Origin of the sequence: Alcaligenes sp. EGD-AK7 (assembly GCF_000465875.3) — a bacterium.
GTDB classification, from domain to species: Bacteria; Pseudomonadota; Gammaproteobacteria; order Burkholderiales; family Burkholderiaceae_B; genus Alcaligenes; species Alcaligenes phenolicus.
Genome location: NZ_AVOG02000067.1, coordinates 1 through 230686 on the forward strand (window position 1 = coordinate 1; position 230686 = coordinate 230686).

Annotated in this window: 202 protein-coding genes, 9 tRNA genes, 1 pseudogene and 1 riboswitch (1 of these 213 cut by a window edge); of the genes and pseudogenes, 118 read left to right on the forward strand and 94 right to left on the reverse strand. The window is 56.9% G+C overall.

From position 1 onward, the window contains the following. The 3 genes from N879_RS20590 to N879_RS16975 all read left to right on the forward strand — a co-directional run. The coding region (locus N879_RS20590) for a PepSY domain-containing protein (protein ID WP_022983502.1) at positions 1-331 on the forward strand (331 nt) is incomplete at its 5' end. A 1-nt stretch (position 332) separates the two neighbouring features. Then, positions 333-998 (forward strand): response regulator transcription factor, encoded by a 666-nt coding sequence (locus N879_RS16970; protein ID WP_009457946.1) that lies wholly within the window; start codon positions 333-335, stop codon positions 996-998. Then, positions 995-2356, forward strand: a complete 1362-nt coding sequence (locus N879_RS16975) for a sensor histidine kinase (protein ID WP_009457945.1) — start codon at positions 995-997, stop codon at positions 2354-2356. Before N879_RS16970 ends, N879_RS16975 begins: the two co-directional genes overlap by 4 nt. A 227-nt stretch (positions 2357-2583) precedes the next feature. Here the strand turns inward: N879_RS16975 and N879_RS16980 are convergent, their stop codons facing one another. Beyond that, positions 2584-2985 carry a DoxX family protein gene (locus N879_RS16980; protein ID WP_009457944.1) on the reverse strand — a complete coding sequence of 134 codons (402 nt, stop codon included), beginning with the start codon at positions 2983-2985 and terminating at the stop codon, positions 2584-2586. A gap of 82 nt (positions 2986-3067) precedes the next feature. Here N879_RS16980 and N879_RS16985 point away from each other — a divergent pair, with 82 nt between their 5' ends. Next, positions 3068-3793 carry a transporter substrate-binding domain-containing protein gene (locus N879_RS16985; RefSeq protein WP_009457942.1) on the forward strand — a complete coding sequence of 242 codons (726 nt, stop codon included), beginning with the start codon at positions 3068-3070 and terminating at the stop codon, positions 3791-3793. Here N879_RS16985 and N879_RS16990 read toward each other — a convergent pair. After that, positions 3777-4682: a LysR family transcriptional regulator gene (locus tag N879_RS16990; protein ID WP_009457940.1), complete on the reverse strand. Its 906-nt coding sequence runs from the start codon at positions 4680-4682 to the stop codon at positions 3777-3779. The genes N879_RS16985 and N879_RS16990 overlap by 17 nt on opposite strands. Before the next feature lie 97 nt (positions 4683-4779). Here N879_RS16990 and N879_RS16995 point away from each other — a divergent pair, with 97 nt between their 5' ends. Continuing rightward, the gene (locus N879_RS16995) at positions 4780-5217 is read left to right on the forward strand and encodes a PACE efflux transporter (protein ID WP_009457937.1); all 438 of its coding nucleotides are present in this window, start codon (positions 4780-4782) and stop codon (positions 5215-5217) included. 70 nt (positions 5218-5287) lie between these two features. Here the strand turns inward: N879_RS16995 and N879_RS17000 are convergent. Beyond that, a tRNA-Pro gene (locus tag N879_RS17000) sits at positions 5288-5364 on the reverse strand. Positions 5365-5650: 286 nt separating this feature from the next. Between N879_RS17000 and N879_RS17005 the strand changes: the two genes are divergently transcribed. From N879_RS17005 to N879_RS17015, 3 genes are read left to right on the forward strand one after another with little or no spacing between them, the layout of a single operon-like run. Beyond that, complete coding sequence (locus tag N879_RS17005) at positions 5651-7273, forward strand: flavin monoamine oxidase family protein (protein ID WP_009457935.1); 1623 nt, start codon at positions 5651-5653, stop codon at positions 7271-7273. Between the two features lie 2 nt (positions 7274-7275). Next, a complete protein-coding gene (locus N879_RS17010; RefSeq protein WP_009457933.1) occupies positions 7276-7692 on the forward strand; it encodes a c-type cytochrome in 417 nt (138 codons plus the stop codon). A gap of 19 nt (positions 7693-7711) precedes the next feature. Next, entirely contained in the window at positions 7712-8206 is a 495-nt protein-coding gene (locus N879_RS17015) for a DUF421 domain-containing protein (protein WP_009457931.1), read from the forward strand. 132 nt (positions 8207-8338) lie between these two features. Here N879_RS17015 and N879_RS17020 read toward each other — a convergent pair. The 3 genes from N879_RS17020 to N879_RS17030 form a co-directional block, all read right to left on the reverse strand. After that, positions 8339-8415 (reverse strand) — tRNA-Pro (locus tag N879_RS17020). 59 nt (positions 8416-8474) lie between these two features. Next, positions 8475-10364: an LTA synthase family protein gene (locus tag N879_RS17025; RefSeq protein ID WP_022983504.1), complete on the reverse strand. Its 1890-nt coding sequence runs from the start codon at positions 10362-10364 to the stop codon at positions 8475-8477. 241 nt (positions 10365-10605) lie between these two features. Beyond that, positions 10606-14163, reverse strand: a complete 3558-nt coding sequence (locus N879_RS17030; RefSeq protein ID WP_009457923.1) for an indolepyruvate ferredoxin oxidoreductase family protein — start codon at positions 14161-14163, stop codon at positions 10606-10608. Positions 14164-14290: 127 nt separating this feature from the next. On the opposite strand from N879_RS17030, the gene N879_RS17035 reads away from it, so the two are divergent. Next, a complete protein-coding gene (locus N879_RS17035) occupies positions 14291-15244 on the forward strand; it encodes a LysR family transcriptional regulator (RefSeq protein ID WP_022983505.1) in 954 nt (317 codons plus the stop codon). Between the two features lie 6 nt (positions 15245-15250). Here the strand turns inward: N879_RS17035 and N879_RS17040 are convergent, their stop codons facing one another. Then, complete coding sequence (locus N879_RS17040; RefSeq protein WP_009457919.1) at positions 15251-16552, reverse strand: phospholipase A; 1302 nt, start codon at positions 16550-16552, stop codon at positions 15251-15253. A gap of 269 nt (positions 16553-16821) precedes the next feature. Between N879_RS17040 and N879_RS17045 the strand changes: the two genes are divergently transcribed. The 3 genes from N879_RS17045 (at position 16822) to N879_RS17055 (ending at position 19137) form a co-directional block, all read left to right on the forward strand. Beyond that, positions 16822-16898 (forward strand) — tRNA-Arg (locus N879_RS17045). A gap of 215 nt (positions 16899-17113) precedes the next feature. Then, the gene (locus N879_RS17050; RefSeq protein WP_009457917.1) at positions 17114-17422 is read left to right on the forward strand and encodes a DUF485 domain-containing protein; all 309 of its coding nucleotides are present in this window, start codon (positions 17114-17116) and stop codon (positions 17420-17422) included. Beyond that, complete coding sequence (locus N879_RS17055; protein ID WP_009457916.1) at positions 17419-19137, forward strand: cation acetate symporter; 1719 nt, start codon at positions 17419-17421, stop codon at positions 19135-19137. The genes N879_RS17050 and N879_RS17055 overlap by 4 nt, the downstream gene beginning before the upstream one ends. Positions 19138-19327: 190 nt before the next feature. Here N879_RS17055 and paaX read toward each other — a convergent pair whose 3' ends face one another. From paaX to N879_RS17075, 4 genes are all read right to left on the reverse strand, one after another. Beyond that, positions 19328-20287, reverse strand: coding sequence for a phenylacetic acid degradation operon negative regulatory protein PaaX (gene paaX / locus N879_RS17060; protein ID WP_022983507.1), 960 nt, complete (start codon positions 20285-20287; stop codon positions 19328-19330). A gap of 159 nt (positions 20288-20446) precedes the next feature. Continuing rightward, on the reverse strand, positions 20447-21916 hold the full coding sequence (locus N879_RS17065) for a phospholipase D-like domain-containing protein (protein ID WP_022983508.1): 1470 nt from the start codon (positions 21914-21916) through the stop codon (positions 20447-20449). A 4-nt stretch (positions 21917-21920) separates the two neighbouring features. Beyond that, positions 21921-22157 (reverse strand): hypothetical protein, encoded by a 237-nt coding sequence (locus N879_RS17070; protein WP_022983509.1) that lies wholly within the window; start codon positions 22155-22157, stop codon positions 21921-21923. A 365-nt stretch (positions 22158-22522) separates the two neighbouring features. Continuing rightward, positions 22523-22598 (reverse strand) — tRNA-His (locus N879_RS17075). 195 nt (positions 22599-22793) lie between these two features. On the opposite strand from N879_RS17075, the gene N879_RS17080 reads away from it, so the two are divergent. The 6 genes from N879_RS17080 (at position 22794) to N879_RS17105 (ending at position 27480) form a co-directional block, all read left to right on the forward strand. Next, a complete protein-coding gene (locus N879_RS17080; RefSeq protein ID WP_009457902.1) occupies positions 22794-23420 on the forward strand; it encodes an L-threonylcarbamoyladenylate synthase in 627 nt (208 codons plus the stop codon). Positions 23421-23579: 159 nt separating this feature from the next. Further along, the gene (locus tag N879_RS17085) at positions 23580-24230 is read left to right on the forward strand and encodes a site-2 protease family protein (protein WP_022983510.1); all 651 of its coding nucleotides are present in this window, start codon (positions 23580-23582) and stop codon (positions 24228-24230) included. Positions 24231-24309: 79 nt separating this feature from the next. Then, complete coding sequence (gene dapA, locus N879_RS17090; RefSeq protein WP_009457899.1) at positions 24310-25215, forward strand: 4-hydroxy-tetrahydrodipicolinate synthase; 906 nt, start codon at positions 24310-24312, stop codon at positions 25213-25215. Next, positions 25212-26345: an outer membrane protein assembly factor BamC gene (gene bamC / locus N879_RS17095; RefSeq protein ID WP_009457893.1), complete on the forward strand. Its 1134-nt coding sequence runs from the start codon at positions 25212-25214 to the stop codon at positions 26343-26345. Before dapA ends, bamC begins: the two co-directional genes overlap by 4 nt. A gap of 429 nt (positions 26346-26774) precedes the next feature. Continuing rightward, the gene (locus tag N879_RS17100) at positions 26775-27095 is read left to right on the forward strand and encodes a sigma factor-like helix-turn-helix DNA-binding protein (protein ID WP_009457891.1); all 321 of its coding nucleotides are present in this window, start codon (positions 26775-26777) and stop codon (positions 27093-27095) included. Between the two features lie 10 nt (positions 27096-27105). After that, positions 27106-27480 carry a FecR/PupR family sigma factor regulator gene (locus N879_RS17105; protein ID WP_022983511.1) on the forward strand — a complete coding sequence of 125 codons (375 nt, stop codon included), beginning with the start codon at positions 27106-27108 and terminating at the stop codon, positions 27478-27480. A gap of 15 nt (positions 27481-27495) precedes the next feature. Here the strand turns inward: N879_RS17105 and bioD are convergent, their stop codons facing one another. From bioD to N879_RS17130, 5 genes are all read right to left on the reverse strand, one after another. After that, positions 27496-28188, reverse strand: coding sequence for a dethiobiotin synthase (gene bioD / locus N879_RS17110; protein WP_009457888.1), 693 nt, complete (start codon positions 28186-28188; stop codon positions 27496-27498). Continuing rightward, the gene (gene bioA / locus N879_RS17115; RefSeq protein WP_009457887.1) at positions 28185-29525 is read right to left on the reverse strand and encodes an adenosylmethionine--8-amino-7-oxononanoate transaminase; all 1341 of its coding nucleotides are present in this window, start codon (positions 29523-29525) and stop codon (positions 28185-28187) included. Before bioA ends, bioD begins: the two co-directional genes overlap by 4 nt. Positions 29526-29531: 6 nt before the next feature. Beyond that, the gene (locus N879_RS17120; protein WP_009457885.1) at positions 29532-30698 is read right to left on the reverse strand and encodes an aminotransferase class I/II-fold pyridoxal phosphate-dependent enzyme; all 1167 of its coding nucleotides are present in this window, start codon (positions 30696-30698) and stop codon (positions 29532-29534) included. Next, positions 30695-31891: a cytochrome P450 gene (locus tag N879_RS17125; protein ID WP_009457883.1), complete on the reverse strand. Its 1197-nt coding sequence runs from the start codon at positions 31889-31891 to the stop codon at positions 30695-30697. The genes N879_RS17120 and N879_RS17125 overlap by 4 nt, the downstream gene beginning before the upstream one ends. 269 nt (positions 31892-32160) lie before the next feature. Next, on the reverse strand, positions 32161-33405 hold the full coding sequence (locus tag N879_RS17130) for a benzoate/H(+) symporter BenE family transporter (RefSeq protein WP_022983512.1): 1245 nt from the start codon (positions 33403-33405) through the stop codon (positions 32161-32163). Positions 33406-33679: 274 nt separating this feature from the next. On the opposite strand from N879_RS17130, the gene N879_RS20685 reads away from it, so the two are divergent. Continuing rightward, complete coding sequence (locus N879_RS20685) at positions 33680-33823, forward strand: hypothetical protein (protein WP_200914612.1); 144 nt, start codon at positions 33680-33682, stop codon at positions 33821-33823. A gap of 73 nt (positions 33824-33896) precedes the next feature. Here the strand turns inward: N879_RS20685 and N879_RS17135 are convergent, their stop codons facing one another. Both N879_RS17135 and mutS read right to left on the reverse strand, forming a co-directional pair. Continuing rightward, on the reverse strand, positions 33897-35087 hold the full coding sequence (locus N879_RS17135; protein WP_009457871.1) for a JmjC domain-containing protein: 1191 nt from the start codon (positions 35085-35087) through the stop codon (positions 33897-33899). A gap of 236 nt (positions 35088-35323) precedes the next feature. Beyond that, complete coding sequence (gene mutS, locus N879_RS17140; RefSeq protein WP_022983514.1) at positions 35324-37960, reverse strand: DNA mismatch repair protein MutS; 2637 nt, start codon at positions 37958-37960, stop codon at positions 35324-35326. 217 nt (positions 37961-38177) lie between these two features. Between mutS and N879_RS17145 the strand changes: the two genes are divergently transcribed. From N879_RS17145 to N879_RS17165, 5 genes are all read left to right on the forward strand, one after another. Then, positions 38178-39290 carry a YncE family protein gene (locus N879_RS17145; RefSeq protein WP_022983515.1) on the forward strand — a complete coding sequence of 371 codons (1113 nt, stop codon included), beginning with the start codon at positions 38178-38180 and terminating at the stop codon, positions 39288-39290. Positions 39291-39302: 12 nt separating this feature from the next. Further along, a complete protein-coding gene (locus tag N879_RS17150) occupies positions 39303-41498 on the forward strand; it encodes a TonB-dependent receptor (protein WP_022983516.1) in 2196 nt (731 codons plus the stop codon). Between the two features lie 340 nt (positions 41499-41838). Beyond that, complete coding sequence (locus tag N879_RS17155; protein WP_009457867.1) at positions 41839-43017, forward strand: efflux RND transporter periplasmic adaptor subunit; 1179 nt, start codon at positions 41839-41841, stop codon at positions 43015-43017. Next, positions 43011-44969, forward strand: coding sequence for an ABC transporter permease (locus N879_RS17160; RefSeq protein WP_009457862.1), 1959 nt, complete (start codon positions 43011-43013; stop codon positions 44967-44969). The genes N879_RS17155 and N879_RS17160 overlap by 7 nt, the downstream gene beginning before the upstream one ends. 32 nt (positions 44970-45001) lie before the next feature. After that, positions 45002-46402, forward strand: coding sequence for an efflux transporter outer membrane subunit (locus N879_RS17165; RefSeq protein ID WP_009457860.1), 1401 nt, complete (start codon positions 45002-45004; stop codon positions 46400-46402). Here N879_RS17165 and N879_RS17170 read toward each other — a convergent pair. From N879_RS17170 to N879_RS17195, 6 genes are all read right to left on the reverse strand, one after another. Beyond that, on the reverse strand, positions 46355-47119 hold the full coding sequence (locus N879_RS17170) for a glucosamine-6-phosphate deaminase (protein ID WP_022983517.1): 765 nt from the start codon (positions 47117-47119) through the stop codon (positions 46355-46357). The genes N879_RS17165 and N879_RS17170 overlap by 48 nt on opposite strands. Before the next feature lie 132 nt (positions 47120-47251). Beyond that, complete coding sequence (locus N879_RS17175; RefSeq protein WP_009457855.1) at positions 47252-49096, reverse strand: ABC transporter ATP-binding protein; 1845 nt, start codon at positions 49094-49096, stop codon at positions 47252-47254. Positions 49097-49512: 416 nt separating this feature from the next. Then, positions 49513-51120 carry a gamma-glutamyltransferase family protein gene (locus tag N879_RS17180; protein WP_009457854.1) on the reverse strand — a complete coding sequence of 536 codons (1608 nt, stop codon included), beginning with the start codon at positions 51118-51120 and terminating at the stop codon, positions 49513-49515. Then, a complete protein-coding gene (locus tag N879_RS17185) occupies positions 51117-52145 on the reverse strand; it encodes a Bug family tripartite tricarboxylate transporter substrate binding protein (RefSeq protein ID WP_009457853.1) in 1029 nt (342 codons plus the stop codon). The genes N879_RS17180 and N879_RS17185 overlap by 4 nt, the downstream gene beginning before the upstream one ends. Before the next feature lie 75 nt (positions 52146-52220). Next, positions 52221-53147: a LysR substrate-binding domain-containing protein gene (locus N879_RS17190; RefSeq protein WP_009457852.1), complete on the reverse strand. Its 927-nt coding sequence runs from the start codon at positions 53145-53147 to the stop codon at positions 52221-52223. Then, positions 53144-54142, reverse strand: coding sequence for an LLM class flavin-dependent oxidoreductase (locus N879_RS17195; RefSeq protein ID WP_022983518.1), 999 nt, complete (start codon positions 54140-54142; stop codon positions 53144-53146). The genes N879_RS17190 and N879_RS17195 overlap by 4 nt, the downstream gene beginning before the upstream one ends. Positions 54143-54230: 88 nt before the next feature. Between N879_RS17195 and N879_RS17200 the strand changes: the two genes are divergently transcribed. The 3 genes from N879_RS17200 to N879_RS17210 all read left to right on the forward strand — a co-directional run bounded on the left by N879_RS17200 (position 54231) and on the right by N879_RS17210 (position 57325). Then, positions 54231-54839 carry a class I SAM-dependent DNA methyltransferase gene (locus N879_RS17200; RefSeq protein WP_009457850.1) on the forward strand — a complete coding sequence of 203 codons (609 nt, stop codon included), beginning with the start codon at positions 54231-54233 and terminating at the stop codon, positions 54837-54839. 529 nt (positions 54840-55368) lie between these two features. Then, complete coding sequence (locus N879_RS17205; RefSeq protein ID WP_031233007.1) at positions 55369-56181, forward strand: mechanosensitive ion channel family protein; 813 nt, start codon at positions 55369-55371, stop codon at positions 56179-56181. Between the two features lie 208 nt (positions 56182-56389). Next, on the forward strand, positions 56390-57325 hold the full coding sequence (locus N879_RS17210; RefSeq protein ID WP_022983521.1) for a LysR substrate-binding domain-containing protein: 936 nt from the start codon (positions 56390-56392) through the stop codon (positions 57323-57325). A gap of 30 nt (positions 57326-57355) precedes the next feature. Here N879_RS17210 and N879_RS17215 read toward each other — a convergent pair whose 3' ends face one another. The 11 genes from N879_RS17215 to N879_RS17265 form a co-directional block, all read right to left on the reverse strand. Beyond that, positions 57356-58285: an acyltransferase domain-containing protein gene (locus N879_RS17215; protein ID WP_009457837.1), complete on the reverse strand. Its 930-nt coding sequence runs from the start codon at positions 58283-58285 to the stop codon at positions 57356-57358. 2 nt (positions 58286-58287) lie between these two features. Further along, entirely contained in the window at positions 58288-59250 is a 963-nt protein-coding gene (locus tag N879_RS17220) for a triphosphoribosyl-dephospho-CoA synthase (RefSeq protein ID WP_009457836.1), read from the reverse strand. After that, a complete protein-coding gene (gene mdcG / locus N879_RS17225) occupies positions 59240-59944 on the reverse strand; it encodes a malonate decarboxylase holo-[acyl-carrier-protein] synthase (RefSeq protein ID WP_009457835.1) in 705 nt (234 codons plus the stop codon). The genes N879_RS17220 and mdcG overlap by 11 nt, the downstream gene beginning before the upstream one ends. Continuing rightward, complete coding sequence (gene mdcE, locus N879_RS17230; RefSeq protein WP_022983522.1) at positions 59944-60657, reverse strand: biotin-independent malonate decarboxylase subunit gamma; 714 nt, start codon at positions 60655-60657, stop codon at positions 59944-59946. Before mdcE ends, mdcG begins: the two co-directional genes overlap by 1 nt. Further along, a complete protein-coding gene (locus tag N879_RS17235; protein WP_009457834.1) occupies positions 60654-61556 on the reverse strand; it encodes a biotin-independent malonate decarboxylase subunit beta in 903 nt (300 codons plus the stop codon). The genes mdcE and N879_RS17235 overlap by 4 nt, the downstream gene beginning before the upstream one ends. Beyond that, entirely contained in the window at positions 61553-61903 is a 351-nt protein-coding gene (mdcC, locus tag N879_RS17240) for a malonate decarboxylase acyl carrier protein (RefSeq protein WP_009457832.1), read from the reverse strand. Before mdcC ends, N879_RS17235 begins: the two co-directional genes overlap by 4 nt. Positions 61904-61937: 34 nt before the next feature. Further along, positions 61938-63620, reverse strand: a complete 1683-nt coding sequence (gene mdcA, locus N879_RS17245) for a malonate decarboxylase subunit alpha (RefSeq protein ID WP_009457830.1) — start codon at positions 63618-63620, stop codon at positions 61938-61940. A gap of 57 nt (positions 63621-63677) precedes the next feature. After that, a complete protein-coding gene (locus N879_RS17250) occupies positions 63678-64958 on the reverse strand; it encodes an amidase (RefSeq protein ID WP_009457828.1) in 1281 nt (426 codons plus the stop codon). Between the two features lie 9 nt (positions 64959-64967). Next, entirely contained in the window at positions 64968-66377 is a 1410-nt protein-coding gene (locus N879_RS17255) for a short-chain fatty acid transporter (protein ID WP_022983523.1), read from the reverse strand. Between the two features lie 631 nt (positions 66378-67008). Continuing rightward, positions 67009-67779: an IclR family transcriptional regulator gene (locus tag N879_RS17260; RefSeq protein ID WP_022983524.1), complete on the reverse strand. Its 771-nt coding sequence runs from the start codon at positions 67777-67779 to the stop codon at positions 67009-67011. 145 nt (positions 67780-67924) lie between these two features. Next, positions 67925-68773: an RNA methyltransferase gene (locus tag N879_RS17265; RefSeq protein WP_009457826.1), complete on the reverse strand. Its 849-nt coding sequence runs from the start codon at positions 68771-68773 to the stop codon at positions 67925-67927. 108 nt (positions 68774-68881) lie between these two features. On the opposite strand from N879_RS17265, the gene N879_RS17270 reads away from it, so the two are divergent. Genes N879_RS17270 through N879_RS17280 form a run of 3 tightly spaced genes read left to right on the forward strand, consistent with a single transcriptional unit; the run spans position 68882 to position 72202 of the window. Further along, positions 68882-69673 (forward strand): inositol monophosphatase family protein, encoded by a 792-nt coding sequence (locus N879_RS17270; RefSeq protein ID WP_009457824.1) that lies wholly within the window; start codon positions 68882-68884, stop codon positions 69671-69673. 58 nt (positions 69674-69731) lie between these two features. After that, the gene (locus N879_RS17275; RefSeq protein WP_009457822.1) at positions 69732-71315 is read left to right on the forward strand and encodes a TerC family protein; all 1584 of its coding nucleotides are present in this window, start codon (positions 69732-69734) and stop codon (positions 71313-71315) included. A 26-nt stretch (positions 71316-71341) separates the two neighbouring features. Beyond that, a complete protein-coding gene (locus N879_RS17280) occupies positions 71342-72202 on the forward strand; it encodes an undecaprenyl-diphosphate phosphatase (protein WP_022983525.1) in 861 nt (286 codons plus the stop codon). Between the two features lie 1091 nt (positions 72203-73293). On the opposite strand, the gene N879_RS17290 is transcribed toward N879_RS17280, so the two are convergent. The 3 genes from N879_RS17290 to N879_RS17300 all read right to left on the reverse strand — a co-directional run bounded on the left by N879_RS17290 (position 73294) and on the right by N879_RS17300 (position 75374). Then, the gene (locus tag N879_RS17290) at positions 73294-74094 is read right to left on the reverse strand and encodes a UDP-2,3-diacylglucosamine diphosphatase (RefSeq protein ID WP_009457818.1); all 801 of its coding nucleotides are present in this window, start codon (positions 74092-74094) and stop codon (positions 73294-73296) included. Continuing rightward, positions 74084-74593: a peptidylprolyl isomerase gene (locus N879_RS17295; RefSeq protein ID WP_045931048.1), complete on the reverse strand. Its 510-nt coding sequence runs from the start codon at positions 74591-74593 to the stop codon at positions 74084-74086. Before N879_RS17295 ends, N879_RS17290 begins: the two co-directional genes overlap by 11 nt. A gap of 169 nt (positions 74594-74762) precedes the next feature. Next, positions 74763-75374 (reverse strand): tetratricopeptide repeat protein, encoded by a 612-nt coding sequence (locus N879_RS17300; protein WP_226348582.1) that lies wholly within the window; start codon positions 75372-75374, stop codon positions 74763-74765. A 264-nt stretch (positions 75375-75638) separates the two neighbouring features. Between N879_RS17300 and cysS the strand changes: the two genes are divergently transcribed. The 10 genes from cysS (at position 75639) to N879_RS17345 (ending at position 84042) form a co-directional block, all read left to right on the forward strand. Continuing rightward, entirely contained in the window at positions 75639-77090 is a 1452-nt protein-coding gene (gene cysS, locus N879_RS17305; RefSeq protein ID WP_009457813.1) for a cysteine--tRNA ligase, read from the forward strand. Further along, positions 77075-77746: a DNA-3-methyladenine glycosylase family protein gene (locus tag N879_RS17310; RefSeq protein WP_009457811.1), complete on the forward strand. Its 672-nt coding sequence runs from the start codon at positions 77075-77077 to the stop codon at positions 77744-77746. Before cysS ends, N879_RS17310 begins: the two co-directional genes overlap by 16 nt. Positions 77747-77772: 26 nt before the next feature. After that, positions 77773-78738 carry an acetyl-CoA carboxylase carboxyltransferase subunit alpha gene (locus N879_RS17315; RefSeq protein WP_022983527.1) on the forward strand — a complete coding sequence of 322 codons (966 nt, stop codon included), beginning with the start codon at positions 77773-77775 and terminating at the stop codon, positions 78736-78738. A 130-nt stretch (positions 78739-78868) separates the two neighbouring features. Then, positions 78869-79816: a tRNA lysidine(34) synthetase TilS gene (tilS, locus tag N879_RS17320; RefSeq protein WP_041202996.1), complete on the forward strand. Its 948-nt coding sequence runs from the start codon at positions 78869-78871 to the stop codon at positions 79814-79816. Between the two features lie 167 nt (positions 79817-79983). Then, positions 79984-81237 carry an aspartate kinase gene (locus N879_RS17325; protein ID WP_022983529.1) on the forward strand — a complete coding sequence of 418 codons (1254 nt, stop codon included), beginning with the start codon at positions 79984-79986 and terminating at the stop codon, positions 81235-81237. Between the two features lie 60 nt (positions 81238-81297). After that, positions 81298-81390 (forward strand) — tRNA-Ser (locus N879_RS17330). A 416-nt stretch (positions 81391-81806) separates the two neighbouring features. Beyond that, positions 81807-82367, forward strand: coding sequence for a hypothetical protein (locus N879_RS17335; RefSeq protein WP_230940584.1), 561 nt, complete (start codon positions 81807-81809; stop codon positions 82365-82367). Between the two features lie 172 nt (positions 82368-82539). Next, on the forward strand, positions 82540-82680 hold the full coding sequence (locus tag N879_RS20690; RefSeq protein WP_022983530.1) for a hypothetical protein: 141 nt from the start codon (positions 82540-82542) through the stop codon (positions 82678-82680). Beyond that, positions 82670-83593: a prohibitin family protein gene (locus tag N879_RS17340; protein ID WP_009457801.1), complete on the forward strand. Its 924-nt coding sequence runs from the start codon at positions 82670-82672 to the stop codon at positions 83591-83593. The genes N879_RS20690 and N879_RS17340 overlap by 11 nt, the downstream gene beginning before the upstream one ends. 89 nt (positions 83594-83682) lie before the next feature. Next, positions 83683-84042 (forward strand): DUF4870 family protein, encoded by a 360-nt coding sequence (locus N879_RS17345; RefSeq protein WP_009457799.1) that lies wholly within the window; start codon positions 83683-83685, stop codon positions 84040-84042. Positions 84043-84082: 40 nt separating this feature from the next. Here the strand turns inward: N879_RS17345 and N879_RS17350 are convergent, their stop codons facing one another. The 3 genes from N879_RS17350 to N879_RS17360 all read right to left on the reverse strand — a co-directional run bounded on the left by N879_RS17350 (position 84083) and on the right by N879_RS17360 (position 86826). Beyond that, positions 84083-85066 (reverse strand): helix-turn-helix domain-containing protein, encoded by a 984-nt coding sequence (locus tag N879_RS17350; protein WP_009457796.1) that lies wholly within the window; start codon positions 85064-85066, stop codon positions 84083-84085. A gap of 211 nt (positions 85067-85277) precedes the next feature. After that, positions 85278-86348: a nitrilase gene (locus N879_RS17355; protein WP_009457793.1), complete on the reverse strand. Its 1071-nt coding sequence runs from the start codon at positions 86346-86348 to the stop codon at positions 85278-85280. A gap of 220 nt (positions 86349-86568) precedes the next feature. After that, entirely contained in the window at positions 86569-86826 is a 258-nt protein-coding gene (locus tag N879_RS17360) for a hypothetical protein (protein WP_022983531.1), read from the reverse strand. Between the two features lie 113 nt (positions 86827-86939). Between N879_RS17360 and N879_RS17365 the strand changes: the two genes are divergently transcribed. Further along, positions 86940-87533: a phenylacetic acid degradation protein PaaY gene (locus N879_RS17365; RefSeq protein ID WP_031233013.1), complete on the forward strand. Its 594-nt coding sequence runs from the start codon at positions 86940-86942 to the stop codon at positions 87531-87533. A 242-nt stretch (positions 87534-87775) separates the two neighbouring features. On the opposite strand, the gene N879_RS17370 is transcribed toward N879_RS17365, so the two are convergent. The 3 genes from N879_RS17370 to N879_RS17380 are packed head-to-tail and all read right to left on the reverse strand — an operon-like array spanning position 87776 to position 91519. Beyond that, entirely contained in the window at positions 87776-88780 is a 1005-nt protein-coding gene (locus tag N879_RS17370; protein ID WP_009457783.1) for an extracellular solute-binding protein, read from the reverse strand. 16 nt (positions 88781-88796) lie between these two features. Continuing rightward, a complete protein-coding gene (locus N879_RS17375) occupies positions 88797-90464 on the reverse strand; it encodes an ABC transporter permease (RefSeq protein WP_022983532.1) in 1668 nt (555 codons plus the stop codon). Positions 90465-90469: 5 nt separating this feature from the next. Beyond that, positions 90470-91519, reverse strand: coding sequence for an ABC transporter ATP-binding protein (locus tag N879_RS17380; RefSeq protein WP_022983533.1), 1050 nt, complete (start codon positions 91517-91519; stop codon positions 90470-90472). A 656-nt stretch (positions 91520-92175) separates the two neighbouring features. On the opposite strand from N879_RS17380, the gene N879_RS17385 reads away from it, so the two are divergent. From N879_RS17385 to N879_RS17395, 3 genes are read left to right on the forward strand one after another with little or no spacing between them, the layout of a single operon-like run. Beyond that, on the forward strand, positions 92176-93294 hold the full coding sequence (locus tag N879_RS17385; protein WP_009457777.1) for an NAD(P) transhydrogenase subunit alpha: 1119 nt from the start codon (positions 92176-92178) through the stop codon (positions 93292-93294). Positions 93295-93298: 4 nt separating this feature from the next. After that, on the forward strand, positions 93299-93619 hold the full coding sequence (locus N879_RS17390) for an NAD(P) transhydrogenase subunit alpha (protein ID WP_009457776.1): 321 nt from the start codon (positions 93299-93301) through the stop codon (positions 93617-93619). After that, on the forward strand, positions 93616-95052 hold the full coding sequence (locus N879_RS17395; protein ID WP_009457774.1) for an NAD(P)(+) transhydrogenase (Re/Si-specific) subunit beta: 1437 nt from the start codon (positions 93616-93618) through the stop codon (positions 95050-95052). The genes N879_RS17390 and N879_RS17395 overlap by 4 nt, the downstream gene beginning before the upstream one ends. An 81-nt stretch (positions 95053-95133) precedes the next feature. Here the strand turns inward: N879_RS17395 and N879_RS17400 are convergent, their stop codons facing one another. After that, positions 95134-95469: a hypothetical protein gene (locus tag N879_RS17400; protein ID WP_009457770.1), complete on the reverse strand. Its 336-nt coding sequence runs from the start codon at positions 95467-95469 to the stop codon at positions 95134-95136. 342 nt (positions 95470-95811) lie between these two features. Next, positions 95812-95888 (reverse strand) — tRNA-Arg (locus tag N879_RS17405). A 320-nt stretch (positions 95889-96208) separates the two neighbouring features. On the opposite strand from N879_RS17405, the gene N879_RS17410 reads away from it, so the two are divergent. Beyond that, positions 96209-96682, forward strand: a complete 474-nt coding sequence (locus tag N879_RS17410) for a hypothetical protein (protein ID WP_009457769.1) — start codon at positions 96209-96211, stop codon at positions 96680-96682. Positions 96683-96883: 201 nt separating this feature from the next. Here N879_RS17410 and N879_RS17415 read toward each other — a convergent pair. Then, a tRNA-Arg gene (locus N879_RS17415) sits at positions 96884-96960 on the reverse strand. Positions 96961-97251: 291 nt separating this feature from the next. Here N879_RS17415 and N879_RS17420 point away from each other — a divergent pair. After that, entirely contained in the window at positions 97252-98421 is a 1170-nt protein-coding gene (locus N879_RS17420) for an alpha-hydroxy acid oxidase (RefSeq protein WP_009457768.1), read from the forward strand. Here the strand turns inward: N879_RS17420 and N879_RS17425 are convergent. From N879_RS17425 to N879_RS17455, 7 genes are all read right to left on the reverse strand, one after another. Next, positions 98415-99428, reverse strand: a complete 1014-nt coding sequence (locus N879_RS17425; protein ID WP_022983534.1) for a glutathione S-transferase family protein — start codon at positions 99426-99428, stop codon at positions 98415-98417. The two genes, N879_RS17420 and N879_RS17425, sit on opposite strands and share 7 nt — an antisense overlap. Positions 99429-99442: 14 nt before the next feature. Further along, positions 99443-100042 (reverse strand): NAD(P)H:quinone oxidoreductase, encoded by a 600-nt coding sequence (wrbA, locus tag N879_RS17430; RefSeq protein ID WP_009457766.1) that lies wholly within the window; start codon positions 100040-100042, stop codon positions 99443-99445. 179 nt (positions 100043-100221) lie between these two features. Next, on the reverse strand, positions 100222-100629 hold the full coding sequence (locus N879_RS17435; RefSeq protein WP_009457765.1) for a PaaI family thioesterase: 408 nt from the start codon (positions 100627-100629) through the stop codon (positions 100222-100224). 6 nt (positions 100630-100635) lie between these two features. Continuing rightward, positions 100636-100950: an I78 family peptidase inhibitor gene (locus N879_RS17440; RefSeq protein WP_022983535.1), complete on the reverse strand. Its 315-nt coding sequence runs from the start codon at positions 100948-100950 to the stop codon at positions 100636-100638. Positions 100951-101008: 58 nt separating this feature from the next. After that, positions 101009-101626, reverse strand: coding sequence for a DNA-3-methyladenine glycosylase (locus tag N879_RS17445; RefSeq protein WP_009457754.1), 618 nt, complete (start codon positions 101624-101626; stop codon positions 101009-101011). Further along, positions 101619-102656 (reverse strand): adenosine deaminase, encoded by a 1038-nt coding sequence (locus tag N879_RS17450; protein WP_009457752.1) that lies wholly within the window; start codon positions 102654-102656, stop codon positions 101619-101621. Before N879_RS17450 ends, N879_RS17445 begins: the two co-directional genes overlap by 8 nt. A 57-nt stretch (positions 102657-102713) precedes the next feature. Further along, on the reverse strand, positions 102714-103094 hold the full coding sequence (locus N879_RS17455) for a DUF423 domain-containing protein (protein ID WP_009457750.1): 381 nt from the start codon (positions 103092-103094) through the stop codon (positions 102714-102716). 92 nt (positions 103095-103186) lie between these two features. Here N879_RS17455 and N879_RS17460 point away from each other — a divergent pair, with 92 nt between their 5' ends. The 8 genes from N879_RS17460 to N879_RS17495 all read left to right on the forward strand — a co-directional run bounded on the left by N879_RS17460 (position 103187) and on the right by N879_RS17495 (position 113374). Beyond that, positions 103187-104191 (forward strand): magnesium and cobalt transport protein CorA, encoded by a 1005-nt coding sequence (locus tag N879_RS17460; RefSeq protein ID WP_009457748.1) that lies wholly within the window; start codon positions 103187-103189, stop codon positions 104189-104191. 41 nt (positions 104192-104232) lie between these two features. Then, positions 104233-105834 (forward strand): acyl-CoA dehydrogenase family protein, encoded by a 1602-nt coding sequence (locus N879_RS17465; RefSeq protein ID WP_009457746.1) that lies wholly within the window; start codon positions 104233-104235, stop codon positions 105832-105834. A 102-nt stretch (positions 105835-105936) separates the two neighbouring features. Beyond that, positions 105937-106509, forward strand: coding sequence for a thermonuclease family protein (locus N879_RS17470; RefSeq protein WP_230940585.1), 573 nt, complete (start codon positions 105937-105939; stop codon positions 106507-106509). After that, the gene (locus N879_RS17475) at positions 106503-108689 is read left to right on the forward strand and encodes an ABC transporter substrate-binding protein (protein ID WP_031233016.1); all 2187 of its coding nucleotides are present in this window, start codon (positions 106503-106505) and stop codon (positions 108687-108689) included. Before N879_RS17470 ends, N879_RS17475 begins: the two co-directional genes overlap by 7 nt. Then, positions 108689-109666, forward strand: coding sequence for an ABC transporter permease (locus N879_RS17480; RefSeq protein ID WP_009457740.1), 978 nt, complete (start codon positions 108689-108691; stop codon positions 109664-109666). Before N879_RS17475 ends, N879_RS17480 begins: the two co-directional genes overlap by 1 nt. 7 nt (positions 109667-109673) lie before the next feature. Next, positions 109674-111128, forward strand: coding sequence for an ABC transporter permease (locus tag N879_RS17485; RefSeq protein WP_009457738.1), 1455 nt, complete (start codon positions 109674-109676; stop codon positions 111126-111128). After that, positions 111125-112810: an ABC transporter ATP-binding protein gene (locus tag N879_RS17490; RefSeq protein WP_022983537.1), complete on the forward strand. Its 1686-nt coding sequence runs from the start codon at positions 111125-111127 to the stop codon at positions 112808-112810. The genes N879_RS17485 and N879_RS17490 overlap by 4 nt, the downstream gene beginning before the upstream one ends. Before the next feature lie 87 nt (positions 112811-112897). Beyond that, positions 112898-113374 (forward strand): DUF1178 family protein, encoded by a 477-nt coding sequence (locus N879_RS17495; RefSeq protein WP_022983538.1) that lies wholly within the window; start codon positions 112898-112900, stop codon positions 113372-113374. Here N879_RS17495 and N879_RS17500 read toward each other — a convergent pair. Then, positions 113325-115205 (reverse strand): sigma-54-dependent Fis family transcriptional regulator, encoded by a 1881-nt coding sequence (locus N879_RS17500; RefSeq protein ID WP_031233017.1) that lies wholly within the window; start codon positions 115203-115205, stop codon positions 113325-113327. The genes N879_RS17495 and N879_RS17500 overlap by 50 nt on opposite strands. 242 nt (positions 115206-115447) lie before the next feature. Here N879_RS17500 and exaC point away from each other — a divergent pair, with 242 nt between their 5' ends. Both exaC and N879_RS17510 read left to right on the forward strand, forming a co-directional pair. After that, a complete protein-coding gene (exaC, locus tag N879_RS17505; RefSeq protein ID WP_009457732.1) occupies positions 115448-116974 on the forward strand; it encodes an acetaldehyde dehydrogenase ExaC in 1527 nt (508 codons plus the stop codon). A gap of 135 nt (positions 116975-117109) precedes the next feature. Then, positions 117110-118258, forward strand: a complete 1149-nt coding sequence (locus N879_RS17510) for an iron-containing alcohol dehydrogenase (protein ID WP_022983539.1) — start codon at positions 117110-117112, stop codon at positions 118256-118258. Positions 118259-118420: 162 nt separating this feature from the next. Here the strand turns inward: N879_RS17510 and efp are convergent, their stop codons facing one another. From efp to prpB, 11 genes are all read right to left on the reverse strand, one after another. Next, complete coding sequence (gene efp / locus N879_RS17515) at positions 118421-118978, reverse strand: elongation factor P (protein ID WP_003802564.1); 558 nt, start codon at positions 118976-118978, stop codon at positions 118421-118423. Positions 118979-119050: 72 nt separating this feature from the next. Continuing rightward, complete coding sequence (earP, locus tag N879_RS17520; RefSeq protein WP_022983540.1) at positions 119051-120190, reverse strand: elongation factor P maturation arginine rhamnosyltransferase EarP; 1140 nt, start codon at positions 120188-120190, stop codon at positions 119051-119053. Position 120191: 1 nt separating this feature from the next. Continuing rightward, positions 120192-121403, reverse strand: coding sequence for a DUF2863 family protein (locus N879_RS17525; protein WP_009457724.1), 1212 nt, complete (start codon positions 121401-121403; stop codon positions 120192-120194). A gap of 236 nt (positions 121404-121639) precedes the next feature. Next, positions 121640-123562 (reverse strand): TRAP transporter large permease, encoded by a 1923-nt coding sequence (locus tag N879_RS17530; protein ID WP_022983542.1) that lies wholly within the window; start codon positions 123560-123562, stop codon positions 121640-121642. After that, the gene (locus tag N879_RS17535; RefSeq protein WP_009457722.1) at positions 123559-124191 is read right to left on the reverse strand and encodes a TRAP transporter small permease subunit; all 633 of its coding nucleotides are present in this window, start codon (positions 124189-124191) and stop codon (positions 123559-123561) included. Before N879_RS17535 ends, N879_RS17530 begins: the two co-directional genes overlap by 4 nt. 138 nt (positions 124192-124329) lie before the next feature. Further along, entirely contained in the window at positions 124330-125496 is a 1167-nt protein-coding gene (locus N879_RS17540) for a TRAP transporter substrate-binding protein (RefSeq protein ID WP_009457721.1), read from the reverse strand. Between the two features lie 321 nt (positions 125497-125817). Then, a complete protein-coding gene (gene acnB / locus N879_RS17545; protein ID WP_022983544.1) occupies positions 125818-128403 on the reverse strand; it encodes a bifunctional aconitate hydratase 2/2-methylisocitrate dehydratase in 2586 nt (861 codons plus the stop codon). Between the two features lie 139 nt (positions 128404-128542). Then, positions 128543-128818 (reverse strand): GNAT family N-acetyltransferase, encoded by a 276-nt coding sequence (locus N879_RS17550; RefSeq protein ID WP_009457716.1) that lies wholly within the window; start codon positions 128816-128818, stop codon positions 128543-128545. 11 nt (positions 128819-128829) lie between these two features. Beyond that, positions 128830-129231, reverse strand: a complete 402-nt coding sequence (locus N879_RS17555) for a hypothetical protein (protein WP_009457714.1) — start codon at positions 129229-129231, stop codon at positions 128830-128832. An 88-nt stretch (positions 129232-129319) separates the two neighbouring features. Then, a complete protein-coding gene (prpC, locus tag N879_RS17560) occupies positions 129320-130483 on the reverse strand; it encodes a bifunctional 2-methylcitrate synthase/citrate synthase (protein WP_009457712.1) in 1164 nt (387 codons plus the stop codon). A 104-nt stretch (positions 130484-130587) separates the two neighbouring features. Next, positions 130588-131487 (reverse strand): methylisocitrate lyase, encoded by a 900-nt coding sequence (prpB, locus tag N879_RS17565; RefSeq protein WP_009457710.1) that lies wholly within the window; start codon positions 131485-131487, stop codon positions 130588-130590. Between the two features lie 254 nt (positions 131488-131741). Between prpB and prpR the strand changes: the two genes are divergently transcribed. Further along, complete coding sequence (prpR, locus tag N879_RS17570; RefSeq protein ID WP_009457709.1) at positions 131742-133655, forward strand: propionate catabolism operon regulatory protein PrpR; 1914 nt, start codon at positions 131742-131744, stop codon at positions 133653-133655. Positions 133656-133725: 70 nt separating this feature from the next. Here the strand turns inward: prpR and N879_RS17575 are convergent, their stop codons facing one another. Continuing rightward, entirely contained in the window at positions 133726-135174 is a 1449-nt protein-coding gene (locus tag N879_RS17575) for an MFS transporter (protein ID WP_031233020.1), read from the reverse strand. 131 nt (positions 135175-135305) lie between these two features. Between N879_RS17575 and N879_RS17580 the strand changes: the two genes are divergently transcribed. Continuing rightward, positions 135306-136085 carry a helix-turn-helix transcriptional regulator gene (locus N879_RS17580; protein ID WP_009457707.1) on the forward strand — a complete coding sequence of 260 codons (780 nt, stop codon included), beginning with the start codon at positions 135306-135308 and terminating at the stop codon, positions 136083-136085. A 154-nt stretch (positions 136086-136239) separates the two neighbouring features. On the opposite strand, the gene N879_RS17585 is transcribed toward N879_RS17580, so the two are convergent. Then, positions 136240-137229, reverse strand: coding sequence for a malate dehydrogenase (locus N879_RS17585; RefSeq protein ID WP_022983546.1), 990 nt, complete (start codon positions 137227-137229; stop codon positions 136240-136242). A 289-nt stretch (positions 137230-137518) separates the two neighbouring features. Here N879_RS17585 and N879_RS17590 point away from each other — a divergent pair, with 289 nt between their 5' ends. The 7 genes from N879_RS17590 (at position 137519) to gltA (ending at position 143302) form a co-directional block, all read left to right on the forward strand. After that, on the forward strand, positions 137519-138289 hold the full coding sequence (locus N879_RS17590) for a GntR family transcriptional regulator (protein WP_009457695.1): 771 nt from the start codon (positions 137519-137521) through the stop codon (positions 138287-138289). Between the two features lie 102 nt (positions 138290-138391). Then, the gene (sdhC, locus tag N879_RS17595; RefSeq protein ID WP_009457694.1) at positions 138392-138805 is read left to right on the forward strand and encodes a succinate dehydrogenase, cytochrome b556 subunit; all 414 of its coding nucleotides are present in this window, start codon (positions 138392-138394) and stop codon (positions 138803-138805) included. Then, complete coding sequence (gene sdhD / locus N879_RS17600) at positions 138805-139188, forward strand: succinate dehydrogenase, hydrophobic membrane anchor protein (RefSeq protein WP_003802535.1); 384 nt, start codon at positions 138805-138807, stop codon at positions 139186-139188. Before sdhC ends, sdhD begins: the two co-directional genes overlap by 1 nt. A gap of 3 nt (positions 139189-139191) precedes the next feature. Beyond that, positions 139192-140970, forward strand: coding sequence for a succinate dehydrogenase flavoprotein subunit (gene sdhA, locus N879_RS17605; RefSeq protein WP_022983547.1), 1779 nt, complete (start codon positions 139192-139194; stop codon positions 140968-140970). Positions 140971-140983: 13 nt separating this feature from the next. After that, positions 140984-141700, forward strand: coding sequence for a succinate dehydrogenase iron-sulfur subunit (locus tag N879_RS17610; RefSeq protein WP_003802530.1), 717 nt, complete (start codon positions 140984-140986; stop codon positions 141698-141700). Between the two features lie 18 nt (positions 141701-141718). After that, the gene (locus N879_RS17615) at positions 141719-141979 is read left to right on the forward strand and encodes an FAD assembly factor SdhE (RefSeq protein WP_003802528.1); all 261 of its coding nucleotides are present in this window, start codon (positions 141719-141721) and stop codon (positions 141977-141979) included. An 18-nt stretch (positions 141980-141997) separates the two neighbouring features. Continuing rightward, on the forward strand, positions 141998-143302 hold the full coding sequence (gene gltA / locus N879_RS17620; protein ID WP_022983549.1) for a citrate synthase: 1305 nt from the start codon (positions 141998-142000) through the stop codon (positions 143300-143302). Between the two features lie 260 nt (positions 143303-143562). Here the strand turns inward: gltA and lldR are convergent, their stop codons facing one another. Beyond that, positions 143563-144342: a transcriptional regulator LldR gene (gene lldR, locus N879_RS17625; protein ID WP_009457683.1), complete on the reverse strand. Its 780-nt coding sequence runs from the start codon at positions 144340-144342 to the stop codon at positions 143563-143565. 241 nt (positions 144343-144583) lie between these two features. Here lldR and N879_RS17630 point away from each other — a divergent pair, with 241 nt between their 5' ends. The 3 genes from N879_RS17630 (at position 144584) to N879_RS17640 (ending at position 148696) form a co-directional block, all read left to right on the forward strand. After that, positions 144584-146347, forward strand: a complete 1764-nt coding sequence (locus N879_RS17630) for an L-lactate permease (RefSeq protein ID WP_009457678.1) — start codon at positions 144584-144586, stop codon at positions 146345-146347. A gap of 45 nt (positions 146348-146392) precedes the next feature. After that, a riboswitch (Fluoride riboswitch) is annotated at positions 146393-146465 on the forward strand. Positions 146466-146545: 80 nt separating this feature from the next. Then, complete coding sequence (locus N879_RS17635) at positions 146546-147787, forward strand: voltage-gated chloride channel family protein (protein WP_009457676.1); 1242 nt, start codon at positions 146546-146548, stop codon at positions 147785-147787. A gap of 150 nt (positions 147788-147937) precedes the next feature. After that, positions 147938-148696 carry a class I SAM-dependent methyltransferase gene (locus N879_RS17640; RefSeq protein ID WP_009457675.1) on the forward strand — a complete coding sequence of 253 codons (759 nt, stop codon included), beginning with the start codon at positions 147938-147940 and terminating at the stop codon, positions 148694-148696. 274 nt (positions 148697-148970) lie between these two features. Here the strand turns inward: N879_RS17640 and N879_RS17645 are convergent, their stop codons facing one another. After that, positions 148971-151265, reverse strand: a complete 2295-nt coding sequence (locus N879_RS17645) for an NADP-dependent malic enzyme (protein WP_022983550.1) — start codon at positions 151263-151265, stop codon at positions 148971-148973. A 520-nt stretch (positions 151266-151785) separates the two neighbouring features. Between N879_RS17645 and N879_RS17650 the strand changes: the two genes are divergently transcribed. The 5 genes from N879_RS17650 to N879_RS17670 all read left to right on the forward strand — a co-directional run bounded on the left by N879_RS17650 (position 151786) and on the right by N879_RS17670 (position 160199). Beyond that, positions 151786-154653: a 2-oxoglutarate dehydrogenase E1 component gene (locus N879_RS17650; protein ID WP_009457674.1), complete on the forward strand. Its 2868-nt coding sequence runs from the start codon at positions 151786-151788 to the stop codon at positions 154651-154653. A 34-nt stretch (positions 154654-154687) separates the two neighbouring features. After that, complete coding sequence (gene odhB, locus N879_RS17655) at positions 154688-155902, forward strand: 2-oxoglutarate dehydrogenase complex dihydrolipoyllysine-residue succinyltransferase (protein ID WP_009457673.1); 1215 nt, start codon at positions 154688-154690, stop codon at positions 155900-155902. Between the two features lie 161 nt (positions 155903-156063). Beyond that, on the forward strand, positions 156064-157491 hold the full coding sequence (gene lpdA / locus N879_RS17660) for a dihydrolipoyl dehydrogenase (RefSeq protein ID WP_009457672.1): 1428 nt from the start codon (positions 156064-156066) through the stop codon (positions 157489-157491). Between the two features lie 217 nt (positions 157492-157708). Then, the gene (gene zapE, locus N879_RS17665) at positions 157709-158800 is read left to right on the forward strand and encodes a cell division protein ZapE (protein WP_035271417.1); all 1092 of its coding nucleotides are present in this window, start codon (positions 157709-157711) and stop codon (positions 158798-158800) included. Between the two features lie 76 nt (positions 158801-158876). Then, positions 158877-160199 (forward strand): tryptophan--tRNA ligase, encoded by a 1323-nt coding sequence (locus tag N879_RS17670; RefSeq protein WP_022983551.1) that lies wholly within the window; start codon positions 158877-158879, stop codon positions 160197-160199. A 378-nt stretch (positions 160200-160577) separates the two neighbouring features. On the opposite strand, the gene N879_RS20925 is transcribed toward N879_RS17670, so the two are convergent. The 3 genes from N879_RS20925 to N879_RS17685 form a co-directional block, all read right to left on the reverse strand. After that, positions 160578-161237: a CatB-related O-acetyltransferase gene (locus N879_RS20925; protein ID WP_009457660.1), complete on the reverse strand. Its 660-nt coding sequence runs from the start codon at positions 161235-161237 to the stop codon at positions 160578-160580. 235 nt (positions 161238-161472) lie between these two features. Further along, positions 161473-161985 (reverse strand): hypothetical protein, encoded by a 513-nt coding sequence (locus N879_RS17680; protein ID WP_009457658.1) that lies wholly within the window; start codon positions 161983-161985, stop codon positions 161473-161475. A 3-nt stretch (positions 161986-161988) separates the two neighbouring features. After that, a complete protein-coding gene (locus N879_RS17685) occupies positions 161989-164337 on the reverse strand; it encodes a Tex family protein (RefSeq protein ID WP_009457655.1) in 2349 nt (782 codons plus the stop codon). Between the two features lie 160 nt (positions 164338-164497). Between N879_RS17685 and N879_RS17690 the strand changes: the two genes are divergently transcribed. Next, entirely contained in the window at positions 164498-166552 is a 2055-nt protein-coding gene (locus tag N879_RS17690; protein ID WP_022983553.1) for an ATP-dependent DNA helicase, read from the forward strand. A gap of 130 nt (positions 166553-166682) precedes the next feature. On the opposite strand, the gene N879_RS17695 is transcribed toward N879_RS17690, so the two are convergent. Then, a complete protein-coding gene (locus N879_RS17695; RefSeq protein ID WP_009457651.1) occupies positions 166683-167162 on the reverse strand; it encodes a hypothetical protein in 480 nt (159 codons plus the stop codon). Positions 167163-167520: 358 nt separating this feature from the next. Here N879_RS17695 and N879_RS17705 point away from each other — a divergent pair, with 358 nt between their 5' ends. Genes N879_RS17705 through N879_RS17730 form a run of 6 tightly spaced genes read left to right on the forward strand, consistent with a single transcriptional unit; the run spans position 167521 to position 172806 of the window. Beyond that, the gene (locus N879_RS17705; protein WP_031233022.1) at positions 167521-167886 is read left to right on the forward strand and encodes an ethanolamine utilization protein EutQ; all 366 of its coding nucleotides are present in this window, start codon (positions 167521-167523) and stop codon (positions 167884-167886) included. Continuing rightward, positions 167883-169208, forward strand: a complete 1326-nt coding sequence (locus N879_RS17710) for an NAD(P)/FAD-dependent oxidoreductase (RefSeq protein WP_009457647.1) — start codon at positions 167883-167885, stop codon at positions 169206-169208. Before N879_RS17705 ends, N879_RS17710 begins: the two co-directional genes overlap by 4 nt. Positions 169209-169256: 48 nt before the next feature. Then, positions 169257-170249, forward strand: coding sequence for a TRAP transporter substrate-binding protein DctP (dctP, locus tag N879_RS17715; RefSeq protein ID WP_009457637.1), 993 nt, complete (start codon positions 169257-169259; stop codon positions 170247-170249). A gap of 20 nt (positions 170250-170269) precedes the next feature. Beyond that, a complete protein-coding gene (locus N879_RS17720) occupies positions 170270-170776 on the forward strand; it encodes a TRAP transporter small permease (protein ID WP_009457636.1) in 507 nt (168 codons plus the stop codon). Positions 170777-170778: 2 nt separating this feature from the next. Then, positions 170779-172074: a TRAP transporter large permease gene (locus N879_RS17725; RefSeq protein WP_022983555.1), complete on the forward strand. Its 1296-nt coding sequence runs from the start codon at positions 170779-170781 to the stop codon at positions 172072-172074. 51 nt (positions 172075-172125) lie between these two features. Beyond that, entirely contained in the window at positions 172126-172806 is a 681-nt protein-coding gene (locus N879_RS17730) for a TetR/AcrR family transcriptional regulator (RefSeq protein WP_022983556.1), read from the forward strand. Positions 172807-173059: 253 nt separating this feature from the next. Here N879_RS17730 and N879_RS17735 read toward each other — a convergent pair whose 3' ends face one another. Then, positions 173060-173857, reverse strand: coding sequence for an outer membrane protein assembly factor BamD (locus tag N879_RS17735; protein ID WP_026484309.1), 798 nt, complete (start codon positions 173855-173857; stop codon positions 173060-173062). A 95-nt stretch (positions 173858-173952) separates the two neighbouring features. On the opposite strand from N879_RS17735, the gene N879_RS17740 reads away from it, so the two are divergent. The 5 genes from N879_RS17740 (at position 173953) to phaR (ending at position 178905) form a co-directional block, all read left to right on the forward strand. Further along, a complete protein-coding gene (locus N879_RS17740; RefSeq protein ID WP_009457633.1) occupies positions 173953-174918 on the forward strand; it encodes an RluA family pseudouridine synthase in 966 nt (321 codons plus the stop codon). Further along, entirely contained in the window at positions 174900-175667 is a 768-nt protein-coding gene (gene pgeF, locus N879_RS17745; RefSeq protein ID WP_009457632.1) for a peptidoglycan editing factor PgeF, read from the forward strand. Before N879_RS17740 ends, pgeF begins: the two co-directional genes overlap by 19 nt. Before the next feature lie 142 nt (positions 175668-175809). Then, positions 175810-177441, forward strand: coding sequence for a PHA/PHB synthase family protein (locus N879_RS17750; RefSeq protein WP_009457630.1), 1632 nt, complete (start codon positions 175810-175812; stop codon positions 177439-177441). Positions 177442-177565: 124 nt separating this feature from the next. Then, positions 177566-178303 (forward strand): acetoacetyl-CoA reductase, encoded by a 738-nt coding sequence (phbB, locus tag N879_RS17755; protein WP_009457629.1) that lies wholly within the window; start codon positions 177566-177568, stop codon positions 178301-178303. A 59-nt stretch (positions 178304-178362) separates the two neighbouring features. Beyond that, positions 178363-178905, forward strand: coding sequence for a polyhydroxyalkanoate synthesis repressor PhaR (gene phaR, locus N879_RS17760; RefSeq protein ID WP_009457627.1), 543 nt, complete (start codon positions 178363-178365; stop codon positions 178903-178905). Positions 178906-178908: 3 nt separating this feature from the next. Here phaR and N879_RS17765 read toward each other — a convergent pair whose 3' ends face one another. Further along, on the reverse strand, positions 178909-180051 hold the full coding sequence (locus N879_RS17765; RefSeq protein ID WP_031233024.1) for a GNAT family N-acetyltransferase: 1143 nt from the start codon (positions 180049-180051) through the stop codon (positions 178909-178911). A gap of 140 nt (positions 180052-180191) precedes the next feature. On the opposite strand from N879_RS17765, the gene N879_RS17770 reads away from it, so the two are divergent. Next, positions 180192-181157, forward strand: a complete 966-nt coding sequence (locus tag N879_RS17770; protein WP_009457625.1) for a hypothetical protein — start codon at positions 180192-180194, stop codon at positions 181155-181157. Positions 181158-181288: 131 nt separating this feature from the next. Here the strand turns inward: N879_RS17770 and N879_RS17775 are convergent, their stop codons facing one another. Both N879_RS17775 and N879_RS20695 read right to left on the reverse strand, forming a co-directional pair. Then, entirely contained in the window at positions 181289-182314 is a 1026-nt protein-coding gene (locus tag N879_RS17775; RefSeq protein WP_022983558.1) for a DUF3829 domain-containing protein, read from the reverse strand. Between the two features lie 72 nt (positions 182315-182386). After that, complete coding sequence (locus tag N879_RS20695) at positions 182387-182749, reverse strand: hypothetical protein (RefSeq protein ID WP_009457623.1); 363 nt, start codon at positions 182747-182749, stop codon at positions 182387-182389. Positions 182750-183124: 375 nt separating this feature from the next. Here N879_RS20695 and N879_RS20205 point away from each other — a divergent pair, with 375 nt between their 5' ends. After that, positions 183125-183328 carry a hypothetical protein gene (locus N879_RS20205; protein ID WP_082453702.1) on the forward strand — a complete coding sequence of 68 codons (204 nt, stop codon included), beginning with the start codon at positions 183125-183127 and terminating at the stop codon, positions 183326-183328. Here the strand turns inward: N879_RS20205 and N879_RS17790 are convergent. From N879_RS17790 to N879_RS17795, 3 genes are all read right to left on the reverse strand, one after another. Further along, positions 183307-183383: transfer RNA gene (locus N879_RS17790), tRNA-Met, on the reverse strand. The two genes, N879_RS20205 and N879_RS17790, sit on opposite strands and share 22 nt — an antisense overlap. A 523-nt stretch (positions 183384-183906) precedes the next feature. Next, positions 183907-184080, reverse strand: coding sequence for a hypothetical protein (locus N879_RS20595; protein ID WP_161808943.1), 174 nt, complete (start codon positions 184078-184080; stop codon positions 183907-183909). 134 nt (positions 184081-184214) lie between these two features. After that, positions 184215-184291: transfer RNA gene (locus tag N879_RS17795), tRNA-Met, on the reverse strand. Positions 184292-184423: 132 nt separating this feature from the next. Here N879_RS17795 and scpB point away from each other — a divergent pair. The 10 genes from scpB (at position 184424) to N879_RS17845 (ending at position 197674) form a co-directional block, all read left to right on the forward strand. Further along, positions 184424-185383: an SMC-Scp complex subunit ScpB gene (gene scpB, locus N879_RS20215; RefSeq protein WP_235484337.1), complete on the forward strand. Its 960-nt coding sequence runs from the start codon at positions 184424-184426 to the stop codon at positions 185381-185383. Between the two features lie 2 nt (positions 185384-185385). Next, entirely contained in the window at positions 185386-187203 is a 1818-nt protein-coding gene (gene rluB, locus N879_RS17805) for a 23S rRNA pseudouridine(2605) synthase RluB (protein WP_009457608.1), read from the forward strand. A gap of 323 nt (positions 187204-187526) precedes the next feature. After that, positions 187527-188018, forward strand: a complete 492-nt coding sequence (gene rimP, locus N879_RS17810; RefSeq protein ID WP_009457607.1) for a ribosome maturation factor RimP — start codon at positions 187527-187529, stop codon at positions 188016-188018. After that, entirely contained in the window at positions 188015-189499 is a 1485-nt protein-coding gene (gene nusA, locus N879_RS17815; RefSeq protein ID WP_009457606.1) for a transcription termination factor NusA, read from the forward strand. Before rimP ends, nusA begins: the two co-directional genes overlap by 4 nt. Before the next feature lie 67 nt (positions 189500-189566). Further along, positions 189567-192623, forward strand: a complete 3057-nt coding sequence (gene infB / locus N879_RS17820) for a translation initiation factor IF-2 (RefSeq protein ID WP_009457605.1) — start codon at positions 189567-189569, stop codon at positions 192621-192623. A 3-nt stretch (positions 192624-192626) separates the two neighbouring features. Beyond that, positions 192627-193040: a 30S ribosome-binding factor RbfA gene (gene rbfA / locus N879_RS17825; protein ID WP_009457603.1), complete on the forward strand. Its 414-nt coding sequence runs from the start codon at positions 192627-192629 to the stop codon at positions 193038-193040. A 33-nt stretch (positions 193041-193073) separates the two neighbouring features. Beyond that, positions 193074-193826, forward strand: coding sequence for a tRNA pseudouridine(55) synthase TruB (gene truB, locus N879_RS17830; protein WP_022983561.1), 753 nt, complete (start codon positions 193074-193076; stop codon positions 193824-193826). 3 nt (positions 193827-193829) lie between these two features. Continuing rightward, a complete protein-coding gene (typA, locus tag N879_RS17835) occupies positions 193830-195647 on the forward strand; it encodes a translational GTPase TypA (protein ID WP_009457601.1) in 1818 nt (605 codons plus the stop codon). A 363-nt stretch (positions 195648-196010) separates the two neighbouring features. Beyond that, positions 196011-197201, forward strand: coding sequence for an NAD(P)/FAD-dependent oxidoreductase (locus tag N879_RS17840; RefSeq protein WP_022983562.1), 1191 nt, complete (start codon positions 196011-196013; stop codon positions 197199-197201). A 14-nt stretch (positions 197202-197215) separates the two neighbouring features. Next, positions 197216-197674, forward strand: a complete 459-nt coding sequence (locus tag N879_RS17845; protein ID WP_009457599.1) for a DUF1641 domain-containing protein — start codon at positions 197216-197218, stop codon at positions 197672-197674. An 84-nt stretch (positions 197675-197758) separates the two neighbouring features. On the opposite strand, the gene hisM is transcribed toward N879_RS17845, so the two are convergent. From hisM to N879_RS17865, 4 genes are all read right to left on the reverse strand, one after another. Continuing rightward, positions 197759-198460 (reverse strand): histidine ABC transporter permease HisM, encoded by a 702-nt coding sequence (hisM, locus tag N879_RS17850; protein ID WP_022983563.1) that lies wholly within the window; start codon positions 198458-198460, stop codon positions 197759-197761. Beyond that, the gene (locus tag N879_RS17855) at positions 198460-199149 is read right to left on the reverse strand and encodes an ABC transporter permease (RefSeq protein ID WP_009457595.1); all 690 of its coding nucleotides are present in this window, start codon (positions 199147-199149) and stop codon (positions 198460-198462) included. Before N879_RS17855 ends, hisM begins: the two co-directional genes overlap by 1 nt. A 16-nt stretch (positions 199150-199165) precedes the next feature. Next, positions 199166-199960, reverse strand: coding sequence for an ABC transporter substrate-binding protein (locus tag N879_RS17860; protein WP_009457593.1), 795 nt, complete (start codon positions 199958-199960; stop codon positions 199166-199168). Between the two features lie 102 nt (positions 199961-200062). Then, on the reverse strand, positions 200063-200731 hold the full coding sequence (locus N879_RS17865; protein WP_009457591.1) for a TIGR00730 family Rossman fold protein: 669 nt from the start codon (positions 200729-200731) through the stop codon (positions 200063-200065). On the opposite strand from N879_RS17865, the gene polA reads away from it, so the two are divergent. Next, the gene (gene polA, locus N879_RS17870) at positions 200730-203447 is read left to right on the forward strand and encodes a DNA polymerase I (RefSeq protein WP_009457588.1); all 2718 of its coding nucleotides are present in this window, start codon (positions 200730-200732) and stop codon (positions 203445-203447) included. The two genes, N879_RS17865 and polA, sit on opposite strands and share 2 nt — an antisense overlap. Positions 203448-203541: 94 nt before the next feature. On the opposite strand, the gene N879_RS17875 is transcribed toward polA, so the two are convergent. Both N879_RS17875 and N879_RS17880 read right to left on the reverse strand, forming a co-directional pair. Next, positions 203542-205206, reverse strand: a complete 1665-nt coding sequence (locus N879_RS17875; protein ID WP_009457587.1) for a Na/Pi cotransporter family protein — start codon at positions 205204-205206, stop codon at positions 203542-203544. A gap of 60 nt (positions 205207-205266) precedes the next feature. Continuing rightward, on the reverse strand, positions 205267-205716 hold the full coding sequence (locus N879_RS17880) for a MarR family winged helix-turn-helix transcriptional regulator (protein ID WP_009457586.1): 450 nt from the start codon (positions 205714-205716) through the stop codon (positions 205267-205269). A gap of 175 nt (positions 205717-205891) precedes the next feature. Here N879_RS17880 and N879_RS20510 point away from each other — a divergent pair. From N879_RS20510 to N879_RS17900, 4 genes and pseudogenes are all read left to right on the forward strand, one after another. After that, positions 205892-207074, forward strand: a pseudogene (locus N879_RS20510) (transketolase-like TK C-terminal-containing protein); the annotation flags it as partial. A gap of 38 nt (positions 207075-207112) precedes the next feature. Further along, positions 207113-207247, forward strand: coding sequence for a hypothetical protein (locus tag N879_RS20995; RefSeq protein ID WP_425541749.1), 135 nt, complete (start codon positions 207113-207115; stop codon positions 207245-207247). A 186-nt stretch (positions 207248-207433) separates the two neighbouring features. Continuing rightward, positions 207434-208378 carry a prolyl oligopeptidase family serine peptidase gene (locus N879_RS17895; protein WP_009457579.1) on the forward strand — a complete coding sequence of 315 codons (945 nt, stop codon included), beginning with the start codon at positions 207434-207436 and terminating at the stop codon, positions 208376-208378. A 64-nt stretch (positions 208379-208442) separates the two neighbouring features. Continuing rightward, positions 208443-208901 carry a GNAT family N-acetyltransferase gene (locus N879_RS17900; RefSeq protein ID WP_009457575.1) on the forward strand — a complete coding sequence of 153 codons (459 nt, stop codon included), beginning with the start codon at positions 208443-208445 and terminating at the stop codon, positions 208899-208901. Between the two features lie 133 nt (positions 208902-209034). Here the strand turns inward: N879_RS17900 and htpX are convergent, their stop codons facing one another. Then, a complete protein-coding gene (gene htpX / locus N879_RS17905; RefSeq protein WP_009457574.1) occupies positions 209035-209916 on the reverse strand; it encodes a protease HtpX in 882 nt (293 codons plus the stop codon). Here htpX and N879_RS20600 point away from each other — a divergent pair. The 12 genes from N879_RS20600 (at position 209915) to N879_RS17960 (ending at position 219557) form a co-directional block, all read left to right on the forward strand. Continuing rightward, positions 209915-210073 (forward strand): hypothetical protein, encoded by a 159-nt coding sequence (locus N879_RS20600; protein ID WP_155624324.1) that lies wholly within the window; start codon positions 209915-209917, stop codon positions 210071-210073. The genes htpX and N879_RS20600 overlap by 2 nt on opposite strands. 89 nt (positions 210074-210162) lie before the next feature. Continuing rightward, entirely contained in the window at positions 210163-211071 is a 909-nt protein-coding gene (locus N879_RS17910; protein WP_080655545.1) for a DMT family transporter, read from the forward strand. After that, the gene (locus N879_RS17915; RefSeq protein ID WP_022983567.1) at positions 211064-211915 is read left to right on the forward strand and encodes a sulfurtransferase; all 852 of its coding nucleotides are present in this window, start codon (positions 211064-211066) and stop codon (positions 211913-211915) included. Before N879_RS17910 ends, N879_RS17915 begins: the two co-directional genes overlap by 8 nt. A 179-nt stretch (positions 211916-212094) precedes the next feature. Continuing rightward, positions 212095-212361 (forward strand): exodeoxyribonuclease VII small subunit, encoded by a 267-nt coding sequence (locus tag N879_RS17920; protein ID WP_003802451.1) that lies wholly within the window; start codon positions 212095-212097, stop codon positions 212359-212361. 1 nt (position 212362) lies between these two features. Beyond that, on the forward strand, positions 212363-213271 hold the full coding sequence (locus tag N879_RS17925) for a polyprenyl synthetase family protein (RefSeq protein ID WP_022983568.1): 909 nt from the start codon (positions 212363-212365) through the stop codon (positions 213269-213271). 113 nt (positions 213272-213384) lie between these two features. After that, a complete protein-coding gene (gene dxs / locus N879_RS17930) occupies positions 213385-215250 on the forward strand; it encodes a 1-deoxy-D-xylulose-5-phosphate synthase (protein WP_022983569.1) in 1866 nt (621 codons plus the stop codon). Positions 215251-215399: 149 nt separating this feature from the next. Next, a complete protein-coding gene (gene folE2, locus N879_RS17935; protein ID WP_022983570.1) occupies positions 215400-216203 on the forward strand; it encodes a GTP cyclohydrolase FolE2 in 804 nt (267 codons plus the stop codon). Between the two features lie 143 nt (positions 216204-216346). After that, a complete protein-coding gene (gene rpsF / locus N879_RS17940) occupies positions 216347-216745 on the forward strand; it encodes a 30S ribosomal protein S6 (protein ID WP_009457573.1) in 399 nt (132 codons plus the stop codon). Between the two features lie 13 nt (positions 216746-216758). After that, positions 216759-217076, forward strand: a complete 318-nt coding sequence (gene priB, locus N879_RS17945) for a primosomal replication protein N (RefSeq protein WP_009457572.1) — start codon at positions 216759-216761, stop codon at positions 217074-217076. 89 nt (positions 217077-217165) lie between these two features. After that, on the forward strand, positions 217166-217438 hold the full coding sequence (rpsR, locus tag N879_RS17950; RefSeq protein ID WP_003802444.1) for a 30S ribosomal protein S18: 273 nt from the start codon (positions 217166-217168) through the stop codon (positions 217436-217438). 18 nt (positions 217439-217456) lie between these two features. After that, a complete protein-coding gene (rplI, locus tag N879_RS17955) occupies positions 217457-217912 on the forward strand; it encodes a 50S ribosomal protein L9 (RefSeq protein ID WP_009457571.1) in 456 nt (151 codons plus the stop codon). 274 nt (positions 217913-218186) lie between these two features. Continuing rightward, positions 218187-219557 carry a replicative DNA helicase gene (locus tag N879_RS17960; protein ID WP_009457570.1) on the forward strand — a complete coding sequence of 457 codons (1371 nt, stop codon included), beginning with the start codon at positions 218187-218189 and terminating at the stop codon, positions 219555-219557. Positions 219558-219701: 144 nt separating this feature from the next. Here N879_RS17960 and N879_RS17965 read toward each other — a convergent pair whose 3' ends face one another. From N879_RS17965 to N879_RS17985, 5 genes are all read right to left on the reverse strand, one after another. Continuing rightward, positions 219702-220673, reverse strand: coding sequence for a bile acid:sodium symporter family protein (locus N879_RS17965; RefSeq protein WP_022983571.1), 972 nt, complete (start codon positions 220671-220673; stop codon positions 219702-219704). After that, the gene (pdxA, locus tag N879_RS17970) at positions 220670-221662 is read right to left on the reverse strand and encodes a 4-hydroxythreonine-4-phosphate dehydrogenase PdxA (protein ID WP_009457568.1); all 993 of its coding nucleotides are present in this window, start codon (positions 221660-221662) and stop codon (positions 220670-220672) included. The genes N879_RS17965 and pdxA overlap by 4 nt, the downstream gene beginning before the upstream one ends. A 116-nt stretch (positions 221663-221778) precedes the next feature. After that, complete coding sequence (locus tag N879_RS17975; RefSeq protein ID WP_022983572.1) at positions 221779-223503, reverse strand: PhoH family protein; 1725 nt, start codon at positions 223501-223503, stop codon at positions 221779-221781. A gap of 52 nt (positions 223504-223555) precedes the next feature. Next, a complete protein-coding gene (locus tag N879_RS17980) occupies positions 223556-224023 on the reverse strand; it encodes a peroxiredoxin (protein ID WP_009457565.1) in 468 nt (155 codons plus the stop codon). Continuing rightward, a complete protein-coding gene (locus tag N879_RS17985) occupies positions 224020-224463 on the reverse strand; it encodes an Mth938-like domain-containing protein (RefSeq protein WP_009457563.1) in 444 nt (147 codons plus the stop codon). Before N879_RS17985 ends, N879_RS17980 begins: the two co-directional genes overlap by 4 nt. Positions 224464-224630: 167 nt before the next feature. Here N879_RS17985 and alaC point away from each other — a divergent pair, with 167 nt between their 5' ends. The 4 genes from alaC to speG all read left to right on the forward strand — a co-directional run bounded on the left by alaC (position 224631) and on the right by speG (position 229391). Then, positions 224631-225818 carry an alanine transaminase gene (gene alaC / locus N879_RS17990; RefSeq protein WP_009457561.1) on the forward strand — a complete coding sequence of 396 codons (1188 nt, stop codon included), beginning with the start codon at positions 224631-224633 and terminating at the stop codon, positions 225816-225818. Then, positions 225815-227113, forward strand: a complete 1299-nt coding sequence (locus N879_RS17995; protein ID WP_022983573.1) for a homoserine dehydrogenase — start codon at positions 225815-225817, stop codon at positions 227111-227113. Before alaC ends, N879_RS17995 begins: the two co-directional genes overlap by 4 nt. After that, a complete protein-coding gene (gene thrC / locus N879_RS18000; RefSeq protein ID WP_009461628.1) occupies positions 227113-228522 on the forward strand; it encodes a threonine synthase in 1410 nt (469 codons plus the stop codon). Before N879_RS17995 ends, thrC begins: the two co-directional genes overlap by 1 nt. 311 nt (positions 228523-228833) lie before the next feature. Then, positions 228834-229391 carry a spermidine N1-acetyltransferase gene (speG, locus tag N879_RS18005; RefSeq protein WP_009461630.1) on the forward strand — a complete coding sequence of 186 codons (558 nt, stop codon included), beginning with the start codon at positions 228834-228836 and terminating at the stop codon, positions 229389-229391. A gap of 16 nt (positions 229392-229407) precedes the next feature. Here speG and hpnE read toward each other — a convergent pair whose 3' ends face one another. Next, positions 229408-230686 carry the 3' portion of a hydroxysqualene dehydroxylase HpnE gene (gene hpnE / locus N879_RS18010; RefSeq protein ID WP_009461632.1) on the reverse strand. Its footprint extends 8 nt past the window's final position, so only the last 1279 of its 1287 coding nucleotides appear in the window; its start codon lies off the right edge, out of view; it ends in the stop codon at positions 229408-229410.

The following is a 230686-nucleotide window of genomic DNA, read 5'->3' on the forward strand; positions in this document are numbered from 1 at the left end:
TCCACCCCCGCCTCCCCCTCCTAACGAGCGTTTCGGCCCCAGCCCGTACTGGCCTCCGGGCCCGGCCTATCGGGGCCACGATCAGGCCCGCGAAGCCGTGCGCCGTGGGGAAGCCTTGCCGTTGCGGGAAGTCTTGAAGCGGGTGCGCGAGACCTATCCCGGACGAGTGCTGCGTGTGCAGTTTGAATATGACGAGCGCTTTGAGCTTTGGGTGTATGACTTGCGCATGCTGGTTGATGACAACCGCTTGTTGCGTCTGAAAGTGGATGCCTTGACCGCCAAAGTGCTGCTTGTGCGCGGCGTGAAACGCTCGCATTCCCGAGGACATTAAGATGCGGATACTGGTTGTTGAAGACGAACCTACCCTGGCAGCGCAATTGCAGCAGGCGCTGGAACGGGCCGGCTATGCCGTTCAGGTGGCTCATGATGGTGAGCAAGGCCATTATCAGGGCGAGGTAGAGGCCTTTGATGCGGTAGTTCTGGATCTGGGTTTGCCGGGCATGGACGGGGTATCGGTCTTGCGTCGCTGGCGTGCTTCGGACATCAATATGCCGGTGCTGATTCTGACCGCACGCAATGATTGGCACGATAAGGTCGAAGGTATGGATGCGGGTGCAGACGATTACGTGGCCAAACCCTTTCACATGGAAGAGCTGCTGGCTCGTATGCGCGCTTTGCTGCGCCGTGCGGCCGGTCAGGCGAACCCACGTTTGCAGCTGGGCAAATTGGAGCTGGACGCGCGCTCGTCCTCGATCAGTTGTGCGGGCATGGTCTTGTCGCTGACCAGCCATGAATACCGTTTGCTGGCGTTCATGATGCATCACCCTGGCCAAGTGCTGTCGCGTACTCAATTGACCGAGCATATTTACTCTCAGGACTTCGAGCGCGACTCCAATACCATCGAGGTTTTTATCGGCCGTCTGCGCAAGAAATTGCCCGCCGGTTATATCGAAACGGTGCGAGGTATGGGCTACCGTCTGGTGGACCCTGAAGCATGATCGCCTTGCGGGGTCATACCATTCTGGGCTCTCTGCGTGGCCGCCTGCTGCTGGGGACTTTGGCCTGGATTCTGATCAGTATTGTTCTGGCCGGTTTGGGCCTGAACCGCTTGTTCCAAGACCACGTTTACCGTCAGTTCGAGCAGCGTTTGCAAACTCATCTGGACCAGATTATGGCGGACGTGAATCTGGACAATGCGGATGGGGTGACTTTGCAATCGCGCCTGAGCGATCCTTTATTTGAGCAGCCTTATTCGGGTATGTACTGGCAGATTGCACGCCAGGAAGCGGGCAGTGAGCAGTGGACGGTGGTTTTGCGCTCGACGTCCTTGTGGGACGAGGCTCTGGATGTGAATGCTCCCGATTCGCCCAATGGCGTCTTGTCACTGACGGGGCCGGAAAAGCAGCGCCTGGTTGTGTTGCGTCAGGAGCTGGACGAGGTGAATGACAAGGGACAAAGCTTGCAGATCATGGTGGCCGGCAACCGGGAGCTGCTGGCCGAACCATTAGCCCGTTTTGAGCGGATTCTGTTCCTGTCGCTGGGTGGTTTGGCCGTGGGTTTGATCCTGGCGGCAATCTTGCAAGTGGTGCTGGCCTTGTACCCTCTGCATCTTTTGCGACGTCGTTTGCTGGATGTGCAGGAGGGGCGGGAGCCACAAGTCAGTGGCAATTTCCCCAGTGAAATTCAACCCTTGGTGGATGATTTCAATGCTGTACTCAGTGCTAATGCGGGTATGGTGGATCGCGCACGGGCGCAGGCAGGAAATCTGGCCCATGCGGTCAAAACCCCGCTAACGATTATGGGCAATGCTGCGCAATCCGAAGATCCGCATTTGGCGGCTTTGGTTAGCGAGCAGGTGGCCTTGGCCCAGCGTCAGGTTGACCACCACTTGTCTCGTGCACGGGCCATGGCGGTACGCGCCATAGGTGTGCGTACGAATGTGTCTAGTTGCCTGCAATCCTTGTGTCGGGTGATGGGGCGTTTGCATGGCGACAAACAGATTCATCTGGATTTACCCGATCAGGAGTTGATCTTTAAAGGCGAAGAGCAGGACTTGCAGGAGATGGCTGGAAACCTGTTGGATAACGCCTGCAAATGGGCGACGCAGAATGTGTGGTGTCAGGTGTGGCAGCAGGACAATGTGCTGCATCTGGTGGTGGAAGATGATGGTCCTGGCCTGGGGCCGGAGCAGTTGGAGCGTGTGTTTGGTCGTGGTCAGCGTGCGGATGAGCGACATCCAGGCTTTGGATTGGGATTGGATATTGTGCGTGAGCTCGCGCGCAGCTATCAGGGGAAGGTGCAAGCCAGTGCGTCGGAAAAAGGTGGTTTGCGACTGGATTTGACCTTGGCAAGTTAAGGCCGGAAGCTGGGTGCCAACGCCAACGCCAACGCCAACGCCAACGCCAACGCCAACGCCAACTTTAACTCCCGTGCAAGTGCAGTATTGTCGAGTGTAGAGCTACCTGAGGCCAGCGGACTGAGTGGCTAGGGCGAACAAGGGGGGGCAGGTGGGGGTTAAGCTTGATCATCCATGAAAAACGCCCGGCGAAGCGGGCGTTTTTCAGCACATGAATCGGGCCAGCCTTAGTTCCAGGGGCCGCCATCGCCACCCAGGCTGTAGCGTCCGGCGCCAATCAAGCCGACTGTGAGCGCACCAATCAGGAACATGCCTTGCAACTCCAATGCCCAAATACCTTGGGCATTGAAACTGCCGATCTGGTTGCTATGGGCCAGCAGCAAGGCAATGACCATGTTCATGGCTACAATCAAACCGCCGGCACGGGCGTAAAAACCCAGAATCATCAGGACGGGAGCAATCACTTCGCCTATGTACACGCCCCAGGCCAGAAAGCCGGGCATATTATTGGCGATCAGCATTCTTTCGATTCCTCCGATGCCATAACGTATCTTGGCGATGCCGTGCAGCAGGATCAACACACCGACCGTGACACGCAGCAAGAGTTTTCCAAGATCATCACGAGACATACAGGCGCTCCATTATGTAGTGGGACAGGAAGGTGCGTTATTGTAGAAGACCGGGTTCTTAAAAGTATGACGGAGCATTTACATGACACAAAAGCAGGCTGTCGCAGCAGAACTGGCCCCCAGCGGGGTTTTGCGTGTTGCCATGAATTATGGCAATCCCGTCCTGGCCCAACGCGGTGCCAATGAGCAGTCGCCCAAAGGGGTCTCGGCGGACCTGGCGCGCAGCGTGGCGCAAGAGCTGGGCCTGAGCGTGCAATTTCATGGCTACGATGCGGCCCAGGCTGTCGTAGAGGCGGTCTACAGGGACGAGTGGGATCTGGCTTTTTTGGCGATTGATCCCAAGCGTGCGGAGAAGATTCGCTTCAGTGAAGCCTATGTGCATATCGAAGGCACCTATCTGGTGCGTGACAAGTCCGCCTTTCAGAACGTGGATCAGCTGGATCAGCAAGGCGTGTGCATTGCCGTTGGCAAAGGGGCGGCCTACGATTTGTTCCTGAGCCGTCATTTAAAACATGCCGATCTGGTACGAGCAACGACCTCTGCCGATGCGATTGATCTGTTTGTGGAAGAAGAGCTGGATGCCGCTGCGGGCGTACGACAGCCTTTGGAGCGCTATGCCCGCTCCCGCAGCGGCTTGCGTGTGCTGCCCGACAGTTTCACTGTAATTCGTCAGGCCATGGCGGTGCCGTCGGAGCGTACGCTGGCCCATGCCTGGGTTGAGGCTTTTATTGCTCGGCAGAAAAAGGAAGGGATGGTGGCGCAGTTCCTGGCTGATAGCGGCCAGGCGAATGTCACCGTACCGGAATAGGCGCAAGGCGCGTATTCAATTCGTCTTGCAGGGCCTGTCTGAACAGGGCCCGCGCCTTGCCCACATCCTGTCCCTTGGATTGCAGAAGATAAATGGGCAAGTCCAGACCATTGCTGCCGGTAGAGAACTGGATACGGTGCAAACGGCCAGACTCCAGTGAGGGTCGCAGGCAAGACAGGGGCAGATTCGCCCAGCCCAATCCCCGTTCCACCAGTTCCAGTGTCATGGGCAGACTGTCCGTTTTCCATTGACGCAGGCTGAGCATGGAACGGTCCTTGCGTATATCCTTGTCGGGGCTGGTAATCACAATCTGCCGGTAGGCTTTCAAATCTTCCAGGGGCCTGGGGCTTTCCTGTAGCAAGGGATGGCCGGGTGCAGCGACAGCGCTAATGGTTTCGGTCCACAGCGATTGCACAATCCCCACGCTTTCCAGTTCCCGCCCGCCATAGGCAATGCACAGATCCAGCTCGCGCTTTTGCAACGCTTCGACCAGTGCGTCTTGGGGCGCGGTTCGCAGTTCTATGTCCAGACCGGGATAGCGTTGCTCCAGAGCCTGCAAGGCAATCAACGCCGGTTCGGGATCGACGTCGCACACGATACCCAGCCGTAAATGGCTTTCCAATCCCCCCGATAACTCCTGCAAATGCAGCCGCAAACTCTGCAAGCGGCTGGCGATCAGCTTGGCGTCGGGCAGCATGGCCAGTAGTTCGGCCGTGGGTACGGGTTCACGTCGGCTGCGGTCAAAAAGCGACAGATCCAGCTCGGCCTCCAGATTGGCCACGGCCATGCTGACGGCCGATTGTGTGCGGCGCAACGCCCGCGCGGCGGCGGAGAAGGAGCCGTGTTCAACCACGGCAAGCAAGAGCTCAAGATGATCACTGGTAAGCATGGCTAAACCATAAGTAAAACTGATGGAATCTGACTTTTTCTAGAAGCTGTACTGCGGATAATCATGCTTTCTGAGCTTTTGATCAAGGATATTTATCGTGCAGGGATGGAAAAGAAGAGTTGTCTACATAGGGATGTTCGAGTTGCTGGGCATGATGGTAGCGGCAACCGTATTGGGGCACTTGAGTGGGGCAGGGGCCATGGAAAGCGGGATGCTGTCTTTCATGATCAGCACCTGCGCGGTATCGGTAAACCTGTTCTACAACATGCTGTTTGAAGCCTGGGAGCGTCGTCGTCAGATTCAGGCGCGTACGTTCTGGCACCGGGTGCTGCACGTGGCCGGTTTTCAGATTGTGCTGGTGTCTTTGCTGATCCCGCTGATTGCGTGGTGGCTAAATGTCAGCTTGTGGAAAGCTTTTTTGATGGAAGCGGTGTTGCTGGCTTTCTTTCCCATCTTCGCCTTTATCTACAACTGGGCATTTGATTCTATTTTTGGTTTGCCCGACTCGGTGGGTGTGAGCGCCAGCCAAAGTTAAATGACGCAGTGAACCGAACCGGCAAAACTAAAAGGCCTTGCAGATTGCTCTGCAAGGCCTTTGAATTTTTTGGTCGGGGCGGCGGGATTCGAACTCGCGACCCTCTGGTCCCAAACCAGATGCGCTACCAGGCTGCGCTACGCCCCGACTAAGAAAAAAATTATATCCCGTCGTGGTGAACTTGGCAAGCATAGGCCCACATCAAAAAGGGGCTTGCACGCATTTATCGGAAGTCAGCTAATTTTCAGCCCTGTAAAGATGTGTTTCTTATGTTGGGCTTAAACATTTTAGGTGCTTATAGTTAAGTGACAAGCTGATCATAAGGCATTGTGTTCTTTGTTTTTTTCCACACGAGTAGCATTCATGCATCGGGGGCAGGCAAAGAAGTTGGGGGCGAATGCTGCTCATCATTTTTCCAAAAGGAGAAAGGACGATGAGCCAAGTTTCACAGGGTGGAATACTGACACGGCGACATTTCCTGACCATGGTCGGGTATGCCGCAGGTGGCGCGGCCATGTATCAGGCCATGATGCGTCTGGGCCATGCGGCGGAGGGCAGTTACGATGGCCCGATTCGCCTGGAAGGCAAGCCCAAGCCAGGGACCTCTGTGGTGATCCTGGGGGCGGGTCTGGCTGGCATGGTGGCCGCTTTGGAGCTGCGCAACGCAGGGTACAAAGTCAAAATCCTGGAGTTTCGGGAAAAAGTGGGGGGGCGCAACTGGTCCTTGCACGGCGGGGACAGCTATACCGAGCTGGGGGGCGCCAAGCAGGATGTCAAGTTCGACAAGGATCAATACATCAACCCCGGCCCGTGGCGGATTCCTTTCCATCACCGGGCCTTGCTGGATTATTGCAAGCGGCTGAAAGTCAGGCTGGAACCGTTTATCCAGTACAACTACAACGCCTATCTGCATAGCAAAGAGCATTTTGGTGGCAAGCCTCAGCGGTTTCGCCATATCCACGCGGATTTTCAGGGGCAGGTCTCCGAGCTCTTGTCCAAAGCCATTAATACTCAGTCTCTGGATGCACCCTTGTCCAAGGAGGATCAGGAAAAGCTGCTGGAAGCCTTGCGCAGCTGGGGGGCCTTGGACAAGAACATGGCTTATGTGAAAGGCCATGCCAGTTCCGAGGTACGCGGTTTTGAGCGTGATCCGGGAGGTGGTCTGAATGCACAACCCGAGTTTTCCGAGCCTTTGAAACTGGCCGATATTGTGCGCTCCAGTGTTTGGCACAATATGGGCATTCATGATCTGTACGAGTTTCAGCAGACCATGTTTCAGCCGGTGGGTGGGATGGACCAGATCGGCGCTGCTTTTGGCAAGGAGCTGGAGGGACTGTTTACCTTTAATGCCAAGGTCACTGCGATCAAGCAGAGTGATGGCAAGGTGACGGTTAGCTACAAGGATCAAAGCAAGGGTAGCGAGCACACTGAAACAGCAGACTGGTGCGTATGCACCATTCCCTTGTCGATTCTGAGCCAGATAGATCTGGATGCCAGCAAGGAAATGCACGCTGCCATTGACGCTGTGCCCTACGCTCCCTCGGTCAAGATCGGGCTGCAGTTCAAACGGCGCTTCTGGGAAGATGATGACGCGATCTATGGCGGCATCAGTTATACCGACCTGCCCATCACACAAATCTCTTACCCCAGTGGCGGCATGATGGCCGGTGGCAAAGGCGTATTGCTGGGGGGGTATATGTTCGGTCCCAGCGCCGTGGAATGGTCGTCGCTCAGTCCCGAGGATCGGGTCAAGAAGGCCCTGGAATATGGTGCGCAAATCCACCCTCAATATAAGGATGAGTTCGAGAGTGGGGTGGCGGTCGCCTGGCACCGCGTTCCCTGGACATTGGGCTGCTATGGCATGTGGACGGACCAGACACGGGCCGCGCACTACGAGAACCTGTGCCAGATTGATGGTCGACTGGTTTTGGCGGGTGAGCACGCTTCTTACGTCAACGCCTGGCAGGAAGGCGCGATCCTGTCGTCCCTGAACGCGATTTCCCGCTTGCATAGCCATATTGTGGGTAATCAACAAGCCGATTCCAAAGGAGCCTAGTCATGATGATGCGATCTCTAGCGGTTTTTCTGGCCTCGGGACTGTTGACCATCAGCCATGCGGATACGGCGGTGGTAGGGGGTGATACGGTGGTCTTTACCCAGAAAACCGGCCAGGAAATTTATGAGCAGGTCTGTGCGTCTTGCCACATGATCGATGGCAAGGGCGCTCAAGGGGCGGGCATGTATCCGTCCCTGTCCAAGAATCCGAAACTGGGGGCGCCTGCTTATGTGGTGTTCATGGTGAACCAGGGCAATAAGGGCATGCCCGGTTTTGGTGGCGTACTCAATGACGAGCAAATAGCCGAAGTCGTCAACTATGTGCGCTCTCACCTGGGCAATGAGTTCACTGACAAGATCACGGCCAAGGATGTGGCAGGCCAGCGTCCCAAGGACCACCAGTACTTTGATCTGAACTGATCAAAGGCTGCTTGTCGTCATGCTGACACCTGATTGGAGCACGGTCTTCGCACTGGAAATACCTGTGTTGGAGTCCGTGCTGCGAGGCACAGTGGTGTACTTTGTTCTGTTCGTCCTGCTGCGGCTGGCAGGACGACGTGAACTGGGATCGCTGGGCGTTGCGGACCTGTTGATTCTTTTGCTGATTGCCGATGCCAGTGGTAATGCGATGTCAGGCGGCAGCAATTCCTTGACGGATGGTCTGCTGGTGGCCGCAACCATTGTGGCTTGGGGGTACATAGTCGATTGGCTGATGTACCGATTCCCGGCGCTCAATGCACTGGCCACTCCGCGCAAAGTGTGTGTGGTCAGGGACGGGCAATTGCAGTGGCGCAATATGCGTCGGGAGTTTGTGACCCGCGATGAAATCCTGAGTGAAATGCGTTTGGCCGGAATCCAGTCGCTGGAAGAGGTAGCGGCGGCTTATATCGAGCCTAATGGCAAACTCAGCTTTTTGAAGGACACATCCGTGTAGTGTGAACGGGTCAGGAACAAGCAGGGCTGAAGGCGGTCGTCAGAGCATAACGCAAATAAGGCGTTGCCCTGGGAGCAGGCAAAGAAAAAGGCTTAGTTCACTGTGCAATGAACTAAGCCTTTAATTCTTTAATGGTCGGGGCGGCGGGATTCGAACTCGCGACCCTCTGGTCCCAAACCAGATGCGCTACCAGGCTGCGCTACGCCCCGACTAAAGACAAGCATAGTAGAACGAATTCAGGACTTCGTCAAGCCCTGAGCCCTCGGTTTTAGCGTTTTTGCAGGTGGGGCAGGGTGTAAGCCTGTTCGTGATACGCCCAGCTAGGCCAGAGCACGTGGGCAAGGGCTTCCTTGGCCAGTCCTTCGTCTATCTGTTCCAGCGGCTCGTACTTGTCCGGCGCGGTATAGCGATACTGACAAGGCGGCAGGTGGGGCATCAGCACGGTCAGGATGTCGCCTTTCAAATAGCCATAGTTCTCGAAGTACTGCATCATGGCCCGGTCGCTGTCCTGCTGGGTCAGGTCGCGCCCGATCATGGGGTGCTCGCTTTCAATGCCCATCAGGGATAGCAGGGTGGGAGCCAGGTCAATCTGGCTCATGATGCGTTCGTCCTGACGGCTGGGAACGCCTGCGCCCAGAATCAGGGCAGGAATATGGAAGTGACGCACAGGCACCAGATTGGCACCGCCCACGCGCGAGTCATGGTCGGCCACGATCAAGAATACTGTGTTGTCCCAATAGTCGGATTCACGCGCTTTCTTGAAGAAGTCCCCAATGGCCCAGTCGGCGTAACGTACCGTGTTCTCTACCGTGGCGGGATCGCCTTCCACCTGAATACGGCCAGCCGGGTATTCCCAAGGCGAGTGGTTGCTGACGGAGAAGGCCAGCGTCAGGGTGGGTTGCTCCTTGTCCTGGCTTAGCAACTGGTGCAACTTGTTGAACATATCCTCGTCGCTGGCGCCCCAGGTGCCGACGAACTCGGGGGACTCAAAGCTGGATTGCTCATGCAGCTCATCAAAGCCATTGCCCAGGAAAAAGCTCTTCATATTGTCAAAGTGGGCTTCGCCGCCATAGATAAAGCGTGAGCGGTAACCTTGTTCCTTGAGCAATTGGGCCAGGGTGAAAAAGCGGGTTTGCGAGCCGGGCAGGCGCAGTACAGCGTCTGCCACGGTTGGGGGGAAACCGGCAGAAACCGCTTCCAGACCCCGTACCGAACGCGTGCCGGTAGCGTAGGCGCGGCGAAAGTTCCAGCCCGTTTGGGCCAGTTTGTCCAGTTCGGGGGTTAGATTGGCGCCGCCCAGATTGCTGACATATTGCGCCCCCAGGCTCTCCTCCACGATCAGGACCAGATTGGGTTTGCGCTCACGTTTTTGCACTGGCGTCTGACGATGCAGGGTGGGGAGTGTGTCAGGGCCAGCCGGCAAGGCAGCCGCATCGCGCACGATCTGGTTCATTTCTGCGACGTCCAGGCCACCGTAAATATCCTCAGCCGAGCGCTCGTTTTTCATGCTGTAGATGGCGTAGGCCACGTTATACAGCGAGTTCAAGGGCAGCGTGTTGAGCATGCTGTCGCTGCTCCAGGCGACCGAAGAAGGATTGATGGGGCGGTGGGCCAAGGTGCCCCGAATTGCCAGGATGCACAGGGCCGCAGCAATCAGCATCCAGATAGGACGCAGCCACCAGCTCATCACGGGGTCGGCAGACACGTGACCAAAAATAGACCAGCCCGAGTACACAATCAGCCCCAGACCAATCAGGGCGATGCCTATCATCAGCTTGTAGCCTTTCCAGAGCATGCCCACTACTTCTTGAGGGTGCTTCAGATAGTCCACATACAGCCGATTGGGGCGAGTGTCGTATTCAATAATGAATTGGGGCGTGGAAACTTCCAGCAAGGTCAGCAGGAACCAGGCGAAGGTAAACCAGATGGCGGCTATCGTCGTCATGACGGGATAGTGTCCTAGCCAGGGGGCCAGCAAGACCACGGGGGCGCTGAGCGCGGCGATCATCAGGGCGTCGATACGCAAGCCGCCAATCAGGATGGGCAGCAGACCTCCGGCCTGACGCACACGCGGCCATTGCCACAAGGCAAAAGCCAGCCTGAAAGCGGTCAGCAAAATCAGGGCTGAAGGAACAAAAACGTAAACAAGATGGCGCATAAAATGTGGTCCTGGTCGACCTAATTGCCACGGACGGTGGCACTGGCATCGAATTGCACGATTGTATGTCAGTTTAATGAGCAAACTATCTTGCTGAACGCTTGGGCTTCTCGGGGAAGTGTGGCCGCATGCCGGTTCGGGGTTTAAAGACGAAAAAAAAGCAGGCCGCTTTGAAAGACAGCCTGCCGCTAAGGAGGAGTTAAGGGGAGCCAGCCCTGTGTTACCAGGGCTGGCGATAGGTTTAGGCAACGCGTTGGCTGGGTTCGGTACGAGAACGGAACTGGCTGCGTTGTTGTTCACGCTGGGCGTAGGCTTTGACGTGGCCCGCATCTTTGACATGGCCGTAGCCACGGATCAGATCCGGGTAGTTCAACCAGCGCTGGGCCACTTCCATATTGTCCGCATCCAGGTGGGCGCTGACTTCATTCAGGTCGGCCAGATAGTCTTCAATGTTCTGACGTTCCTGACGGCGTTCCTGGGTGTAGCCAAAGATATCCAGCGCACCACCGCGCAAACTACGCAGACGGGCCAGAATCTTGAACAAGCTGCGGGTCGAAGGGCCAAACTTGCTCTTGACTGGCTGACCCTGGCTGTTCTTGCGACCGAGCAAGGGCGGGGCCAGATGGTATTCAATCTGGTAGTCCTTGCCAGGCTCACCCGCAAACTGGGCACGCAGCTTGTCCAGGAAGGCCGGGTCGGTGTACAGGCGGGCCACTTCGTACTCGTCCTTGTAGCTCATCAGCTTGGCCAGTTGCGTGGCGGCGATGCGAGTCAGGGGTAGAGCCTTGTCCTGATTCAGGCGCGATTCGCGTTCCATGACCTTGTTGATGGCGTCGCGGTAGCGCTTGGCCCAGGCCGGATTCTGATACGCAGTCAGGTGTTCTTCCATGCGCTTGATCAGGGATTGCACGCTTTCAGGAAAAGTGACTTCGCGGGCTTTGGGTGTCGCACCTTCCATCAAGGCTTCGATACCCTTTTCAGCCGCCAGACGCCCCCACTGGAAGGCTTCACGGTTGGCTTTGACAGCGACGCCGTTCAGTTCGATAGCGCGCAGCAAGCTGTCCATATGCAGCGGAATCCAGCCGCGCTGGAAGGCATAGCCCAGCAAGATGGGGTTGGCATAGAGCGCATCGCCCATAACGTGTACGGCCAGGGCATTGGCGTCCAGATAGCGGATTTCCTTGCCTACGGCATTTTCGATATCCGTGCAGGCGGTTTGCAGCGGGAATTTCCAGTGCGCATTGCCGATCAGGTCCGAAGTCGGGCTAGCTGCGGTGTTGATAATGGTGTGGGTGCGATCGCGGCTGACACGGCTCAGTACATCCGTGGAGGCGCTAACCAGAGCATCACTGCCAATCAGCAAGGAGGCCTCGCCCGTTGGAACGCGGGTGGCATGGAGCAGATCGGGCTGGCGTGCGATTTGCACGTGGCTCAGCACCGCACCACCTTTCTGGGCCAAACCGGCCATATCCAGAACGCTGACCCCTTTTTGCTCGATATGAGCAGCCATACCCAGCAGGCCGCCTACCGTCACAACACCTGTGCCGCCAATACCGGCGATCAAAATACCGTAGGTCTTGTCCAGATCCGGCAGTTTGGGCAAAGGCAGATCGGCCAGATTGAAGGACTCCAGCGAACGGCCCTGAGCTTCCGGCTTGCGTACCTGCGCCCCTTTCAGCGTGACAAAGCTGGGGCAGAAACCGTTAACGCAGGAGAAGTCCTTATTACAGGAGGACTGGTTGATGCGGCGCTTGGAGCCCATAGGGGTGTCCAGAGGCTCAACGGACAAGCAGTTGGATTTGACCGAGCAGTCCCCGCAGCCTTCACAGACCGTGTCGTTGATGAAGGCGCGCAGGGCAGGGTCCGGGTAAGTCCCTTTCTTGCGGCGACGGCGTTTTTCCGTGGCGCAGGTCTGGTCATACACCAGGATGGTGGTGCCGGGCACTTCGCGCAGCTCGCGCTGTACGCGGTCCAGCTCATCACGGTGATACACAGGCGGGTTGCCAGCCAGGGTAACGCCCTTGAATTTCTCGGGCTCGTCGGTGACCACCACAATCTTGCGAGCGCCCTCGGCATGGACCTGGGCAATGACGTCGGTGACTTTCAAGATCCCGTCTACGGGTTGGCCGCCTGTCATGGCGACGGCATCGTTATACAGAATCTTGTAGGTGATATTGGAGTTGGCTGCGATCGAGGCTCGGATCGCCAAAATTCCCGAATGGAAATACGTGCCATCGCCCAGGTTGGCGAAGACGTGTTTTTCATCGGTAAAGGGTTGTTGGCCAATCCAGGCGACGCCTTCGCCGCCCATATGACTGAAGGTGGAGGTGCTGCGATCCATCCAGACCGTCATGTAGTGACAGCCAATCCCGGCCATGGCGCGCGAGCCTTCGGGCACGCGAGTGGAGGTATTGTGCGGACAGCCCGAACAGAACCAGGGCTTGCGCTCTACGCTGACGCGCGGCATACGGGCTTCGCGGTCCTTGGCATCCAGAATGGCCAGACGGGCCTGGATGCGGGCTTGCAGCTCCTCGGAAATGTCCATGGTGCATAGGCGGCGGGCAATGGCGCGCGCAATAATCGCAGGAGACAGTTCACCTTGAGGAGGGAGTAGCCAGGGCGAGCGCAAGCTGGACCATTCGCCGCCACCGTGTTCGGTCTCGTCAAACTTGCCGTAGACCTTGGGACGTACGTCATCGCGCCAGTTGTACAGCTCTTCTTTAAGTGCATATTCCAGAATCTGGCGTTTTTCTTCCACCACCAGAATTTCGGACAGGCCGGTTGCGAACTGGCGGGCGTCTTGCCCGTCCAGGGGCCAAATACAGCCCACTTTAAATAGTCGGATACCTAGCTCGGCGCATAGCTCGTCGGACAGGCCCAGATCGGCCAGTGCCTGACGGGTATCCAGATAGGCTTTACCCGCCGTCATGATGCCAAAGCGGGCTTCGGGCGAATCAATCTCGACGCGGTTCAATTTGTTGGCGCGCACATAAGCCAGAGCGGCGTACCACTTGTGGTTCATCATGCGGGCTTCTTGCGCCAGTGGCGGGTCTGGCCAGCGGATGTTCAGACCATCGGCGGGCATGTCCTCGATCTCGGGCAGGACAATGTTCAGGCTGTCCGGGTCCAGATCGACCGAGGCGTTTGACTCCACTACTTCGGTGACACATTTCAAGGCTACCCATAGGCCGGAGAAACGGCTCATGGCCCAGCCGTGCTGGCCAAAATCCAGGTATTCCTGCACGTTGGCCGGGTAGAGCACGGGAATACCGGCGGCGGCGAAAACGTGATCGGACTGGTGGGCAACGGTGGAGGATTTGGCACCGTGGTCATCGCCTGCCAGTACCAGAACACCGCCGTGGCGGGCGCTACCGGCCGAGTTGGCATGCTTGAACACGTCCATGGAGCGGTCCACGCCAGGGCCCTTGCCGTACCACATGGCAAAGGTGCCGTCGAAACGGGCACTGGGGTACAGATTGGTTTGCTGGCTACCCCAGACGGCGGTAGCGGCCAGATCTTCGTTCAGACCGGGTTTGAACACGATGTCGTGTTCTTTCAGATGTTTGCTGGCTTGCCACAGAGCCTGGTCTACGCTCCCTAATGGGGAGCCCCGGTAGCCAGAGATGAAGCCTGCTGTATTCAGACCGGCGCGCCGGTCCCGTTCTTTCTGCAGCATGGGCAAGCGCACCAGGGCTTGGGTGCCGCTCATATAGGCGCGGCCCTTGGTGACAGTGTATTTGTCATCCAGGGACACGGATTCCAACATGGCCTTGTAAGGTTTGTTGAGTGGGGCGTTCATGAGTTTGTCTCCTGCAAGAAGGATGGTTTTCGTGCAAGTTGTTGTAGTTTGTTCTTTAGTCTAGGGCAGCTTTTTGTTATCGTAAAATCAAATTTACGTGTACCTGATATCTGAAAAACGGATGGCTATGAAGCACGAAGTGACTCTGAGGCAGTTTCGATATTTCATTGCTGCGGCGGTCAGCGGGCAGTTCTCGGCGGCGGCCCAGGCGGAGAATGTCTCGCAGTCGGCCATCAGTAATGCGGTGCAAAGTCTGGAGCGCCAGCTGAATGTGGCCTTGTTTGAGCGTTTGCCCCATGGTGTGGAGTTAACGCCACAGGGACAGGCGTTCTTTCACCACGCCCATCACGTGATTGATGCCGTCAGCGATGCGCTGAACCATGCAGATTTGCGGCGACAAAATATCGAAGGGCAGATTCGGGTAGCCGCGGGCTATACGGTTCTAGGCTACTTCTTGCCTGATCTGATCAGTCGTTTCAAGCACAGCTATCCGAATATCGACATCGAGCTGGTGGATATGGAGCGCCCCGAAATGGAGGCCGCCCTGGAGGGCGAGCGTATCGATCTGGGTGTTGCTATTTTGTCGAATATCACCGATTTGGCCATGTTCGGGCACCATCGCCTGAGCAGTTCCCGCCGGCGCTTATGGGTGTCGGATCAACATGCCCTGGCCAATGAGTCCAGTGTGTCCCTGGAGCAGGTCAACAACTATCCCTACATCTTTCTGACGGTGGACGATGCCGATACGGCGGCCATGCGACATTGGGGCAGCCCCGGCTTTCCGGAGCGTGTCGCTATGCGGACCCGCTCCCTGGAGGCGGTGCGCGGTTTGGTGGCTTATGGCTTTGGGGTGACAATCTTGTCAGATATGGTTTACCGGCCCTGGTCTCTGGAAGGCAAGCGTATCCATGCGATCGGGATTCATGACCCGGTGGAGTCGGTAGAGGTGGGCTTGTTGTGGCCCAAAGGACGTGAGCCGGAAGGATTGGTGGCCTTGTTTCAGCGCTTTCTGATTCAGGCCTGTGATCATGATATGGCCCGCGCCGGCATGGGAAGCCGACGCGGTGGGGGACTGTTGTAGAAGCGCTTACGGCACCAGCGCCAGACCGATACGGAACTGCGAAGAGCGATCGCGGTAGCCCAGCATGGTTTCCGCATAGCCCGAGAAGTACTGGCCGTAGAGATAGCCATTCATGTTCAAAGGCGTGCGGTTCAGTGGCCAGGCAATCGTGAACTCATGCGTATTGCGGCTGCCCGCGCCCTTGTTGTACATGCCAGACAGTACCAGTCCGTTGTCCTGGGCGTAGCGGACTTTCCAGTCGTAACGGCCACGGTAGTGTGCCCAGTCTGCGTTCTCGCCCATGAACACATAGTGCTTGATGCGTGGGGCAAACGTCAGTGTGGCACCGTGATCAAAGCGGTAATTGAATTCGGGCTGGATGAAGACCTCGTTCATGGAGCGCGAGTCATCACCGGCCTTGCCGTTAGAAGCGTGTTCGTAGCCGGTGGCCAGACCCATGAACAGACGTTTCTGCTCGGATTCCCAGATGGAGTCCTTACGCCAGAAGAAGCTGGGGCGGTAGGTGGTGTCTACAAAAGGCTTGGAGTCGGCATGCAGATCCCACAGGGCTGTTTGCGTATAGCCAATGTAGAAGTGATCGTAGAACTTCGGATTGCTAGGATCATCCGGCGAATGCAGACGGTACTTGAAGCTCAGCTGGAAGCGGGCATTGGTGCCGCCTTTATTGCCGACAATAAAGTAGGTCGGGTCGTGAGCCGAAATCGCGTTGCTGAAGTTCTCGAAACTGGAGTTTGCGGGTTTCAGGCCTTGTCCGTTATTGATGGCTGGCCCTTCGCGTTGTGCGCCGGCCGCGACGGCCTGGGCATAGGGCAGGGCAGGGTCAATGACACGTGGGTCATGGCCAGCACCTGCGTTCACCACGGCGGCGTTTGCCGGTTGCGAGGTAATCGGGCTTTGGCCTTCCGGATTGGTGTCCAGTGCCAACATTACACGCTCGCCTTCAATATTGACGGCTTGCAAGCCGGTCAAACCATTGGGGACCACAGCTCGCCAACTGTAGGCGGTGAAGTTGTTGATGGGGATGGATGCTCGGGGCCGCGGGCTGACCAGCTCGGCCAGGCTGCGGATGACGTTGCCGTTATTGTCGCGCCACTGCAAAACCAGGTTTTGCGGGGCGGTCCAGCTCATCAAGCTGCCTGTGTCGTTGTAGACGATGGCGTCAATATCGACGGTTTCACCAGAACTGGCCTGTACTTGGCGCAACTGATAGCTGATACCTGCCTGTGCGGTATTCAGGACTGCGCTCAAGATAAGAAAGGGGGCCGATAGTATTAAAGAGTGCTTGCTTAGTTTCTTTTTGGTCGGCATGGAGAAAAGTCCAGGAAAACGGGTTAATCCGTACACGACTGTACCATTTGCGACTAAAAATACTACCTATAATTATTTTTCTTACAGTATTGACACTCTGACCAGAGTGCTGCTTATCTAAAACAGATTTTCAGGCTAGAATATTCGATTGTCCTTTTCAGGTCTGTTTTTTTACAAAAAATGGGCCTTGAATTCGGTCCTTATTCCTTACGGACCGTTATCTCGGACCTTGCATCGCCTGACGGTTTTGACGATGCCACCATCACCTGGCGGGTGTAGCTCAGTTGGATAGAGCACAGGCCTTCTAAGCCTGGGGCCGGGGGTTCGAACCCCTCCACCCGCGCCAACCTTACTCCCCTTTTTCTTGCGTGCTTTTCTGCTCCTAGGCATTACCCTGAGCCGATGCATTTAGTAAGTATGGTGTAAGTGTCGGGCTCTAATGTTCACCGCATAGACGTCGGCAGGCGTCTTCATAGCGCCGTTTTCAGCCTTTTCGGGCTGGGCCGGTTCAATAAGATACGCCAGCAAAATAAGGCGTTCAGAACAATGCGGAGACAAACTATGCAAGACCCCCTTGTAGGTCGGATTACGGCCAATCCTCGCTATCAGAATCTGGTCAAGACTCGGTTGCGGCTGGGTTGGATACTCACCATCGTCATGCTGGTGGCTTACTACAGTTACATCGGCATTATTGCTTTCGACAAGGAACTGTTTGCAGAGCGCTTGGGTGATGGCGTCATGACCCTGGGTATTCCTATTGGTTTTGGAGTCATTGTGTTGGCTGTTGTCATTACGGGCATTTATGTCTGGCGCGCCAATACCAAATTTGACCAAATGGCCAAGGACGTCCTTGAGGAGGTGCGTAAATGAAGCATTCCTACCTTCGTTCCGGCCTGGCTCTGGGCCTGATGCTGGCCAGTCCTGCCTTGCTGGCAGCTGGCGGCGATCTGGGCGAGCTGCAAAAGCAGCCGACCAACTGGACCGCCATCGGCATGTTTGCGGTCTTTGTGCTGGCGACCTTGTGGATTACCAAATGGGCGGCTGCCCGCACCAAGTCGGTCTCTGACTTTTACACGGCAGGTGGCGGTATTACAGGCTTTCAAAACGGCCTGGCCATTGCCGGTGACTATATGTCTGCGGCTTCCTTTTTGGGTATTTCGGCGGCGGTGATGATCAACGGCTACGATGGCCTGATCTACTCCATCGGCTTTCTGGTTGGCTGGCCCATCATTACATTCCTGCTGGCAGAAAAGCTGCGTAACCTGGGTAAATTCACCTTTGCTGACGTAGCCGCTTACCGCTTTCGTCAAGGTCCTATCCGCGCCTTTGCCGCCTCGGGCACGCTGGTTGTGGTTCTGTTCTATCTGATCGCACAGATGGTAGGCGCCGGTCAGTTGATCAAGCTGCTGTTTGGCCTGGAGTACTGGGTGGCCGTGGTGCTGGTGGGTGTGTTGATGATGGTCTACGTGCTGTTTGGCGGCATGACAGCCACCACCTGGGTGCAGATCATCAAGGCTGGCCTGCTGCTGTTCGGTGCTTCCTTCATGGCCATCATGGTGCTGGCACAGTATGGTTTTTCGCCAGAAAAACTGTTCGCTGCGGCTGTGCAGGTCAAGACAGATGCCGCTATTGCAGCCGGTAAAGATGCTGTCCAGGCCTCCACAATTGGTCAAGCCATCATGGGCCCCGGCAACTTCATCAAGGATCCTATCAGCGCGATTTCCTTCGGTATGGCTCTGATGTTTGGTACTGCTGGTCTGCCACACATTCTGATGCGTTTCTTTACCGTGCCTGATGCAAAAGAAGCACGTAAATCCGTGTTCTGGGCAACCACCTGGATTGGTTACTTCTACATCCTGACCTTCATTATTGGTTTCGGCGCTATCGTGCTGGTGTCCACCAATCCCCGCTTCCTGGAAGTTGGCGGCGATCTGATTGGCGGTTCCAATATGGCCGCTGTGCACTTGGCTGATGCTGTTGGTGGCGACGTGTTCCTGGGCTTTATGTCGGCAGTGGCGTTTGCCACGATTCTGGCTGTGGTGGCTGGTTTGACGCTCTCCGGTACATCCGCCGTGTCGCACGACCTATACTCCACGCTGATCAAGAAGGGCGAAGCCACGAACGAGGAAGTCATGCGTGTATCGCGCACTACCACCTTGGTCCTGGGTGTGGTTGCCGTGTTGCTGGGTATTATTTTCGAGAAGCAGAACATCGCCTTCATGGTGTCTCTGGCCTTCGCGATTGCTGCCTCGGCTAACTTCCCGGTCCTGTTCCTGTCCATTCTGTGGAAAGGCTGCACGACACGTGGTGCCACGATTGGTGGTTTCCTGGGCTTGATCGTTGCCTTGCTGCTGACTTTGCTCTCGCCTTCGGTGTGGGAAGCTACGCTGGGCAATCCAGCCGGTTCTTCGCCATTCCCTTATGCGTCGGCAGCCTTGTTCTCCATGCCTTTGGCTTTCGTGGCGATCTGGTTCTTCTCGATCACTGACCGTAGCCCACGTGCCGAGATCGACCGTGCTGGTTTCGAGGCTCAGTCGGTACGCTCCGAGACAGGTGTGGGTGCAGAGGCAGCGTCTGCGCACTAATCTGCTCTGACAGGCCGGGCTTGTTTGCCCGTGCCTGAGCCTGATTGTTAAGGGTGCAAAAAAACCCGGTGTGATTCAGATCACACCGGGTTTTTTATTTGCCCATGCCGCTATTGCTGTCAGTACTGCTGGTCGTGTGTTGCGGATATCAAGCACACAGCAGTCAGTCTCTCTATTCAGGGATTCAGCTTCAGGCCTGGGTCTCGGACGGGACGGGCAGGCCGTCAAAACGCTCGTAGAAGTAGGCGGCGGCCTCCGGTGCCTGTTCATCCTCGGCCCGCAAGGTGGACAGAATATAGCGCTCGGCCTTGCCGCAGACCTGACGGTATACATCCCGGCACAGCTCATAAGCCTGTTTCCCTGCCCAGCCTGCTGGCAGTAGCTCAATAGGCAGTTGAGGGTCGTGCAGCTGAATACGGCGGAACTCGTGAATCAGCAGGGTGCGAATCACAAAGGCCAGCTCGTCGTTATAGTCGTGGCCTGCATCCAGCATGGCCAGAGCGGGCGCAAAGCGCTGGATGAACTGACCGTAGCCGCTGGCCACCTGGGCCAGATCCCAGCTGTCCTGAATCAGTTGGGACAGAGGGCGGGTTTGCGGCAGTTGGGAAGGTTCCAGCTTGCCCACATACACCTGCGACTGCGCCTGTGTCGCCTGCAGGATGTAATCCAGAATCGTGTGATCCGGGTTGGGATGCAGGAAAGCGGTGGGTGACAAGGCGCAAAAGCCCTCCCACAGCAGTTCCTTGCGCAGGTCTGCCCGTTGCTTGGAGTTCATCATCAAGCTGGGCATGCTGAAGATCAGCGTCCATTGCCCGTCCCAGGCCAGATAGGTCGGGGTGTAGATGCGTTGATACGCGTGTTCGAAGCGCTGGCTGGCTTCGGGACGCAAGGTGTACTGGCTGCGTCGCCCTTCGCGCTGCGCGCTCAGCCAGCCCTCCTCGGCCAGCCTGTACACGCTGGTGCGCACCAGTCGGTCGCTGATCCCGAAGGGGGCCAGCAACTGAATCAAACTGCCTAGCCAAAGTTTGCCGCCATGTGGGCGAATTACGTCGCCAAACAAGGTCATGACCAGGGACTTGGCTCGGGGAGGGCGGTTTTCCAGATGGTGGGCGGCCCATTGGGCCAGGTCGGAATAAGGAAGCTCGGACATTGTTTTTTTAATGGCGCTCAAGTCTGTTTTGGAACGGCACGCCTGTCTGTGTAGACCGTTTAAGCGCTTGATTATAAAGGGTGGGTGCGCAAGCGGATTGAAAGATTGTGCAAGCCAGGGGCTTTCTTGAAGCTTGCAGCAGTTTTAGGTGCGCACACATTACAGATAGGGGCTGGCCAGCCAGATCAGGCGGTTGCGCAAGCGCTTGCCAAAGCCGATTGAACTTAAGGACTCCAGGCTGACGGCTTCGGCGTCCTCAATTTCCAGATCAATCAGGTTCTGGATTTGGCGGGCCGTGTCGCGGCTGTAGATTTCTACGTCCAGCTCGAAGTTCAATCGCAAGCTGCGCGGGTCCAGATTGGACGAACCGATATAAGACCAGACTCCGTCAATCGTCATGAGCTTGGAGTGGTTGAAGGGGCCGCTGGCGCGCCAGACCCGGCAGCCTGCGCGCAGCACCTGATCCAGTTGGGCTGTCATGGCGTAATTGACCAGGCGCAGATTATTTTGCCCGGGGATGACGATATCCACTTGAATGCCGCGTCGGGCGGCGGTGTTCAAGGCACCCAACAGGATCTGATCGGGCAGAAAGTAGGGAGACTGAATGCGGATATGGCGCTGGGCAATGGCAAACGCCCCTTGCAGCATATGGTGGGTACTGGCCATGAAACGGTCCGGGCCCGAAGCAATGCAGCGAGCCGGAACGTGAGGTCTGGGGGCGGGCGAGGAACTGGCATGCCAGTAAGCGGGCGATAGATCTTCGCGAGTCGTGAACTGCCAGTCGTGGCGGAAAGAAGCCAGCAATTGCATGACTGCCGGGCCTTCCAAGCGGAAATGGGTGTCTTGAGAGGGCTTGCCGTCGCTGTACTGCGCCATAAAGGACTCACGCAGATTCATGCCGCCGGTAAAACCTACCGTGCCATCCACAATCAGCAATTTGCGGTGACTGCGCAGATTGGCGTAGGGCATGCGCAGAAAGCCCAGGGGGTTGGTCATGAACAGGGCGCAGCGTATGCCTTCGCGGCGCAGCAATCGAACAATGGGCGTACGCGAATATTTCGCCCCAATGGCATCGACCAGCACACGAATCTGCACGCCACGTTGATGGGCGCGCGACAGGGCGCTGACAAATTCACGCCCCAGGCGATCGCTATCGAAGATATAGCTTTGCAAGGCAATGGTGCTGTGGGCCTGATCAATGGCTTCCAGCATGGCAGGATAAGCCTGATCGCCGCCGACCAGAACGCGCACATTATTGCCATTGCGTAGTTGGCTGCGGCTGACGCGGTCACCCAGAATTTGCAAAGAGCGAAACGGTGCGCCGACCAGGGCACCAATGTCCGAGACGGGAGGGTGCAGATAGGTGACCTGTTCATAGAACACGTCTGCACTTTGTTCCAGAAGGCTTTGTCTGCGTACGCGGTTGATCCCGGCAATCAAATACAGGAATGGCCCGAGCAGGGGCGACATGATGATGACGCCTACCCAACTGATGGCGGCGCGGACATCATTTTTGGTCATGGCGGCATGAATGGCCGCTGAAGCGCCCAGTACCACGCTGAGCGCCAAGGCTAGATGCGGCCAGTAATCGTGCAGCAGGGAGCGCAGGTGTATCAGATGCTCTTGCATGGGTTCAGGTGCTACGGTTCTTGTCAGGCAGGTCCGGGCGTTGGTAGAGGCTGTGCATCCAGGACGGGTTCGGTTCGCCGCGGGCGGCAAACTGCTGCAGGCGGGAGGGAGAGCGCCATACGCCACCGCCTATGCCAGGCGAGGGCTGGACGCCATACCAGAACCATTGGCCATCTTCATCCTGTGCAAGCCAGTCCCAATTGACGGGTGCCTGATCCCAGCAGGGGAAACCGAGTGTCATCAGCAAACTTCCAGAAAATGGGACAGATTAGAGTATAAGAAAGCGTGGTTTTGTGCCAGTTTCTATTACAGAGGAGGCGGGCTGAAAGGCCGGGTGTTTGATGGGGGAGGGGCTTTTGCTGTGCGGGCCTGCCAACTCGAAGGGCTGGGTCGCAGGCGAAAGCCAGGACTGGCCTGGGGTTCACAATCAAACACAGTTTATTGTCCAGCCTGAACTTGCGTGGGGTGTGCGAAGGCGGCAAACTTGTTACGATGAACAAACGCAAAAAAGCCCGCTGCGTGGCGGGCTTTCAAGTATGTTTTTTCCAGTTCCTGGTCTTGTCACCATTTAAGGAGAGTTGCAAAACCTTGGAAGCGGTAAATTTCTGGGGTGACCGATGGGGCTCGAACCCACGACAACCGGAATCACAATCCGGGACTCTACCAACTGAGCTACGGTCACCACTGTTTACTGCTTTTTTGCTTCTGGCCTACATCAAGGTGGGCTGTGAAGTAAAAAATGTATTCTAGCATGCTTTTTTTAAAGAATGCAACACTCGTGCAAGAATACTTCGACCCTGAGTCTTGCTCCGGTCTTGCCGGTTAGAGCGTGACTCAGGTTTAATGATTTCCCCTCGTAATAGCAAGGAAGCGCGAAATGTCTCAATTATTCGTCGTTCATCCCGAAAATCCTCAACCCCGCGCATTGGCTCAAGCAGCCGAACTATTGGCGAAAGGAGGGCTGCTCGCCATTCCTACCGATTCCAGTTATGCCGTTGTCGCTCGCCTGGATGACAAGTCCGCCGCTGACAACCTGCGTCGTTTGCGTGGCTTGGATGATCGTCATCATCTGACCTTGCTGTGTCGTGATCTGGCCGAGATCAGCCACTTTGCCAAAGTGGATAACCCGCAGTATCGCTTGTTGAAGATGGCCACCCCTGGCCCGTGGACGTTCATTTTGGAAGCTACCAAGGAAGTGCCGCGCCGCGTGTCGCACCCTTCGCGCAAAACCATTGGTATTCGGGTGCCCGACCAGAAAGTGGCCCTGGCCCTGATGGAAGAAGTCGGCAGCCCCTTGATTTCCACCACGCTGATTCCTGAGGGCGAAGACGAACCCTTGAACGACGCCCAGGAAATTCTGGACCGTTATGCTCATCAGTTGGCGGCGGTTGTCGATGGTGGACCTTGCCCCTTGCAGGCCACTACCGTGATCGATCTGACCGGCCCTACGCCGGAGGTGTTGCGTCGTGGCTCGGGTGATCCTGCCACTTTGGGCCTGTCCTGATCTGCGGGCTTGCACAAAACTCGCGTCCAGGTGCCTATCCGTGTTTCAATTCTGAACCTTGGGGCAGCACTCGCTGTCCCAATCAGACAGGCTGATGACAGGCGACTTATCGTCTTGAAAAAGTAGGGGATAAGTCCCCGGCCTGGACCAAGGATCACCATGGACTCTTTTATACAGACCTTGACGGTCTATGCTTTGCCAGTCATTTTCGGTATTACGCTGCATGAAGCTGCCCACGGCTACGTCGCCCGCATGTTTGGCGACCCGACGGCCATGCTGGCCGGTCGTATCAGCCTGAACCCACTGCGTCATATCGACCCTATCGGCACGATTGTGGTGCCGGCGGTGCTGTTGCTGTCCAGCGCCATGATGGGCATGGGCGGCATTCTGTTTGGCTGGGCCAAACCCGTCCCTGTGGATTGGGGCCGCCTGCGCAATCCCAAGCGCGACATGCTCTGGGTTGCTCTGGCCGGACCGGCCTCCAATATGCTGATGGCTATCTTGTGGGTTCTGTATGCCCATTTGATGGTCAAGATCGGGCAGGGTGACAGCCGCTTCTGGATGGGCATGGCGGTGGCCGGTGTGCAGGTCAACCTGGTTCTGATGGCACTGAATCTGCTGCCTTTGCCGCCTTTGGATGGCGGGCGCATTGTATTTAGTCTATTGCCTAATCGTTTGGCCTATCATTATTCTCGTATCGAGCCTTATGGCATGGTCATTTTGATCCTGCTGATGTTTACCGGCGTACTGTGGACCCTGATGAGTCCCTTGATTGCGCTGGGCGAAGGCATATTGAAATGGTTCTTATGATTTAACGGCTTATCCGTTAAACTTGTGAGTCATATTTTTTTTCGGCTATAGGGCCTTAAACCCGGAGATTCATCTCATCATGGCAAGTTCGGACTCTGCTATTTCCAATTTTCAGGGCAGCATGGTTGCCCTTGTTACACCCATGGATCCCAATGGGGGTCTGGATTTTGCCGCTTACCGAAAGCTGATCGACTGGCACATTCAGGAAGGAACGCGTGTGCTGGTGGTCGTTGGAACCTCGGGCGAATCGCCCACGGTGTCGGTTGATGAGCACGCTGAACTGATCAAGGTAGCCGTTGAACACGCGGCTGGCCGTGTGCCCGTGATTGCCGGTGTGGGTGGCAACTCCACTCGCGAGGCCATCGAACTGTCGCGTCACGCCCAGGAAGTGGGTGCAGACGCCGGTTTGTCGGTGGTGCCTTACTACAACCGTCCTACTCAGGAAGGCATGTACCAGCACTTCCGCGCCATTGCAGAAGCGGTGGATCTGCCGCAGTTCCTGTACAACGTGCCGGGTCGTACCGTGGCTGATCTGCAGAACGACACCGTGCTGCGTCTGGCTCAAATCCCCAACATCATCGGTATCAAGGACGCAACGGGCGATCTGGCTCGTGGCGGCTTGCTGCTGCGTGATGCCCCCGAAGATTTCATAGTGGTCAGCGGCGATGATCCTACCGCTGCTTCGTATATCTTGCTGGGCGCCAAAGGCAATATCTCCGTGACGGCCAACGTGGCCCCACGCCTGATGAGCCAGTTGTGCCAGGCCGCTTTGGATATGGACGTACCGACGGTACGCCGTTTGAATGCCTATCTGGCAGGTCTGAACAAGAACCTGTTTGTTGAGGCTAACCCCATCCCCGTGAAATGGGCAGTTGCAGAAATGGGCCTTACTCAGCTGGGATATCGTTTACCATTGACGCCGTTAAATGCACAGCATCACGAGTTGCTGCGTCAATCTTTGAAACTTGCGGATCTTCTTCCATGATTGCAAAGCCAGTTAATAAAAGCCTGATCGGGCTGTCTTTGAGCCTGTTGGTGCTGTCGGGCTGCTCGACGATGGACCAGATTATGGGCCAGGGCGAGTCGGTTAATTACAAGAGTACGGTAGCAGGCGATCCCTTGAGCATTCCGCCGGATCTGACCCAGGCCAACCGTGACGCACATTACCGTGCGCCAGAAGGTGCCACGTCTTACTCGGTCTACTCGCAAGGTCAAACCGCGCAGCAGGCCAAGGGCGGTGCCGATACGATCCTGCCTCAGTCTGATGCCATCAAGGTGATGCGCGATGGCGATCTGCGCTGGCTGGTCGTAGACCGCCCCGTGGAAGACCTGTTCCCCCGCATCGTCGATTTCTGGGGTGAGCATGGTTTTACCATTCAGTCCCAGGACCCCCGTGCCGGCTTGATTCAGACCGACTGGGCTGAAAACCGTGCCAAGATTCCAGAAAGCTGGATACGCAGTGCCTTGGGTTCCATCATTGACCAGGTCTTTGATAGTGGCGAACGTGACCGCTTCCGTACCCGCTTTGAGCGTGTCGGCAACAAGACCGAAATCTATGTGTCCCACCAGCACATGGAAGAAACACCGACGGCAGACGGTTCTGCCTTTAAATGGGTGTTCGCCAAAGAAGATCCAGGTCTGAATGCGGCCATGCTGGCTCGCATGATGGTCTTCCTGGGCTCGGATATTGAAACAGCACGTGAACAAGTAGCCAACGCTTCCAAGGATCCTTCCAGCGTTCAGGTCCAGGCGTCGGACAAGGGCGATCAGGCTGAGTTGATGCTGAACGAGTCCTTTGATCGTGCATGGCGTCGTGTTGGCGTAGCCATCGACTCCGCCGGTTTCTCGGTTGAGGATCGTGACCGTTCCGCTGGCGAGTTCTTCATCCGCTATCTGGATTCGGATACCGGCGAGAAGATCGAGCAGCAAAACATCATTGGCCGCATCTTCGGCAGCCGCAACACCGCCGAAGCCACACCCTTCCGCATCAAGCTGAGCGCTCAAGGTGCTGGCACTCGTGTAACGGTGCTGGATCAGCAAGGTCAGGAGCAGACCACGCCGACAGCCAAGCGCATCATCAATGTCCTGTCTACCAATCTGCGCCCCGGCAACTGATTGTTTTGAGTCGGCCTGCGGGCCGTCTGGAAAAAGCCCTGGTTTCATGCCAGGGCTTTTTTTATGCACTAGCTCCGTTCTGAGTTACTTTGGCTCTCTTTCTCTTGTCGAAGAGGAGCCAACAGGGGCCAGGAATCTGGCGAGGTCAGCGCGATTAGCGCTGGCTTTCCCTTTACAGAAGAAGAGGTCATTGGGGGCATTTCCTGAAAGGATACAGTCTCTTTTTCAGGCTGCGCTGCGCTCTGTTTGTAGCGCCTGGATTGCGGTGCTCCCTGAAATGGTGCAAAGCCTTTCTTTGGCAGAGACTTGAGAGGGGCCATCTTTTATTTTGTGAGCAGAGTTAATCTTTCTTGAGCAGGGCTGGACTTTCTCTAAAACTGTAAAGATAATAGGAACCATTATCATTTAATGTGTTTTAGGGAGTGGCCCATGCTGAAATCGTTTTGCCGTAACGGTTTAAGTTTTTGCCTGCGTATGCTGCGTGGCACACAAGCCTCTGCTCACGCTCCTTCTGAACCGGGTGCTCGTATGCTGGCCATGATCGAGGCCTTGCCTCGTCGTCGTCGTGAAGCCTTTGTGCTGCATCGCTTCGAGGGCCTGAACTACAAAGAAATTGCGACACGCATGGGTACCAGCCCCCGAGTGGTTGAGCACTATATCCGCATGGCCATGTTGGCGTGCCGCCATAATCCGGCACCGCTCAATCGGGCGGACGGGGCAGTGCCGCGTCCGGCTGGTTCGTATGTCTAAGGACGAGCACATGCAGCACATTGATGAGCAGGCCTTGAGCTGGCTGCTCAAACAGCACGACCCCAAACATCAGAACGATGCCCGCAGCCAGTCTGCTTTCCGGGCCTGGTTGTCCATTGATCCCGAGCATCAGGCCGCCTTCTTGCGCTGGAAGCTGGAGTGGGAAGCCATGGATGGAATCAGCGAGGAGCATCTGAGTCGTTTGCGTGCAAACTCCCGGCAAGCCGCAGGCGCGGCAGGGTCGGGGACATGGCGTCAACGTTTGCTAAATAGCTGTTTGGACGCCTGGTCCACCAACCCGGCCTTGCGCTTTGCCTTGGGTGGCGCCGTGTGTCTACTGCTAGGCGTGGCGTTTCTGGGGAGTGTAGGTAGCTACTTTCTATAAGCCCTGTCCAAAGGCCTATTCTCTATCTTCCCAAGGCGAGCGTAAATATTGCGCAGCTTGCTGGATACGCTCATCCAGTGTTGTGGCTTCCAATCTGGGAATGACACCCAGGCAAGGGCTCGGCAGATAGTCATGCAGCGTTTGCAGGTTCTCCTGGGCATAACTCATCTCCGGCGCTATGTGGTTGGCGACCCAGCCCAGCAAGTTCAAGCCGCTGGCGCGTATGGCTTGAGCCGTCAGCAAAGCGTGATTCAAGGCACCCAAACGTAGACCGATAACCAGCACCACAGGTAGTTGCAAGACTTGCGCTAAATCTACGCCTGTCCGCCCTTGCCCCAAGGGCAGCATGAAGCCTCCTGCTCCTTCAACGATTGCATAATCGGCCTGCTTCGCCACTGTTTGAACCGTTGTTTTGATCAGAGCCGGGTCTATTTCGATTCCTGCTTGTTCAGCCAGAATATGGGGTGCCGCAGCGGGCTTAAACAAGTACGGTGTCAGGGTTTCGGGAGCGAGCTTCAGGCTGGAATGCCGCGCCAGTGCATCCACATCTTCGTTCTGTAAACGTCCTTCTACCTCTACGGCCCCCGAAGCAATGGGTTTGATGCCGAGCGTGCGTGCGCCGCTTTGGCTTAGTAAATGAAGTAAAGCCGAGCTGATCAGCGTTTTGCCAATTTCCGTATCGGTGCCCGTCACAAAGCAGGCCCTCATGCGTATTCCTTCAGCAGACGACCCAGCCCATGCAGGCAATGCTCCACCTCTTTTGTGCCCCAGAGATAGCCGGGCATCAGGTACACCGTATTGCCGATAGGGCGTAGCATCAGTCCCTGTTGCAAAGCAGAGCGGTAAAAGCGCCGGGCAAAGCCCTGGTGATCGTAGCGAGCTGGGCCCGTGTCCAGATCAAAGGCCCAGATTACCCCGCAGCGGCGCAGATGCTGCATCTTGGGATAGTGCCGGTTCAGTCTATGCAAACCTTCATCAAGTGCTTGTCCCAGCATTTTTTGCAGCTCGTAGACGGGGTATTGCTGGAACAAGTCCAGCGTAGCCAGCGCGGCTCGGCAGGCCAGGGGATTGCCGGTATAAGAATGGGAATGCAGAAAGCCCCGGCGCAAGTCCTGGTCATAAAACCCTTGATAAATCGAGGGGCTGGATAGCACTACGGACAAGGGCAGCGTGCCGCCGGTAATTCCCTTGGACAAGCACAGCAGGTCAGGCCAGATACCGGCCTGCTCGCAGGCAAAGAACCTGCCGGTACGGCCGCAACCCACGGCAATCTCGTCCAGAATCAAATGCACCTGATAGCGGTCACACAGCTCGCGCACGCCGCGTAGATAGTCGGGGGAGTGCATGTGCATGCCAGCCGCACATTGCACTAGCGGCTCCAGAATGACGGCGGCAATGTCCTGATGACCAGCCAGAATCTGCTCCAGCGAGTGCAGTGCGTTTTCGGTGACCTGCGTGTGTTCGTCCGGGCTAGTGGCTTGACGCAGATCGGGGCTGGCTGCGGTGTATTGCTGGCCCAGCTGTGTGCCGTAGTTTTCCCGAAACAAGGGCACATCGGTCACGGCCAGAGCACCCAGTGTTTCGCCGTGGTATCCCTGCGCGATGCCTACAAAGCGGTGCTTGTGTTCCTGGCCTTGGTTGCGCCAGTAGTGCACGCTCAGCTTCAGGGCAATCTCAACCGCGGAAGCACCGTCGCTGGCATAAAAAGCATGCCCTAAACGATGGCTGCTCAAGGCGGCCAATCGTTCGGAAAGCTGCACAACCGGCTCATGGGTCAGGCCGCAGAGCATGATGTGATCCAGTTGCTGAACCTGATCGCTAATGGCTTGCACCAGATGCGGGTGGCTATGGCCAAACAGATTCACCCACCAGGAGCTGATGGCGTCCAGATAGGCGTTGCCGTCGGCATCATGAAGCCAGGCGCCTTGGGCGCGTTTGATTGCCAGTAGCGGCACGCCTTGATCGTGATGCTGCATCTGAGTGCAAGGATGCCAGACCGCTTGCAGGCTGCGTTGGGCCAAAGGGGGAAAGGAGTTTGAGTTCATGGCAAATCACCGTAAAGATTGGGCGGCTTCATGTAGTGCCTGGACCAGTTTTTCAATGTCCTGTTGCCGGTGGGCGGCAGACAGGGATATGCGTAATCGGGCTTGATGGCGAGGAACGGTAGGTGGGCGTATGGCCGGTGCCCAAATACCTTTTTGCAGGAGGGTTTCGGCCAGTTGCAAAGCAGGTTCTACCTCGCCAATCAACAGGCTTTGCACGGGCGTATCGGAGGGAGCTAGACGCCAGGGCAGATACTGGCTCAAGGTTTGCAGCGTCTGAATATGCTCTTTCAACAGGGTCCGCTGGGGCTGGGCTTGTTTGATCAGCTGCAGACAAGCCAGCAAGGACGCACAATGCGCCGGGGCCAAGCCGGTGCTGTACACATAGCTGTGGGCGGATTGCGTGAACCAGTCGGCCAGCTTGTGGGAGCAGGCAATAAATGCACCGCCTTGACCAGCCGCCTTGCCAAAAGTCCCCAGGTAAATAAGACGCCGACGCTGTGTGGTCGTGAGCTGGAATAGCTCAGGCGCTCCACGTCCGTTTTCACCCAAAATTCCCAGGCCATGTGCATCGTCCAGATACAGCAAAGCATCGTGGCGTTCGCATAAGGCGATCAGCTCATCGACCGGGGCAATCGTGCCGTCCATGCTGAACAGGCTGTCCGAGATTACCAGCTTGAAGCCCGGCGCTGGCCTGCCGAGCAAATCATCCAGCCGTGCCATATCCCTATGGGGATACACACGTAAACGAGCGCCGGATAGGCGGCTGGCATCAATCAGGCTGGCGTGGTTAAGCCTGTCACAAAAGATCGTGTCGCCCGTTCCGATCAGCGCGGGAATCACGCCCAGGCTGGCTTGATAACCGCTGACAAAAAGACGGCTGGCCTCGAAGCCACTCCATTCTGCCAGCTCCTGCTCCAGTGCTTGAGCTAGCGCATGATGCCCACAAATCAGCGGGGATGCCGTCGCTCCGGCGACGTCTTGTGCTTCTAGCCGTTTGAGTTGTGGATGCTGACTAAGGCCCAGATAGTCATTGCCGGCGAAATTCAGCAAGACCTGGCCATTGCGTTCGATATGGGCGTTTGGCAAGGGGCGGCTGATTGCTCTTTGGCGCCACAGTTTCCTGGTCTTCAAAGTCTCCAGTTGTTGATCCAGATGAGCGAGAAAGGCACTCATGACTGTGCCGCCCGGTATTGAACCGGCAAGCGGTTCCAGCCCCGATAGGCGGGGAGTCGAATACGCTCACCTTGCGTCCCTTGCAGGCGAGGGAGCAAAGGCAGGAATTGCTCAAGTACGAGCTTGGCTTCCAGCTGCACCAAACCGGCTCCCAGGCAATGATGAATTCCGTGTCCCATGGATAGCTCGGCCTGATTGTTGCGGCTGAAGTCCAGATCGTCGGGATTGGCAAACACCGCCGGATCGCGGTTGGCAGCGCCCAAGAGCAAAAGCAGCAACTGCCCCTTGCGCAAATGCTGACCATGCCAGTGCTGGTCGCGCATCAAACGTCTGGCTGTGTACTGAATCGGGCTGTCGTGACGCAGCACCTCTTTGATCGCGGCAGGAATTTTCTGCGGATTCGATAGCAAGTCCTGCAGCGTTGTGGAGTCGGCCAGCAGTGTTTGAAACAGGGAGCTAAGCAGATGCCGGGAGGTTTCATAGCCTGCAAAGAGCAACATACAGGACTGTGCCAAGCGCTCGCGCCTGCCTTGAAGGGAAAGCTGCTCATCATGCAAAAGCCGCCAGGCCAACCCGCCTTCTTGCAGATTGGCACTGTTGCCTAGAAAGTCAGCCATATCCAGCAAGGCGTCCTGGGTGCTTCTCAGCAAAGGCATATCCGGCGTGGCTTGTCCGATAAAACCTGCCAGTTGCTCTGACCAGGCCTGAAAAACAGACAAAGGCAGTTGCTCCAAGCCGAGCACGTCCATCATGACCAAGGCGGGGAGTGGGCGACAGACCTCATCAACCAGATCCACTGAACCGTGCCGCAGCTTGTCTTTTAACTCCAGGTGGATATGCGTAACGCGCTTTTCAATCGTGCTGTGCAGGGTTTCCAAAGCCTTCGCACTAAAAGCCGCGTTCACTACTCGTCTGACGCGTGTGTGACGGGGGCGGTCCAGAAAGACCAGCGTCCTGGCCATCAAGCCCTTGAAGGCTTGCAGACGAGGGGAGGGGTCAGCGCCAGCCTGGGCCACCCACCCGCCAACACGCCGCACACTTAAATCGGGATTGCGCAGGGCGGCTTGTACATCGCTGTGCCTATGAACTAACCACGCCCCACCGCAGAAATCCGCATCCCAAACCAAAGGCGGCCCCTGACGAAGACGGGCATAAGCTGCATAGGGTGACGCAAGATCAAAATCGCCAAACATGACACCGTTTCCTGAAGATCAAAGCCAGCGCAGGCTAGCACTTGAGCGTGGAAGAGGCAGTCAATAGATTGTGTCTATTAATTCTTACAGGGTTTTTTGCCTGCAGTAGGGATAAGTTGCAGGTTTATAGTGCTTATTGATGGGTTTTTTGTGACTAGTTTTTACAATAAAATCAGTGGTATTCAAGGCAGTAATCCTGCATGGGCAAGGGGAATGTTTTTGCCATTCAGGCCAGAAACTCTGTTCTGGCCTGAATAGGTTTTTATGAGTTACCGAGCATCAGACGCCGCCGGAAGCCCCTCAGTACCCAGCTTTTCCGTTTTACGCTGCGGCAACTTCCCATTCAAAATAAAGTACGCCAGCAGACCGATCACCAGGCCCCAGAAAGCCCCGCCAATCCCGAACAGGGTGATATTGGCGGCTGATGCCAAAAAGGTAATCAAGGCTGCTTCACGCGATTTGACGTCTGCCATGGCTCCCGCCAGGCTGCCGCCAATGGTGCCCAACAAAGCCAAGCCCGCCAGCGTGGTAATAAAGCTTGCAGGGAAGGCCATGAACACAGCGGCCAGGGTTACTCCGAAAACGCCAACCAGAATGTAGAACACACCGGCGGCAATCCCGGCAACCCAGCGTTTGGAAGGATCCTGGTGCGCCTCTGGCCCGGTGCAGATAGCGGCGGTAATGGCGGCTACGTTCATGGCATGGGAGCCAAAGGGAGCCATGATCAGCGAACCCAGTCCTGTCACCCAGACAATTGGGTTGGCACTGGTACGAAAACCGTCGTTACGCAGGACCAGCATGCCGGGCATGTATTGGCCGGTCAGCGTGATCAGGAATAAGGGCAAGGCGACGCTTAGCAAGGCATTCAGGGTGAATACTGGCATGGTGAATACCGGCGCGGCCAGTTCCAGTTTCAGGCCACTCAGGTCTACGCGATGCTCCAGCAGCAGAAAGCTCAGGCCCAGGATCAGAATGCCGACCACTGCGTAGCGTGCGGAAAAGCGTTTGATGATCAGGTAGGCCAGAATCAGCAGACCTGCCAGTTTCGGGTCCAGTGTCATGCTGCCAAATGCGCCAATGCCAAATTGCAGCAGAATGCCGGCCAGCAGACCGGCAGCGATGCCGTTGGGGATCAGACGGATCAGGCGCTCGAAGTAGGAGGACAGGCCCAGGACCACAAAGGCCGCTGCCGAGATCAGGTAGGCGCCGACGGCTTCTTCATATGGCGTGGTGGCCAGAGCCGTAACCAGAAATGCAGCGGCGGGCGTGGACCAGGCGGTGATGATGGGTTCGCGCGAAACCCAGCTCAAGAGCAAACCGGTAACACCCACACCAATGGAAATTGACCAGACCCAGGAGGCGGTCAGCTCAGGGCTGAGGCCGGCTACGTTGGCGGCCTGGAAAACCAGAATAAAGGTGCCGCCGTAGTTGACGATGACCGAGATCAGACCGGCCACGATAGGCGGGATCAGGTCGCTGACTAGAGAGGATGAGGTCGATCGGGAGGTAGACATAGTGCTCTGCGCTTTCCAAAAGGAGAGATGACAAACGAGCACTATTTATAACGATTAAATGGACTGGTCAGATAGGACGCTTTGTGGGTGCAGGGCAGACCACTTTTGAGTTGGGTAGGTGCCTGACTAGATTGAGTGGGGGGGCTACGTGATTTTGAATGTGGCCCGAGCTGGATTGAAGCTCGGCTGCAAAGCCACTAATGGTGGCTTTATGACGAATTGCTCGTCTTGTGAATCGCGTTGTTCATGATAGTGCTTTTTTTTGCTGGATGGCGTGAATAAAATACTGTGGCAACTGCAACTGCAACTGCAACTGCAACTGCAACTGCAACTGCAACTGCAACTGCAACTGCAACTGCAACTGCAACTGCAACCGCAACCAGCAAATGTATCGGTTTTTCGATTCCTGAGGTGTTAGCAATAAAAAAGCGAAGCAGCCTGCAAGCTGCTCCGCTTTTTTTCTGAACTCGCCAGAGTTAGTGGCTCAGTGCTCAGTTTTCCTTGAACTGCAGCCAGCCATCATCCAGCCAGGCATTCAGCATTTCGCGCTCATCTTCATCCAGGGCTTCGAAACTGTCGCCGGGGATCAAGAGTTCACGTTGGTCTGCCAGTTGTTTCAGGGCTGGGCTGGCGGGGCAGGGGGCGACCTCACCGTTGATATACAGCTCATCGCCGCGATACATCATGCGCGAGCAGCGATCCAAAGCCAAGCGGCCTGCTGGCAGCTCGGGATCGTGCAGGTCAACCGGGTCTTCGGCAATGTCGAACCAGCTATTGCTGGGCAATTCGGTCAGCCAGACGCCCAGAAACCGTGAGGCCAATGCTTCGTCAAAACGAATGGCGTTCAAGGCATCCAGCGACTTCTGAACAAGCTTCTCCGGCAAGGCGGCAGGTGTGGTGCTGGCCTGGGCATCCGGGTCGGTGTAGCGCTGCTGCAGGCTCTCGGGCATGGGCATCGGTGGGTCGGCATACAAGCCAAAGCCTTCGCCACTGGCGGCGGCCAACTGATCCGAGGCGGCATCCATCAAACCACGGGCCAGCGTTGCCTGGGTAGGCGAGCGAAAGCCGATGGAAATCGTCATGCAGTCGCCCATTGCAATCCCGTCATGTGCCACGTGCGGGGGCAGATACAGCATGTCGCCGGGTTCCAGCGTGAACTCTTCTTCTACCTGAAAATTGCGCAGAATCTTCAAGGGCAGGTCGGGCACCAGGCTCAGGTCTTTTTGCTGGCTGATACGCCAGTGACGCTTGCCGTGGGCTTGCAGCAGGAACACATCGTAGCTGTCGAAGTGTGGGCCTACGCCACCGCCGTCAGAAGCAATGCTGATCATGGCGTCGTCCAGACGGGCATCGCCAATGAAGCGGAACTGACGCATCAGGGCGGCGGTGTTGTCGTCGTGCAGATCCACGCTTTGTGCCAGGGCGGTCCAGTTGGGCTGCGAGGCGGGCGGCAGCTCGTCAAAAGGCCCGGTTTCCATTTCCCAGTCTTCGCCGTCATGAATGATCAGGCGCGACTCGACTTCTTCACGCGTTACCAGCTCGCGGATATTGTCTATGCTCAGCGAGTGCTTGAAATTAGGGATGGCGCCGCGTATCAATAAAGGTTTGCGTTGCCAGTAGGTTTGCATGAACTCATGCGCGCTGATGCCGCCCAAAAGGGTCAATGGCTGGTCGATAGTCATGGACTGCCCGAACAAGAATTAAATTAGCCCGTAGCTTAACTGATCCGGCCTGTCCCGGTGTATGGCTAGCCTGCGTATCAGGCGTATCCAGCGCAAAGAATCCAGAGAAATACTTGCGATATAGAGTGATTGACTCACGGTAGGAGTCTAAGAATGATTGATTGTCGATCTGCTCGCCAACGGTCCTCGGAAAACCACATAAAAAAAGGAGCCTCTTGGGCTCCCTTCTGGACTGTTTAACCCGCCGCCTTCATCTCTTTTTTCCAGCGGTACAGCAAATCCAGGGCGTCGCGTGCGCTCAGGTCATCCACATCCAGTTGCTTGAACTGATCCAGCAGGTCCAGTGCTTTTTCTGTGGTCGGATCAGGCTCGGCGACCGTGGCTTCCGGAGCGCTGCCTGCATTGAACAAATCCAACTGTGCGCTAGGATCGTTTTGTGCTTCCAGACGGCTTAGCTCGCGACTGGCCTGACGGATGACCGCAGAGGGAATGCCGGCACGTTGTGCAACTTGAATCCCGTAGCTGCGGCTGGCGGGGCCTTCCTGAACTTCGTGCAGGAACACAATGCCGGAGGCCGATTCTGCGGCGGCCAAGTGCACATTGGCAGCGGCAGGTAGCTCGTTGGGCAGACGCGTGATTTCGAAATAGTGCGTGGCAAACAGGGTCAGTGCCTGATTGTGGCTGAGCAGGCGATGCGCGATGGACCAAGCCAGGGCCAGACCATCATAGGTGGAGGTGCCGCGACCAATTTCATCCATCAGCACCAGGCTATAGGGGGTGGCACCGGCCAGAATGGCTGCTGCTTCGGTCATTTCCATCATGAAGGTAGAGCGGCCACCAGCCAGATCATCCGCCGCACCGATACGGGTAAAGATGCGGTCGATCTGACCAATACGGGCTGTGCTTGCCGGTACAAAGCTACCGATGCGGGCCAGCAAGGCAATCAGGGCAACCTGACGCATATAGGTGGATTTACCGCCCATATTCGGGCCGGTAATCAGCAACATGCGACGCTGCGCGTGCATTTCACAATGGTTGGGCGTGAAGCGCTCGATGCTGTGCTCCACCACAGGGTGACGGCCTGCTTCAATCCAGATACCAGCCTGCTCGGTCAGCTCGGGGGCGACCCAATTATTGTCCAGTGCGTGCAAGGCCAGGGAGGACAGGGTATCCAGTTCGGCAAGGGCGCTGGAGCACAAGGCCAAGGGGCCTGCATAGCTTTGCAGCTTGTCCAGCAATTCATCGAACAGGAACTTCTCGCGGCTCAGACTGCGGTCCTTGGCGGACAGGACCTTGTCCTCCCACTCTTTCAATTCAGGCGTGATGAAGCGCTCGGCATTTTTCAGTGTCTGGCGGCGGCGGTAGTCGTCGGGGACCTTGTCGGCCTGACCGCGACTGACTTCAATAAAGAAACCATGCACACGGTTGTATTCGACGCGCAAGGTAGCAATGCCGGTGCGCTCGCGTTCGCGGGCTTCGATCTTCACCAGCACATCGCCGCTATCGCTGGCCAGGCTGCGTAGCTCGTCCAGATCCGCATCGTAGCCATCGGCAATGACACCACCATCGCGTATCAGCAAGGCGGGCTCGGAGGCGATGGCAGACTGCAGCAAGGAAGCCAGCTCCGGGTCCAGAGCCAGACTTAACAAATGCCCATGCAAGTGTTCAGACTGAGCAAAGTTCTGTTCCAGCTCCCGACGTAGTTCAGGCAGTGTCACCAGCGCATCGCGCAAGCTGGCCAGCTCCCGAGGACGCACGCTGCGTAGCGAAATACGCGTGGCAATACGCTCCAGGTCCGGGAAGCGGCGCAGGGCATGGCGCAGCACACCCAAAGGATCGCCTGCATTCAAGCTGGCGCTTTGCTGGGTTTGGAAGAACAGGGACACCACATCCTGACGCTGCTGAACGGCGTGGTTCAAGCGCAAGGGGTGATGCAGCCAGCGGCGCAGCAAACGGCTGCCCATGGGGGTCTGGCAATGATCCAGTGTGGAGAACAGGGTTGGGCTGGTTTCACCGCTAATGGTTTCGGTAATTTCCAGATTCTTGCGCGTGACGGCATCCAGCACCAGAAAGTCCGAGCTGTGTTGAACACGGATAGCGGTGATGTGGACCAGGGACTGAGATTGTGTGCTGCCGACGTAACGCAGCAAGGCTCCGGCTGCCGCCGTCGCCGCAGGCAGATCGTCCAGACCAAAGCTGGCTAAAGAATCCAGGTCAAAATGGTCCAGCAAGGTTTCGCGTGAACCGTCCTGTGCAAAGTGCCAATCCGGCAGGGTGTGGCAACTGGCTTGCGGCAGTTCCGGGGCAGGGCGCAGCGATTCGGGATAGACCAGTTCTACAGGGCCGATACGATTCAGTTCCGTATCCAGCATGTCCGGTTCGCACTGGCTGACCAGAAACTCGCCACTGGCCAGGTTCATCCAGGCCAGCCCCACCATTTCCTGACGTTGCACCTTGATCAGTGTGCAGGCGGCGATCAGGCGGTCTGCCTTGGGAGGCAGCAAGGCGTCATCCGTCAGTGTGCCGGGGGTGACCACACGCATGATCTTGCGCTCGACCGGACCTTTGCTGGCAGCCGGGTCACCGACCTGCTCACAGATGGCGACGGATTCGCCCAAGGCCACCAAACGCGCCAGATAACCTTCCATGGCGTGAAAAGGCACACCAGCCATGGGGATAGGCTCGCCGTTGGAGGAACCGCGCTTGGTTAGCGTCAGGTTCAGCAGGCGTGCGCCGCGTTCGGCATCGGCGTAGAACATCTCATAGAAGTCCCCCATCCGATAGAACAGCAGATGCGAGCCAGCCTCCGCTTTGAGCTGAAGGTATTGACGCATCATGGGCGTGTGGGCGGACAGATCGGCAGCAGAAGTCATAGCGCAGTACAGGTCAGGGAATTCAACAACAAGGCCGCCCAGAAGGCGGCTGAGTCGATATTGTAGCGAGGGCAGTCAAGTGGGGGATAGGGAAGCGGCTGATTTAGTCCCGCGTGTTTCTCCTTAAGGTGCAGGGATATCCCGATTTTGAGCATGGAAGTGCTTAATGTAATAATACAAATGATAATCACTTCTATTTCTAAAACGGGATATTGAAATGTTCACACGTCGCCTTGCTTTGTCTGTCTTGTCTGCCGCTTTGCTAAGTGCCGGATCTTTTGCCCATGCCCAGCCGTCCGAGTCAGTCTCGCTGCCCTTGACGCCGGAGCTGGCGCAAAAGACGTCAATTACGGCAGAAGGGGCTTTACGCAAGGATCTGGCTTACGGGGTTTATCAAACGGTTTACAGCCCGTTTGATAAGTCCTTGTATGTGGCCTCGGCAGAGCGTGCGCCTTCGGTTCGGGGAGGTGTGATCTATAAATTGGACCCGATCACCCTGGATGTGAAGGGGACGATTTATACCGATGAAAGCAACTTCGGCCTGGCGACGAACGCGTCGGGCGACACCCTGTACGTCACCAATAGTCTGGCTGCTGCCGTCTCCAAAGTTGAGCTGAAAGAGGACGGGAGCCTGGAGCGAGTCCGCTTTAGCAATACCAGTTTTGATGACACCAAAATGGGGCCGCGCACGATTCGTCACGACTCCCAGCAAGGCCGTGTGTATGTGGGGGCCGTAGGTGCGCCGGCCGTGATCTGGGTGCTGGATGATCGTAATCTGGAACTGATCGACACCATTGAAAACGCAGGCAAATGGGTGACCGGTCTGCTGATGGATTCGGGATCGCATCGTCTGTATGCCGCCAATGGCGACGGCGAAGTGATGGTGATCAATACCCAAACCAACAAGATCGAACAGCGCTGGAAACCGGCTGGCGCCAAACCCGCCTTGCTCTTGAATTTTGCGCTGGATTCCAGCCGCAATCGTCTGTACGTAACCGAGACCAAAGACCAGAAAACCGTGTATGTGCTGGATGCCCGCAACGGCAAATTGCTGCAGGAACTGCCGGTGGGGGATGCCATGGATGTCTTGTATAACGCTGATCGCGACGAGCTGTATTTGACTCACCGCGAGCAAGGCAAAGTGTCTGTGCTGGATGGCGGTAGCTATGCGATCAAGGCGCAATACAACTTGCCTGATAACCCCAACAGCCTGGAGCTGGGCCCGGACAGCCAGTTGTACGTCACCGTTAAAGCTCCTTCCACTCCGCAGTACAAAGCCAGCAAGCGCGAAAGTGTGGTGCGTATTGACCTGAAGAACATCAAGGCTTGATAGGTAATCGTGATGACCAGCTTATTCAAGCCTTGCCTGGGACGCTCTCTTGCCCTGTCTCTGTTTGCTCTTCATTGTCAGGCTCAGGCGCAAGACCAGAGGGATGTTGCCCAGCCGCAGGAGTTGTCCACCATTACCGTTAATGCCAGTGCGGATGCGTCGCGTCAGGGCTTGTTGCCGGAGTATGCGGGCGGTCAGGTCGCCAGCGGCGGGCGAGTGGGGATATTGGGTTCTCTTGAAAACATGGACTCGCCTTTCAGCGTCAATAGCTACACCAGCCGCTATATCGAGCAATTGCAGGCGTCGACCGTAGCCGATGTGGTGCGCCATGATCCTTCCGTGCGCGTGGCCCGTGGTTTTGGCAATTTTCAGGAAAGTTTTTTCATTCGGGGCTTTTTGACGGCGTCCGATGATATTGCCTACAACGGTTTGTTTGGTTTGCTGCCCCGGCAAGCGACGGCTGCCGAACTGGCCGAGCGTATTGAAGTGCTGCATGGCGCAGGTGGCTTTCTGTACGGTGCCGCGCCTTCCGGCGGTGGTATTGGGGGCACGATCAATGTGCTGCCCAAACGGGCTGGCGAGAGCCCGCTGACCAAGGTCGGTGCAGGTTATGGCAGTGGCGGACAAAGCCAGATCAAGGCGGATATTGCGCGTCGTTTTGCCGATGATGCGGCAGGCATTCGTATCAATGCCATCAAACGCAGTGGTGATACGGCGGTCGACAATGAGCACACCAGTCTGGACCTGTACACGGTAGGGGTGGATTGGCGTGGTGAGCGTGTACGTTTGTCGGCGGACTTGGGCTATCAAGAACATAAGCTGCGTGAAGTCCGGCCTAATGTGGCTTTAAAGGCGGGCTTGTCCGCTTTGCCGGGCTTGCCTTCGCACACGCGCAACTTCGCCCAGCCCTGGACCTACTCTAATGAGAAAACCATTTTTGGGACGGTACGCGGGGAATATGATCTGAATGATTCCATGACCCTGTGGGCTGCTTTCGGCATGAAAGATGGCAAGGAAAAAAATCAGCTTGCGACTCAGACGGTAACGGATGCCGTTTCGGGAAAAACCACCTTCTCGCGTTTCAACAATTCCCGACGTGATGACGTGAAAACAGGCGAGTTGGGTTTGCGAGCCAGTTTTGAGACCGGGCCTGTGTTGCATGAGCTGGTCGCTGCTGCTTCTTTGTATGACCACAAAGAGAAAAATGCCTGGGCTATGGGTAGCGTGCAGGAAAGTAATCTTTATGATCCTGTGAATCACGCCTTGTCACCCTTCGCTTATACCGGGGGAGATTTGGGTTCACCCGCTTTGGTGGGACGCACCAAACTGACCAGTTATACCCTGGGCGACCTGATGTATCTCTGGGACGACAGGCTGGAAGTCATGTTGGGGCTGCGCCATCAAATCATGGAAACGCGCAGCTATGACTATGGCACCCAGGCCTTGCAGCGCAAAGATCGTCAGCAACATACCAGCCCTGCTGCGGGTGTGGTGTTCAAGCTGACTGATGAATGGGCTTTGTACGGCAACTACACGGAAAGCCTGGCGCAAGGCGATCTGGCACCGACTCGCTTTAACAATCAGCCGGTTCAAAACGCCGGGCAGCGCTTGTCGGCCTTTGTGGCCCAGCAAAAAGAGCTGGGAATCAAGTACGACAACGGTTCCATGGGCGGTGGGCTGACCTTCTTTACCACGACCAAACCGCGTGGTGTGGTGAACGACGATCTGCGTTTTGTGGAAGCGGGCAAGGATCGCCATAACGGGTTGGAGCTGAGCTTCTACGGCCAGTTGACGGACTCCCTGCGCATTCTGGGTGGAGTGACCGCCTTGGACACCAAGCAGAAAAACACGGGTGACCCGCTGAGCGAAGGTCAGCGCGTGATTGGCGTGCCGCGTTGGCAAGGCAGTCTGGGCCTAACCTGGGATGTGCCGCAGGTGACAGGCTTGTCGCTGGATACGCAGTTGCTGGCAACCGGTGCCCGTTACGCGGATTCGGCCAATGCGATCCGTGTGCCAGGTTGGGTGCGTTGGGATCTGGGGGCCAGCTATCAGCGCAAGATTTCCGGTGTGCCCATGACGTTCAGGGCCAGTGTCGAGAATGTGGCCGATACGGCGTATTGGGCTTCGGTCGGTGGCTATCCCAATAATGGCTATCTGGTCTTGTCGCAGCCACGCACGTTCATGCTGAGTGTCTCGGTGGAGTTTTAAGGAAAGGACCGGGCAGGGGGCACAGTCCTGCCTGTTCTCCACCACATAGGGCGTCCAGCAAATGTTTGACGCCCTTATCTCAAGCCCATCGCTATAACTTTTACAAAATAAATGTCCGGAAAGTGGGCTCTCAAACGTCTTTATAAGGAAGGCCTGAAAAAGGACCTCTTGCCCTGTCCGCTTGACTGCACCGTTTAGGTGGGAACCTCCTTGTCTGCTAAGTAGCGTGGAGCCGGTTTTGGTCTAAGCAAGTACCTGCCTTCTTGACCACTTTTGTTTTTTTGATCACCTGCCGCGCATGATACGGCGGGTGCAGATCTACGGTTTTTTGGGATTAGTTATGAAGTCCAAAGCAGTAAAGCGCCGCTGGGCGTTGGCCCTGGTGGCGGTGCTGGTGCTGGGGGCGCTTGCCGCACAGGCCGGGCGTTCTTCAGAGCAGTTTGAAACGGTGGCCGTGGAGCAAAGTGATATACGCGCTACCGTTGCTGCGGTGGGAACTTTGAAGCCCAGTCGCTATGTGGACGTGGGTGCGCAGGTGTCCGGGCAGATTACGGCTTTGCCGGTTGCGCCGGGCGATCAGGTTGAGCAGGGCCAGTTGCTGGTGGAAATCGATCCCAGTGTGCAGCAAGCCACCGTCGATGCAGGCCGCGCTTCCTTGGCCGCGTTCCGGGCCCAGTTGGCCGAGCAGCAGGCTCAGCTTTTATTGGCGCGTCAGCAATTGGCTCGCCAGCGTCAACTGGAGCGCCAGCAGGCCAGCCGTCAGGAAGATATTCAGATTGCCCAAGCCAATCTGGCGACTGCGCAGGCTCGGGTAGCGCATGTACAAGCGCAGATGGAGCAGACTCAGGCCACGCTGAAAGCCGATGAGGCACGCTTGGGCTATACGCGCATTTACGCGCCCATGAGTGGCACGGTCATTGGCGTGCAGGCGCGTGAAGGCCAGACGCTGAATGCCACGTATCAAACTCCCAACATTCTGCGCATTGCAGACCTGAGCACCATGACAGTGTGGACCAGCGTGTCCGAGGCCGATATTCGTCGTATCAAGCCCGGTATGACCGTCACCTTCACGACTCTGGGAGAGCAGGGCGAAACGCGGGCGCGTCAATGGCAGGCCAAGGTTCGCCAAATCATGCCTGCGCCAGAGGGCAGCACTCAGGATGAAAGCACGGCGGCGGCACCGACTGCCACACAGGCCATCATGTATACGGTGCTGTTTGATGTGGCCAATGAAGACGGCGAATTGATGCCGCAGATGACGGCGCAGGTGCTGTTTGAGATTGATCGTGCCGACCAGGCCTTACTGATACCCCTGGTGGCTTTACGCCCAGACCCCGATAGTGGTCCTGATGCTTTTACGGTGCCGGTGCTGGAGCGGGGCAAGGTGCAGGAAAAGCCGGTCGAACTGGGAGTGCGCAATCGTCACCAGGTACAAGTCGTGAACGGGCTGGCTAAAGGGGAGCACGTTGTTCTGGCGGTGCTCACTCCTGAGCGTGGCTGGCGGTGGCTGCAATGGTAGGGGCTGCACCTCCTTTGATTGAGCTGCGGGACATTAACCGTATCTATGGCGGCCCGCCCAGCACTAAGCCTGCTGTGCAGGTTCTGTTCGATGTCAGCTTGAGTATTGAGCCGGGCGAGTTTGTGGCGATTGTGGGGGCCTCGGGGTCCGGTAAATCGACACTGATGAATCTGCTGGGTTGTCTGGATAAACCCAGCAGCGGCACCTATCTTTTTCAAGGTCGGGATGTCGCACAGCTCAGTCCTGATGAGCTGGCCCAGTTGCGCCGTGAGACCTTTGGTTTTGTCTTTCAGGGCTATCACCTGATTCCGACTGAAAGCGCCAGTGAAAATGTCCAGATGCCTGCCATTTACGCGGGAATGGATGAGGGCGCGCGTGCGGCACGTGCCGCAGAATTACTCAGTAGCCTAGGTCTGGCGGACAAGCTGGATAACCGGCCCAATCAGTTGTCCGGCGGCCAGCAGCAGCGGGTGTCTATTGCTCGTGCCTTGATGAACGGTGGCCGTGTCATTCTGGCCGACGAACCCACGGGTGCGCTGGACTCGCGCAGTGGTGCAGAAGTGATGGCCTTGCTGCGCAAGCTCTCGAACTCTGGTCACACCATTATCCTGTTTACGCACGATCATGAGGTCGCGGCGATGGCAGACCGGATTATTGAAATTCGTGACGGCTGCATCCTCTCGGATAGCCGCCCAGAAACGGCCACCGAGCCCAAGCTTGAGCAGTCTTTACCACCGCCCGAGCACCGCCGCTCGCCCTGGGTTTCGGAGATCAAGGATGCTACCCGCAGCGCCTTGCGCAGCATGTTCATTAACCGTCATCGCACGGCCTTGACCTTGTTAGGCGTGATTATCGGGGTGGCCTCGGTCATCGTGATGCTGGCGGTGGGTGAAGGTGCCCGCCAACGTGTCATGGATCAGATGGGCACGATGGGGACCACGATCATTTACTTGAGCAGTTCATCACCGCCCAATGGGGTCGCCAAAGGACAACTGACAGAAGAGGATCTGGAGGCGATTGGCGAGCTGCCATTGATACGGCGTGTCATGCCGGTGATTGGAGATCCGATTACCGTGCGGCGTGGCAGCGTGGACCGCCAGGTGTATGTGTTTGCCGCCAATGAAACCATGCCGGATATTCATCGCTGGCAGTTGGCACAAGGTCGCTACTACACCGATGCCGAGGACCGGGATCTGGCTCCCCTGGTTGTGCTGGGACATCGTGCCGCCAAGCAATTCTTCCCCGATATGGACGTGCCGTTGGGGCAGCAGCTCCTGATCGGCAATTCACCTTTTGAGGTGGTCGGGGTGATGCAGGAGCGCGGTGCCGATTCGGGCGCGCAGGCTTACGACGATATGGTGTTTGTGCCTTATCACGCGGCGCGTGCCCGTGTGTATCAGGCCCAGACGCAGCCCGACTATGTGGTGATTGATGCGCAGGACAGTTCCACCGTTCTGGAAGCGGAACAAGACATGCGTCAGTTGCTGACACAGCGTCATGGTGGGCGAGAAGACTTTTCAATCGGGAATGCGGCGGCTCGCTTGCAGGCAGAGGCTTCCACGCGTCAGGCCATGAGCATGATGCTGGGCCTGATTGCCGCCGTGTCTTTGGTGGTAGGCGGCATCGGGGTCATGAACGTAATGTTGATGACGGTGCGTGAACGCACGCGGGAAATTGGCATACGCATGGCAACCGGTGCACGGCAAAGTGACATCATGCGCCAGTTTCTGACTGAGGCGGTTTTGTTGACGATTACAGGCGGTTGCCTGGGCGTGCTGGCTGGTGCTGTGGTGGGTATCGGCCTGATTTTTGGTGGGGTGGATGTGGTGTTTTCCTTGCGGGCGGCCTTGGGCGCCTTTGGCTGCGCCGTGGTGACGGGCATGGTTTTTGGCTATATGCCAGCACGAACGGCGGCCGCGCTGGACCCCGTTCAGGCTTTGGCAGGGGAGTAAGCATGGCTCATTACCGATGGATAGCAGGGGCCATGAGCACGCTTGTGCTGCAAGCGTGCGGCTCCTTGTCCTCTGATCTGGACAAGACCCCGCCGACGCTGCCCCAGGCGTATCAACAGCAAGCCAAGGCGACACCCAGTCCTGTACTGGCCCAGGTAGAGCCGGAGTGGTGGCGTGCTTATAACAGCCCCGCCTTGAACAGCCTGATGCAGGAAGCCTTGAAGGACGTGGCGGTGCTGCGTCAGGCACAGGCCCGGATCTTGCAGGCGCAGGCTCAGGCACGCATGGCCGGAGCCAGTTTGCTGCCGGAATTGCAGGGCAATCTGTCTGCGCAAAGAGATGCGCCGTTTTCTTCCTCGCATGGAGACACTCGCTCGCAATATGTGGCCGGTGTGTTCATGAGCTACGAGCTGGATGTGTGGGGACGCAATCGTGCTCAGGCCGACAGTGCCGTGTTCCTGGCCCAGGCGGCAAATTACGAGCTGGATGTGCTGTGTGTCAGCGTGCAGGCGCAGGTGGTGCATTTAAGCCTGCAAGCCTTGGGCGACAAACAGCGCGTGGCCATTGCCCGTCAAAACCTGGCCGTTGCGCAACGCTTGTTGAGCCTGCTGGAAGCACGCTTGCAGGCGGGGGCGGCTTCGCCTTTGGAGCTGGCACAGCAACGCCAATTGCTGGCTTCGCAACAGCGCAAATTGTTTGTGATTGAAGAACAGGCCATTCGCACGCGGGTGGAGCTGGCGACCTTGTTGGGCCGTACTGAAATCATGCCCGAGCCGCAGGAGGATATTGCCAGCTTGCACGTGCCGGAGCTGGAAGCAGGTCTGCCTTCACAGCTCTTGTCGCAGCGCCCTGATATTGCGCGCATCGAGGCCCAGTTGTCAGCGGCTCATGCCGATGTGCATGTGGCGCGCGCTGCCATGTATCCCAGCCTGACCTTGGGGGCGCGGGCAGGGGCATCGGGCAATCATTGGGAAGAAAGCTTGCGCCATCCGGTCTACAGCCTGATCAGCGGGCTGGTGGCGCCTATCTTCAATGCCGGTCGTCTGGAGGCGGGCAAGGATTTGAGCGACGCCCGTTTGCAGGAATGGCTGGCGCAGTATCGGCAGACCATTGTGCAAGCTTATATGGATGTGGAAGGCGTGCTGGCACAACTGCATAGCCTTGATGCCCAGGCGCAGACTATGGAGCTGGAGTGGGAGCAAGCCAGGCTGGCGTTTCAACTGGCCGAAGCACGTTATCGCTCTGGCTCGGAAACTTTGCTGTCTTTACTGGATGCGCAGCGTACCTTGTACGCCGCTCAGGATGTGCGCGTCAGTTTGATGCAGGCACGTCTGCAATCCCGCGCGGCGCTCTTCCGAGCACTGGGCGGGGGCTGGCAAGCTGGCTCAGGCAGCCTGGCTGATCAGGGGACGGTGGCAGAGGCTGGGGTCTAGCAGGCTGGCAGCCGCCTCATCCAGCAGGATGTGGGTGTTGGCGTGCTGCTTCAAGGCTGTGAAAGGCAGCTCGGGCGTGACACCGCCTTCCTGGTAATTGAGCATGGTGCGAGCCTTGTGCTCGCCGGTGACCACCAGGGCAATTTCACGGGCGCTCAGAATATCGGCAATCCCCATGGTGATGGCCGATGCAGGCACTTCGTCCATGGAATCAAAAAAGCGGCTGTTGTCGATACGGGTGCGCTCGGACAGGGCCACCACATGGGTGCGGCTGTCAAAAGGGGTGCCCGGTTCGTTAAAGCCGATGTGGCCGTTGGTGCCTACGCCCAGCAATTGCAAGGCGACACCCCCACTGGCCGCAATCGCGGCGGAGTAGTCCTGGCAGTGCTGCTCCAGCTCTTGGGTCAGGCCATTGGGCAGATGCAAACGGGCGGCATCAAAAGGCAATTGGCCGAACAGGTGCTGGCGCATGTAGTAGGCGTAGCTTTGCTCGTGCTCGGCCGCCAGACCCACATATTCGTCCAGATTGAAGCTGTTGATCTTGGAGACATCCAGCCCATTGGCACGTACGTCCTGTACGAAACGGGCGTAGACGGGTTCCATGGTCCCCCCGGTTGCCAGACCCAGAGTCGCTTGTGGATCCTGACGAATAATTTCCTGAAGACGGGCGCTCAGGTGTGCCGCAATGGCGGCGGAATCGGGGAAGACTAAAAACATAATCTTGTTCTATGTATGGGCTGAATAAGTTGAAAAAAAACTTCGCCGCAAGCACGGCGAAGTTTGATCTTTCGAAATTCTAATGGGACAAAGATGTAACGTCAGTTTTTTTTTGCAAGCAAGTGACACGTTTTAACTATCTTGTTTGCCAGTCTCTCCCAGGAAGCCACCACTTTGACGTGCCCACAAACGAGCATACAAACCACCTTTTTCCAGCAATTCCTGGTGGCTGCCTTGCTCGATGATGCGGCCCTGATCCAGCACAATCAAGCGGTCCAGTGCCGCAATGGTGGACAGGCGGTGGGCAATGGCAATTACCGTCTTGCCGTGCATCAGGGTGTTGAGGCTTTCCTGGATGGCGGCTTCCACTTCAGAGTCCAGGGCGCTGGTGGCTTCATCCAGTAACAGGATGGGGGCGTCTTTCAGCATGACGCGGGCAATTGCCACACGCTGACGCTGGCCGCCAGATAGTTTCACACCGCGCTCGCCCACATGCGCCTCCAGGCCCTCACGGCCCTGGCGGTCATGCAGTTGCGGGATGAAGTCGGCAGCAGCGGCACGCTCTACCGCCATATGCAGCAGCTCGTCGTTGGCATCCGGGCGGCCATACAGAATGTTGTCGCGCATGGAACGGTGCAGCAAGGAGGTATCCTGCGTCACCATGCCAATGGCGGCACGCAAACTGTCCTGCGTGACGTGGGCAATGTCCTGGCCATCAATGCGAATGGTGCCGCTATCCACATCATGGAAACGCAGCAGCAAGTTGACCAGCGTGGATTTGCCCGCGCCAGAACGGCCAATCAGACCAACGCGCTCGCCCGGTTTGATCACCAGATTGAGCTTGTCGATCACCTGACGGCTTTTATCGCGGTAGGCAAAGCTCACGTCCTGGAATTCGATGCGACCTTGCTCGATTTGCAGGGGCTTGGCATCGGGAGCATCTACCACCGTGGGTTTTTGCGTCAAGGTATTGATGCCGTCCTGAATCGTGCCTACGTTCTCGAACAGATTGGTCAGCTCCCACATCAGCCAATGGGAATGGCCGGACAGACGCAGTGCCATGGCAATGACGGCCGCCACTACACCGGCTGTGGATTGATCAATCGACCACAAGTACAAGGCCAGGCCTGCCGAACTGATCAGCAAGACAGTAGCCAGCACATGGTTGGTCACTTCAAACATGCTGATCAGACGCATCTGGGCATGGCCGGTTTCCTGGAAGCGGCGCATCGCGTTCTTGGCATGGTCAGCTTCACGGCGTGTGTGGGCAAACAGCTTGACCGTGTTGATATTGGTGTAGGCGTCGGTAATACGGCCCGTCATCAGCGCACGGGCGTCGGCCTGTTCAGCCCCGACTTTGCCCAGACGAGGCACAAAGTACACGCAGGCCAAAGCGTAGCCTACCAGCCAGAGCAGGAAGGGCAGGATCAGCAGGCGGTCAAAGCTGCCCGCCAGAATCAGAATACCGATCAGGTAGGCGCTCATGCCCACGACCACTTCCACGGCCATGAACAGCGTTTCACGCACCGCCAGAGCGGTTTGCATGATCTTGGTGGTGATGCGACCAGCAAACTCGTCCGCGTAAAAGGACATGCTCTGATTCAGCATCAGCTTGTGAAACAGCCAACGCAGGCGCATGGGGAAGTTGATGGCCAGTACCTGGTGCATGACCAGCGTATGCAGGCTGATCAGCACGACGCTGCCCAGCAGAACAGCGGCAATGGTCAACAGCGTGCCACCCTGCTGGCTCCAGAACTGGGCAGGTTCAATCGAGGGCAGCCAGTCCACGATATAGCTGAGCAGGGCAAACAGCATGGCCTCGTAGGCCGACAGGCCAATCGAGGTTACGGTCATCAAGCCAATCCAGCCACGTGAATTTTTCGTACAGGCCCAGATGAAGGGGAAAAATCCTTTGGGAGGAGGGGCGACGTGTTGTTCGGGATAGGGATCTAATCGACGTTCAAAGAATGACAGCACCGAATGGGCTCCAGCGTACGGCCCTCTGGATGACAGGGCCGTTTAGACAAATAGAAAACCGCTTCCGGGGTATGAAGCGGCAATTTTTGATGGTACAGCAGTCATTCTGTCTGGCTGAAGAAAACCTGATAAAAACACAGTCTTTGTGTAGGGAAAGTGTCAGATATTGACCACGGTGTACGTTTAGTGGGCCAAGTCGATGTTGGAGCCTGCTTTGGGGGCTGTGCCTGGCTCTTTGGTGGACGGGGCTGAGCCTTGAAGGGGGCTGAAGGGATGGGGCCTTGGTGAGCGTGCCTGTGCTTCGTCGAGTGGTTTGTCTGAATAGAGATAGGGAGGCCCAAAGGTATTTGGGGTCTGGATGTTCTTATCCAGACCCCAATCAGAAAGTGGCAGTGATCTCTGGAAGGCAAATAGGCTTAGTAAGCCACCACCTGACCATCTTTACGCGGGTCGGAACCGCCCACGTAATGATTGCCCTGACGCAGAATCAGTTGTGCACCGCCAAAGGCGAACACACCGCTGCCGGGTTCAACGACGACTTCATGACCGCGCTCGCGCAAGGCCTGAACCAGCGCCGGATCGAAAGTGGGTTCTACTGCCACCCCACGGCCACCCGTCACGCGCCAGCGTGGGGCATCGGCAGCGGCCTGCGGGTTCTGACCGTACAGCAGAACACGCAGTGCCATTTGCATATGGCCTTGCGACTGGAATGGGCCACCCATCACACCAAAAGACATTTGAGGGGTGCCATCGGCATTCATGGCAAAGGCCGGAATAATGGTGTGCGAAGGGCGCTTGCCACCGGCCACTTCATTCACATGACCGGGGCGCAGGGTAAAGCCATGACCACGGTTCTGCATGCTGATGCCGGTGCCGGGAACGACCACGCCGGAACCAAAACCCATGTAGTTGGACTGGATCAGGGACACCATCATGCCGCTGGAGTCGGCGGCGGTGACATAGACCGTGCCGGAGGGGCCAGGCAGGCCGTGCTTGGGGTCGCCTGCCTTGTCCATCTGAATCAGGGCGGCGCGCTCGCGCAGATAGGCCGGGTCCAGCAAATGCTCGGGATGATGAATCATGTGCTCCAGATCTGCGTGGTGCTCGTACAGATCGGCAAAAGCCAGCTTCATGGCTTCAATGCTCAAATGCACCGTGTCGATATGGTCCAGCGGCTGCTGGCCCACACCAGCTTGTTCCATGATGCCCAAGGCCATCAAGGCCGCCAGACCTTGTCCATTGGGCGGGATTTCGTGAATCACGGACTGGGCAAAAGGATGGCTGATGGTGCCGCACCAGTTCGCGCGGTGCTCGGCCAGATCCTGCTCGTCCATGGCGCCGCCATGCTGGCGGGAGAAGTCGGCAATGCGTTTGGCCAGCTCGCCGGTGTAGAAGTCCTGACCCTGGGTGGCCGCAATGCGTTCCAGCGTATTGGCCTGGTCCTGGTTCTGATACCACTGGCCAGCGACTGGGGCTTTGCCATCACGTAAAAAGGCTTCGGCGAAACCGGGTTGATCGCCCAGACGCTGACGGCCTAGCTCCCACAAGCGCGCGATTACGGGCGAGACCGGGAAGCCTTCTCGGGCGTAATGAATCGCGGGGGCGGCCACTTGCTCCAGACTCAGACGGCCCAGCTTGCTGGATAGCTCGGCCCAGGCAGAGACCGCACCGGGAACGGAGACACTTTCCCAACCCTTGTCGGGGATGGCATCGTGACCTTTGAAACGATCCGGCGACCAGCCACGGGGCGAGCGCCCGGAGGCGTTCAAGCCATGCAGCTCTTTGCCGTCCCAGACGATGGCAAAGGCATCACTGCCTATCCCGCAACCCGTGGGTTCGACCACAGTCAGTGTGATGGCGGCCGCCAGGGCGGCATCGACGGCATTGCCACCGGCCTGCAACATGCGCAGGCCCGCTTGCGCGGCCAAGGGGTGGGAGGTGCTGACCATGTTCTGGCCAAGTACCGCAGAGCGGGCGGACGGGTAGGGGTTGTTCCAGTCCAGACAGGTGTCAGTCTTGTTCATTGAATCTGTATTCCAGTCAGTTGGATCAGGCCTTGCCAGCGTGCGCTGTCCTCGCGGACCAAAGAGATAAACTCTTCTCGGCTGGTGCTGCGGGGTTGGTCCACGCCCAATGTTTGCAGGCGCGAGCGTACTTTGGGGTCCTGAACGGCATGTGAAAAAGCCTCATAAGCCTTGTCACGAATTTCGTCGGGCAAGCCTGCGGGGGCGTACAGGCCAAACCAGGTCACCGACTCATAGCCCGGCAGGCCGGACTCCTGAAAGGTGGGCAAATCGGGTGCCAGCGGCGAGCGCTGCTGGCCGGTTACTGCCAGGGCGCGCAACTGGCCGCTGTTCACATAAGGCATCCCGGTGGGGATGGCGTCCAGTAAAACATGAATGGAACCGCCCAGCATATCGTTAATGGCCTGACCGGTTCCGCGGTATGGAACGTGGGACATGACGATATTGGCCTGATTCAAAAAGGCTTCGGTGCCCAGGTGCACGATGGTGCCATTGCCACTGCTGGCGTAGTTCAACTCATCGGGATGGGCGCGCGCGTATTCAATCAGTTCCGGCAGAGTTTGCGCGGGTACGGACGGGTTCACCAGCAAGACGCTGGCGGCATCGCCCAAGTGAGCGATAGGGGTGAAGTCTTTTTCTGCATCGTAGGGCAGGGACTTGTACAGGTGCGGAGCAATCGCGTGGGTGCTGCTGGTGGTGAACAGGAGGGTGTAGCCATCGGGCTTGCTGCGAGCGACTTCGCCTGAACCAATTGTGCCGCCCGCGCCCGTGCGGTTGTCCACAATGATGTTGGCGTTCATCGCTTTGGCCGCGCTTTCGGCAATCAGGCGGCTGATGACGTCGGTGGCACCGCCAGTGGGGAAGGGTACGATCAGGCGAATGGGACGATCAGGCCAATCGCTGGCATGGGCCGCCACGCTGCTGACGGCCAGAACAGCACCTAATAAGGTTTGGGCAAGACGCCGCCAGGGGCGACGGGTCGATGGGGGCTGCGCGTTGCTTGCGGCGTTGCTGGGTCTTGTCATGGCTATCTCCTCAATCAAGAGATGATAGGAAAGGCGATGATGCCGAACCAGCAACAAATAAGCAGGTCAGTGTTGCTATTTTGGCAAGGCTAGAGGGTCGACCTCAAGCTGTGGCAGCAACTCGTCCAGAAAGCGGCGAACAATAGAGGGCAAGCGGCGGCCAGCCAGGGCCTGCACTTCAATTTGGCGGTTCAACAGGCCGCGTTCATGAATGAAACTGGCTTGCAGCAAACCTTGCTCAATCAGGTGACGAGCCGAGAGCAAGGCCGACACCGTCACGCCTGCGCCGGACAAGGCAAATTGATGCAGAGACTGCATGTGATTGCTGCTGAATACCGGGTCCAGACTCAGGTTCTGTGCGCTGCAGGCCACATCCATCATTTGCCGCACGGTGGTGTCGGGGCCGGGCAAGGCCAGGGGGTGTGCCAGAAGGCTTTTCAGGCTGATGCGTTCGGTACGGGTTACCGGGTGGCCGGGAACCGCCAGAGCCATGACGGGCGCATCGCGGCGGAACAAGGTCTTGATGTCTTTTTCAGCCGTCTGGGTGAATTTGATGCCTATATCAATCTGGCCGCTTAGCAGCAGCATGGTGATGCGGTGTGGCGGCAGTACGTCCAGTTGAAAACGTATGCCCTGATGCTTTTCACGAAACTGTGCAATGCATTGCGGCAGTAGCTGGGCGGCCAAACCTTCAGAGGAGGCGATGCGTATCAGGCCGGTTTGCAGCCCTTGCAAGGCGGCAATATCGTGCAAGGTGCGCTCGGCATCCATGGCGCTGCGACGGGCATGGGCCAGCAGCAGTTCTCCCGCAGCGGTCAGGTTCATGCCACGGGCATGGCGCTCGAACAAGGCCATACCCAGGTTTTCTTCCAGTCCGCTGATCTGGCGGCTGATGGCCGATGTGGCCACATGCAGATTGCTGGCCGCCTGCGAGATAGAGCCACAACGCGCTACTTCCTGGAAGTAGCGCAGTGCGGTCTCCTGAAGATGGCGTGGGTTCATACCAGACTGCCGCGCAGCTCGGCGGCAATCTCGTAGGAGCGCAAGCGCTTGTTATGGTCAAAGATATTGGCGTTCAGCATCAGCTCGTTGGCGCCGGTCAGTTGAATGAAGCCTTTCATCTGTTCAAGCACTTGTTCCGGATTGCCAATGGCCGTACAGCTGAGCAGGGAGTCCAGCAGATGCTGGGCGGATGGGCTGCATTGCTCGTAGTAGTCGCGTACGGGCGGTGGCAACTGGCCGGGACGACCACTGCGCAGGTTCACAAAAGACTGTTGCCAGGAGGAGGCCAGTAGTTTGGCTTCGTCTTCCGTGTCGGCGGCAAAGACGTTGTAGCCCAGCATGACGTAAGGTTTTTCCAGATGCACGGAAGGCTGGAACTGACGGCGGTAAACCTCAATAGCATCCATCAATTGAGCAGGTGCAAAATGCGAAGCAAAGGCGTAGGGCAAGCCCAAGGCGGCGGCCAGTTGAGCACCAAACAGGCTGGAGCCCAGAATCCAGACCGGCACATTCAGTCCGCGACCGGGCACGGCCATGATGCGGTTGCGCGGCTCGTCGGACATATAGTCCATCAGCTCCAGCACGTCGCGCGGAAACTGGTCGGGGTCGCTGTTCAGATTGCGGCGCAAGGCGCGGGCGGTTTCGGGGTCGGAGCCAGGGGCACGACCCAGGCCCAAGTCAATACGGCCGGGGTACAGGGAGGCCAGCGTTCCAAACTGCTCGGCAATCACCAAAGGGGAATGGTTGGGCAACATGATGCCGCCCGCGCCCACACGAATGCGGCTGGTTTGACCGGCAATGTGCCCGATCAGAACTGAAGTGGCAGCACTGGCAATACCGGGCATGCCGTGGTGTTCGGCCAGCCAGTAACGGTGATAGCCCCACTGCTCGGCATGACGGGCAATGTCCGCCGAACAGCGAAAGGACTGGGCCGGTGTGGAGCCCTGAACAATAGGGGACAGGTCTAGGACGGAGAGCGGATAGCTTGGCTTCATGGCATCAGATTCAAATTGGACTCAGGATATAGTCGATCCATCGTTAGGCAGCGTCAAGTAAACCCATAGCATAGGCAAGGATGTTCAGATGAAAGAAACCAGTCGTCGCACCGTCAATCATTACCAGGACCATGCGCAGGCTTATCGGGACGGCACGTGGGACCATGATGTCAGCCAGAATCGTGATGCTTTGCTGGCGGCCATCGGCTTGCCGGGGCCCGTGGATATTCTGGATCTGGGCTGTGGACCGGGGCGGGATCTGGTCGCGTTTCAGGCCATGGGCCATCGTCCGGTGGGGCTGGATGGCTGTGCGGCTTTTGTGGAGATGGCTCGTCAGCAAACAGGCTTGCCGGTGCTGCATCAGGACTTTCTGGATTTGAATTTGCCCGCTGTGGCTTTTGATGGTGTGTTTGCCAATGCGGTTCTATTCCATATACCCAGCGCGGAGCTGCCTGCGGTTTTGACTGCTTTGCGACACAGTCTGCGACCGGGCGGCGTGCTGTTCTCCTCCAATCCGCGTGGTCAGGGGCAAGAAGGCTGGAATGGTCAGCGCTATGGTTGTTACTACAGTTGGGAGCAGTGGTCAGAGCGTCTGGAGCAAGCGGGCTTTGAGTATATCGATCACTTTTATCGCCCCACAGACAGGCCGCCGCAGGAGCAGCATTGGCTGGCTTCCCTGTGGCGCGTACCGGCTTGAACAGGTGCAAAATGGTGAATCCCTGACCTAGCTACTTAGGTGATTGTTTTATAAGCCTATTTTTTGCTAATACAGGGGTTTTCCCTATTTTTATGCACATCTTTTGTGGATAAGCCGGTTTTCAACAAGCAAAGGCTTGCCCGAGGAAAAAAATGGTAAAGAATTGTCGATTCTCTGCTCGCCATTTCTAAGTGCTTGATTGCACGGGGATAAGTGCAGTGATTCACGGTTTATCCTGTGACTTGTCCACATTTTATGGGGATAAGCTGGCGTCTGTTTCCGGATTTGGATGTTTTCTGTTCGTGGTTTTCAAGTGGCTGATACTACGGAAGGTTTTTCTGATTTGCCCAGTTTTTCCTATGAGCTATCCACAGTTTTCGGGGATAAGATGGTGGGCTTGCTCAACTTGGGTTCAGACCCGTCCCAAGGCTATGATGCGCACTAGCAATGTTTACCCTTGGCGGCCAGTCCCTTCGGTGCTTTGCCTTTTAATTGAGGAGATTGAAACGTGGAAAAATTGCAAGCCTGGATGACAGAGTTTCCAGCCGTTGTCGCGATTGCGCTCAACGTCGTGATCGCTTTGTTGATTCTGATTATTGGCTGGTGGCTATCGTCCGTCGCTGGTCGTGCCATCAAGCGGATGGCGGCCCGTTCCCCCCGAGTGGATCCGACGATTGTACCCATGGCCCAGTCCGTAACGGTCTGGACAATCCGCATCTTTGTGCTGATTGCCGTGTTGGCCCGTTTTGGTGTGCAGACCGCCAGCATTATCGCGGTACTGGGTGCCGCCGGTTTGGCGGTGGGCTTGGCCTTGCAGAACACACTGCAAAATATCGCCGCCGGCATCATGTTGCTGATGCTGCGTCCTTTGCGTGCGGGCGAGTTTGTGTCGGTTGTTGGTAAAGGTGACGGCACTGTGCAGGAAGTGGGTTTGTTCCTGACCCGCTTTGAGCAAGTGGATGGCATTCAATTCACGCTGCCCAACAGCCTGATCTGGGGCAACCCTATCATCAACTACAGCCGTAACACCACTCGTCGTTTGGACTTCGGGGTGGGCGTACGTTATGGCGATGATCTGGACCTGGCCATCAAGCTGCTGCAAGACCTGCTCAATGAACATCCTCAGGTGCTGAAAGACCCGGCTCCTTTGGTCATGGTCATGGAGTACAAGGACAGCGTAATCACCGTCAATCTGCGTGCGTGGATCAATGCTGCTGACTTCTGGGATGCCCGTTTTGATCTGTTCCGCCGTGCGGTCCAAGTGCTGAATCAGGCTGGTTTGCAGACGCCCGTTCCAGTACGTGAAATCGTGCAAACGGGTGGCGAGAAAAAGGCTGCTTAAGCCTTGGGTTCAGGGCCTGATTTCCAGATCCTGAATACGATTTTGCCGGGTTCAAGCCCGTGCTGTTCTGACCTGACATGGGAATGCCCCAAGCCTTGCTTTTAGCGGCTTGGGGCATTTTTTTCGGGTTAGCCTGCATTGGTCTTACTGCGGACTTCTCCCATACTGTACTCTTTGCTCTGGCGCTGTTTTTCCACCTGCCCTCACGATGTTTCTGATCGACGAAAAAATCACGGTACGACGCCTGGAAGTTCTGCTGGCTTTTCTGGAAGCTGGCACGATTGCCCGTGCCGCTGAACAATTGGGCACCAGTGCGGTGAGCGTGCATCGGGCCTTGAAAAGCCTGGAGGAAGGGTTGCGCTGCCCGCTGTTCTTGCAGGAGGGCCGCAATCTGGTGCCACAGGAGTCGGCGCGCGAGCTGGCCGAAGCGGCCAAGGAAACCATACGCACCTTGCAGCACGGCATTGATGCTGCCCGGGAAGCCGGGGGGTATTCGTCGGATCAGTTGCGCATAGGTTCCATGTACTCGCTGACGATACGTTTGGTGCCGCGCCTTTTGGTAGAGCTGAAGGTTCACAAGCCTTTATTGCAGATTGATCTGGTGCTGGACTCCAACGAGAAGCTGTTGCAAAAGTTGCGGGGCGGTCATATTGACGCAGCCCTGATCGAGTTGCCACAGGAGCAACCGGATGATCTGGAAGTGCTGCCCATTTTTGATGATGAGCTGATGTTTGCTGCTCCCATGGATTGGCAAGGATCGGACTCGTCCGTGGTGGATCTGGAGCGTTGTTCCAAGGAACGTTTTGTGTCGCTGACCGATGATTTTGCAACGGGGCGGGACATGCAGCGCATGTTGGCCAAAGCCGGGTTTGATGCCGATATTGTGATGCGCACCGGAGACATCTATTCCTTGATGAGTCTGGTCAGTGGTGGTGTGGGATGCTCCCTTTTACCTGCGCGAGCCAAAGCGGTTTTTTCTGACAAGATTCAGTGGCTGAGCCTGGAGCAGAAGTATCGACATTCACAGCGTATCGGCCTGGTGTGCATGAAGTCGCGCGAGCGCAGCCCGAATGTGTTGAGCTTGTTACGGGCCTGCCGGATCGTGCGTACTCAGTTGGAAAAAGAAGGGCCGACGTCGGGCTGATACGGGTCTGCGCAAGCCGCTGTCTTGCGTTTATCCAGCCCAGCGAGACAGCCAGCGTTGCAAGCCATCCAGGGTTTGGAACTCGTCCACACTGCGCGCAGGAATCTCCGGATAGCGTTGATTCCACATGGTCGCCAGACTGCGGCCCGGACCAATCTCCAGCACCACATTGGGCTGTCGCTCTTCAATCTGCTCCATGCAGGAGTCCCATTGCACAGTTTGCATCAACTGCGCTGATAAGGCCTGGGCAGCGGTAGTGGCGTTATGCACCCATAGACCGGCATTGGTGGGCCAAGGCAAGGTTGGGGCAGTCAGTTCGCTTTGATTCAGTTGCTCTTGAAAGGCCTGGGCCGCGCTGCTCATCCAATGGGTATGGGAGGCAATATTCACGGCCAGGGGTGTGCAACGTGCCCCTTGTTCTTGAGCGAATTTTTCCAGGGCAGCAAGCTTGTCACGTGGTCCCGCACAGACAGCACTATCAGGACCATTGCGTATCGCCAGGGCAGCGCCGTGCGCTTGGCACCATTGCTCAATCGTCCGGATTGAAACCCCACTTATCGCCAGCATGCTGCTGTCCTGTCCGGCCCCGGCTTTATCCATCAAGGCGGCTCTTAGTCCGGCGAGCTGGATGGTATTGCTGGCATATAACACACCCGCTACACAAGCGGCTGCCAGTTCACCAATGCTGTAGCCCGCCACGGCCACCAAAGATCGCCTGGAGGTTTGCAGAGCAGGGACGTGCTCCTGCAATTCCTGCCAAGCGGCCAAGGCGCAAGCTGTCAGCAGAACTTGGGCATGGGCATTGGTGCTGGCCCAACGGGTATCGCGCATGGCAGCGCGCCAATCGGGAACGTGCAACTGTTCCTGCATTTGCAGCAGCGAGGGGTTTGCCGGGTTCATCCAGGGCAGCATGTCTGCGTATTGCATGCCTTGCCCGGAAAACAGCAGGGCGATTTTCATAGTCAGGCTCCAGTAGGGCGACGCTGGCTGGCACTGCCGGGTGCATAGGCTTGCAAGCGATCCAGCCAGCAGCAGGCCGACAAGGTGTCGGCTGCGCCGCCGGGGGACAGGCGACGTTTCATGAAGGCTTGATGCAAGGCTTGCGCGCGTTGCACCGCATCGGGGCTGAATGCACTGCCTGCTTGCAGGTAGTGCATGGCGCAGCGGCGCGCGTAGTGTAGCCCCTCCAGTCCGCCACGATGGGCCAGATTACTATCGTCAAGGACCGCCATAACAGAAAAGAAGGTATGCAGACCCACGGTTTGCAACTGCTGTTCTGCCACTGGTGTGCTGTGCGGAGACAAAGTTTTGACAGCGACTTGCCAGGCGGGCCAGGCCGTTTCAAACAAGGTGGGAAAGCCCTGGGCTGCTTCCTGGTTCGCGCCTTGCAAGCCATAGCGGCGTACCGCCCGTCCGCCCGGCAGTGCGGACGAAGCTTGCAGGCTGCGGGCCTGTAAAGCCGCCCCCCATAATGTTTGAAGTTGGTCCCGAATCGTGGCGGGAGTCAGGGTGCGAAAAGGTAGGCAAGCGCCTGCGGCTGCGCACAGCAGGCCCAGCATGAAGATGGCGCCACGGTGGGTATTGATGCCCCCGGTTGCCGCCTGCATGCGAGCCTCCGCTGCAATCCCGCGAGTTTGCAGCTGGCTGAATGGAACACGCTGTTGGCCCAGAGCCGCCATGTCAGAAAAATAATGGCGCAGGGCAAACAGACTGCGATAAAAAGTGCTGGCATCCATATCGTCATGGCTGCCGCTGTCGAGCAAGGAAACCAGCCCCGGTTTGGGGGCCAGAATCAGCTCGTCATACAGCGCTAGAACCGCCGCACGGCCTATGGCCGCACAACTCCAGGAACGGGATGGATCCATGAAGTCGGCGGCAGTGGGGCGAGGCGCCAATGTTCTGGTTTCAATGGCATCAAGCAGCATGAGAGGACTCCGGAGCAGGAGCGTGCTCGGGCCAGTCCGAGTGCGCCTGAATACGTACACCATGAGTGCGTTTGATCATCACTTTGCTGCTGGCACCGCTGCGCCATTGCTGCCATTCACGCCAGGCAATGGCGGCGTCATCCGGGAACAGCAACTCTCCATCCAGACGGGGCAAACCGGACAATTCGCTGATTGCACTTAATAGCTCCACCAGACGATCTGCTTGCGTGGCGCTCTGCACGGGTAGCAGCAAATCCAGGTCTGAACCTTCACGCACATAGCCCTGTCCTGTGATCAGCTCCCAGCCATAACTGCCATAGACCTGAGCCGTGCAGCCATGTGCTTGCATACGCTGACATAAGCTCAGCCAGTCTTGCGCCAAGGAGGCTGGCAATAAGGTTTGGGCTTCATGGGCGGGGGGAAAACTGCCCCAAGACAGGCTCTGGTTTTGGGAAACGATCAGGGACAGACGTTGCCGCCCCCAATCGGTCGGTAAAGGAATGCCCACTTGCAACTGTCCGCTATGCAGTTCGCCTGGCTGACGGCTGACGACCAGCGGCCAGCCTCGAGCCTGCCATTGATGCAGGCTCTGGCAGACGTGGCTGGTCAGCTCCAGATCAGTCAGCACCTGATCCCAGGCTGTGTTGTCCAGCGTGATCAGGTGGTGACGGCGAGCGGGCAGCTGGGCGTTCATCAGGATGCCTGCAAGACCTGTTCAATGATCTGGGCAGCCAGGCGGCGGCCACCACGTTCGGCACCATCGCTGGCGCGGCGATCCTGATCATTGGATTGAGCCAGTGCTGCCCGCAAGGAAGCACGCAGTTGCTCTGGCGAGCTGCTGTCCCAGACAGACTGAATGCCTCCCATGGCCACGTAGTTGCCTACGCCGGGCGCAAAGACCGGATTGGACTGCGCCAGCTCTTCCAGCATGGCTTCGGGCAGCTTGGTCACGCGGGCCATGGCAGGAATGCGCATGACGCGAATTTCGGCTTCGGGCACGGCATAGCAGGCATCGGCAATCAGGCCGGAGGTGATGAAGCCACCGGACAGGGCCTGGTCGTACACCAGCCCAATGACCTTGTGGCCTTTGCGTCGGGCCAGATCCAGGCACATGCCCAAGTGAGCCATGGCGCGGTTGATGCCCAGCAGCTCATCGCGGCGGCGCAGTTGCTGGCCCTGGGTATCGACCAAAAGCAGCAGGCTACGGCCAGGATGGTTCTTGATGGTGTCCAGCACGGCCTGTGCCTGGGTCAAGGCCAGGGACACGCCGATGGGGGCGTGTTCCGTCGTGCCGATCACGGCCAAGGTCTCGCCATCAAACTGGGCATCGCCCTGCAAAAATAAATCCTGTTCGCTAATGCTGTGCTGCGTATCGAACAGCGATTGCACCAGTGTTTCCCATTTCATGACAGCGCCTCCTGGCTGCGTAATGCTTTGACGGCTGCAGCATCCATCTGCCCGACTTGATCACTTTGTTCCAGCCCCAGTGCTTGCCACAAGGCTTGGGCCTGATTTTCAGTTTGGTTCCATTGCTCCACAGGCAGCAGGGCTGCGCGGTGTGCCAGCAGCTGATGTTCCTGTTCCAGCTCTTCCAGGGTGACGGGGCCACGGGCTGGATTCTTCAAGCCTTGTACGGCAGCGGCGCGGAAAGCGGCCACGGTGTCCGGTACAAGGTCGTCGCAATCGGCGGTCAGCCAGCGGTGTTTTCCGCCACTGGTTTGCCAGACCAAAGCGCGGTCCTTGGAGTCGTATTCTTCGACTCCGTGGGAGGCTTCAATCACTTCCGGACCGGACATGGCCAGACGGCCGACGTCGCTCATGATCAGGTGGTTGGTGCAGCGGGCCACAATGCCCATACCCCCAAAGCAACCGTTTTGCCCGCCTACCAAAGCAAGCACAGGCACTCCGGCATTACGCGTGTCCAGCAGGGCGCGCATCACTTCCGAGACGGCTATCAAACCGGCGTTAGCTTCGTGCAGACGCACACCCCCGGACTCCAGCAGCAGGACTACGCCTGCAGGACGGTCAGTCATGGCTCGACGCAGCAGGCCCACCAGCTTGGCGCCGTGGACTTCGCCCACGCCACCGCCCATGAATTCGCCTTCCTGCGCCGCCACATACACGGTCTGCCCCTCCAGCAAAGCACGGCCGATAGCCACGCCATCATCAAAGGAAGAAGGCACTCCCAACTGGGCCAGATGGGGGCTGCTCAAGCGTTGTGCAGGGGGCAGCCATTCGTGAAAGCTGTTGGCGTCAAACAGAGCCTGGACGCGCTGGCGGGCAGAACACTCCAGATAACTGCTCATGACTGTGTTCCTTGTGCTTGGCTGCGTGCCAGGGCTTCGCTGGCGGCCTGGTCCAGACGCAGACTGACCACGGCAGGGGTGGCCCCCATATCGTTAATGTCAAAGTGAATACCGGCCAGCGGATGGCGCTGGTGAAAGTCCCGCACTACCGCATCCCAGATCGTGGAGAAACCACGTGCCGAGGTATGAATATGGATGGTGCATTCGGCGCTGTCCTTGGGCTCGGCCAGCACTTCCAGATTGCCCGAACCTACCACGCCCACCAGCACAGGCTGGAAGGTGCCAATAGGCTCTTGTCCTTTGAAGCTATAGGCCAGGGTTTCCAGGCCGTGAGGAATGTTTGTCATCGTGATCTCCTAATGCAAATAGCGTGGCGGGCCATTACCAGTTACGGAAGCGTGCCGGAGGTTGATACAGCCCGCCGGAGGCTTGAACCAGATCCCGCATGCTGCGTGCGGCCAATAAATTGCGGGTGGCCTGGCGTGGGTCTATGCCCAAATCTTGAGGGCGACGGATGATGCCGCGATCACGCAGGTTCTCCACCATGCGGGCATCTCGGCCCAGGCCCACTTGCGTGTAGCCGGCAACGCCCCGTATGGCTTGTTCGCGCTCTTCGTCGGTACGGCACAGCAAGAGATTGGCGATGCCTTCTTCTGTCAGGATGTGAGTGACATCGTCGCCGTACACCATGATGGGCGGCAGATCCATGCCGGTCTGCTCCTGCAGGGTCCAGGCATCCAGGGTGTCCACAAAGGCGGGCGTCATGTGTTCGCGGAAGGTTTCCACAATCTGCACCACCAGCTTCTGACCACGTGGCGTACCGGCTGCACCTTGGCGTCCTTGGCGTGCCTCTTGCCCGGCTTTCAACCAGGCGGGGCTGGCGTGGCGACGACCGCGAGCATCCGCGCCCATATTGGGTGCGCCACCAAAACCGGCAATACGGCCCAGCGTGGCGGTGGAGCTATTGCCATGCAGGTCGATCTGCAAGGTGGAGCCGATGAACAGGTCACAGGCGTAGTGGCCAGCCGCCTGACAGAACGCGCGGTTGCTGCGCATGCTGCCATCCGGGCCGGTGAAGAACACATCGGAGCGGGCGCGCAGATAGTTTTCCATGCCCAGCTCGGAGCCGAAGGAGTGCACCGATTGCACCCAACCGGCTTCGATGGCCGGGATCAGGGCAGGATGCGGATTCAAGGCCCAGTGCTGGCAAATCTTGCCTTTCAGGCCCAGTGATTCGCCGTAAGTGGGCAGCAACAATTCAATGGCGGCGGTATCAAAACCGATGCCGTGGTTCAGGCGTTGCACACCGTATTCCGCGTAGATGCCCTTGATCGCCATCATGGCCATCAAGACCTGGATTTCGCTGATCTGGGCTGGGTCGCGGGTAAACAGCGGTTCGATAAAGTGCGGGCGGGGAGCGGGCACGACAAAGTTCACCCAGTCGGCGGGAATGTCCACACGCGGCAGGCGGGTGGTCTTGCTGTCGACCAGCTCGTTGACCTGGGCGATGACAATGCCGCCGGAAAAGGCAGTGGCTTCCACAATAGCCGGGGTATCTTCGGTATTGGGGCCGGTGTACAGATTGCCGTGCTCATCGGCGGCCTGGGCCGCGATGAGCGCGACATTCGGGGTCAAATCTACAAAGTAACGGGCAAACAACTCCAGATAGGTATGAATGGCACCGATGTTCAGTCGTCCTGCCGAGGCCAGCCTGGCCAGGCGCGCACCTTGCGGGCCGGAAAAGCTGAAGTCCAGGCGGTTCGCAATGCCTTTTTCAAACACATCCAGGTGCTGGGGCAAGGCCAGCACGGATTGCACCATGTGCAGGTCATGAATCTGCGCTGGGTCGACGCCCACCAGTGCGTCGGCCAGAAAGTCGGCCTGCTTCTGGTTATTGCCTTCCAGACATACTCGATCTCCTACTTGTAATACGGCTTCCAGCAAGCTGCTGGCTTTATCCGTGCTGCATATCTTGCCTTGCAAAGAGTCTCCCAGTGCGCGGCTGGCACGTTGCAGTCTTTGCTGGCGGGCTTGATTCTTAAGATTCCAGTTGCTGTCCGTCATTGGGTTTCCCTGTCCTACCTCTGTCGATGTGATCCGTTGAGTAAGCTGCCCGACCCTTCAGGATCGGAGTTCAGGCAGCGCGATAGTTAATGTGCCCAGGCGATGGGCAATGCGGGTGGCCGCTTCCAGTAGCAGGTCATCCTGCCCAGGGCGGGCAGCCACTTGCAGTCCTAAAGGAAGCCCGTGGCTGCCAAAGCCGATGGGCAAGTTGATGCATGGAATGCCCAGTGCCGTCCAGGCGCGGCACAGCACGGGATCGCCCGTCGTGTCGCGTGTGGGAGCCTCGCCCAAGGCGGCTGCGCTCAGGATCAGGTCTGCGTCGCCGAAGATCAGCTCGGGTTGGCGCTTGACCTGATTGATCAGGCCTTGAGCCTGAATCAGTTCGGCAGGTTGAGTCTGTGCGCATTTATCCAGATAAGTCTGCAAAGCTGGCGAGAGCAGTTCCAGGTGTTGCTGGCGCTCATGGCTTAAATGGGCCAGTACTTCAGCCCCCATGACGGCTTGCTGCGCGTGGGTCAGTTCACCAAACAGACTGTCCCTGTCGCTAAGCTGAACTTCAAACTGGCCGTCATCCATTTTCAGGTGAGTCACGGTCGCTTCCAGCCGATCACGCAAATCCTCGGCAATGTCCTCCCACCAGGGCGTGTGCAAAAAGCTCATGCGTAAAGGGGCTTGCTGCAGGACTTGCGATACTTCCGGCGTGCTGCGCAGCGCGTTGAACACACGGCGCACATCCTCCAGGCGCTGGCCCAAAATTCCCAAGGTGTCCAGAGACGGGCTGATGGTTTTCAGGCCGCTGCTGGGCAAGGCGCCGAAGCTGGGTTTGAAGCCATAAATTCCGCAGAACGTGGCGGGGCGCACCACGGACCCCGCTGTCTGGGTGCCCAAAGCTACCGGCACCACATTGGCAGCCACGGCAGCGGCCGAGCCGGACGACGAACCGCCCGGCGTGTGCTCCAGATTCCAGGGGTTGCGTGTCTTGGGTGGACTAAACAGCGCAAATTCTGTGGTGACGGTTTTGCCAAAAGGCACGGCACCGGCCGCACGCAGAGCCTGCACAATGGCAGCGTCCTGGGTGGGGCGGTTGTCGCGATAAATGGGCGAACCATAGGTGGCTGGAGCGTCCGCCGTATTGATCAAATCCTTGATGCCGATGACCAGCCCCTTCAAGGGGCCGGTGTTGTCCTCCTGCTCTTGGGCGACACGCCGTACCTGCTCCTTGTCCAGATGGGCAAAGGCCTGAATCAGATCCTCGGTTTGCTCGTAGCGGGCAATTGCTGCCTCCGCTGCCTCCTGGCTGGATGTCGTGTTTCGGGTAGCGAAATCATTCACAGACATGGCAAGTCCTTAGAGCGTGAAGGGTGCGATAAGAATAGCAATCGTCAAAATGACGGTGCCAATCAGAAAGGCCACGACAGTAAAGCCCATCACTTGTCGTACATTCAGGCGCGCAATGGCCAGCACAGGCAAAAGCCAGAAGGGCTGGATCATATTGGCCACCGCCTCGCCAAAGGCCACGGCCATGGACATCAGGCCCAGGTAGGCAGGGCCGTCCTGACCAATGGCCAGGGCCGATTGCACAGCGATGGGGCCTTGCACACCCCAGTGTCCGCCACCGGAAGGAACAAACAGCGAGATGATGATGGAGGCGATAAAGGTCAGGAAGGGCAGAGTGTATTCATTGGCCCCAGTCACCAGCGCGGAGGACAGGATTTCTTCCAGGGCGCGACCGCCTTCCATGGGGATATAGGCTAGCAAGCCCATGATGCCGCCATACAGCGGGTACTGCAGAATCAGCGGGCCTGCCGTTTTGGCGGACTCGACAAAGGATTTGATAAAGCGGATAGGCGTCCAGTGCAGCAGGGCACCGGTGACGGTAAACAGCATGATCATGGATGAGATGTTCAGCGCAAAACCGCTGCGCACGAAGTAGTACATACCCGCGGCAAAGAACAGCACATTCAGAATCCACAGGTTTTCCAGCTTTTCAGCCGGGGTGCTGGGCTTGGTTTTGGGCAGGTCTTTTTCAATGTCAGCAAAGACGGCGGGGTCAGGCGGCAAGGCGTAGTCAGGCTCCATGCGCCAGATCGTCAGAAACAGCAGGATGATCAGGGCCACAACTGGAATCCAGCTATAGGGCTGGAAAATGGTCAGGCTGAACGGCACCGTCATGCTGGTCAGTTGATGGATGACGTTAATGGGGCTGTTGGGGTCGGTATTGGCCAGGGCAATCGAGCTGGACAGACCTTGAGTCCAGAGCAGGTAACCCATATAACCCGAGGCAATCAGATAACCGAAGTGCACATTGGGCAGACGGCGGGCAACCTGGCGTGCAACCAGGGCACCGGCCACCAGACCCAGGCCCCAGTTCAGCAGGCAGAAGATCGCGCCCACGGCAAAGCACAGCAGGGCACCTTCAACTTGTGTGCGGGCACGGGAGGCCAACCAGATGATGGCGCGTTTCAAGGGTGGTGCTTCGGCCAGGGTGTAGCCCGTCACCAGAATCAGCACCATTTGCAGGGCAAAGGTGAAAATACTTTTGGGGCCCCATACCCCGCGATACCAGGCATCCACCATTCCTCCGGGGGTGGCGCCATCAACAAACAGGGCAATCAGTCCTACAACCAGCAAGCTCAGGATGACGGCGAACAGATACGGGTCCGGCATCCACTTTTCTACGTAACGCACGCAGATATTGGTAAAGCGGGTCAGCAAGTTTGGCCTGGGTTTGGCCGAGAGGGTAGCAGTGGTGTTCATGATGAACTTATCCTTGTTTTTGTCTCCCCGACCTGGCTAGTGGGTCGGCTGATGGATGTGGATGCTGGATACACAGTCCCGCTAGCGCGTACTCCTCGGTAATGACTGTTGCCTGTATCTCGCCTTCCTTTTTTATGGTGTGCCCCTTAGGGGGCTTATCGTTGTGCCCACAAGATAGCGACAGGCTAGTGCGTGGATCAATAAAGCAAATGTTGTTTTATTTACGCGCGGCGAAACGATGACGCGTTAACCCTAGGGGAAAAGGGCGTGCGAATGCTGCGACACGCGGCTTTGGGTATAAAGCCGCTTGTTTTACGGGAGATGGGGATATTTAGCTAAAACGAACTGATTAGAGGATCAGTTTGAGTTGCGGATAGGGCGCTGTTTGAAACGGAACTGCTTTTTTTCATACGCCAACCTGGGGGAGTGCGGCGTGGGAAGGGACTGGGCTTATAGCCAGCGTAGTTTCTCTTTTTTTGACAGGCTGAGCCTGGAGGAGCCACCTGCGTTGATTGGAAAAGCAGACAGAGGGAATGAACTTCGAGACGTAAAAAAGCACACAGGGCAGGCTGTGTGCGGATGAGGGTGTTAACGATCCCGACACCATTCAGGGGGAGAAATCCGCCCAGATTTAAAACTTGTCGGCGACCGAATCCAGCGCGTCGCGCAGCAAACCGGCAATTTCTTTTTGCCGTGGCGCAGGCATGCGCTCGGTAATGGCCGTGACACTCATGGCCAGAATGGGGCGGCCTTTGTGATCGCACAACGCGCAGCCCACACCCAAAGCACCGCGTACGGCGTAATTGCCTACAACCGAGTAGCCCCGGATACGGGTGTTGGTGACCAACTGGCGCATCTCGCGCTGAGTCATGCCACCGTACTGATCCAGTTGATTGGCATTGCGTTCGATAATCTGCTCGATCGCTTCGTCCCCAAGTGTGGCCAGATAGGCCATGCCACCCGAACCCACGCCCAAAGGCTGACGCTTGCCGACATAAGTGGCCAGAATCTGTACCGGGTAGGGGCCAATTTCGCGCCACAGGCTAACGGAGTCGTCGCCATCGCGGCCCACCAGAAAGACCGCGTCGCCAGTCTGTTGAGCCAGCTCTTGCATGATGGGCTGCATGATGGTGACACGCGGGTCCAGTCCAAACAGGCCCTGATCCTGGCGCGTGGCGCTGTAGCGACGGCTATGGCTACTGTTCTGGACCAGACCGTGATCGATCAGGGCGGCCAGCAGCCGGTAGATGGTGGGGCGCTGTAATTGCGTGGCGCGCGACAGGTCGGTGACGCTCAGCCCTTTGCCTTGATGATTCTGCAAAGTCTTGAGCACCAGCAGGCCGCGTTGCAAGGTGCGCGGCCCGGCCTGATCCTGCGGTTCTACGGTCTCGGGAGTGTTCATGCTTGAAAACAGCTATTGCTTACCGAAAAAGTAACTCAGTAAGAATATACGCCAGCCAAGAAAGTGTCCACTGTGTGATCGCTCATAAAAGACAGTGCCCGCTGGGTGCAGCGGGCAAGAGGGGTAGCGCGTTTGAAGGCAGGTTTTAGCGATGTTCCGGGCCTGCCGATTCGTCTTTACGTTGTTCAGGGATGGGGTGGCCCGCTGTTTTGGCGGTCTTGATCATGGCGGTACACAGGCCGCGCAACATATCCACTTCGTCCAAACTAAGCTGGGCGCGCCCGAACAGGTGCTGCATGCGGGGCACCAGCTTCTTGGGGTGTTTGGGGTCCAGGAACTTGACGCTTTCAATGGCCTGTTCCCAGTGCTGTAGCAAGGCTTGCACTTTGGCTTGGGGAGCCAGCTCCTTGCCAGGGTCTGCCTTGCCATCCGTATGGGGCAGCAGGCTGGCACCGCTTTCAGCCAGCAGCGCGTAGCGCAATTCCCAGGCAGCCAGTTGCAAAGCCTGGGCGACATTCAGGGAACTGTATTCAGGATTGGCCGGAATATGGCAGACGTATTGGCACTGGCTGATGTGATCATTGGTCAGGCCCACGCGTTCGGTCCCCAGCACAATGGCGACGGTTCCGGCGTGCTGGCGCAGATGCTCACGGCTCAGTTCGGCAGTCTGACGTATATCGGCGGCTGGCGGTCCTAAATAGCGGGGGCGGGCCGTCAGGGCAAAAGCCAGAGTGACCGGTTCCAGTGCATGCGCCAGAGTGGGAACAATAGTTGCTTGCTCCAAAACGTCGACGGCACCGCTGGCCAGCGAGATTGCCTGAGGGTTTTGTGCAACGTCCGGGTCTAGCGGGTCGACCAGACATAAGTCGCCAAAGCCCATGGTTTTGATCGCTCGCGCTGCTGCGCCGACGTTTCCAGGGTGGCTGGGTTGCACCATAATGAAGCGAACCCGGTGAAAATTATCATCAAATGCCGATGCTTGCGTCTGAGTCATTTAAAATAGCTACTTTGAAGCTACGCTTCCTGTGTCTGCTCACGCGATTTTGCCCTGCAACAGGGCACGCCAGGCAGGCTCAATTATTGTTAAAAAAACGGAATTTCCATGCACCCGATGCTCAATACCGCCATCAAGGCGGCTCGCCGTGCCGGCACCATTATCTCTCGCGCCAGTCTGGACCTCCAGCACCTGTCGGTTGCGCGTAAAGGCCCTAAAGATTATGTCACGGAAGTGGATCGCGCAGCAGAGGAAGCCATCATTGAAGTGTTGAGCGAAGCTTACCCCGACCACGGTTTTATCGGCGAGGAAACGGGCGAGCGCCCACCGCTGGAACCCGCAGGCGAAGGTACTCCCGAATACCAGTGGGTCATTGATCCTCTGGATGGCACCACCAACTTTATCCACGGCTTTCCGTGCTACGCAATTTCGATTGCCTTGATGCACCGTGGCCAGGCTGCCCATGCCGTCATTTACGACACCAACCGCAATGAAATGTTCACGGCCAGCCGTGGCGGTGGTGCCTTCCTGAACGACCGTCGTATTCGTGTGTCGGGCCAGACTCGTTACCACGATGCCTTGATCGGTGCACACGTGCCGGATTCGGGTGCAGGCGTGAAACCCACCTCCCCATTTGCCGATATGCTGGCCGAATGTGCTGCCGTGCGTCGCGTGGGTGCAACGGTTTTGGATCTGGCTTATGTGGCTGCAGGTCGTCTGGATGGCTTCTGCGCCGTCAATCTGCAACCTTGGGATCTGGCTGCCGGCACTTTGCTGGTGACCGAAGCCGGCGGTCTGGTGGGCGACTTTGAAGGCGAACAAACCTGGAAAGAGACTGGCAATGTGATTGCCGCCAGTCCGAAGATCTTTATTCAGATGCTGTCGCACCTGCAAGATTAAGAACCTAGACCCCGGCATTGCCGGGGTGTTCTTTTAATCACAGCGCCAAGGAGCTGAGATGGAGTGGTTGATGGACCCGACCGCCTGGGTTGGGTTACTCACACTGGTAGTTCTGGAAATTGTGCTGGGCATCGATAACCTGGTGTTCATTGCAATTTTGGTCGACAAGCTGCCTCCGGCGCAGCGCGACCGGGCTCGTGTACTGGGCCTGTCACTGGCCTTGCTGATGCGCCTTGGCTTGCTCACGGTCATGTCCCATCTGGTGCAGCTGACCGACCCCTTGATCTCCATATTCAGTCTGGATTTTTCTGGCCGTGATCTGATCATGATCGTGGGTGGTTTTTTCCTGCTGTTCAAGGGCACACTGGAGCTGCACGAACGTATTGAGAACCGCAGCGCTCATGCTTCCGGCTCGCGCATGTATGCCAGCTTCTGGGTCATCGTGGCGCAGATCGTGGTGCTGGATGCCGTGTTCTCCATCGACGCGGTCATTACTGCGGTGGGTATGGTCGAGCACCTGCCCATCATGATGGCGGCGGTGGTCATTGCCATTGGCATCATGCTGGTTGCTTCCAAACCCTTGACGGCTTATATCAATAGTCGCCCCACGGTGGTGATCCTGTGCCTGGGCTTTTTGTTGATGATCGGCTTCTCCTTGCTGGTGGAAGGCTTTGGCGTACATGTACCCAAGGGTTACCTGTATGCGGCCATTTCCTTCTCCATCCTGATCGAAATGTTCAATCAGCTGGCGCGTCGCAAGTTGCGTATGCTGCAGGCAGGTCGTCCCATGCGTGAGCGTACGGCCGAGGCTGTGCTGCGCATGTTGGGCAAGCGTCCCGCTTCCGGTGAAACGGTCATCGGGCCGGATCTGCCCGGTGCAGCGGCGCAAATGGTGTTCGGTCAGGAAGAACGCAATATGGTCAGTGGTGTGCTGACTTTGTCCGAGCGTACCGTGCATTCGGTGATGACGCCGCGCAATGCGATTACCTGGGTGAATGTGCAGGACGATCCTGAGGTCCTGCGCGAAAAGATGACACATGAACCCCATAGCATGGTGCCAGTGTGTCGCGGTTCGCTCGATGAGGTTATTGGCATTGGTCGAAGCAAAGAGTTACTGGCAGACCTGCTGATTCATGGTCATATCCGTCTGGACCAATTGCGTCAGCCGGTTTTTGTGTATGAGTCCATCGGGATTTTGGACCTGATGGAAACCATCAAGCAAAGCCGCGGGCAGTTGGTCATGGTGACGGACGAGTTCGGCACTATTGAAGGTTTGGTGACGCCTTTGGATATTTTCGAGGCGATTGCAGGCGACTTCCCCAGCGAGGACGAAACCCCCGATATTGTCCAGGAGTCCCAGGACCACTGGCTCCTGGACGGCTCCACCGACTTGCATCATCTGGAACAGATGCTGGGTGTGGATGGTCTGGTGGATGAAGAGGAAGAATATGCCACCCTGGCCGGTTATCTGCTGACGCGTTTCGGACAATTGCCCAAGGTGGGCGATATGTGTGTGCTTGAGCAAAGCGATGCGGTGTATCGCTTCAAGGTGGAAGAGCTGGAAGGGCGTCGCATTTCACAGGTCAGCCTGGAACGTGTGCCATACGATGATGAACAAATCGATCCATTTCTGGCGTCTTAATTTTTATTGGCTTTGATTCGGACAACATGACTGAGCAAACTCTCTATTTGTTGAAAGCCCTGTTTCTGGGGATTGTTGAGGGCATCACGGAATTCATTCCGGTTTCCAGTACGGCGCACTTGCTGATCCTGGGCTCCTGGATTGATTTTTCCTCGGGCGATGCCAAGGTCTTCGAGGTTGTCATTCAGTTTGGTTCGATTCTGGCCGTGATCTGGATTTTTCGCGCCCGTTTGATTCAGCTGATCACCGGGGTCTTGCGCGGAGATCGCACCGAGCTGATGTTCACTCGCAATCTGCTGATTGCCTTTTTGCCCGCTGCCGTTATTGGTGCCTTGACGATTCAGTACGTTAAAGCGCTGTTCCATCACCAGATTGTGTTTGTGTTCACGCTGGTATTGGGTGGTTTGTTGATGCTGTGGGTCGAGCGCAAACCGCAGTACGCGAAGAACACGTCGGAGCTGGATCAGGGTGAAACCGCCACCTCGCAGAAGGCTACCGCCTTTGCCTTGGAAGAGATCACCTGGAAGCAGGCTTTGGTGGTTGGTTTTGCCCAGTGCATTGCCATGGTGCCTGGTACTTCACGTTCGGGTGCCACCATTATCGGTGGCATGTTGGCTGGTATTCAGCGCAAGACCGCCACGGAGTTTTCTTTCTTCCTGGCCATGCCAACCATGCTGGCTGCTACGGTTTATGACCTGTATCGCAACGGTGCGTCCTTGAGTGCAGATCAAAGCACCGCGATTATTGTGGGCTTTGTTGCTGCCTTCTTTAGCGCCTTGTTCCTGGTGAAGGCCGTGCTGCGCTTTGTGTCCAGTCGCACCTATCGTCCTTTTGCCTGGTATCGGATTGCGTTGGGCGGAGTATTGTTTGTGTGGCTGATGACTTAGATCTTTGCCGCCTTAGAGGTTTTGAAATCCCCGCTTGCTTGACCTGCCAGCGGGGATTTTTCTTTTCAGGGAGGCTCGGTAAATGTCGTCTTTTCACGCACATATTCTACCTACCTACCTACCTACCTACCTACCTATCTATCTATCTATCTATCTATCTATCTATCTATCTATCTATTTATCTGTCTAGCTGTCTATCCGTCTGTCTGTCCGCGTATCTAGCGATGTACCAATTTGATAGGCACTTTTTTGGTGATTATTGTGTGCAAGGGTTTGTTGGCAAATAGCAGGTTTGTCGCCCGTCATTTGGTCTGGCTTGGCTTCGATACGCTGCTGCTTATTGAAGGGAGCTTGGTCTCAGCAAGACGCCTCTCGGTTCGTCTGCCCCGGTATCCGGGCTGACTACTTGCCGGTGCTGCGCACCGGTACCCTGGTCGGTGTTCGGATACGGGCGCGCCCTTAACTCGCGGGGTGTCTTGTCCACCGGACAAGACACAAGCGCCCCGCTCAAACAGAAGGGCGCTTGCACCCCGTATCCGAACACCGCCTGCGGCAAGCAGTCTGAACCGCCCGGATACCAGGGCAGACGAACCGAGAGGCTCACAGTGAGGAAGGGACAAGCAGCCTTGCTGCTCATGGCGCCAAGAGTCGGTGGTCGGGCACGAGACCAGCCTTCGGTGGTCCGCTTTGGTTGCCGCGAGCGAAAGTATCTTGTTGGCAAAAATCACGGTCTTTTTTGCGTTTTTGAGGGGGCAATTGGGCTCGACGGGCGAGTCAGGGCTCTGGCCGCAGGCTCTTGCAGTATCCAGGATGCAAGCCCTGTGCTGTTTGAGCGGGGCGCTTGTGGTTCGTCCGGGGGACGAGCCACCCCGCGAGTTCACAGGGCGCCTGGATACTGCAAGAGACCAGGGAGCCCGTGCGCAGCACGGGCCGGAGACCCGCCAAGTCGAGCCCAATTGCCCCCTCAAAAATGCTTATGCAGCCACCTTGATTCCTGCCACCAGCACCGTGTGAAGAAAAACAGGTTTTATCGCAAGAAGGTATAAAAAGACGTGGAGCTTAAACCTAGCTGGCTGTAGGTGAAGTCACTCTTACTGAGGTCCCAGTGTCTGACACTGATCCTCTTGCCCCCACTGGTGCAGGCAGAGCTGTACACCTTCAATGCTGATATAGCCGCCCCGTCGTCCTCCTTCCGAGGAGTCAGATTCCCAATCCGGGAGTACCCAGCGGCGTACCGGCTCAAAGCCGGGAATGTCATGTACTGCAGGGCGATGTGTATGGCCATGAACCATGGCCTGCACAGGATGCGCCTCGCAGGCTGCCACAATAGCTGCAGGCTGCACATCCATGATGTCTTTGGACTTGTATTGCTTGCCGCGCTGGCTACCGGCGCGGGCTGAATCGGCAATACGCTGACGCAAGCTTAAAGGGCAGGCCAGATAGAGTTTCTGGAGCCAGGGTTTGCGTACCCAATGGCGAAAGCGTTGATAGGCCAGATCGTCCAGGCAGTACTCGTCGCCGTGCGACATCAGAATCAGGCCGGCAGAAGTGTCCAGAACGACTTGATCGGGCAATAGCGTGGCGTGAACATGGCGGGCGTAGGTTTGGCCCAGCAGGAAATCGCGATTGCCGCGCATCAGATACAGCGGATGCTGCTGCGCGAATGTGCGCAGCGCCTCACTGACTTGAGCAAGCCAGGGAGCAGGGTGGGCGATTTGATCGTCACCAATCCAGGCATTGAAAATATCACCGCCCAGGATCAAGGCATGAGCTTGATGCTGGGCGGAGTGCAGAAACTGCAGGAAATCCTGGACGGTGTCTGGATTGTCCGGACCCAGATGCAGGTCCGCAGCAATCCAGATGTTGCCCGCAAGCGTGAGCTTATTCGACAAGCGTGGCTTTTTCCAGAACGACGTCCTCAACGGGCACGTCTTGGTGGAAGCCCTTGTTGCCGGTGCGCACGGTCTTGATCTTGTCGACCACGTCCATGCCTTCGATCACGCGGCCAAATACGGCGTAGCCCCAGCCATTGGCGGTAGGAGCGGTGAAGTTCAGGAAGTCGTTGTCAGCCACGTTGATGAAGAACTGAGCCGTAGCCGAGTGTGGGTCGGAGGTGCGAGCCATGGCCAGGGTGTACTTGTCGTTCTTCAAACCGTTGTCAGCTTCGTTCTTGACAGGAGCGTTGGTGGCTTTTTGCTTCATGTCGGCCTCAAAGCCGCCGCCCTGGATCATGAAGTTGTTGATCACACGGTGAAACACGGTGCCGTCGTAAAAACCGCTGGACACGTAGTCCACAAAGTTGGCTACGGTGTTGGGGGCTTTTTCTGCGTTCAGTTCGATCAGGATGGTGCCCTGGTTCGTCTGCAGTTGGACGCGTGGAGAGGTGCTCATAGAAGTGCCTTCAGAAGAAGTGGAAGAATCTGCTGCCATAGCCGGACTGCTCATCATAGGCATAGCCATACAGGCAGCAATAAGCAGGGTGCGCAAGCTGCGAGCCTGATCACACCATTGAAATGTGCTTGCAAACATAAGATAGGGACAACCCAGTCAAGGAAAAATCTTATTGTTGCAGAATTTGGCCAGTTTGTTGCGCACGCTGGGCTGCTTTGGGCACACCACTGGCGGCGGCTTGACGGTAGGTGTCATTGGCCAGCATCAGTTGGACTTCACCCATATTGGCGCGGGCCAGTGCGTAGGACGGATCGGCGGTCAAAGCCATTTTCAGGGCTTCCAGGGCCAGGTCCAGCTTGTCCTGCGCGATGTACTCGGCCGCCAGATTATTCCAGGGCTCGGGCAACTCCGGGTAATAGGTGGTCATGTTCTGGTAAAGGCTGATGGCGCCATTGTGGTCACCACTGGCCGACAGGGCGCGTGCCTTCAAAAACAGCAACTGCACATTGGCACCGGGCTCGCCCCGGTCCTTGCGTTGCTCCAGCTGTTTTTCGATCGCCTGCAAGGCGTCGGCATGACGGCCCTGGGCAATCAAGGTGCTGATGCGCTGGCTGACTTCAGCGGCGCTAAGCGGCAAAGAGGTATCGACGCTGGGGGCCAGCACGTCCAGAGCACGGGCCAGACCCTTCCAGCCACGTTCAGGTTCGGGAGCGATATCCAGCAAGGGATCGTTCACCCGCGCACTGGGCGGGGGCAAATCGGGCAGGGATTGGGCGCTCACGTTTTGACCCAGGGCCAGAAAAAGGGCCAAGGTGCAAGGAGCGAGAAACCGAGTCCGTCTAGGTGTACTGAACACAGAGGGGGCGCCTATAAAATCTGGCTTGAAGACCAGGAAGGTTGGTAGATTGCTGCCTTTAACGAGGTCTGCTTGCTATACTTATTGACCATCATTCTAACCTTGCCTCTTGCCGGGCGGGAAATACGGAACCTGATCCAAGGGCAATTGTTCTGGCACAAGGTTCCGATTTTATGACGATTACAGGCCATGTTGCGCATTTATAACTCGTTGTCACGCTCTAAAGAGGTGTTTTCTCCGGTTGAACCGGGCCACGTGCGTATGTACGTCTGTGGCATGACGGTGTACGACTTCTGTCACCTGGGGCACGCTCGTATGCTGGTCAGCTTTGACATCGTGCAGCGTTGGTTGCGAGCAAGCGGCTATCGCGTCTCCTATGTGCGCAATATTACCGATATTGATGACAAGATCATCCGCCGTGCCGTCGAGCGCAAGCAACTGATGTCTCAGGTAACGGACTTCTATATTGCCGCCATGCATGCCGACGAAAAGGCCCTGGGTGTGCAAAGCCCTGACTCGGAACCACGCGCCACGCAGCACGTGCCCGATATGCTGGGCATTATTGCCAAGCTGGAAGAAAACGGCCTGGCCTATCAGTCCGAAGACGGTGATGTGAACTACGCCGTGCGTCAGTTCCCCGGCTACGGCAAATTGTCGGGTCGCTCTTTGGATGATCTGCGTGCCGGTGAGCGTGTTGCCCTGAACTCGGCCAAGCGTGACCCTCTGGATTTTGTGCTGTGGAAGTCGGCTAAAGAAGACGAACCCGCCGAATCCAAATGGGAATCCTCGTACGGCCTGGGCCGTCCGGGCTGGCACATCGAATGTTCGGCCATGAGCAAGGCGCTGCTGGGCCTGCCCCTGGATATTCACGGCGGTGGCCCAGACTTGAAGTTCCCTCACCACGAAAACGAAATTGCCCAAACGGAAGGCGCCTTTGGCGGCCAGTTGGCCAATGTCTGGATGCACTGCGGTCCCCTGATGGTGGACTCGGAGAAAATGTCCAAGTCCCTGGGCAACTTCCGTCGCATTCGCGATACCGTGGCCCCCGAAGGTCTAGCCGACGAAGAAAGCAGCTACATCGCCAATCCGCGTGAAGCTGAAATGCTGCGCTTCTTTATTGTGCGCAATCATTACCGCAGCTTGCAAAACTACGCGCCAGATAATCTGCGCGATGCTCAGCAGGCTTTGGACCGTCTGTACCAGACCCTTCAACACGTTCCTGCCGCCGATGTCCAGATTGACTGGACTCAAGGCCCCGCTCTGGCGTTTGCCGAAGCCATGAACGACGATTTCAATACGGCTGGCGCTGTTGCCGTTCTGTTTGAACTGGCTGGCCAGGCCAACCGCGACAAGGATGCGCAGGCCGCCGGTTTGATGCGCGCTCTGGGTGGCGTGATTGGTCTGTTGCAAGTGGACCCGGCCGTCTACTGGCGTGCCAGCACACGCTTTGGTCAGGCAGCCAGCGTGGCCGGTGCCGACTCCTTGAGCGACGCCCAGATTGACGAGCTTCTGGCGGAACGCGGCCAGGCTAAACAGAATCGCGACTTTGCGCGCGCCGACGCCATCCGTGAGCAGCTTAAAGAGCAGGGCGTAGAGCTGGAAGATCGGCCAGGTGGAGCAACACAATGGCGCAGGGCCTAAGCGGCGTTCAATCCGGCCCTCAAGTTCGTTTGGTGGGCAAACCTGATTACTGGGACGACGCCTGCGCCCAGCTGATGAAGCGCGATCGTATCTTGCGCAAGCTCATCCCCCAGCATGGCGACTACTGGCTACAACATCAGGCTCCGGCTTTCACCACTTTGGTGCGTTCCATTGTGGGCCAGCAACTGGCCTCGCGTACGGCGGACCAGCTGTGGCGCAAGCTGCTGGACGGTTGCGGCCAGCCACTCTCGCCTGAACTTATTTTGGAACTGGGTTACGAGGCCCTGCATGGTTTGGGCTTGCCCAAACGCAAGGCCGAATATATTGTTGATTTGGCGACTCACTTTGATGCTCGTAAAATCGACCCCCAGGCATGGCAGTCCCTGTCTGATGAAGCCGTTATTGCGGACCTGTGCGCCATTCGTGGTGTAGGTCGCTGGACGGCTGATATGTTTCTGATTTTCAACTTGCACAGACCCGATGTTCTCCCCTTGGATGATGCGGGCCTGCTCAAGGCAATCTCTCTGCACTATTTCAGCGGCGAGCCGGTCTCCCGGTTCGAGGCGCGTGAAGTTGCTCAAGCGTGGGCACCGTGGTGCACGGTGGCTACCTGGCATCTGTGGCGCAGTCTGAACACAGTTGCGGTACGATATTAAATTAGGCCTAAACCTTAAGAACCGACATGCGAAATACATTCCTGGAATTTGAGCAGCCTTTGGCCGAGCTCGAAGGCAAAATCGAAGAGCTCCGCTATGTGCAATCTGATTCCGCTGTGGATATTTCAGAGGAACTCAGCCGTCTGCAGCAAAAAAGCCAGACGCTGGCCAAGAACATTTACGCCAAGCTCACGCCTTGGCAAACGGCCCTGGTTGCTCGCCATCCACAACGTCCATACACCCTGGACTATGTAAACCAGATCTTCTCGGACTTCCACGAGCTGCATGGCGATCGCATGTATGCGGACGACCTGGCCATTGTGGGTGGTCTGGCCCGTTTCAACGGTACGCCTTGCATGGTGATTGGTCACCAGAAAGGTCGTGATACCAAAGAGCGCGCCCGTCGCAACTTTGGCATGCCGCGCCCCGAAGGCTACCGTAAAGCCCTGCGCTTGATGAGGTTGGCGGAAAAATTTGGTATCCCTGTCTTTACCTTCATTGATACTCCCGGCGCCTACCCTGGTATTGGCGCTGAAGAGCGTGGCCAGTCCGAGGCAATCGGTCACAACCTGTTTGCCATGGCCAAACTGCGTGTACCTATCATCTCCACCATTATTGGTGAAGGCGGTTCGGGTGGTGCGTTGGCGATTGCCGTGGGTGACGTGGTCTCCATGCTGCAATATTCCACCTACGCCGTGATCTCGCCCGAAGGTTGTGCCTCGATTCTGTGGCGTAGTGCGGACAAGGCGCCCGTGGCGGCTGAGGCCCTGGCCATTACCGCTCCCCGTCTGAAAGAACTGGGCCTGGTCGATCGCGTGATCAACGAGCCCATTGGTGGCGCACATCGCGATCCCACCATGATGGCGCGCCAATTGGGCCGTGCCCTGGCTGATGCCTTGCGTCAGGTCTCGGGCCTGAGCACCGAACAACTGCTGGCGCAGCGTATGGAACGTCTCCTGGCCTACGGCCGTTATCAGGAAGTTCGTGCCTGATCCATTGCCTTCCAGTCAGCTGGGGGGCTTTAGCCCCTCACCCCCGCTGCTGGAGGCGCTTAACCATCACCTAAGTTTTAAAAGCGGCGATAGCGTCGCTGTCGCCTTAAGTGGTGGTGCGGACTCGGCAATGCTGGCGGTACATACCCATCTTTGGGCCAGCCGCCGCAAAGTCACACTTCATTTTTTCCATATTCATCACGGCCTGCAAGCCATTGCCGATCAGTGGCAAGCGCATGTGCATGACTTGGCTGCGCGTTTGCAGCGACCCTGTCACAGCTTGCGGGTCCAGGTACAGTCCCGCCGTCTAAGCGCAGATGGCATGGAATCCGCCGCGCGAGATGCCCGCTATCAAGGCCTGGCTGAACTGGCGCACTTTGTTGGCTTGCAGCATGTGCTGCTGGCTCATCATCAAGATGATCAGGCCGAAACGGTTCTGATGCGTTTGCTGCGAGGCACGGGTACAACCGGTCTGGGGGCGATGGCACCCCGTATGCAGCGCGATCAATTGCAGTACTGGCGACCCTGGCTGGAGCAGCCCAGGGCACTTATTCTTCAAGCCAGTGATGCGTTTGCCGCAGCCACGGGCTGGCATGCGGTACAAGATCCCACCAATATCAATCCTGATTACACCCGTGGCGCAGTGCGCGATTTGCTCACGCCTGTACTCGACGCGCGCTGGCCGGGCTGGCAAAGCCGTTTGCAGCGTCAAGCCCAGCTAAGCCGCGAAACGCAGGAAGTATTGGATAGTGTGGCCAGCCAGGACTGGCAGACACTGGAACCTGATGAAACAGGACGCAGTTTCAGTTTGGTGGCGTGGCGTAGCCTGGAGCCAGCGCGGCAAAGCCTGGTGCTCCGTTATTGGTTGCAGGAGCAGGGAGCTGGCTTGCCTACGCAAGCGCGTCTGGCAGAACTGCTCAAGCAACTGCGCGGGCTGCATGCCCGGGGGCACGACAGAAATTTGATGTGGAAGCATGGACAGAACCTGGTGCGCTGTGTGCGAGGCCGGGTGCAGATCGAATCTGCCGGTCCAGGCGACCAGCAAGCAGGCCTGGTGGCCGATCAAGCAAGTAAGTAGTTTGGGGTGGCCTGTGGCAGGAGCGTGGGCTATGGTGTTGAGTCGACAAAGTATGTGTTTTTTTGCGTGTGTATGTGGTAGAGCCTGCGCTTGGGGCACAGAAAGTCGTTAGAATAGTTGGGTTTTGTGTCTATCCCAGACCTTAGCCCTTTGATGCAGAGTAAAAGATGTCCCTGATCGTACATAAATATGGCGGCACGTCGATGGGCTCGATCGAGCGCATCCAGAATGTGGCGCGTCGGGTTGCCAAATGGCATGCCGCCGGGCACCAAGTTGTGGTGGTTCCTTCGGCCATGTCCGGTGAAACCAACCGTTTGCTAGGCCTGGCCAAAGAACTGAGCATTCAGCCTGATCCGCGCGAGCTGGATATGCTGGCCGCTACGGGCGAACAAGCCAGTAGCGCTTTGTTGGCCATGGCCTTGGCTGCCCAGGGCGTTCCCGCCCGCAGCTATGCCGGTTGGCAAGTTCCCGTCAAGACCGACAATGCCTACACCCGTGCCCGCATTAGTTCTATTGATGACACCCGCATTCGCCAGGATCTGGACGCAGGCCGTGTGGTCGTTGTGACCGGCTTCCAGGGTGTGGATGATGAAGGCAATATCACGACCCTGGGTCGTGGTGGCTCGGATACTTCCGCGGTGGCTGTTGCCGCTGCCATGAAGGCCAGCGAATGCCTGATCTTTACCGATGTGGATGGTGTCTACACCACCGACCCACGCGTCGTGCCCGAAGCACGTCGCATGAAAGTGCTGTCCTTTGAAGAAATGCTGGAAATGGCCTCTTTGGGCTCCAAAGTTCTTCAAATCCGGTCTGTGGAATTTGCTGGCAAGTACAAGGTGCCTGTGCGCGTCTTGTCCTCCATGACCGACCCCATGATTTCGCTCGAAGAAGAAATGTCTTCGGGTACGCTGATTACTTTCGAGGAAGACCAAAAAATGGAAGCTGCCGTTGTCTCTGGCATCGCCTTCAGCCGTGATGAAGCCAAGTTCACCCTGCGTGCCGTTCCCGACACCCCCGGCGTGGCCTATTCCATTCTGGGCCCCATCGCAGCGGCTAACATCGAAGTCGACATGATTTTGCAGAACCTGTCGGTTCAGGGCACCACAGACTTTTCCTTTACCGTCAGCCGCAACGACGCGCTGCGTACCAAGGAACTGCTGATGAACCAGGTCGGCCCGGCTGTGGGTGCTGGTGAAATCGTATTTGACGAAGCCGTGTGCAAAGTGTCCATCGTCGGTATTGGCATGCGTAACCACGCTGGTATTGCCAGCTCCATGTTCCGCGCCTTGTCCGAAGAGGGCATCAACATCCAGATGATCAGCACCAGCGAGATCAAGACCTCGGTGATTATTGCCGACAAGTACATGGAATTGGCGGTGCGTGCTCTGCACAAGACGTTCGAGCTGGATCAGGAAAAATAATCCCCTTAGCTATTTGCATTGGTTTTTTAAAAATGCTATAGTTACTTCTTTCCTAGAGCTGGAGACGTGGCCGAGAGGTTGAAGGTACTCCCCTGCTAAGGGAGCATACGGCTTATACCCGTATCGAGGGTTCGAATCCCTCCGTCTCCGCCAGCTGGAATTAAATCAAGCCCTTGTTTTCAAGGGCTTTTTTTATTGTCTGTCGCATAGCGCCGCCCGTGTTCGGACCCGCGCTCAAGTTTGGCTTTGTGCAAACCTGGCTCTGGTTCAGGCAGCAAGAGCGACAACAAGACGGCATCACGCCTTTCCAAACACAAGAAAAAAAATAATTGTTACTTTTTTATTTTTGCCAATTCAGGCAAAGTGAAATCGTAGAGAGTCCTTGGCGGCAGCGTTTCAAACAGCATGAATTTTTAAAGTGCAAGACTTTTCAACCCAAGGCGGTAGAGGATTGAAAAGGCTGTGTCGTTTTTGGCACAGACAAAGAAAAGCAGTCATTCCCGTGCTTACAATCGACGAATGTGTTTTACGTCGTTCAAGACGGGTGGTCTTGTTTTTTAGGGCGAGCGATGATTAAACGAGTCCTCTGTATCTGTAGCATGGCCTTGATGGGCCTGCCTTTTTTGGCGTCGTCAACTGAGCTGGCATTGGATGACCAGGTTGTGACTCGTTATGTGCAAAGCCTGGGTGAGATCTTGCCGGTGCTGCAAACCGTAGAGCGTAGCGAACCGGTTTGGGATGGCGGGCTGCCAGACGGTTTCCCACCCATGCTGGAGGTGGATCAGGTCGAGCGCGGTTCGGACATTTACCGTCAATTGAACAGCCTGACGCAAAAGTATGGCTTTGCCGGACTGGAGCAATGGGATAGCGTGGGACGCCATATCTGGCTGACTCGTCTCTATATCCAGGAGCGCGAAGATCTGGACTCGGTTTACGAGCAGCTGGATGCGCTGGAAGCGGCCTTGCGCGATAACGCACGCCAATACTCTACGGCTGAACTGGAGCAGTTGATGCGCACCTTCCAGATCAGTAAAAACCATATCCTGCGTCTGGTTGCAACCCGTAGCGATGTGCCGCCGGTACAGGCTCATCTGGCTGAACTGGACGCTGCCCTAGCTTCCCTAGAATAAGCAACTAATCCGCTTTTTCCATTTTCTCGGGCGTCGCAATGGCGTCTGTTCAAGATTTGTTACCAGCAATACTGTCCATTTGTCATATTTTGACGCTTCTTTTCTGAGCGTGACAGAGGGAATCGGGGATAATTGCGCTCTGATTGAAATCTAGTGGGAAGACTGAAGCGTCATGCGTATCATCTTGATTTTGTTGGGGGCCGCTGTGCTGGCCTACCTGATTGCCAAAGGCATACGGCAACTGATGGTGGAACGTCGTCAATTAAAAGACCAGACGCGTCAGCCACATAAAGGAAGCCGTGATGAGCACTGATAAAAATCCATTTACTAAACTGGCCGCTAAAACAAAGCCAGAAGGTGGCCCTGCCAATTACTCCAAGGGACTGAGTTTCCTGGGGGCGGCGGTTGTTATTTTCCTGATCCTGATCGTGGCCTCCATGGGCTCGTTCTTGCAGGTGGACCAGGGTGAACGTGGCGTGGTGCTGCGTAACGGTAAGCTGGTTCGCGTGGCCGAACCTGGTCTGGACTTCAAGGTTCCGTTCTTTGACACGGTACGTACCATTTCGGTACGTGATCACACGGTTCGCATGCAGCTTGAGGCGTACAGTTTTGACCAGCAGTCCGCTTCCATGGTGGCTTCGGTAACATACCGCGTTCCTGAAACTGATGTGGCTCAGCTGTATTCCGAGTACGGTTCACTCGATGCCCTGGAAGCTCGCTTGCTGGAACGTAAGGCTCTGGATGTGATCAAGAACGTGTTTGGTAAGTACACTGCTGCTCAGTCGATTCAGAATCGCGAGAAGCTGGGTGCTGACATCAACGAAGCCATGCGCGTGACCCTGGAGTCCGCTCCTTTGCAAATGATGGGCGTGCAGGTTGAGGAAGTGTCGTTCTCCAAAGCCTATGAGCAATCGATTGAAAACCGCATGTTGGCCCAGGTTCAAATTGAAACCACCCGCCAGCAAAAAGAAACTGCTTCCATTCAGGCTGAAATCAAAGTGGTTCAGGCTGAAGCAGAAGCCCGCGCTCAGCGCGAACGCTACATGGCCGAAGCTGACGGTATTCGCCTGCGTGGTGACGCCGAAGCCAAGGCCATTTCTGCCAGGGCCCAGGCATTGGCCCAGAATACCAATCTGGTCAATTTGAATGCTGTGGAAAAATGGGACGGTAAGTTGCCAGAAAGTCTGGTTCCCGGTTCCGCCATGCCATTTATTGGACTGCGTTAATCTCCAGGCAGTCACTGACCTGAACAGGTTTTCTTCGGTAGCGTTACGGGATAGGTAACGCTACCGTTTATTTTTCCAAGGAGTTACGGATGAATGAGGAAAGAAACCCGGTCCCACAAGGCGACGGTACAAACCAGTTGGTCAGTCTGCGTAATCTGACCCTGATCAATTACGCGCTGTACATCTTGTCCATGTTTGGCGGCATCACCGCCCTGGTCGCCATCATCATCAACTACATCAAGCGCGATGAAGTGCGCGGCACCTATCTGGAGTCGCACTTTGATTGGCAAATCCGTACGTTCTGGTGGGGATTGCTTGGTGTGGCGCTGTCTTTCTTGTTGATGGCGATTCTGGTCGGTTTCGTGACCATCGTGATTGTCAGCGTGTGGATTCTGTACCGTCTGATCAAGGGCCTGCTGGCTCTGAATGACGGCAAGGCGATTGCCTGATCGCCGGCTCGCCGGACCGCCGGATCGCCGGACCGCCGGATCAGATAGGCATCGTGTTTGTCTGGACCTGGGCCCGCATACTTTCGCGGGCCTCTTTAGGCGGCACACCAAAGCGCTGCCGAAATGCCCGGCTGAAATGGGCAGAGCTGCTGAAGCCCCAGTGATACGCAATTTCAGTGATGGTCTTGTGGTGATGGGCTAGACGGCGCAAATCCTGTTCAGCGCCTTGCAGGCGCATGGACCAAATCCAGTTTGTCAGTGAATCGGTCTCGCCTTCCCAGGCGCGATGCACAGTGCTGGCTGTCAGGCCCAGGCGTTTGGCAATCTTGCCGATATTCAGCTCGGGGTCGCGCAGATTCTCCAATACATAGGCTTTGATCCGGTCGCGCCGCACGGATCCCGTATCGTCCTTTAAGGACGGGCTGCCCAGATTCTCGGCCAGCGCTGCCACCAGAATACCGACCAGGCTGTCGGCAAGTGATAGATCCACAATAGGCCCGCCGGTTGGCGGGCAGGCCATCAGCTCGCTCACCATATAGGAGAGCAGTCGTGCCGTGCCGGATTGGGCGCTGGTTATTTTGCAGGCTGTCATATCTTCGGCATTGCGCAAACGCTTGCGCAGGATGGAGCCGGGCATAGACAGGACATACTGCTCAAAGTCCTGGTCAAACAGGAGTTGATAGGGGCGTGTGGAGTCGTACAGGGCCAGATCGCCGGGTTTCAGTGTAGCGGTCTTTTCATCCTGAATTAGTTGTCCCGCTCCTGCCACTTGAATACTGAGCAGAAAAATATCCTCGGACGCTCTGGAAATTTGCAGCGGCGTGCGCAGCACGGTCTGGGTGGTCGAGGAGATGCGAGATAGGCTGACCTCTGCCAGTTCCCGTCGCGTAATGGCCCCGAAGAAAGGGGTAGCGGAACGGGAGGGGACGGCGCACTCCAGCTGCACATAAGCTTTGTTGACGGCCTCCATCCAATAGGGGGCGCGCCGGGTAGCGGGAACTGCCGTGGTGGACCATTGCTCCATTGATGATCTCTCCGTCTTGGGTCCGAAGGCTGACAGCAGGGACCGCGGTCAACTGGACTGACTAAGTATCAGGCAAGATCTCTGGTTTGAGCCAGACCAGAAAGAGTGGCAGGGGTCGATAATTTCAGACCAGGACGACGCGGATGCAGGACTGGGGAGCAGAAGGAGTCACGGCCCGGGCAAGCTGTCCGGGCCGTGTCATCTCTTGGGATCAGGACGGCTCTTGCACTAGCAGTGCGTCCGAGTCCTGGGGATGGCTGATAGCGAATGAGGTAATCGTACTTTGCACACCTGGCTCGGGAGCCTCCGCCTTGGTCACGCTTTTGGAGTGCACTCGAGTCATAGGGTCGCGGTGCCCCAAGTCCAGTACCAGACGGGTGGCTTCAGGTTTGGAATAGTGGCCCACGGGGTCATTGATCGCCTTGGCGAAGGCAATCTCCTCCATATTCAGATCGGCAATGATCAAGCCTTCGGCATCATGAGGCAGGTAGGGAGCCAGAGTACGCCCGTCCGGTGCAAAAATCATGGAGCTGCCACCGCCCACTTTCAGCAAAGAGGCGTTGTGCTCACCCACTTCCAGCATGTCCAGCGTCTCTTGAGTAACCACACTGCTGGCGGCGATGGTAAAGCACTGGCCTTCCACCGAATAGATTTGCGAGGCGGCCATGTTCACCTTGGCACTGAGGGCGTGGGCCTGTTCGCTGTATAGCGAAAACGACGGCCAGGCAGCAATGTGAATGGCTTCATGCTGGGAGTACAGCGCGTACTTGCTCAAGGGCGACAAATGCTCCCAGCAGCATAAAGCGCCGACGCGTCCCAGTTCTGTGTCGGACACAATCAGATCACGGGCATAACCTTCACCAAATACGGTGCGCTCTACATGCGTGGGTTTGAGTTTGCGGCGTGACCATAGCATCTCGCCTTTGTCATCGATCAGGCATTGGCCCAGATACAGGCTGCCACCGCTGCGTTCGCTATAGCCCAATGCGATGAAAATGCCCAAGGTTCGCGCAGCCTGGGCAATGCGCTGAAACTCTGCGCTGTCCAGCGAGAGCGAATTGGCATAGTAACGAGCGCTGTATTTCAGTGACCAGGCCGGTGCACCTAGCCAGACGTGGAAGGGATAGCCTGGCAACCAGGTTTCACCAAATACGATCAGGTCGCAGCCTTCATCACGCGCTTGTCGAGCCAGTTCAATGGTTTTATCAACACCTGCTGCCAGGTCGTAGTTGGGAGAGGCGGCCTGTACGGCGGCTGCCCGGACGATTTTCCTTGTCTGCATACATCCTCCTTGTCGCGGTATCCGCGATCTTGATCGCCAGGCCGTGCTGCTTACAGAGCCCGGCCATCCTGTTTTGTGTCAGTTTAGGAGGGGAGAACAGTGCTGAATTGACTGACAGGCGCAGAAGGCTTGACTGGGAGTCGCAGACGTGCGGGCAGGAAGCCCCCAATCCTGACCCGGATGTCCGTGCAGTGAATGAGAAAAGTGCGGCCCGTCTGGTTTAAAGTGCGAAACTGTATTGCACTGTCAGCCCCAGGCCCACGACCCACAAAATCAGGGGGATAGGGCGCATCAGCAGGCCGGGAATGGCACGCAGGATAAAGCCGATCAGGCGGGTGAACAACCAGAGCAGGGGCGGCGATTGATCTTTTTCCTTCATATAGATGATGCCTTGCGACAGCAAAAAGGACTGCGACAAGTAGGCGGCGTAAAACACCATGCCCAGGGAAAAGGCCAGCCAGTAATACAACATGCTCATAGGATGCAAAAAGAAAGAGTACGGCGCATTATATCGGTCTGCAGCAGCTATGATCGTATTTTTGGCCGGACCTTGTGCCGGCTGTGGGTGCAGGCTTTTTGTACGAGGCAGGTATGCAAAATATTTATTCTATTGATGGGCTGGTGCCAGTGGTTCACCCCACGGCCTATGTTCATCCTACCGCTGTACTGATTGGTGACGTCATTATTGGCGAGGGCGTGTATATCGGTCCTTCGGCCAGTTTGCGCGGGGACTTCGGGCGCATCATCATGAAGGCCGGTTCCAATATTCAGGACACCTGTGTTATTCATGGCACGCCTTATCAGGACACGGTGGTGCATGAGGATGGCCACGTCGGGCACGGTGCCGTGCTGCATGGCTGCGTCATTGGCCGCAACGTGCTGGTGGGCATGAATGCGGTCGTCATGGACGCGGCGGATATTGGTGCAGACAGCATTATTGGCGCCATGGCCTTTGTGAAGAAAGGGATGCAAGTGCCGCCACGCAGTCTGGTGGCCGGGTCTCCCGCGACGGTGGTCAAAGAACTGGATCAGAAAGCCATTGATGGCAAGTTTTTCGGTACACGTATGTACCAGCGTCTGGCCCAGCGTTCACTGGCAACCATGCAGCGTGTGGAGCCTTTGACCGAAGTGGAAGCCGATCGCCCACGCCTGCGTGAAGATCAGATTTATCCAGTGGATAAATGAGGCAGCTCTGTCTTTCTCCAGGCTTGTTGCTTGCCGAGCGCAACGCAGTTTCGGAGCCGGTCTGAGAGTGCTTGGGATACGTCACCCAGCAGCCGTTTTTGCTCACGTATTTCAGGCAATAAAAAACCCTTTGAGGGCCGGATGAGAATCCAGCATCAAGGGGTTTGTCCATTCAGTGCGGACCAGCAGGCGGGTGGGGCAGGCCCACCACGCATTGCTATTGCGCTCTGAATTTCTCCGGCTTATTTGCCAGCTGCAGCCAAAGCCTGTTTCCAGGCTTCGATGACCGTTTCGTACTCGGCAGCAGCCTTCAAAGGATCGATGTTGGCCACTTTGATCTGATCCAGGTTAGGCAACTTGGTCAGCTCGGCCACATTGATGTCGCTGCGAGTAGGACGGCGGAAGTTCTCCACCAGCTCGGCTTCCTGTACTTCTTTGGAGAGCAGAACGTCGACCAGTTTGTGAGCCGCTTCCTGGCCGTTCTTGGGGTTCTTGATTACGGCTACGCCTTCAGGAGCGATGAAGGTACCGTCTTCAGGGTAGATCAGCTCAATGCCTTTCTGACCACCGGCCACGTAGGCGTAGGCCGCGTATTCCATGGTCACGCCCAAGGGGTACTCGCCGTTAGCCACGCTTTTGTAGACCTGGCCCGAGCTCTTGGACACGATCACGTTGGCTGCCAGCTTTTGCAGGCCTTCTGCACCGTACAGTTGGTAGATGCCATAAACCTGGTCGTAGGCACTGCCCGATGATGCGGGGTCACCAATAATGACCTTGCCTTTCCACTGAGGATCGAACAGATCGGACCAGGTTTTTGGAGCGGCCTGGCCTTTCAGTTGGCGCTCGTTGGCCATGATGACCATGACGTGGGCGTTGGAGCTGGTCCACAGGCTGTCCTTGCCGTGGAAGGCTTCAGGAATGGCCTTGTTCTCGGGCGATTCGTAGGCTTCAAAGTTCTGCTGGAAAGCCGCCATGGTGCCGTAGCCAGTGCCCCATACCACGTCACCCAGCGGGTTCTGTGCTTCGGCTTCGATACGTTTCATCAAGGCACCAGCGCCCGAAGTCACTTGTTGAATGGACAGGTCAGACGCGGTCTTGCGAGCAATTTCCAGCGCCGTATCAATGGTTTGCACATTGTTGGGTGTGTACATCACGGCATTGGCGGCCAGGGCGGCACCGGACAGGGACAGGGCGCCGACACTGAGGGAGAGTGCCAGACCAGTTTTCAGAAAACGTGTAGTCAGCATAGTGAGCCTTTTTAGATTAGCGGCTGGAAAACAGATCCAGCTTGAGAAAACGGATAGCCAGATAAATCGGCACCAGAATCACGACCATCAAGATCACCCCATAGGCCGAAGCGCGGGCCAGGAAGCCAGCGTCGATCTGACGGAACATCTGGATGGGCATGGTCTCCATGCCACCGTAATACAGCACGATAGTGGCGGAAATTTCAGCCAGCGAAGTGACCCACATCAGGATGGCCGCGCCCAGAATGGCGGGCTTCATCAAGGGCAGAACCACTTTGAAGAAACTCTGGAAGGGGCTGACACCCAGATTGATGGAGGCCTCTTCGATAGAGTCGGGAATGTTGTAGAGCGAGGCCGAGGCCGAGCGAATGGAGAAGGGTACTTTACGCACAAAGTATGCGCCGGCCATGATCACCCAGGTGCCGGTCAGTACCAGCATGCCGCTGTTGTAGGTCTGGATCAGGGCAATACCCAGCACGGTGCCGGAAATGGCCAAAGGCAGCATCACCATATAGTCCAACGCGGTTACCACGAACAGGCGCTTTTTCACGATCAGGTAACTGCAGATCGTGGCAAAGCAGGTGCCTGCAAGAGTGGCGACACTGGCCAGCATCAGCGAGTTCAAGATGGGCTCGGGAGCGTAGCGCAGGGCACGCTCCATATTGTCCAGCGTGAAGGTTCCGTATTGCATGACCGGGCCGCTGGCTTTGGTGAAGGCACCAATCAGCACGATAAAGGCCGGAATCAGCGAGAAGGTCACAAACAGCACCGCACCCACGGTCAGCAGGATACCGGCCAGGCCTTGAGCGCGAACCGGGCGCGGGGCGCGGCCTTGCTGCATCTGGAAGGTCTTGCGCTCCAGGACCCGCTTCTGGATGAACAATACCGCACCGACCAGAATCACGGACACCACGGCCAGCACACCTTGCATGGTGGGGTTACCGCTCATCTCGGACAGAAAGGTGGTGTAGGTCAGCGAGGACAGCACATCGACCTGACCGCCCAGAATCATGGGGATGGAGAAGTTGTCCACGGCCAGCGTGAACACAATCATGGCATTGACCAGCAGGGCAGGCATCAGCACCGGGAAGGTGACGCTGAGCGCGCGCTTGAAATTGCTGGCACCCAGGTTCACGGCGGCTTCTTCCAGCGTGCCGTCAATGGCCTTGAGCGCAGCCAGCATACCGATATACACATAGGTGTAATCGTTCAGGATCAGCACATAGGACATGCCAAACCAGCCGTAGAAACTGGGCAGGTCAATACCAATGCTTTCCAGGGCCAGACGCACCACTCCGTTATTGCCCAGCAGCATCAGCCAGGCCTGCGAGACGATGATGTCCGGCAGCACAATGGTGGTCAGGGGCAGGATGGCCACAATGGCCTTGCCGGGGAAGTCGTAGCGAGCCACCACATAGGCCAGCGGCGCACCCAGCAGCAGCGTACCTATCGTGGAGATCAGCCCCAGCTTGATGGTGTTGAAGAAGGCCTCAACATAGCGAGGGTCGCTAAAGAAGGTTTCAAAGCCGTGCAGGCTGGGCAGGCCTGTTGCCGGGTCGATCACGCTTTGATAGAACAGGGAGGCGAGTGGCCAGACAACCCAGAACACCAGCACCACCAGACAGACCAGGGCGGGCAGGAACCAGGGAGAACGAAGGGCCAGGGGTCTTGCAGCAATAGCCATGGGTCTTACGCCTCGACCAGACGACATTCAGGGCTAAAGCTCAGGTTCACCGAAGCACCTGCAGACAGATGCGGGTCCTGGGCAGCGGCAACGTCGGCAATAATTTGCTTGCCGTCGTTCAGCTTCAGGCTGTAGGCCGTTTTGGTTCCCAGATACTGGCGAGCCACGACTTGAGCCGGAATGCTGCTGGCCTGAGCCTCGGTATGCAGGGTGATGTTTTCGGGGCGCACTGCCAGCAGCACTTGGCCGACAGGGGGCGGGTTGTTCACCAGAATGTGCCCACCCGCAATGCTGACGGTGGTGTGACCGTCCTCCACATGCACGCCCAGGGTGTCGATCAGATTGGCTGCGCCAATAAAGTCGGCGGCATAGGCAGTGCGTGGTGTGGAGTACATGGCTTCGGGGGTATCGAGCTGGTCGATACGGCCCTGGCGCAGCAAGGCAATACGGTCCGACATGGACAGGGCTTCTTCCTGATCATGCGTCACGAAAATAGCGGTGATATTGGATTCCTGCTGCAATTCGCGGATGACCTGGCGCATTTGAATACGCAGCTTGGCATCCAGGTTGGACAAAGGCTCGTCCATCAGCAGAACACGGGGTTCAATCACCAGGGCGCGGGCCAGGGCTACACGCTGGCGTTGGCCTCCGGACAGCTCAGCTGGGTAACGCTCGCCCATGCCACCCAGTTCCACACGCTCCAGAATGTAGGCGACTTTTTTCTTGATCTCGCTGCTGCTGACTTTGCGTACCCGCAAGCCGTAAGCCACATTGTCAAACACGGTTTTATCGGGGAACAGCGCGTAGTCCTGGAACACCATGCCGGTCTCACGCTTGTGCGCGGGCAGGTAGGTAATGTCTTCCTTGTCCAGAAACAGGCGGCCTTCATCAGGAATGATGAAACCGGCAATCATGCGCAGCAAGGTTGTTTTGCCGCAGCCGCTGGGCCCTAATAAAGTGAAGAACTCGCCATGCCGGATTTGCAGGCTCAGTTCATTGATGATGGTATTGCTGCCGTAGCGTTTCACTACGTGATCGATGTGGATGTCTGCCATGGGGATAGATCAGCCTGGGACTGAGTAGTGCAGGTAAACCGCGCATCAAGGGGGCGGTTGCCTAGGCTTTGAAAAGAAGTGGTTCAGCGGCCAGTAGCGACGCAAACATCACCGGGGCGTGAACACGAACATTAATTACAAGTTAGTGACAAGTTTTATAGGAAGTTGCTATCTTAGCAGCAGGCCAATGCTTGTAGTTTTAATTATCAGGCGTCTAAGTCCGTAGCAAAGGCTGATCTACTCAGTGTTACCCAGTGGGCAAGAAAAAAAAATTCCGTCGAACAGGCATCATATTGCGATAATCAGGTGGTAGTAATGTGTCTTGCTTTTTCGTCTAAAGCGGTCTAGTGCGGGTCGGGGTTTCTTGTGTCAAATAAAGGCCCTTATAGTGAGTTCAAAAAGAATGACAGTTTCCTGCAAGGGGCAGGAGTGGGAGAGGGACACTAAAGGGTAGGTTTCTATCCTGTTCAGGCCGGTCTTCACCAGGCCTGTTTTTTGCACATCCGAATTTATAGATGGTGTTCCGGTGTTGAGGGCAAACACACACCGGGCCGGAGAGGTTGTTGGGTCGTGTCCACGTGGTGACAGACTCACCCATCCGGGTACTGCACGTCGTCAGAGATCGTAGAAGTTAGTTAATTAACTGGAGATTGAAGATGCGACTGGGTGTACTAAGCCCCCGGGGGACCGGGGAAAAGAGGGTAGCGGCCACGCCCGATACCATCAAGGCTTACCGCAAGGCGGGCCATGATGTGATTATCGAGGCGGGTGCCGGACAGGGGATTGCCAGCTCGGATGCCGATTACGAGGCAGCAGGGGCAACGATAGGAGATCCCTATCAAGCCACCGTGCTGCTGGTAGTGGGCCCGGCTGATGTTGATTCGGCGCGTTTGCGTGCCGAGCATGTGGTCGTCGGTATGCTGGACCCTTACGAAAGTCAGGGTCTGGACAGGCTGGCTTCTTCGGGCTGCCAGGCGTTCGCCCTGGAGCTGATCCCGCGTACCACGCGGGCGCAAAGCATGGACGTTCTGTCCTCGCAGGCCAATATCGCGGGTTATGCCGCTGTGCTGAAAGCAGCCACCTTATATCCCCGGTTCTTTCCCATGATGATGACCGCGGCGGGTACCGTCAAAGCGGCCCGTGTCGTGGTGCTGGGCGCGGGTGTGGCCGGTTTGCAGGCGATTGCCACGGCACGTCGTCTGGGGGCGGTGGTAGAAGCCTCTGATGTGCGTCCTGCCGCGCGTGAGCAGATCGAGTCCTTGGGCGGCAAGTTTATTGATGTGCCCTACGAGACCGATGAAGAGCGCGAAGCGGCACAAGGGGTAGGCGGTTATGCCCGTCCCATGCCTGCCTCCTGGTTGCAACGGCAGGCGGCGGTGGTGGCGGCACGTTGTGCCCAGGCCGACGTCATCATTACTACGGCCTTGATTCCGGGGCGGCCCGCCCCGCGTCTGATTGCCGAGGAAGTGGTGCAGTCCATGCGGGCAGGTTCGGTCATTATTGACCTGGCTGCGGCCCGTGGCGGCAACTGCGCCTTGACCGAAGCCGACCAGATTGTGGAGAAATATGGCGTGACCCTGGTGGGCGAGACCAACTTCCCGGCCCGTGTGGCTGCGGATGCGTCTGCCTTGTATGCACGCAATATTCAACAGTTCCTGGGCTTGATGCTCAAGGATCAGTCTGACGAGCTGCATATCCCTGCGGACGACGACATTGTGAATGCCAGCCGTGTTGTACAGGGTGGCAAACGACTCTTTCCACAGCAGGGAGCCTGACGCCATGGATATTATTTCTCCCCTGGTCATTAACCTGATCATCTTTGTGCTGGCCATTTACGTGGGTTACCACGTGGTCTGGACAGTGACGCCCGCTTTGCACACGCCCTTGATGGCGGTGACCAACGCGATTTCGGCCATCATTATTGTGGGCGGGATGCTGGCAGCGGCCCTGACCGAAAGCCCTTGGGCGCAGGCGATGGGCATTATTGCCACCGCGCTGGCCTCGGTAAACGTGTTTGGTGGTTTCCTGGTAACCCGCCGCATGTTGGAAATGTTCAAAAAGAAGGGCGCTAAAAATACGCCCAAGGAAGGGCAGTCATGATTTCCATGAATACCGTTACCTTGTGCTATTTGTTGGCCTCGGTGTGTTTCATTCAGGCCCTGAAAGGCTTGTCGCATCCAGCCAGTTCGCGTCGTGGCAACTTGTTTGGCATGGTGGGGATGGCCTTGGCCATTGCGACCACAGCCGTGCTGATTTATAGCCTGGCCCCTGAAGGCAAAGAGCTCTCTGGTCTGCTGCGGGTTCTGATTGGTCTGGTGATTGGTGGCGTGCTGGGTACCGTCATGGCACGCCGTGTCGAGATGACCAAGATGCCGGAACTGGTGGCCTTCATGCACAGCATGATTGGTCTGGCGGCGGTAGCCATTGCGATTGCCGTGGTGCTGGAGCCGGTGGCCTTCGGCATTGGCTCGGCCGAGGTGGCTCTGCCCATGGGTAACCGTGTGGAGCTGGCTTTGGGCGCGCTGGTCGGTGCCATTACCTTCTCCGGTTCGGTGATCGCGTTTGGCAAGCTGTCGGGCAAGTACAAGTTTCGACTGTTCCAGGGCGCACCCGTTACCTTCAAAGGTCAGCACATGCTGAACCTGCTGCTGGGTCTGCTGGCCCTGGCTTGCGGCGTGATCTTTGTGATGACCCAGGCATGGTGGGCCTTTGGTGTGCTGCTGGCCTTGTCCTTCCTGCTGGGCGTGATGCTGATCATCCCGATTGGCGGCGCAGACATGCCCGTGGTGGTGTCCATGCTGAACAGCTATTCGGGCTGGGCAGCAGCAGGGATTGGTTTTTCCCTGAACAACTCCATGCTGATCATTGCCGGTTCGCTGGTGGGTTCCTCCGGTGCGATTCTGTCTTACATCATGTGCAAGGCCATGAACCGCGCCTTCTTCAACGTGATTCTGGGCGGTTTTGGTGCCAATCCGGAAGCGGCTGCGGGTGGTGCAGATCAGGGTAATCGTTCGGTGAAATCCGGCAGTGCTGAAGATGCCGCGTTCATGATGAGCAATGCCGAGTCCGTGGTGATTGTGCCTGGTTATGGTTTGGCCGTGGCCCGTGCTCAACACGCCTTGAAAGAGCTGTCGGACAAGCTGACCAGCCAGGGTGTGAATGTGCGCTACGCCATCCACCCGGTCGCCGGTCGTATGCCTGGCCATATGAACGTCTTGCTGGCCGAGGCCGAAATGCCTTACGAGCAGGTCTTTGAAATGGACGACATCAATAGCGAGTTTGCTCAAACGGACGTGGTGCTGGTACTGGGTGCCAACGACGTGGTCAACCCGGCCGCCAAGAACGATCCGGCTTCGCCGATTGCGGGCATGCCGATTCTGGAAGCCTACAAAGCTCGCACCGTGATCGTGAACAAGCGCTCCATGGCTGCTGGTTATGCTGGTCTGGATAACGAGCTGTTCTATATGGACAAGACCATGATGGTGTTTGGCGATGCCAAAAAGACCATCGAAGATATGGTCAAAGCGCTGTAAGACAAGTCCGTCTTCGCGCTGGCAGTAAAAAGCGCTCTGGTTCTTGCGGGCCAGAGCGCTTTCTTGCTGGGCAGAGCGAATTTAGAACTTGGGGCCGGAGCGCAATTGCTCGCACATCTGATTGCGCTGTTCGGCAGTGGCTTTTTGCAGATCCTGACGACCGCGGTCCAGGCCTTGCTCAAAGGCTTTATCAAAGTCCTCGTCGTTCAGGCCCATGCTTTGAATAGAGGATTTCTGCTGTTTTTTCATCTCATCAAGCTGGGTCTGGCTGTAGTCACCGCAAACTTCGGCGGCAGCGTGCATGGCTCCGCCCATTTGCGCCAGCTGAATGGCAGGGCCGCTATCCTGGGCGTAGCTATTGGCGCTGGCCAGAAGGAGGGCCGCTAAAGGCAAAAGAAGTTTTGTGCGCTCAAACATGGTCAATCCTGTCGATTAAGAGGAGGTCCGCGCAGACACTGTGGTCTAACAAGAGCAGGCAGGCTCTGTCTGGGCGGAAGTCGCTACTTTACACCGCTTGTCCCTTTACGGTTGAGGCCGTAGGGGCGGGAAAGTGCAACAGACATTGTGCCCGGTCTGCAGTCGTGGAGTTTTGATCTGTTTGCAGGTAAGCGGCGGTATGCAGGGTAAAAGCAGCAGGCAAAGAAAAAGCCCTGATGACGATGTCATCAGGGCTGATCTTTTCAGAGTCTCATCCATTGGGTTTGACCCCACGAGTTCTAACTCTGGTCGCTGATTTCCGTGAAGAAACCAACTTGAATATGGCGCGGCTGGCAAGATTCGAACTCACGACCCCTTGGTTCGTAGCCAAGTACTCTATCCAACTGAGCTACAGCCGCTAAAGAAGTGAAACTATAGCAGACTATTTATCAGCATGACAAGCCTAGAAAGCATTTTTCTTGAAATAAGTGCGAAATTTTTCTGAAAACACGGGAAAATAAGGATTTGGAGGGGTGTGCGGGGCAGGGGGCTGCGGATTTAACCCGGCACTTTGTAGTGTTTTTAAGCCAGGGTATGGATGACCTTGCCGATGCAAGAGTGACTTGCTGCTTGGGGAGTGGAGCCATTACTCTTTGTGCGGTTGCGTCAGAATCGAACGTGATGATGCGGCTGTCACCAGTTAATTAGCAGCAGTTTAGCTGCATCAGGAGTTACAGGCATGGTTCCATTCGGCTTGAGTCCGGCACAGTTTCAGCAGCGTTATAAACGGTGTTTGGAGCGCGCCTCAAAGCATTTTATTGCTGAACTGCGTACCTTGTTTGCCTTGCCTGTGCCAGATAGTGTCGCGGATGCCGAGGTGCAAATCTTCTTTGGTGAAGACGGCCTGGAAACTCCGTCGGCATGGATTTACTACCGTGGTGACAATAATAAAGTAGACAGCAACGACCCTTCCATTTTCCCCGGTAGGGCCATGGAGCTTTCTCTGGGTTTGGGCAAGATGGACGCCTTCCACGAAGACTATTTCCTGGATGACGAGTTTGATGGCTTGAGTATTGCCGCCAATACTATCCAAGCGTGGTTTGCAGAGTGCTGGTGGAAAGCGGGTGGGTGGAGCTATGCCGTCCCCGTGACAGCATGGGTGCACGATGGCTTTGGTGACGGTGCGGGTATTGAGTTGTCTGAAAGGCGATAAGGCTCATAGCAATAGAGTTCCTAACTATATAAAGCCATAACCGCTATTGCTCGTTCTATTTCTTCGTTCAAGCCTGCTCGTATTGCTTATTGCTATTGTGGGTGCAGGTTTGAGCGACGCTCGGCAGTGTAGTGGTGCCGTCTGATATCCGAGTAGAAAGCAAAAAAGCCATTTCCGAAGAAATGGCTTTTTTACTGAATATGGCGCGGCTGGCAGGATTCGAACCCACGACCCCTTGGTTCGTAGCCAAGTACTCTATCCAACTGAGCTACAGCCGCTAAAGAAGTAGAAATATAGCACGGCTATTTTTACTTGTCACCAAAATATCAACAAATTTTACTGAAATCGTCTTTTTTTATGTTTTTCGGGGTCGGCTGGCAGGCTGTAAAGCCAGAGATGGCAAGGCGTGCAGCGGGACAACAGTGAATCTCTTTATTTTTGGTCTTGGGGGCTCGTCTTGGTGGTCCTTTAGGCGCGCCAGACAGAAACTTCGAACAGTCTGCCCCGGATGACTTGCCCCGCAGGGCACAAAGTCGCATTATTACGCCATTGTTTTGGAGCCCAATGTAATGGATCTGTCGAAAATTACCTGCACTGAAGATTTCCGCCTGGCGGCCAAACGCCGCGTGCCCAAGATGTTTTATGACTACGCCGACTCCGGCTCCTGGACGCAGGGCACGTATCATGCGAACGAGCAGGATTTTCACAAACTGAAATTCAAACAGCGTGTGGCCGTGGACATTGACCATCGCAGTCTGAAGACCAAGCTTCTGGGCCAGGATGTTGCCATGCCCGTGGCTATTGCCCCTACCGGCCTGACCGGCATGCAGCACGCCGATGGTGAAATGCTGGCGGCTTTGGCCGCACGGGATTTTGGTATTCCTTTCACCCTGTCCACCATGAGTGTGTGCTCGCTGGAGGACGTGGCCCAGGCTACCCGTGCCCCGTTCTGGTTTCAGCTTTATGTGATGCGTGATCGCAGCTTTATTGAAAACCTGATTGCGCGTGCCAAAGCGGCCAACTGCTCGGCCCTGGTGTTGACTCTTGACTTGCAGGTCTTGGGCCAGCGTCACAAGGACATCAAGAATGGCTTGACCACGCCTCCACGCCTGACTATTCCTAATTTGCTGAATCTGGCGACCAAGCCGTACTGGTGCCGCAATATGCTGCGCACGCATCGTCGCAGTTTTGGCAATATCGTCGGCCACGCCAAGGGAGTGTCGGATCTGCGCTCCTTGTCGACCTGGACGGCCGAGCAGTTCGACCCGAGCCTGAACTGGAAAGATATCGAGTGGATCAAGAATGCCTGGGGCGGCAAGCTGATTGTGAAAGGCATTATGGATGCGGACGATGCACGTTATGCCGTGGATAGCGGGGCTGATGCCTTGATCGTGTCCAATCACGGTGGCCGTCAGCTGGATGGCGCGCCATCCTCAATTTCCTGCCTGCCTGCGATCAGCAAGGCGGTAGGTGACAAGATCGAAGTGCTGGTCGATGGTGGTATTCGCAGCGGTCAGGATGTGTTGCGTGCCCGCGCCTTGGGCGCTCAAGGTGCCATGATTGGCCGTGCTTTCCTGTATGCCTTGGGTGCGGCGGGGCAGGCCGGTGTGGCCCGTTTGCTGAAACTGATGGCGAATGAGCTGGACGTGTCCATGGCGTTTTGCGGTCGTACCGATATCAATCAGGTAGACCGCTCCATCTTGCTCAATCCCGATATTTTCGATCGCCCCGGTTACTGAAGCCCGATATGCAAGGGCCCTGGCTGGACGGGTAAATGACCTCGTCCGTGGGGCCCGTTCAGATCCAGTACAGGGCCAGCCGGCACAATGCCCGTCGGGTTCAGATGGCGGTGACTGCTGTAGTAATGGGTCTTGATGTGATCCAGGCTGACCGTGCTGGCCACGCCAGGCATTTGGTACAGCTCCAGCATGTAGTTCCACAGATTCGGATAATCAATCAGACGGCGCAGATTGCATTTGAAATGGCCAACATAGACCGGATCAAAGCGAATCAGGGTAGTGAACAAGCGCCAGTCGGCCTCGGTCAGTTGCGTGCCAGTCAGGTAGCGCTGCTGGCTCAGGCGAGCCTCCAGCCCGTCCAGGCTGTCAAACAGGGCATGAACTGCTGTGTCGTAGGCGGCTTGTGAGCGGGCAAAACCTGCTTTGTAGACCCCGTTATTGACGGTGTCATACACATGGGCATTGATCTGGTCGATTTCGCCCAGCAGCTCGGCAGGTGCCATATCCAGGCTGCGCGCGCCCAAAGTATCAAAGGCGCTATTGAAAATACGCATGATCTCGGCCGACTCGTTATTGATGATTGTGCCGCGCTGCTTGTCCCACAGTACGGGCACGGTAATGCGCCCTGTGAATTTCGGGTCCGCCTTGGCATAGAGCTGATGCAGGAACTGCGCATCCATGACCAGGTCCGGCACCACGCCCTCCGCCGGTTCAAAGGTCCAGCCCTGATCGCCCATGATGGGGTTCACCACCGACACTGAAATCAGCTTTTGCAGCCCCTTTAATTCACGCATGATCAAGGTGCGATGCGCCCAGGGGCAGGCCAGCGAGACATATAGGTGATAGCGATTGGCCTGGGCAGGCTGCGCCGCCTGACCGTCCGGGCCGGGACCGCCGTCGGCGGTAATCCAGTCCCGGAAGGCAGACTGGGCACGTTGAAATGTATCGGACTGGGTGCTGCTGACAGGCTCTTTGCTATGCCATTGTCCATCTATCATCATGCCCATCTGTGTACTCCGTTTCAGCCTTTCAGCTTGATTGCAATTTCAGCGATATGACGGCCCTGGTAGCGGGCGCCGTCCAGCTCGTTCTGGCTGGGCTGACGTGAACCGTCGCCACCGGCAATGGTGGATGCGCCGTAGGGGCTGCCGCCAGTGACTTCATTCAGCAGGGTCTGGCCCGCAAAGCTGTAGGGCAGGCCCACCACGATCATGCCAAAGTGCATCAGGTTATGAATAATGGACAGTAGCGTCAGCTCCTGTCCGCCGTGTTGGGTGGCGGTAGAGGTAAAGGCGCCGCCTACCTTGCCATTGAGTGCGCCGCGCGCCCACAGGCCACCGGCCTGATCCAGAAAACTGGCCATTTGCGAGCTGATGCGCCCGAAACGGGTGCCGGTGCCGACAATGATGGCGTCGTAGTTTTCCAGGTCGCCAATAGTGGCGACCGGGGCGGCTTGATCCAGCTTGAAATTCGCTTTCTGGGCCACGGCTTCCGGGACCAGTTCGGGGACACGCTTGATGTCCACCGTCGCGCCAGCGCTTTGTGCACCTTCGGCAACCGCTTGGGCCATTTTTTCTACGTGGCCATAGGCGGAGTAATAGAGAACCAGGACTTTTGCCATTTGAACTTCTCCAGAAAAGCGATCAACAAGGAATCGGACGGGGCAGCGGCCACAGGGCTAAGCCGGGGCGCAGCTGCTATGACGATGATAGTCGTGCCACGCCCGCTCTGCCAAACCCCTGGACGGATTGTTTTGTGTCAGAGTCTGTCTTGCAAAGCGGGTGGCCGTCCCGAGGAGCATCAGCCTGGCAGCAGGGCGTAGGTGGTGGTGGCGTGGGCGGCCAGTCGACCTTGCTCGTCCAGCAGCTTGATGTCGCCAAAGACCATGCTTTTGCCACGCTTCAGCACTTGGGCGTGTACCAGCACATCCCCCTGGCTAACCGGGCGTACAAAGCTGGTGTTCAGTGAAACTGTAGTCATGGGGCGAAACTCCCCCAGACTTTGACTGACGGCCAGCACCATGGCGGTATCGGCTGCCGCCATATACACCTGACCGCAGACCACACCGGCCACGTGCGTCAATTGATCTGAAAAAGGCAGGCGTAGAACCACGCCGTCTTCATTCATGCTTTCTACACGCAATTTCAGGGCTTGCACCCAAGGGGCAAATAGCGTGTCCAGCAAGTGTTGGCTTTGCTCAAGAGTCATTAGGGATCAGCCGCAGTAAACGGAGGTAATTTTGTTTTGTTCGTCCACGCGGATGTTCAAACGGGTGGGGTCGTAGTCCGTGGTGTACATGCGGTCCGGAGCCAGGACGCGGGCTTTTGCCGCACCGGCCTGTTTGACCAGACGTTCAACTTGGCTTTGGCTGGCGGTTTGACCGGCTGGATTCAAGGCGTCCGCATTGCACAGACCACCAGAAGAGTCGCTGAACGAAGAAGTCGAGCTTGTTTGCGCGCTATTGCCCGTGGCCGTGCAAGCAGCCAGCAAAACGGCGGGAAGGACGCTAAGTAGTACGGAGAGTCGCATGGGAAATCCTTAAAAGCAGCTGGGAAGCATTCAGCTTGAAGGATTAATAATACCTGTTCTAGGCGGGGCGTTTAAGGCCTTTGACACTGCGTTTTGTGGTGGTTTTGCCCGGCTTGACGGACACCTCGGGGTGCTGGGCAATCGAGTAGCGCAAGGGGGCCTTGGCCCAGGCGCCCGCGTACTCTACGCCGATGCGTGGGCTGATCAGAATTTGCTCCGGCGGCAGGGCGGGGGCGTCCAGCCAATGCATGGCAGGGGCGCAGGCATCTGCACCGTTATAAGCTTTGTCTATACCCATCCCTTTGCACAATCGTCCGGGGCCTGACAGGGACGGGCCATCCTCGGGCGACGTCCATTGCGCCGCCCGCAGCAAGACCGCCGTACCATCGCCTTCAACACCGCTGACGATATTCATGCAGTGGTGCAGGCCGTAGATCAAATACACATAGGCGTAGCCTGCCGGGCCGAACATCAGTCGCGTGCGCTCGGTGATACCGCGTCGGCTGTGGGCGGCCTGATCCTGGGGACCCAGATAGGCTTCGGTTTCTACAATGGTGGCGCAGCGCTCCCCGCGCTCGTCATTCAAAACCAGGGTTTTGCCCAGCAACTCCAGGGCAACGTAACGCGGATCACGGGCAAAGAACGCACGTGGCAGGTACAGCGCGGATTCAGTCATTTCCGGGAATCTGCTCCAGCTTGTTCAACCAGGCCTGCTTTTTCTCCTTGGGTAAAAAGGAGGAGCGCAAGCTATTGGCTGCCAGAGTGCGTAAATCGGCCTCCCGCAGATTCAGGGCCTGGGCGGTTTGCAGGTAGTTGTCCAGCAGATAGCCGCCAAAATAGGCTGGGTCGTCCGAGTTCACGCAGACATTCAGGCCGCGATCCAGCAAATGCTTCAGATTGTGCTGGTGCAGGCTATCAAAAACCTTGAGCTTGATGTTGGACAGCGGACAGACTGTCAAGGAAATGGCGTGGTCGGCCAAATACTGCATCAGGGCCGGGTCGTCCTGGCTGCGCACGCCATGGTCGATACGTTCTACTTTCAGAAGCTGAAGGGCATCGCGTACATAGCTGGCCGGGCCTTCCTCACCCGCGTGGGCGACCAGTCGGAAACCCAGCTCTCGGCAACGGGCATAAACCTTCTCGAATTTGGCGGGCGGGTTGCCCTTTTCCGAGGAGTCCAGGCCAATTGCAATCCACAGGTCGGAATACTGATTGCGCAAGGGCAAGGCGGCTTCCAGGGTGTCAAACGCCTCGGCTTCGCTCAGGTGGCGCAGGAAGCTCAAGATCAGATAGCTGCTGATCCCCAACTCGGATCTGGCCTGGCGGGCGGCGCGGGCAATCCCGGCAAACACGGTTTCCATGGCGATCCCGCGTGCCGTGTGCGTCTGCGGGTCAAACATGATTTCCGTGTGGACAATGCCATCGGCCTGGGCGCGCAGAAAGTAGGCCCAGGTCATGTCAAAGAAATCCTGCTCGGTGATCAGAACCCCCGCCCCGGCGTAGTACAGGTCCAGAAAGGACTGCAAGTCGGTGAACTGATAGGCGGCGTGCAGGCTGGCCTGATCGGGATAGGGCAGCGTAATGTGATTGCGCTGGGCCAGCTTGAAGATCAAGTCCGGTTCCAGCGTGCCTTCGATATGAAGGTGCAGTTCAGCCTTGGGCAGTTGGCGGGTAAATTCGCGTAGGGAAAAGGCGGAATCAGACACGGGGCGCTCCTGGTAGGCAGAATATGCGCCCCATTATACGAAGGCAAAGGCCTGGGGTCAGGCGTCCTTGCCACGCAGGGCGGCAATGGCCAGAAAGAGCCAGGCCAGAATCATGGCTACTCCGCCAATAGGGGTAATCGCGCCCAGCCATTTCACGCCGCTAAGCACCAGAATGTACAGGCTGCCGCTGAAAATCAGTACGCCAGCCAGCATCAGAATTGCGCTGCGCGACTGCCAGGTCGCATTCAATTGCGAGCCCAACGCGGCAATCAGCAGCAAGCCCAGACCATGCAGCAATTGATACAGCACGGCCGTGTGCCAGGTTGCCAATGCCGAAGCGTCAACCATGGCGCGCAGGGCGTGGGCACCAAACGCGCCCAGGCCTACGCCCAAGGCCATAATCAGTGTGCCCAGGCACAGAATGGATCGTGATTTCATGTCGTTCCTTGCAAGTCGCTGCGGTCGCAGCGCGGAGGGAGGCCAGTGCTATTATCGAACAAAAAAATTGGCTTTGTCTGCAAGGAGACAGCATGCAAGAAATAGCTCCGGTCGCCCCTGATGCACAAGACGTTGTGGTGGCCGCGTATCGCTATCAGTCTGGCCAGCCAGCACAGGCTTTGGATATTCATCACCTGCCTGTACACGATCCCTTGAAGGACGGCTTTATCTGGATTGGTTTGAAAGACCCCAGCGAGGCGATCTTGCGCGAAGTAGGGGGGCAACTGGGTCTGCCAGACAATGCCGTTGAAGAATTGATAGCCCCTCATCGCCGTCCCAAATTGCTGGAGTTCAGCAATTGCCTGATTGTGGTGGCGGTAACCTTGGGCCTGAAAGATCTGCGCCCACTTTTTGGTACTACGCAGATTCTGATTGCCCACGGCTTGTTGCTGACGGTGCGGCGTGGCTCCAACAGCAGCTATTTAGAGCTGCGTGCCCGTCTGGAAAGCACACCGGCCTTGCTGGAGCGGGGCAGTGATTTTGTCGCCTCGGAGTTGCTGGATCTGATTGTGGACCAGTACCAGACTTGCCTGGAACAAACCGAAAAGGCGGTAGAGGCCATTGAACAGCAATTTCTGATTCGGGGCTTCAAGGAAAACGATGTACGGCGTATTTATCGTTTACGGCGCGATTTGCTGCGCGTGTATAACGCGGTAACGCCATTGGCGGAGCTAAGCCGTCGTTTGTCGCGCATCGAGCTGGCGTATGTGGATGCGGAAAGTCGGGCATATTTCGGTGAAGTGGCAGACCGCATTGCCCGCACTTCTGAATTTATTAACAGCCTGCGGCAAGCCCTGGCCTTCGCCTTTGAAGGTGGCTTGATGATAGGGCAGATGCAGCAGACTGACACTACCCGCAAGCTGGCGGCCTGGGCGGCCATTTTGGCCGTGCCGACCGCGGTGGCGGGGATTTACGGCATGAACTTCAAATTCATGCCCGAGCTGGAATGGACGCTGGGCTACCCCCTGGCCTTGGGCCTGATGGGCAGCGTGTGCGGATTTTTGTACTGGAAATTCAAAAAGGCCAAATGGCTCTAGATTAAGAGACGGGGCAGGACGGCCGGAATCAAGGAGGCGAGATGGGTCTGGAGCAGCAGTTACAGAATCAGGTGCCGGATTTGATGAATGACGATCTGTTTGGCGAAGATCCGGCTTTACAACATTGGCAAAGCAAGCTGGCCTCCCAGGAGGCCCGGCAAGCGCTGGCGGACTACGGCCAGAAACTGGGCTCTGCCCATTGGCGCGAGCAAGGTGCCCTGGCTAATCGCCAGCCGCCGCAATGGCGAGGCTGGTCTGCCCAAGGGCAACGAGTTGATCAGGTGGATTTTCATCCCGCCTGGCATCAATTGATGAGCCTGGGCATGGAGCAGGGCCTGCATATCTGGCCCCATCAGTCCGAACCTGGCCGGCACCTGCAACGAGCCATGGGCTTTTACATGCATGGTCAGATTGAGGCGGGCACCTTGTGTCCCTTGACCATGACGCGCGCCGCTGCGCCCTTATTGCAGGCTGATCCGTTTCAGGAGTGGGCGGCCAAGCTGGACATCAATCAGTATGATTCTTCTGATCAGTTGATGACAGAAAAAAGCAGCGTGCTGCTGGGCATGGGCATGACGGAAATGCAGGGCGGCTCTGATCTGCGCGGCTGCACCACTGAAGCGCATCCCCAGGCTCAGGCGTTTCGTCTTTACGGGCACAAATGGTTTTTCTCCGTGCCGCAGGCGGACGGGCATCTGGTACTGGCGCGTGAGCACGAGCAGTTTTCTTGTTTCCTGATGCCGCGCTATACCGAATATGGCTTGAATCGCCGGTATATACGCAGGCTGAAAGACAAATTGGGCAACCGCTCCAACGCCAGTGCCGAAATTGATTTTGATGGTGCACTGGCCTGGCGCGTGGGCCAAACCGGTCGCGGTATTGCTCTGCTGGCCGGAATGGCGGCCCGTACCCGTATTGATTGCGTGCTGGGCAGTGCCGCCCTGATGCGGCAGGCTTTGGTGCAGTCCCTGCATTACTGTCAGCACCGACGCTGCTTTGGCAAACAGTTGATCGATCAGCCCTTGATGCAGGCGGTATTGCTGGATATGAGCCTGGAAAGCGAAGCGGCCACCCATCTGGCCCTGTTCCTGGTGGACTTGCAGGAACGGGCTGATGATCCCGTGGCGCAGGCGGTGCTACGCGTGCTGGCCCCGGCTGCCAAGTTCTGGGTATGTCGCCGGGCCATCGCCCTGTGTGCCGAAGCCATGGAAACCTGGGGCGGCAACGGTTATATCGAGGATGGCCCCATGCCACGCTTGCTGCGCGAAGCTCCTGTCAATTCTATTTGGGAAGGTTCAGGCAATGTGATGTGCCTGGATGTGCAGCGCGCCTTGAGTCAGGAAGGTGTCCTGGAGGCCTTGCAGGCAGACTTGCGTGCCCGTACGGGAGATGATGCGGAACTGGGTCAGGTTGCACAGGATTTGTTGAGCACGGTTTCCCAGGCGGGAGGCCGTGTCTGGACGCAGAAACTGGCCCTGCTGTACCAAGCCTGCCTGATGCGCCAGGTGGCTCCCGATGCCGTCGCGGATCTGTTCGCGACCCATCGTCTGCAACAAGGTCCGGCTACCGTATTCGGGCTGGAAGGTGTGGAGCAGGCTTCCTGGTATTTGTATCGCATCTGGCCCCGCCTGCAGGCGTCTTGACGCAGGCCTGCCTACTAGGGACATTGCTCTGGACAGGCGGTGCGCAGTATCTATAATTTGTTAGCCTTGTTTCTGCTACCCGCCTGGAGTGTTGTCCGCATCATGACTGTGTTTTCCCTGTCCGGCTTTTCTTCTTTGACGCGGCGCACAGCCGTTTGTGCTGGCTTGACGGCTGTGATGGCTGTCTGGGCCTTGCCTGTTCAGGCTCAAGACTTCGAGCTGACAGGGCGGGTGGTGCGGGTGGCCGACGGCGATACGCTGACGATTTTGCCCAGCAATAACAGGCAGGTGCGCGTGCGTCTGGCCAGTATCGATGCTCCCGAAACCACCAAAGACAGCCGTCGTCCCGGCCAGCCCTTTGCGGTGGCCTCGCGGCGCTTCCTGTCGGATTTGGTTTCCGGTAAACATTTGACCCTGTCTTGCTATGAGCGCGACCGCCACGGTCGCGCTGTATGCGATGTGCCTTTGGCCGATGGCGAAACCGCCAACCAGAAACTGGTACGGGCTGGAATGGCCATGGCCAATCGTGAAAAACGCGGCCGCTTCCTGCGCGACCCTCGTATTGATCAGCTGGAGCGCGAAGCCAAGGAAGCCGGTGTAGGCATCTGGTCAGAGCCCAGTCCTGTCCCGCCATGGAAATGGCGTTATGACTGCTGGCAGCAAGGGCAATGCTAAGCCCTTTGCGGCGGATGGGGCTGGCCTTGTTGTGCGTCGGATTGGCAGCTTGCTCCAAACCCGTTAACAGCCCTTATCAGGAAGGCAGCGCAGCAGAAAACACGCTCTACAGCGCGTTCACGACCCGCTCCCCCAATCACCTGGACCCGGCTTTGTCCTACTCCGGTGACGAGACACCGTTTACGTATTCGATTTATGAGCCGCTGTACGGCTATCACTATCTGGACCGTCCCTACCGCCTGATTCCCAAGGCGGCGGCCGAGCTGGTAGAGCCTGTATACCTTGATGAGCAGGGTAATCGTTTGCCTGCTGATGTGCCGGGCGAACAGGTGGCAGTCAGCCGTTACGATATTCCCATCAAGCAAGGCATTCGCTTTCAGCCGCATCCGGCCTTTGCCTTGGATGAACAGGGCGAGTACCGCTATTACCCCATGCGGGCGCCGGACCTGAACGATGCTTTCAGCATTACCGACTTCGCCCATACCGGCTCACGCGAGCTGACGGCTCACGATTACGTTTACGCCTTCAAGCGTTTGGCCAGCCCGCGCTTGGCCTCTCCTGTGCTGGGTGTGATGGCCGAGCATATCCGGGGCTTCAAGGAGTTCAGCGAAGAACTGGCCCGTATCGACAAGCAGGAGCCGCGTCCACAATGGCTGGATTTGCGGCCCTACACCTTGCCGGGTGTGCGAGCGCTGGATAAACACACCTTGCGCATCGAGGTGAATGGCAAGTACCCACAGTTCAAGTACTGGCTGGCCATGACCTTTACCGCGCCCATGGCCTGGGAGGCCGAGCGCTTTTATAGCCAGCCGCGCATGGCGCAGCACAATCTGACACTGGATAGCTGGCCCGTGGGTACAGGCCCATTCATGCTGACGGAATCCCTGACCAATCGTCGTCACGTTCTGAGCCGTAACCCCAATTACCGGGGGGAGCCATACCCTTGTGTGGGCGAGCCCGGCGACCAGGCTGCTGGTTTACTGGAAGATTGCGGCAAACCCATGCCTTTTCTGGACAAAGTGGTGTTCTCTCTGGAAAAAGAGGGCGTCCCCTTGATGGGCAAGTTCCTGCAGGGCTATTACGACATTCCGCAGGTGGAGCGGGGCGAGTACGGTGTCGCCATGACAGTGGCCGCGCAGGACTCGGTCGACAAAGCCAATCTGTATCAGGAGCGCGGCCTGCAATTGCGCACGGCACCTGAAGCGCAATTGTTTTATATGGGCTTTAACTGGCACGACCCGGTGGTCGGCCAGGGCGATACGCCCGAGCAGTTCGAGAAAAACCGCAAGCTGCGCCTGGCCATCAGCATTGTGTTCGACTGGGAGCAGTACGTTTCCATTTTCATGAATGACCAAGGGGAAGCCGCGCATAGTCCTTTGCCGCCTGGCGTGCCGGGCTATCAGCCGCTGCCCCAAGGTGCCAACCCTTATGTCTACACCAAGGACAATGGCGTGGTGAAACGCCGCAGTCTGGACGAAGCGCGTGATTTGCTGCGACAGGCGGGCTATCCCGATGGACGGGACAGCCGTACCGGCAAGCCCCTGATTCTGTATTACGACTCCATGATGGGTATGGGCTCGGATGCCACGGTGGACTGGATGCGCCGTCAGCTGGCCCAGGTAGGCTTGCAGCTGGAGGTGCGCGCTACCGATTACAACCGCTTTCAGGACAAGATGAAGCGGGGCGCGGCACAGCTATTTCTGTGGGGCTGGGTAGCCGACTACCCGGATGCCGAAAACTTCTTCACCTTGCTGTATGGCCCCCAGGCCAAGAAGGATTTTGGTGGTGAGAACGCCGCCAATTACCAAAGCGCGGAGTTTGATCGCCTGTACGAGCAAATGCGCTTTCTGAACGACGGCCCGGACAAGCAGGCGGTGGTGCAGCAGATGATCCATCTGGTCCAGCATGATGCCCCCTGGATGTTTGGCTATGTGCCCAATGCGGGTGGAGCCTACCAAAGCTGGGTGCGCAATGCCAAGCCGTCCATGATGGTGCGCGACAGCATCCAGTATTACCGTATCGACCCCGAACAGCGTGTGGAGCGCATTGATCGCTGGAACCGCCCCGTCTGGTGGCCCGCCATTCCGCTGGGCTTGCTGGCCTTGATTCTGGTGTGGGTGGTGCGCTCGCAGGCTCAGGCGCGTCGTCGCCATGTGGCTCTGCGCAAGGAGAAAGACTGATGTTTTCCTATATGCTGCGGCGCATTCTGTATGGCGTGCTGATTCTGATAGGGGTCAATCTGCTGACCTTTGTGCTGTTCTTTGCCGTGAACACGCCTGACGATATGGCCCGTTTGTCCATTGGTGGGCAGCGCGTCAGCCAGACGGCCATTGAAAACTGGAAGGCAGAGCGCGGTTATAACAAGCCGTTGTTTTATAACGCGCAAGCGGAAGGCTCCAAAACCTTTACCGACACGATTTTCTACGAGCGCTCGGTTCCTTTGTTGCGCCTGGATTTTGGCTTGTCCGACCAGGGGCAGGATATTGCCTATCAGATCAAGCAACGCATGGGGCCCAGTTTGGCGCTGGCCTTGCCCACCTTCTTTTTGGGCTTATGGGTGTGCATCAGTTTTGCCTTGCTGATGGTGTTCTTTCGGGGAACCCGACTGGATTTTTCAGCCGTTGTGCTGTGCGTCGTGTTGATGTCCATTTCGGGCCTGTTCTACATCATTGCCGGGCAATGGCTGTTTGCACGGGTGCTGCGCTGGGTGCCGTTTTCGGGCTGGGTGGAAGGGATGGATAACTGGCGCTTTCTGGTCTTGCCGGTGCTGGTGGGGATTTTGTCGCGCATCGGCGCAGAATCCCGCTTTTACCGCAGCCTGTTCCTGGAAGAGGCCAGCCGTGATTATGTGCGTACGGCGCGCTCCAAGGGGCTGGCGGAATCTACCGTTTTGTTCCGCCATGTCTTGCCCAATGCGCTCTTGCCCATTCTGACGGGCACCGTATCGGCTTTGCCCCTGCTGTTCATGGGCAGCCTGATTTCGGAGTCTTTTTTTGGTATTCCGGGTCTGGGCAGCTTCACCATTGATGCCATCAATGCCCAGGACTTCTCCATTGTGCGTGCCATGGTGTTTTTAGGATCAATGCTTTATATCGCCGGTTTGATTCTGGCCGATATCTCCTACACCCTGGTTGACCCCCGCATTCGTTTTAGTTGAGCCCGCCATGCCACAGTTCGTCTTTCTCTGGACCGATACCTTTGTGCTGGCACTGTTTCTGGCCATGGCGCTCTACACCTGGCGCGTCGTCAAGCGGCCTGCCTTGCGCTCGGCCTGGGCCAGTGTGGCACGTACGCCCTCGGCCATGTGTGCTGCTGTTTTTCTGGTCTTTTTCCTGCTGATTGGTCTGCTGGACTCCATCCACTACCGGCCTTTATTGCCGGCTGCCCCTGGGCAGGAAGCCAGCACAGCCAGCTATGCCCCCGTCGCCCGTTCTGCGTTGGACGATATTCTGAAAAAAGCCGGGCTGGCCGAGGTGGAAAAAACCTATTCCGCTCCCTTGGCCCGCTTTCAACTGACCAAAGAAAGCATGCTGATAGATGGCAAGCCCGTGCGGGACTTTCCGCGTCTGGTCAATGCCGGGGTGGGTATGGATACGCCTGCCGCGCATAGACACGATATTTTGCAGCTAGGCGCCAAAGGTTTGGCCTGGGGGGGGCTGGTCAGTGTGCTACTGGCTGTTCTGCTGACGCTTTGGGGGCGCAAGCAATCCATGGAGCCGGGTTGGGGCGCGGCCTGGCGTTATTGGTGGCAAGGGCAGGGCTTGGTGAATTGGCGACTGGTCTGGTTCAGCGCCTGTGTGCTGGTGATACTGCTATGCCTGGTGCTGAGCCTTAGCGCGAATTACTACGTGCTGGGCACGGATCGCACGGGTAACGACATCATCTGGCAAGCCTTGAAAAGCGTGCGCACGGCTTTGGTGATTGGCACCTTGACCACCTTCGCCATGCTGCCACCTGCCATCATTCTGGGCTTGGCCGCTGGATACTTCCGGGGCTGGGTGGATGATGTCATTCAATACATTTACACCACGCTGACTTCCATCCCTGGCGTGCTGCTGATCGCCGCTTGCGTGTTGATGATGCAGGTCTATATCGACACCCATCCCGACAGCTTCGACACCGTGGCCGCTCGCGCAGATCTGCGCTTGTTCATGCTGTGCCTGATTCTGGGGTTAACCGGCTGGGCGGGCCTGTGCCGCCTGCTGCGGGCCGAGGTGTTGAAGCTGCGCGAGCTGGACTACGTTCAGGCAGCCCAAGCCTTTGGTGTCGGTCATCTGCGCATCATGTTCCGTCACCTGCTGCCTAACGTCATGCACATTGTGCTGATCACCCTGATTCTGGAGTTCTCCGGCCTGGTGCTGTACGAGGCTGTGTTGTCTTATCTGGGTATTGGTGTGGACCCGAGCATGCCATCCTTTGGGCGCATGATTGACGCCGCCCGTAGCGAGCTGTCCCGCGACCCGATCATCTGGTGGGGCCTGGCCGGGGCTTTTGTGATGATGCTGGGTTTGGTACTGTCTGCGAACATTTTTGCCGATGCGGTGCAAACGGCGTTTGACCCTCGTACTCGTCGCTTCAAGGTTTTGCGAGTACGTCGTCCAGGAGGAGCCAAGGTATGAGCGAGCTTGAAAATGTCTCCGCCGTGAAGCCCGCTGCAACGCCTGCCGTGCTGAGTATCGAGGGTCTGGAACTGCGTGTACAGTCCGATGCCGGTGTGCAAAGTGTGGTGCGTAATCTGTCTTTGGCCGTGCAGCGCGGTGAAACCTTTGCCTTGGTGGGGGAGTCCGGCTGCGGCAAAAGCATGACGGCCATGGCGATCCTGCGCCTCTTGCCCGAAGCCGCCTGGATGCAGTCCGGTCAAATTGCCTTGGACGGGTTGGAACTGCCACCTTTGCCTGAACAGCAAATGCAGGATGTGCGCGGTAAACGCATCAGCGTGATTTTTCAGGAGCCGTCTACCAGTCTGAATCCGGTCATGTCCATTGGCCGGCAGATCAGCGAGGTGATTCGTCGTCATGGTGTGGCTCCTGCGGGGCAGGAAAGGGCAAGGGCCATCAAATGGCTGGAGCGAGTCGGCATCCCCGGTGCCGCACAGCGTTACGACGACTTTCCATTCCAGTTCTCCGGCGGCCAGAAGCAACGCATCATGATTGCCATTGCCTTGGCGGCGGAACCTGATTTGCTGGTGGCTGACGAGCCAACCACTGCGCTGGATGTAACGGTTCAGGCGCAGATTCTGCAGTTGTTGGCCGATATACAGAAAGAGATGGGCCTGGCTATCTTGCTGATTACGCACGATTTGCTGCTGGTCAAACAGTATGCCGACTATGTGGCCTTGATGCGGCACGGACAAATAGTGGAAGCCGGGCTGGCAAGCCAGTTCTTTTTGCGCCCTAGCCATCCTTATGCTCGTGAATTGCTCAATGCCATTCCCACTTTTGAGAAACGTGGGCGTCCCTTGTCCCGTGCCCCTGCGCCCATTGAAGCAGTCCCACCGCGCAATAGCGGCAAAGAGCTGGTGCTGGATATTCAGGGCTTGTCTGTTTCCTATAAGCAGGCTGGCTCCTGGTGGCGACGCCTGCCTGTCATTCCCGTGGTCAAAGACTTGAGCCTGCAACTGCACAAGGGCGAAACCCTGGCTTTGGTCGGCGAGTCGGGCTGCGGTAAAAGCACGGTCGCACGTACTTTGATGCGCTTGCTGGATCATCAGGCTGAGATCAGCGGGCAGGTGCAGATGCAGGGGCAGAACGTCTTGCAAGTGAAAGGCAAGGCCTTGCGGCAACTGCGCTCACGTTTGCAGATCATTTTTCAGGATCCCTATGGATCGCTGGATCCGCGCATGATGGTGGGCGACATTCTCCTGGAAGGCCTGACCGCGCTGCGTCCCGAGCTGGACACCAAGGCGCGTCGCAAACGAATTGAAACTTTAGTGGACCAAGTCGGTCTACCCAAGAATGCCCTGGATCGTTACGCACATGAGTTTTCCGGCGGGCAACGTCAGCGCATCGCTATTGCCCGTGCCTTGGCGGTAGAGCCCGCCGTTCTGATTTGCGATGAACCCACCTCGGCCCTGGACGTGTCCGTACAAGCGCAAATTCTGGATTTGATGCGTGAGTTACAAATGGAACTGGGTCTGGCTTATTTATTCATTACCCATAATTTCGGGGTTGTGGAGTATCTGGCCGATCGAATTGCTATCATGGCCAAGGGACGCATCGTGGAGCAGGGCAGCGCACAGCACGTTCTGTTCCATCCGCAGGAAGATTTGACGCAGCGTCTGCTGGCCGCTGTTCCCCGTTAAGCCGCGCCAAATGCCGGACTTGCCCTGATCGGTCCGGCACTTCTATGTCACAATACGGCGGTCTGTCCGCCCATTGATAAACACATTATGAGTCTGAAGGTTTTTGATCTTGAATGCGAACACGGCCATGTGTTCGAGGGTTGGTTTAGCTCACGCGAAAGTTACGATGAGCAGATCAGTCGTGGGCTTTTGTGTTGCCCCGTCTGCGACAGCCACGAGGTCAAACGCAAACTTTCAGCGCCACGTATCAATGTAGGTGCGCAGGAAAGCCTTGGCGCCCCTGCCAGTGCTCCAGTTCCGCCTCCCTTGCCTTCAACCATGCCTACCGAAGCGCAAATGCGGGCGATTCAAGGTCAGCTTTTACAAGAGCTGCGTTCGGTGATACGCAAGTCAGACGATGTGGGCACCCAGTTTGCCCAGGAAGCACGGCGCATGCACGAGGGCGACATTGAGCCGCGCGCAATCCGTGGTCAGGCCACGGTGCAGGAGTATCAGGAACTGGCCGACGACGGCATTATTGCCATGCCGATTCCGGACTTTCTGGATGATGACCGCCTGCAGTAAATAACTGCGACATCTCTTTCAGCCTGCGGTGCAAGGTACTGCGATGCAGTCCCAAGGCGCGTGCCGCTTGTGAAATATTTCCCTGATGCTGTTTCAAAGCCTGCTGCACGGCAGCGTATTCCTGTTCCTTCAGGGTTTGTGGCCTTGGGGAGTCAAGGGAGCTGGTTTCCGTAATGCTCCGGACCTCCGGGATGGCAGGTTCTTGAGCCAGCACCGGGTGTTCTGCATTCAAGCACGGCAAGGCAGGCAGGTCCTGGGCCAACCAGAGCCGCCCCGGAGAATCTTGCACAATGATTTGCAGCAGCACCGATCGCAACTGACGGTAATTGCCCGGCCAGTCGTAGTCCTGCAGTATTTGCAGGGCTTCGGGATGTAGCTGTGGAGCAGCCTGGCCTTGTGCCAGAATAGCCAGTTCTTTGGAAATATAGTCGCCCAGATCGCTGCGTTCCCTAAGGCTGGGGACTGTGCAGATATAGTCTTGCAGTCGGAAGTACAGGTCGGCACGGAAGCGGCCATCACGCACCAGTTTTTCCAGCGGTTGATGGCTGGCGCTGATCAGCTGGAAGTCCAGCCTGTGTGTGCGTTCCGAACCTAGTGCCTGCACCTCGCGCTCTTGCAGAACCCGTAGCAGACGGCTTTGCAAACCCACTGGCATATCGCCAATTTCATCCAGAAACAGCACTCCGCCATGGGCCTGACGCAATTTGCCTGCATAGCCCTGACGGCGCGCACCCGTAAACGCACCGGCCTCATACCCGAACAACTCGGCTTCGATCAGGGTTTCGGGCAGGGCGGCGCAGTTAATCGCCACAAAAGGACCGGACTGCGACTTGTGACGGCGATGCAGCTCACGCGCCATACGCTCTTTGCCCGAGCCGCTGGGGCCGCTGAGCAAGATGGACAGGCCCATTTGCATGGCTCGCAACGCCGGTTCCAGCGCCTTTTCCTGTTGAGGGGACAGTAGTTGTGTTGCTTCTGCTGTCTCGGTCCGAGCCTGTACCGCGCGGGCTGGAGCCGGAGTTTTAGCCGCTGTGCTCAGGTGGAGCGTTACAGGTCGACTCGTGCTTTTCGCCTGTTCCAGTACCGAACTTAAGTCCTGGCCGGGTAGCTCCTGCCAGTCCTGGCGCAACATGCGGGCGGCCAACTCATCGGCCGCCACAATGGTGTCATCCTCCAGAATCAGTCGCCCACTAAAAGCACTGTTGAGCAGGCTGGGGTCTGTATGCAGATGCAGCAGACGGCGCGATGGCGTGCACAGTGACTCCAGCATCTGGCGGCTGATCTGGCGGGCGTACAGTTGTGCCAAATCCAGCGCGTAGTGATGTTCCAGTTCTGAAGGCCCGGAGATATCCAGCACTCCAATAATCTGGCCGTAAGGGTCGTAAATGGGGGCGGCGTGGCAGCTAAGAATCCGGTTGTCAGGCAAATAGTGCTGGCTGCCGTGAATCTTGATGGGCTGTGCGCAGACCAGAGCTGTGCCAATAGCATTGGTGCCGCGATGGTTCTCCGCCCAACTCACACCCGCACGCAAGGCAACCTGTTCGGCCCGCTGCAGAAAGTGCGGGTCCCCCGCCTGTTGCAACACCGTGCCTTGTGCGTCGCACAATAAAACCAGACTGCGATGCGGGTGCACCAGCGCCGCCAGATCCTGTACCGCCGCCGAGGAGTGATGCAACAGGTGATGCTGTTGTTCCAGCAACTGTCGCAGCGCACCTTGGCTCATGTCTCTGGGTTCCGCGCTTAACTCCGACTCCATCGTCTGACAGCGTTCCCAGGACTGACGCCACATGGTTTCGTTGGTCTGCGGGCAAAACGAGTGTAGAGAAGTCATGAGTGTGCTCCGGGAGGGGTGTCGCATTCTGCGACAGTGCTCGCGTTTTGCGACAGTAGCTGTCGCAGCCTGCGACTGGAGGTCGTTTCATTATGGAGGCGGGCGAGCTCAGGATCGAGTCGGGACAATCGCTAGGTAGTTTGGCACGTTATTTGCTTTAGTTAAAACAGGATAAAGGCACCCCTAACCTTTCCCTGCGGTGCACGCCTTGTGACACCGAACTAAATCAATAAGGAGACATCATGAATCTGTCCGATCTCAAATCCATGGGCCTGGATCTGGAATTCCCGTTCAAATCCCGTTACGACAACTACATTGGTGGACGTTGGGTGCCGCCGGTCGAAGGCGAGTATTTTGATAACGTCTCGCCCGTCACCGGGCAGGTTTTTTGCCAGGTAGCCCGCTCGGGTGCAGCGGACATTGACCTGGCTCTGGACGCCGCGCACAAGGTGCGCCACCAGTGGGCCAATACCCCGCCTGCCGAGCGCTCCGCTGTGCTGTTGCGCATTGCTGACCGTATCGAACAAAACCTGGAACGTCTGGCGGTTGCCGAAACGATCGACAATGGCAAACCCATCCGTGAAACCCGCGCGGCTGACTTGCCTTTGGCCGTCGACCATTTCCGCTACTTTGCCGGTTGCCTGCGCGCCCAAGAGGGCAGCATCTCGGATGTGGACAGCACCACGGTTGCTTACCACTTCCACGAGCCTATCGGCGTCGTCGGCCAGATCATCCCCTGGAACTTCCCGCTGCTGATGGCCGCCTGGAAACTGGCCCCCGCCCTGGCTGCCGGTTGCCCCATCGTCCTGAAACCCGCCGAGCAAACTCCCGCTTCCATTTTGCTGCTGATGGAAATCATCGGCGATCTGCTGCCCGCTGGCGTACTGAACGTCGTCACTGGCTACGGTAAAGAAGCAGGCCATGCCTTGGCCAACTCCAAGCGCATCGCCAAAATCGCCTTCACTGGCTCCACCCCCGTCGGCCGAGAAATCCTGCACGCCGCAGCTGATCGCCTGATCCCCGCTACGGTAGAGCTGGGCGGCAAGAGCCCCAACATCTTCTTTGAAGACGTGATGCAGGCTGATGATGCCTTCCTGGACAAAGCCCTGGAAGGTTTGAGCATGTTTGCCCTGAACCAGGGCGAGATTTGCACATGCCCATCGCGTATCCTGATTCAGGAATCCATCTACGAGCGCTTTATCGAGCGTGCCGTGGAGCGAGTCAAACGTATTCAGACCGGCAACCCGCTCAATGCCGGGACAATGGTGGGCGCGCAGGTGTCCGAGAAACAGATGGAGCGCATCCTGGGCTACATCAATATCGGTCGAGAAGAGGGCGCACAAGCCTTGACTGGCGGCGAACGCAATCGTCTGGGTGAAGGCCTGGATAATGGCTACTACATCAGCCCAACCATGCTGCTGGGTAAAAACAGCATGCGTACCTTCCAGGAAGAAATCTTCGGACCGGTGGCCGCTGTGACCACCTTCAAGGACGAAGAAGAAGCCATTGCCATCGCCAACGACACCGAGTTTGGCCTGGGTGCTGGAGTCTGGAGCCGCGACGGCTCGCGTGCCTACCGCGTAGGCCGTGGCGTTGAAGCTGGCCGAGTTTGGACCAACTGCTATCACCTGTATCCTGCTCACGCCGCTTTCGGTGGCTACAAGCAATCCGGTATCGGCCGCGAAACCCATAAGATGGCCCTCAATAACTACCAGCAAACCAAGTGCTTGCTGGTCAGCTACAGCCCGAACGCCCTGGGCTTCTTCTGATCCTTTGATCTATTCGTAGTGTTGTCAGACCTCCCCCCATGCAATATGGGGGGATGCCCTCCTTGCGCGCTTGCTATGTGTTTATCCCAGAGGGCCGCAAGGAATTTCTTCGATCATTAATAAGGAATACGCACCATGACAGTCTCGGAATTCTTTATCCCCTCGCACAATATTCTTGGCCCCGGCGCACTGGATCAGGCCATGCCCATTGTCGGGAAAATGGGCTTCAAAAAAGCTCTGATCATTACTGATGCCGATTTGGCCAAGCTGGGTATGGCGAAACTGGTGGCTGACAAGCTGATTGCACAAGGCATCAATACCGCGATTTTTGATCAGGTGCAGCCTAATCCTACAGTCGGTAACGTGAATGCCGGCTTGGACGCCTTGAAAGCACACGGCGCAGATCTGATTGTTTCCTTGGGCGGCGGTTCATCGCATGACTGTGCCAAAGGCGTAGCCCTGGTCGCCAGCAACGGCGGCAAGATCGCTGACTACGAAGGCGTAGATAAATCCGCCAAACCGCAACTGCCACTGCTGGCTATCAACACCACAGCAGGCACCGCGTCGGAAATGACGCGCTTCACCATCATTACTGATGAAACCCGCCACGTAAAAATGGCAATCATCGACCGCCACATCACCCCGTTCCTGTCAGTGAACGACTCCGACCTGATGGAAGGCATGCCCGCATCGCTAACTGCTGCTACTGGCATGGATGCACTGACCCACGCAGTTGAAGCCTACGTTTCCACAATCGCCACCCCCATCACCGACGCCTGTGCGGTGAAAGTGGTAGAGCTGATCGCCAAATACCTGCCCGTTGCTGTGCGTGAGCCGCATAACAAGAAAGCCCGTGAACAAATGGCCTATGCGCAGTTTCTGGCAGGGATGGCATTCAATAACGCGTCACTGGGCTATGTCCACGCCATGGCGCACCAGCTAGGCGGTTTCTACGATCTGCCCCACGGTGTCTGTAATGCCCTGCTGCTGCCGCATGTGCAGGCTTTCAATATGCAGGTGGCAGGGGAGCGCCTGAATGAAATCGGCAAGCTGCTATCAGATAACAATCCAGATCTGAAAGGCCTGGATGTCATCGCAGCGATTAAAAAGCTGGCGGATATTGTGGGGATTCCGAAGTCGCTGGAAGAGCTGGGCGTGAAGCGGGAAGATTTCCCGGTTCTGGCCGATAACGCGCTCAAGGATGTGTGCGGTGCAACTAATCCGATTCAGACGGATAAGAAGACGATTATGGGGATTTTTGAAGAGGCGTTTGGGGTGAGGTAATGCTGTGCTAAGAGCAAGGGGCAGATATGTATTTTGGTGTTAAGTTAATACTGCCTCTTTCTCGGTTGCACAGTATTTTTAGTAAAATGGCAGGCAGGAAAAAGGGGCTGTAAAAACAGCCCCTTTTTTGCGCGTACCGCACTGGGCGGCACGACGTCTTTCTTACATCACGCGGCTGCGGTATTCGCCAGTGCGGGTGTCGATTTCGATCTTGTCACCGATATTGCAGAACAAAGGCACGCTGATTTCGGTGCCCGTGTTGATCTTGGCAGGCTTCAGCACTTTACCGGAGGTATCGCCTTTCACGGCAGGTTCGGTGTAGGTGATTTCGCGCACGATGATGGTGGGCAGTTCAACCGAAATAGCACGGCCTTCGTAGAAAACGGCCTCAACGGACATGTTTTCTTCCAGGTAATCCAGGGCGTCGCCCATGCTTTCAGCTTCGATTTCGTACTGGTTGTACTCTTCGTCCATGAAGACGTACATAGGGTCAGCAAAGTAGGAGTAAGTGCATTCGCGCTTTTCCAGCTGAACCACTTCAAATTTTTCGTCAGCTTTGTGCACGGCTTCGCTGTTCGAGCCGGTCAGCAGGTTCTTGAACTTCAATTTGACAACGGCGGAGTTGCGACCGGATTTGTTGTATTCCGTTTTCTGAACGACCAGAGGGTCGCCATTAACCATAGCGACGTTACCAACGCGCAGTTCTTGTGCGGTTTTCATTAAAAAAACTCCGAATGGGACAGGCTCCGCCAAACGCAGTGTCAGGGAGCTTTTAAGAGGTAATCCGTTATTTTAGCGTTTTCGGGCGACTTGGGTGTAAAAACTCAGCAAACTGCTGGCCAAATCGGCTTGTTCAGCCAGTTTTTCACTATAAGCACGGGCTTCTTGTTGCCATAGACGCAACACCTGGGGTTCCAGGCAGCGGCTCAAGGCAGTGGCGGCACCGGCCTGATCGGCACTGCTCCAGGCCAGATGCAGGGCTTGAACCGGCTTGGGCAAATTGCCGGTATCCAGCCAGGCTTGCAGCTTGTCCAGATGGGCCTGTTCTTTCTGTACGTAAGGCTGCCACAGCATGGGCTGAGCGGCCCAGATGGCGCGTACCAGGGAGTCCTCGCCACGCACAATATTCAGTGCGCTACGCCAGAGCAGGGCATCAAAATCGGCCTGATTCACGGCGGGGATGCGCTGAACTTGCAAGTGGCCTTGCTCCAGATCCGGGATACCTTGGGCAACAGACTCGGGCACCAGCAGCAGGGTTTTCTGCTTTAGTGTAGATAGCACTTCGGGCAGGGCCAGGACGGGCGCATCGGGATAGCAGAACAGGAACATTTGCTGCATCTCGCCCTGGAGCAGAGCTTGAATGTGCTCCTGCGCCACGCCCAGACGACTCAGCATGGCCTGGTAGGCGACATCGTCCTGTTGAAAGGCATCGCGACGGGCCAGCAGATCGCTTTCACGCAGCAGCCCCCCTGTTTGCGGGACAAAGCCGGGAAAGAAAAAATATTTGTTCGCACTACCGGCTTGTGGGGAGGGCAGGCCGTGGCAGCCCTGTACCCAGGGTTCGGCGCTCAGGTAATCCAGATTGATCCACACATGGCTATCTGCCGTCAGTTGCCGTGTCATGGCTTCGGGCGGTTCGCAGGCAAAGGCCTCGATCACGAAGGGATGTGCTGCGGGGTATTCTTGGCGCGCGTCGTGCCAATGCTCAATATCTACGCCCTGCAGTTGCTGGCTTTGCCGTTCGCTTTGAATTTCGGACTGGATACGGCTGAAGCTGTGCAGATCATCTACCCACAGGCGTAGCTGGGCGACCTCGGGTTTGGCAGCTAACTGACGGGCCAGCCGCCAGCACACGCCTATATCCCCCAGATTGTCGATAACACGGCAAAACAGGTCTATGGATACAGGTTGGGAAGCAGTAGCGGTGTTCAATTTAGTGCAGCTGTACGGGGTCCAGATCGATTTCGTCCGGCAGTTCCGGGTGCTGCATCTCGCCGTTGATGTCCGGGAAGAAGGGCGCGTTGCAATCGTCGCAGGTCTCGGTGGAGTGCAGGCCGGGCAGGCGCTGAATCTGGACCAGACCCAGGGTGCTGAGCAGGGCGGCAATCACGTCCGGGATGTCGATATGGTCGTCGCTGTGGAAAGAGGACTCGGCCTCTTCCTGGCTCAACACAGGCCAGATACAGCCATAAATCACGGTGGGCGAGGAAATGGTGCTAAAGCCCACGCGATATTCTTCGACTTGTTCTTCACCGCAAGCAACGATGACCGCACGCAAGTGGTCGGGCGAGAGCTTCACGGCTGTTTGCAGCCAGGTGATACCGGCCTTCAGGGCCAGTGGGCGAATTTCGCGGTCCGACTCGCGGTTATTGACGTAATAAGCGTTGGGAGCCAGAAACTGCAGCTGGCAGCCGGTAAACAACGGCGTGACGATGGCGGAGTAACGCTCCACCCATTGCTCTACCCAGCGCAGGTGGTCGGCTTGCAGATTGTCGCTGGATTGTTGCCAGCGAAACAGGGGCTGACCGACCGGAGCCATAACCACACCAATCAGAAAGCGGGCGTCGGCCAACAGGCTGCTGGCTTCTTCGGGTTTGTTCAGTGGAGCAGGCTCCTGGCTGCGGCCCAGAGCTTGCGCAGTCAGGCTGCGCGTCCAGGCGTAAGCCTGCTGGTAGGTCTGCGGCATCTCGTCGTAATTGACCAGATTGGGCAGCAGGGCGCACATTGTGCCTTCGGCCAGAACCGTGGCGCGCAAGGCCTCTTCCAGTTCCTTGTGTTGCTGGGGTTTCAGTACTCCCTGGGGCAGTTGATAGCGTGTCCAGGCGGTCAGCGGGGCCGAAAACAGCAGGGCGTCGTACAGCACGCCGTCATGCTCGATTTGCTGACATTCGGCGTGGGACTCGGCCAGTTCCATCAGGATTTCGTAATGCTGGTTTTGTTGCTGGCTGCCCAGCAGTTCCAGTGTCTGTTCAACCGCTGTATTGCGGCGCCCGCTATAGAGCTTGTCCAGCAATTGAGCGGTCAGCCCTTGCCAATAGCGATCTTCGATCTGCGAGCCGGAACGTACCAGTGCGTCGGTGTAATTGATCAGACGCTGGATTTCTTTGGGTTGTTGGGCGAGCAGTTTGGAATTGAGTTGCGACATGGACATACAAAACCGAGAGAGGGACAAGCTAGTTTACCCTTTGCCACGACCGGGGTGTGTGAATGAGGGTAGCCCCTAGGGGATGGCTGGTAGAGTTCTGGTGCTTGCAAAATAGAGGCTGGCGATAATTTGTGACTTATCAGGCATGTACGCGAGGGGCCGCCTCCATGCACCCGGCGCCTCCCCTGTGATAGCGGGGGAGGTGTCGGGCCCGGTCCGATGTTGGCAGGTTGCGATCAGTACAACACGCTAGGTAGCCACAGGCCGATGCCGGGGAACAGATACAGGATGATGATCGCCAGGATCTGGATACCCATGAAGGGCATCATGCCCAGGAAAATCTGGTTCAGGGTGACATGGGGTGGCGAGACGCCCTTCAGGTAGAAAGCCGACATGGCAACCGGTGGTGACAGGAATGCGGTTTGCAGGTTCAGGGCGACGAGCAGGCCGAAGAACAGGGGGTCGATCTGATAGTGCGCCAGCAGTGGCAGGAAGATGGGCATGAAGATGATGATGATCTCTGTCCATTCCAGCGGCCAACCCAGCAGGAAAATAACAATCTGCGCCAGGATCATGAACTGGATGGGTGTCAGATCCATGGACAGCACCCAGCCATTGATCAGTTCCTGACCACCCAGCAGGGCGAAGGCGGCCGAGAAAATACTGGAACCGACGAACAGCCAGCAGACCATGGCACTGGTCTTGGCGCTGAGGTACACCGATTCGCGCACCATGGAGAAATTCAAGCGGCGATAGGCGAAGGCCAGCAGGATGCCGCCCAAGGCACCCAAGGCCGCCGCCTCGGTGGGAGTGCACAGGCCAGCGATAATACTGCCCAGCACGGCAAGGATCAGCATGGTCAGCGGAAAGAAGGAGCTGAGCAGCATCTTGAAGATTTCCAGCCGTGCGAAGTTCAGCATGGCGTAGTAGCACAACAAGGCCAGACTGCCCACGATCAGAAAGATCCAGAATGTCATTGGCGCGGCTTGGCGCTCTGTCGTAGTTGTTTCTTCGGCTGCCTCTGCTGCAGCTGCGGGAGCTTCTGCGCCCGGTTCGCTGGCACCCAGCGCCACGAGTGGCTCGCTGCCTTCAGGTTCGGATAAACCGCCAGCACCCGGAGGTTCTGCCAGCCCACCGCCACTGTAGTCACTGTCGAAGTTATTGAAACCGCCGCCCATTTCCTGCAGCTCGTAGTGCTCGGCTACTTTAGGTGCAGTGATCGACTGATAGCTAAAGCCCATGACAGCGATGAAGATCACAGCGGGCAGCAAGGCCACGGCCAGATTCTTGACCAGCAGCTTCATGGGCACGTCGACGTTGCGAGGCCCCTTCATGGCGTTGATCAGGCCGGGTACAGCACGGTCTGTAATGGTCTCCTTGATGGTTTGTGCGAAGGCTGGCAGAGGCACGATCCGGTCTTCCGCGGAAAGCGGAGGCGCGACACTGGGCTTGAGCCTGGCCAGAATGATGACGTATACCACGTACAGGACAGCCAGCATCAGGCCGGGGAAGAAGGCCCCGGCATACAGTTTCACGACCGAGACACCCGCGACGGCGCCGTACAGGATCAGGAGTACGGAGGGGGGCAGCAAAATGCCCAGGCAGCCCCCTGCGGTAATGGAGCCAGCCGTTAGCTGTACGCTGTAGCCCGCTCGCAGCATGGCGGGCATGGCCAGTAGCCCCATCAGAGTCACCACTGCCCCCACAATGCCCGTGGCCGTGGCAAAGATGGCGCAGGTGGCAATGGTGGCTACAGCCAGCGAACCTGGAATTCGTGCCATGGCCAGGTGCATGCCCTGGAACAGGCTCTGGATCAGGTTGGCGCGTTCAACCAGGTAACCCATGAAGATGAACAGAGGCACCGCAATCAGTACGTCGTTGGTCATGACGGCGTAGGTGCGCAGAACCATCAGGTCCAGGGTCTGCTGGATTGCTTGCTGCGTGCCCATGTCGCGATAGGCCAGCCAGGTAAAGATCACCCCCATCCCCATCAGGGTGAAGGCGGTGGGAAAGCCCAGCATGATGGTGACGACAATCAGCGCCAGCATGAGCAGGCCCAAATGGCCGTTGCTCATGTCTGCTGGCGCTGGCATGAAGATGGCAATGCTCAGGACGATGCCGATCAGTAGGGTGAGCCCGAACCAGATTTCTTTTCTCATGTTGGACTCCCTTTCTTGCCGTCGCCTGTGACAAAGGCATCCAGTTTCTCAATGTCATCGCTTTTGACGTCCACCATATCCATGAGCTTGTCGACATCGACTTCCTCAACGTCCTTGTCGCGCGAAGGCCATTTCCCGTCTCGCAGGCAGCGTACGCAATACACCATTTCCACGAAGCTTTGCAGCAGAAGGCAGAAACCGGCCAGCGGGATGATGGCCTTGAACGGGTAGATGGGCGGTCCGTTGGCCGTGATATTGGAGTGCTCCGTGATGGCCCAGGACTCGGCTGCGAAGTAGTAACCGGCCCAGAACATGGCGACCACACCAGGGATGAAGAACAGGATGTACAGGATCAGATCCAGGGCTGCCTGCAGACGGGGTGGAAAAAAGCCGTACAGCACATCCCCGCGCACATGGCCGTTCTTGGAGAGCGTGTAGGCACCGGCCATCATGAACAGGCCACCGTACAGCATGTTCATCATGTCAAAGGCCCAGGCGTGCGGGTTGGAGAGTACGTATCGAGAGAAGACCTCGAAGGAAACGAACAGGGTCAATGCCAGGACTAGCCAGCCGAACAACTGGCCTATCCACGTATTGAACCGGTCGATAAAGACCAGAATTTTCTGCATGGTAGGTTCACCTTGCTAGCGCGGAAAGGGTCTGATGCGTGTCGGCTGCGGCTTGGGGCGCGGCCGGCCTGGAGTGGGGAAGGAGACGTCATCCACATCCGGCTGGACGGGATGACGCAGTGCAATTGCCGTTAGGGGTCAGCTCTTGGCTTGGGGAGCCTTGCGACCGAAGTAGTGGTTGTAGGCCATACGGCGGTTATTGTTGGTGTCCATGTCCCACGCCATGGCGCGTGCCGCGAACGCTCGTTGCGATGCGTCGATTTCCTTGAAAAGGGGGTTGGTCTCGGCCTTCTTGGCGACGATCTGGTCCCAGACGACCAGTTGTTGCTGCAGAATGGTGTCGGGCGTTTTGTAGAATTTGACGCCGTCTTCCTTTTGCAGGCGTTGGTAGTCCTGCGAGTAACGGTCAACTGCTTTCCAGGACATGTCGGCCGATGCGGCCTCCACGGCGTTGTCGACGATGGCCTTCAGCTGTGTCGGCAAGGCGTTGTACTTGTCCTTGTTGAACATGATCTCGAAGGTTTCTGAAGCCTGGTGAAAGCTTTGCAACATGCAGACCTTGGACACGTCCGGAAAGCCCAGAGCGCGGTCCGAGGCGGCGTTGTTGAACTCCGCACCATCGAGCAGGCCGCGGTCCAGTGCCGGAACAATTTCACCGCCCGGCAAAGCATTGACGGCCGCGCCCATTTCAGTGAACAGGTCGATAGCCAGGCCATTGGTGCGGAACTTCAGACCCTTGAGATCTTCAGTCTTGGTGATAGGTTTTTTGAACCAGCCGAACGGTTGCGTGGGCATCGGGCCGGTCAGGAAGGAGACGACATTGCCACCGATGGCATCGTACAGCTTGGCCAGCAACTCCTTGCCGCCGCCATATTTGTGCCATGCCAAGACCATATTGGCGTCCATGCCGAAGGCCGGTCCTGACGAAAACAAGGCCAGGGCGTTCTGCTTGCCGTAGTTGTAACCCAGCACGCCGTGGCCCCCGTCCAGCGTTCCCTTGGAGACGGCATCCAGCAGGCCAAAGGCCGGTACAACAGCCCCTGCGGGCAAAACTTCGATTTTCAGATCTCCACCGGTCATGTCGTTGATCTTCTTGGCGAAATCAAGAGCGAATTCGTGGAAGATGTCGACGGTGGGCCAAGTGCTTTGGAAGCGGAAGTTGATGGGACCCTGCGCGCGAGCGATGGCAGGAAAGCCCATCGTTGCTGCAGCCGCGGTGCCGGCTGCAGCACCGCTCAGGAACTTGCGCCGGGATGCGCCAGTTTGTGCTTGAGGCGCGGTGCTTTTTTTGATCCTGTTTCTCATTGGGTGTGTCTCCGAAGTGGCTGTGAGCGTTCGAGAGCAAACTGCAGCAATCTGATTTTTCAGCGTTATTTCAGTTTTCTTTCAGTTTGCTTTCAGCTTTATATGCGATTCGAACACTGGCCGTACATAAGGAGTAACCACAATGATGATAGGGGTATACCCGTGGGCAGATAAGCGTGAGTGAGTGCACCTTTAGCGACGGGTGGGCTGTGCTGAACAGGCTTTTTACAGGCCTCTTGAGAGGGAAGTCATTTCAAACAGGCAAAGAAAAACGCCTTCGCCGCATGAAGCGGCGAAGGCGTTTTTTGCAAGCGCTAGGGCTTACAGACCTACGGAGTCAGCAATTTCCTTGAACTCTTCGATCTGGTCGAAGTTCATGTAGCGATAGATGTCTTCGCTATTGGCTTGCAGAACGCCCATGTCGGCCAGGTACTCTTCGCGGGTCGGGATGCGGCCCAGACGCGAGCAGATGGCAGCCAGTTCAGCCGAACCCAGGAACACGTTGGTGTTCTTGCCCAGACGGTTGGGGAAGTTACGGGTGCTGGTGGACATGACGGTGGCGCCTTCGCGAACCTGTGCCTGGTTACCCATGCACAGCGAGCAACCGGGCATTTCCATACGAGCACCAGCTACGCCCAGAACGCCGTAGTGGCCTTCTTCGCTCAGCTGTTGCTGGTCCATCTTGGTCGGAGGAGCGACCCACAGACGGGTTGGAATGTCGCGCTTGCCTTCCAGCAGCTTGGAAGCGGCACGGAAGTGACCGATGTTGGTCATGCAGCTACCGATAAACACTTCGTCGATCACGGTGCCGGACACGTCGGACAGCGTCTTCACGTCGTCCGGGTCGTTCGGGCAAGCCACGATAGGTTCGTGGATTTCAGCCAGATCGATGTCGATCACAGCGGCGTATTCAGCGTCTGCATCGGGCTCCAGCAGTTCCGGGTTGGCCAGCCAGGCTTCCATGCCCTTGATACGACGGGAGATAGTGCGCTCGTCTTCGTAGCCATTGGCAATCATCCACTTGAGCAGCGTGATGTTGCTGTTCAGGTATTCGATGATGGGCTCTTTGCTCAGGCGCACGGTACATGCAGCAGCGGAGCGCTCGGCCGAAGCGTCGGACAGCTCGAAAGCCTGTTCGATCTTCAGGTTGGGCAGACCTTCGATTTCCAGAATGCGACCGGAGAAGATGTTCTTCTTGCCGGCTTTCTCGACGGTCAGCAAGCCTTGCTTGATGGCGTACAGAGGAATGGCGTTAACCAGGTCACGCAGGGTGACGCCGGGCTGCATTTCGCCCTTGAAGCGCACCAGCACGGATTCTGGCATGTCCAGAGGCATCACACCGGTAGCAGCGGCAAAGGCCACCAGACCGGAACCAGCGGGGAAGCTGATGCCGATAGGGAAACGGGTGTGCGAGTCGCCGCCAGTGCCCACGGTATCGGGCAACAACATGCGGTTCAGCCAGGAGTGGATGATACCGTCGCCTGGACGCAGGGAAACACCACCGCGTGTGCTGATGAAAGCAGGCAGTTCGTGGTGAGTCTTAACGTCAACAGGTTTGGGGTAAGCGGCGGTGTGGCAGAAGGACTGCATTACCAGATCGGACGAGAAGCCCAGGCAAGCCAGGTCTTTCAGTTCGTCGCGAGTCATTGGGCCGGTGGTGTCCTGGCTGCCAACGGTGGTCATGCGTGGTTCGCAGTAGGTACCGGGACGCACGCCCTGGCCTTCAGGCAGACCGCAAGCACGGCCAACCATCTTCTGGGCCAGGGAGAAGCCTTTACCGGAATCGGCAGGGCTTTGTGGCAGGCGGAACAGGGTGGTTGGGGGCAGACCCAGTGCTTCGCGAGCACGGGTGGTCAGGCCACGGCCAATGATCAGGGGAATACGGCCACCGGCGCGCACTTCGTCAAACAGGACGTCGGACTTGACCTGGAATTCGGAGATCAGTTCGCCATTCTTGAAGGCCTTGCCTTCGTAGGGACGCAGTTCCACCACGTCGCCCATTTCCATTTTGGAAACGTCCAGTTCGATAGGCAAAGCGCCGGCATCTTCCATGGTGTTGTAGAAGATAGGAGCAATCTTGCTGCCCAGACACACGCCACCAAAGCGCTTGTTGGGAACGAAAGGAATGTCTTCGCCGGTGAACCACAACACGGAGTTGGTGGCCGATTTACGCGAAGAACCGGTACCGACCACGTCGCCCACGTAGGCAACCAGGTGGCCCTTTTCTTTCAGGGATTCGATAAAGCTGACAGGACCTTTCTTGCCGGGCTCTTCAGGTTCGATACCTGGGCGCGGGTTCTTCAGCATGGCCAGAGCGTGCAGCGGAATGTCCGGGCGGCTCCAGGCGTCAGGGGCGGGGGACAGATCGTCCGTGTTGGTCTCGCCGGTGACTTTGAAAACGGTCACGGTCAGGCTTTCTGGAACTTCAGGACGGCTGGTGAACCACTCGCCGTCGGCCCAGCTTTGCAGCACTTCTTTTGCAAAGGCATTGCCTTTTTCGGCTTTTTCCTGAACGTCGTGGAAAGAGTCAAACATCAACAGGGTGTTTTTCAGGCCGTTGGCGGCGATCTGACCCAGTTCAGGCGAATCCAGCAGATCGATCAGCGGGCTGATGTTGTAGCCACCCAGCATGGTTCCCAGCAGCTCAGTGGCACGCTCGCGGCTGATCAAAGCACAGGTTTCTGTGCCCAGCGCGATGGCGGCCAGGTAGGAGGCTTTCACTTTGGCAGCATCGTCCACACCGGCGGGGACGCGGTGCGTCAGCAGGTCGACCAGAAATGCTTCCTCACCGGCAGGTGGGTTCTTGATGAGCTCGATCAGCTCGGCGGTCTGCTGAGCCGACAAAGGCAGCGGAGGAATGCCCAGAGCAGCGCGCTCGGCAACATGTTCGCGGTAAGAGTCCAGCATAGTGCGGGTGCCTATCGGTAAATGGTTGATATGAAAATGCAATAAATCGCGTGTTGCCCCAATTGTAATTTGAAGCGCGCAGCGAAGCAATGGTCTTATATCTTATATAAGACTTACGAGAAGCTGACTGTTATCGGGCTCAGGCCAGCAAGTCGGCGTATTCAGGGTGACGGCGGAAATAGACCACGGCATAGCTGCAAACAGGGCGTACTTTCCACTGTTGGTTTTTTGCTGTTTCCAATGCGAAGCGGGTCAGTTGCCCCGCAATGCCGCGGCCTTCCAGCTCGGGCGGCACACGGGTGTGGGTGATGCTCATGACAGCATCGTCCAGTTCGTATTCGATCACGCTGCGGCGGTTTTCAATGTCGCAGTAAAACAGACGCGCTTGCGGGTCGTGGTGGATCTCGGTAGTCATGGCAGGCTCCTTCAAGTGGGGTTGGAGTGCAGGGCGATCAGAATCCAAACAGCCAGCATGGCGATCATGCCCAGAAAGCAGCCGCCCCACAGTCCCATCAGGGGCCATTTGACGCCCATGGGAACGTCGTCGGGCTGTACGTGCTTGAGCAGACGATTGGCATTGCCAAACAGCGAGCTTTGGCGTTTGGGGAAATTCAGACGTAAAAAATAATCCAGCAGTACGCCTGCCTTCAGCGAAAAACTGAGTTTTTCCCAGGGGTACTGATCCAGATAGGGATGACGCAACACCTGGTTGCTGCGGCGCAGATTGAAAAGCAGTAAATACGCACCGGAGACCAGACTGGTCAAGGCACAGGCAATCATCAAGGTGCCGGCCAGCGGCAGGGCGTAGCGTACAAATTCAGAGAGCATGGAAGTCACCAGCAAGACGGCCCCGCGTGCGCAATGCAGCGGGGCCGTGGGTTAGATCACAGGCAAATAATAGCCCAGGATCTGTGACTTATGGGCGCTGGTCCAGAGGCACAAAGCTCTGGTTTTCAGGGCCAATGTAGTTGGCGGTAGGACGAATAATCTTGTTGTCCACGCGCTGCTCAATGATGTGAGCCGCCCAGCCAGCCGTACGCGCGATCACGAACAAAGGCGTGAACATGGCAGTAGGCACACCCATGGTGTGATAGGACACGGCCGAGAACCAGTCCAGATTGGGGAACATTTTCTTCACTTCCCACATCACGCTTTCCAGACGCTCGGCAATGTCGAACATGCGAGTGTTGCCATCGGCCACGGCCAGCTCTTTGGCCACCGATTTGATCACTTCGTTGCGTGGGTCGGAGATGGTGTAGACGGGGTGACCGAAGCCAATAATGACTTCCTTGTTTTCCACGCGCTTGCGGATGTCTTCTTCTGCCTGGTCGGGGTTCTCGTAGCGCTTCTGGATTTCAAAAGCCACTTCGTTGGCACCGCCGTGCTTGGGGCCGCGCAGGGCACCGATCGCACCGGCAATCGCGGAATAGAAGTCCGAACCTGTACCGGCGATAACGCGGCTGGTAAAGGTGGAGGCGTTGAACTCATGCTCGGCGTACAGGTTCAGCGAGACGTGCATGGCTTTTTCCCACTCGGCCGATGGCTTCTCACCATGCAGCAGGTGCAGGAAGTGCGCGCCGATACTGTCGTCGTCGGTCTGTACGTCAATCATCTCGCCGTTGTGGCTGTAGTGGTACCAGTACAGCAGGGCCGAACCCAGGCAAGCCATCAGACGGTCGGCGATGTCGCGTGCGTCGGGCAGGTTGTGGTCGTCTTTTTCAGGCAGCACGCAGCCCAGAACCGACACGGCAGTACGCATCACGTCCATGGGGTGGCTGTGGGCAGGTAGGGTTTCCAGCGCGGTTTGCAGGGCCAGAGGCAGGCCACGCAGACGCTTGAGCTTTTGTTTATACGCGCGCAGTTCGTCGCGGTTGGGCAGTTTGCCGTGGATCAGCAAATGAGCCACTTCTTCAAATTCGCAAGCCTGGGCCAGGTCCAAGATATCGTAGCCGCGGTAGTGCAGATCATTGCCACTGCGACCGACCGTGCACAAGGCGGTATTGCCTGCAACAACGCCAGACAGGGCAACAGATTTCTTGGGCTTGAAGCCAGTGCTAGGGGTGTTCTCAGTACTGCTCATAAAGGTCTCCTGGTTGCTGGGCAGCCAGCACGAGGCTGGCTGCTGAATGGGGTTTTACCCGCGCGACGGCCCAGTCAAGGGGCCGGGCGGGAGCCTGTGGTGGCTCAGGACTTCTTGTTTTTCTGGAACAGCTTGTCGAGGCTTTGCTCGTAAGCATGGTAGCCGATACGATCGTACAGTTCTTCACGAGTCTGCATCAAATCGATGACATTTTTTTGATGTCCGTCACGACGGATCGCTTGGTAGACAGTTTCGGCGGCCTTGTTCATGGCGCGGAAAGCGGACAGGGGGTAGAGCACCATGGCCACATTGGCCGACGCCAGTTCTTCCACAGTGAATAGCGGGGTCTGACCGAACTCGGTAATGTTGGCCAGCACAGGCACATTCAGGGTTTCGGTAAAGCGACGGTAGGTGTCCAGGTCGTAGCAGGCTTCAGCAAAAATGCCGTCTGCACCCGCTTCCGCGCAAGCCTGGGCACGTTCCAGAGCAGCGTCCACGCCTTCGACGGCAATCGCGTCTGTACGAGCCATGATGAAGAATTCTGGATCGGTACGTGCGTCAACAGCGGCTTTCACGCGGTCGGCCATTTCGCCAGTGCTGACGATTTCTTTGCCGGGGCGGTGACCGCAACGCTTGGCACCGACCTGGTCTTCAATGTGGCAAGCGGCAGCGCCGAACTTGATCAGGCTTTTGATAGTGCGAGCAATGTTGAAGGCCGAAGCGCCAAAGCCGGTATCAATGTCCACCATCAAAGGCAGATCGCACACATCGGTAATGCGACGAATGTCGGTCAGCACGTCGTCCAGCGTGTTGATGCCCAGATCAGGCAAGCCCAAAGAGCCAGCCGCGACACCGCCACCCGACAAGTAGATGGCGCGGTAGCCGGCGCGTTGGGCCAGCAAAGCGTGGTTGGCGTTGATGGCGCCGATGATTTGCAAAGGCTGTTCTTCACGCAGGGCCTGGCGGAAACGGGCGCCTGCCGATGTCAGTTGGTTTTGGCTCATTTGGGGCTCCAGATCACAAGATATAAAAATGTCGTCAGCGTAGTGCTGCGATGGGTTGCTTCTACTAAAGCAAATGCTGTGCCAAGTTCATATATGGGGGCGATGAAAAGCCTGAACCCAGAGGAGGCGGGGATTTCTCGCGTGGAGCGATGTCGTCGCTCCCTTCCAGGAATATTGTCTTTTTCTGTTTTGTGTTTCAATATTGAAACGTAATTTGAAACAATGTCGCATTATTGAAGCCCGGGTGAAACCATATGCCTTATCCTTCCTCCCCGCCTGCGCGTCTGCGTCTGGTAGCTTTTGGCTTGCATGGACTGCGTTCTCTATTGGAGGAGCTGGTGCCGCAGTTTCGCGCCCAGGCCGAAATACTGATTGTGGACAAAGCCTATGGCGAGGCCGTGGAGGCCGTGCAGGTTTTGCGACAAACAGGCGAAATTGACGTGCTGGTGTCTGCCGGTTCCAACGGCAGTTATTTGCGCGAACATCTGGACTTGCCAGTGGTGTTGGTCCATCCCGGTGGCTTCGACATTATGGGCAGTCTGGCCTCGGCACAGGCAGAGCGCAAAGCGGTGGTGACCTATGGCGAAATGCCGCTGGAGCTGATGGAGTTCGTGCAGCGTTTTGATCTGCCTGTGGAGCTACGTAGCTATCGCAGCGAGGCTGATGCGCGTAGCTGTGTCCAGGATTTGAAAGAGCTGGGCGTGGAGTGGGTGCTGGCACCCGGTCTTGTGGTGGATCTGGCGCGTGAGAATCAGATGGAAGGCGTGCTGCTGTATTCACAAGGAGCGGTGCGACAGGCCCTGGAATCCGCTATCGAACTGGCTCGTGTGGCTCGCGCTGAGGCTGCTCGCCGGGATCGCTTGAATACGATTCTGGCGCAGTTGCGTGACGGCGTGGTGTCAGTGGACAGGGACGAGCGGATTGAAACCGTCAACCCGGCGATGGAAGCCTGGTTGGGCCAACCGGCTCAAGCCATGATTGGCCGTCGTTTGGGTTCCTTGTATCCCGAGCTGGATCTGGCTGGCACGCTGCGCAGTCTGGAAGTGCAGTTGGATACGGTGCAGCAAGTAGGTGGCCGTACCGCGATTGTGACCCGCATGCCGATTCTGGAGCAGGGGCGTTTGAGTGGTGCTGTGTTGCTGTGCCAGGACCCGGCAGCGATTCAACGACTGGACCGTAGTTTGCGATCCCGCAGTCAGCAAGCCGCATCGCGTCATGCCCGTTACGAGCTATCTGATCTGGTGGGGCAAAGCTCGCCCATGCGCAAGCTGCGTGCTCAAGCCCAGGCTTGCGCCCAAAGTACAGCCACAACCTTGATTATTGGTGAAAGCGGCACAGGCAAGGAATTGCTGGCTCAAGGCATTCACAGCGCCAGCGCCAGACGCGCGCAACCCTTTGTGGCCGTGAACTGCGCGGCTTTCCCGGACAGCCTGTTGGAAAGCGAGCTGTTCGGGTATGTGGAGGGGGCATTTACCGGCTCCAGTCGAGGTGGCAAGGTGGGGCTGGTGGAAGCGGCCCACACCGGCACCCTGTTTCTGGACGAGATTGGCGAAATGCCCTTGCCGCTACAAACCCGTTTGCTGCGTGTGCTGCAAGAAAAAGAAGTGCTGCGTATCGGGGCTATTGAGCCAACGCCGGTGGATGTGCGCGTGATTGCGGCTACTCACCGCGATCTGGCCGCGCAGGTTAAAGAAGGCGTGTTCCGCCAGGATCTGTTTTATCGACTGAACATTCTGGTGCTGCGTTTGCCGCCTTTGCGTCTGCGCACACAGGACTTGCCGGAGTTGGTGGAGCATTTACTGGCCAAGGTTGCCCAACGTCTGGGTGGTGCAAGCATGCTCAACCCGCAGTGGATGGCGGAGTTGCTTGAACTAGGCCGCCACTACATATGGCCCGGCAATATCCGCGAGCTGGAAAACCTGATCGAACGCTTGATGGTCCTGGGCACAGTGCAAGGCGATCAGGCTGTGGTGCTGGAAGATATTGCGCCTGAGTTGCGGGCCGTGGTGAGCGAGCCCGCCTTGCCAGCCTTGCGTGATCAGCAGGAGCGCAATGAACAAGAGCATCTGGCCAAAGTACTGGAAGAGTGTGGCGGTAACCGTGCCTTGGCGGCACAGCAGTTGGGAATTAGTCGTAGTACCTTGTGGCGGAAGTTGCGTAAAGGCTGATGGTATATGGCTGTATTCAGCCCGCTTAAATGAAGCCAATGAGCAGACTTCCACCGGTTAAGGCTTGTTTCTAGTGTTGGCTGGTTCTGCTTAACGCCAGTAATAGCAGACTGATCAGCAAAGCAGCAGCCATGTTGTAGAGCATGCCTGTTGCAAAGGCAGAGATATATTGTTCTGCAATGGTTGAGGTGGCGCTGCCTGAAGTGCGCCCGTTATTAAAGAGCAGGCCGACCACGGCAATCCCCAGGGCTGCGCCGACTTGTTGGGTGCTGGAGATTACACCTGAGGCCATGCCTGCTTGCGTTTCATCGACGAAGCCTAGAACCAGATTCAGCAAGGGCGTCATGATTAGACCTTGGCTCGCTCCCAGAAGAGTCAGGGCGGGAATCAGGTATGTGGGAGTCAACTCTGTACCGCTTGACGCAATTTGAGCAATCAGCCAGGCAAAAGAGAGGGCGTAGAGGAAAGAACCAACGGTAATGGCTCGGGTGCCGTAGCGGGCGACGAGGCGGGGAGCACTCAGGGATGCGGCCACAAAACCCACACTGGCAGGGGCAAAGATGCTGCCCGCATACAGAGGGCTTAAGCCCAAGCCACTTTGCAGCAACAGGGCAAAGCAGAGAAAGAAAGAACTGGCGGTGGAGTACACCAACAACACCAATAGAGTCCCTAAAGCAAAGCGCGGCTGGGTTAGAAGCTGCATGTCCACTAAAGGAGCGTGACCTGTGCAGCGCCGTTTTTCTTGGTGCAGATAGAAGACCCCTAGGAAGGCAGCAGCGGCGGCAAGGCTGGCCAGGCTGGATGGGGGCCACCCATGCTCGGCGCTTTGGATGAGAGGGATGAGCAAAAGGCTCAGTGCCAGGCTGATCAACATGACGCCAGCACCATCCAGGCTGCTGCTTTGGTCAGCACGGGTTTCAGGGATGTAGCGGGCGGCGGCAACTGCCAGCAATCCGATTGGAATATTGATTAAAAAGATGCTGCGCCAGCCCAACTGGAATAAATCGGCGTGAACCATCCAGCCCCCCAGTATTTGCCCAGCGATGGCGGCCAGCCCCAGCGTCATACCTAAAAGCCCAAACGCTCGGCGGCTGTTGTCTCCGTCAAAATTGACTCGGATGGAGGCATAAACTTGGGGAAAGAGCAGGGCTGCTGCCAGTCCTTGTGCTACTCGGGCCACAATAAGCAGTGGAGCATTGGGGGCAACACCGCACAGAGCCGAGGCTACGGTGAAGCTGGTCATGCCGATAATGAAAAGTCGGCGCCTGCCGAATAGATCGCCCAAGCGGCCGCCTGTAATCAGCAGTACGCCGAAGGCTAGTTCATAAGCCGCCACAATGAAGCCAATCTCGGTAAAGCTGGCCCCCAGCTGGTCTTGAATACTGGGGATGGCGATATTGACGACGAATAAATCAAAAATTGTGACGAATCCGGCCAGAAGCAGGACGGCAAGGCCGAGCCAGGGCGGGTTGTTTGCTGCGTGTGAGCAAGGGGTAGAGCAGAAGGAATTCGAGTTCATGATGCTTGTCTGAGGTGAAAACATCTGTATTCTTGAATTCTTTTTAAGCGATTACAATTTAACTGTTTATGCTATTACTGAAAGTAATGGGGGTTTGATTAGTGAGAACGCTGGAACGAACGCGGCCCGATTTGTCCGCTTTTTTGCGCACCTGTCGTGAACGCCTTTTGCCTCAGGATGTAGGCTTGCCTAGCGGTGGCCGACGTCGTACTCCCGGATTGCGGCGCGAGGAGGTTGCTGCTTTGGCCGGAGTGGGGTTGACCTGGTATACCTGGCTGGAGCAAGGCCGTGACATCGGGGTCTCAGCCAGCTTTCTGGATAATTTGGCTCGCGTTTTGAAGCTGGACGCGGCCGAGCGACGTCATCTGTTTTTGCTGGCTCACGAGCGGCTGCCAGCTGAGCCGGGTATCACCTGGTGTGTCTTGCCTCCTCTGGTGCGACGCTTGATGCACGATTTGCCCCATCCTGCTTTTGTTCTGAATCTCCGTTGGGATGTCTTGGGCTTCAATGACATGGCCGATGAATTGCTGGGCTTTGGCGCTCATCAGCCAGGACAGCGTAATTTGCTCTGGCAGATGTTTACGGATCCGGTGCTGCATACGCGTTTTGCATCTTGGGAACAGCAGGCAGCAGAAATGTTGTCCGGCTTTCGGCGGGATTTCGCACGTGCGACAGAGGGTACGGATATGCAGGAGCTGGTCAATGAGCTCAAGCGGGTCTCACCGGAGTTCAAGCAGTACTGGGATCAACATGATGTGCATTTGCCCTGTAGTGGCCTGCGTAGTCTGGTCCTGGATGGGCAACTGCGCGAGTTCGAGCAGACTTCGCTCATTATTGATGAAAGCCGCCATTTGCGGATGGTGGTCTATGCACAGTCTTTGCAGGATGAGGCGAACGTAGACGCGGTGTAGCGTCTGATCAGCGCTCTGTCTTGGGTGTTTAGGCAGGGATGGCGGCTTGCGCTATCTGCAACTCGGCCTTTGGCATGCAGCGCCCGGCACTTCTTTGTGGTCTGCAAAAAAATCCCCGCCGTTCAGGCGGGGATTTTGCAGACTAGCGGGTCAATTAACCCAGCAGGTCTTTCACACCGTCACGCTCTTCCAGCAGCTCGTTCAGGGTGTGGTCCATGCGCTCACGCGAGAAGGCGTCGATTTCCAGCCCTTCAACACGCTTGTACTCACCGTTTTCGGTGGTCACAGGCACGCCGTAGATGATGCCTTCAGGAATGCCGTAGGAGCCGTCCGAAGGAACACCCATGGTGACCCATTTGCCGTTCGAACCCAGCACCCAGTCGCGCACGTGGTCGATGGCGGCGTTGGCAGCCGAAGCAGCCGAGGACAGGCCACGGGCTTCGATGATGGCGGCGCCACGTTTGCCCACGGTGGGGATGAAGGTTTCGCGGTTCCAGGCCTGATCGTTGATGATCGCGTCGATCTTCTCGCCGTTCACGGTAGCGAAACGGGTGTCAGGGTACATGGTGGGCGAGTGGTTGCCCCAAACGATCAGGTTCTCGATGTCAGCAACAGCCTTGCCGGACTTGGTGGCCAACTGCGACAGGGCGCGGTTGTGGTCCAGGCGCAGCATGGCAGTGAAGTTCTTCGCTGGCAGATCAGGAGCGGACTTCATGGCAATGTAGGCGTTGGTGTTGGCAGGGTTGCCGACCACCAGCACTTTCACGTCACGGCTGGCCACTTTGTTCAGGGCACGGCCTTGTGCTGTGAAGATCTGGGCGTTGAAGGCCAGCAGATCTTTACGCTCCATGCCTGGGCCACGAGGACGGGCACCGACCAGCAGGGCGATATCAGCATCTTTGAAGGCGGTTTCAGGATCGCTGTGGGCGGACATGCCTTGCAGCAGCGGGAAGGCGCAGTCGTCCAGTTCCATCATGACGCCCTTCAGGGCCTTTTGGGCTTTCTCGTCGGCGAGTTCCAGCAGCTGCAGGATTACAGGCTGGTCTTTGCCCAGCATTTCGCCGGAAGCGATGCGAAACAGCAGGGCGTAGCCAATCTGGCCAGCAGCGCCGGTAACGGCGACGCGCATTGCGGGTTTGGACATGAGAGTAAGACTCCGTTTTTGGGTTTGAAGACGGTGACGAAAAACACAGTTTAAATCTTTTGCAGACCGGGCGGCTGGCGTGGAAAACGGTTTTTCGCAAGAGGAAAAGCCTCTTTTTTCACTGCGCAGACTAGACCAAAACGATAGCGGCGTCAAACGTCTTATATCTTATATAAGACATAAGAGCGTTAGACATTCGGGGCCGGTCATGCGAAAATTAGTGCACTGTCTATTTTATGAACAAATGCGCGTTTCAAGCTGTATCTGCCGCGCATTTTTTATGAGCCCCATGTCTGATAACGTGCCGCCGCTACGCACCCAGGAAATCGAAAAATCCGCTCCTAGCGCGGCCTATAGCCCTCTGTATCAACAGATCAAGGCTTTGTTGCTGCAGGGGCTGGATCGTGGCGAGTGGAAGCCCGGCGAAGCCATCCCCAGTGAACTGGAGCTGGCTGCCCGCTTTCAGGTCAGCCAGGGCACGGTGCGCAAGGCCATTGATGAGCTGGCCGCCGACAACCTCCTGATCCGTCGTCAAGGCAAGGGTACCTTTGTGGCCACCCATCACGAAGCTCGTGTGCGCTTTCGTTTCCTGCGCCTGGCCCCGGATGATGGCAAGCCTGTGGCTTCCCAGAGCCGTATTCTGGATGTGCGTCGAATGAAAGCGCCTACGGATGTTGCCGTGCTGCTGGATTTGCGCACCTCCGACATGGTGGTGAACCTGCGCCGGGTTTTGTCCTTTGATCAGGTCCCGACCATTTATGACGATATCTGGCTGCCTGGCTCCGTCTTCAAGGGTTTGACCCTGGAGGCCGTCGAGCAGAACAAGGGCCCGATGTACGCCTGGTTCGAGAGCAAATTCGGCGTGAGCATGGTGCGCGCAGATGAAAAGATTGGTGCTGTCAGTGCCACCGAAGAGGCCGCCTCGGTCTTGCAGGTCGCTGCCGGTTCGCCGCTCCTGCACGTGGAACGCGTGTCCTATACCTATGGTGATCGACCGATGGAGTTGCGCCGGGGCTTGTACCTGACTGAGCGCTTCCATTACCGAAACACGCTCAGCTAGTTCGGCGGCATACGGTATTTGATACTGCGCCGTAGTGTCAAATAGGTGAAAATACCAAGGTTAAAAATTTTATGACTTTTTTTTATCTACTTCGAGGCCATCATGTCTGATACCGCACCCAAGCAGCGTCCGCAGTATCGCAATATCAGCGTGCCGCAGATATTGAGCTACCGCTTGCCCCTGGCTGCAAAATCGTCGATTTTGCATCGTGTCAGTGGTGCATTGCTGTTTCTTTGCCTGCCGCTCGTTCTATTGCCACTGTTCTCTTTGAGCGTCAGCTCTCCAGAGTCCTTCGAGACCTTGCGCAGCTACGTCGACAACCCTGTCTGTAAGCTGATCCTTCTGGTCCTGATCTGGGGCTACCTGCACCACTTCTGTGCCGGCATCCGCTATCTGGCACTGGACCTGCACCTGGGTAACGACAAAGAGTCCGCCAAGAAGTCGGCCGGTATGGTGTTCGGGGTCAGCCTGGCGCTGACCGTTGTGTTTGGTTTGAAACTGTTTGGGGTGTGGTAATGGCAAATCGTGAGCGCATTGGCGCAAACCGCCTGGTAGTGGGTGCCCACTACGGTACCTTGGACTTTCTGGCACAGCGTGTCACCGCAGTCATCATGGCCATCTACACCTTGGTCATCATCGGCGGCATCCTGTTTAGCAGTGAACTGAATTTCGAGACCTGGCGCGGCCTGTTCTCGTTCACGGTCGGCTCCCTGCCTTTGGGTCAGTTGCTGGCAACCTTGTTCTTCCTGTCTTTGTCCTGGCACGCCTGGATTGGTGTGCGTGACATCTGGATGGACTACGTCAAGCCCGCTGGTCTGCGCTTGTTCCTGCAAGTGTTGACCTTGCTGTGGCTGGTTGCCAGTGTCGTCTTTTTTGCAAAAATTATCTGGAGTCTCTAAACCGTGGCTTCCATCACAAAATCTTTGCCCCGCCGTCAGTTTGACGTAGTGGTGGTCGGTGCCGGTGGCGCCGGTATGCGTTGTTCCCTGCAATTGGCTCAGGCTGGCTTGTCCGTGGCCGTGCTCAGCAAGGTGTTCCCAACCCGCTCCCACACCGTGGCGGCTCAAGGTGGCGTCAGTGCTTCCCTGGGTAACATGAGCGAGGATCACTGGTACTGGCACATGTACGACACCGTCAAGGGTTCGGACTGGCTGGGCGACCAGGACGCCATTGAATTCATGTGCCGTGAAGCTCCACACGCTGTGTACGAGCTTGAGCACTTCGGTATGCCGTTTGACCGTAACCAGGACGGTACGATTTACCAGCGTCCATTTGGTGGTCACACTGCCAACTTTGGTGAAAAACCTGTTCAACGTGCCTGTGCCGCTGCTGACCGTACCGGCCACGCCATGTTGCACACCCTGTACCAGCGTAACGTAGCTGCCCGTACCCAGTTCTTCGTGGAATGGATGGCGCTGGATCTGCTGCGTAACGAAGCGGGCGACGTTCTGGGCGTAACCGCTCTGGAAATGGAAACCGGCGAAATCTACGTTCTGGAAGGCAAGCGCGTGGTGCTGGCTACCGGTGGTGCTGGCCGTATCTGGGCTGCTTCCACCAACGCCTTCATTAACACGGGTGACGGCTTGGGTATGGCTGCTCGTGCTGGTCTGCCTTTGCAGGACATGGAATTCTGGCAATTCCACCCCACTGGCGTAGCCGGCGCTGGCGTGCTGATTACCGAAGGCGTGCGCGGTGAAGGCGGTATCCTGCTCAATAAAGACGGCGAGCGCTTCATGGAGCGTTACGCTCCCACCCTGAAAGACTTGGCCCCACGTGACTTCGTGTCCCGTTCCATGGACCAGGAAATCAAGGAAGGTCGCGGTTGTGGCGACGGTAGCTACGTGGTTCTGAAACTGGATCACCTGGGCGCTGACGTCATCAAGAAACGTCTGCCTTCGATTCGCGAAATCGCGATCAAGTTCGGTAACGTGGACCCGATCAAAGACCCAATCCCTGTGGTTCCAACCATCCACTACCAGATGGGCGGTATCCCCACGAACTACTACGGTCAGGTTGTGACCCAAACGCCAACGGGCGAGAACAAGATCGTCAACGGTCTGTACGCCATCGGTGAATGTGCCGCTACTTCCGTGCACGGTGCCAACCGTCTGGGTACGAACTCCCTGCTGGACCTGATCGTGTTCGGTCGCGCTGCCGGCAACCACATTGTGGATTCGCACCCCGAGAAAACGCACGCGCACCAGGAAATCAACGAGTCCTCCATCGAGTACTCGCTGGACCGCGTCAACCGTCTGGAATCCCGTACATCGGGCGAAAAGGCACAGGACGTGGGCAACAAGATTCGTGTGGCCATGCAGGCTCACTGCGGCGTGTTCCGTACCCTGGATCTGTTGCACAAAGGTGTCGACCAGATCGAATCCCTGGTTCCCGAAGTCAAGGATATTTACTTCAAAGACAAGTCCAAGGTGTTCAATACCGCCCGTATTGAAGCTCTGGAAGTGGCCAACATGATCGAAGTGGCTCGCGCTACGACGAAGTCGGCCGCCAATCGTACTGAAAGTCGCGGTGCTCATGCCCTGAACGACCACCCAGAACGTGACGACGAAAACTGGCTGCGTCACACCTTGTGGTTCTCGGAAGGCAGCCGTCTGGAGTACAAGCCTGTCCAGATGAAGCCTCTGACAGCCGAAACGATTCCGCCCAAGGCCCGGACTTTCTAAGCAGGATACTGACATGAGCCAAAAACGTAAGGTCAAATTTGAAATCTACCGCTACGATCCTGACAAGGACGAGCGTCCCTACATGCAGAAGATCGAAGTCGAGCTGGAGCCCACCGACAAGATGCTGCTCGATGCGATCCTGCGCATTAAAAACGACATGGACGACAGCCTGGCGTTGCGTCGCTCCTGCCGTGAAGGTGTGTGCGGTTCCGATGCCATGAACATCAATGGCAAGAACGGACTGGCCTGCACCACCAATATGCGCGACTTGAAAGAGCCTGTGGTTCTGCGCCCACTGCCAGGTCTGCCGGTTATCCGTGACCTGATCGTGGACATGACCCACTTCTTCGATCAGTACCATTCGGTCAAGCCGTTCCTGATCAACGATGCTCCTCCTCCAGAGAAAGAGCGTTTGCAAACGCCCGAAGCCCGTGAGGAGCTCGATGGTCTGTACGAGTGCATTCTGTGCGCCTGCTGCTCGACCTCTTGCCCATCGTTCTGGTGGAACCCCGACAAGTTCGTCGGTCCTGCTGGTTTGTTGCAAGCCTATCGTTTCATTGCCGACTCGCGTGACGAAGCAACGGGCGAGCGTCTGGACAATCTGGAAGATCCATACCGCTTGTTCCGCTGCCACACGATCATGAATTGCACGGACGTCTGTCCAAAAGGACTGAACCCGTCGCATGCCATCGGCAAGATCAAAGAAATGCTGGTGCGTCGCAGTATCTAAAAAGGTGGGTATGTACCGATGAGAACATTGACGGAATTGGAGCGTGCGCGCCTGCGCTGGCGTGCGCGCCGGGGCTTGCTTGAAAACGACTTGATGATCACCCGTTTTCTGGATCAATACGAAAACGAGCTGACTGATCAGGACGTCTCGGCCCTGACCCGCTTGTTCGAAATGGACGATACAGTTTTGCTGGATGTCCTTCTGGCTCGCTCCGAGCCGGAAGGGCAGTACGCCACACCGGACATTCAGCGACTAGTAGACATTATGCGAAAGCTATAACCATTGAGGAAAAAAGTGATGGAATTGTCAGATAAAAAAGCCACGCTATCCTTCTCCGACGGTAGCCCTTCGGTTGAGTTCCCTGTACACAAGGGCACCGTAGGTCCGGACGTGATCGATATCCGTAAGCTCTACGGTCAGACAGGTATGTTTACCTATGACCCGGGCTTTATGGCAACGGCGGCTTGCGAATCCGGTATCACCTACATTGACGGCGACAAGGGCCAGTTGATGTACCGTGGTTACCCGATCGACCAGTTGGCACAAAAGTGCGATTTCATGGATGTGTGCTACCTGATCCTGAACGGCGAGTTGCCCAACGCAGATCAGAAGCAGGAATTTGACTCCCTGGTCACGAACCACACCATGGTTCAGGAACAGATGCAGCACTTCCTGCGCGGCTTCCGTCCGGACGCTCACCCCATGGCAATACTGACCGGCCTGGTCGGTGCCCTGTCGGCGTTCTACCATGATTCCACGGACATCACGAATCCTCATCACCGTCATGTGTCGGCTATCCGCTTGATCGCCAAGCTGCCTACTCTGGTTGCGATGGCGTACAAGTATTCTTTGGGACAGCCTTTCATCTATCCCAAGAATGATTTGTCCTACACCGGCAACTTCTTGCGCATGATGTTCGCTACCCCTTGCGAAGACTACAAGGTCAACGAAGTGGTTGAGCGCGCTCTGGACCGTATCTTCATCCTGCATGCAGATCACGAACAAAACGCCTCCACCTCCACCGTGCGTCTGTGCGGTTCGTCGGGTACCAATCCTTTCGCTGCGATCGCTGCGGGTGTTGCTTGCTTGTGGGGCCCTGCCCACGGTGGTGCAAACGAAGCTTGCCTGAACATGCTGGAAGAGTTGCAAGCCAACGGCGGCATCGACAAGGTTGGCGAGTTCATGGAGAAGGTCAAGGACAAGAACTCGGGCGTGCGCCTGATGGGCTTTGGTCACCGTGTCTACAAGAACTACGACCCACGCGCCAAGCTGATGCAAGAAACCTGCAAGGAAGTTCTGGAAGCCCTGGGCCTGGAGAACGATCCTCTGTTCAAGCTGGCCATGGAACTGGAGCGTATTGCTCTGGAAGATCCATACTTCGTCGAACGCAAGCTGTACCCCAACGTAGACTTCTACTCGGGTATCGTTCAGCGCGCTATCGGCATCCCGACGTCCTTGTTCACCGCTATCTTCGCCCTGGCTCGTACCGTAGGCTGGATTGCTCAGTGGAACGAAATGCTGTCCGATCCAGATTACAAGATCGGCCGTCCACGTCAGCTGTACGTGGGCCCAACTCAGCGCGACGTACCTGCTCAACGTTAATGCTTTCGGGCTGCGATCCCTGGGGCGTGCCCCGGGTGTTCATGTAGCCCGTAGCGTTATGAAGCAGTAGCTGGAAGGTCAAGTGCACCATTGGGTGCACTTTTTTTTGCCCGTTATTTTTTTATTGCTATGGCTACAGCCACAGCCACAGCGATCACCAACACTGCCCGCACCGCCAGAGTCGCCGGCATTGTCGCTGGCATTGTCATCACCCTATGCACGTCAACATGCAGCAGCCCCAATGTCTGACAGGCTAGGCTTCAAGGCTGAGACAGGTGGTTGTTGAAGCGGAAAATCCGCTGTTCACGAGCTTTGTTCTCTTCAGAAAATCGGACTTTGGCCTGGACATGATCCAGGTGGTGCCCGATCAGCTCGCGAGCCCGTTCTGCATCACCATCCAAAATAGCTTTCATAACTCCCGCGTGCTGCTCGGTCAAAATTTCCACTTCCCGTGCATTGTCGAACTCGAACATGGCGCGCCGGTTCTCTTTCACTGTAGAGAACACTAACTGGAACAAGCCATTCATCAGTTGCACCAGCACGACATTATGAGAGGCCATGGCAATTGCCAGATGAAATTGGGCGTCTGCACGTGCCGACAGGTCTGCATCCTGGTTTTGTTGATGCCGAACCATCACTTGGAAGCACTGTTCAATGTGCTTTTTGTCCGCATCTGTTGCTCGTTGTGCCGCATGCCAGGCTGTGCTGGCTTCCAAGGCCCGACGTGCCTCTAGAACATCATAGCGATACAAGGGGTCTTCATTGATCAGCTCCTCCAGAGGCGCAATGCTCTGGGCTGGCCAGTTGATCAACTCGCTGTCTTGAACATAAGTACCCCCACCACGGCGGGTAATCAGCAAGCCTTCAGAGCTTAGCGAGCGCAAGGCCTCCCGTATCGGTACACGCGACACATCCAGCCGTTCAGCCAATTGACGCTCGGACGGGATTCGGTCACCGGGTTGCAACTGTTCATCCTGTATAAGTTGCCGGATTTTTTCAGCAACCAGGTCCGATAGGCGAGTGCTGGGATTCATAGTCATATAGGACGCTTCTTTAAATTTGGTATTACCACTTTCTTGGTTTTTTAATCGTATTAAGGCCTTGAGGCGCCAAAATAGTCAGGGTTTCTGCTGGTAATGCAAAGGTGGTAATACCGCTATGATGCTCAAAAATACAAAACGGGAAGTGGTTGCGCTGCCCAGGGCCGGGCTCATAGCCGCATTTGTTCACCAACAAAACCTCTTCCTCCTATACGTGCAGTCACACAAAGGAGAATCCGGGATGAGTCTTTTATACACCTTGTTGGCTCTGACGCCATTATTGGTTGTTTTTCTATTGATGGTGGTGATGGGGCGATCAGCCAAACTATCGATGGGGGCCGCGTATCTGGTTACGGCGATTCTCGCTTTATTTGTATGGGGGAGCCAGGCCGAAGTTATTGCTGCAGCCACGATCAACGGTATTGTTACCGCATTGACCCTGCTGTTCATTGTATTTGGTGCCGTGCTGCTTTTGAATACGCTCAAGGTGGGCGGAGCATTAAGTGCGATTCGCCAGGGCTTTATGGATGTATCGCCGGATCGTCGCATTCAGGTCATTATTGTTGCCTGGCTGTTCGGCTCCCTGATCGAGGGCTCGTCGGGTTTCGGTACGCCTTCCGCTGTTGGGGCTCCCTTGCTGCTGGCGCTGGGCTTTCCAGCCATGGCAGCGGTGATGGCTGTGTTGGTTATCCAGTCCACGCCTGTGTCTTTCGGGGCGGTTGGTACGCCCATGCTGGTTGGAGTGCGTTCAGGTATTGATAACAAGGTTGATGTTGCAGCTGCCATTTCGCCCTTGCAGCCGCTTGAGTATTTGCAGCAGATCGTCGAGAACGTCGCCTTGATTCATGCCATGACCGGCTTTGTGATTCCACTGTTGCTCTGCGGTTTGTTGACTCGCTTTTTCGGTGAACGCCGCTCCTTTGCCGAGGGGCTGGGGGCATGGAAGTTTGCTTTGTTTGCCGGTTTGGCCTTTACCGTTCCGTACTACCTGATTGCCATTACCCTGGGCCCTGAGTTCCCCTCCATGCTGGGTTCGATGGTCGGACTGGTAATCGTGGTGAGCGCAGCTCGAAAGGGCTGGTTTGCACCTCGCAAAACCTTTGATTTCCCGGATCGCAGTCAATGGCCGTCCCACTGGCTGGGCACAGTGGCGATGGATAACACGGAATCGCAGCAACGCTTTTCGGTATTGCGGGCTTTCTCGCCGTATGTGCTGGTGGTTGCACTTTTGATCTTTACTCGTACTGTTCCTGCCGTAAAAGCCTGGTTGACGGGGCCTTCGGCCACAATCAAGGTGGAAGGTATTTTGGGTACTGGTATTTCTACATCGGCTCAGTTGCTGTTCTCGCCCGGGGCCATCTTGATTCTGGTCTCACTGGCCTGCATTGCGATTTTTCGCATGAACAGTCAGCAGTATGTCGTCGGTGTGAAAGCATCGCTGCGTACCATGGGCAGCGCAGCTCCTGCTTTGTTGTTGGCCGTGCCTATGGTGCAGGTGTTTATCAACTCGGCAGCGGCTGATGGTTCCATTGCCAGCATGCCGCTGGTGCTGGCTCAAGGGGCCGCGTCGGCGGTTGGGCAGGCATGGCCTACGGTTTCACCCTGGGTGGGTAGTTTGGGGGCATTTATTGCGGGCTCCAATACTGTCAGCAACATGATGTTTTCGTACTTCCAGTTCTCTACCGCTCAGCAAATTGGCTTGAGTGTGGACCAGTCCGCTATCGTGGTTGCATTGCAGGCGGTAGGTGGAGCAGCTGGCAATATGATTTGCGTCCATAACGTGGTGGCTGCCGGTGCGGTTGTCGGCATGTTGGGACGTGAGGGCGAGATTGTTCGCAAGACCTTGATACCCATGGTGTATTACGTCATTCAGGCAGGCCTGATCGGCCAGGCCTTGATTACTGGTGCCATGGGCTGGTGGATAGCTGCCGCAGTCTTCCTGGCACTGACCATAGGGGGCTTGAGCCTGTCCCGAGGCCGTCAGATGACGCCGGTCATGGCTTGAAAATTTCGCTCTGTTTATTTGCGGCTTCAAGGAGTCGTTGTACAATTTCTTCCTGGAGATGACGTTCCTCCTTTAACCGCCGTTTCGTTCTGAAGCAGCTGATGACGTCTACAGTGACCTGACCACCGTCGGGGCTGTAGGCGTCCGCGTTTACATCTTCTGTTTGTGGTCAGCCCGATTCCATTGAGCTTACGACCCATGAACAGACTCAAAACCTCACTCTCGCTAAACCTGCTGTCGTATTACGGCAAATGGTTTGTGCTCGCTTGCCTGATTGCCGTGCTGGCAGGCAGCGCTTCCGCTTTTTTCCTTTTTTCACTCGAGCAGGCTACCTCCTGGCGGATACAGCATGCCTGGCTGATTTGGCTACTGCCGCTGGCAGGCTTGGCCGTAGGCTGGGTGTATGAACGCGTAGGGCAGTCTGTTAGTGCAGGTAATAACCTGCTGATCGAGGAAATTCACGACCCCAAGAAAGTGGTGCCTTTGCGCATGGCGCCTTTGGTACTTGGCGGAACCGTGATTTCCCATTTGTTCGGTGCATCGGTAGGCCGAGAGGGCACCGCCGTACAAATGGGTGCCGCCTTGTCGGACCAGCTAACCTATGTGTTTCGCTTGGACCGGGAAGATCGACGCATTCTGTTGATGGCAGGTATGAGTGCCGGCTTTTCATCTGTGTTTGGCACGCCTTTAGCCGGAGCCGTGTTTGGCATGGAAGTGCTGGCGATAGGCCGTATGCGCTACAACGCCTTGTTCCCTTGCCTGATCGCTGCGATTGCTGCCGACCAGGTGGGCCTGGTCTGGGGGGTGCAGCATACCCATTACGTCGTTGAGCACGTCGTGTCACTAGACGGCTGGAGCATGCTGGCTGTGCTGATCGCCGGGGTTCTGTTCGGCCTGATCGGCATGTTGTTCGCCATGCTGACTCACCAGCTTTCCGCCTGGATGAAAAAGAGCATCAAGTATGCACCCATGCGACCCTTCTGGGGCGGGCTGGTGGTGGCGATCGCTGTCTGGGCGTTGGATGCCTACCAGTACATTGGCCTGGGTGTTCCGGAAATAGTGCGCGCTTTCCACGAGCCTATGCAGCCATGGGATTTTCTGGGCAAGCTGGGGTTTACTGTCCTGTCTTTAGGCTCCGGTTTTAAAGGAGGGGAGGTCACGCCCTTGTTCTACATAGGGGCGACTCTGGGTAATGCCTTGGCTCCCTTGCTGCACATGCCTTTTTCAATGATGGCGGGCTTGGGCTTTGTGGCCGTCTTTGCCGGCGCAGCCAATGTACCGATTGCGTGCACACTGATGGCGATGGAGCTGTTTGGTGCAGAACTGGGGCCTTTGGCGGCGATCGCTTGTGTAGCAGCCTATGTGTTCTCGGGGCATGCAGGGATCTATCATGCGCAACGTGTGGGTCATCGCAAGTTCAAACTTCGTCGGCCTGTTTGAGCAGGGGCAGTCAGTCGGCCACTCGGTGAGCGAGTGGCTAGGGATGCCTCATGTGCCTGCTTAAAAATAGTCTCTTTTTTACGCTGGTTTCCAGGCTCCGCGTTTAGCAAACTACTATATGGCTTGATATCAAGAGACAAAGGTGAAGCGATGGCAGACTCCCAGTTCAAAGATCACTTTTCCCAAGTTGCAGCCGACTATGCCAGTTACCGCCCCAGTTATCCGCAAAAGCTGGCGGATGTGTTGGCCGAACTGAGTCCCGCACAGGATAGGGCGCTGGATTGTGCCTGCGGGACTGGGCAGCTTTCTGTGTTGCTGGCCAAGCGATTCAAGGAAGTGATTGCCACGGATGGCAGCGCCGATCAGATTGCTCAGGCGCAGCCGCAAGAGGGTGTGAGCTATCGCACGGCTTTGGCTGACAACAGCGGTCTGGCTGATAACAGCGTGGATTTGATCACCGTCGCGCAAGCGGCTCATTGGCTGGATCTGGGGCCTTTCTATGCCGAGGTTCAGCGTATCGCTCGCCCCGATGCCTTGCTGGCTTTGATCACCTATGGCGTCTTGCATGTGGAGGGTGCAGTGGATAGCGTCATGCAGCACTTCTACTATGAAACCATCGGCGCTTACTGGCCACCGGAGCGCCGTCATGTGGAAGAGGGGTATCGCAGCCTGGCCTTTCCTTTTCAGGAGCTGAGCTTGCCGCCTTTGGCCATGGAGGTGGATTGGAGTTTGCCACAGCTCCTGGGATACATCAGAACCTGGTCGGCTGTGAAAGCGGCTGAAAAAGCGCTGGGCGCCAGTCCCTTGAGCGCAGTGGAAGTGGAGTTGCGCAAGCAGTGGGGTGATCCCGATCAGCGTCGCCGAATCAGTTGGCCTTTGTCTGTGCGAGCAGGGCGGGTGCGGAAATAGGCTGCTCTTGGAGTGCGATGTCTGCTCATCTGGTTCGGACACTTCGCGGCTGACGGAGTGAACTTGCACAAGATTCCGGGCACCCGCCAACCCTGAGAGAGGATACGCGGCTGTGTTGTGTCCATTGTGGCTAAATGAGCTTGATCCTGAGCACCGATACTCTGTTGGATCAGGCGACAGCTTTGTTCAGCGAAACTGGGTGCCAAAGTCATCATGAAATAAAAAACCGGATGCTGCTTTACGCTGCATCCGGTTTTTATTCAGCTAAACAGGATTAGCTGTTTTGCTGGGCTTCTTGCTGTGCATCCACAACAGCCAGGGCTGTCATGTTGATGATACGACGCACCGTAGCGCTGGTGGTCAGGATGTGGATGGGGCGAGCCGCACCCAGCAGGATGGGGCCCATGGCCACACCGTTGCTGCCTGTCATCTTCAGCATGTTGTAGGTGATGTTGCCGGCGTCCAGGTTAGGAGTAATCAGCAGATTGGCCGAACCGCGCAGCGTGCTGTCGGGGAAGGCCTTCAGGCGGATTTTCTCGGACAGGGCGGAGTCAGCGTGCATTTCGCCGTCCACTTCCAGGTCGGGAGCGCGTTCAGCCAGGATCTGACGAGCCTTGGCCATCTTGCGGGACGACTCGGTCTGGCGGCTGCCAAAGTTCGAGTGCGACAAGAGCGCGACACGAGGCACCACACCGAAGCGTTTGACTTCGTCAGCGGCCTGGATCGTCATGTCGGCGATCTGTTCGGCAGTGGGGTTCTCGTTGACGTGGGTGTCGCACACAAACAGAGTTTGTGTAGGCAGCATCAGCACGTTCATGGCGGCGAAAGTCTGGGCTTCTTTCTTCAGGCCAATGACTTGCTCAACATAGTGCAGCTGGCTGTCGTAGTTGCTGGCCACACCGCAGATCATGCCGTCAGCATCACCACGTTGCAGCAGCATCACGCCGATCAGCGAGTTGTGCTTGCGTATCATGGCTTTGGCGATGTCTGGAGTCACGCCTTCACGTGCCTTGAGCTTGTAGTAGGCAGTCCAGGTCTCGGTGAAGCGATCGTCGTCTTCAGGATCAACGATTTGCACGTTCTTGCCCGCTTCCAGACGCAGGCCTGCTTTCTTGACGCGCATGTCGATCACGCTGGGGCGACCCACCAGAATAGGCTGGGCCAGCTTCTCGTCCACGACGGTTTGCACGGCACGCAATACGCGTTCGTCTTCGCCGTCAGCGTAAATGATGCGCTTGGGCGCAGCCTTGGCCTGCATGTACAACGGACGCATCAGCGGGCCGGTGTGGTAGGTCATGGCGATCAGCTTCTGACGGTAGGCGTCCATGTCTTCGATAGGACGGGCGGCAACGCCGGAGTCCATCGCAGCTTGGGCCACGGCAGGTGCGATCTGAACGATCAGACGGGAGTCGAACGGTTTGGGGATGATGTACTCAGGACCAAAACGCAGATCTTCGCCGCCGTAAGCAGTGGCCATATCGTCGCTTTGCTCGACCTGGGCCAGATCGGCAATGGCTTTCACGCAAGCCAGCTTCATTTCTTCGTTGATCACGCTGGCGCCAACGTCCAGGGCACCACGGAAGATGAAGGGGAAGCACAGCACGTTGTTGACCTGGTTCGGGTAGTCCGAACGGCCAGTCGCGATAATGCAGTCAGGGCGGGCAGCCTTGGCTACTTCGGGGCGGATTTCAGGCTCGGGGTTGGCCAGGGCCAGAATCAGGGGCTTGTCGGCCATGGTCTTGACCATGTCGGCGGACAATACGCCAGGAGCGGAACAACCCAGGAACACGTCAGCGCCAACCATGGCATCAGCCAGGGTGCGGGCATCGGTTTCCTGAGCGTAGCGAGCCTTGTTGGGCTCCATGTTCTCGTCGCGACCTTTCCAGATGATGCCGCGCGAGTCAGCCACGAAAATGTTGCTCAGCTTCACTCCCAGGGCAACCAGCAAGTCCAGGCAAGCAATGGCAGCAGCGCCAGCGCCCGAGCAAACCAGCTTGATGTCGGCGATGTTCTTGTTGACGACTTTCAGGCCGTTCAGAACAGCGGAGGACGAGATGATGGCGGTACCGTGCTGGTCATCGTGGAACACGGGAATGCTCATGCGCTCGCGCAGCTTCTTCTCGATGTAGAAGCATTCGGGGGCCTTGATGTCTTCCAGGTTCACACCACCCAGGGTGGGTTCCAGTGCGGCAATGATGTCGACCAGCTTGTCCGGATCGGTTTCGTTCAATTCGATATCGAACACATCGATGCCGGCGAATTTCTTGAACAGGCAGCCTTTGCCTTCCATGACGGGCTTGGCGGCCAGGGGGCCGATATTGCCCAGACCCAGCACGGCGGTACCGTTGGTAACCACGGCAACCAGGTTGGCGCGCGAGGTGTACTTGGCGGCGGCTTCTTCGCCTTCGGCGTGGATGGCCATGCAAGCAGATGCGACGCCGGGGGAGTAGGCTAGCGAGAGGTCATCTTGATTGGCTAGGGTCTTGGTAGGGACCACCGAGATTTTCCCGGGAGTGGGATACGCGTGATAGTCCAGCGCAAGTTTGGCCAGATCGGCGTTGGCATCCATTTTGGTAAAGCTCCTGATAGGATTTTCTAGTGTAAAAGTGAATCTAATTTATAAGAAATACAGTCGCCAGGTAGGTGCTGATTTGTTATAGGCAGCATATGTCATGGCAACGCTTGTTGCCTGCCTCAAGGTGACCAAGGGCAGGCTGGGCTCGGTTTGGTGGAAAAGGGGCCCGCGAAGCGCGTACTTGCTGCACCCGATTAGCATATCGGAATTTTTCCTTCATGTGGGGCAGCCAAGGGGCGTCAATCATGATTTGGAGCGCTTCTTTTGTAAGAATTCGCCCTCGTGATAGATCGATGTGTTTGTTAATGCCAACGGTATGACGCAGTCGCCAAGCATTTTAGATGTCATTAATTGCGCCTTTTGTGTGCGGCGTTATACTAGATCAATACGGCTTGTATAAGGCGTCCCACGTTGCCTTCTGCTCCTGCTATCCGCTAACCGGCGAGGTCCGTGTCGCGGAAGGTTTTCCTGCATCTCAACACGAGTGAAACACTCGGATAGGTGAAGCGTAATAATGTCATCGCAAAAAGAACTGCTCAGTAACTCTTATTTGTTCGGGAGCAATGCTCCTTACGTCGAAGAACTCTACGAGTCCTACCTCGACAATCCAGGCTCCGTCGCCGACCAATGGCGCGAGTACTTCGACCAGCTGCAGCACCAGCCTGCGACTGACGGCCGCGACAGCACCCGCGATCAAGCTCACGCTCCCATCGTCGAGTCCTTCGCTCAGCGTGCCAAAGCCAATGCCTTCCTGACCAGCGCCCAAGCACCGGACCTGACAGTTGCCATGAAGCAAGTGTCGATTCAGTCCATGATTGCTGCTTACCGCTCCCTGGGTGCACGCATTGCTGATCTGGATCCCCTGAAGCGCTCCGAACGCCCCAGCATCCCTGAACTGGACCCTGCTTTCTACGGTTTGACCGAAGCAGATCTGGACCAGGTCTACTCCGCCACCAACACTTACTTCACCAAAGCCGACACCATGACGCTGCGCGACATGCTCAAGGCCTTGCGTGATACGTACTCCCGTTCGGTGGGCGCAGAATTCATGTACATCTCCGACCCGGTCGTCAAGCGCTGGATTCAGCAGCGCCTGGAGTCGGTGCATGGCACAGGTTCTTTCAACGTTGAGCAAAAACGCAACATCTTGCAGCAGCTGACCGAGGCTGAAGGCCTGGAGCGCTTCCTGCACACCAAATACGTCGGTCAGAAACGCTTCTCCCTGGAAGGTGGCGAGAGCTTCATCGCTTGTATGGATGAAGTGGTCAACCACGCTGGCGAGAACGGCGTTCAGGAAATCATCGTGGGTATGGCTCACCGTGGTCGTCTGAACATGCTGGTCAACATCATGGGCAAGATGCCCGGTGACCTGTTTGCCGAGTTTGAAGGCCGTCACGCTGAAGGCTTGACCGACGGCGACGTGAAGTACCACAACGGTTTCTCCAGCGACCTGTCCACTCGTGGCGGTCCGGTTCACCTGTCTCTGGCCTTTAACCCATCCCACCTGGAAATTGTTAACCCAGTGGTCGAGGGGTCGGTCCGTGCTCGTCAGGATCGTCGTAGCGACGAAGACGGCAGCCAGGTTCTGCCCGTGCTGGTTCATGGTGACGCGGCTTTTGCCGGTCAGGGTGTGGTCATGGAAACACTGAACCTGGCCCAGACCCGTGGCTACGGTACCGGTGGTACGCTGCACATCGTTATTAACAACCAGATCGGTTTCACCACCTCTGATCCTCGCGATACACGCTCCACGCTGTATTGCACGGACGTGGTCAAGATGATTGAAGCCCCCGTCTTCCACGTGAACGGCGACGATCCTGAAGCCGTGGTGTTCGTGACTCAGCTGGCTCTGGACTTCCGCCGCGAGTTCAAACACGACGTGGTGGTTGATATTGTTTGCTTCCGCAAACTGGGCCACAACGAGCAAGACACTCCTTCGATGACCCAGCCGCTGATGTACAAGAAGATTGGTCAGCACAACGGTACACGCAAACTGTACGCCGACAAGCTGGTTGCTCAAGGCATTCTGTCCGAGAACGAACCCGAAGATCTGGTCAAGGCTTACCGTCAACTGATGGAAGATGGCAAGCGCACGGTTGAACCTGTTCTGACAGACTACAAGAACAAGTACGCCACCGACTGGTCTGCTTTCCTGGGCGCCAAATGGACTGACCAGGCTGACACCGCCTTGCCTATGTCCGAACTGACACGCATTGGTGAAAAACTGACCACCGTGCCAGAAGGCTTTACGGTTCACCCACTGGTCAACCGCATGCTGAACGACCGTCGTGCCATGGCACGTGGCGAAGCTCAGGTGGACTGGGGCATGGGCGAGCACTTGGCCTTTGCAACCTTGGTGAACAACGGCTACGCCATCCGTATTACCGGCCAGGACTCGGGCCGTGGTACGTTTACCCACCGTCACGCTGTGCTGCACGATCAAAAACGTGAGCGCTGGAACGACGGCACCTACATTCCTTTGCAGAACGTCTCCGAAGGCCAGGCCAACTTCACGGTGATCGACTCGGTTCTGTCCGAAGAAGCCGTGCTGGCATTTGAATACGGTTACGCTTCGGCAGAGCCCAACATTTTGACTATCTGGGAAGCTCAGTTCGGCGACTTCGCCAACGGTGCCCAGGTTGTGATCGACCAGTTCATTACGTCGGGTGAAGCCAAGTGGGGCCGTCATTGCGGTCTGACTCTGATGCTGCCACACGGCTACGAAGGTCAGGGTCCGGAGCACTCCTCGGCCCGTATCGAGCGCTTCTTGCAACTGTGCGCTGACAACAATATCCAGGTTGTTCAGCCCACCAACGGCGCCCAGATCTTCCACGTGCTGCGTCGTCAGATGATCCGTCCTTTCCGCAAGCCTTTGGTCATCATGACGCCCAAGTCCTTGCTGCGTAATAAAGACGCTACCTCGCCACTGAGCGATCTGGCTGAGGGTCACTTCATGCCCGTGATCGGCGAGACCGATCAGGCAATTGATGCAGCCGCTGTCAAACGTGTTCTGGCTTGCTCGGGCAAGGTTTACTACGATCTGGTGAACCACCGTAAAGAGCTGGAGCGCAACGATATTGCCATTATCCGTGTGGAGCAGTTGTATCCGTTTGCCCACAAGGCCTTCCAGGCAGAGCTGGCCAAGTACAGCAACGCCAAGGAAGTTATCTGGGTTCAGGACGAACCTCAAAACCAAGGTGCATGGTTCTACATTCAGCATCACATCTACGAGAACATGACCGAAGGTCAGAAGCTGGGTTACGCCGGCCGTGCCGCGTCCGCTTCGCCTGCCGTTGGTTACCTGGCCAAACACCAGGAACAACAAAAGGCGCTGCTGGAGCAGGCTTTCGGCGCTCGCAAAGGCTTCATGCTGACCAAATAACGCACCCTAAATTTTAAATACGGAAAATATAATCATGGCAATTACCGACGTTCTGGTTCCCCAACTCTCTGAATCCATCTCCGAAGCCACTTTGCTGGAGTGGAAAAAACAACCTGGCGAAATGGTCCAGGCTGATGAAATCCTGATCGAAGTCGAAACCGACAAGGTTGTGCTGGAAGTTCCCGCTCCTGCCTCGGGCGTGCTGAGCGAAATCGTCAAGGCCAACGGCAGCACTGTGACTTCCGGCGACGTGCTGGCCCGTATCGACTCCGAAGGCAAGGCCAGCGCTGCCGCTCCTGCCGCCGCTGCACAAGAAGCCGCTCCTGCTGCTGCCCCAGCCGCTGCCGCCCCTGCTGCCAGCTCCGCCGCCTCTTCGGTTGCTTCGCCTGCTGCTGCCAAGATCCTGGCTGAAAAGGGTGTGGAAGCCAGCTCCGTGGAAGGTTCCGGCCGTGGTGGTCGCATCACCAAGGGTGACGCTCTGGAAGCCAACGCCGCTGCTGCTAAACCTGCTGCCGCTCCTGTTGCCCCTCCAACCCTGTCCCTGGACGGCCGTCCAGAGCAGCGCGTGCCCATGAGCCGTCTGCGCGCTCGCATCGCCGAGCGTTTGCTGCAGTCGCAGTCCGAAAACGCCATGCTGACCACGTTCAACGAAGTCAACATGCAAGCTGTGCTGGATCTGCGCAAGAAATACAAAGATCAGTTCGAGAAAGAGCACGGCGTGAAACTGGGCTTCATGTCCTTCTTCGTCAAGGCTGCTGTTGCCGCCCTGAAGAAATACCCTGTACTGAACGCCTCGGTTGATGGCAAGGACATCATCTACCACGGTTACTTTGACATCGGTGTGGCCGTTGGTAGCCCACGCGGTCTGGTGGTGCCTATCCTGCGTAACGCTGATCAAATGTCCATCGCTGACATCGAAAAGCAAATCGCTGACTTCGGTGCTCGTGCCCGCGACGGCAAGCTGACCCTGGAAGAAATGACAGGCGGTACCTTCTCGATCTCCAACGGTGGCGTGTTCGGCTCCATGCTGTCTACCCCCATCATCAACCCACCTCAGTCCGCCATCCTGGGCATCCACGCCACCAAGGATCGCGCTGTTGTGGAAAACGGTCAGATCGTGATTCGCCCCATGAACTACCTGGCCATGTCCTACGACCACCGTATCATCGACGGCCGCGAAGCCGTTCTGGGTCTGGTGGCCATGAAGGAAGCCTTGGAAGATCCACAGCGTCTGCTGTTGAACGTCTAAGCACGCGGTAGTTTCGGTCTAGTATGTTTACGGCCAAGTGCTTGCTTCTAAGCCTTGGCCGACTTTGTTTAAGGCCCTGGGGGTTGGCGTTCGCCACCTGATACTTTCCCGCCCGACTTCCGGGCGGTCCAGCGTGCCTTTTCACATTTATGGGATTTTTTATGGCTAAGCAATTTGATGTTGTCGTGATTGGTGCAGGCCCTGGTGGCTACATCGCCGCCATCCGTGCTGCTCAACTGGGTATGAGCGTCGCTTGCGTGGACGCATGGTCCACCGCTGAAGGCAAACCCGCTCCTGGCGGTACTTGCACCAACGTTGGTTGCATTCCTTCCAAGGCCTTGCTGCAATCGTCCGAGCACTTCGAGCACGCCAATCTGCATCTGGCTGATCACGGTGTGGACGTCAAGGGCGTATCGCTGAATCTGGACAAGCTGATCGGTCGCAAAGACGTGGTCGTCAAGCAGAACAACGACGGCATCCTGTACCTGTTCAAAAAGAACAAGGTCACTTTCTTCCACGGCACCGCTTCCTTTGGCGCCAAGGTTGACGGCGGCTGGTCGGTGAATGTGGCCGGTGCCAACGCTGAAGAGCTGGTTGCCAAGAACGTCATCATCGCTACCGGTAGCTCGGCTCGTGCCTTGCCCGGTGCCGAGTTCGACGAAGAGCAAATTCTGTCCAACGACGGCGCACTGCGTCTGCCCAAGGTTCCCAAGAAGCTGGCCGTTATCGGTGCCGGTGTGATTGGTCTGGAACTGGGTAGCGTGTGGCGTCGCCTGGGTGCCGAAGTGACCATTCTGGAAGGTGCTCCCGAGTTCCTTTCCGCCGTGGATCGCGACGTTGCCAAGGAAGCCCTGAAGGCTTTCACCAAGCAAGGTCTGAAGATCAATGTGGGCGTGAAAGTTGGCGAAATCAAGAAGTCTGCCAAACAGGTCACCATCAACTACGTGGACGCCGCTGGTGCCGAGCACAAGCTGGAAGCCGACAAGCTGATCGTGTCCATCGGCCGTGTGCCTAACACTGCCGGTCTGGGTGCAGACACCATCGGTCTGAAACTGGACGAGCGCGGCTTCGTGGTTGTGGACGACGATTGCGCCACCAGCCTGCCAGGTATCTGGGCGGTGGGTGACGTGGTGCGTGGTCCTATGCTGGCTCACAAAGCCGAAGAGGAAGGTGTGGCTGTGGCCGAGCGTCTGGCTGGTCAGCAGCCCCACGTCAACTTCGACACTGTACCTTGGGTTATCTACACCTCGCCCGAAATCGCTTGGGTTGGCAAGACCGAGCAGCAACTGAAGACCGAAGGCCGTGCTTACCGCGCTGGCAGCTTCCCCTTCCTGGCTAACGGCCGTGCCCGCGCACTGGGTGACACGACCGGCTTTGTGAAGGTTCTGGCGGATGCCAAGACCGACGAAGTTCTGGGCGTGCACTTTGTGGGCCCTGTGGCTTCCGAGCTGGTGGCTGAAGCTGTTGCAATCATGGAATTCCGTGGCGCGTCGGAAGATATCGCCCGTATTTGCCATGCTCACCCAACCCTGTCCGAAGCCCTGAAAGAAGCGGCCTTGGCAGTGGACAAACGCGCTCTGAACTTCTGATAGACTTTCAGGGTGTTGTTGGAAAAGGGCGGGCACAGGCTCGCCCTTTTTTTCGTCACGAAAGGCTGATCACAGCAGTCCGTAGCGGTTGCGATGCGTGAGATAATTGACCGCGCAGTATGCTCAGACCCTGCATCAAAAGCGGTGCTGCTGTGGATCGCAGTGCATGCTGGCAGACTACTACCTGTCTTGGACAGGTTCTTTTATTTTCAGTGATATGAATGTTCGCGAGTATTACCATCAGGCTTTAGCGGAAAAAGGCTACCGTGCCGACCAGGCACAGGAGCAAGCTATAGACCGGCTGCAACGCTATTACGACGAGTGGGTAGAGTTTCGCAAAATGCGCTCCAGCGCCTTGCGTCGTATGTTCTCCCGCCCGGAGGTGCCGCGTGGTGTGTACCTGTGGGGTGGGGTCGGGCGCGGCAAGAGCTTCCTGATGGACGCCTTCTACCTGACGGTGCCGCTCAAGCGCAAAACTCGGATTCACTTCCATGAGTTCATGCGCGGCGTGCACAAAGAGCTGAATCAGGTCAAAGGCATGAGCGATCCCTTGGATGAGGTCGCCAAACGTATCGCCAAGCGTTATCGCCTGATCTGTTTTGACGAGTTCCACGTCTCGGATGTGGCCGATGCCATGATTCTGTACAAGCTGCTGCTGGGTCTGTTCGAGCGCGGTACGTCCTTTGTGATGACCTCCAACTATGAGCCTTCCACCTTGTATCCGGAAGGCCTGCACCGCGACCGCATCTTGCCTGCGATTGCGCTGATCCAGAAGAACATGGATATCATGAACGTGGATACGGGCGTGGATTATCGCCGTCGTGCTCTGGAGCAGGTGAAAACCTATTTGACGCCATTGGGCCCGCAGACCACCGCAGAGCTGCAATCAATGTTCACCGCCTTGTCGGACACGGCCCCTCAAGAGCCGGTGCTCAGTATTGAAAACCGGGATGTAAAAGCGGTCGCCTTGTCCGGTTCAGCCGTCTGGTTTGATTTCGAGACCCTGTGCGTCAGCCCACGTTCGCAAAACGACTATCTGGAACTGGCGAACCGCTTCCAGACCGTGATTTTGTCTGACGTACCTCGCATGACGGCGCGTGATGCCTCTGCGGCGCGACGCTTCACCTGGCTGGTCGACGTTTTTTACGATCACAAGGTGAAGTTCATCATGTCCGCAGCGGTGCCTGAAGAAGAATTGTATGTGGATGGCCCTATGGCCAATGAGTTCCACCGTACTGTCTCGCGTTTGATGGAAATGCAATCGCGGGAGTACCTGGAGTCAGAACGGCGCCAGGCAGTTATTTTGTAGGATGCTGGGCGCGGCCACTGGCCACGCGTCTGATTCCTGAACCCTGACACGTAGTTTTATAAGCGTATTTTTTATCATGACGACACGAGTACTGACCGGCGTTACAACGACCGGTATTCCACACTTGGGTAATTATGCCGGGGCGATTCGCCCTGCTATCCGTGCTAGCCAGCAAGCCGATGTCGACGCATTTTTCTTCATGGCGGACTACCACGCCCTGATCAAATGTGACGATCCGGAGCGCGTAGCCATTTCGCGCCGTGCGATTGCTGCTACCTGGCTGGCCTGCGGCCTGGATGTGGAAAAAGTAACGTTCTACCGTCAATCCGATATTCCGGAAATTCCGGAGCTGTCCTGGATGCTGGGTTGCGTAACCGGCAAGGGCTTGATGAACCGTGCCCACGCCTACAAGGCTTCTGTCGACAAGAATGAAGCGGCGGGCGTAGAGCCTGATGATGGCGTCACCATGGGCCTGTTCAGCTACCCCGTACTGATGGCGGCCGACATCCTGATGTTCAATGCCCACAAGGTGCCCGTGGGCCGGGATCAGGTGCAGCACCTGGAAATGGCACGCGATATCGCCAAGAGCTTCAACCACCTGTATGGCCGTGGCAAGGAGCTGTTTGTATTGCCTGAAGTGCAGGTGGAAGAGGACGTGGCCCTCTTGCCTGGTCTGGATGGCCGCAAGATGTCCAAGAGCTACGACAACACGATTCCTCTGTTCGAGGGTGGTGCCAAGGCACTGAAGGCAGCCATTGCCCGCATCGTGACGGACTCCAAAGGTCCCGGCGAGTCTAAAGATCCCGATGATTCGCACCTGACGGCCTTGTACAAGGCATTTGCGACACCCGAGCAGACCCAGGCCTTTCGTCAGCAGTTGATCGACGGCATGGCCTGGGGCGAGGCCAAGGATGCCTTGCATCAGTTGCTGGAAGCCATGATTGCGCCCATGCGTGATCGCTACGAAGCCTTGATGGCTCGTCCCCAGGATATTGAGGATTTGCTGCAAGTCGGCGCGCGCAAGGCTCGTGCCTACGCTACTCCCTTCATCCATGAATTGAAGGCGGCCGTGGGCCTGCGTGACCCCTTGAGCGTGGCAGTTAGCAAGACTGAAGCCAAGGCTCGTAAAGCTCGTTTTGTGAACTTCCGCGACGAAGACGGCACCTTCCGTTTCCGCCTGCAAGATGCTGCTGGACAAGAGCTGTTTCTGTCTCGCTCTTATGCAGACCCAAAACAGGCTGGTGTGGCGATCAAGGCACTGCAGACTGCGGCTTTTGCCGAAGTTGCCAAGCAGGAAGGTCAGGAGTTGCAAATCCATTGTGCCGGTGAAGAAGTGGCACGAGTATCGGCAGATCTGCGTGATGCCGTTGCAGCCGCTTTGGATTCGATGCGCGACTAAGTGGTTTGTCTACTGTGGGATTGATCGGCTGTTCAGGATTGATGCCGCAGTGGAGGCAGCAAGCTTCTTTGAGCAGCAACGCTTCAGCTTGAAGATTGCTTGAAAATGAGCAGCCCCAAAAGAGAGACCTATCTCACTTTTGGGGCTGTTCTTTCTGCGTTGTATTGAACGTGTGCAGAAGATCAAAGCTGGAGCTTGGCTTGAGCTTGCTCGTGTAATCGGCTTTGGCCTTAAATTCATTCTTGAAATCAGGTCAGGTCAGGTCAGGTCAGGTCAGGTCAAACCAAGCCAAACCAAGCCAAATCAGATCTGATTCGAACGTGAACTCTGAATTCTGAGCCCGAAATCTGGATTCGGACTTAAGACCTGGACTTGAGCCTAGGCCAGTCGCCCTTGGGCTTTGGACTTCTGATCCCAGTCCTGGCTGGCCAGCTCCAATGCTGCAATATCTTCTGCGCAGATCACATCTCGCAACGCCGTGAATTTCTCTTCCGACCAGTCGTAAATCTTCAAGGCCAATAGCCGGTCAATCGCTGCGTCCTCAAAGCGCTTGCGCACCGGCACAGCTGGGTTGCCTGCCACAATCGTATACGGGGCCACATTCTTGGTGACCAGTGCACCCGAGGCAATTACGGCACCTTCACCAATGACCACGCCGGGCATGATCATGGCCCGCATACCGATCCAGGCACCGTCATGGATGTAGGTGTCACCTTTGCCAACGTAGGCCTCCGTAATTTTGTCTACGAAGGGATACAGGCTGAACCAGTCCATGCGGTGGGTGTGATTGCCACCCATCAGGATGACGGCCTCGGCACCGATGCAGACGTAGTCACCGATGTGGAGCTGGTCCACTGGCCATTGCGAGGTCCATGCCTTGAGGCTGTACTCGTCCCCGTACAGGTAACGCACCACGCTTTCTTCAAAACTGCCGGTCCAGGCATGGCTGTAGTAGCTGTGCGTGCCACGCACATGGATATTGGGGTTGGATACGGTTTCGTGCAGGAGTTCGACCTGCGACCAGTGTTTTTGCTCCATGTTTTTCCTTCTGGACCTTGCCGCGCTGGAACTGACTTTGCGCCGGTCCCGGCAAAGTGGGTGTTCATGTTTGGGCCAAGCAGCCAAGCGAGCACAAGAGGCTCGCTTGCTGATGTTGATGGCGGGACTAGACTAATGCGCTTTGAGCTGCTTGGCATTCAAGCGGGCCAAAAGCATCAAGCCCTGCATGAATGCTCACGCAGGGCTTGGTGTGTTTAGGCCGGGATTGCTGGCCTTATTCGGCTGGCTGGGCAGGAATATCCAACTTTTCACACAGACTCAGGATTTCCTCCAGGTTCTCGCGTTTGACCACGATCAGCTGAAATTCCTCGTCATAGCTTTGGGCAAATTCCAGCAGGCAGTAGGAGGGGTGAAACTCCTGCAACTGCTCGTTCGCCCATTGGAAAAAGCCGTCCACGTCCTGAAAAGGCATGTCGTCGTAGGGAAAGGCGGGCAGATCCTGGCTTTCAAAGGCAGCCAGAATCTCTTCCCACAGTTCGTCCACGGTATCGGCCAGAGCCAGATAGTCGTCCAGCTCGTAGCTGATGGCCAGGATCAGAGCGCCATCCGGATCGTGTTCCATCAAGTTCTGGGCGTGCTTGCCATACGCCTCACCCATCGCTGTCGGGCTGGCGCTGGCTGTCAGCACGGACTGGCTGATGGCTGCAATATCCTGTTCCTTCTGATCAAATCCGGTCAGCAGATTGAGCAGACGCGTCAGTTGGGAAAGGCGCTCGGTCTCAGTCATGGCTTATCTCCGAAGTTTGCTAAAGGCGGCTGCCATAGCACCTGTCGGTGCCGGTTCAGCTTGCCGGTTGGGGCGATTGTTTCCGGAACGGCGCTGGGGTGCGTTGCTGGTGTTGCTGGAACCACGCACAGGGCCGCTGTCGTCGTTCAGGCGCATGGTCAAGCCGATACGCTTACGAGCTACATCCACTTCCTGGACTTTAACCTTAACGGTCTGCCCAACGCGAACCACATCACGCGGATCTTTGACAAAGGTCTCGGACAGGGCCGAGATATGCACCAGACCGTCCTGGTGCACACCCACGTCCACAAAGGCACCAAAGTTGGCCACATTGGTGACCACGCCTTCCAGAATCATGCCGGGCGTCAAATCGTTCAGGGAGTTGATGCCTTCCTGGAACTTGGCGGTGGTGAATTCAGGGCGAGGGTCGCGACCGGGCTTTTCAATTTCATTAAAAATATCACGCACGGTGGGCAAACCAAAGCGTTCATCCGTGAAGTCCGAAGGCGACAAGCCTTTCAATGCGCCGGATTTACCCATGACATCGCTGGCTTCGGTTTGCAGGCGCTCCAGAATGCGGGCGGCAACCGGGTAGGCTTCGGGGTGAACTGCCGAGGCATCCAGAGGGTTGGCTGCACCGGGAATACGCAAAAAGCCCGCTGCCTGTTCAAAGGCTTTTTCACCAAAGCGCGGCACTTCACGCAACTGCTTGCGGCTTTGGAAGGCACCGTTTTCGTCACGCCAGGTGACGATGTTTTTGGCCAGCGTGTTGTTCAGGCCGGAAACGCGCGCCAGCAGGGGAGCAGAGGCGGTGTTGACGTCCACACCCACGGCGTTCACACAATCCTCGACCACGGCGTCCAGGCTGCGAGCCAGTTCGCGCTGGTTTACGTCATGCTGGTATTGGCCAACACCAATGGATTTGGGGTCGATCTTGACCAGCTCGGCCAGCGGATCTTGCAGGCGGCGGGCAATAGAGACGGCACCGCGCAGGCTGACGTCCATATCCGGGAATTCCTGTGCGGCCAGTTCAGAGGCGGAGTACACCGAAGCGCCGGCCTCCGACACGACCACGCGGGTCAAAGGCAACTGCGGGAAAGCGGATTGCAGGTCGGCAACCAGTTTCTCGGTTTCGCGTGACGCTGTGCCGTTACCAATCGCCACCAGTTCAACTTGGTAGCGAGTCGCCAAGCCGGCCAGGGTACGAATGGCGCCTTCGCGGTCACGACGGGGTTCAAAGGGGTAGACGGTGGCCGTATCCAGCACCTTGCCGGTTGCATCGATCACAGCGGCTTTTACGCCGGTACGAATACCTGGGTCCAGGCCCAGAACGGCTTTATTGCCAGCGGGGGCTGCCAGCAGCAAATCGCGCAGATTGGCGGCAAACACGCGGGTGGATTCTTGCTCGGCTTCTTCGCGCAGACGGCCAATCAGCTCGGATTCGAATGCTGTCAGCAACTTGACGCGCCAGGTCCAGCGGCAAACCTCGGCCAGCCAATGGTCGCGTGGGCTGGCGTCGGCGGAAAAGTCAGCGCCAATATCGGTCAGCTCGGCGACTTTCAGTACACAAGGGTGGGGCAGAAGCGCATCCTGCTCGGGGTTCAGGCCCAGGCGCAGGTCCAGTGCACCTTGCTGACGACCGCGCAACAAAGCCAGTACACGGTGAGAAGGTAGTTGGCGCAGCGCTTCGTTAAAGTCGAACCAGTCGCGGAACTTGTCGCCTTCCTGTTCCTTGCCTTCGGCAACCTTGGAGTACAGGTGAGCGGACTTCCACAGATAGTCGCGCATGGCTTCCAGCAGATCGGCCTGCTCGGCAAAGCGTTCGGCCAGAATGTCGCGGGCACCGTCCAGGGCGGCTTTGGCCGTGTCGATCTTGGCTTCGGCATTCAGAAAGCCTTCGGCCAGCGCCACAGGGTCTGCATCCTTCTGGGCCAGAATGGCGTCCGCCAGCGGCTCCAGGCCGGCTTCGCGGGCAATCTGGGCACGGGTACGGCGCTTGGGCTTGTAAGGGGCGTACAAGTCTTCCAGACGCTGCTTGGTGTCAGCCGCCAAAATGGCTTGCTCCAGCTCGGGCGTCAGTTTTTCCTGCTGGCGGATCGATTCCAGAATGGCATGACGACGCGATTGCATATCGCGCAAATAGATCAGGCGCACTTCCAGATCACGCAGGACATTATCGTCCAGGCCGCCGGTAGCTTCCTTGCGGTAACGGGCAATAAAAGGGACCGTGGCCCCGTTGTCCAAGAGCTCAACCGTAGAGGCGGCTTGTTGGATGCGGATGTTCAGTTCAGAGGCCAGTAGCGCCAGAATCTGTTGGTGATCCTGTTGCTGGGCGAGGGTTTCCACAGTCATTTCAGTTATGGGTCCATCGTTGTAAAAGGGTCTGCAAGCGCCGCATTTTGCCATAAAGACCGGCAGCGACCCAGAATTGGCAGGTATCATCTTGTATGTATTCCACTGTGATTGTAGACAGTTCTGTCATTCGTCACCTCTCCCTGAGCGGTTTTGCCCCATGTTGTTGCAGGATTATTCCGATATCTTTTCTCCCCAAGGCCCTCTGGCAGAGTCTGTCTCGCACTATCGTCCGCGGCAGGCTCAGCTGGAGCTGGCCCAAGCCATCAGCGAGACGGTTGCCGAGTCCGGTGTATTGATTGCCGAGGCTGGTACCGGAACGGGCAAGACCTGGGCCTATCTGGTGCCTGTGTTCATGCAAGGTGGCAAAGCCTTGGTCTCGACCGGTACGCGCACCTTGCAGGACCAATTGTTCCGTCGGGATATTCCCCACCTGCGCAAGGCGCTGGCCTTGCCGGTGGATGTGGCCTTGCTCAAGGGGCGCAGCAACTACGTTTGTCATTACCATTTGGAACGATTGGGGCAGGATGACCGTGCCCTGAAGTCCCGTGCGGAAATTGCTTATCTGCGGGCCATCCAGCTTTTTACGGAGCGCAGCCGTAGCGGCGACAAGGGTGAGCTGGCCGAAGTCCCGGAAGACGCGGATATCTGGCACCGAGTCACTTCCACACGCGATAACTGCCTGGGACAGGATTGCCCCTTTGTGCGCGACTGCTTTGTGATGAAGGCGCGCCGTCATGCCCAGGATGCGGATGTAGTAGTGGTGAACCATGCTCTATTCATGGCGGACCTGGCCTTGCGCGAAGAGGGTGTGACGGATTTGCTGCCTAGCGTGGATCTGGTGGTGTTTGACGAGGCACACCAACTGCCCGACGTGGCCACCCGTTTTCTGGGTAGTAGCGTGTCCTTGTATCAATTGACGGATTTGTGTCGTCAGATAGAAGCGGCGGGTCTGGCCCAGGCGCGCGAGACCGTGGACTGGAGTCAGGTGGCGCGCAAGCTGGAGCAAGCTGCTCGGGATTTGCATTTGCGCACCGCGTCGCTGGCCGCCCAAGGTGGCCGTGCCACTTTTCAGGCCTTGCCCGAGCCCGAGCTTTTTGACGAGGCGCTGGAGAATTTGCTGGAGACCTTCGACAAGGTCATCAAGATGCTGGCCATGGTGGCTGAGCGCCATCCTGATCTGACGGCGGCGCATAAAAGCGCCTTGGAGTTACGTGCGCGCTTGTTCCAATGGAGCCAGCCGGATCGTCAAGGCCGTCACGCCTATTTGCCAGAAAGTGAAAAAGACGAAGACCAGCCCGACGAGTTCGTGCGTTGGGTAGAAAGTGGGCAGCATTATCTGCGCCTGCACAGTGCCCCTTTGTCGGTGGCCAAGATTTTCTCGCGCTACCGAGGCAAGGAGCAGTCCTGGGTGCTGACCTCAGCCACCTTGTCGGTGCATGGGGATTTCAACCACTTCAAGCGACAGTTGGGCTTGTTTGATGCTCGCACCGAAGCCTGGGCTTCGCCGTTCGACTATCCGAACCAGGCGTTGTTCTACGTCCCCAGCACCTTGCCGCTTCCTAGCCATCCCAACTTCAATCAGGCCTTCGTGGATGCGCTCATTCCGCTGATCAAGGCGGGTCAGGGTGGTGTGCTGGTGCTCTGTACCACCTTGCGCTCGGTCGAGCGGATTGCAGATATGCTGCGGGACCGATTTGATCGGGAAGACATCGAACGCAATGTGTTGCGCCAGGGGGAGCGTTCACGGCAAGTTCTGCTGGACGAGTTCCGTGCCCGTGGTAATGCGGTTTTGGTGGGAAGCGCCAGCTTCTGGGAAGGGATTGACCTGCCCGGTGATGCCTTGACGCTGGTTGCTATCGACAAGCTGCCCTTTGCTCCGCCGGATGATCCGGTGCTGGAAGCGCGTATCAAGGAGTGCAAGGACAGGGGCGGTAATCCCTTCATGGAATATCAGTTGCCCGAAGCCGCCATTGCCTTGAAGCAAGGGGCAGGGCGTTTGATTCGTACCGAACGTGATTGGGGCGTGCTGATGGTGGGCGACACCCGTATTGTCGAGAAGCCCTACGGCAAATTGCTGTGGCGTGGTTTGCCCCCCTTTGCGCGTACTCGTGATCCTGCCCGTGCCTTGGCGTTTCTGCGGGAGCAGAAAACCAGGCGGCAGAGTGCTCAAGCCAGCGATGTGGAACTGAACGACAGCTCTGAACAGGCTTGAGAATACGGCTTGTATTCCGTTTGCCTTGGCTTGGACTACACGCTTGTAGAAGCTTGAGGCAGAGGAGCAGAGGAAATAAAGCCAGCCGCTCCCTGTGCAGCCCACCGCGGGCTGGCTTTTTTATATAAATCTAGGGCAAGGACTCGTCTGCGATGATGTCCTCTGCCACCAAGCCCCACAAGAACAGATCGGGCGTGCCAGCACCTTCCAGATTGCCCTCTATCTGCTGCAGCACGGACATGATGGCGCTGCGATTGCTGACTGCCTCAAATGCTTCCCGAGTGATAGGCGGATACCAGCCCTGCTTGAGTACAGCGACAGCCATGGCCAGCGCCATGGAAAATACATGCTGGCCCAGCATGGAGACTTGGACCGTTTCGCCTGCGCGATTGCGCACATCAAACATCTGCTCTTCATCAGGCAGCTTGGCACCCAGACGCCAGGCCAGTGCCAGCCCGAAGGCTTCGGGAATCATTACGCAAAGCTTGGTCGCACGGACTTCTGACAGGCCGCTGGCTTGCAGTTGAGTGATGCATTCGTCAATGCTTTGCTTCGCTGCCAGGACAGGAATGGCTTGCAGCACCTGTTTTTCTGCTTGTTCGTGATTCATGGTGTCTGCTTTAAGAAGGAGGCACGTCCGGGGACGGGGAAACGGTGGCGAGGAAAAGTGTGGTGCATGTCCACACTTGTTCAGAAATCAACAATCCATTCTGCTGATTTTGCATCCGGGTAATTTTAGCCAGGATCCTCAGCACGAGGCCCGTCAAAAAAACGGTTTGCCGCTCCATGAGAAACATCATTCCGAAGGGTGCTTGTGACGCCGGCTTCATTGTTTAAATGTAAAACACTTGACTGCCGAACGCAGGGTAATCCCCATCCTCCAATAGATTGACTCCCCAAATCTGGCTCATTACCATCACAGCATACAACTATGTATGTTCTAAATCCACTTGTGTTTGGTGATCCTAATGACGACAGAAAAGACTATGCCGCGGGTAATGCGTTTTGATGAGTTGGCCTTCCAGCCTCGACAGGAAAAGCCCGAGATGGCACAACTGGCCGAGATCGTGGGAGAACAGGACGGTACGCCTTTAAGTGCCGGTTATGCCCGCTTGAGCAAGGCACGGATTGAATGGACCGTCCTGTATGACGAAGTGGTCACGGTGATTGAAGGCAGCATCAACATTCACACCCCACAAGGAGTGTTGACGGCTGGGCCTCTGGATTGCATCTGGCTGCCTGCTGGCACACCCTTGATTTACGAAACAGAATCCGCCTTGATTCATTACTGTCTGCATCCCAGCAACTGGGCTAGCGCACGGACGGCCGCATGAGCATCCGGAAAATCACGCGCTTGCCGGAGAACGACAAGACCAATGGGTGGAGTCGGCTGCTGACTCCTCGTACCCCCAAACCGTCCCTGGCTAAAGACATACAGGCGGATTGGGTGATTGTCGGTGGTGGTCTGGCCGGTTTGGCCGCCGCCCGTCGTCTGGCAGAGAACCGCCCCGGTGACAGCATCGTGGTACTGGAAGCGGATCAGGTGGGCGAGGGTGCTCAAGGTCGAAACTCCGGCTTTGCCATTGATAGCCCCCACAACGTGGGTAGCTCGATGGGCGAGCTGGATGCCGCGCGTTCGCATCTGCGCCTGGCACGTACGGCGATTGCATATCTGAAAACACAGGTAGAGCGTTACGGCATTGAATGCGACTGGAGTCCCATCGGTAAGTTCCACGCTGCGGTCTCGCAAGAGGGCGTAGAGAAAACACTGAAGCCGACGCGTCAGGTTCTGGATTCCTTGCAAGAGCCGTACGAATGGCTGGACGGCAAAGCCTTGCAGGACAAGTTGGGGTTCACGCATTTCCGCACAGGCATTTATACCCCCGGTACCGTGTTGCTGAACCCGGCGGGTCTGTCGCGTGGTCTGGCCGACAACATGCCTCCCAACGTTACCGTCTACGAAAAAACGCCTGTGCTTTCTGTGCAGCAAGGTGATGGCGTCACGCTGGAAACACCCGGTGGCAAAGTGCGTGCCGGCAAGATGATTCTGGCTGTGAACGTGTTTGCCGAGCAGTTCGGTTTTTACAGCGGCAAGCTGATGCCCATGGCCGCTCATGCCAGCCTGACCCGCTGCCTGACGGAAAGCGAACAGCGCGAGCTGGGTGGTTTGCCCAGTTGGGGATTGACCCCCGCCAATGCCTTTGTGGGCATCACCATGCGTCGAACCAATGACCAACGCATTCTGATCCGCCAGCACATGACTTACGCGCCCAATTTGCGCAGTGATGATGAAAGCCGCCGCCGCGTGCGCATTGAGCACAAAACCCTGTTTGACGAGCGTTTCCCGAATCTGAAAAACGTGGAAATGGAGCACACCTGGACCGGCTTTATCTGCTTGTCCCGTAATGGCTCCCCAGGCTTTGGGCAGGTGGCACCGCATGTGTATTCCGCGGTGTGTCAGAACGGGGTGGGTCTGACCAAGGGCACGATTTCCGGCATGTTGGTCGCCGATCTGGCTTGCGGTGTGGACAATCCCTTGATTGCCGATATGCAGGCTTTGGGGCAACCCGATGCCTTGCCGCCACGTCCGTTTCTGGATGTGGGTGTCCGGGCCCGTTTGGCCTGGGAGTTATGGCGGCACCGGGCGGAAGCCTGATAGCCGACGTTTGAACAATAAATTTAAAAGACATACCCAGGAGGAGTTATGAAGCTTTTGAGCAAGACCTTGCTGACGGTGATGTTCAGCCTGAGCGCGGCCACCGTGTCCGCACAGACCATGCGCATTGCAACGGACTCGGGCGCGCAAGGTTCGCCTAGCGGTGATGCGATCGAGAAATGGGCTGCGCTGATCAAAGAGGGTACGCAAGGCGTGGTGTCGCCACGCGTTTTCTATCAAAACCAGTTGGGTGGTCAGGAAGAAGTGTTTGACCAGCACGTAGCCGGTGATGTGCAGTTGATGCTGAACTGGCCCATGACTTCCTACGACAAGCGCATTGCGGTGATCTACACACCCTATATGTTCACCACCTGGGAAGAAGCCTTGGCCGCGTACCAGCCCGGTGGCTGGTTGAATGAAACGCTGGACGGTATCTACAAAGAGAACGGCTTGAAGTTCTTCGGTGCCTGGCCTGAAGGATTCAATGGCGTCGCCACCAAAGGCAAACATGCGGTGACGGTAGAAGACGCCAGGAACATCAAGGTACGTGTTCCCCCGATCTCCATGATGCAGCAGTCCGTGCAAGCCATGGGTTACCAGACGGCAGCCATTGACTGGGGCGAAGTGTTTACGTCAATTCAGACCGGCGTGGTGGATGGCGATGCAGCCAACGTCATTTATTACGACTACGAATATTTCCGTGACACGCTGGATTACTACGTGCGCAGCAAGCAGCAGTTCATTACCGGCGTGTTGTCCATGAACCTGGAAGCCTGGGAAGCCTTGAAGCCCGAGCAGCAGGAAGTGATTCAGGCCTCGGCCATCACCATCATGCAAGATCAGTTTTCCAAGGCCCAGGTAGCGGACGCGGCCATTGTGGAGAAGTGGAAAGCGCTGGGTAAAACCTACCTTGAGCTCGACAAGGATCAACTGGCTGCTTTGGGCACCCATGTGCGTGCCAAGGTCTGGCCTGCGATGCACGCTGAAGTGGGCGACAGCATCATGGCCCATATCGAGAAAAACGCCTCGGCTCTCAAGTGAACACCTTGGAACAAGGGAGTATGAATGTGAGTGAGGACCCTCTGATCAAGCGAGGGCCGACCCTGATCGCTCTGGAATGGCTGGCCATTGCGTCCAGCGTTGTGGTGGCGGCAGGTTTGGCCTATGTGGTGGCCGCACGTTATTACCTGAATTGGCCGGCAGCCGGTGTGCACACCATTGTGATGGTGGCGGCGATCTGGCTGTACATGACGGGGGCCTTGATCGCCAGCCAGTCCCGTCAGCATTTGGTGGTGGATTACCTGTCGCATCGTTTGAAGACCCCACGGGCGCGTGCTATCCATCGTTTCATCGTGTCCGTACTGGTGCTGATCATTGTGGTGGCTTTTGCCTATTGGACCTTGCGCATGTTCATGTGGGGTTCCCGGTTCTCGACCACGATGGCCGAGCTGGGAATTCCTGTCTGGGTACCGCAAGCCGCTATTGGTCTGAACGCCGCCGGTAGCCTGATGTATGCCTTGCGCGATGTTTATCAGTCTTTAATGGCCTTGCGCCATGGAGGCCATTGATTATGCATGCTGGATTTTCTGTTCTCTTGCTCCTGTTCCTGCTAGGTGTCGGGGTGCCAGTGGCCTGGTCCTTTGCCGGCACGCTGCTGATGTTGACGCTGGTGTATGACGTCAACTTGAACACCTTAATGCTGCAAGGTTTCCGTTCCTTGAACTCCCTGGTTCTGCTGGCTTTGCCTTTGTTCATCATGGCGGGGTACTTGATGCAGGCAGGCGGGATTGCACACCGTTTGGTGGGCTTTGCCGAGATGCTGGTCAAGAATCGTCGTGGTGGCATGGGGGCCAGCATGGTGCTGGCTTCCGGGGTGTTCGGGGCGATTTCGGGTACGGCCTCGGCGGCGGTGGCGTCCATTGGCACCATTCTGGTCGATCCCATGGAGCAGCGCGGTTATCCGCGTCAGTACTCGGCGGCCTTGCTGGGGATTTCCTCTTTGCTAGGGATTCTGATTCCGCCGTCCATCACCATGATTCTGTTCGCGGTGGTGACGCAGCAGTCGGTAGTGGCGTGTTTTGCAGCCACGATCGGGCCAGGGATTCTGTTGATGGTCGGGCTGACGCTGTTCAATTATGTGGTGGCTGGACGCTGGTTCAAGGAACTGCCAGCACAAGCTGTTGATGAAAAATCCCGTCGTTCTTCCCTCAAGACTTTGCTTTATGCCGTGCCCGCCTTGTGTATTCCCACCTTGATTCTGGGTGGTATTTACGGGGGCGTATTCACACCCACGGAAGCTGCGGCGGTGGCGGTTGTGCTGGTGATTGGCATCGGCTGCTTTGTGTATCGTGAACTGACCCTGCGCAAGCTGCGTGACAGCTTCGTTCGCACGGCAGAGACTACGGGCACCGTTATCCTGATCTTGCTGTTCTCCTTTCTGATCGGCCGTATTTTGGTTGCGCAAGGCGTGCCTCAGGACCTGACCGCCTTTGTGACAGGTCTGGTGGATAGCCCCATCGGCATTCTCTTGATGGTCAATGTGTTCCTGATTCTGGTGGGCATGATTATTGACGATGTGTCCTTGACCGTGGTGGTGGCTCCCTTGCTGCTGCCTTTGGTGGGCGTGGCCGATGTCAATCCGATACAGTTTGCCGCGATTGTGGCGTGTGCGGTGATTGTGGGTTCCAACAGCCCGCCGATGGCACCTGTGCTGTACATGTCCTGCCGTATCAGCAAGGTGACGGTACATCGTTCCTTTGGCCCGGCCATCGCCATGATCGTGTTTGTGGCTATTCCGATTCAATTGATCACCACCTTCGTGCCCGCTGTTTCCTTGGCGTTTCCACGAATGCTGGGCCTGTTATAAGAGGAGCGCCGGTATACTTTGGCGACTAAAGCGACTCTACAAGCAGGCGATATGAGCGATAAGGAATTGATTGAACGTGTGGCCCAGGCCGGCGCACTGACCGAGCCCAATGTGCATTTGACGCGGGCGGATTGGCTGGAGGCGGCCATTCGCCTGTTCATGCAGGAAGGCGTGGAGGCGGTGCGCATCACTCGTCTGGCGCAGGTGATGGCCGTCACGCGAGGCAGTTTTTATTGGCATTTCAAGGACAGGGACGATCTGCTGGATGGGCTGGTCGGTTTCTGGGAACAAAAGAATATGCGCTCCACCATGTTGGCGCTGGAGAATGTGGACAATCTGCAAGATGGCATGTTGTCCCTGTTCTCTACCTGGTTGGACGTGTCCCGTTTTGAGCCGGGCCTGGATATGGCCATGCGGGATTGGGCAAGGCGCTCCGAGCGAGTGCGTCAAGCCGTCGAGCGGGCGGACAAGGCCTGCATGAATGCCTTGGCCAATTTCTTTCAGCGCATGGGTGTGGAAGAGATTGAAGCCCAGACCCGAGCCCGGACGACGTACTTTTGTCAGATTGGCTATTACCTGATTGGCCTGCAGGAAGAGCTGGAAGACCGCATGGTGTATCTGGACGACACTATGAAGATTCTGGGAGGCCAGCCCCTGGACCCAGCCAAGGCCAAGGCTTTTGCAGAGCGTATGTATAGCGTGCAAAAGGACAATGCCAAGAAGGTGGGGTGATATTCAGGATGCTCTGGGGCCTGTGGGGGCGGGGTGTGTTTAGATGGCTGCAGGCTAAGGAGCTACCTGGCTTGTCGTTACTGTTTTGATGAGCAGGGCAGAGCAGGCTGGTAAGGAATATCAGCTTGAAGCCGGAAAACTGAAAAGGCCGAATCCTGTATGGGATTCGGCCTTTTTTTGACTGCGTTCTGTGAGGCGTTTTATTGTCGCTTCACAAAGGCAGCCTGTGTTTTGTGCTGCTTTGCCTAAAGGTTTAGAACCAGTTAATCGGGTTCCAGTAGTTAACCTTGGCATCCAGACCGTCCTTGAAGTAGGTGGAGTCCGGGAAGTTCTGATCCATCACGCGTTTGGTGGTGTCACGCAGCTCGGTTTGACCCATCTTGTCGTAGGACAGGTACATCAAGTACAGCGCGCGTTCAGCAATAGGCACGCCCTTGAAGTCCGTAATCACGGTTTGCGCACGGTTCACAGCAGCCACGTAAGCGCCACGCTTGTAGTAGTACTCGGCTACGTGCACTTCGTTCTGGGCGATGGTGCTGACCAGCCAGGTCAAGCGCTTGGCGGCATCCGGTGCGTAACGGCTATTGGGGTAGCGTTGCAGCAGATCGTTAAAGGCTTCGTAGGATTCGCGCAGACCTTTGGGGTCACGCTCGCTGGGGTCCTGTTGGGTAATGTTGGACAGGGCAGCGCTAGGAGGCGTAAAGGAGATCAGCCCTTTCAGGTACAGCATGTAGTCGGTACCGGGGTGGCTGGGGTACTGCTTCTGGAAGCGGTCGATAGCGGCCAGGGCTTTGGCAGGCTCTTCGTCTTTCCAGTTGATATAGGCCTGGTCGATCAGCGATTGCTGTGCGTAAGTGCCAAAGGGGTAGCGGGACTCGACGGCTTCCAGGCGGGTACGCGCGTCTTTCCAGTTGCCGGCGGACATTTCTTCACGGGCGTCTTTATACAGGCGCTCGGCGGTCCAACCCGAGGTGGGGTCAACTTCTTTTTTGGTAGTGCCGCAGCCAGCAAGCAAAGTGGCAGCCAGCATTAATGCGGCTACTTGGGCCAGCTTGGTACCACGAATACGTGGCAAGTTCAGGTTCAGGCGAGTCACAAAAGCGTCCTTGGTGTTAGCATTGCTGCTCAATTATATGATTTGTCGCCATGCCTGACACAGATACTGAAAAAGATAGTGTTGTTTCTTCCGACGCACTGCGTTTTATCCTTCCCATCACTGCGTCTCCCGATCGTCTGGACAAGACCTTAGCGCGTTTATTGCCACAGCATTCGCGCAGCCGTCTACAGTCCTGGGTCGAGAGTGGGCATGTTCTCGTCAACGGCCAGGCCGTCAAGGTCAAGCATACGGTTTACCCCGGTGATACCGTGCTGGTCTGGGAGCAGCAGGCCCCAGAAGACATGGCCTTCGAACCTGATGACGTGGCCTTCGAGATTGTGGCTCAAAGCGACTCCTGGCTGGTGGTTAACAAGCCAGTGGGTCTGGTCACGCATCCTGGTGCGGGTAACTGGCGTGGCACCTTGCTCAATGGTTTGCTGTTTCGCTTCCCCAATCTGCGTCAGGTACCCCGTGCCGGTGTTGTACACCGGCTGGACAAAGACACTTCCGGCTTGCTGGTCGTGGCCCGCACGGAAGTCGCACAAACTCACTTTGTCCGACAACTGCAAGAGCGTAGCATGGGACGCCAGTATCTGGCGTTGGTCCATGGCGTCTTGCCGGGCCAGGGCTCGGTCGATGAGCCGATTGGACGCGATTTGCGCGTGCCAGTGCGCATGAGTACTGGGCCGTCCGTCGCTCCCAAGCATGCTGTAACGCATTATCAAATGTTGCGTCAGGGTTATGCAGGCGAGGAAGCGGTGACCGAGGTGGCTTGCCGACTGGAGACAGGGCGTACCCACCAGATTCGTGTCCACCTGAGCTCAATCAAGCATCCTCTGCTGGCCGATACCTTATATGGTGGCCGCGTTGTCGCGGGGGCGCAGCGCCAAATGCTGCATGCCCATGTGCTGGAGTTTGATGATCCCGATACGGGCGAGCGCCGTCGCTTCTCGGCGGAGCCACCGTCTGACTATCAGTCTGTTGCAGAGGCGATTGAATGGCACACTCAAAGCTGATTCCTGGTGTTAGCGGCCCCGAACAAGCGGGGCTGCTTTATTTCTGTACGACTCGGGCCGGTGGCGTCAGCCAGGACGAGCGTGACAGCCTGAATCTGGGTCTGAATACCGGCGACGATCCGGAGCGGGTGCAGGTTAACCGCCAGCGGCTGGCGGACTTCCTGGGTTCGGAGCCAGTCTGGCTGGCACAGGTACACGGCACAGATGTGCTGGATGCAGATCAGGATGTTTTGCCTGCCGTGCCCAGACAGTTTGATGCTGCCATCACTACACGCCGGGACCGTACCCTGGCCATTCTGACCGCCGATTGCCTGCCGGTGGTGATCTGGGACGAGCAATCTCAGGTCTTGGGTGTGGCCCATGCCGGTTGGCGTGGTCTGCAAGCCGGAGTCCTGGAGCGTACCTGGCAGGCGATGGCCGCCCGTTGTCCCCAAGCGCAATCCTGGCAAGCCTGGATTGGTCCGGCAATCAGTCAAGAACACTTTGAAGTCGGGCAGGAAGTCTTTGATGCCTATGTTCAGGATGAGCCGGAATTGGCCGCCTTTTTTATTCAGGGAAAGCGTCCTGGAAAATGGCAGGCGGATTTGCCCGGTATTGCCCGCCACCGTTTGGAAAAATTAAGCCCTGGAACAATGACCGTGCACTTGAGTGGCTTGTGTACGTTTCAAGAGAATGAATTGTTTTATTCCTACCGCCGCTCGCCCTTGACCGGCCGACAGGCCACCATTGCTCGCTTGAACCTGCTTTAACGGTTTTTTAATCGTATTAAATACGATATGGAATCTTTAATTCCGTCTATTGGCGTGCCAGCCTAATTAATTACCCCAATTGACTGCTTTTGTTACGAACGTCATGCTCTAAGCGTATTTGCAATTCGTTTACAGGTGGCAGATGTCGAGTAACAACAGAGCTTTTCAAGGTTTTGGCAAACCGATCGATGCCACCCGCTGTGCTGAACTGCAAGCTCGTTATATGCAACAGTGGCAGGAGTTGTGGGACCAGGCCCAGCGCGGTGCCTTGCCACCTCCCCAGGATCGCCGGTTTGCGGATGCCGCCTGGCAGAGCAATCCCACCGCCTTGTTCAATGCCCATATCTGGCAGCTTAGCGTTCAGGCCATGAACGAGATGCTGGACTCGATGGAGCTGGAAGCCCCGCAGCGTGAGCGCCTGAGCTTTTCCATGATGCAGTGGGCTGAGGCCATGTCGCCCAGCAACTATTTGATGCTCAACCCCCAGGCCCTGCAAACCATGATGGATACGGGCGGCCAGTCGGTGCTGGAAGGAATGTCCAATTTTATGGACGACTGGCAAAAAGGCCGTCTGACACAAACGGATGAAAGCCAGTTTCAACTGGGGAAAAACGTGGGTGCTACCCCCGGTGCCGTGGTATTCCAGAACGATATTTTTCAACTGATTCAATACGCACCTACTACCAGCATGGTCCATGCCGTGCCCTTGCTGATCGTGCCGCCCTGCATCAACAAGTTCTACATTCTGGACCTGCAGCCGGAGAATTCCTTTGTACGCCACGCTCTGGATCAGGGGCTGACGGTGTACCTGATGTCCTGGCGCAATCCCCAGCCGAATGACGCGGCCCATATCCATGCACTGAGTTGGCAGGATTATCTGGAGCAGGGCGTGCTGGAAGCGATTCGTGTCAGCCAGGAGCTGTCGGGCCAGGAAAAAATCAATACGCTGGGCTTTTGTATCGGTGGCACCTTGCTGGCCAGCGCTTTGGCTCTGGCACGCGATAAAGGTCAGGACCCGGCCGTTTCCATGACCTTGCTGACCACCATGTTGGATTTCACCGATGTGGGCATGCTGAATGTCTTTATCGACGAAGCACAGGTTGCGTTTCGGGAGTGGCAGTTGGGGCAGGGCGGATTGCTCAATGCCCGTGAGCTGGCCAGTACCTTTTCTTTCCTGCGCCCCGCCGAGCTGGTTTGGAACTATGTGAACAGTAACTACTTGCAGGGTAAAAAACCACCTGCCTTTGACTTGCTGTACTGGAACTCCGACGGCACCCATTTGCCCGGTCCTTTCTTTACCTGGTATTTGCGCAATACCTATCTGGAAAATCGTCTGGTTCAAAAAGGTGGTGTTCCCGTGGGGGCGCACCGCGCCGATCTGAGCCAACTGGATTTGCCTGTGTACCTGTATGGCTCCAAAGAAGACCATATCGTGCCCTGGCAGTCGGCCTATGCGTCCTTGCAGGCACTGCCTGCGGCTCAGCATCGTTTTGTGCTGGGAGCTTCGGGCCATATCGCAGGCGTGATCAATCCACCTGCCAAGCAGCGCCGTAATTACTGGGTGCTGCAAGATGGCGAGCCAGTCGCCACGCTGGATGCCCAGCAGTATATGGAGCGGGCTCAGTCCGTACCTGGTAGCTGGTGGTCCGATTGGATTGCGTGGCTTGCACCTTTGTCGGGTTCGCGGCGTCGCGCAAAACGTCGTCTGGGCCATGCGCGTTATCCCGTGCTGGAGGATGCGCCCGGCAGTTATGTGAAAGTGCGCGCCAGTTAATTTTCAATTTTTCAGGTTTCGGGAGCCGGGCGGTCTGCCTGCTTCCATTATCCCGACGCCAGGCTTTTTCATTGTCCGGGCCGGCCCAGGGATCGAGCTTTGTCACCCCTTTCAGGAGAAGTATATGAGCAGCAAAGTAGCTTACGTCACTGGTGGTATGGGAGGGATAGGGACAGTCATTTGTCAGCGTCTGGCCAAAGACGGTTTTACCGTTATTGCAGGCTGCGGCCCCAATCGCGATTTTCAGAAATGGTTGGGTGAGCAGGCCGAGCTGGGCTACACATTTCATGCTTCGGTGGGCAACGTAGCAGACTGGGACTCGACCGTTGAAACCTTTAAAAAAGTCTTTGCCGATTTTGGTCGTGTGGATGTTCTGGTCAATAATGCCGGGATTACACGCGACGGCACCTTCCGTAAAATGAGTCAGGAAGATTGGCGCGCGGTGATTGACACCAACCTGAACAGCCTGTTCAACGTGACCAAACAAGTCATTGATGGCATGGTAGAGCGCCAATGGGGCCGCATCATCAATATCAGCTCAGTAAACGGGCAGAAAGGGCAGTTTGGCCAGACCAACTACTCCACGGCTAAAGCCGGGATCCACGGCTTTACCATGGCTCTGGCTCAGGAGGTTGCCAATAAGGGGGTGACGGTCAATACTATTTCCCCCGGTTATATTGGTACGGACATGGTGCGTGCGATTCGCCCCGACGTTCTGGAGAAAATCGTGGCGACCATTCCAGTGGGCCGTTTGGGTACACCGGATGAAATTGGCTCCATGGTGGCCTGGCTGGCCTCGGGTGATTCCGGCTTTGCCACGGGTGCGGATTTCTCCCTGAACGGTGGCTTGCACATGAGCTAAGGCTTGTTGCAGTGCATAGCGCGTGTTTTTGATTTATTGATTAGGAAGTAAGCACCAGCATGGGATCCCCTCGACTCATCAAGAAATACCCCAATCGTCGCTTGTACGACACGCAGGCCAGCGCTTACATCACTATGGTCGATGTCAAGCAACTGGTCCTGTCAGGAGAGGAGTTCGCGGTCGTCGATGCCAAAAGCGGCGAGGACCTGACGCGCAGTATTCTGTTGCAGATCATTCTTGAGGAAGAAAGCGGGGGTATCCCCATGTTCTCCACTCCGGTGCTGATGCAGATCATCCGCTTTTATGGCAATGCCATGCAGGGGGTGATGGGCTCGTATCTGGAAAAGAACATTCAGGCCTTCATGGAAATCCAGGAGCGCATGACTGAACAGTCCAAAGGCGTCTACGGCGGTCAGTTCGGCCCCGAAGCCTGGGCTCAGTTCATGAGCATACAGGCGCCTGTGATGCAAACCGTCATGAACAGCTATATCGATCAGAGCAAGAATCTGTTCGTGCAAATGCAGGACCAAATGCAGGATCAGACCCGGCAAATGTTCTCGGTCTTTCCCTTTGCGCCACCAGGCAAAGACAAGAAAGACTGATTTTTAGCTTGCCAGCGTTTTAAACGGGGTATGGCTGTTTAGTGCTTCCTGATAGCGGGCCACATGGCCCGCTTCTTCATGCAGGAACTCTTCAATGGCGTGGGCAAAGCGGGGGTCAGCAATCCAGTGCGCCGAGCTGGTGGGAGTGGGCAGCAAACCTCGCGAGAGCTTGTGCTCCCCTTGAGCACCGCCTTCAAAGAAACGCAGTTGCTGCGCAATGCAGAACTGAATTGCCTGGTTGTAGCAGGTCTCGAAATGCAGGCCTGGCACGTATCGAGTACAGCCCCAGTAACGTCCATAAAGTGTATGCCCGTCCCGCAGCGACAGGGCGCAGGCTACATCTTGCCCATCTTGCTGCGCCAGAATCAGTACCAGAGAGTCGGGTAGATGTTCGTGCAGGCGCGCAAAGAAATCCCGATTCAGATAGGGGCGTTGTCCGCGCTCCTGATAGGTATTGGCATAGCACTGGTAAAAGTAGTCCAGGTTCTGCTCGCTAATCTCCTGGCCCTGTTTGTGCTCAAAGGACAGCCCCTGCTCGTAAACCTTGCGGCTGTCCTGTCGCATTTTTTTGCGCTTTTGCTGGGTCAGGGAAGCCAGGAAGTCCTCGTAGCTGGCGTAGTTCTGGTTTTGCCAGTGAAACTGCACATCGTGGCGAATCATGAAGCCCGCCTGCTCCAGAGCTTGCCTGTCCTCTGGATTCGGGAACAGGACATGCACAGAGGACAGCTGATTACTTTGCGTCAGCTGGATCAGTTGCCTGGCCAGCAGGATGCGATCCTCTTGTGTGTGCGCCAGCAGACGTGGGCCGCTAACGGGCGTGAAGGGGACGGCACTGAGCAGCTTGGGGTAGTAGTCCAGCCCATGGCGTTGATAAGCCTGAGCCCAGCCCTGATCAAACACATACTCGCCGCGCGAATGGTGCTTCAGATACAGGGGCACGGCACCACACAGCGTCTGTCCACGATGCATCAAGAGGTAATGTGGTGACCAGCCTGTTTGTGGAATGGCGCAGCCAGCTTTGTCCAATGACGTCAGAAAAGCATGACTGAGCAACAGGTGATGGCCAGAGAGCGCGTCCCAGTGTGCTGCGTCGAGCTGACTCAGTTGTGTGCAAAGTGAGAATTGGATCGGTTCAGTGCTGACCATGGCAGGGAGTATGTCGGTAAGCTCAACTTGAAACAGGGCTAGGGCATAGACCCTGACGGCTTTGTATACTAGCCAGCGTTTCATGCAAAGGGAAGGCTTGATTGGTATTGTTGCCAGCGCTTGCCCAATAAGAGGAATTCATGAAGAAAATTGCCTTGGCGCTGGGGACGTGGATGGTGCTGGCGGGTTCGGCTCAAGCGGGTCCTGCCTGTGAGTATTTGCGTAATTATGTCGCTTTACAGCCGCAATCCGGCGACGAGCTGCAGATGCAGGATCAGGAGGGGGCTTGTCTAGTTCAGAACGGACAGTGGTCGGCCAGTTTTTCGTCAATGCTGCTGGCCTTTGATGAGCTGATCTTGCGTGATGAGGGCTTGGCATCCTTGTCCGAGCGGCAAGTTATTCCAGACTCCATGGATCTACAAGTAAGCGGGATCTATGTTCTGACGGGACGTTTGCCAGGGCAGGACTACGTAATGCGCCTGCAAGCCAAGCCTATGGATTTTACTTTCAAGTACAAGTGGGACTCGGCCTTGGCACAATTGAATTTGGAGCAGGTTCGACTGCGTAGTCAGTACCTGCGTGAGGTTCGTGCTCAGGCGCAATTCGGGATTGAGTCGGCCGCAGGACGCCCCTTGGGTGCCGATGATCTTGAGCAGGCGGAGCTTAAAAGTCTGAATCTGTACCTGGATAATCAGAATCTGATCCAGTCCATGATCATGCCTGCGTTGGTGATGAACATGAGCATGTACGAAGACCCGCGCCCTGGTATCGAGAAGGCCTTGTTGGCCGCACGCACTTCCGTGCAGTTGATGCCTGACTCGGTGGCGGATCGGGACAGCCGCGATGCCTTGCTGGCATTTATTGCTCAGCTACCCGCGCCTCAGGGGCGCTTGTCGTTGAATATGACAATGGATCCCCCTTGGCCAGCGGCACGTCTGGAGTCTGGCTTGTCTGTGGATCAGGTGCGTAAATTGATGTCTGGCATGAAGGTGCAAGCCAGATTCAATACAGGGCAAGAAGCCCCGTCTGTCTATGTGTGGCTGCGTGATCGTCTGCGTGATGGTTTGCGGTTTTTCGATCTTCGCAAGGATGACGCGGCGCGCTAATGAGCGTTTGGCCCTGGTGGCGTGAGGCCCTGTAATACCGGACCAACCCCATCTTGCTTGGGGTCTGCCATTGCCAGTGCGCAGGCTGCGCTCTCCCGCTTACGGAAAACGCAGCCATTAGCCTGGTTTCGTCAGGCGTCGGGTAGCATGTTGTAGTTTCTGATCATGCTGTTGTAGTCGTTCTCCAGCTTGGAGAGCTGGTACTCCACATTGGCTTGCTTTGCGTCCGATGCCAGGGCTCGGCGCAGATCCTTCAAGCCCACCAGGAAGGTATTGAAGTTGCTGGACAGGGCAAACCACTTGGGCGCGTTGCCCAGCTGCGTTTTGGTGTCGGGATGTGCTTTGGCAAAGGCATCAGCCTTGTCGAAGGCGGCTTGATACGCTTGCTCGATTTTCTCGATGGACTGGCCAGTGAGCTGCTCGGACTCTGCCAACGTGCTGATGGCATCAACGGCGCGGCGGGCGGCCAGAGAGACATTCAGCGTGTGCCAAGCAAAGTTCTCGGTGCCGTAAGCCTCTTCAATCGCTACCAGCTGTTTTTCCCGCAGACTGTGATTGCGCTCCGAGACTGTTTGTCTGAGCGTGTCTTCCGCATCAAAGAAGCTGATGAACAGAGGCATGATCTGCTCGTCCAGCTCGCGGCCTTTCTTCATCTGGTCGTCAATATTGTCCTTGCGACTGTAATAGAGATCCGCTTCATTCATGACGGGAATCAGGTTTTCCAGCGTGTCAGCAAACACTTGACCAGGCTTGTCCAGTCCAGCGTCTGCTGGCGGCATGGCGATGGCATTGCGCATTTGGGTGATGCATTCGCGCGAGATGGAGTTGTTCTGCTCGTACACCTTGATCTTGAAGCTGGCGGCAATGCGGGTGGAGCCGGGGGTAGCGACAAGGTTCTGATATTCCTTGATGTATTTCTGGGCATGCTGGCTCAAGGGGCTGGCGACGTCATTCAGGCAGGCAATTACTGGCTGCAGTTTCTCGGCCAGTTGCATATCCTGCTTTTGCAGGCTCACTTCACCATTGCCCAGAAGGGAACTGCCAGAGGTGCCGACCTTCATTTCCTGTGGCAGCCAGGTGTTGAATTGGCCGCTGGCGTAGGCGCCGATGGCAATGCCGATCGCGCCCAGGATCACAATACTTGTAAGTTTCTTCATTTTCGCGCTGTAGAGATAAGCTGCGCTGCCCCTGGGAAGGGGGCAGAAGCATGTCTTTTTGGGGAGAGGGGATTACTGCTCGAAGCCGCTGCGTTCGGCGGAAATGGCGCTGCAGCTGCCTTGATCTTTCTCGCCTACCATGCGGCGATCACGGATGATGGTGCCGCTTGCCAGGTCAATCTCCCAGGCAATCGCGCCTTCATTCAAGCTGGCTTTGTTGTCGGCAAAGGTGCCTCGTTCCATTCTTTCGCTGCCCGAAGCAGGAACGTACACCCCAAAGGTGCCGGCCTCTTGATCCAGGGCGAAATTGAAGACCTGGGGCTTGCCAGAGGGGTCGGCAAACTCGCAAGTCAAATAGGTGGTGGCGGCAAAGGAGCTGGTGCTGGCCATCAGCAAGGCCAGGGTGGCACCTACGGTCGCTGGTACTCGTTTCATGTCTTGATCCTTTAGTCGGCTGTCTCCAGCCAGTTCCGGTTGTTTTTGATTGACTGCGGAAAAAGTACGACTGGTCCCGGGATCACGCAGGCATGCGCTTGCTCCAGAGCTGGAGAAGGGGCGACCTGGCTTTCATAAGGGATTTCGTCTTTCTTGAAACTCAGCTTGGCTGTGGATCGTGCACGTGCAGCGTTGGCGGCACCCACGGGATGCCACTGTGTTCACGCACAGATAAGCTGATTGACGGGTTTTGAAGCACGATTAGAGGGGCTGGAGCTGACTTGTTATTCTGTGTTCTGGTCATGCTCAAGCTGGCTAATCACCCGCACGGGAAGGTTTATCGCACGGTGAGACTGCGGCCGTCAAGAAAATTTCGTGCTTGAAGTAGATGGGGGCGTACTAGCGGGGTGGGAGTTACTGCAGGAAGAGGGCTTGTCTTGGGTTCGCCTTGTTTATTGTTTTGACGAAGCCGGACTATTTAAAAATAACAGGCATAAAAAAAACCGGAATAAATCCGGTTTTTTTAAATTTATCTGCAAGAAGCTGATAAATGAATTTGGTTGCGGGGGCAGGATTTGAACCTACGACCTTCGGGTTATGAGCCCGACGAGCTACCATGCTGCTCCACCCCGCGTCAGAAAAGTAACTATAACATAGTTTTTGATTATGTACATAGTGTGGCGTGTTTATTTCATCAATATTTGGCGATTGCCGCTGGAAGGGGCATAAAGGCTGGATAAAACGATCCTCAATTTTCTTGCGTCTTGCTGGTCGCAATGGTGTAATACGAACTGTGCTTACAGGTTCAGCCGGACTGGCATTTCAAAAAGTTCAAACGCGCAAGCGGCTTCCTGTATAGCGACCAGTTCTTGATGGCTGGCATCTGGCTTTGATAGCAGTCGGCTCCCCTACTAGGCGGGATGTCCCGGCAAAACGAATTTCTCTGTTTCTGGCTTTGCTTCAGGTTTAGGCAATCGATAAGCCCTGCGGTGGTCTGTTGGTGCCTTGATGTTGGCATTTGACAATGTAGACCTGTCGCCCCGATCAGTTATTGCCCCAAACGTTGTTGTGCTGTTTTCGCGTTCCGCCAATCCGGAGCGCCAATTCAAATCCAGTCCGATAGGGCTTGCGGACATACTCATCATCAGCATGTGTGCTTACACAACATTTTTAATTGCTTTTAAAGCGGCTGTTTCTGGTTTGAGCCAGGGCGGCGGGCTTGCGTGCGCTTCCGGCCCGATGCAAAAAGGCCCGATGATGGCGACGATGGTGATTCGGATGCGTGCTGCGGCTGCTGCGGTGGCCTTTGCTTGGGCTGGGGTTGTTGCCATAGCGCTGATGGCTGGCCTGCGTGTTCTGACTGTGGGCTGCGCCGCGCGCAAGATTGCAGATCAAAACAGCGGGCAACAAAAAAGCCAGCACAAATTGGCTGGCTTGTTTGATTCCGCTAAGCAGTTCCGGGTGATGGTTGCGGGGGCAGGATTTGAACCTACGACCTTCGGGTTATGAGCCCGACGAGCTACCATGCTGCTCCACCCCGCGCCGGAAAAGATAAATACTAACATGGAATTTTTGCTTTATGCAAGTATCGCCAGAAAGTGAGGCTTCCCAGCAGTGACTGAAAGTGAAATAATCCGAGTCCTGGAGACGGCTTTGCTGTGTGCACAGCAGCCCATGAACAGCGCCGAGTTGCGCAAAATGTTTGTCTCCCCGCCGCTGAGCGCGGATGATCTGCGCCGTTATCTGGCTATCTTGCAATTGGATTGGAAGGAGCGTGGCCTGGAATTGGTTCAGGTTGCCTCGGGTTGGCGCTTTCAAAGTCGCCCGGCCATGCAAGTGTTTTTGTCCCGTCTTAGTCTGGAGCGCGCGCCCAAGTATTCGCGGGCCGTGCTGGAAACCTTGGCGATTATTGCTTGGCGGCAACCTGTTACCCGTGGGGATATTGAGGACATACGTGGTGTGAGCGTATCGACTCAAATTGTGCGTACCCTGGAGGATCGGGGCTGGATTGAAGTGCTGGGCTATCGTGATGCGCCCGGACGTCCGGCATTGCTGGGAACGACCCGTCAGTTTCTGAATGATCTGGGTCTGCGCTCTTTGGATGAGTTGCCTTCGGTTGAAACTCTGGACTCCCTGGATGCCTTGGCTTCCTTGCCAAACGGGCAAGCAGCTGCGTCGGCTGATCAGGAGCAGAACAAAGAATTGGATCAAGAACGGGATCAGCAACAGGATCAACAGCAAGATCAACAGCAGGGCGGGGATCATCAGGATCAGAGCCAGGAGCAAGCGGCAGAGCAGGGTGCAGAGCAAGAGTCTGCATCTGTGGCAGGGCAGCAAACTGGTTCCGAAGCAGGGCAAGAAATAGAACTAGAAGCAGAGCAAGACGCTGCTTTGGAAGTGAGCATGGAGCCGCTACAGGCCTCTGTTGCTCAGCTTGAGCTGGAGTCCGAACTGGATTCCGAGCCAGGCAGTCAGGACGATTTGCTTGAGGCGGTTTCAGAAGCGGAGCTGCCACAAACCGAACAAGCTGAAGTGAATACGACACCGGACCCCGTGGATGAGGCCCAGGCTGCGGCTGGCCTATCGGATATACAGGTACCGGACGAAATAAAAAACTCTGGAGTAAATGATTAAAAATGACTGATTCGCACGAGACGAACACAGCCTCCATGTCGGACGCCTCTGGCGCGGCCGACCCCAAGAATCCCCGCGCGAAGGGCCAGGGGCGCAAGCTGCGCACGCCGTTTCGCCGCCGTCGTGGCGATGCCACGCAAGAGTCGGCTCCCCGCCAGAATGAAGAGGTCCAGGCGGCCGCTCCTGGTGAGGCCAAGGCCCGCCCAGCTCGCCCACAAAACAATCGACGCAAACCTGCGGCTGCCGGTCGTCGTCCAGATACACGCGGTGGCGCCAACAAGCGACCAGGCAACACCCAGGCCGTTCGTTACTCCAACCCTGCTGACGACGCTCCGGTTGTGATTCTGGATGGTGATGATGACATCGCATTCAGCCATCTGGACAAGCAAAGTCGTTTGTCGCAGCGCCTGGGTAAATACATGGGCAGCGACTTGGTGCAGCCTAAATTGCACAAGGTGCTGGCTGAAGCCGGTATCGGCTCGCGCCGCGATATGGAAGAACTGATCGTTGCAGGTCGTGTCTCCGTGAATGGCGAACCTGCCCATATCGGTCAGCGTGTCAGTGCCGATGACAAGGTGCGTATCAATGGTCAACTGATCAATCGTGCCAACACCAAGCGTCCTCCGCGCGTGATTCTGTATCACAAGCCGGCTGGCGAAATTGTCACGCACGACGATCCCGAAGGCCGTGCCACCGTGTTTGGTCGCCTGCCTTCCCTGAAAGTGGGCAAGTGGTTGTCGGTCGGTCGACTGGATTTGAATACCGAGGGTTTGCTGATCTTCACGACATCGGGTGATATTGCCAACCGCATGATGCATCCGCGCTACGGTGCCGAGCGTGAATATGCTGTACGTGTTCTGGGTGAGCTGAGCGAAGAGCAAATGCAATCCATGCGCGATGGCGTGCAGTTGGAAGACGGTGTGGCCAAGTTCGGCATGATCGAATTTTTGGGTGGCGAAGGCAGCAACCGTTGGTATCGCGTCACTATTCATGAAGGCCGTAACCGTGAAGTGCGCCGTATGTTTGAAGCGATGGGTGTGACGGTCAGCCGTCTGATTCGCACTCGTTTTGGGGATGTGGGTCTGCCTAAAAATCTGCGCCGTGGCCGTTGGGAAGAATTGGATGCTGATGTGGTGATGGCATTCATGCTGCGCCTGGGGCTGGTGAAAGAGTCGGATGACGAAGGCACCCACCAGCGTCGCGAACGTCAACCTCTGTCCCACGACAGCGCTTTGCCTCCCGGTTTCGGTACGCTGGAGCATAACGGTCTGAGTGGTGCTCGCATGGGGCGTGGTGGTCGTGTGGCAGGTCGCGGTCGCTCCTCAAATAATGTGCGTGTAAACGAATCCGTCAGCGGTGCCTTGTTCATTAGCGGTGGTCTGGCCAATGGCCATCCTGATGGTGGTCGTCGTGAACACGGTGGTCAAGGGCGTGGTGCTCCACGTAGCGGTCAGGGTGTACGTGGTGGCCAGCAACGCGGTCGCTCGGCGGAAGGGCGTTCTTCGGAAGGACGCGCGCATGAAGGTCGCGGTCGCGAGGGGCGTTCGCAGGAAGGTGCGCGTGTGCACAATGGCCGCCGTCCAGTGCGTGGCGATCAGGCGCGCGGTGAGCAGGCCCGTGGTGGTCACGCTCGCGGGGCACAGGAAGGACGTGCGCCTTCGGCCCGTCGCGGCGCGTCCGATCGTGCCGGTGCCGGGCAAACGCCCAGGGCCCCTGTGAAGAAAACAACGGTGGTGCGCCGTGTCAGCCGTCGTGATGACGACTGGCAGCCAGCCAGCTCGGCAGCCCATGAATCCCACTTGGGACGCGGGCGCCGGTAAAGCCAAGTCGCACGGACTTTGAGTTTGTGGCCCGAACCCTGCGGTTTGGGCCTGTAAGGCCGTGTGAATGCACGTATTTTCCGGTTTTCTGGTAGAATATAGAACTTGGCTCAGAGACGTTTGTGTCGGCTGGGTCTTTTTTGATGCTGCGCGCCAGCGAATAGGGCGGTCTTTCAAGGCAAAGACCGCGTAGATCATCCGGTTCGGTTGCGCCTGCAACTATCCCGATTTGACGTTGGCAATGCGCAAGACCAGGGCCCGCTTGATTCTCAAGCGTGCATGGTGACCATGGGCTGGCGTACAGCCCATTTTTTTTGGATTTTATGGCAGACATTCTAGCTTTGGCACAAGAGACCCTGGCGGGTACCGAGTACGAACTGGTGGACGTGGAGCGTGCGCCGCTAGGCTTGTTACGCATCGTCATCGATCACCCGGAAGGGGTGCGTATCGAACACTGTGAATGGGTGTCTAAACAATTATCACGCGTTTTCGAAGTGGAAAACGTGGATTACAAGCGCATGGAAGTGGCCTCGCCGGGGATAGATCGCCCCTTGTTGCGTATTGGCGATTACGTGCGCTTTGCGGGCAGTCGGGTGCAGGTGCGCCTGCACGAGGCGCTCGACAATCGGAAAGTGTTTGTGGGTACGCTCCACGCTCCTGAAGGGGCGCTACCGGCTAGTGTTCCGCTGGATACCGTTTTTAGGCTGGAACTGGACGAAGCATCGGGCAAGCTGACGCAGGTCGAATTCACCTATGACCAGGTGGATCGTGCCAAATTGGATCCCGTTCTTGATTTCAAGGGTAAGAAGCGATGAGTCGCGAAATTCTATTGCTGGTCGATGCGCTGGCGCGTGAAAAATCCGTAGCGCGTGATGTCGTGTTCAGCGCGCTCGAGAGCGCCTTGGCCTCGGCCATGAAAAAGCGCTTCAAGGAAGATGTCGATATCCGTGTGGAAATCGACAGGGAAACCGGCGCCCACGAAGGCTTCCGGCGCTGGCTGGTCGTGCCCGACGAGGCCGGTCTGCAAGAGCCCGACAAGCAGGAGATGCTGTCGGACGCCCAGGAGATCGATCCCGAGCTGCAAGTGGACGATTACATCGAAGAGCCACTCGAGCCTATCGAGTTTGGCCGTATCGGTGCCCAGGCTGCCAAGCAGGCCATCCTGCAAAAAATCCGTGATGCCGAGCGCGAGCAAGTGCTCAACGACTTCCTGGAGCGTGGTGAGACCATCGTTTCCGGTACGGTCAAGCGCATGGACAAGGGCGATGCCATTATCGAAATGGGCAAGATCGAAGCACGTTTGCCTCGTTCGGAAATGATCCCCAAGGAAAATATCCGCGTGGGCGACCGTGTCCGCGCCTGGGTACAGAAGGTGGACTACGCAGCACGTGGCCAGCAGGTCATCTTGTCGCGTACAGCACCTGAATTCATTAAAGAACTGTTCGAGAACGAAGTACCCGAGATCGAACAGGGCCTGCTGGAAATCAAGGCCGCTGCCCGTGATGCGGGTGTGCGCGCCAAGATCGCTGTTATTGCTTACGACAAGCGTATCGATCCTATCGGTACTTGTGTGGGCATGCGAGGTTCGCGCGTTACTGCGGTGCGTAACGAACTGGGCGGCGAGCAGGTCGATATCGTGTTGTGGGCCGATGATCCGGCCGAATTCGTGATCGGTGCTCTGGCACCGGCACACGTCGAATCCATTCTGGTGGACGAAGACAAGCACGCCATGGATGTGGTGGTAGACGAAGAAAACCTGCCCAAGGCGATTGGTTCGCGTGGTCAGAACGTGCGTCTGGCATCGGAATTGACGGGCTGGCAGATCAACATCATGACACCGGAAGAAAGCCGCAACCGTCAGGACGAAGAGCGCGAAGAATTGCGTGCTACCTTCATGTCCCGTCTGGATGTGGACGAAGCCGTGGCCGATATTCTGATCGACGAAGGGTTTACCGGTCTGGAAGAAATCGCTTATGTGCCTCTGCAGGAATTGCAGGACATCGAAGCCTTTGACGAAGAAACTGTCAACGAGCTGCGTGCCCGCGCCCGCAACGCGCTGCTGAGCGAGGCCATCGCCAAGGAAGAATTGGTACAGACCGCGGTCAAGGAACTGGCAGGAGTCGAGGGCATGACGCCTGAGCTGATCGCCGTACTGGCCGAAAACGAGATTACAACGCTGGATGAACTGGCGGAACTGGCAACGGACGAACTGTCCGAGATGACCGGCCTGGCGCAAGATGCGGCCAGCGAACTGATCATGCGTGCCCGTGCCCACTGGTTTGACGACGAGGCCTGATATGTCTAGCTAGGTCCCGCGCGTTGTATTCATTAAGAATAGTTGTAGTAAAGCAAGAGAGAGTCGAATGTCGAGTAACACTGTCGCCCAGTTCGCTCAAGAACTGAAAATGCCTGCGAATGTTCTGCTGGAGCAGTTGCGTAGCGCAGGTATTGAGCTCAAATCAGTTGATGACGCCATCACTGATTCGGATAAGGCGAAGCTGCTTGAATCGTTGCGCCGCTCGCACGGCAGTCAGGAAGGCAACAAGATCACCCTGACTCGCCGTCAAACATCGGAGATCCGTCAGGATGACGGATCGGGTCGCTCCCGCACGATTCAGGTGGAAACACGCAAAAAACGCGTGTTTGTAAAGCGTGATCCCTCCGAGCTGGTGGCAGAAGCCAATGCGGCATTGGCACAGGAAAATGCAAAGGAGCAAGCTGCTCAGGCCCAGGCGGCCAGTCAGGAAAAGCCGGCTGTTGAACAGGCGCCTGCCGCGCCTGTCAGCAAGCCTGTAGATCCTGTGGCAGCAACTCCTGAAGCTCCTGTGAAAGAGCAAGCCCCTGTCGAGTCCAAGCCTGAGCCCAAGCCAGAGCCTGAACCCGAAGTGGTCGCTGCTCCCGAGCCGACTCCTGTTGCCGAGCCTGCGCCCGAACCTGCTGCTCCTGCACAGCCCGTTGAGGCTGCTCAGGAAGATACAAAGAAACCCGAGCCTCAGCCTCAGGAACAAGCACCTGCTGCAACGGAGCCATCCGAAGCTGCGGCAGCGCCTGTTCAGGAAAAGGCCGAATCGGCTCCCTCTCCTACGGCCCAAGAAAAGCCCGTGGAACCTACTAAATCTGTAAACGACGCCCGTCAAGCTAACTCTGTGAATAAAAATCAGCACCCTCAAGGGACTAAAACGCCCACTTCGACTGGAAAACCTCGGGATATGGCTGCTACTGGTCAGCGCCGTGCAGTGCGTGGCCCGGTGATTCCTCCTGTTGCCGCCGATGTGGAGCAAGACCAGGATCGTGATCGCGCCCGTAAGGCCGCAGAGGCCGAAGCCGCTGCGTTGCGCGATATGTTGAACCGTCCTCGTAAGGTCTTGCGTGCTCCCGAGCCAGAGGCTGATAGCAAGGCAGGTGCCAAGGGCGCTCAGAAGAAAGACGCCAAAGGCTCCAAGACCGAGAAGGCCCCGGGCAAACCCGTCAAGACTGACAGCACCCCTGGCTGGACCAGCGATGCCAGCCGCAAGAAGCAGCCTTCCAAGGCTGATGTGGCTTCCGCCGGTGCCGGTGGTGGTCGTGAAGGCTGGAAAGCCAATGCCAAGGCAGGTCGTGGCAAGGGTGGTCGTGGTGGCCGCAACGCTCAGGCCGAGCGCCGTGAACCGCAAGTGGCAGAATTCATTGCCCGTGAAGTGCACGTGCCGGAAACCATTTCGGTCAGCGATCTGGCTCACCGGATGGCCGTCAAGGCTGCCGAGGTGATCAAGCACCTGATGAAGCTGGGTCAGATGGTTACCATCAACCAGGTTCTGGATCAGGAAACAGCCATGATTCTGGTCGAAGAGCTGGGTCACAAGGCGATTGCTGCCAAGCTGGACGATCCTGAAGCCTTCCTGGTCGATACCGATGCTCAGAACGACGCCGAACTGAAGCCCCGTGCTCCAGTGGTAACTGTCATGGGTCACGTTGACCACGGTAAGACTTCGCTGCTGGACTACATCCGTCGCGCCAAGATCGCCTCGGGCGAGGCCGGTGGTATTACCCAGCACATCGGTGCGTACAACGTCAAGACAGAACGCGGCACGGCTACGTTCCTGGACACTCCCGGTCACGAAGCCTTTACAGCCATGCGTGCCCGCGGTACCAAAGCCACTGACGTGGTGATTCTGGTGGTGGCCTCCGATGACGGTGTGATGCCCCAGACCCGTGAAGCCATTCACCACGCTCGCGCCGCTGGCGTGCCGCTGGTGGTGGCGATCAACAAGATTGATAAACCTGAAGCTAATCCAGAGCGCGTCAAGCAGGAACTGGTAGCCGAAGAAGTGGTGCCTGAAGAATACGGTGGCGATGTGCCCTTTATTCCTGTGTCGGCCAAAACCGGCCAAGGCATCGACGAATTGCTGGAAAACGTGCTGCTGCAGGCCGAAATGCTGGAGTTGAAGGCTCCGGTTGACGCACCTGCCAAGGGTACGGTTATTGAAGCCCGTCTGGACAAGGGCCGCGGTCCTGTGGCCACCATCCTGGTTCAAAGCGGTACCTTGAACCGTGGTGACAGCGTGCTGGTCGGCGCCTCCTTCGGTCGCGTTCGCGCCATGCTGAACGAAACCGGCAAGTCGCTGAATTCGGCTGGTCCGTCGATTCCTGTAGAAATCCAGGGTCTGACTGAAGTGCCCGCTGCGGGTGATGAACTGGTTGTGATGGCTGACGAACGTAAAGCTCGTGAGATCGCGCTGTTCCGTCAAGGCAAGTTCCGTGATGTGAAACTGTCGCGTCAACAGGCCGCCAAGCTGGAGTCCATGTTCGACAATCTGGGCGAAGGCATGCAAACCCTGTCGCTCATCATCAAGACCGACGTTCAGGGCTCGCAAGAAGCGCTGGTACAGTCGCTGGTCAAGCTGTCTACCGACGAAGTGCGTGTGGTGGTTGTACACGCCGCCGTGGGTGGCATCTCCGAGAGCGACGTCAACCTGGCGATTGCTTCCAACGCGGTAGTGATCGGCTTTAACGTCCGTGCCGAGCAAAGCGCCAAGAAACTGGCTGAAGCCAACGGCATTGATCTGCGTTACTACAACATCATTTACGATGCGGTTGACGAGGTCAAAGCAGCCCTGTCCGGCATGCTGGCTCCCGAGCAGCGCGAAGAAGTCATCGGTATGGTTGAAATCCGCGAAGTCTACAACGTGTCGCGTATTGGTAATATCGCCGGTTGTATGGTTACCGAAGGCGTGGTCCGTCGCGATTCGCAAGTTCGCTTGCTGCGCAACAACGTCGTGCACTGGAGTGGCTACCTGGATTCCCTGCGCCGCTTCAAGGACGACGTCAAGGAAGTGCGTTCCGGCTTCGATTGCGGTATCACGCTGCGTGGCAACAACGACATCCAAGTGGGCGACCAGCTTGAGATCTTCGAGATCAAAGAGATCGCCCGGACACTGTAATTTATGGCACGACACAAGTCCAAACCAAACCCGGGGCGCAACCTGCGCCTGGCCGACCAGATCCAGAAGGATCTGGCGGTCCTGATCCAGCGCGAGATCGACATGACCCGCGCTGGTCTGATTACCTTGACCGGCGTGGAGCTGTCTCCAGACTACGCACACGCCAAAGTGTATTACTCGGTGCTGGGCGCCGAGCCTGAAGTCGCTCAGGCGGCTTTGACCGAGAAGGCCGGTTGGTTGCACTCGCTGTTGTTCAAGCTGCTGCACATCCACACGGTTCCTACTCTGCATTTTCATCACGACCGACAGTTGGAACGCGGCATGGAGCTCTCCAAGCTCATCGACAGCGCCAACCAGGCCGATAGCGAATTGACTGGCTCTGCTTCCAAATCGGACGAGCCAGACGAACAGCCCTGACGCGGCTGTTGTTTCTTCACGGATTGACACACGATGGCTACGCGAAAACGCGGGCAGTTGATTGATGGTGTGCTGCTACTGGACAAGTCCGACGGAATGTCCAGCAACCACGCTTTGCAGCGTGCCCGCCGCACTCTGGATGCCCGCAAAGCTGGCCATACTGGAACCCTGGACCCGTTTGCAACGGGCCTGCTGGTTTGCTGTTTTGGCCGGGCTACCAAGATTTCCGCCACGATGCTGGAAGCAGACAAAGCCTATGAAGCTACCTTGCAGTTTGGGCAGGAAACCGATTCAGGTGACTTGACCGGCAATGTGGTGTCCCAGGCTCCGGCAGATTTTGCCGGTGTCACCCTCGAGGCGCTGGAGGCAGTTCTACCTGCTTTCCGAGGACCCATTACCCAGGTGCCGCCCATGTATTCCGCGCTCAAGCGCGATGGCAAGCCCCTGTATGAATATGCCCGTCAGGGTATAGAGCTGGAACGTGAGGCACGACATCTCGTGATTCACGATTTGCAGGTGCAAGACTTTACGCCGCAATCGGCGCGTTTGTTTGTACGTTGCAGCAAGGGAACCTATATCCGGACCCTGGCGCAAGACATTGGACGTGCTCTGGGGTGTTTTGCCCATCTGACGGCCTTGCGCCGGACAGAATTAGGACCTTTTCATATCGACGACGCCTACACCCTGGACGGGTTGCAGGCGATGGAAGACCCGATGTCGGCCTTGCTGGCCATCGAGAGCTTGCCTACCGAGATTTTGCCCAAAAAACTTCAATCAGAAGGATGAGTTATGAGACGCGCATTGCGCAATGTGGCCATTATTGCCCACGTTGACCACGGGAAGACCACCCTGGTCGATCAATTGTTGAGACAGGCAGGTACGTTCCGTGACAACGAACATATCTCCGAACGTGTCATGGACTCGGGCGATATCGAGAAAGAACGCGGTATTACCATTCTGGCGAAGAACTGTGCCGTTGAATACGAAGGCACCCACATCAACATTATCGACACCCCCGGTCACGCTGACTTTGGTGGTGAGGTCGAACGCGTGCTGTCCATGGTTGACGGCGTGTTGTTGCTGGTGGATGCGGTTGAAGGCCCCATGCCTCAAACCCGCTTTGTGACTCGCAAAGCTCTGGAGCTGGGTCTGCGTCCGATTGTGGTGGTCAACAAGGTTGACCGTCCCGGCGCTCGTCCTGACTTCGCGATCAACGCCACGTTCGACTTGTTCGACAAACTGGGCGCGACCGACGAACAGCTGGATTTCCCCATCATTTACGCATCGGGTCTGTCGGGCTACGCCGGTTTGACCGAAGACGTGCGTGAAGGCGATATGCGTCCTTTGTTCGACGCTATCCTGGAGCATGTGCCCCAGCGTGAGGACGACGTCAACGCACCGTTGCAGTTGCAGATCTGTTCGCTGGACTACAGCTCCTACGTGGGCAAGATCGGTGTAGGCCGTGTGAACCGTGGCCGCGTGCGCGCTGCCCAGGACGTGGTCGTGAAATTTGGTCCTGATGGCGAAGTCATCAAAGGCCGTATCAATCAGGTTCTGAAGTTCAAGGGCCTGGAGCGTGTATCGGTAGATGAAGCTGAAGCCGGCGACATCGTGCTGATCAACGGTATTGAAGAGCTGGGCATTGGTTGCACGGTGACCGATCCTGCTCACCAGGAAGCTCTGCCTTTGCTGCGCATTGACGAGCCTACGCTGACCATGAACTTCATGGTGAACACCTCGCCTCTGGCAGGCCGTGAAGGCAAGTTCGTGACCAGCCGTCAGTTGCGTGATCGCCTGGACCGTGAATTGAAGTCCAACGTGGCTTTGCGTGTTAACGAAACCGACGACGACACCGTATTTGAAGTGTGCGGTCGCGGTGAGTTGCACCTGACCATTCTGATCGAAAACATGCGTCGCGAGGGCTATGAAATGGCCGTGTCGCGTCCACGCGTGCTGATTCGTGAAGAGAACGGCGTCAAGATGGAGCCCTACGAGCAGCTGACCGTGGACGTCGAAGACGGCCACCAAGGCGGCGTAATGGAAGAGCTGGGTCGCCGTCGTGGTGACTTGCAGGATATGGTTGCTGACGGCCGTGGTCGTACACGTCTGGAGTACCGTATTCCCGCCCGTGGCCTGATCGGTTTCCAGGGCGAGTTCATGACGCTGACACGCGGTACCGGCTTGATGAGCCACACCTTTGACGAGTTCCGCCCCATGCGCGAAGGCACGGTTGGCGAGCGTCGTAACGGCGTGCTGATCAGCCAGGACGACGGTGATGCCGTGGCCTACGCCTTGTGGAAGCTGCAGGATCGTGGTCGCATGTTCGTGTCCCCGGGTGATGCCCTGTACGAAGGCATGATCATCGGTATTCACAGCCGCGACAACGACCTGGTGGTTAACCCCATCAAGGAAAAGAAACTGACCAACGTGCGTGCTTCCGGCAAGGACGAGCACATTGATCTGGTTCCACCTATTCGTCTGACTCTTGAATACGCCGTGGATTTCCTGGATGACGACGAGCTGGTTGAAGTGACTCCCAAGTCCATTCGCCTGCGCAAGCGTTACCTGAAAGAACACGAGCGCCGTCGCAGCCAACGCGAAAGTTAATTTTTCGGGTTTAGCGATAAGAGAAAACGCCTGCTTGATGCAGGCGTTTTTTTTGTCTTACTATGGTTGGCGTCAGCCGGATTTAGAACGCGGTATTAAAAAGCTGGGGTGTATGCATAAGCACCCCAGCTTGATTTTTAAATTCAAGAAAGGGTGTGGGATAAATAAAATTGATTAAGTGGCTTATTGAGTCTGATGGGTTGCTTTAATTTCTGCTTAATACCTGCTTGATACAAACTGGCTGGACGCATTACCAAGCTCGCTTTGCAAAGTCTCAGTTGTAGCTGGGCATCTTCTTGTTTTTGAAAAGATTTTTTCATTGCAAGAGCCGGTGCGCAGTTTCCCCCATTAAGGAGAATACTGATGGTGCAGCATATTGTGATTGTAGGTGGTGGTATTGGCGGTACGATGACCGCCAATCATTTAGTGACCAAGCTATACCCGGAAATTCGCTCTGGTAAAGTCCGCATTACCATGCTGTCCAACTCTCCCTGGCATTATTACAAACCCGCTTTTATGTACGTGGCTTTTGATGCTTTTTTCAGGGACGAGTTGCGACGTCCGCAAATTTCACTTTTGCGCCCCGAAATTGATTTTCAGCTAGAGGAAGTCAGTGGTTTTGACTTCAAGGCCAGCCGCCTGCATTGCACCAGTGGCAAGAAGATTGATTACGACTACCTGGTGCTGTCTACGGGCTGCGTGCCCTCTCCGGAAAAAATTGAAGGTTTGAAAGAGGGCGGTGATCACTTCTATCAGCATGCTCCTGCGCGTCAACTGGCTGACCGCCTGAGCAAGTTGGAAAAAGGCCGCGTACTGGTAACGGTCACCTTCCCCAAAACCCATAACGTCCCTCACCAGTGCGGTATTGCACCGGTAGAAACAACCTTGATGCTGGACGAGTACCTGCGTCGTCGTGGTGTACGCGACAAGGTGGAGATTGCTTATACCTATCCCACGACCTCCCAGCTTTTGCGTAATTGTCTGTTCATGCAGAACGAGGTTTGTCAGGTCTTGCCGCCCATTTTTGAGGATCGTGACATCAAGCATCAACGCGGTTTCACCCTGAGCCGTGTAGACCCTGAACGCAAGATTGCCTATTCCGAAGAAGGCGCAGAAGAGCCGTTCGACCTCCTGATGGCGACTCCTCCCATTACGGCGGTGCCTGCTGTACGTGACTCGGGGATTTCTCAAGCCGCCGACAACGAGGGCTGGGTCCCCACCGATCACCAAACCATGAAGGTGCTGGGGCTGGACAATGTATACGTGTTGGGTGACACGGTGGACCTGCCTATCAGTAAAGCGGGTGGCTCCTGCCATAACCAATCGCCCGTAGTGGTCAACAACCTGGCCTCAGAGTTGCGATTTGGGCGCACCAGCGACGAATACGATGGCCGGGTGGTGGCGGTAGCCCAAATGGGTCTGGAGGGCGGTATGCCCCTCTGGTACGACTACAAGGAGGATGTGCATCCTACGCCGCCCACCAAACTGGGTGGACTGCTGCGCAAGGGTTTTAACCGGGGTATTTACTGGGCCGTGGCCCGTGGCTTGGTCTAATTCAGGAGAGACAGATGAATTCGGTATCGGATAAATCCTTGAATCCCGGTGATGCGGGCGCTGCTCAGAAGTCCCCTTCCGCCCTGGAAAGCCTGCTTGGAGAGGATCCGGGCATCAAGGGCCTGGATGAACTGATCGGCAAGATCGAACCTTTGCTGGCCGGTGGTCGTTTGAATCGGGTGGTGGATGCGGTGTCCCTGCTGGCCGATCTGGTCGATATGAGCGACGACTATATGCTTGAAAAGCTCATGAAGGGCTTTGAGGAGGGTGTAGGGGCTGCCTGGTCGGTTGGAAACGCCGCACGTATGGCTGCGGACCAGGTGAGAGCTACGGAGACCACCCCGACCCTGATGGGGCTTATACGCCTGGCTAAGGAGCCGGAAGTGCGACGTGGCCTGACGTTCTTTCTGATGATGGCCGGTGTGATGGGGCGTCAGATGCGTTATCAGAACCTGGACCATATGGGGGATTGATACGGTAGCTGTATCGCTAAAGAAAAAAGGGCGGCTTGTGAAAGCGGCCCTTTTTTCTTGTTCAGCACCTCAGCACCTCAGCGTTCAGTGATTCAAAAATGCCATTTGGCGCTTTTCCACGATACGGAAAATGCCCACCAGAATGAAGGACACGCACAGGTAAATCAGTGCAGCAATCCCGTAGGAGGTGAAGGTTTGATAGGTGGCCGCATTGGCGTCACGAGCAATCTTGAGCAGATCCGGGACGGTGGCTGTAAAGGCCAGCGAGGTGGCATGCAGCATCAGCACCACTTCATTGCTGTAAGCAGGCAGCACACGGCGCAGGGCTTGCGGCAGAATCACGCGGCGGTACAAGGTCCAGCCGGACATGCCATACGCACGGGCCGACTCGACTTCACCGGGAGGCATGGAGCGGATGGCTCCGGCAAAAATCTCGGTGGTGTAGCCAACAGTGTTCAAGGTCAGTGCCAGAATCATGCAATTGAAGCCGCTCATGAAGAAGGCTTCCAATGCAGGCACGGATTTGACGATGGCCAGCTTGTACATGGCGGTGTAGATCAAAAGGATCTGCACGTACAAGGGAGTGCCACGGAAAAAGTAGGTGAAGGCACCAATAGGGCGCGATAGCCAGGCCTTGCCCGAGACACGGCCAATGGCCATGAAAATCGACAGGAAAAAGCCGATGGCAACCGAGATCACCAGCAGCCAAAGTGTCATGGCCAGACCCGAGAGCTGACCATTGCTTTGGTACAGATAGGCGCGCCAGAATTCGTTCAGAACATCCATTAGAACTGTGCTCCTTTCACGCCAATGTTGTAGCGTCGCTCCAGGTAGCCCAGTCCAATATTGCTGACGGCGGTCAGGCCCAGATAGATCAGGGCAGTGATGCCCACAAAGAGGAAGGAGTTGAAGGTTGCGTTACCGGCATTTTGCGCAATCTTGACCACATCGCTCAGGCCGATCAGGGACACCAGCGCGGTGGATTTGAGCAGGATTTGCCAGTTATTGCCCAGTCCGGGCAGGGCGTAGCGCATCATCTGAGGAATCTGGATGCGATGCAGAACTTGCCAGGCGCTCCAGCCACAGGCTTTGCCCGCTTCCATCTGGCCCTTGGGGATGGCCATCAGGGCGCCGCGGAAGGTTTCGGCAAAGTAAGCACCATAAATAAAGCCCAGCGTGACCACACCGGCTCCGAAGGGATCGATCTCGATCATGTCCCATTCCAGCCAGTCAGTCAGTTCGTTCAACCAGATTTGCAAGCTGAAAAAGAACAACATCAAAAGCACCAGATCCGGGACGCCCCGGATCAAGGTGGTGTACAAACCGCCCACCCATCGCAGCAGCGAGGTGCGGGACAGTTTCATCAGGGCAGCGACCAGACCCAGCACCAGGGAAACCAGCAGCGAGAGCACGGCCAGTTTGATGGTTTCCCAGGTGCCGACCAGCAACTGCGGCCCATAACCGTAAAGCAACATGGTTCAGGTATCCAGGTCAGGGCGCGATGCGAATGTTTTCTTTTTGGAAGTATTTGTCGGCAAAGGTCTGCATGGTGCCATCGGCCTTCATTTCACGCAGAACTTCATCAACAGTTTTCTTGAGTTTCTTGTTGCCCTTGCGAATACCCATGGCGATAGGTTCGTTCAGGATAGGGCTGTCGTCCACGGTGCTGCCAGTCAGCTCAAAGTCGGCACCGGCAGGCTTGGTCAAAAAGCCTTCAACGGCGTTCTGGGCTTCCTGGAAGGTGGCGTCCACGCGGCCACCGGCCAGGTCATTGAAGGCGTCGGTGTAGCTGGGGTAAGCCACGATGGTGACACCGTTGTTGGCCCAGTTCTGGCGCGCATAGGTTTCCATGGTGGTGCCTTGCTGCACACCGACACGCTTGCCTTTCAGGGATTCGGCGGTGGGCTCCAGACCGCTGCCTTTGCGGGCGGCCAGGCGAACCGGCACGATATACATGGGCTCGCTAAAGTCGATCACCTTGGCGCGTGCCTCGGTGGCGGTCATGGTGGAGTTGGCCAGATCGAATTTGCGGGCTTGCAGGCCGGGGATCAAGCTGTCAAAGGACTGATCGATCCACACGCACTTGGCTTGCAGGCGCTTACAGATTTCGTTGCCGATGTCGATGTCAAAGCCTTGCAGCTCGCCACTGGGGTCCAGAAACTCGAAGGGGGGATAACCCGCTTCAGTGGCAAAACGGATTTCGGACGGCCCGGCTGCATGGGCAGCAGCGGGCACCAAGGCACTGCAAAAAGCCACCATCAGGAGGCGGGCAAGCATTTTGTTCATGTGGAGGACTCCGGCAAATATCGACTAGCTTGTGGCATTCAATACAAATTCGGCCCTGCTGATGGAGGGCCGAAGAAAGACTGCAAATTTAACCCGTACGCCTTACTGGGGCAATGCGGGTTCCGCCCTAGGCAGTACGCAGCACTGGTTGATGTAGCCCATGACCTCGTCCAGATCGTCGGTCAGGACCAGCAAATTCAGGTCTTTCGGACCAATCAGACCCATCTCCATCAATTGGTCACCAATCCATTCGATCAGGCCGGACCAAAAGGAAGTGCCGATCAGTACAATGGGTGCGGGTGGGACTTTGCCTGTTTGAACCAGGGTCATGACTTCAAACAGCTCGTCCAGGGTACCGAAACCGCCAGGCAGGGCAATGTAGGCCCAGCTGTGCATGAAAAAGGTGGCCTTGCGCGAGTAGAAGTACTCGAACTGCAGACTTTGTGTCTGGTAAGGGTTGTTGGTGGTTTCGTGAGGCAAGCGTATATTCAGGCCAATACTTTGCCCGCCTGCTTCGTACGCGCCTTTATTGGCGGCTTCCATCAGGCCAGGGCCACCGCCAGCAATCAGGGTGACGCCCGCTTCGGCCAGACGACGGCCCAGTTCCTGGGCCAGTTCGTAGTAAGGATGACCGGGTTTGATGCGTGCGCTGCCGAAAACACTAACGCCAGCACCCATTTCTTTTAATGTATCGACCGCAGTTTGCAGCTCCTTCATGATGGTAGGAATCTGCTCAGAGGCCGGTAAACGGACGATTTTATTGTTAGACATGAAAAAAACCTTGTTGCTCGTTGATGGTTCCAGCTATCTGTACCGAGCGTACCATGCGATGCCCGATCTGCGAAACGCGCAAGGCCAGCCCACAGGCGCCTTGTACGGGGTCATCAATATGCTGCGCCGTCTGCTACAGGATTATCAAGCGGACTATATGGTATGCGTATTTGATGCCAAAGGCCGCACATTCCGGGACGATCTGTACGATCAATACAAGGCTAACCGGCCCTCCATGCCCGAAGATATGGCGGTGCAAATAGAGCCTATTCATAAAGCGGTACGCGCCATGGGCTGGCATCTGATTTGTCAGCCTGGCGTAGAGGCCGACGATATCATCGGCACGCTTTCCCGTCTGGCGGCAGAAAATGGCATCGAGACCGTGGTGTCTACCGGGGACAAGGACCTGGCCCAACTGGTCAATGAGCATGTGCAGCTGGTCAACACCATGAGTAACGAAAAGCTGGATGTAGAAGGCGTTACCAGCAAGTATGGGGTACGCCCAGATCAGATTATCGATTATTTGATGCTGATTGGCGACACCTCGGACAATATTCCCGGCGTTCCCAAGGTGGGGCCCAAGACGGCTGCCAAGTGGTTGGGCGAATATGGCAGTCTGGATGAATTGTTGCAGCATGCCGACAAAATCAAGGGGGTGGCCGGCCAGAATCTGCGCGACTTCAGTTCCAACTTTGAAATGACGCGCAAACTGGTCACCGTCAAACTTGATTGCGAAGTGCCTGGGTTTACGGGGGATTTCGAGGCGCTGGAGCCAGAGCCCCGCGACAACGCCGTGTTGCAGGATATCTACGAGACCTTCGGTTTCCGCAGCTGGTTGCGTGAATTGACGGATGATCCCAAACGCGTTCCCGCCCAGGATGCCCGTGTCGAGGCTGAAACACCTGCTGCGCCTGCCGAGCTGGATTACCAGACCGTCACGACGAAAGAACAACTACAGACCCTGCTAAGCCTGCTGGAAAAAGCCGAGCTGGTGGCCTTGGATACTGAAACCACCTCCCTGGACCCCTTGATAGCGCGTCTGGTGGGCCTGTCGGTGTCGGTCAAGGCGGGGCAGGCTTTTTATGTGCCGGTGGCTCATCGTGGCTCGCTGGATGTAGAACAGCTGGATAAAGACTATGTCTTGGAAACGCTGCGCCCCTGGTTGGAAAGCGCAGAGGCGGCCAAGGTTCTGCATAACGCCAAATACGATACCCATGTCCTGCTGAATGAAAAAGTCAGCCTGCGCGGTATTCGCGAGGACACCATGTTGCAGGCTTATGTTCTGCAATCGCACAAGCGTGTCAGCATGGAAGAGCTGGCCTTGCAATGGTTGGGTCTGAAAGGCGCCTCTTACGAGGATATTTGCGGCAAGGGTGCCAAGCAGATCAGCTTTGACGAGGTGGATATTCCTGTGGCCTCGCAATACGCTTGTGAAGACGCGGATTACACCTTGCGTCTGCATCAGTGCCTGCGCCCTCAAGTAGCCAGGGAAGAGGGGCTGGAGCGTATCTATTTGCTGGAAGTGCAGGCGTCAGACGTGCTGACCATTGTGGAGCGCAATGGCGTCAAGATTGATGTGCCTACTCTGGCGCGCCAAAGCCACGAGCTGGGCCAGAAAATGCTGGAACTGGAAAACAAGGCTTACGAACTGGCCGACCAACCTTTCAATATGAACTCCCCCAAGCAAGTGGGCGAGATTCTGTTCGGCAAGCTGGGTATTCCGGTGGTTCGTAAAACCGCCAGCGGTGCCCCCTCTACCGATGAGGATGTGCTGACCCGTTTGGCTCAGGATTACCCCTTGCCGCAGGTACTACTGGAATATCGTGGCCTGGCCAAGCTCAAGTCCACCTATACGGACAAATTGCCCAAAATGGTGAACCCGGACAGTGGCCGTGTGCATACCCGTTATGCACAGGCTGCCGTCATTACCGGACGTCTGGCTTCCTCCGATCCCAACTTGCAGAACATTCCTGTGCGTACCGCAGAAGGCCGCCGTGTTCGCGCCGCTTTCGTGTCTGAACTGGGCAAAGTGGTGTCGGCTGACTATTCCCAGATCGAATTGCGCGTCATGGCCCATGTATCGGGCGACGAGAATCTGCAGCAGGTGTTTGAGCAGGGTGGGGACGTGCACACGGCAACCGCTGCCGAGATCTTCGGTGTGGATGCCAAGGACGTCAGCTCGGACCAGCGTCGTGCGGCCAAGGCGATCAACTTTGGTCTGATCTACGGCATGGGCGAATTTGGTCTGGCCAGCAATCTGGGCATTACTCGTGATGCAGCCCGTGCCTATATTGATCGCTACTTCGCCCGCTATCCTGGCGTGGCCAGCTACATGACGCGCATCAAGGCGCAGGCGCATGAGCAGGGTTATGTGGAAACCGTGTTTGGTCGCCGTCTGTGGCTACCTGAACTGAAGGGCGCGAAAGGGCCACGCATGGCCGGTGCAGAGCGTGCCGCCATTAACGCGCCAATGCAGGGCACGTCGGCCGACCTGATCAAGATGGCCATGGTGGCTGTGCAGCGCTGGCTGGAAGAAAAAGGGCTGCGCACGCAGATGGTGATGCAGGTACATGACGAGCTGGTATTCGATGTACCCGAAGACGAGCTGGATGTTCTGCGTGAAAACCTGCCGGGCCTGATGTGCAATGTAGCCAAGCTGGATGTGCCGCTGGTGGCTGAAGTCGGCGTGGGTGATAACTGGGAACAGGCTCACTAAGGCTTCCTGGCAAGCTAAAGGAAAAGGCGACCTGATGGTCGCCTTTTTTTTAAGTAGCAGAGCGGCTTGTTTTCACCGCCTGGCTGCAGTCTGTTTATTCCTCGTTGGAGCGCACTCGGTTGGGCAGCAACTCGTCGTGCTTGGCCAGAATTGGATAGGCGGCGGCGCTGACCAGATAGGAGTTGATGGTACGCACGTCGCGCAAAATCTCCAGGTACAAGGAGCCCTGCTCGGCGGAGTCCAGCTGACCGGCCTTGATCTTGCGAATATGACGGTCTCCCGCCGCCACTTCCAGTTCGCGGAAGAAGTCTTTTTCAAAGGCCAGGAAGCGGGCGGTTTTTACATCTTCGGCCACAAACAGGGCTGCTGCCTGACGCTGGTTGCGAATCAGCCTGTCCATGACTTTGCCGATTTCGGCCTGTTCTTCCGATTGCAGTATCCAGCCTTGTTTACGCAGCTTGGCCGTGTGGCTGAGCAAGCCATTGACGCTGATCGTGGCGGCGTGCGAGATATTGGTGGAGAACGTCAGAATATCGTTCAGACGACGGGTATCCTTCTTGCTGAGGTTTTCCTGGTCCATACTGGCCAGATAGGTGGTGATCAGCGGCTCCAGACGGTTGACGGCATTGCTGATATAGCGCGCATGGTTAATGCTTTGGGCGCTATTGTTCAGCATGTTCTGACGGGCCGTATCCAGGATTTCCTGCAGCATATCGGACAGACGCAACGCCTCACGCGCTGCATTGCCCAAGGCCACGGCAGGCACTTCCTGGGCGGACTGGTCCAGATACAAGGGCAGGCCGGGATCATCCGGGTCGGTGCGGCGGGGCAGATAACGGCTCAGCAGACGCGAATAGGGTTTGAGTAAAGGCAGGAACAAGGCTGCCACGGCCAGGTTGAAGAAGGTATGGAAGTTGGCCACAGCACGAGCTGGATCATTGGTGAACCAGCTCATCAAATCCGGAATCCAGGGCAGCAAAATCATGCCGACCAGACAACCAAACACACGTGTGCCCAAGTTGCCGACGGGCAGACGTTTGTTGGCTGGGTCCTTGGAGCCGCCAGCCCCTTCCAGAATCGGGTTGATGGCGGTACCCACGTTGGCACCCAGCACCAGCGCGTAGGTCAGCTGCGGGTCCATATGCTGGTGACTGGCCAGCGAGATGATCAGCACCACAATGGCCACACTGGAGTGTGCGGCCCAGGTCAGCAGAGCGGCCAGCAGCATGCCCGTCATGGGACTGCCTGCCAGCGCTTCCAGAATGGTTTGCAGCAGGGGGGCGTCCTGAATGGGGGAGAACAAGCCCACCAGTTCATGCAGGGACAGCAGCAAGAGGCCCAGACCAATAAAGACGCGACCCAGGTCACGACGGCGTCCAGGCTCCTGCGAGCGGAACAGCCAGACGCCCAGAAGAATCAGGGCCGGGGCCAGCGCGGTCATTTTGAAGGACAGCAGTTGCACGATCAGCGTCGTGCCCACATTGGCGCCCAACATGGCGGCCAGGGCTGGAACCAGGGCAACCATGCCAGTGGCGGCAAAGCTGGTAATCATCAGTCCGGTGGCGGTACTGCTTTGAATGGCGGCGGTAATGGCCGCACCCGCAAAAAAGGCGCGGCGGGGGCGGCCCAGGGCATGGCCCATCCAGACGCCCAGCTCAGCACCAAAGGCGCGTTGCACACCGCTTTGCACCATGTGGATACCCCACAGGAGCAAGGCGATATAACCCCCGAAATCGAGAAGTGCGAAGATTTCTTTCATTGCTAAATAATAGCCCAGCGCATCTTACAAGCGTGAGCCTCAGGTATCAGTTAGACACATCTAGGTGTTGGAGGGTTGCCGCGCTTGTCGGGCAGCCTGATCCAGCCCGTGTGCAAACTGCGTTTGTTCCTGATCGGAGAAGGCCGACAGAAACAGTTCCTGCACAGCGCTTTGGTAGATCTGCCACATCTGTTTGCGCAAGGCCCGGCCTTCATCCGTGATGCTGGCAAAGGCGGCCCGACCATCTTCCGAGGAACGACTGCGCTGGACCAGCCCTTGGGCTTCCAGCCGGTCGATCAGTCGCGTCAGGTTATAGCGTTCTATGACCAGTCGATCGGCCAGTTCATGCATGCGACGGGTTCCCTCCGGCCCGCTTTCCAGTCCCCACAGCACGTCGTACCAGGCATAGGGTGGCAACTTTTCGGCAGCCAGTCTGCGTTCGATTTCTTTCAGGATGCTGCGGTGCGCGCGCACAAAGGAAAACCACAGATCCGTGTCGGAGCGACTCATCGTTCTTTCCCCCAGGAATTTATTTTTTAGTTGCAATTGCAATCGTATGGGTGAGGGTCTGTCCTGCCCTGCGTCTTGTTCAGGCCGTGAGGACGTCGCGTGGCGGATCCGGCCTATCCACCTGGAGATTGTTATGAATCACGCTTTGCAGATCGCAGATGAGGACCCGCAAGAGACGACTGAGTGGCTGGAACTGGTAGCGGATTTGTCGGACGACGACATCTGGGCCCTGGCCCGTGGTGGTCACGATCCTGACAAGGTCTACGCCGCTTATGCCCAAGCCGCACGTAACAGCCATGGCGGGCCGACCGCAATTCTGGTGAAAACCGTGAAGGGTTTTGGTATGGGCGAGGCCGGTGAAGGCCAGAACATCAATCACCAGCTCAAGCAAATGAGCGCGGATGCCGTGCGTGCTTTCCGGGATCGCTTCCAGCTACCTGTTTCGGACGAGCAACTGGAAGCCTTGCCTTATCTGCGCCCCGAGCCAGGCAGCCCGGAAGCGGTTTACTTGCAGCAACGTCGTGCTGCTCTGGGCGGGTTTGTGCCATCGCGCAGAACTTCCGTTCCGGCCTTGGCTGTTCCCGCACTGGACAGTTTTGCCGCACAGTTGAAGGGTACGGGCGAGCGTGGTCTGTCCACGACCATGGCCTTTGTGCGTATTTTGAGCACCTTGTTGAAAGACCCGGTGCTGGGCAAATTGATTGTGCCCATCGTGCCGGATGAGTCGCGCACCTTCGGGATGGAAGGTCTGTTCCGCCAGATTGGTATCCACTTTTATTTAGGGCAGTTGTACACGCCGCAGGATGCCGGCCAACTGAGCTATTATAAAGAAGCCAAGGACGGGCAGATCTTGCAGGAAGGCCTGAATGAGTCCGGGGCGATCTCCTCCTGGATTGCAGCAGGCACGGCCTACAGCAATCACGGTGTGCCCACGATTCCGCTCTTTTGACCCCACCTTCTCCTATGAGCTGGCCGTGATCATGCAGGATGGTGTTCGTCGCATGTATCAGGATCAGGAGGACGTGTTCTATTACATTACCGTGCTCAATGAAAACTACCCGCATCCCGAGATGCCGGAAGGGGTGGAGCAGGGCATTATCAAAGGGCTGTATCTCTTGCAGGCGGGACCGCAGCAAAAAGCCAAGGCCCCGCGTGTGCAGTTGATGGGCAGTGGCTCTATCTTGATGGAGGTGCTGGCTGCCGCACAGTTGCTGCAAGAGGACTTTGGTGTGGCCAGCGATGTGTGGAATGCGCCCAGCCTGAACCAACTGCGTCGTGATGGCCTGGATACGGAGCGCTGGAACACCTTGCACCCGGAAAGCGAGCCGCGTATCCCTTATGTGCAGTCTTGCCTGGAAGGGCATGCAGGCCCGATTGTGGTTGCCACGGATTTGAAGTGGACCGGCACTTTATCGTGGTCTCGGCCTTGAAGGCCTTGGCCGACGAAGGTTCGTTGCCACGCTCGCTGGTCAGCGATGCTTTGCAGCGCTATCAAATCAATCCAGAAAAGACCAATCCCATGAAGCCTTGAGTCTTGCCAGTCCGGTCGTCTTTTTGGGCAAATGGCGACCGGCGGCGGGACACCAGCCAGCAAAGGGTGTGATGGCTTGATGTCTCCCCCGGTCAGGTCAGCTCTTTGCTGGCTGGTCCCTTTTCATGGCGGCGAGTCCGCCATTTTTCTCCATCAAATCTTCATCATTCTGTGCCACAGTGCGGCATGGATTATTCAATTTCTCTGGCCCGCCTGGCGGGCCTTGCTATCTCTGGGGTCGTGGGCAGCCAGGCTTATGCTCAAGCGCAGCCACATGAATTGGCGCGTGCAGATGGCAGCACCATTCATTATTACGTCCAGCCTGCCATCGCCCCTCAAGAAGGTGTGCATGAGCTGCTTCTGATTGTGCAAGGCTCGGATTGCAATAGCGTGGCGCACAAGAAAGTTGTTTGGGAAGCCCTGGCCAAGGCTCGTCCACAAGCCCAGGTGCTGGCGGTGGAAAAATATGCGCTGACGGCCGCGCTGCCTGATAGCGACGATCCCGAGCGTAGCGACTGCCCGACAGACTATATTCAGCGCGACCAGCCCCAACAGCGTGTGGCTGATCTGGATGCGGTTTTAAAACAGCTGCAAAGTCAGACCCGCTATGACAAGCTTTTTGCCTTGGGTGGCAGCGAGGGAGCGGTGATTGTTCATTTGCTGGCGGCCCAGACTTCGCATCTGGATGCGGCCATCAGTTTTAATGGCGGCGGGCGCTGGTTCCAGGATGATGTGCTCTATAGCGCCTCGATCCAAGAGATGCCGGCTGCCGACAAGCAAGCCATGCTTGATGGCTTGGGCGAATTTTTGAGGCAGGCCAGGGCCGGCCTGGATACTCGGATGAGCGGACATGGACGCGATTGGTGGCAGCAGATGCTGAATCTGGATCAGGCCGAGGTGCTGCGACGGATTGCTATCCCCACTCTGGTGATTCAGTCCGGGCGCGATACCTCGGTCTCGCCGCAAGTCGCTGCCCAGATGGTGGCACTGGTGGATAACCCGCATGTGGTGTGGCGCAGCTATTCCGATCTGGACCACGTCATGACGCAGGCCGATGGCAGCTCGGCCATGCCCCAGGTCGTGGGCGACATTGCCCAGTGGTTGAGCCAACTCAACACTGACACCCCTTAAGTCTTTTGTATGGTCGATGACGTGATGATTTGCCGTCATTGCCCTTTTTATATTGGAGTAGTGAATGAGCAAGATAGTCTTGCGCGCTGCAGTGCCTGATGACGCCCGCGAATGCCTGCGTATCCGGGGACTGACTCGTGAAAATGCTTTTTCTGAAGAGGATCTGGCCGCCTTGGGAGTTACCGCCGAAAGCTGGGCCGCAGGTATTGAGGATGGTAGTTGCCCCGGCTATGTGGCCCTGGTCGATGAGCAGATGGCTGGCTATTGCTTCGGTGATAGCGAGAGCGGCGAGATCATGGTGCTGGCGCTGTTGCCCGACTATGAAAGCCTGGGTCTGGGCCGTCGTTTGCTGACACAGATGATGCAGGACTTGCAGGGGCGTGGTTTTACGCGCCTGTTCCTGGCTTGTAATAGTGATCCTCAGGTGCGCTCCTATGGTTTCTATCGTCATTTAGGCTGGACCGAAAGCGGCCAGCGTGATGAGTTCGGTGACGATATTTTGGAATATCACTTTGCTGATTAGGTTTGGATCTGTGTGTGGCCCTTTGTCCGGCAGCCGATACGCTAAGTTTGCGCCAATGTATAAAAAACGCCCCAAAAGCCTGTGGGCTTTTGGGGCATTTTATTTGGCTGTGCCGTTCAGGCCGCCTGGGATCTTAGACTGATTGAGCGCTTTGCAAAGCCTGAATACGTGCAGCGATAGGAGGGTGGGAGGCGAAGATCGCACTGATCGAACGACCACCCGAAATACCGGAGGCTTCAAAGTTCTTGGGCAGTTCGCCAGGAGCCATGCCGCCCAGACGGGCCAGCGCGTGAATCATGGGCTGACGCGAACCCAGCAACTGAGCGGAACCGGCATCAGCACGGTACTCACGCTGACGCGAGAACCAGGCCACGATGATGGAGGCCAGCACGCCAAAAATCAGCTCAAACACAAAGACCGAGGCGTAGTAACCCATGCCCACGTCGCGATCATTGCGCAGTAGCACGCGGTCAACAAAGTAGCCGGCCAGACGGGCCAGAAAGATCACAAAGGTGTTCACCACGCCTTGGATCAAGGTCAGGGTGACCATGTCGCCATTGGCAATGTGGGCAACTTCGTGGCCGAGCACCGCCATGACTTCTTCTTCGGTCATGCCTCGCAGCAAGCCCGTGGACACGGCGACCAGAGCATCATTCTTGAAAGCGCCGGTGGCAAAGGCATTGGGCTCGCCTTCGTAAATGGCCACTTCGGGGCGGCCAATACCGGCACGGTCGGCCAGTTGGTGCACGGTATCGACCAGCCAGGCCTCTTCGGCATTGGCGGGGGCGTTCGGGTCAATGACACGGGCGTTCACGCTTTGCTTGGCCATCCATTTGCTCATCAGCAAGGAGATAATGGCGCCGGTAAAACCGACCAAAGCCGAGAAAATCAGCAATTGAGTCAGGTCCAGACCTTGCGCGTTCAGGTAACGTCCCACACCCAAAATATTCATGGAGGCGCTGAGCACCAGCATGACGGCCAGGTTGGTGATTAAGAAAAGGACAATTCGTTTCATGAATGCGGATTCCGGTGTAACAGAAAAAATCGTGATCGTGAGAACACGATCTGCGCGAATTTTAGCCTTGATTCCAGGCGTGAAAATAAAATATTCAGCTTTTAGTCAGCTTCCGGGCAAGATAGTTTCTTGCGCCGAGGTTCTTGCTGTTGCGTAAGTGGTCTGGATATGGGGTTACCGGTCCACTTTTACAAGGTGGGGAGTATAGTAGTGGCTTTCCCTTATTACTGAATCTGGTTTGATCACATGCAGTCATTATGGATGCTGGTAGCCTGCGCCATGTTTGCCATTATGGGGGCCTGTGTCAAAGTGTCCGCCGATGCCGGGGCGTCGATGGCGCAAATTGTTTTGTTCCGGGGTGTGCCCTCGGTTCTTCTGCTGGTGTTCTGGGCTAAAAGCCGTGGTTTGAGGCTGGCTCCTCAAAGCTGGAAACTGCATGTCCGGCGTAATGTCTCCGGGGTCAGTTCCATGTGGCTGGGCTTTCTGGCTCTGGCTAATCTGCCCTTGTCCACCGCGGTCAGCCTGAACTACACCGCTCCCTTGTTTATTGCTTTCTGGATGCTTGCCTGGGGTGGCACCCAGCGTGACCCTGTGCGTCTGATTGCCGTGTTGCTGGGCTTCATGGGCGTGATCGGTGTCCTGCGCCCCAGCATTACGCCAGACCAATGGTGGGCCGCCATGCTGGGCCTGTGTGCCGGCGCCTTGAGCGCGGTGGCCATGATGCAGGTACGTGCCCTGGGGCGCTCTGGCGAGCCGGAATGGCGCACCGTGCTGCTGTTCTCCTGTTTTGTCGTCTGTTCCAGCCTGGTTGGACTTTTGTGGGAGGGCTGGCGCGAGCTGAGCTGGCGCGCGTGGCTGGCCTTGCTGGGCGTGGGCCTGTCCGGTTTGTTCGGGCAATTGACCATGACGCGTGCTTTTGGCTTGGGCTCGGCCTTGTTGACCGCAGCCTTGCAATACACCACCATTATTTTCGCCGCCCTGATTGGCATTGCTTTCTGGGGGGATGTGCCTGACTGGTTAGCCTGGGCAGGTATGGCATTGATTATTGGGTCTGGTCTGTTGTCGGCCTGGCGTACCTACAGCGAGGATCGTATCTTGCGAGGTCAGGCCGCGACAGCGGAGCAGGCTCCCGTCAAGGAGGCAGAACGTGTTTGAATTTCTGATTAGCGCAGAGCAAGTCCAGGCCAATCTGAATAATTCGGAGTGGCTGATTCTGGATGTACGCCATGATTTGGCCGACCACCAGGCAGGACGACGCGCTTACGAACAGGGGCATATTCCGGGTGCCGTGTTTCTGGATCACGAGCTGGATCTGGCGGCACCCAAGACGGGTCTGAATGGCCGTCATCCTTTACCCAGCCGTCAGGAGCTGGCGCAGCTTTTGCAGAAAAACGGCTTGCGTGATGGTATGCAGGTCGTGGTCTACGACGCCCAAGGTTCTTTATTCGCCAGCCATATGTGGTGGATGCTGCGCTGGTTGGGGCATCCTCAAGTCGCCATTCTGGATGGGGGCTGGCAGGCCTGGCAGCAGTTGGGCGGAGCCGAAGAATGCGGCCCGGCCAGGCCTGTACCAGCAGCTGCTAAATTGAGTGTGCCTGAGCAGGCTGCCATGCCTACTGTGCAGACCGAGCAGGTACTGAAAAACCTGTCCAAACCTATCTTTACCGTATTGGACGCACGTGCTGCCGAGCGATATCGCGGTGACGTGGAACCGATGGACCCGGTCGCAGGTCATATCCCCGATGCGCTTAATCGGTCGCACCTGAATAATCTGGGTGAACAGGGGCGTTTCAAACCGGCCGATCAGCTGCGCCAGGAGTTTCAGGACTTGCTGGGAGCGATTTCGGCAGAGATGGTTGTGCACCAGTGTGGTTCCGGTATTACAGCTTGTCACAATCTTTTTGCCATGGAGTTGGCCGGTCTGTCTGGCTCCAGCATTTATCCCGGCTCCTGGAGTGAATGGGTGAGTGACGCCAGCCGACCTGTTGCGCGCAGCTAGTTCAACGCCCTGAGTTTCTGGTGCTGAGAAAGCCGCTCCGGAGCGGCTTTTTTGCTGTGGAGCGGTCCCAAAGTAGAAAGTACTCCTTGGGAAGGGCAGCAAGCCGCCGCCTCCCGTACAATGCCACTTCCAATTGGGTCTCAGCCAGTCCTGACGGCCCTCATTGATCAGGAATAGTTATGGTTAAATCTCGCGATGATAATCAAAGCGCCCAGGCGCCAGCCCAGCAGGATTTCGAGTCCGCTCTGGCACAACTGGAAGCGCTGGTCGCTCGCATGGAAAGCGGGGCATTGCCGCTGGAGCAGGCTTTGCAAGCTTACGAGCAGGGCGTGGAATTAGCCCAATTGTGTCAGCGCAAGCTGGACCTTGCACAAGAACAAGTCAGCGTATTGCAAGGCAATCTGCTGCGCCCCTTGTCCGGGGATGAAGCTGTTGGAGATAGTTAAGATGAGTTCTACCAGTTTTTCTGATTGGCTGCAGGCGCGGGTTGAGCAGACTGAGACCGTACTGGAACAATTGCTGCCCCCTGTCAGCCAGGAACCTGCTCGTTTGCACGAAGCCATGCGCTACTCCGTGCTGGGTGGTGGCAAGCGCGTGCGCGCTGCCTTGGTGTATGCCGCCGGTGAGGCTGCCTTGCAAGGCAAGCCCATGGCCGCAGCCCAATTGAAAGCATTGGAGTTGGCAGCGGCGGCGGTGGAATTGATCCACGCCTACTCGCTGGTTCACGACGATTTGCCGTGCATGGATGACGACAAATTGCGTCGTGGTCGCCCAACCACTCATGTTCAGTTTGATGAAGCTTGCGCCATGCTGGCTGGCGATGCCTTGCAACCCTTGGCCTTTGAGTTATTGGCACAAATGCCGATTGCCCCTGCGCTGATTGTGCAAGCCATTACCCAGTTGGCGCAGGCCGCCGGCAGTGCCGGTATGGCCGGTGGTCAGGCTATTGATTGCGCCAGCGTGGGCATTGCCCTGGACCGTGATCAGTTGCAAGAGATGCACAGCATGAAAACCGGCGCCATGTTGCAAGCCAGCGTTTTGCTGGGTGGTATTGTGGCGGGTGCTTCCTCTACCGTGCGTAATGGTTTGGAAGAGTACGCCCAGGCTGTGGGTCTGGCCTTCCAGGTCGTGGACGATATTCTGGATGTGACGGCTGATACCGCCACGCTGGGCAAGACGGCTGGCAAAGACGCCGCCGATAACAAGCCCACCTATGTCTCCATCCTGGGTATGGACGGATCGCGCGAGTTGCTCGGTGCTCTGAATGAGCAGGCCCAGTTGGCCTTGCGTCCTTTGGGACCTGCTGCGGCACGTCTGACACAACTGGCTGATTACATCGTGGGTCGCAATCATTAAGCGACGCGGGCCTGTGCTACTTTGGCACAGGCCGCGAAGCGTTTTACAATAGCCGATTGGCGATTGTTTTTAGACAGTCGTTTCACTTATTTGCCCGGATAGACGTCTTTAGTATGACAACCGTTTCCCTAGAGCAGATCCAGTCTCCCGCCGACTTGCGCCAGCTTGATCAACGTGATCTTCCCGAGCTGGCACGACAACTGCGCGAGTTTGTTCTGCAATCCGTATCCAAAACCGGTGGGCATTTGTCGTCCAATCTGGGCACGGTTGAATTGACCACTGCCTTGCACTATGTGTTCGAGACTCCCCACGACCGTATCGTGTGGGATGTGGGTCACCAGTCCTATCCGCACAAGATTCTGACAGGCCGCCGCGATCAGATGAGTGGTTTGCGTCAGCAAGATGGCATCTCCGGTTTTCCCAAGCGCTCCGAGTCCGAGTACGACGACTTTGGTACGGCGCATTCCTCAACCTCGATTTCCGCGGTACTGGGGATGGCCGTGGCCTCGCGCAATGCCGGGATCGAGCGTCAGCACATTGCCGTGATCGGTGATGGCGCGATGACGGCCGGTATGGCGTTTGAAGCCCTGAACAATGCTGGTGTAACGCCCGATGTAAATGTGCTGGTGGTGTTGAACGACAACGACATGTCGATCTCGCCGCCGGTGGGCGCCTTGAATCATTATCTGGCTCGCCTGATGTCGGGCCGGTTCTACGCCGCTGCCAAGAATGTAGGCCGTACTGTCTTGCAGCATGTCCCGCCTGTGCTGGAACTGGCGCGCAAGTTTGAAGGCCACGCCAAGGGGATTCTGTCTCCGGCCACGCTGTTTGAAGAGCTGGGTTTTAACTACGTGGGCCCGATTGATGGTCACGATCTGGATGCGCTGGTCTCTACCTTGAGCAATCTGCGTGATCTGGGTGGTTTGCAGTTCCTGCATGTGGTGACCCGTAAAGGGCAGGGCTACAAGCTGGCTGAAGCCGATCCGGTGCTCTACCACGGTCCAGGCAAATTCGATCCTTCTGTGGGTTTGGTCACGCCTACGACCAAGCCGCGCCCTACCTTTACACAGATTTTCGGTCAGTGGTTGTGCGATATGGCCAGGCAGGATCAACGTCTGTACGGTATTACTCCCGCCATGCGTGAAGGCAGTGGCATGGTGGAGTTCGAGCAACAATTCCCCCGTCGTTATTTTGATGTGGGCATTGCCGAACAGCACGCCGTGACCTTTGCCGGTGGCTTGGCCTGTGAAGGGCAGAAGCCGGTTGTGGCGATTTACTCTACCTTTTTGCAGCGCGGCTACGATCAACTGATTCATGATGTAGCCCTGCAGAATCTGGATGTCACTTTTGCGCTGGATCGCGCCGGTATTGTGGGCGCAGACGGGGCAACGCATGCCGGTAATTACGACATCGCCTTTCTGCGCTGCATTCCGAACATGGTGGTGGCCACGCCGTCGGACGAAAACGAAACCCGCTTGTTGCTGACCTGTTGCTATCAGCACCCAGGGCCCAGCTCGGTGCGCTATCCGCGCGGAGCGGGTATCGGTGCTGAAGTGGATCAGGAGCTCCATACCGTGCCGCTGGGCAAGGCCAATCTGCGCCGTCAGGGCAAGAATCTGGCCATTCTGGCTTTTGGTCCCGTGTTGCACGAGGCGCTGAAAGCAGCCGAGGTTCTGGATGCCACCGTGGTAGACATGCGTTTTGTAAAACCTATGGACGAAGCCTTGCTGCAAGAGCTGGCACAAGGCCATCAGGCATTTGTTACCGTGGAAGAGGGCTGTTTGATGGGGGGCGCAGGCAGTGCGGTGCTGGAGTTTGTCAGTCGTGAAGCGCTGGTGATGCCGGTATTGCAACTGGGCTACCCCGACGAATTCATCGACCACGGCGATCAGAAGAAAATTGCTCAGGATCTGGGTCTGGATGCCGCCGGCATCGAGCGCTCCATTCGTGCACGTTTCTCAAGTTTGCTTGAGGCGTGAGGCAATTTCTGCACAGTTTAGGGTTTAAATACCCCAATATGCGCGTTCTTATTAAGGTTATCGAACCTCGTGTGCGATAAGCGTAAGATAATAATTCATTATTGTTTTTATTTACGGTTGCGGCTCTGTCGTAGCTGAACCTGATGGATATGAATACAGTGTCGGAATCGCCTTTGGCCATGCCAGATGTGCAAAGCAGCACGGATACACGCCGTGTTGCGATTCAGCGCGTGGGTGTGCGCGGGGTGCGGCATCCGATGATGCTGGACCTGCAGGGGCAGGCCGTGCCCACCGTGGCGCAATGGGAGTTGACGGTGGCCTTGCCGCCCGAAGAAAAAGGCACCCATATGTCGCGCTTTGTCGCTTTGCTGGAAGAGTACCGCCGTCAAGCCATGACGCCCGCCGGTTTTGTGCAGATGGCCCAGGCCATGTTGCCTTTGCTCAATGCCGGACGTGGCGACATGACAGCCACCTTCCCCGTTTTCCTGGAAAAAGTGGCGCCCGTATCCGGTGTGGCCAGCCTGATGGATTACACCGTCAGCTGGACAGCACGTGTCGGTGTGGATGCCCAGCCCGAATTTGAGTTGTCCGTACTGGTTCCGGTTACCAGCCTGTGCCCGTGCTCCAAGGCCATTTCGGAGTACGGTGCGCATAATCAGCGCTCGCACGTTACCGTGCAGGCCGTGTTTGCGGATCCGGCTACGCTGGACTTGCCTACGCTGATCAAATCGGTTGAAGAGCAGGCGTCCTGTCAGCTGTGGGGCTTGCTCAAGCGCACTGACGAAAAGTACGTTACCGAATACGCGTACGACAATCCCAAATTCGTCGAAGATCTGGTGCGTGATGTAGCCGTCAGCGTGCGCAGCTTGCCCGGAGTGTTGCGTTATAGCATCGAAGCCGAGAATTTTGAGTCGATTCATAATCACTCTGCCTACGCAAGCGTGCAGGGCTAAGGCTTTTGGCTTGTCAGTCAGCCTTTCTTGGTGCTAGTATCTATGGTTTCTTGCTCGACCCGGATTGAATGGGCGGGCTGTCGCGCTTGGTGCCTGACTGGTTTTACAGCGGGTAGTAGGCGATATCCACAAGGAGTTGTTCCATGCGTCACTACGAAGTAGTGTTCATTGTGCATCCCGATCAAAGCGAGCAAGTGCCCGCCATGATCGAGCGCTATTCGGCGATTGTTACTTCCGAAGGCGGTGCTATTCATCGTCTGGAAGACTGGGGCCGCCGTCAACTGGCTTACCCAATCCAGAAACTGGTCAAGGCTCACTACGTGTGCCTGAACATCGAATGCGGTCAGTCCACCCTGGACGAGCTGGAGCATTCCTTCCGCTACAACGACGCTATCTTGCGTTACCTCATCGCTGGCACGAAGAAAGCCCCTGAAGGCGCTTCGGTCATGATGAAGTCCGTCGAACGCGAAGAAGCACGTAAAGCAAGTACTGAAGCCAGCGCTCCTGCAGCCGCTGAAGCCGAAGCTCAAGCTGAAGAGTAATAGCTCCGACTACGTGAACCAGTTCTCTCTTGCCGGTCAGCTTGTCGACATCAAGCCCTTGCGTTATACGCCGGCTGGTGTCCCAGCTCTGGAATTGGTCCTGGAACACGAATCTTCCGTAATGGAAGCCGGTCACTCCCGGCAAATCGCTTTGACGATGCAGGTAGTGGCTTTGGGAAATAATGCACTGGGTCTGGCAGACACTCCTTTGGGAGCCCGTTTGCAGCTACAAGGTTTTATTGCCCCAGCCCGTAAAGGTTCGACGCGTCTGGTGCTGCATGTACAGCAATATCAGCGTCACTTTCCGGGACAAGGCTCTGTTACGGTTTGACTGGTCTGGCTCGATCGTCGCGAAGTGTTCAACACCTCGCTTCACACTGAATTCTTCCGGGTATAGCCCGGTTACTAACGAGGCACAAAATGGCTTTCCGTAGAGGCAAAGACAAAAAACGCAAATTTGCACAACAGAACCCACTGTTCAAGCGTCGCAAATTCTGCCGCTTCACCGTCGCTGGCGTTGAAGAAATTGATTACAAAGATCTGGACACCCTGCGTGATTTCATCCAGGAAAATGGCAAGATCATCCCTGCACGTTTGACGGGCACCAAAGCTCACTACCAGCGTCAGCTGGACACCGCTGTCAAGCGCGCTCGTTTCCTGGCGCTGTTGCCGTACACCGACAACCACAAATAATCCAGAGGAACCTTAGTCATGCAAGTTATTTTGCTCGAAAAAGTCGCCAACCTGGGTAATCTGGGTGACGTTGTGCGCGTACGTGATGGTTACGCCCGTAATTTCCTGCTGCCACGCAAAGTTGCTCGCCGTGCTACGGCTGCCGCTCTGCAAGAGTTCGAAGCACGCCGTGCCGAACTGGAAAAGCTGCAAGCTGAAAAGCTGGCCGCTGCTCAGGCTCAGAACGAAAAGCTGAACGGCCAAGCTTTCACCCTGGTTCAAAAAGCCGGTGTGGACGGTCGTTTGTTTGGTTCCGTGACCACCATGGACATCGCCAATGCATTGCAAAATGCCGGCTTTGCCGACCTGGTCAAGACTCAGGTTCGTCTGCCAGACGGTCACCTGAAAGCCATTGGCGAGTACCCCGTTCAGGTTGTTCTGCACCCTGACGTGATCGCTGAAATCAACGTTGTGGTTCAAGGCGACGTAGCCTAAGACTAGCGCGTTGACGCATGGTACATTCTTTCATGGAGTGTATCTGCCAAGCTCAAAAAAGCCGGTGCAAGCCGGCTTTTTTGTTTTCTCTTCATTCTGTTTGAAGAGAGCCAGCACGCCTGCGGCGTGACTGTATTGCCGCATTCGGTCCTGTCAGCCCAGCACGCTGTTGAGCCTGACTGTTCTGACCCCAGATACACATACTGTTCAAGCCCGCACAACACATTCTGTTGGCTGCGGCGTCGATTTTTTTCCTTGATTTGAAGGTATATGCATGGAAAGCAAGTCAGCCAAATCCGATTCAACGCTGGATTACCTCAGGGTCCCGCCTCATTCCATTGAGGCGGAGCAGTCGGTGCTCGGTGGCTTGTTGCTCGATAATGCCGCGTTTGACCGGGTGGCCGATATTGTCACCGACGAGGATTTTTATCGGTTTGATCACAAGCTGATCTGGCAACACATTACCCGCTTGATTGGTCTGGCCCGTCCTGCTGACGTCGTCACGGTCTTTGAGTCCCTGTCGGTTGCAGGCAAGCAGGAAGAGGTGGGTGGGCTGGCCTATTTGAATGCGCTGGCTCACAACACGCCATCGGCTGCTAACATTCGTCGCTACGCCGAAATCGTGCGCGAGCGTTCCACTCTGCGCAAGCTGGTCACCGTGGCTGATGATATTTCCTCGGCCGCCTTCAATCCGCAGGGCAAGGAGGCCCGGCAGATTCTGGACGAGGCGGAAACCCGTGTGTTTCAGATTGCCCAGGAAGGGGCGCGTGGCTCGCAAGGCTTTCTGGAAATCCAGCCCCTGCTAAGCCAGGTGGTGGAACGTATTGACGAGCTGTATCACCGCGAAGGCGACTCGGAAGTAACCGGGGTGCCAACTGGCTTTATTGACCTGGACAAGATGACGTCAGGCTTGCAGCCAGGCGACCTGGTGATTGTGGCGGGTCGTCCTTCCATGGGTAAAACTTCGTTCTCCATGAATATTGGCGAGCACGTTGCGATTGCCCAGGGTTTGCCCGTTGCCGTGTTCTCCATGGAAATGGGCGCGGTACAGTTGGCCATGCGTATGGTCGGTTCGGTCGGTTTGCTGGACCAGCACCGTATGCGTACCGGCAAGCTGACAGCCGACGATTGGCCACGTCTGACACATGCCGTGCAGCAGGTGCAGGAGGCCCAGATTTACATTGATGAAACGCCCGGCCTGTCGTCCATGGAAGTGCGTGCACGGGCTCGACGTCTGGCACGACAGTGTGGCCAACTGGGCTTGATCATCATCGACTACTTGCAACTGATGTCCTCAAGCGGTGGCGAGAACCGGGCAACGGAAATTTCTGAAATCAGTCGTTCCTTGAAAGGTCTGGCCAAAGAATTGAATTGTCCCTTGATTGCTTTGTCGCAGTTGAACCGAAGCCTGGAGCAACGGCCCAACAAGCGCCCAGTGATGAGTGACTTGCGCGAATCCGGCGCTATTGAGCAGGATGCTGACTTGATCTTGTTTATTTACCGTGACGAGGTCTACAACCCGGACTCGCCCGATAAAGGCACGGCTGAAATTATTATTGGTAAACAGCGTAACGGTCCTATTGGTTCGGTTCGCTTGACCTTCGCCGGAGCCAGCACGCGCTTTCTGGATTACATGCCCAATTAAAAAGTACAGTGGCTGCTTCAGTGCGCGGGCTTGTGAGGCCGTTTGCCAGATGTCAGGACAAAAAAGAGGCATACCTTGGTATGCCTCTTTTTTATTCATCGTTCAGCGTGTATGGGTAGTCAGGCGAGGAGGTTCGTCGTTCTCTTAGTTTTCACTCCGGGCCGCCAGTCTTTTCGCCAGCCATGCACATACCAGTAGCTGCCACTGGTGAAACAACATGATCGGCAAGATGATAGGCCCGACCATGGCACTGGGGAAAATGACATTGGCAATCGGGATGCCGCTGCTCAGGCTTTTATTGGAACCACACATCAGCAGGCTGACACGGTCCTCAAAAGAAAAGCCCAGCCAGCGCCCCAGGTTCCAGGCCAGCACTTGCGCCAAGGTCAGCAGAACGGCGTTGGACAGCACAATCAGTCCCAAGGCACTCAATGGGGTGGAGGACCACAGACCGCCCACCACCGCGCCTGAAAAAGCCGTATACACCACCAGCAGAATCGAGCCTTGATCCACGACTTTCAGTAGTTGCTGACGCTTCATGACCCAGGCCCCGATCACGGGACGCAGCATATGCCCGAAGACAAAGGGGAAAAATAGCTGCAGCATGATCTTGCCCACCGCCTCCAGCGACACGGTGGCCTGGGCGCTGGTGGCACCCGCCAGCATGATGCCGACCAGCAAGGGAGTGATGAACACGCCCAGCAAGGTGGAGGCCGAGGCGCTGCAAATCGACACCGGCACATTCCCTCTGGCCATTGCGGTCAGCGCCACGGCAGACTGCACGGTGCTGGGCAGGCAAGCCAGAAACAGTATTCCCAGGTACAGATTGTCGGTTAGCCAGGGACGCAGCACAGCCGCCACGCCGCTGCCCAGAATAGGGAAGAGCACAAAGGTGACGGACAGAATCAACAGGTGCAAACGCCAGTGGGACAGGCCGCCCCAGATAGCCTCACGAGACAGGCGGGCACCATGCAGAAAGAACAGCAGGGCAATCGCGATCTGCGTGATGTGTTGGAACAGAGGCACGCCCCAACCTTGGGCAGGCAGCAGACTGGCAAGTGCAACCGTGGCAAACAGCTTCAGCAAAAACGGGTCAATCGGTAAGCGCTTGATCATGCTTGATGCGCGCTCATGGAAAGAGCCATACGGTAGGCATAGCCCAGGGAGGAGGCATCAGCCTTGCCCTGTCCGGCAATGTCGTACGCGGTGCCGTGGTCGACACTGGTGCGGATAAAGGGCAGGCCCACTGTCACGTTCACGCCTTCGTCCAGACCCAGCAGCTTGATGGGAATCAGCCCTTGGTCATGGTACTGGGCCACCACAATATCGAACTCCCCTTGGCGAGCCCGCATGAAGATCGTGTCGCCGGGCCAGGGGCCGCTGGCCTGGATGCCTTCGGCGCAGGCTTGTTCAATGGCCGGTGTGATCTGCTCAATATCCTCAGAGCCGAATTTGCCACTCTCACCGGCATGGGGGTTCAAGCCTGCCACCGCCACACGGGGCTTGGCGATCCCGGCCTGGGTGCAGGCCAACTGTGCCAGCCGGATGGTTTGCAAGACGCGTTCTTTAGTAATCAGGGAGGGGACACGGGCCAGCGGTTCGTGAATGGTGACCAGAATGGAGCGCAAGTGTTCGTTAGCCAGCATCATGGCGTAGTGCTCGGTGTGGCTGCGCTCGGCCAGAATCTCGGTGTGGCCAGGGGCATCGATACCGCCTTTTTGCATGGCCAGCTTGTTCAGTGGGGCGGTGACGATGGCACGGATCAGACCGGCTTGGGCATCATCAATAGCGTGGCACAGGTATTCGTAGGCGCCGCGTCCGGCCTGAGCGTTAACTTCGCCATAGGGCAGATCGTCGGGCAGGGCTTGCCAGCGATTCAGGACGGCAATGAGCCCCTTGGGTGTGCAAACAGGCTGCTCCACCTCCTCGACGTGCCAGTCCTGGTCGGCGCCAATCAGTGTCAGGGCACGGCGCAGCGCACCCGCATCGCCATAGACTACGGCGGGGTGGGGCAGGCCTTCAACAATCAGGCGGGCAATAATTTCCGGGCCTATGCCAGCGGCATCGCCCATGGTAAGCCCGATGGGCTGTGCAGTACGTTTCATAACAGTCAATAAAAATCCCCCACGCTGCGTCTTTGCTGTGCTTGTTGGCCTTGATGCAGCCTGGCGGTAAAAAAAAACCGGGTCCTGGACCCGGTTTGAGTGAGTAGCGATTCGGTTTAGAGTGCGTCGCTGGCGTAGTCGGCCAGACGGGAGCGCTCACCACGTTGCAAGGTAATGTGGCCTGCATGCGGCCAGCCTTTGAATCGGTCTACTACGTAGGTCAGCCCCGAACTGCCCTCGGTCAGGTAGGGCGTGTCGATCTGGGCAATATTGCCCAAGCAGACAATTTTAGTTCCTGGACCGGCGCGCGTCACCAGTGTTTTCATCTGCTTGGGCGTCAGGTTCTGCGCCTCGTCGATGATCAGGAACTTGTTCATGAAGGTACGACCGCGCATGAAGCTCAGGGATTTGACCTTGATCTTGGAGCGCACCAGTTCCATGGTGGAGTTGCGCGGAGCCTCGGTGCCTTGTGGGTTGTTCAGGTTGCTGGAGGACTTGCCGGTGCCCAGGTGCAGGACTTCCAGGTTGTCTTCCAGCGCACCCATCCAGGGCTGCATTTTTTCTTCCTCGGTACCGGGCAGGAAGCCAATGTCATCTCCGACAGGCACGGTGGCACGGGTGATGATGATCTCGTTGTAGCGCTTGGTCTCCAGGGTTTGGGTCAACGCACTGGCCAGGGCCAGCAGCGTTTTACCCGTACCGGCATGGCCCAGCAGGGAGACGAAATCAAAATCCGGGTTCATCAACAGATTCAGGGCAAAGTTCTGTTCGCGGTTGCGAGCCGTAATGCCCCAGACGTTGTTCTTGCCGTGACTGTAGTCGCGCAAGGTGGCCAGTACGGCGGTATTGCCAGCGGTTTCGCGTACCTGGGCGTACAAGGGATCGTCGCCTTCGGTAAATACGAACTGGTTGACCATGAACTGGCTGCACAGCGGCCCGCTGATGCGGTAGAAGGTGGTGCCACCCTGTTGCCAGGACTCCATGTTCTTGCCGTGCTTGGTCCAGAAATTGTCCGGCAAGGGCATGACACCGTCATACAGCAGGTCGGAGTCATCCAGAACGTGATCGTGGCGGTAGTCTTCGGCCAGCAGGCCCAGTGCCTTGGCCTTCAGACGCATATTGATGTCTTTGGACACCAGCACCACTTCGCGTTTGGGCATGCTCTGGGTCAGGGCATTGACCACGGCCAAAATGGCGTTGTCCGCCTTGCCCAGCGGCAGCTGGATAGGCAGGGTGGTATCCAGAGCGCTGGTCTGGAAGGTGACGGCGCCACGCGCTTCGGTATTGCCGATGCCATCCAGATTGATGGGCTTGTCCAGACCATGATCGCCCACCAGACCTTCCAGGGAGCGGCTGACCTGACGCGCATTGCGAGCCACTTCAGACAGGCCCTTTTTCTGGTGATCCAGTTCTTCCAGCACCATCATGGGCAGGAAGATGTCGTGCTCTTCAAACTTGAACAGCGAATTGGAGTCGTGCAGCAAGACGTTGGTATCCAGCACAAACAATTTGCGCTGGGTGGGGGCCAGACGGGTGCGTTTGCTGGCTGCGCCGGCGACAGGCTTGGGGGGCTGGGCAGGGCTGGCGGCAGCGCTTTTGCTGGGAGCTGCTTTGGCCACACTGGCGGGCGCAGGCGCTGCTGCGGGGGCCGCGGGCGCCGTTTTGACGGGCGCAGGCTTTTTGGAGCGTGGCGTAGCAGCCGCTTTGCTGGTGGCGGCTTTGGGGCTGGCGGGGGGAGTGTCGGGTTCGTCTAGTGGTACGGGTGGATCGGCAAGGATGACACTGTCATCTTTTTCGCTAAGCAGGGTTCCCAGCTTGGTGGGCAACGTTGGTAGCGGCATATAACACGTACTCCTGGTTGTGTGCCGACCTGCAAGTCGGCACGGTAAGGTTTCAGGCGGCTTGCTGAACAGCCTGTAATACAGCTTGGACGTGGCCGGGCACTTTGATGCCACGCCATTCTTGAATCAACACACCTTGGGCGTCGATCAAAAAGGTGCTGCGCTCGATGCCACGTACCTGTTTACCGTACATGTTTTTCATTTTCATGACCCCAAACAGTTCGCACAAGCGCTCTTCGGTGTCGGCAAGCAAAGGGAAAGTCAGGGCTTGCTTGTCGATAAAACGTTCGTGCGAACTGAGCGAGTCGCGCGAAACGCCAATGATTTGTGCGCCTGCAGCCTGAAATTCGGGCAGGGCATCGCGGAAATTCTGGGACTCGGTGGTGCAGCCCGGCGTGTTGTCTTTGGGGTAAAAGTACAACACTGTCATTTTTCCTTTCAGGTCAGCGGCGCTGAACTCGCCCTGGGTGGAGGGCACGGAAAAGTCGGGGATGGGGGCACCAATTTGTAGGGCTGTCATGCTTTTTCCTGTATGAGTAAGGCGGCGACAACTTTGCGGCCTTCGGACATGAGGATATTGTAAGTTCTGGCGGCGGCCTGGGTATCCATGATTTCCACACCTATGCCCCACTGCAGCATTTCCTGCGTGACAGCCGGGTGCAGAAAGTGTTGGCGCTGGCCAGTCCCAATCAAGATCAATTCGGGGGCGTTGTCAGGGCGCGCCGGTGGGGCGTCGTCCAGAAAGGCCATGGGGTCTTGCTTGACCGATTCCAGTCCGGCAATCCGGCGCAGCAACGGGGCTGTCAGCTCGGTTGCGCTTTGAATGGCCAGGTCCTGCACAGGACCTTCAGGGCTAAAGAAGATGGAATGATCGTGGTTTTGAAAGTTGATTGCCACATAGTCCTCACCGTAAGCGGTGATGGCATTCATGGCTGGATTGTGTTCGCGTTGCAGTTGCACGATGAGTCTCTCCCGTTACAGGGTCGATGATAGCGCAAAGAGTCAGGGACGATGCGGCACCTGATCTGTTTGCAGTGATTCTCAGTAAGTCAATCATGGATTAAACTCTTTGATTTACTTCGCACCTTTTGGTTTGGGTCTTCGCTGTTTTCTTCTCAAGGAATGTCATGATTCGCTTTCCGCGCATCGAGCGTTTGCCGCCTTACGTGTTCAACATTACAGGCGAGCTGAAAATGGCCGCCCGCCGTCGTGGCGAGGACATTATCGACATGTCCATGGGGAACCCGGACGGCGCGACACCGGCGCACATCGTGGAAAAGCTGGTCGAGGCGGCCACCCGCCCGGACACTCATGGTTATTCTGTCTCCAAAGGCATTCCGCGTCTGCGCCGAGCCGTGACCAATTGGTACGAGCGCCGCTACAATGTGCAATTGGATCCTGATAGTGAAGCGATCGTTACCATCGGTTCCAAAGAAGGTCTGGCCCACTTGATGCTGGCAACCCTGGACAAGGGCGACACCGTTCTGGTGCCCAACCCCAGCTACCCGATTCATATATATGGTGCCGTCATTGCCGGCGCGAATATCCGTTCGGTGCCCATGGTCCCCGGCGTGGACTTTTTCGAGGAAATCGAAAAAGCCGTGCGGGAGTCCATTCCCAAGCCCAAAATGATGATTCTGGGTTTTCCCAGCAATCCGACGGCCCAGTGTGTGGAACTGTCCTTTTTTGAGCGTATTGTGGCGCTGGCACGCGAGCACAATATTCTGGTGGTACACGATCTGGCCTATGCCGACATTACCTTTGACGGCTACGTGGCCCCCTCCATCATGCAGGTGGAAGGTGCGCGCGATGTCGCAGTCGAGTTTTTTACCATGAGCAAAAGCTACAATATGGCCGGCTGGCGTATTGGCTTCATGGTGGGGAACGAGTCCTTGGTCAATGCCCTGGCACGTATCAAGAGCTATCACGACTACGGTACCTTCACACCGATTCAGGTGGCCGCCATTGCGGCGCTGGAAGGACCACAAGATTGTGTCAGCGAGGTGGTGGAGCAGTACCGCCGCCGTCGCGACGTATTGGCCAAGGGCCTGCATGAAGCAGGCTGGATGGTCGATGTCCCCAAGGCATCAATGTATATCTGGGCCAAGATTCCCGAGTTCTACAAGGACATCGGTTCGCTGGAGTTTGCCAAGCGCTTACTGAGCGATGCCAAAGTAGCCGTATCCCCCGGCATCGGCTTTGGTGAGTATGGCGACAACTATGTGCGCTTTGCGCTGATCGAAAACGAGCAACGTACCCGTCAGGCGGTACGCGGCATCAAAGAAATGTTCCGTAAGGACGGATTTGTTCAATGAGTCCTATCAAAGTAGGTTTGCTGGGTTTGGGTGTGGTTGGCAGCGGCACCTGGAACGTATTGAAACGCAATGCAGATGAAATCGCTCGCCGCGCCGGTCGCCGTATTGAGGTGGTCGCTATTGCTGTGCGTGACCTGGAAAAGGCACGCGCGCTGGTGGGGGACGAGGTCACCCTGACCACAGACGGCATGGATGTGGTGCGCAACCCCGAGATCGATATTGTGGTCGAGCTGGTGGGTGGCGACACCCTGGCACGCGAGTGGGTCATGGAAGCCATTGCCCAGGGCAAGCACGTGGTCACCGCCAACAAGGCGCTGCTGGCCAAGCATGGCAACAAGATTTTTGCCGCTGCTCACGAGCGTAGCGTCATGGTGGCCTTCGAAGCCGCTGTGGCCGGTGGTATTCCTATCATCAAGGCAATTCGCGAAGGCCTGACGGCCAATCGTATTCAGTGGCTGGCCGGCATTATCAACGGCACCACCAACTACATCCTGTCCGAAATGCGTAACCGTGGTGTCAGCTTTGCTGAAGCCCTGGCCGATGCCCAGCGTCTGGGTTACGCCGAAGCCGATCCTACTTTCGACATTGAAGGTGTGGATGCTGCGCACAAGCTGAGCCTGCTGGCCTCCCTGGCCTTTGGTATCCCCGTGCAATTTAGCAAGGCTCACGTGGAAGGCATTACCAGCCTGGCACTGGAAGACCTGCAACACGCACAACGCCTGGGCTACAACATCAAGCTGCTGGGTATTACCCGCGCCCGTGAGGAAGGTATCGAACTGCGCGTACACCCCACACTGGTTCCACTGCAAAGCATGCTGGCCAATGTCCAAGGTGCCATGAACGCGGTGCTGGTGCATGGCGATGCCGTTGGCCAAACCGTTTACTACGGTGCCGGTGCCGGCGCCTTGCCCACCGCCTCGGCGGTGGTGGCGGACCTGGTGGATGTGACCCGTCTGCAAACGGCAGAACCGGAACATCGCGTGCCTTACCTGGCCTTCCAGCACAACGCCATGTCCGATACGCCCATCCTGCCTATGGATGAAGTGGTGTCCTCGTACTACCTGCGTTTGCGTGTGGATGACCGTCCTGGTGTTCTGGCTGATGTGGCTCGCATTCTGGCGCAAGCCTCGATCTCGATCGGTTCCATGTTCCAGGAGCCAGCCGGTGAACAGGCTGACATCATCTTCCTGACGCATGAAGCGCGTGAAGGTGCCATCAATGGTGCGATCAGCCAGATTCAGAATCTGCCTTTTGTTCAGTCTGCCGTGACCCGTCTGCGCGTGGAGAACCTGTAATGAATTACATCTCTACTCGTGGCGGCATGAAGGCCCAGCCATTTTCGGACATCTTGCTGGAAGGCCTGGCTCCGGATGGCGGTTTGGCCATGCCAGAGAGCTACCCTCAAGTCAGTGCAGAAACGCTGGAGTCCTGGCGCGCCCTGAGCTACCCCGAACTGGCCGCCAAAGTGCTGGGCCTGTTTGTCACCGATATTCCGGCTGATGAACTGTCCGCCTTGACGGCACGTGCTTACGCCCCTGGAGTGTTCGACAGCGAGCAGGTGGTACCGGTCAAGGAACTGGAACCCGGTTTCTCCTTGCTGGGCTTGTCCCAAGGCCCAACCCTGGCTTTTAAAGACATGGCCATGCAGTTCCTGGGCCAGGTTTTCGAATACGTGCTGACACAGCGCAACAGCACCTTGAACATTGTGGGTGCCACGTCTGGCGACACGGGTTCGGCGGCTGAATACGCCTTGCGCGGCAAGCGTGGCGTCAGCGTGTTCATGCTCTCGCCTTACGGTCGCATGAGTGCTTTCCAACGCGCTCAGATGTACTCCTTGCAAGACGAAAACATCCACAACCTGTCGGTGAAAGGTGTGTTCGATGATTGCCAGGACATCGTCAAGGCATTGGCTGGTGATCTGGAGTTCAAGTCCAAATGGCATCTGGGCGCCGTGAACTCCATTAACTGGGCACGTATTTCCGCTCAGGTGGTGTACTACTTCTGGGGCTGGCTGCGCAGCACGAACCAGGCCGGTCAAAAGGTCTCGTTTGCTGTTCCTTCGGGTAACTTCGGCAATATTCTGTCGGGCCACATTGCTCGTCAGATGGGGCTGCCTATCGCCAAGCTGGTTCTGGCCACCAACGAAAACAACGTGCTGGAAGAGTTCTTCCGCACCGGTATTTATCGTCCCCGTGGTTCCGAGCAAACTTACGCCACGTCCAGCCCATCCATGGACATTTCCCGTGCCTCCAACTTCGAGCGCTTTGTGTTTGATCTGCTGGGCCGTGATGGTAGCAAGGTCAAGGCATTGTGGGAGCAGCTAGCCAAAGAAGGCCAATTCGACCTGAGCGAGCATCTGCCACGCTTCCAGGAAGAGTTCGGCTTTGTGGCTGGTGCCAGCTCGCACCAGGATCGTCTGAACACCATTGCTCAGGTGAACAAGCAGTACCAGACTCTGATCGACCCGCACACGGCAGACGCCGTCAAGGTGGCTCAGAACTTCCGCGAAGAAGGCATCCCCATGCTGGTGCTGGAAACCGCGCTGCCTGCCAAGTTCTCCGAGACAATCGAAGAAGCGATTGGTCAGCCCGCTCCGGTGCCTGCGCACCTGACCGGTCTGGCAGACTTGCCACAGAAGGTGGTGGTGATGGATTCGGATGTAGCTCAAGTACGTCGCTACATCGAGGAACACGCCCCAACCTGATGCCCGCTACCTGCGCTAGCTCCGGGCTGGCGCAGCCATAGCGGCCAGGTAGTAGTTTCAAACCCCGATTTTGATATTCCTGCTGGCCTGACTGATGTTCAGTTTGCTATGCAGGAAAGCAGAAATCGGGGTTTTTGCGTTTTTGGCCGGTTTTACCGCAAGACTGGTCGGGCTGCGGTTTTGCAGCCAACTGAACTTTTTCTATCAGGCCTTCATCAAAAACACACGATATGCGGGCATGATGTCTATGGCCTTTGGTATAGGCAGATAGGCGGCTCGTCTATCGAACATAGAGAAAGGATAGAAAAATCATGAGTAAAACGACTCACGTTAAATTACGCCCGCTGGAGCGCGAAGATTTGCGCTTTGTGCATTTGCTGGACAATAACGCCAGCGTGATGCGCTACTGGTTCGAAGAACCTTACGAAACCTATGGCGAGCTGGCGGCTCTGTACGATGAGCATATTCACGATCAGCGTGAACGTCGTTTCGTTGTGGAGTGGGAAGGGCAGCCGTCCGGCGTGGTGGAACTGGTGGAAATTGATTATGTACACCGCCGGGCAGAGTTCCAGATCATTATTGCGCCGGAGTTCCAGGGCAAGGGCATTGCCTCGCGGGCGACCAAGCTGGCTATCGAGTACGGCTTTGGAGTGCTGAACCTGTACAAGATCGTGCTGATTGTGGACAAGGAAAACCACAAGGCCATTCACATTTATCAGAAGTTTGGTTTTCAGGTGGAAGGCGAGCTCAAGCACGAGTTCTTCATTAACGGCCAATATCGGGATGTGGTGCGCATGTGCCTGTTTCAATCGGAGTTTCTGGCCGCTCATAAGCCTGCGCAAACTTTGCTGACACCGTCGGCGCAGTAGTGCTCAGTCGTGGCCCTTACAGATGCGCGGCTTTCAGACCGCTGCGCACAGCGCCTTCCAGCACACCGGGGTAGCCGGTATCGGTCCAGTCGCCTGCCAGACGAATAGCTGGCCAAGGTGTCGCTACCGAAGGGCGACGCAGACCGGGCACAGCCGCAAACGTAGCCCGTTTTTCGATAATCAGCTCGCTGGCCCGTATGGCAGGCATGGCTTTCAGGTGCCGGGTCTGGCTGCGTACCTGCTCGATGATCGCGGCAATGGCTTGCTCGCGGTCCAGCGCTTGCAGGCGCACAGCATCGCTGATGACGATCCCCACCAGCGTTTCACCGCTGCCCGGTTTCAGGGCGCTGTGATCAAACAGCCATTGGCCACCACTGCCGCTTTTATCGTCCAGCATCAACATGGAATGGGGCAGATTCCAGGCCTGTTCCAATTCCAGATACAGGGTGGCAATAGGGATGTAGCTGAAGGCTTCCAGATCGGCCAGCAGTTGTTCGCTGGCCGGGCTGCTGGGTAGGCTATGCAGCAGGCGCGCAGCCTGGACGGGAGGGCAGGCCACAATGGCTGCATCAAACTGCAGGCCGTCAATTTGTACACCTGACTCTGTCAGTTCCAGTCTTTGTACTCTGTGGCCCAGCTGTAGCTGAATGTCACGCAGGGCGGGCTCGCACCAGAGCTGGCTTAAATCCATCAAGGGAATCAAGGTTTGGCTGGCTTGCCGGGGACCGCCCAGGCTGTCGCGCAAGACATGGGCAAAGAGTTGGGCGCAGGCTTGCTCAATGGGCGTGTTCATGGCCGCCACGCAGAGCGGCTGCCAGAACAAACGGATGACCTGGCTGTCTTGCTGATGCTGCTCCAGGAGCTGCAAAACCGTCAGACCATCCGGGGTGCGCCATTGCTGTTTCATCAGCCAGCGGCAAAAACGTGCCAGCTTGATTTTCTGCGACCAGCTCAGGCCCTGGGCGCCTAGCAGGCCAGTCAATAAATGGAAGGGGGCAGGCAAGGGGCGATTGCGCAGGCGAAAGCGCCCATCGGCCGAGATCACGTCCAGATCCTTGCGTTCCAGACGGGATGCTTCGTCCAGTCCGATTTCCCCCATCAAACCCAGAATGACGGAGTAGGCGCCCAGCATGATGTGCTGGCCATTATCGGTATCACGCCCCAGATTGGGGCTGTGGATGCGGCGGGCACGCCCGCCTATATGGCGCGAGGCTTCAAAGACACTGACCTGATGGCCTTGCGTCTTCAGCCGCCAGGCGGCAGCACAGCCCGCCCAGCCCGCCCCGATAACCGCG

Bases quoted from the DNA above. Each gene is read 5' to 3' on its own strand.
- N879_RS16970 (WP_009457946.1), top strand. From the start codon at position 333: ATGCGGATACTGGTTGTTGAAGACGAACCTACCCTGGCAGCGCAATTG.
- N879_RS16975 (WP_009457945.1), top strand. From the start codon at position 995: ATGATCGCCTTGCGGGGTCATACCATTCTGGGCTCTCTGCGTGGCCGC.
- N879_RS16980 (WP_009457944.1), bottom strand. From the start codon at position 2,985: ATGTCTCGTGATGATCTTGGAAAACTCTTGCTGCGTGTCACGGTCGGT.
- N879_RS16985 (WP_009457942.1), top strand. From the start codon at position 3,068: ATGACACAAAAGCAGGCTGTCGCAGCAGAACTGGCCCCCAGCGGGGTT.
- N879_RS16990 (WP_009457940.1), bottom strand. From the start codon at position 4,682: ATGCTTACCAGTGATCATCTTGAGCTCTTGCTTGCCGTGGTTGAACAC.
- N879_RS17005 (WP_009457935.1), top strand. From the start codon at position 5,651: ATGAGCCAAGTTTCACAGGGTGGAATACTGACACGGCGACATTTCCTG.
- N879_RS17010 (WP_009457933.1), top strand. From the start codon at position 7,276: ATGATGATGCGATCTCTAGCGGTTTTTCTGGCCTCGGGACTGTTGACC.
- N879_RS17015 (WP_009457931.1), top strand. From the start codon at position 7,712: ATGCTGACACCTGATTGGAGCACGGTCTTCGCACTGGAAATACCTGTG.
- N879_RS17025 (WP_022983504.1), bottom strand. From the start codon at position 10,364: ATGCGCCATCTTGTTTACGTTTTTGTTCCTTCAGCCCTGATTTTGCTG.
- N879_RS17030 (WP_009457923.1), bottom strand. From the start codon at position 14,163: ATGAACGCCCCACTCAACAAACCTTACAAGGCCATGTTGGAATCCGTG.
- N879_RS17035 (WP_022983505.1), top strand. From the start codon at position 14,291: ATGAAGCACGAAGTGACTCTGAGGCAGTTTCGATATTTCATTGCTGCG.
- N879_RS17040 (WP_009457919.1), bottom strand. From the start codon at position 16,552: ATGCCGACCAAAAAGAAACTAAGCAAGCACTCTTTAATACTATCGGCC.
- N879_RS17050 (WP_009457917.1), top strand. From the start codon at position 17,114: ATGCAAGACCCCCTTGTAGGTCGGATTACGGCCAATCCTCGCTATCAG.
- N879_RS17055 (WP_009457916.1), top strand. From the start codon at position 17,419: ATGAAGCATTCCTACCTTCGTTCCGGCCTGGCTCTGGGCCTGATGCTG.
- paaX (WP_022983507.1), bottom strand. From the start codon at position 20,287: ATGTCCGAGCTTCCTTATTCCGACCTGGCCCAATGGGCCGCCCACCAT.
- N879_RS17065 (WP_022983508.1), bottom strand. From the start codon at position 21,916: ATGCAAGAGCATCTGATACACCTGCGCTCCCTGCTGCACGATTACTGG.
- N879_RS17070 (WP_022983509.1), bottom strand. From the start codon at position 22,157: ATGACACTCGGTTTCCCCTGCTGGGATCAGGCACCCGTCAATTGGGAC.
- N879_RS17080 (WP_009457902.1), top strand. From the start codon at position 22,794: ATGTCTCAATTATTCGTCGTTCATCCCGAAAATCCTCAACCCCGCGCA.
- N879_RS17085 (WP_022983510.1), top strand. From the start codon at position 23,580: ATGGACTCTTTTATACAGACCTTGACGGTCTATGCTTTGCCAGTCATT.
- dapA (WP_009457899.1), top strand. From the start codon at position 24,310: ATGGCAAGTTCGGACTCTGCTATTTCCAATTTTCAGGGCAGCATGGTT.
- bamC (WP_009457893.1), top strand. From the start codon at position 25,212: ATGATTGCAAAGCCAGTTAATAAAAGCCTGATCGGGCTGTCTTTGAGC.
- N879_RS17100 (WP_009457891.1), top strand. From the start codon at position 26,775: ATGCTGAAATCGTTTTGCCGTAACGGTTTAAGTTTTTGCCTGCGTATG.
- N879_RS17105 (WP_022983511.1), top strand. From the start codon at position 27,106: ATGCAGCACATTGATGAGCAGGCCTTGAGCTGGCTGCTCAAACAGCAC.
- bioD (WP_009457888.1), bottom strand. From the start codon at position 28,188: ATGAGGGCCTGCTTTGTGACGGGCACCGATACGGAAATTGGCAAAACG.
- bioA (WP_009457887.1), bottom strand. From the start codon at position 29,525: ATGAACTCAAACTCCTTTCCCCCTTTGGCCCAACGCAGCCTGCAAGCG.
- N879_RS17120 (WP_009457885.1), bottom strand. From the start codon at position 30,698: ATGAGTGCCTTTCTCGCTCATCTGGATCAACAACTGGAGACTTTGAAG.
- N879_RS17125 (WP_009457883.1), bottom strand. From the start codon at position 31,891: ATGTTTGGCGATTTTGATCTTGCGTCACCCTATGCAGCTTATGCCCGT.
- N879_RS17130 (WP_022983512.1), bottom strand. From the start codon at position 33,405: ATGTCTACCTCCCGATCGACCTCATCCTCTCTAGTCAGCGACCTGATC.
- N879_RS17135 (WP_009457871.1), bottom strand. From the start codon at position 35,087: ATGACTATCGACCAGCCATTGACCCTTTTGGGCGGCATCAGCGCGCAT.
- mutS (WP_022983514.1), bottom strand. From the start codon at position 37,960: ATGACTTCTGCTGCCGATCTGTCCGCCCACACGCCCATGATGCGTCAA.
- N879_RS17145 (WP_022983515.1), top strand. From the start codon at position 38,178: ATGTTCACACGTCGCCTTGCTTTGTCTGTCTTGTCTGCCGCTTTGCTA.
- N879_RS17150 (WP_022983516.1), top strand. From the start codon at position 39,303: ATGACCAGCTTATTCAAGCCTTGCCTGGGACGCTCTCTTGCCCTGTCT.
- N879_RS17155 (WP_009457867.1), top strand. From the start codon at position 41,839: ATGAAGTCCAAAGCAGTAAAGCGCCGCTGGGCGTTGGCCCTGGTGGCG.
- N879_RS17160 (WP_009457862.1), top strand. From the start codon at position 43,011: ATGGTAGGGGCTGCACCTCCTTTGATTGAGCTGCGGGACATTAACCGT.
- N879_RS17165 (WP_009457860.1), top strand. From the start codon at position 45,002: ATGAGCACGCTTGTGCTGCAAGCGTGCGGCTCCTTGTCCTCTGATCTG.
- N879_RS17170 (WP_022983517.1), bottom strand. From the start codon at position 47,119: ATGTTTTTAGTCTTCCCCGATTCCGCCGCCATTGCGGCACACCTGAGC.
- N879_RS17180 (WP_009457854.1), bottom strand. From the start codon at position 51,120: ATGAACAAGACTGACACCTGTCTGGACTGGAACAACCCCTACCCGTCC.
- N879_RS17185 (WP_009457853.1), bottom strand. From the start codon at position 52,145: ATGACAAGACCCAGCAACGCCGCAAGCAACGCGCAGCCCCCATCGACC.
- N879_RS17190 (WP_009457852.1), bottom strand. From the start codon at position 53,147: ATGAACCCACGCCATCTTCAGGAGACCGCACTGCGCTACTTCCAGGAA.
- N879_RS17195 (WP_022983518.1), bottom strand. From the start codon at position 54,142: ATGAAGCCAAGCTATCCGCTCTCCGTCCTAGACCTGTCCCCTATTGTT.
- N879_RS17200 (WP_009457850.1), top strand. From the start codon at position 54,231: ATGAAAGAAACCAGTCGTCGCACCGTCAATCATTACCAGGACCATGCG.
- N879_RS17205 (WP_031233007.1), top strand. From the start codon at position 55,369: ATGACAGAGTTTCCAGCCGTTGTCGCGATTGCGCTCAACGTCGTGATC.
- N879_RS17210 (WP_022983521.1), top strand. From the start codon at position 56,390: ATGTTTCTGATCGACGAAAAAATCACGGTACGACGCCTGGAAGTTCTG.
- N879_RS17215 (WP_009457837.1), bottom strand. From the start codon at position 58,285: ATGAAAATCGCCCTGCTGTTTTCCGGGCAAGGCATGCAATACGCAGAC.
- N879_RS17220 (WP_009457836.1), bottom strand. From the start codon at position 59,250: ATGCTGCTTGATGCCATTGAAACCAGAACATTGGCGCCTCGCCCCACT.
- mdcG (WP_009457835.1), bottom strand. From the start codon at position 59,944: ATGAACGCCCAGCTGCCCGCTCGCCGTCACCACCTGATCACGCTGGAC.
- mdcE (WP_022983522.1), bottom strand. From the start codon at position 60,657: ATGAAATGGGAAACACTGGTGCAATCGCTGTTCGATACGCAGCACAGC.
- N879_RS17235 (WP_009457834.1), bottom strand. From the start codon at position 61,556: ATGAGCAGTTATCTGGAGTGTTCTGCCCGCCAGCGCGTCCAGGCTCTG.
- mdcC (WP_009457832.1), bottom strand. From the start codon at position 61,903: ATGACAAACATTCCTCACGGCCTGGAAACCCTGGCCTATAGCTTCAAA.
- mdcA (WP_009457830.1), bottom strand. From the start codon at position 63,620: ATGACGGACAGCAACTGGAATCTTAAGAATCAAGCCCGCCAGCAAAGA.
- N879_RS17250 (WP_009457828.1), bottom strand. From the start codon at position 64,958: ATGTCTGTGAATGATTTCGCTACCCGAAACACGACATCCAGCCAGGAG.
- N879_RS17255 (WP_022983523.1), bottom strand. From the start codon at position 66,377: ATGAACACCACTGCTACCCTCTCGGCCAAACCCAGGCCAAACTTGCTG.
- N879_RS17260 (WP_022983524.1), bottom strand. From the start codon at position 67,779: ATGAACACTCCCGAGACCGTAGAACCGCAGGATCAGGCCGGGCCGCGC.
- N879_RS17265 (WP_009457826.1), bottom strand. From the start codon at position 68,773: ATGACTCAGACGCAAGCATCGGCATTTGATGATAATTTTCACCGGGTT.
- N879_RS17270 (WP_009457824.1), top strand. From the start codon at position 68,882: ATGCACCCGATGCTCAATACCGCCATCAAGGCGGCTCGCCGTGCCGGC.
- N879_RS17275 (WP_009457822.1), top strand. From the start codon at position 69,732: ATGGAGTGGTTGATGGACCCGACCGCCTGGGTTGGGTTACTCACACTG.
- N879_RS17280 (WP_022983525.1), top strand. From the start codon at position 71,342: ATGACTGAGCAAACTCTCTATTTGTTGAAAGCCCTGTTTCTGGGGATT.
- N879_RS17295 (WP_045931048.1), bottom strand. From the start codon at position 74,593: ATGAGCACCTCTCCACGCGTCCAACTGCAGACGAACCAGGGCACCATC.
- cysS (WP_009457813.1), top strand. From the start codon at position 75,639: ATGTTGCGCATTTATAACTCGTTGTCACGCTCTAAAGAGGTGTTTTCT.
- N879_RS17310 (WP_009457811.1), top strand. From the start codon at position 77,075: ATGGCGCAGGGCCTAAGCGGCGTTCAATCCGGCCCTCAAGTTCGTTTG.
- N879_RS17315 (WP_022983527.1), top strand. From the start codon at position 77,773: ATGCGAAATACATTCCTGGAATTTGAGCAGCCTTTGGCCGAGCTCGAA.
- tilS (WP_041202996.1), top strand. From the start codon at position 78,869: ATGCTGGCGGTACATACCCATCTTTGGGCCAGCCGCCGCAAAGTCACA.
- N879_RS17325 (WP_022983529.1), top strand. From the start codon at position 79,984: ATGTCCCTGATCGTACATAAATATGGCGGCACGTCGATGGGCTCGATC.
- N879_RS17335 (WP_230940584.1), top strand. From the start codon at position 81,807: ATGATTAAACGAGTCCTCTGTATCTGTAGCATGGCCTTGATGGGCCTG.
- N879_RS20690 (WP_022983530.1), top strand. From the start codon at position 82,540: ATGCGTATCATCTTGATTTTGTTGGGGGCCGCTGTGCTGGCCTACCTG.
- N879_RS17340 (WP_009457801.1), top strand. From the start codon at position 82,670: ATGAGCACTGATAAAAATCCATTTACTAAACTGGCCGCTAAAACAAAG.
- N879_RS17345 (WP_009457799.1), top strand. From the start codon at position 83,683: ATGAATGAGGAAAGAAACCCGGTCCCACAAGGCGACGGTACAAACCAG.
- N879_RS17350 (WP_009457796.1), bottom strand. From the start codon at position 85,066: ATGGAGCAATGGTCCACCACGGCAGTTCCCGCTACCCGGCGCGCCCCC.
- N879_RS17355 (WP_009457793.1), bottom strand. From the start codon at position 86,348: ATGCAGACAAGGAAAATCGTCCGGGCAGCCGCCGTACAGGCCGCCTCT.
- N879_RS17360 (WP_022983531.1), bottom strand. From the start codon at position 86,826: ATGAGCATGTTGTATTACTGGCTGGCCTTTTCCCTGGGCATGGTGTTT.
- N879_RS17365 (WP_031233013.1), top strand. From the start codon at position 86,940: ATGCAAAATATTTATTCTATTGATGGGCTGGTGCCAGTGGTTCACCCC.
- N879_RS17370 (WP_009457783.1), bottom strand. From the start codon at position 88,780: ATGCTGACTACACGTTTTCTGAAAACTGGTCTGGCACTCTCCCTCAGT.
- N879_RS17375 (WP_022983532.1), bottom strand. From the start codon at position 90,464: ATGGCTATTGCTGCAAGACCCCTGGCCCTTCGTTCTCCCTGGTTCCTG.
- N879_RS17380 (WP_022983533.1), bottom strand. From the start codon at position 91,519: ATGGCAGACATCCACATCGATCACGTAGTGAAACGCTACGGCAGCAAT.
- N879_RS17385 (WP_009457777.1), top strand. From the start codon at position 92,176: ATGCGACTGGGTGTACTAAGCCCCCGGGGGACCGGGGAAAAGAGGGTA.
- N879_RS17390 (WP_009457776.1), top strand. From the start codon at position 93,299: ATGGATATTATTTCTCCCCTGGTCATTAACCTGATCATCTTTGTGCTG.
- N879_RS17395 (WP_009457774.1), top strand. From the start codon at position 93,616: ATGATTTCCATGAATACCGTTACCTTGTGCTATTTGTTGGCCTCGGTG.
- N879_RS17400 (WP_009457770.1), bottom strand. From the start codon at position 95,469: ATGTTTGAGCGCACAAAACTTCTTTTGCCTTTAGCGGCCCTCCTTCTG.
- N879_RS17410 (WP_009457769.1), top strand. From the start codon at position 96,209: ATGGTTCCATTCGGCTTGAGTCCGGCACAGTTTCAGCAGCGTTATAAA.
- N879_RS17420 (WP_009457768.1), top strand. From the start codon at position 97,252: ATGGATCTGTCGAAAATTACCTGCACTGAAGATTTCCGCCTGGCGGCC.
- N879_RS17425 (WP_022983534.1), bottom strand. From the start codon at position 99,428: ATGGGCATGATGATAGATGGACAATGGCATAGCAAAGAGCCTGTCAGC.
- wrbA (WP_009457766.1), bottom strand. From the start codon at position 100,042: ATGGCAAAAGTCCTGGTTCTCTATTACTCCGCCTATGGCCACGTAGAA.
- N879_RS17435 (WP_009457765.1), bottom strand. From the start codon at position 100,629: ATGACTCTTGAGCAAAGCCAACACTTGCTGGACACGCTATTTGCCCCT.
- N879_RS17440 (WP_022983535.1), bottom strand. From the start codon at position 100,950: ATGCGACTCTCCGTACTACTTAGCGTCCTTCCCGCCGTTTTGCTGGCT.
- N879_RS17445 (WP_009457754.1), bottom strand. From the start codon at position 101,626: ATGACTGAATCCGCGCTGTACCTGCCACGTGCGTTCTTTGCCCGTGAT.
- N879_RS17455 (WP_009457750.1), bottom strand. From the start codon at position 103,094: ATGAAATCACGATCCATTCTGTGCCTGGGCACACTGATTATGGCCTTG.
- N879_RS17460 (WP_009457748.1), top strand. From the start codon at position 103,187: ATGCAAGAAATAGCTCCGGTCGCCCCTGATGCACAAGACGTTGTGGTG.
- N879_RS17465 (WP_009457746.1), top strand. From the start codon at position 104,233: ATGGGTCTGGAGCAGCAGTTACAGAATCAGGTGCCGGATTTGATGAAT.
- N879_RS17470 (WP_230940585.1), top strand. From the start codon at position 105,937: ATGACTGTGTTTTCCCTGTCCGGCTTTTCTTCTTTGACGCGGCGCACA.
- N879_RS17475 (WP_031233016.1), top strand. From the start codon at position 106,503: ATGCTAAGCCCTTTGCGGCGGATGGGGCTGGCCTTGTTGTGCGTCGGA.
- N879_RS17480 (WP_009457740.1), top strand. From the start codon at position 108,689: ATGTTTTCCTATATGCTGCGGCGCATTCTGTATGGCGTGCTGATTCTG.
- N879_RS17485 (WP_009457738.1), top strand. From the start codon at position 109,674: ATGCCACAGTTCGTCTTTCTCTGGACCGATACCTTTGTGCTGGCACTG.
- N879_RS17490 (WP_022983537.1), top strand. From the start codon at position 111,125: ATGAGCGAGCTTGAAAATGTCTCCGCCGTGAAGCCCGCTGCAACGCCT.
- N879_RS17495 (WP_022983538.1), top strand. From the start codon at position 112,898: ATGAGTCTGAAGGTTTTTGATCTTGAATGCGAACACGGCCATGTGTTC.
- N879_RS17500 (WP_031233017.1), bottom strand. From the start codon at position 115,205: ATGACTTCTCTACACTCGTTTTGCCCGCAGACCAACGAAACCATGTGG.
- exaC (WP_009457732.1), top strand. From the start codon at position 115,448: ATGAATCTGTCCGATCTCAAATCCATGGGCCTGGATCTGGAATTCCCG.
- N879_RS17510 (WP_022983539.1), top strand. From the start codon at position 117,110: ATGACAGTCTCGGAATTCTTTATCCCCTCGCACAATATTCTTGGCCCC.
- efp (WP_003802564.1), bottom strand. From the start codon at position 118,978: ATGAAAACCGCACAAGAACTGCGCGTTGGTAACGTCGCTATGGTTAAT.
- N879_RS17525 (WP_009457724.1), bottom strand. From the start codon at position 121,403: ATGTCGCAACTCAATTCCAAACTGCTCGCCCAACAACCCAAAGAAATC.
- N879_RS17530 (WP_022983542.1), bottom strand. From the start codon at position 123,562: ATGAGAAAAGAAATCTGGTTCGGGCTCACCCTACTGATCGGCATCGTC.
- N879_RS17535 (WP_009457722.1), bottom strand. From the start codon at position 124,191: ATGCAGAAAATTCTGGTCTTTATCGACCGGTTCAATACGTGGATAGGC.
- N879_RS17540 (WP_009457721.1), bottom strand. From the start codon at position 125,496: ATGAGAAACAGGATCAAAAAAAGCACCGCGCCTCAAGCACAAACTGGC.
- acnB (WP_022983544.1), bottom strand. From the start codon at position 128,403: ATGCTGGACTCTTACCGCGAACATGTTGCCGAGCGCGCTGCTCTGGGC.
- N879_RS17550 (WP_009457716.1), bottom strand. From the start codon at position 128,818: ATGACTACCGAGATCCACCACGACCCGCAAGCGCGTCTGTTTTACTGC.
- N879_RS17555 (WP_009457714.1), bottom strand. From the start codon at position 129,231: ATGCTCTCTGAATTTGTACGCTACGCCCTGCCGCTGGCCGGCACCTTG.
- prpC (WP_009457712.1), bottom strand. From the start codon at position 130,483: ATGAGCAGTACTGAGAACACCCCTAGCACTGGCTTCAAGCCCAAGAAA.
- prpB (WP_009457710.1), bottom strand. From the start codon at position 131,487: ATGAGCCAAAACCAACTGACATCGGCAGGCGCCCGTTTCCGCCAGGCC.
- prpR (WP_009457709.1), top strand. From the start codon at position 131,742: ATGCCTTATCCTTCCTCCCCGCCTGCGCGTCTGCGTCTGGTAGCTTTT.
- N879_RS17575 (WP_031233020.1), bottom strand. From the start codon at position 135,174: ATGAACTCGAATTCCTTCTGCTCTACCCCTTGCTCACACGCAGCAAAC.
- N879_RS17585 (WP_022983546.1), bottom strand. From the start codon at position 137,229: ATGTCCAAACCCGCAATGCGCGTCGCCGTTACCGGCGCTGCTGGCCAG.
- N879_RS17590 (WP_009457695.1), top strand. From the start codon at position 137,519: ATGTCTGATAACGTGCCGCCGCTACGCACCCAGGAAATCGAAAAATCC.
- sdhC (WP_009457694.1), top strand. From the start codon at position 138,392: ATGTCTGATACCGCACCCAAGCAGCGTCCGCAGTATCGCAATATCAGC.
- sdhD (WP_003802535.1), top strand. From the start codon at position 138,805: ATGGCAAATCGTGAGCGCATTGGCGCAAACCGCCTGGTAGTGGGTGCC.
- N879_RS17610 (WP_003802530.1), top strand. From the start codon at position 140,984: ATGAGCCAAAAACGTAAGGTCAAATTTGAAATCTACCGCTACGATCCT.
- N879_RS17615 (WP_003802528.1), top strand. From the start codon at position 141,719: ATGAGAACATTGACGGAATTGGAGCGTGCGCGCCTGCGCTGGCGTGCG.
- gltA (WP_022983549.1), top strand. From the start codon at position 141,998: ATGGAATTGTCAGATAAAAAAGCCACGCTATCCTTCTCCGACGGTAGC.
- lldR (WP_009457683.1), bottom strand. From the start codon at position 144,342: ATGACTATGAATCCCAGCACTCGCCTATCGGACCTGGTTGCTGAAAAA.
- N879_RS17630 (WP_009457678.1), top strand. From the start codon at position 144,584: ATGAGTCTTTTATACACCTTGTTGGCTCTGACGCCATTATTGGTTGTT.
- N879_RS17635 (WP_009457676.1), top strand. From the start codon at position 146,546: ATGAACAGACTCAAAACCTCACTCTCGCTAAACCTGCTGTCGTATTAC.
- N879_RS17640 (WP_009457675.1), top strand. From the start codon at position 147,938: ATGGCAGACTCCCAGTTCAAAGATCACTTTTCCCAAGTTGCAGCCGAC.
- N879_RS17645 (WP_022983550.1), bottom strand. From the start codon at position 151,265: ATGGATGCCAACGCCGATCTGGCCAAACTTGCGCTGGACTATCACGCG.
- N879_RS17650 (WP_009457674.1), top strand. From the start codon at position 151,786: ATGTCATCGCAAAAAGAACTGCTCAGTAACTCTTATTTGTTCGGGAGC.
- odhB (WP_009457673.1), top strand. From the start codon at position 154,688: ATGGCAATTACCGACGTTCTGGTTCCCCAACTCTCTGAATCCATCTCC.
- lpdA (WP_009457672.1), top strand. From the start codon at position 156,064: ATGGCTAAGCAATTTGATGTTGTCGTGATTGGTGCAGGCCCTGGTGGC.
- zapE (WP_035271417.1), top strand. From the start codon at position 157,709: ATGAATGTTCGCGAGTATTACCATCAGGCTTTAGCGGAAAAAGGCTAC.
- N879_RS17670 (WP_022983551.1), top strand. From the start codon at position 158,877: ATGACGACACGAGTACTGACCGGCGTTACAACGACCGGTATTCCACAC.
- N879_RS20925 (WP_009457660.1), bottom strand. From the start codon at position 161,237: ATGGAGCAAAAACACTGGTCGCAGGTCGAACTCCTGCACGAAACCGTA.
- N879_RS17680 (WP_009457658.1), bottom strand. From the start codon at position 161,985: ATGACTGAGACCGAGCGCCTTTCCCAACTGACGCGTCTGCTCAATCTG.
- N879_RS17685 (WP_009457655.1), bottom strand. From the start codon at position 164,337: ATGACTGTGGAAACCCTCGCCCAGCAACAGGATCACCAACAGATTCTG.
- N879_RS17690 (WP_022983553.1), top strand. From the start codon at position 164,498: ATGTTGTTGCAGGATTATTCCGATATCTTTTCTCCCCAAGGCCCTCTG.
- N879_RS17695 (WP_009457651.1), bottom strand. From the start codon at position 167,162: ATGAATCACGAACAAGCAGAAAAACAGGTGCTGCAAGCCATTCCTGTC.
- N879_RS17705 (WP_031233022.1), top strand. From the start codon at position 167,521: ATGACGACAGAAAAGACTATGCCGCGGGTAATGCGTTTTGATGAGTTG.
- N879_RS17710 (WP_009457647.1), top strand. From the start codon at position 167,883: ATGAGCATCCGGAAAATCACGCGCTTGCCGGAGAACGACAAGACCAAT.
- dctP (WP_009457637.1), top strand. From the start codon at position 169,257: ATGAAGCTTTTGAGCAAGACCTTGCTGACGGTGATGTTCAGCCTGAGC.
- N879_RS17720 (WP_009457636.1), top strand. From the start codon at position 170,270: ATGAATGTGAGTGAGGACCCTCTGATCAAGCGAGGGCCGACCCTGATC.
- N879_RS17725 (WP_022983555.1), top strand. From the start codon at position 170,779: ATGCATGCTGGATTTTCTGTTCTCTTGCTCCTGTTCCTGCTAGGTGTC.
- N879_RS17730 (WP_022983556.1), top strand. From the start codon at position 172,126: ATGAGCGATAAGGAATTGATTGAACGTGTGGCCCAGGCCGGCGCACTG.
- N879_RS17740 (WP_009457633.1), top strand. From the start codon at position 173,953: ATGCCTGACACAGATACTGAAAAAGATAGTGTTGTTTCTTCCGACGCA.
- pgeF (WP_009457632.1), top strand. From the start codon at position 174,900: ATGGCACACTCAAAGCTGATTCCTGGTGTTAGCGGCCCCGAACAAGCG.
- N879_RS17750 (WP_009457630.1), top strand. From the start codon at position 175,810: ATGTCGAGTAACAACAGAGCTTTTCAAGGTTTTGGCAAACCGATCGAT.
- phbB (WP_009457629.1), top strand. From the start codon at position 177,566: ATGAGCAGCAAAGTAGCTTACGTCACTGGTGGTATGGGAGGGATAGGG.
- phaR (WP_009457627.1), top strand. From the start codon at position 178,363: ATGGGATCCCCTCGACTCATCAAGAAATACCCCAATCGTCGCTTGTAC.
- N879_RS17765 (WP_031233024.1), bottom strand. From the start codon at position 180,051: ATGGTCAGCACTGAACCGATCCAATTCTCACTTTGCACACAACTGAGT.
- N879_RS17770 (WP_009457625.1), top strand. From the start codon at position 180,192: ATGAAGAAAATTGCCTTGGCGCTGGGGACGTGGATGGTGCTGGCGGGT.
- N879_RS17775 (WP_022983558.1), bottom strand. From the start codon at position 182,314: ATGAAGAAACTTACAAGTATTGTGATCCTGGGCGCGATCGGCATTGCC.
- N879_RS20695 (WP_009457623.1), bottom strand. From the start codon at position 182,749: ATGAAACGAGTACCAGCGACCGTAGGTGCCACCCTGGCCTTGCTGATG.
- N879_RS20595 (WP_161808943.1), bottom strand. From the start codon at position 184,080: ATGGCAACAACCCCAGCCCAAGCAAAGGCCACCGCAGCAGCCGCAGCA.
- scpB (WP_235484337.1), top strand. From the start codon at position 184,424: ATGAACAGCGCCGAGTTGCGCAAAATGTTTGTCTCCCCGCCGCTGAGC.
- rluB (WP_009457608.1), top strand. From the start codon at position 185,386: ATGACTGATTCGCACGAGACGAACACAGCCTCCATGTCGGACGCCTCT.
- rimP (WP_009457607.1), top strand. From the start codon at position 187,527: ATGGCAGACATTCTAGCTTTGGCACAAGAGACCCTGGCGGGTACCGAG.
- nusA (WP_009457606.1), top strand. From the start codon at position 188,015: ATGAGTCGCGAAATTCTATTGCTGGTCGATGCGCTGGCGCGTGAAAAA.
- infB (WP_009457605.1), top strand. From the start codon at position 189,567: ATGTCGAGTAACACTGTCGCCCAGTTCGCTCAAGAACTGAAAATGCCT.
- rbfA (WP_009457603.1), top strand. From the start codon at position 192,627: ATGGCACGACACAAGTCCAAACCAAACCCGGGGCGCAACCTGCGCCTG.
- truB (WP_022983561.1), top strand. From the start codon at position 193,074: ATGGCTACGCGAAAACGCGGGCAGTTGATTGATGGTGTGCTGCTACTG.
- typA (WP_009457601.1), top strand. From the start codon at position 193,830: ATGAGACGCGCATTGCGCAATGTGGCCATTATTGCCCACGTTGACCAC.
- N879_RS17840 (WP_022983562.1), top strand. From the start codon at position 196,011: ATGGTGCAGCATATTGTGATTGTAGGTGGTGGTATTGGCGGTACGATG.
- N879_RS17845 (WP_009457599.1), top strand. From the start codon at position 197,216: ATGAATTCGGTATCGGATAAATCCTTGAATCCCGGTGATGCGGGCGCT.
- hisM (WP_022983563.1), bottom strand. From the start codon at position 198,460: ATGGATGTTCTGAACGAATTCTGGCGCGCCTATCTGTACCAAAGCAAT.
- N879_RS17855 (WP_009457595.1), bottom strand. From the start codon at position 199,149: ATGTTGCTTTACGGTTATGGGCCGCAGTTGCTGGTCGGCACCTGGGAA.
- N879_RS17860 (WP_009457593.1), bottom strand. From the start codon at position 199,960: ATGAACAAAATGCTTGCCCGCCTCCTGATGGTGGCTTTTTGCAGTGCC.
- polA (WP_009457588.1), top strand. From the start codon at position 200,730: ATGAAAAAAACCTTGTTGCTCGTTGATGGTTCCAGCTATCTGTACCGA.
- N879_RS17865 (WP_009457591.1), bottom strand. From the start codon at position 200,731: ATGTCTAACAATAAAATCGTCCGTTTACCGGCCTCTGAGCAGATTCCT.
- N879_RS17875 (WP_009457587.1), bottom strand. From the start codon at position 205,206: ATGAAAGAAATCTTCGCACTTCTCGATTTCGGGGGTTATATCGCCTTG.
- N879_RS17880 (WP_009457586.1), bottom strand. From the start codon at position 205,716: ATGAGTCGCTCCGACACGGATCTGTGGTTTTCCTTTGTGCGCGCGCAC.
- N879_RS17895 (WP_009457579.1), top strand. From the start codon at position 207,434: ATGGATTATTCAATTTCTCTGGCCCGCCTGGCGGGCCTTGCTATCTCT.
- N879_RS17900 (WP_009457575.1), top strand. From the start codon at position 208,443: ATGAGCAAGATAGTCTTGCGCGCTGCAGTGCCTGATGACGCCCGCGAA.
- N879_RS20600 (WP_155624324.1), top strand. From the start codon at position 209,915: ATGAATGCGGATTCCGGTGTAACAGAAAAAATCGTGATCGTGAGAACA.
- htpX (WP_009457574.1), bottom strand. From the start codon at position 209,916: ATGAAACGAATTGTCCTTTTCTTAATCACCAACCTGGCCGTCATGCTG.
- N879_RS17910 (WP_080655545.1), top strand. From the start codon at position 210,163: ATGCAGTCATTATGGATGCTGGTAGCCTGCGCCATGTTTGCCATTATG.
- N879_RS17920 (WP_003802451.1), top strand. From the start codon at position 212,095: ATGGTTAAATCTCGCGATGATAATCAAAGCGCCCAGGCGCCAGCCCAG.
- N879_RS17925 (WP_022983568.1), top strand. From the start codon at position 212,363: ATGAGTTCTACCAGTTTTTCTGATTGGCTGCAGGCGCGGGTTGAGCAG.
- dxs (WP_022983569.1), top strand. From the start codon at position 213,385: ATGACAACCGTTTCCCTAGAGCAGATCCAGTCTCCCGCCGACTTGCGC.
- folE2 (WP_022983570.1), top strand. From the start codon at position 215,400: ATGAATACAGTGTCGGAATCGCCTTTGGCCATGCCAGATGTGCAAAGC.
- rpsF (WP_009457573.1), top strand. From the start codon at position 216,347: ATGCGTCACTACGAAGTAGTGTTCATTGTGCATCCCGATCAAAGCGAG.
- rpsR (WP_003802444.1), top strand. From the start codon at position 217,166: ATGGCTTTCCGTAGAGGCAAAGACAAAAAACGCAAATTTGCACAACAG.
- rplI (WP_009457571.1), top strand. From the start codon at position 217,457: ATGCAAGTTATTTTGCTCGAAAAAGTCGCCAACCTGGGTAATCTGGGT.
- N879_RS17960 (WP_009457570.1), top strand. From the start codon at position 218,187: ATGGAAAGCAAGTCAGCCAAATCCGATTCAACGCTGGATTACCTCAGG.
- N879_RS17965 (WP_022983571.1), bottom strand. From the start codon at position 220,673: ATGATCAAGCGCTTACCGATTGACCCGTTTTTGCTGAAGCTGTTTGCC.
- pdxA (WP_009457568.1), bottom strand. From the start codon at position 221,662: ATGAAACGTACTGCACAGCCCATCGGGCTTACCATGGGCGATGCCGCT.
- N879_RS17975 (WP_022983572.1), bottom strand. From the start codon at position 223,503: ATGCCGCTACCAACGTTGCCCACCAAGCTGGGAACCCTGCTTAGCGAA.
- N879_RS17980 (WP_009457565.1), bottom strand. From the start codon at position 224,023: ATGACAGCCCTACAAATTGGTGCCCCCATCCCCGACTTTTCCGTGCCC.
- alaC (WP_009457561.1), top strand. From the start codon at position 224,631: ATGATTCGCTTTCCGCGCATCGAGCGTTTGCCGCCTTACGTGTTCAAC.
- N879_RS17995 (WP_022983573.1), top strand. From the start codon at position 225,815: ATGAGTCCTATCAAAGTAGGTTTGCTGGGTTTGGGTGTGGTTGGCAGC.
- thrC (WP_009461628.1), top strand. From the start codon at position 227,113: ATGAATTACATCTCTACTCGTGGCGGCATGAAGGCCCAGCCATTTTCG.
- speG (WP_009461630.1), top strand. From the start codon at position 228,834: ATGAGTAAAACGACTCACGTTAAATTACGCCCGCTGGAGCGCGAAGAT.